Source organism: Micromonospora sp. C28SCA-DRY-2 (assembly GCF_030519475.1).
Lineage (GTDB): Bacteria > Actinomycetota > Actinomycetes > Mycobacteriales > Micromonosporaceae > Micromonospora.
This window is the reverse complement of the sequence record NZ_JAUMKD010000006.1, coordinates 57,081-287,766: the sequence shown is the minus strand read 5'-3', so window position 1 is coordinate 287,766 and position 230,686 is coordinate 57,081. Positions and strand designations below refer to the sequence as shown.

The following is a 230,686-nucleotide window of genomic DNA, read 5'->3' as shown; positions in this document are numbered from 1 at the left end:
TGGACCTGGCCGCCGCGGCCCGGCAGCGCACGGCCGAGGGCTTCGGGGTGCTCAAGCTCAAGGTGGGCACCGACGCCGCCGGCGACCTGGAGCGGGTCCGGGCGGTACGCGCCGCCGTCGGCAACGGGGTACGGATCCGGCTGGACGCCAACCAGGGCTGGACCCCGCGCGAGGCGGTCCGGGTGATCCGCGGCATCGAGGACGCCGGCCTGGACGTGGAACTGGTCGAGCAGCCGGTGCCCCGCTGGGACCTGGACGGGCTGGCCTGGGTCAGCGACCGGGTGCAGGTGCCGATCCTCGCCGACGAGGCGGTTTTCGGCGTACGCGACCTGGTCGAGGTGATCCGCCGCCGCGCGGCCGACATGGTCAACGTCAAGCTCGCCAAGTGCGGCGGCCTGCACCCGGCCCGGACGCTGCTCGACCTGGCCGCCGCGCACGGCCTCGGCACCATCGTCGGATCCATGATGGAGAGCCAGGTGGGCATCGGGGCGGCCGCGAGCCTGGTCGCCGCCTACCGCACCACCGCCGTCTCCGACCTGGACGCCGCCTGGTGGCTGGCCTGGTCACCGGTGCGCGACGGGATCCGGTACGAGGGCGCCACCGTGCTGCTGCCGGACGCGCCGGGCCTCGGGATCAGCTCCGTTACTGAAGCAAAAGTGCAGTCACGTGGTTGATGGTCGTTGGAATCTTTCATAGGGTCGCGGTGACAGGCGGCGCGAGGTGGGGGTGGACCGTGGAGCTGCAACCGGGCCGCGAGGCCGTGGTCCGGGTCGCCGTCGCGACCCTGTGGACCTCCCCCGAGGCGGTACGCCCGATCGACCGGCCCGCCCTCGCCGCGCGCACCGACATCCCGGCCTGGATCTCCGGCATGAACACCGACCAGCAGGTCGGTGACTGCGTGCTGAGCCAGCTGCTGCTCGGCGAGCGGGTGCTCGTCACCGAGCTGCGCCCGGACGGCTGGGCGCACGTGGTGGCGGTGCAGCAGCCGGCGGCCAAGCTCGACCCGCGCGGCTACCCCGGCTGGCTGCCGGCCGACCAGCTCGCCCCGGCCGGCCCGGCGACCCACGCCGACCCGCTGGTGGTCGACGCCACCGTCACCGCGCTGCGGTCCACGCCGGACGGCGAGGTGGTCCTCCCCGACGTGATCCTCGGCACCCGGCTGACCCCGGCCGGACCCCCCGTCGACGGCTGGCGCCCGGTGCACGCCCCCGGGCACCCCGACCCGCTCTGGCTGCCCGCCACGCACGCCGTCCCGGTGCCCAGCACGCCGCCGACGGCCGGCGACGTGCTCGCCGTCGCCGCCCGGCTGCTCGACGTCGTCTACATCTGGGGCGGGGTGTCGGCGTACGGGATCGACTGCTCCGGGCTGGTGCACCTGGCCTGGCGGCGGTTCGGGGTGGTGCTCCCCCGCGACGCCGACGACCAGGCCCAGGCGACCACCCCGGTACCGCTGGGCGCGGAACGCCCCGGCGACCTCTACTTCTTCGCCCGCCCGGGCCGCAAGATCCACCACATCGGCATCGTCACCGCCGCGCCGCGCCCCGGCGACGACCGCCGGATGCTGCACGCCTGCTACCGGCGGCGGCGGGTGCTGGAGGAGCGGCTGCCCGCCGACCGCACCGCCACCCTGGTCGGCGCGCACCGGGTCTGACCCACCCCGTACGGCCGAGGGGCGCTCCCGGGTGGGAGCGCCCCTCGTTCACGTCTCGGCCCGCCTCAGCGGCGCGCGGTCACCGGCGCGCCTCGGCCAGCACCCGGCGCCGGTCCCGGGACGACTTCACCAGGCTGGCGATGGTCGCCACCAGCAGGGTGCCGAGGATGACCGTCAGGGAGAGCCAGATCGGGATGTGCGGGGCCCAGCCCACGTGCTCGCCGTTGTTGATGAACGGCAGGTTGTTGTCGGCCAACGCCTCCAGCACCAGCTTGACGCCGATGAAGCCGAGCACCACGGCCAGCCCGTAGCTGAGGTAGATCAGCCGGTCCAGCAGGCCGCCCAGCAGGAAGTAGAGCTGCCGCAGCCCCATCAGCGCGAACACGTTCGCGGTGAAGACCAGGTACGGCTCCTGGGTGATGCCGAAGATGGCCGGGATCGAGTCGAGCGCGAAGATCAGGTCGGTGGTGCCGATCGCGATCATGACCACCAGCATCGGGGTGAACAACCGCCGGCCGTTCTCGTGCGTGGTGAGCTTCGCGCCGTCGTAGTCCTTGGAGATCGGCAGCGCCTTGCGGCTCCAGCGGATCAGCACGTTCTCGGTGAACTCGTCCTCGTCCGGCTCACCCTGCCGGGCCAGGTTGACGGCGGTGTAGATGAGGAACGCGCCGAAGATGTAGAAGACCCAGGAGAACTGGGAGATCAGCGCCGCGCCGGCGGCGATGAAGCCGCCGCGCATGACCAGCGCCAGCACGATGCCGATGAGCAGCACCTTCTGCTGGTACTGCCGGGGGACCGCGAAGCGGGCCATGATGATCACGAAGACGAAGAGGTTGTCCACCGAGAGGCTGTACTCGGTGAGCCAGCCGGTGTAGAACTGGCCGGCCGCGCTCGGGCCGGAGGCGAGCCACACCCCGGCGCCGAAGATCAGCGCCAGGGCGACGTAGAAGCCCACCCACAGGCTGGATTCCCGCACGCTCGGCTCGTGCGGCCGCCGACCGATGATCAGCAGGTCGACGAGCAGGATCGCGGTCAGTGCGACGAGGGTCCCCGCCCACACCAGTCCGGACACGTCCAACGTTCATTCCTCCGGCAGACACGCAACGTCCGGCACACCGTACGCCCCCCAGGGGCGCGGCGTACCGGCGACGCTGACTCTGGTGACTGTCGGAGGTCTCTTCCGTCACCGTCCCGGGGGCGGGGCGGTGACCGACGGGGCCGGGTCGCGCCACCGGGGGGCCGGCGCTCGACCGTGCTGACGACTCCGTCGCGGGGGAATACTCCCCTCCTCAAGCATCATTCTTCACCACTGCGACCAGTGACCGCACCCTGGGCGGTCGGTGTCCTCCCCCACGCCGGCCCCGGCACCACCGCGAATCGCCGCAGATCCGGTCGTAGCGCCACGACGACCGTGGGCCACGGGGGCGCGATGCCCGTGGGGGCCGGGGCGTGATGCACGCCTGCCGCCCTGGGCGGGGTGGCTGCGGACACCCTGAGTCGTGCGCCGCCGTCGGCGCCATGCGCCCGTCAGCCACCGTCCCGGCATCGCGGTCGGCCGGGTGTCGGGGCACACACCGCGTAAGGCATCCTAGGAGGCTAGGTGCTCCGGGTCGGTCGGCGCGGCGAGTGGGTCGGCCAGCGACCAGCCGGCGGCCAGCAGCTCCTCGCAGGCGGCCACCGCCCGGGCCAGCCGCCGCCCGTGCGGGCCGCTGAGCTCGACCACCGGCACCCCGCAGCCGGCCAGCTCGGTGCGGAACCGGTCGGTCATCCAGGCCCGCAGGTGCTCGCCGTCGCGTAGCCCGTCGTCGGCGAAGGGCACCCCGACGTGGTCGGTCAGCAGGTAGAGCGCCGGCCGCCGGGCCGCCGCGCGCACCCGCGCGGACGACGAGCCCAGGTAGCGCTCCTCCCAGACCGCCGTCGCCCGGGCGTCGGTGTCGCAGAACAGCAGCGGGCCGCTGGACCGGGCCGCCGCGTCCTCGGCCGCCTGCTGCTCCCGGACCACCTCGGCGAAGTCGTCGCGATCCCAGCTGACGTCGAAGACGGTGGCCGCCGGGTCGCGCTCGCGCAGCCGGGCCAGCTTCCGCGCGGTCAACTCCCGGCCGTACTCGGGAACCCAGCGGGTGCCGAAGTGCGCGGCGAGGGCGGCGGCCATCGTGGTGGTGCCGGTGGACTCCGCGCCGACCACCACCACCCGCCGGACGAACCAGGCCCGCACCGGCGCGCTGAGCCGGTCCCAGTGGCCCACCGGGTCCGCACGGACCGCGGTGCCGGAGACCGGCACCCGCCGCCGGGCGGGATCCACCGCGACGGGTACGGCGTCGAAGCGCCGGGCCAGCTCGGCGCCGTACGCCTCGGAGGAGAAGACCGCGTCGACCGGCCGGCCACCCAGCGCCTCCCGGAACACGGCGCAGTGCAGGTCCCACACCGCCGGATCGGCGTAGTCCACCGGATGGTCGTCGTACCGGCCGACGAAGCGGACCCACGGGGTGTCCGCGTGCACCTCGCGCAGCCAGTCCAACCGGGACGCGAGCGGGATCGACTCCCGGCGCGACGGCGCCACCACCACGGTGACGGCGGCGCACCGGGCGGCGGCCGCCCGGATCAACGCGTGGTGGCCGGCGTGCGGCGGGTAGAACTTGCCCACCACCATCCCGTGCCGGAACTCCGGCGCCGCCGGCCCGGCGTCCGGCGCGGGCCGCTGCGGGCCGACCGGTGCCGCCGCAGCCACGTCGTGGGCGCGGTCCACCGGGCGCCTCGTCACCGACGCGCCGTCGGCGACCGCCGGAGGTCGGGGCGTCGCGTCGGTCATGCCGCCACCGGGGCCGGGCCGGGCGGCACCGGCGTCGCGCTGCCCTGGCGGCGCAGGTCCGCCCGCCACTCGCGCAGGCCGAGCACGCAGAGCCCGAGGAAGACCAGGTAGAGCAGCGCGGTGAGGTAGAGGCCCTTGTAGGCGTAGAGCGGGATGTAGACCAGGTCAGCGGTGATCCACAACCACCAGCTCTCCACCCGCTTGCGGGTCTGCCCGTACGTGGCCAGCAGCGAGAGCGCGGTGGTCAGGGCGTCCGGCAGCGGCACGGTGGAGTCGGTGGCCCGGGTCAGCAGTGCCCAGAGCCCGACGGTCAGCGCCAACCCGGCCGCCGCCAGCGCCCACCACTCCCCGGGACCGGTCCGGCTGACCGTGAGCCGGGAGCGCCGCTCGCCGCCGTACAGCCACGCCCACCACCCGTACAGCCCGAGGGCGACGTAGACGAGCTGGAGGCCGGCGTCGGCGTACAGGCCGGCCGTCCAGAACAGCAGCATCAGCAGCAGCACGTTGGCGATGCCGACCGGCCAGTTGGCGATCCGCTGCCGGGCCACCAGCCAGACGTTGAGCGCGCCGGTGGCGAAGCCCAGCAGCTCGGCCCAGGTGGTGCCGGTACCCGCCACGGTGAACGCCGTGCCGGTCAGCCAGTCGATCATGCCGCTCCCCTTTCCGCGCGCCCACCCTAGGCGGGTCCGGTCCCCGGGAACAGACCCCCGCGCCACTGCCCCGCCGGGGTGCCGTGAAAGGCTTCCGGCATGGTGCTTGAGGTCGCGCTCATCGACGTACTGCCCGGACACGAGGACGAGTTCGCCGCCGCGTACGCCAAGGGGCATCCGGTGCTGGCCGGCACCCCCGGCTGCCGGTCGGTGCGGATGACCCGGGGCGTGGAGTCGCCGTCGCGGTTCGTGCTGCTGGTCGAGTGGGACTCGGTCGAGGCGCACAACGAGAACTTCCGCGGCAGTGACCGGTTCACCCGGTGGCGGGAGCTGATCGGGCCGTACTTCGCCAACCCGCCGCTGGTCGAGCACTTCGTGGACGTGCCGGCCTGAGGCTGTCGTACCCCTGTCCTATCGTCCGCCTGCACGCGCCGGTCGCCGGTCCCGACGGGCTCGGGGGCGCCGGGCCCGGCGACTCGCGCGGCGATATCGGTTGATCTTCGGCCGTCGGTGCCGGTTGACTGTCGGGCATGACGCAACGGGTGGCTCTGGTAACCGGCGTGAGCCGGCGGATCGGCATCGGCGCGGCGGTCGCCCGCACGCTCGCCGCGGACGGCTGGCGGCTGCTGCTCACCGGGCTGCCCGAGTTCGACGAGGCGCAGCCCTACGGTGGCGATCCCGACGGCGTGCCGGCCCTGCTGGCCGAGTTGGGCGACGTGGCGGCCTACCACCGGGCCGATCTGCTCGATCCGGCGGCGCCGGCCGCGCTGGTCGGCGAGGCGGTGAGCCGGTACGAGCGGCTCGACGCGGTGGTGGCCGTGCACGCCTACTCCACGCACACCCCGCTCGGCGCGCTGGAGGCCACCGAGATCGACCGGCACCTGCTGGTCAACGTGCGGGCCACGCTGCTGCTCGCCCAGGCGTTCGCGGCGGCGTTCACCGCCGGATCGGGCGGCCGGCTGGTGCTCTTCTCCAGCGGGCAGCGCCTCGGCCCGATGCCCGGCGAACTGGCGTACGCGGCCAGCAAGGCGGCGGTGGAGAACCTCACCGTCCAGCTCGCCCCGCTGCTGATGCCCGGCGGCATCACCGTCAACTGCGTCAATCCGGGGCCCACCGACACCGGCTACGCCCCGCCGGAGGTCCAGGAGGCGGTGGCGCGGCTCTTCCCCGGCGGCCGCTGGGGCACTCCGCAGGACGCCGCCCGGCTGGTCCGCTTCCTCTGCTCGCCGGACGCCGGATGGATCACCGGCCAGGTGATCGACTCCGAGGGCGGCTTCCGCCGCCACACGTGACCCTCGGTCGGGCCGTTGCTCGCCTGCCCGCCGAGGTGCCGCCACGCGCGACCCGCGCCCGGCCCACTCCCCGTCCGGTCAACCGCCGGCATGCCGCTGCGTCGGCGGGCGCGCCGCCCGCCCGGGCGCCGTGGCCCGCGCCCGGCCGCTGCGTGCCTGCTCAGTCGGCGGCGCGGCGGGCCAGCTCCGCGACACTCTCCTCCGCCGGCAGGGCCGCGCCCAGCAGCCAACCGGTGATCCGCTCGTACCGGTCGACGTCCGGTGTGGTCACCAGGCGCACGTCGGTGGTCAGCGCCTCCAGCATCACCGTGCGCGGGTCGGCCGGGTCCGGAAAGGAGTAGCACGAGTACGGGGTGAGCGGCTGCACGCCCTGCGCGGCGACGCCCCGGGGCAGCAGCCGGATCGTCACGTTCGGCAGCCCGGCCACGTCGACCAGGTGCCGCAGCTGCTCCTGCCACACCTCGGGCGGGGCGTCGGCGGGGTCGCAGGCGGCCTCGGCGAGCAGCGCTGTGTAGCGGGGTGGCTCGGGTCGGCGGAGCACCTCGTGCCGGGCGATCCGGGCCCGCACGTCCGCCTCGACGTCCACGCCGCTGTCCAGCAGCCGCCCGGCGGCGATCCGCAGCCGGGCGTACGCCGGGGTCTGCAACAGCCCGGGCACCACCGCCGGTTGGTAGTCCACGATGCTCGCCGCGCCCGCCTCCAGCTCCGCGTACGTGCGCTGCCGCTCGCTCATCTCGCCGAGCGCCTTCCACCAGCCCCGGCTGGTGGCCGCGTCGCGGGCGATGACGATGAGCGCGTCCCGCTGCGGTGCCGGCACCTGGTAGACGTCCAGCAGGTCGAGCACGTCGGCGAGGTCGGGCCGGCTCTGCCCCAGCTCGATGCGGGACAGCTTGGAGGTGGAAGCCCAGCCCAGCCGGTCGCAGACCTGTTCCAGGGTGAGCGCCTCCCGCCGGCGCAGTTGGCGCAACTCGGCGCCGAGCCGCGCACGTCGAATGACCGGACTCGTTGGCAACGGCATCCCCGCCTCCCCACCGTGGGAGAGTACGCAGGACGATCACCCAGCGCAATACCACGCTCGCTCACCGCAATCGCAGCCGCCCTCACCGCTCACCCCGACCCCGCCCCGGTCCTCGGCGCTGCCCGGCCTCGCGCCGCCCGGGCCTCGCCGCCGCCGGGCGCCCTCGGGCGGCCCGACCCGGGCCGGCCACCGCCGGGTCAGGGCCGGTACGTGCCGAAGGACCAGACGTTGCCGGCCAGGTCACGGGCGGTGTAGTCGCGGGAGCCGTAGTCGGTGTCGAACGGCTCCCGGACGATCTCGGCGCCGGCCGACCGGGCCCGGGCGCAGTGCGCGTCGACGTCGGCGACCGCCACGTAGACCGACCAGTCCTCGTCGCCCGGCCGGGGCCGCGGGTCGGGCCGCTCGCCCACCATCACCATGCCGGTGTCCAGGGTGAGTTCGGCGTGCGCCACCGAACCGTCGGGCGCGTCGTACCGCGCGTGCACGGTGAAGCCGAAGGCGGTGCAGAGCCAGTCGATGGCCGCCCCGGCGTCCGGGTAGCGGAAGATCGGATAGATGGTTCGCATGCCCCGAGTCTGCCGCCGGCCCGGTCACCCGGGATTGGACGAATGTGACCCGAGCGCGGTCGGGGTGCCGCCGGCGAACTCGCGGAAGTCGCGGATCAGGTGGGACTGGTCGTAGTACCCGCACCGGGCGGCGACCTCGGCCCAGCCGCCCGCCGGCGGACCGGACCACTCGCCCGGGCCACCGGTGCCACCCTGGCCGACCGAGCCGCTCTCGCCGCCCGGACCGGCCTGGCCGTTCGTACCGGCCGGCGCCCGGTCGACGCCGAGGGCCGGGCCGGCGGCCAGCGTCGCGTAGGCGCGCTGGAACCGGAGCAGCCGGGCGGTGGTCTTCGGCGGCAGCCCGATCTCGTCCCGGAACCGGGCGGCCAGGTGCCGGCGGCTCCAGCCCAGCTCGCTGGCGAGGGCGCCGACGGCGACCCGGCCACCGCTGCCGGCGAGCCGTTGCCACGCCCAGGCCAGCCGCGCGTCGACCGGCTCGGTCGCCGCCAGCCGGGCGGTCACCGCGGCGTCGAGCAGCGCGAACCGGGCCGGCCAGTCGGCGGCGGTGGCCAGCCGGACGCGGAGCCGGTCGAGCCAGCCACCCGGCAGTGCCGCCACCCCCACCGCCCGGTTGGTCAGCTCGGCCAGCGGCAGGCCGAGGATCCGGCGGGCGGCCAGCGGGGCCAGCAGCAGCTCCACCCCCTCGCCGACGCCGACCAGCCGGGTGGTGCAGGGGCCGTCGAACGTGCCGGCGACGAAGGAGTCGACCCGGTGCGCGCCCCGGGCGGGGTCCCGCGGGTCGACCACGTCCAGCGGAGCGCCCCAGCCGAGGATGACCACCACGAAGGCACCGGCCACCTCCCGGCGGACCAGGGGCAGATCCGCCCGCTCGCGATAGCCGATGTAGCGGTCGACGAAGGGCCGCAGCCGGGCGTGGGGCACGCCGAGGACGACTTCGTCGACCGCTGTCGCGACCGCGTCCATCCCCGACCGCCCGTCCGTCCCGGCGACCGCCCGGGCGTCACTTCACGCCGGCGGCGTCCATTCCCCGCAGTTCCTTCTTCAGGTCTGCCACCTCGTCGCGGATCCGGGCGGCCAGCTCGAACTGCAACTCCCGCGCGGCGGCCAGCATCTGGTCGTTCAGCTCCTGGATGAGCTGGGCCAGCTCGGCCCGGGCCATGCCCTCGCGCGCCGGGGCGGCGGCGCCGGCCCGGCCACGGCTGCGGGTCTCCTTGACCGGCGCCTTGCCCCGGGAGAGCTGCCGCACCGCGCCGCCGACCCGGGTGTTCTGCTCGGTGTCCTCGGCCTCGCGGTAGATGTCGTCGAGGATGTCGTGGATCTTCTTGCGCAGCGGCTCCGGGCTGATCCCGTGCGCCTCGTTGTGCGCGATCTGCTTGGCCCGCCGCCGGTTGGTCTCCTCGATCGCGTCCGCCATCGACGGCGTGATCTTGTCGGCGTACATGTGCACCTGGCCGGAGACGTTCCGGGCCGCCCGACCGATGGTCTGGATCAGCGACCGGCCGCTGCGCAGGAAGCCTTCCTTGTCGGCGTCGAGGATCGCCACCAGCGACACCTCGGGCAGGTCGAGACCCTCCCGCAGCAGGTTGATGCCGACCAGCACGTCGTAGTCGCCCTTGCGCAGCTCGCGCAGCAGCTCGACCCGGCGCAGCGTGTCCACCTCCGAGTGCAGGTAGCGCACCCGGATGCCGTTCTCCAGCAGGTAGTCGGACAGGTCCTCGGCCATCTTCTTGGTCAGCGTGGTGACCAGCACCCGCTCGTCCCGCTCGGTACGCAGCTTGATCTCGTGCATGAGATCGTCGATCTGGCCCTTGGTCGGCTTGACGACGACCTCCGGGTCGATCAGGCCGGTCGGGCGGATCACCTGCTCCACGAACTCGCCCTGGGACTGCTCCAGCTCCCACGGGCCCGGGGTGGCGGAGAGGAAGACCATCTGGCCGACCCGCTCCAGGAACTCGTCGAACCGCAGCGGCCGGTTGTCGGCCGCGCTGGGCAGCCGGAAGCCGTGGTCGATGAGCATCCGCTTGCGGGACGCGTCGCCCTCGTACATGCCGCCGATCTGCGGGATGGTCACGTGCGACTCGTCGACCACGGTGAGGAAGTCGTCGGGGAAGTAGTCGAGCAGGCAGTGCGGCGGGCTGCCGGGCAGCCGCCCGTCGATGTGCATCGAGTAGTTCTCGATGCCGGAGCAGAAGCCGACCTGCCGCATCATCTCGATGTCGTAGGTGGTGCGCATGCGCAGCCGCTGCGCCTCCAGCAGCTTGCCCTGCCGCTCCAGCTCGGCCAGCCGCTCGCCCAGCTCGGTCTCGATGTCGCGGATCGCCCGCTCCATCCGCTCCGGCCCGGCAGCGTAGTGCGTGGCGGGGAAGATCAGCAGGTGGTCGACCTCGCGGACCACGTCGCCGGTGAGCGGGTTGAGGTAGTAGAGCTTCTCCACCTCGTCGCCGAAGAGCTCGATCCGGACGGCGAGCTCCTCGTACGCCGGGATGATCTCCAGCGTGTCGCCGCGGACCCGGAACGTGCCCCGGTTGAAGGCCATGTCGTTGCGGGTGTACTGGATGTCGACCAGGCGGCGGAGCAACTGGTCGCGGTCGAGCTCCTGGCCGACGGCGACCCGCACCGCGCGGTCGAGGTACTCCTCCGGGGTGCCCAGGCCGTAGATCGCCGAGACGGTGGCCACCACGATCACGTCGCGCCGGGTGAGCAGCGACATGGTCGCCGAGTGCCGCAGCCGCTCCACCTCCTCGTTGATCGAGGAGTCCTTCTCGATGTAGGTGTCGGTCTGCGGGATGTAGGCCTCGGGCTGGTAGTAGTCGTAGTAGGAGACGAAGTATTCGACAGCGTTGTGCGGCAGCAGCTCGCTGAACTCCTTGGCCAGCTGCGCGCAGAGCGTCTTGTTGGGCGCGAGCACCAGCGTCGGCCGCTGCAACCGCTCGATCAGCCACGCGGTGGTGGCGCTCTTGCCGGTGCCGGTCGCGCCGAGCAGCACCGTGGCGCGGTCGCCGCCGCGAACCCGACGCTCCAACTCGTCGATCGCGGCCGGCTGGTCGCCGGCGGGCTGGAACTCGCTGACGACCTGGAACCGGCCGTCGAGTCGGGGAATGTCGAGCGCCATGACCCCAACGGTACGCCGGGGGTCCGACACTCCGCCGCGACTACGGTCGGTCCCTGATCGGCTTCGATATTCCCATTGTGTGGCCCATCTCACCCGGCTAGGCTCTTCGTGTAGGCCGCTCGCGGCGGCCGACCGGGCAGGCGGCCAGGCATCATCAGCCGGCCCGCCGCCGGCACAGGGGTCGCAGCACCCGGCACTCCCGGCGTGCGCACCCGAGTGGTCGCGCGTGACGCGCAGACCGGCCGCCGCGAGCGCCCCTGCCCGTCACCCCGACCCGCCGGACCCGGCCGCCACCCGCGCCCGATCCGCCGGGTAGTCGTGCCCCGGACGACAGGACCCGGCCGTCGCCCGGGCCACCCTGGCCAGACACCCCACCTCCCGGCCCCCACCCGCGCCCCGACTGCCGATCCTGTGGTCAACCAGCCCCGGCCGCCGCCCGGGCCGCCCCTGGCCAGACACCCCACCTCCCGGCCCCGCGCCCTCAGCCGCGCCCCGACCACCAGCCCCGGCCGTCACCCCGGCCACCCCTGGCCGGACACCCCACCTCCCGGCCCGACGGCGGACAGCGCGGCCCTGCCGCCGGTCTCCGACCCGCGGGGGCCACCCGCCCCTACCCTGGCCGGTCGCCGCCGCCTCCCAGCCCTGACCGGCGGCACAGCCCGGCGCGGGATCGCCGGCCCGGCCGGCTCGTCACCCCGGCCCGCTCCGGCCCGTTCAACTACCTGTGGAGACCTCACGACCGGCACGTGGCAGCCGCGAGGCCGACGGCAGGCCCGATGCCCGGGATCCGTCCGGCGGCCAAGGCCCCGACGACCCCGTACCGCCGGAGCCGGCCGGTCGCTGGACGGCGCCGCTGCGCCGGTGGGCGGCCCGCCGCCACCGCGACCCGGCACCCACCCGCACCGGGCGCGCCGCGGCGGTGACCTCGGGCACCGCACGTCCGGATCCTGACCCCGTGACCGGCCGCACCGGGCCCGCCCGGGCCGCGGGCCGGGGCGCGGCGCGCCGCCGTCGCGCCCCGGCCGCCACTCCCGCCGCGCCGCCCGACGCCGTGACACCCGGTGCCGCCCGGCGGCTGTTGAACCGGGACCAGGAGGCGATCCGCCGGGTGCTGGACGGCGGGCCGGACCGGGTCCGGCGCGGCCCGGGCGGCCTGCGCCGGGGTCTCGTCCGGCGCCGCCGGACCGCCCTGCTGGCGCTCGCCGTGGTCGCCACGGTCTCCGCCGCCGCGCTGGTCGTCGGGCTGCTGAGCTGGGCCCCCGACCCGCCGGAGCAACCGCGGACGCTCACCGCGGCGGAGCACGAGCGGCTCGCCGCCATGCGGGTCACCAACTACCGGGACCTGCGGTCCGGGCTGCACGTGACGACCGGCGAGGGGGCGGCCCGCACCGAGCTGATCGGCTGGGTGGACTGGTCCCGCCCGCTGGTCTACCTGGACGTGGGCGGGCCGGGCGCCGGCGCCGAGCGGGGCCTGCTCCAGGCCACGCCGACGGTGGTGCTGCTGCGTCCCGACCCCACCGCCGTGCCGACGCCCGCCCCGCCGCCACTGGTACCCCCGGCGGACCGCTGGCGGCTGCACGACCTGCCCGCCGGGCACGGCCTCGCCCGCCTGCTCGACCTGCTCTTCCGCCTCGCCGCCGACCGACCCGAACCGGCCGGCCCCGACGCCGCACGCTGGGTGGGGCGGGACACCGTGGGGGCGGAACCGGTGGACATCCTCCAGGCTCCGGCGCCCGGTGGGGTCACCACCGCCGAGCACCCGCGCTACTGGCTCGACCAGTCCGCCCGACTGCACCGGTTGAAGACCCGGCTGAGCGGCGTCGGCCCGGTGACGGTGCAACTGAACCGGACCAACCGGCCCACCCTGCGCCCGGTCGACGCGCTGGGCGGACGGCCGGGTCTGCCCCGGGCACTCACCGCCGCCGAACAGGACCGGCTGGACCGCCTCGCGGGCCGGCTGCGCGACCGGGGCGGCGCCACCGTCACCCTGACCGCGCCCGTGGGCGCCGACACGAACCTGCGCGGCATCGGCTGGCTGAGCTGGGCCCGGCGCAGCGCGTACCTGACGGTCGCCGACCTGAACCGGCCGGACCGCCGGACGCTGCTGCACCACGGCCCCGCCGGCACCGCCCGGGCGGACCTGCCGGCCACCGCGGTGCCCGGCCCCGCCGAGAAACCCGGCCGGCCGCCGCTGCCGTCGCCGACCGGCGGCTGGCGCGCCGGCCCGGCCCGGGCCGACGACCTCGACCTGCTGGTCGACGCGGCGCTGCGGGCCGGTGGCCCGACCGGCCAGCGCGGCGACGCGGTACGGGTGCGGGGCGACAGCCTGGACGGCCGGACCGTGGACGTGATCGAGGTACGCACCTCCCGGACCCTGCTGCGCTACTGGATCGACCGGTCCGGGCTGCTGCGCCGGCTGGAGCTGCGGACCCGGCCGGGCGCCTGGGCCCAGCTCGACCTGACGCCCGCCCCGGTGCCCGGGTGGACCGCCCCCGCCCCGGGCCGCACCCGCGCCGCCGACCGCTGAGCACCCACGTGCCGCTGCCCCGGACGGGCGCCGGCGAGCGACCGCACCCGGTCAGGCCGGCGCGGGTGCCGTCGGGGGTGCGCCGTGGTCGGGGTGCGTTGCGGGGCGGACCGGGGAGGTGCCGTCAGGGCCGCCACCCGGTCTGCTGGGCCCAGGCCTCGGCCCGCAGGTGCTCCTCGTCGAACCAGGGGTCCTTCGCGGTGCTGTAGGTGGCGCTGTCCGGCGCGGCGGCCGCCAGGTCGCGCTTCACCTGCAGGTACGCCGCCCGCTGGTCCGGGTCGGCGCGCAGGTGGTCGCGCATCAGCAGGGCGTACCGCCAGCCGGGCGAGTCCACCTCGCGGATGTGCAGGTGGACCGGGCGGGCCGGGTCGGCGCTACCGTGCAGCCGCTTGGGCCACCGGCCGCTGCCGGGCGGACGCGGGTTGTCCCACCACTCGCCGGGCACCCGCGGGAAGCCCGCCTCGGCCAGCCGCTCGGCGAACGCCCCGTCGGCGTCGGCGAGGGTCGGCACGGCGAGTTGGATGTCGATCACGTCCTTGGCGGCGAGTCCCGGCACGGCGGTGGACCCGATGTGGTCGATCCGCGGCTCGGCCGGGGCGAGCGCGTGCCGGATCCGGGCGGCCAGCCGGGCGTACTGGCGCGGCCAGGTGGGGTCCGCCTCGGACAGCTCGACCCGCGCCGGCCGGACCACCCGCCGCTCGCGCAGGTTCGCCGCGAAGGGCAGCAGCCGGTCGTACCAGAGGGCGTCGACGGCCGCGTGCAGGTCGGCCAGGCTGCCGTCGTTGCTCAGCAGCACGTCCGCCACGGCCCGGCGGCGGTCGTCGTCGGCCTGCGCGGCGATCCGCCGCTCGGCCTCCGCCCGGTCCATCCCCCGGTCGCGGGCCAGCCGCTCCAACCGCACCGACACGGCCGTCTCCACCACGACCACCAGGTGGTACGTGGGCGCCAACCCCACCTCCACCAGCAGCGGTACGTCGTTGACCACTATCGCGTCGGGTCCCGCCGCGGCGGCCAGTTCGGCGGAACGCGCCCGGACCCGGGGGTGGGTGATCGCCTCCAGCCGGCGGCGGGCCGCCTCGTCGGCGAAGACCACCGCGCCGAGGGCCGCCCGGTCCAGCGCCCCGTCGGCGTCGAGCACCCGCTCGGAGAAGGCGGCGACGATCTCGGCCAGCCCTTCGGTCCCCGGAGCGACCACCTCCCGGGCGATCCGGTCCGAGTCGATCACCACCGCGCCGCGCTCGGCCAGCCGGGCCGCCACGGCGCTCTTGCCGGAGCCGATTCCTCCGGTCAGTCCCACCCTCAGCACGGCACCAGTCAACCTGATCACGATCAGGCCGCCAAGTCAGGGCACCCACCGCCCCTTCCCCGCCCCGCCCCCGGCCGCGCCCTGCCCGTCGCCCCCGGGTCCGCCCACCACCCTGGCTCCGACCGGCGCGCTCCCCCGAGGTCGCGCAACATCCTGGATGTAGTGGCCTCCAGGACGCTCCGAGGCCACTACATCCAGGATCGGGCACGATCACGCAGGCGGAACCCGGCACGGGGGTGACAGTGGCCGGCCAGGCGAGGCGGCGGACCACCCGGGGACGCCGGCGGCCCGGCGAGAACGACGGGCCAGGACGGCGACGGCGTGCCCGGCAGAAACGGCAAGGGCGGCGGGAGCGGAGGCTGGCAGGCCGGGCGAGAACGGCGAGGCCGGCGGGGTTACGGGATTAAGGGTCGGGCGGGAACGGCGAGGGCCCCGCCCCCGGCGATCTCACGGATCGCGGGGACGGGGCCCTTCGTCGTTCAGCGGGTCACTTGCCGCCGGCGAGCTTCTCCCGCAGTGCGGCGAGCGCCTCGTCGGTGGCCAGGGTGCCGGCCGGCTCCTCGGCCTGCCGGCTCGGGGCCGGGGTGGTCGAGGTGGCGCCGCCACCGCTGACCGCCGGAGCCGGGTTGGCAGCGGCCTCGGCGTCGGCGGCCCGGGAGGTCTGCACCTGCTTGGTGTGGGCCTCCCAGCGCTGACGCGCCTCGGCGTACTGCTGCTCCCAAGTCTCGCGCTGCTTCTCGTACCCCTCGAGCCACTCCCCGGTCTCCGGGTCGAAGCCCTCCGGGTAGATGTAGTTGCCCTCGGCGTCGTAGGTCGCGGCCATGCCGTAGAGGGTCGGGTCGAAGTGCTCCTCGCCCTCGACGAAGCCCTCGTTGGCCTGCTTGAGCGACAGCGAGATCCGGCGGCGCTCCAGGTCGATGTCGATGACCTTGACCATGACCTCGGAGCCGACCTGGACGACCTGCTCCGGGATCTCCACGTGGCGCTCGGCCAGCTCGGAGATGTGGACCAGGCCCTCGATGCCGTCGTCCACCCGGACGAAGGCGCCGAACGGCACCAGCTTGGTGACCTTACCCGGCACGATCTGCTGGATCGCGTGGGTGCGGGCGAACTGCCGCCACGGGTCCTCCTGGGTCGCCTTCAGCGACAGCGAGACCCGCTCGCGGTCCAGGTCGACGTCCAGGACCTCGACCTCGACCTCCTGGCCCACCTCGACGACCTCGGACGGGTGGTCGATGTGCTTCCAGGAGAGCTCGGAGACGTGCACCAGACCGTCCACGCCGCCGAGGTCGACGAACGCGCCGAAGTTGACGATCGAGGACACGACGCCCTTGCGGACCTGGCCCTTCTGCAGCTTGTTGAGGAACTCGGTGCGCACCTCGGACTGCGTCTGCTCCAGCCAGGCCCGGCGGGACAGGACCACGTTGTTGCGGTTCTTGTCCAGCTCGATGATCTTGGCCTCGAGCTCGCGGCCGACGTACGGCTGCAGGTCACGCACGCGCCGCATCTCGACCAGGGAGGCGGGCAGGAAGCCGCGCAGCCCGATGTCGAGGATGAGGCCACCCTTGACCACCTCGATGACCGAGCCGCGGACGACACCGTCCTCGTCCTTGATCTTCTCGATGGTGCCCCACGCCCGCTCGTACTGCGCGCGCTTCTTCGAGAGGATCAGACGCCCCTCCTTGTCCTCCTTCTGGAGGACAAGGGCCTCGATGTGGTCGCCGACCGAAACCACCTCGGCCGGGTCCACGTCGTGCTTGATCGACAGCTCCCGAGAGGGGATGACGCCCTCGGTCTTGTAGCCGATGTCGAGCAGGACCTCGTCCCGATCGACCTTGACGACGGTGCCTTCGACAATGTCGCCGTCGTTGAAGTACTTGATGGTCTCGTCGATCGCGGCGAGGAAAGCTTCCTCGGAGCCGAGGTCGTCGACGGTGACCTTGTTGGCGCTCGAGGGGGCCTCGATGCTGCTCGTCATGTGGGCGGTTGCTCCGGTCGGATGATGTGTCATCGCAGGCTTGCGTCGCGGTGACCTGTTCGCGCCAGCGGATCCGTCGCCGGGCACACCGAACGATCGCCAAGTGAGATCATGATGTGGCTCCGGAGACCGCGCACCTGCTCCCTGCCGAGGCACACGATCCGCGAGCGCATCGTCTAGCCTACCGTGCGCATTACCACAGCGTGCAAGCCCTCCCGTCTCCTCGCCGCCTGGTGACCTGCGAAAGCCGAGAAATCGCCCGGAAAGCACCTCGACTGTCTCGTGCGTCACAGCCGCCCCATCCACCTCGGGGCGGAGCCGGGCTCGGCCACCCGGACCCGGCCCCCCGCCCGCCCGGACCGCCCGCCCGGACCGTCCGGCCACCGGCACCCCCGGTGCGCCCGAGCCCGAGCGTCGGTGGGCTGACGCCGGGGCCTAGCGTGAGCGGGTGGACGACGACGACAGCCGGGTGACCCGCCGCCGGGTCGGCGACGCCGAGGCGCGCCGGGCCAACCGCCGCTGGTGGGACGCCGACGCCGACGACTACCAGGCCGAGCACGGCGGCTTCCTCGGCGACGTCGACTTCGTCTGGTGCCCGGAAGGGGTGCGCGAGGCCGACGTCGGGCTGCTGGGCGAGCTGGCCGGACGGCGGGTGCTGGAGCTGGGCTGCGGGGCGGCCGCGGCGGCCCGCTGGCTGGCCAGCCAGGGTGCCCGGCCGGTCGCCCTGGACCTCTCCGCCGGCATGTTGCGCCACGCCGCGCGCGCCGCCGCCCGCACCGGCGTACGGGTGCCGCTGGTGCAGGCCGACGCGCTGGCGCTGCCCTTCGGCGCCGAGGCGTTCGACACCGCCTGCACGGCGTTCGGCGCGATCCCGTTCGTGACCGACTCGGCGGCGGTGATGCGCGAGGTGTTCCGGGTGTTGCGCCCCGGTGGCCGCTGGGTGTTCTCGGTCACCCACCCGATGCGGTGGATCTTCCTGGACGACCCGGGCGAGGGCGGGCTGACCGCCGTGCACTCGTACTTCGACCGCTCCCCCTACGTGGAGCAGGACGAGACCGGCACGGCCACCTACGTCGAGCAGCACCGCACCCTCGGCGATCGGATCCGCGAGCTGGTCGGCGCCGGGTTCCGCCTGGTCGACCTGGTGGAACCGGAGTGGCCGGAGGGGCACGAGGGGATCTGGGGGCAGTGGAGCCCGCTGCGCGGCCGGCTCTTCCCGGGCACCGCGATCTTCGTGGCCGAGAAGCCCGCGCGCCGGTAGCCGCCGTTTCCGCCCACCGGCGCCGGGTAGCCAGGGCGTATGGCCGAGAAGAGGGAATTCCGCGAGGGCGACCACGTCTCCTGGGCCAGTCACAGCGGCCGGGCGTACGGCGTGGTGAAGGAGAAACTCATCGACCGGACGCACGTGCGCGGGCACGCCGTCAACGCGTCCCCGGAGCACCCGCAGTACCGGATCCGCAACGACGACTCGGGCCGGGACGTCGCCCACCGACCGGAGGTGCTGCGCCGTGAGCCGAAGTGAGGACCCGCAGCAGACGTACCGGGAGTTCACCGAGGCGGTGAACATGAAGCCCGGCGAGCTGAAGTCGTGGCTGGAGACCGACGAGTCCAAGCACGTCGGGTGGCGCAAGGGCAGCAAGGGCGGCGAGTCGGTGGGGCACGAGTCGGGCCGCCGGATCATCGACCTGCTGCGCCGCAAGCGCGGTGAGCTCTCCGAGACCGACTACCGGCACATGCGCAAGGTGGTCGGGTACGTCCGGCGGCACATGGCGCAGCGGCCCAGCGGCGACGTACGGCGGACCCGCTGGCGGTACTCGCTGATGAACTGGGGCCACGACCCTCTCAAGGCCCCGCTGCCGGCGCCCGGCGGCCGGTCCCGGCAGGCCCTGGAACGGCGCGGCAAACCGCCGGAGGCGCGCCGGGGACCGGGCCGCTGATCGTCCGCCGGGCGGGTGCCCGGCGGACGCGGCGGGTCAGTGGTCGGCGCTGTTCCAGTCGCGGCCCTCGCCGACCGACACCTCCAGCGGCACCGACAGCGGGTAGGCCCCGCCCATCTCGCGCCGCACGAGTGTCTCCAGCGCCTCCCGCTCGCCGGGGGCGACCTCGAAGACCAGTTCGTCGTGCACCTGCAGCAGCATCCGCGAGCGCAGCCCGGCCTCGCGCAGCGCGGTCTCCACGTGCAGCATGGCGACCTTGATGATGTCGGCCGCGGAGCCCTGGATCGGGGCGTTGAGCGCCATCCGCTCGGCGATCTCGCGGCGCTGCCGGTTGTCGCTGACCAGGTCGGGCAGGTAGCGCCGGCGGCCCAGGATGGTGGAGGTGTAGCCGTCGTGGCGGGCCCGGGCCACCACCTCGTGCAGGTAGTCGCGTACCCCGCCGAAACCGGCGAAGTAGTTCTCCATCAGCCCGCGCGCCTCCTCGGTGCTGATCCCGAGCTGCTGGGAGAGGCCGAACGCGCTCAGCCCGTACGCCAGGCCGTAGTTCATCGCCTTGATCTTGCGCCGCTGGTCGGCGGTGACCTCGGCGACCGGCACCCCGAACACCGACGACGCGGTGGCGGCGTGGAAGTCGGCCCCGGAGTTGAACGCCTCGATCAGCGCGTCGTCCGACGACAGGTGCGCCATGATCCGCATCTCGATCTGGCTGTAGTCGGCGGTGAGCAGGCACTCGTAGCCCTCGCCCACCACGAAGGCGCGCCGGATCCGCCGCCCCTCCTCGGTGCGGATCGGGATGTTCTGCAGGTTGGGCTCGGTCGAGGAGAGCCGGCCGGTGGCCGCCACCGTCTGGTTGAAGGTGGTGTGGATCCGGCCGTCGTCGGAGACCGACTTGAGCAGCCCGTCAACCGTGGACTTCAGCTTGGCCACGTCGCGGTGGCGCAGCAGGTGCGCCAGCACCGGGTGCGGGTTCTGCGCGTAGAGCCACTGCAGGGCGTCGGCGTCGGTGGTGTAGCCCGTCTTGATCTTCTTGGTCTTGGGCAGCCCCAGCTCACCGAAGAGGATCTCCTGCAGCTGCTTGGGCGAGCCCAGGTTGAACTCCCGCCCGACCGCCGCGTACGCGCCCTGCGCGGCGGCCTTCACCTCGGCCGCGAAGTGCGCCTCCAGCTCCGACAGGTAGTGCGTGTCGGCGGCGATGCCGGTGCGCTCCATGCCGGCCAGCACCCGCATCAGCGGCAGCTCGACCCCGGCCATCAGCCGGGCCGACTGCTCGCCGTCGCGGGACAGCTCGGCGTCGATCGCGTCGGCCAGGTCGAGGGTGGCCCGGGCCTGGAGCATCAGGTTCTGCTCGACCTCGCCCTCGTTGCCCAGACCGTCGAGGGTGAGCTGGCCGTCGTCGGGCGCGTCGACCCGCAGCTCGCGGTGCAGGTAGCGCAGCGCCAGGTCGGTCAGGTCGTAGGAGCGCTGGTCGGGGCGGGCCAGGTAGGCCGCGATCTGGGTGTCGCGGACGATGCCCTCCAGCGACCAGCCGTGCGCCGCGAACGCGAGCACTGCCGGCTTGCTGTCGTGCAGCACCTTGGGCCGCTCGGCGTCGGCCAGCCAGCCGGCGAGCGCCGCCTCGTCGCCGGCGTCCAGCCGGGCCGGGTCGACCCAGGCCGCCGCCCCGGCGGCGGTGGCCAGCGCCAGGGCGGTCACCGTGGCGGTGTGCCGCCGGTTGGGGCCGGTGTCGAGGGTGACCGCCACGCCGACCGGGGTGCCGGCCGGCGCGTGCGCGCCCAGCCACCGGGTCAGCGCGCCCGGCTCGGTGAGCACCTCGCCGGCCAGGTCGAACCCGGCCTCGGCCTCCGGCTCCACCGCCTCGAGGTACTGGTAGAGCCGGTCGCGCAGGATCCGGAACTCCAGGGTGTCGAAGACCTGGTGCACCGCCTCGCGGTCCCAGCCGGCCCAGCGGGCGTCCTCCGGGCGCAGCGGCAGCTCCAGGTCGGAGACCAGGCAGTTGATCTCGTAGTTGCGGATCACGTCGGCGAGCCGCTCGCGCAGGCTGTCGCCGGCCTTGCCCTTGATCTCGTCGGCCCGGGCGACGACGCCCTCCACCCCGCCGTACGCGGTGATCCACTTCGCCGCCGTCTTCGGGCCGACACCGGGGACGCCGGGCAGGTTGTCGCTGGTCTCGCCGACCAGCGCGGCCAGGTCGCGGTAGCGCTCCGGGGGCACGCCGTACTTCGCCTCGACCGCGGCCGGGTCCATCCGGGCCAGGTCGGAGACGCCCTTGCGCGGGTAGAGCACGGTGATGCTGTCGCCGACGAGCTGGAACGCGTCGCGGTCGCCGGTGGTGATCAGCACCGACATGCCCTGGTCGCGGGCCTGGCAGGCGAGCGTGGCGATGACGTCGTCGGCCTCGTAGCCCTCCTTCTCCACCACCGGGATGCGCAGCGCCGCCAGCACCTCCTTGACCAGGCTGACCTGGCCCTTGAAGTCGGTCGGGGTCTCGCTGCGGCCGGCCTTGTACTCGGCGTACTTCTCGGTGCGGAAGGAGCGGCGGGAGACGTCGAAGGCGACGACGATGTGGGTGGGCTGCTCGTCGCGGAGCACGTTGATCAGCATCGAGGTGAAGCCGTAGACCGCGTTGGTCGGCTGACCCGTCGTGGTGGAGAAGTTTTCCACCGGCAGGGCGAAGAAGGCCCGGTATGCCAGGGAGTGTCCGTCGACGAGGAGCAGGCGCGGCGTCGTAGCTGTCACGGAGGCGACTCTAGTCCGTACGACCGACAACCCCGACCCGGCGGCACCGGGCCCGGGCGGAAAAGCGCCGGCGGCCGCCCGCCCCCTCGGGGACGGACGGCCGCCGGCGGTACGACGCGGTCAGGCCACGCCGAGGTACGCCTCCTTGACCGCCGGGTCGTGCAGCAGGTCCTGGCCGGACCCCTCCTTCACGATCCGACCGGTCTCCAGCACGTACCCCCGGTGCGCCCGGGACAGCGCCTGCTGGGCGTTCTGCTCCACCAGCAGGATCGTGGTGCCCTGCTGGTTGATCTCCGTGATGATGTCGAAGATCTGCCGGATCACCATCGGGGCCAGACCCATCGACGGCTCGTCCAGCAGCAGCAGCTTCGGCCGGCTCATCAACGCCCGGCCGACCGCGAGCATCTGCTGCTCACCGCCGGAGAGCGTGCCACCGGCCTGCTTGCGCCGCTCGGCCAGCCGCGGGAACAGCGTCAGCACCCGGTCCAGGTCGGCGGCGATGCCGGCGGCGTCCCGTCGGGTGTACGCCCCCATGTCCAGGTTCTCCATCACCGTCATGCCGGGGAAGATCTGCCGCCCCTCCGGGGACTGGCACAGCCCCCGGACCACCCGCAGGTCGGCCCGGAGCTTGCTGATGTCCTCCCCGTTGAAGGTGATCTTCCCGCCGGAGAGCGCGCGGGTACCGGAGATGGCCCGCATGGTGGTGGTCTTGCCGGCGCCGTTCGCGCCGATCAGGGCCACCACCTCACCCTCGTTGACGGTGAGACTGATGCCGTGCAGCGCCTCGATCCGGCCGTAGGCGACGGTGACGTTCTCGAGCTCAAGCAGCGTCATCAGTGGACTCCCCCAGGTAGGCCGCGATCACCTTCGGATCCCGGCTGACCTCGGCCGGCGCGCCGTCGGCGATCTTCCGGCCGAACTCCAGCACCACGATCCGGTCGGTGACCCCCATGACCAGCTTCATGTCGTGCTCGATGAGCAGCACGGTCAGCCCCAGGTCACGGATCCTGCGGATCAGGCCGAGCAGGTCCTCCTTCTCGGCCGGGTTGAAGCCGGCGGCCGGCTCGTCCAGGCAGATCAGCTTCGGCTCGGTGGCCAGCGCCCGGGCGATCTCCAACCGGCGCTGGTAGCCGTACGGCAGGTTGCGCGCCGCGTCGTTGGCCCGGTCGGCGATGCCGACGAAGCGCAACAGCTCCAGCGCCTTGGCCTCGGCCGCCCGCTCCTCCAGGATGTGCCGGGACAGGCCGAAGGTCTTGGCGAACGTCCGCCGCACCTGCTGCCAGCTCCGGACGATCCCGGACTCGGCGGTGACCTGCGGCAACTCCTCCGGCTTCGGGCGCACCCGGTAGAGCCGGAACAGCGCCCCCGGCACGCTGGTCTTGTGCCGGGAGTCCGTCCCGACCATGACGTTCTCCAGCGCGGTCATCTCCGGAAAGAGCCGGATGTTCTGGAACGTCCGGGAGATGCCCATCCGGCTGATCTGGTGCGGCTTGCGGCCGGTCACCCGCTGCCCGCGGAACCGGACCGCCCCGGAGGTCGGCTTGTACACCCCGGTCATCACGTTGAACGTGGTGGTCTTGCCGGCGCCGTTCGGGCCGATCAGGCCGAGGATCTCGCCCTCGTTGATCTGGAAGTTGATCCCGTCGAGGGCGACCACGCCGCCGAAGCGCAGCGTGACGTTGTCGACCTCGAGCAGCACGGGCCGCGGCCCGGCCTGGGTCGGGATCTTCGGCGCCGCCGTGGTGGTCTGGTCAGACATGAGCGGGCGCCTCCTCTGCCTCCGCCGCGCGGTCCTTCAACTCCCGGGCCCGCCGCCGGCTGGGGATCAGACCCTGCGGACGCAGGATCATCACCAGCACCATGGCCAGGCCGAAGGCCAGCCACCGGTAGTCGGCGATCTCCCGGAACCGCTCCGGGAGGTAGGCCAGCAGCACCGCGCCGAGCGACACCCCGACCATGTTGCCGGAGCCACCGACCACGACCATCGCCACGAAGAGGATCGACAGGTTCACGTTGAACTGCGTCGGGTCGATGAACGCGTTCCGGCTGGCGAACAGGAAGCCGGACAGGCCGCCCAGCGCCGCGCCGATGGCGAACGCCCACAGCTTGAACTTGAACGGGTAGACACCCATCACCGCCGCGGCGTCCTCGTCCTCGCGGACGGCCAGCCAGGCCCGGCCCACGCGGCTGTGCTCCAGCCGGCGCACCGCGATGACCATCAACAGCACCATCGTGATCGCCAGCCAGTACCACGGCTTGGCGTCGATCAGACCGAAGATCTCGTTCTCCGCCGAGGGCGGACCCTCCGGACCGGGGATCGCCGAGATGCCCTGCGGGCCGTTGGTCACGCCGGTGGCGTTCCGCGCGAAGATCCGGATGATCTCGCCGAAGCCGAGCGTGACGATGGCCAGGTAGTCGCCGCGCAGCCGCAGCGTCGGCCAGCCCAGCAGCACGCCGGAGATCAGCGTCAGCACCAGCGCGATGAACAGGCAGATGGCCCAGGTCACCGCCCAGGTCGGCGGCAGGTCGAACTCCTGCTGGATCCACTTGACCACCGGCGAGTTCACCGAGCCGAACAGCGCCACGCTGTACGCACCGATGGCGAAGAAGCCGATGTAGCCGAGGTCGAGCAGGCCGGCCAGACCCACCACCACGTTCAGGCCGATGGCGACCAGCACGTAGATGGCGCAGACGAACAGCACACCGGCCCAGTTGTTGCCACCGGCGATCGAGTCGGTACGCAGCCAGGTCAGACCCGGAATGCCGAGCAGCGGCAGGTAGTAGAGGAACGCCACCAGGGCGGCCAGCCCGATCGCCTGCTGCCAGCGCGGCAGCGCCCGGACGCGGTCGCCGACGGAGGTCAGCAGGCTGACCCGGCGGCGGTCCGCGGCACGAATCTTGTCAATCATGCGCGGGCCCTCCCGAGCGACTCACCCAGCAGGCCGGTCGGACGGAACATCAGCACCACGATCAGCACCACGAAGGCGATGACGTCCTCCCAGTTGGAGGCGAACAGGGTGGCGCCGTAGACCTCGACGATGCCGAGGAAGAGGCCGCCCACCAGCGCGCCCCGCAGGTTGCCGATACCGCCGAGCACCGCCGCGGTGAACGCCTTCAGACCCAGCACGAAGCCGATGCTGTTCTGGGTGAAGCCGAACCGCATGCTCCACAGCAGCGCCGCGGCGCCGGCCATGATGCCGCCGAGCACGAAGATCAGCATGATCACGCGCTCCTGGTTGACGCCCATCAGGGCCGCCGTCTCCGGGTTCTGCGCCACCGCCCGCACGCCCCGGCCGTAGCGGGTGCGGTTGATGAACCAGTCCAGCGCCGCCATCATCACCACGGCGGAGATGAACACGATCAACTGGATGTTGGTGATCGCCGTGCCGCCGATGGTGAAGAGCGTCTCCTGCTGGATGATCGTTGGCATACCGACGATCTGCCGGGCCCGACCGAACATCGTCGGCAGCGCGCCACCGGCGATGTCCGGCAGCAGCAGGCCGAAGACCTCGACCAGCACCAGCGAGAGCCCGATCGCGGTGATCAGGAAGATCAGCGGCGGCGCGTTCTTGCGCCGCAGGGGGCGGTAGGCGATCCGTTCGATCGCCAGTGCGGTGCCACCGGAGGCGACCGCCGCGGCCACCAGACCGAGCACCAGGAAGAGCACCGCCTGCCCGATCGGCGGGTTGTTCTGCACCCCGAACGCGGTCCACACGCCCAGCACCGCGAAGGTGCCGACCATGAAAACCTCGGAGTGGGCAAAGTTGATCAGGCGCAGGACGCCGTAGACGAGCGTGTAGCCCAGGGCGATCAGGGCGTAGATCGCCCCCTTGGACAACCCGTCGACGGTGTGCTGGCCGAGATGGCCGAATAGTTCGTCGAAATTCACCGGGGTCTCCTTGCATCGAGTACGGCCGGGGCGAACACCCCGGCCGTACTCCAGTGCTGTCGTCAGCTGAGCTTGAGCTCCTGCAGCGGCTCGATCGCCGTGCCCTTGATCTGGTACGCCCAGATGACGACCTTCGTCGGGTCGACGTCACCCTTGTCGTCGAACTTGATGTACTTCGACACGCCCTGCTTGTCGTAGGACTTCACGTAGGCCAGGATGTCGGCCCGGCTCTTCTTGCCGTCCTTGAACGCGTCCAGGTAGATCTGCGCGGCGTCGAAGCCCTCCGCACCGTAGGAACCCGGCGCCTGGCCGTACTCCTTCTGGTAGTCGGCGGAGAAGGTGCCGCCGGCCTTGTCGGCCGGGAGGCACGGGCAGGTGATGATCGCGCCCTCGGCACCGCCGGAGGCACCCTGCGGGAACGCCGGGTCGTAGAGACCGTCCGGGCCGACGAACTTGGCCTGGACACCGGCGGCGCGCATCTGGCGCACCAGCGGAGCGGCCTCACGGGTGTAGCCGCCGTAGAAGACGAAGTCGGCCTGCGCCGCCTTGATCTTGGAGATGGTGGCGTCGAACTGCGACTGCCGCTCCTGGATCTTGTCGCTGCCGACCAGCGTGCCGCCGAGGTTCTTGCCCAGCTCGGCGGTGATGCCAGCGCCGTAGGCGCTGCCGTCGTCGATCGCGAAGACCTTCTGCGCGTTCTGCGCCTTCATGTAGGTCGCCACCGCGCCGGCCTGCGTGCCGTCGTGGCCGACCACCCGGAAGAAGGACGTGTTGCCCTTCTGGGTCAGGTCGGTCCGGGTGGCCGACGGGGCCACCATCGCCAGGCCGGCGGCCTGGTAGATCGGCATGGTCGCGTCCGACTCACCGGAGAAGTGGCCACCGATGACGCCGAGGAACGAGTTGTCGCCGGCGATCTGGTTCGCGAACGGAGTCGCCACCGCCGGGTCGCCCTGGGTGTCGAACTCCTGCATGGTGACCTTGCAGTCCGGGTTCTTCTCGTTGTGCTGCTTCACGGCGAGCTTCGCGCCGTTCAGCGACGGGATCACCAGACCCGCGTTGTCACCGGTGAACGCACCGAAGATCGCGATCTTGCCGCCGCAGTCGCCGGACGCGGTGCCGCCTTCGCCGCCCGAGTCCTGGCAACCAGCTGCGACAACCAGGGTCGCGGCGAGCGCGGCAGTGCCGAGCGCCCGTACATAGCTTCGCCTCACGGCTTCCTGACCTCCTCCAGATGCGGGCCCGACCAACCCCACCGACGGGGACAGCCAGCAACCCGCAGTTCCACCCACCCCGCAGGGACGCCCCCTGCGTTACGGCTCGTGATGGCGGAGCGTACCGACACTCATACGGTCTCGGAAGGCCTAGAGCCGGGGTCTGCGAAACCGTTACGAAGGCGCGCGGGATCCAAACATTTCCCGTAACAGGTCAATCCCCTGACCGGTCCTTAGGCGGTTGGCTGACCGAATCGCGGGACGGCCCGAACCCCCGCCAACCGGTCGACTCCCGGCTGGTCAATGACCCGAATCGATCACCCGGCAGCGGCCGGCGACCGGCCTCGCGTCACCCCGGCGCCGGGGCCGCCGGAGCCCACCAGAACCCGCTGCGGGTGCCGTCGTCCGCCACCAGCCACCAGCGCTCCCCCACCGCCAGGAGGCTGACGTCCCGATCCGCCCCGGCCGGCAACTGCGTCGCGGGGACCACCTCGTGCCACGACCCGCCGAGGTCCGACGACGCCCACACGCTGTGCCGCGCCCCGTCGGAGACCGCCGCCAACAGCCACCCGCCGGAGGCCACCAGCGAGCTCACCGACGGCACCCCACCCGCGCCGAGCGCACCGAAGCCACCGGCTGCCGCCCAGTCGGCCCCCGGCGCCTGCCGCCACGTCCCGAACGCCCGGCCCCGCAACCCCACCGCGACAGCGGTGTCGCCGGCCATCACCACCCGCTGCAACTCTTCGTAGTCGCTGGTGCCCGGCAGGGTCGTCCGCCGCCAGGACCGCCCGTCCGCCGACGTCCAGGCCGCCGGATCCCGGTCGATCCGGCCGCGCGGCAGCACCCCGCCCACGGCCAGCCAACCCCCCGGCCCGGCGACCGCGTCGAACGCCCAGCTCACCCCGCGGGTGTCGGACGCCAACTCCGGCGCCGCCTCGACCAGCACGAAGTCCGCCGCGTCCGGCGACACCCAGGCCGCCGCGCCGCTGGACCGGTTACCCACGATCAACCAGCCCGCCGGCCCGCCGGCCAACCGGGACACGTTGACCGCCTTCGGCCCGCCGTAGGTCTCGAACGACGCCGCCACCTCGACCAGCGTGCCGTCGCCGCGCTGCCGCCAGGTGCTCACCCGCGGATAGCCGTGCGCGCCGCCGACCTTCGCGCCGACCACGGCGGCCACCCCGTCGCGGCAGCCGACCGAGTAGAGCACGTTCTGCTTGCCGTAGAAGGAGTCCGCGGCGATCGGCAGCGAGGTCCACGAGGTGCCGTCCCCGCTCGTCCAGGCGGCCGGCCGGGTCGCGCGCGTCGCGTCGGCCACCCCGCCGACCAGGTACCACCGGCCGGCGCAGGCGACCATGTCGCGCAGGATCAGCCGCCCCGGCGGGCCCGGCGGCGCCGGCAGGGTCAGTTCCTGCCAGGTCGGGCTGACCGGCTGCGGGTTGTCGCCGTCGTGGGCGGTGCCATCCTCGCAACCGGCGAGCAGCACGGCCGACACACCGAGCACCGCCACCAACCGCCGACCACCCATGGATCCGATGCTATCGATCACCGGCCCGTCGCGGTGCCCCCCGAACCGGCGACCTCAGGAGGTCGGCTGGGCCACCTCGCCGCCGGCGGTCTCGGCGAGGATCCGCTCGGCGACCTCCTTCATGGTCATCCGGTGGTCCATCGCGGTGCGCTGGATCCACTTGAACGCCTGCGGCTCGGTCATCCCGTACGTCGTCATCAGCGCGCCCTTGGCGCGCTCGACGGTCTTGCGGATCTCCAGCCGGTCGGTCAGCCCGGCGACCTCCGCCTCCAGCGCGGCGATCTCCGAGTAGCGGGAGAGCGCGATCTCCACCGCCGGGACCAGGTCGCTCTTCTGGAAGGGCTTGACCAGGTACGCCATCGCGCCGGCCGCCCGGGCCCGCTCCACCAGGTCGCGCTGGCTGAACGCGGTCAGGATGATCACCGGGGCGATCCGCGCGCCGGCGATCCGCTCGGCGGCGGCCAGGCCGTCCATGATCGGCATCTTGATGTCGAGGATGACCAGGTCCGGCTTGAGCTCCTCGGCGAGCCGGACGGCGGTCTCGCCGTCGCCGGCCTCCCCGACCACCTCGTAGCCCTCTTCGGCCAGCATCTCGGCGAGGTCCAGCCGGATGAGCGCCTCGTCCTCGGCGATCAGTACCCGCCTGCGCTCGGCATCCGTCTGCGTCTCGGCCACGAGCCCTACCCCCACCAGTCAGAACCCGACACCCGCCCAGCCGGATGTCGCCGCCCTTAGCGTAGTGGGTACCCTGTGAGGGGCCGCCAGAGCGTTCCGCGAGTACGTCCCCGTATTCCAATCGGTAGAGAAACGGAGCTCAAACCTCCGACAGTGTGGGTTCGAATCCCACCGGGGACACGAAACTGTCGTACGGACGTTCGACACTCATCCCGTGCATCCACCCGAGGTCCGCGCTCACGCCCGGCGGCTCTACCTGTCCGGAGCCCGGGTCTCCGAAGCGGCCCGTAGCGTCGGGCTCGCCTACCGCACCGTCTGGGAGTGGTGCCGCGAGCGGCCGGAGGCAGTCGTCCAGGGCACCGGGCTGCGGTGCTTCCGTTGCCGACCCGAGGTCGCCAATCCGACAGATCAACCGGCCTACTGCTATCTGCTCGGTCTCTACCTGGGCGACGGGCACCTCGTGGCCACCGCGCGCGTACCGGTGCTGAGGATCAGTTGCGGCAACGTCTGGCCCGGCCTGATCGACGCCTGCGAGACGGCCATGCGCGACGTGCTCGCCGCTCGGGTGCGGCGGGTCCAGCAACAGGGCTGCGTCAGCGTGCAGAGCTACGGCAAGCACTGGCCCTGCCTGCTACCGCAGCACGGGCCGGGCAGGAAGCACGAGCGCCCCATCGTTCTCACCGACTGGCAGCGGGAGATCGTCGCCGCGCACCCCGGTCATTTCCTGCGCGGGCTGTTCCACTCCGACGGGTGCCGGTTCGCCAATCGGGTGGTCGTCCGCGGCAAGGAGTACGTCTACCCGCGCTACATGTTCACCAACGAGTCGGCGGACATCATGAGCCTCTGCCAGTGGGCGCTGGACCTGCTCGGCATCGCCTGGCGGATGAACCGCCGCAACTCGCTGTCGGTGGCGCGGCGGGAGGCGGTCGCCGCGCTGGACCGGCACGTCGGCCCGAAGTCCTGAAGGGAGGCGCACCGGCCGCCGGCGACCCGGCCGCCGGTCAGCCCAGTTCGGCGAGCGCCCGGGCGAGGTCGTCGCGCAGGTCCTCCGGGTCCTCCAGGCCGACGGAGACGCGCAGCAACCCGCCGGCGGGCTTCGCCTCGCCCTCGACCGGGCGGTGGGTCAGCGAGGCCGGGTGCTGGATGAGCGTGTCGACGCCGCCCAGCGACACCGCGTGGGTGATCAGCCGGCAGGCGTTCGCCACCGCCGCCGCGGCGGGGGCGCCGCCGCGTACCTCGAAGGCGAGCAGGCTGCCGGTGCCGGTCAGTTGCCGGCCGACGAGCCCGGCGGGATCGTGCAGCGAGGGGTGGTGCACGCGGGTCACGGCGGGGTGGTCGGCGAGCCAGCCGGCCAACTTCTCCGCGCCGGCCTGCTGGGCGCGCACCCGCACGGGGAGAGTCTGCAGGCCGCGGTGCAGCAGGTAGCCGCCGAGCGGGTGCAGGATCGCGCCGGTGAGGGCGCGCACCTGGCGCAGCCGGGTGGCCCAGCCGGTGTCGCAGGCGACGACGCCGGCGAGGACGTCGCCGTGGCCGCCGATGCTCTTGGTGGCGCTGTGCAGGACGAGCGCGGCGCCGTGCCGGGCGGGTTGCTGGAGCACCGGGGTGGCGACGGTGTTGTCGACGAGCAGCGGTACGTCGCCGGCGGCGTGGGCGACGGCGGCGATGTCGACGAGGTCGAGGGTGGGGTTGGCCGGCGTCTCGAGGACGACCAGCGCGGTGTCGGGGCGGACGGCGGCGGCGACCTCGTGCGGGCGGGCCCAGGTGACGGTGGTGCCGAGCAGGCCGGTGGCGAGGACGTGGTCGGTGCCGCCGTAGAGGGGGCGGACGGCGACGACGTGGCGGCGGCCGTCGGAGGTGGCGGCGAGCAGGGTGGCGGTGAGGGCGGCCATGCCGCTGGCGAAGGCGACGGCTTCGGCGGTGCCTTCCAGGGTGGCGAGGGCGGTCTCGAAGCGGGCCACGGTGGGGTTCCACAGCCGCTGGTAGACGGCGCTGGCGCCGGACGGGAGGGTGCCGCCGGTGGCCAGGCTCTCGTAGGCGTCGCCGCCGGCGTCGACCGAGGGCAGCGGGTTGGTGGTGGAGAGGTCGATCGGCGGCACGTGGACGCCGAGGGCGGCGAGGTCGTCGCGGCCGGCGTGCACGGCTCGGGTGTCCACGGTCGTCATGCGGAGAGCATCGAACATAGCGCCGATTAGTGGCAACACTTCCGCAGATGATTCGGCGAATCCCGTTGGCGCACCGCAGGGATTCGGTGGAGGATGCTGTCATGCCCCCTGTAGCGAATGATGTGCGGCGCTTCGCGGCGCTGGACGACGTCGACCGCGCGATCCTGGCCGAGCTGGCCGCGGACGGCCGGTTGCCGAACAACGCCCTGGCCGAGCGGGTGGGCGTGGCCCCGTCGACCTGCCTGGCCCGCACCCGCGCGCTGCGCGAGTGCGGGGCGATCCGGGGCTTCCACGCGGAGGTGGATCCGGCGGCGGTGGGCCTGCCGTTGCAGGCGCTGGTGTCGGTGCGGCTGACCGCGCACGAGCGTCCGGTGGTGGACGCGTTCCGGGCCCGGTCGGTGCGGCTGCCCGGGGTGGTGGCGGTGTTCCACGTGGCCGGCGCGGACGACTACGTGCTGCACGTGCGGGCGGCGTCGGCCGACGCGCTGCGGGACTTCGTGCTGGACCACCTGGCGGTGGATCCGGCGGTGCAGCACACCCAGACCAGCCTCATCTTCGAGCAGGCCCGCGGGGTGGGCTGAGTCGCTGTCGGGAACAAATCCGGCGAGCCGGGGGTTGGCCAGCCGTGTGATCGACGTACCGCTCTCTGTTCTTGATCTTGCTCCGGTCGCGGCCGGCGCCACCGCCGGCGAGGCGCTGCGGCACACCACCGAGCTGGCCCGGCGGACCGAGGAGCTGGGTTACCACCGGTTCTGGGTGGCCGAGCACCACAACATGCCGGCGATCGCCTCGTCGGCGCCGGCGGTGCTGCTCGCCCACCTGGCCGCGCACACCAGCACGATCCGGCTGGGTTCGGGCGGGGTGATGCTGCCCAACCACGCGCCGCTGGTGGTGGCCGAGCAGTTCGGCACCCTGGAGGCGCTGCACCCGGGCCGGATCGACCTGGGCATCGGGCGGGCGCCGGGCACCGACCAGATGACCGCGCTGGCGTTGCGCCGGACGATGGAGGGGCTGTCGGCGGAGGGCTTCCCGCAGGAGCTGGCCGACCTGATGAACTACTTCAGCGGGGAACGGCCGGGGCCGATCGTGGCGACGCCGGGGCGCGGCCAGCAGCCGGCGATCTGGCTGCTGGGTTCGAGCGGGTTCAGCGCCCGGCTGGCCGGGCTGCTCGGGCTGCCGTTCTCCTTCGCGCACCACTTCAGCGCGCAGAACACGCTGCCCGCGCTGGCGCTGTACCGGGAGAGCTTCCGGCCGTCGCGCTGGCTGGAGCGGCCGTACGTGATGGTCGCGGTGAACGCGGTCTGCGCGGAGACCGACGAGCGGGCCGAGTGGCTGGCCGGGCCGAGCGCGCTGTCGTTCCTGAAGCTGCGCTCGGGTCGGCCGGAGCCGCTGGCCACCCCGGACGAGGCGGCGGCGTACCCGTACACCGAGATCGAGCGGGAGTTCGTCGAGCAGCGCCGGGAGGGCCAGGCGATGGGCTCGCCGGAGACGGTCCGCCGGCAGCTGACCGACCTGCTGGCCCGGACCGGCGCGGACGAGCTGATGCTGACCACGTTGGTCTACGACGTCGCCGACCGGGTGCGGTCGTACCAGTTGATCGCCGAGCAGGTGGCCGGCGGCCTGCGCCGCTGAAACACGATCTTCACGCCGGCGTCACCCCCGCGACGCGGTGGGTGCCTAACGTTGGTGCCGGTGGTGGTACGGCATTCCCGGTCGGGACGGGTCGGGGATGCCGCGGTGTGGCGCACCGGGCCGCGGCTGGGCGGATTCCGCGGCCGCGGCCCGGTGCCAGCCGCCGGCCCGGCGGGGCCGGGCCGGCGGGCGCGGGTCAGCGGGCCCGGGTCAGCGGAGGTAGACGTTCGGGGTGGGCGGCGTGGGCATGGCGTCGCCGATGAAGAAGCTCGGGTGCGGGGGCTGGTTGTAGGCGGTGTTCTGCCAGGCGACCGCCACCCGGTACTGCGGGTCGTGCATCAGGGTGTGGATCCGGGTGCCGGTCGGCGTCGGGGTGCTGTAGATCCGCAGCGCCCGGCTGTCGGTGGTGCGCCAGACGACCTCCTCGCGCCAGTCGCCGACCAGGTCGGCGGAGAGCGCCGGGGTGGCCTTGGTGCCGTTGTTCGCCGCCACCCCGCTCGCGGTGAGCAGGCGGGTGTCCCCGCCGGTGCCGTACTTGTCGATCCGGGTGCCGTCGAGCAGTTCCCGGACCGGGTCGCCGTCCCACCAGGCGAGGAAGTTCGCCGACGAGGGGTTGCGCCCGATACTGCCGCCGGAGCCGTTGTAGAGGTTGCCCATGTTGGTGCCGGCGCCCCAGAACTCGGCGCCCGCGCTGCCGGCGTGGATGTCCGCGGCGACCCCGCGCCCGGGGCCCTCCGCGCCGCCGTTGTTCGGCCGCTGCCAGAGCACCTGGCCGGTACGGGCGTCGTGCAGGTCGGCCGCGGGGGCGCTGCCGGACTCGTGGATGGTGAACACCTCCAGGCCGGCGCGGCCGGGCAGGAGGTCGCCGACGTGCAGGGCGTCGCCGTGGCCGAAGCCGGTGGCGTACCGGAGCCGGCCGTCGTCGTCGATGGTGGCGGAGCCGTAGACGATCTCCTGGCGGCCGTCGGCGTCGACGTCGGCCACCGAGAGGTTGTGGTTGCCCTGCCCGGCCGCGGCGGCGTTGCCGGCGGCGTTGGAGTCGAAGGTCCACCGCTTGCGCAGGGTGCCGTCGCGGAAGTCCCAGGCGGCGACGACGGCCCGGGTGTAGTAGCCGCGCGCCATCACCAGTGACGGCCGCTGCCCGTCCAGGTAGGCGGTGGCGGCGAGGAACCGGTCGACCCGGTTGCCGTAGTTGTCGCCCCAGGAGGAGACGGTGCCGCGCGGCGGGTCGTAGTCGACGGTGGAGAGGGCGGCGCCGGTGCGGCCGTCGAACATGGTCAGGTACTCCGGCCCGGTGAGCACGTAGCCGCTGGAGTTGCGGTGGTCGGCCGCGGCGTTGCCGATCACCTGGCCGGTGCCGGAGCGGGTGCCGTCGGCGGTCTTCATGGCCACCTCGGCCCGGCCGTCGCCGTCGTAGTCGTACACCTGGAACTGGGTGTAGTGGGCGCCGGCGCGGATGTTGCGGCCCAGGTCGATCCGCCACAGCCGGGTGCCGGTGAGGGTGTACGCGTCGACCTGCACGGTGCCGGTGTAGCCGGACTGGGAGTTGTCCTTGGCGTTGGACGGCTCCCACTTGAGCACTATCTCGTAGCGGCCGTCGCCGTCGAGGTCGCCGACGGAGGCGTCGTTGGCGGAGTAGGTGTAGGCCTCGCCGCTCGGGGTGGTGCCGCCGGCCGGCACCTGCAACGGCACGTCGAGATAGCCGGCGGGGAACTGGAGCGCGGGCGGCGACGCGGGCTGTTCCGCGCCGCCGACCACGGCCCGCACCGTGTACGCGGCCCCGGCGGGCGCGCCCGCGTCGAGGTGGTTGGTGGCGCCGGTGATCGGGCTGCTGTTCACCCGGGTGCCGCCCCGGTAGAGGTTGAACCCGACGCCGGTGGTCTCGGTGCCCAGCAGCCGCCAGGAGACCAGGTTGCCGGTGCCGGAGCGCACGCTGACCAGGCCCCGGTCGAGGTCCTCCACCTGCACCGCCCCGGGCGGCGGGTTGGTCGGCGGCGGGCTGGTGGGCGGTGGGCTGGTGGTCGGCGGCGCCGAGGTGGGTGGGGCGCCGGTGCAGGTGGTGCCGTTGAGGGCGAAGCTGCTCGGGGCCGGGTTGCCCCCGGTCCAGCTGCCGACGAAGCCGAAGCCGGTGGTGCCGTCGGTGCCGAGGGCGGCGTTCCAGTCGAGGTTGCGGGCGGTGACCTCGGCACCGGACTGGCTGACCGTGGCGTTCCACGCCTGGCCGACCCGCTGGCCGGCCGGGAAGGTCCAGGTGAGCGTCCAACCGGTGATCGGGTCGCCGAGGTTGGTGACCGCGACGTCGGCGCCGAAACCGTCGGGCCACTGGTTGGTGACCCGGTAGTCGACCCGGCAACCGGCGGCGGCCGCGGCGGCGGTGAGGCTGGTCAGGGTGCCGGCGGCGAGAGCGGCCGCGGCGGCCGCGGCGAGCAGCGCGACGCGGCGGGGGGTGACAGGCATGCGGAGCCCTCCGGAGAGGTGGGGGCGCGCGGCGGCCGGACACCGCCGGCCTGCCCGGGGCCGGCGGGGAGGGCGTACGCCGTGCTGACGGCAAGAGGCCCGACGCGCGTGGCGGGCGTCGGGAAGGCGGCTCCGCGCCTCTGCGATGCTACGGCCGTGGTGGACCCGGCACAATCGGTCACCCTCTTGCCGGCCGGGCGGTTTATTGATCGACTCGTCGGGTGGCCGAGCACATGACCCCCGAGGAGTTCCGCCGCGCCGGGCACGCCGTGGTGGACTGGATCGCCGACTACTGGGCGACGCTGGAGCGGCGCCGGGTGACCTCGCCGGATCCGCCCGGTGCCCTGACCGCGGCGCTGCCGCCCGGCCCGACCGAGCACGGGGAGCCGGTCGACGCCGTCCTGGCCGACCTGGACGCGCTGGTCGCCCCCCGGCTGACGCACTGGCAGCATCCCGGGTTCTTCGGCTACTTCCCGGCCAACACCAGCGGCCCCAGCGTCCTCGGCGACCTGGTCAGTTCGGGGCTGGGCGTGCAGGGCATGCTCTGGGCGACCGGGCCGGCCGCCACCGAGCTGGAGACGGCGATGCTGGACTGGCTGGCCGACCTGCTCGACCTGCCGAAGCGGTTCCGGTCGACCGGCAGCGGCGGCGGGGTGATCCAGGACTCGGCGTCCTCGGCGACGCTGGTGGCGACCCTCGCCGCGCTGCACCGGGCCGGCGGCGGCCGGTGGCGGCGGGCCGGGGTGGACCGGCGCTACCGGGTCTACACCTCGACCCAGGCGCACTCGTCGGTGGAGAAGGCCGCGCTGATCGCCGGGCTCGGGGAGGAGGGCGTCCGCCCGGTCGAGGTCGACCCGGCGACGCTGGCCATGGATCCGGCCGCGCTGCGCACCGCGATCGAGGCGGACCTGGCGGCCGGTGAGGTGCCGGCGCTGGTGGTGGCGACCATCGGCACCACCTCCACCACGGCGGTGGACCCGCTGCCGGCGATCGGGGCGATCTGCGCCGAGTACGGCGTCTGGCTGCACGTCGACGCCGCGTACGCGGGCGCGGCGGCGGTCTGCCCGGAGCTGCGCTGGTCGCACGCGGGGCTGGAGTACGCCGACTCGTACTGCTTCGACCCGCACAAGTGGCTGCTCACCGGCTTCGACTGCGACGCGTTCTGGGTGGCCGACCGGGCTTCGCTGATCGAGGCGTTGACGGTGCTGCCGGAGTACCTGCGCAACGCCGCCAGCGAGTCCGGCGCGGTGATCGACTACCGGGACTGGCAGGTGCCGCTGGGCCGCCGGTTCCGGGCGCTCAAGCTGTGGTTCGTGCTGCGCTGGTACGGCGTCGAGGGGCTGCGGGCGCACATCCGCACCGGGGTGGCGCTGGCCGCCCGGTTCGCCGACCGGGTCCGTGCCGACGAGCGGTTCGAGCTGGCCGCGCCGCACCCGTTCTCGCTGGTCTGCTTCCGGCTGCGGGCCGGTGACGAGGCGAACGCCCGGCTGCTGGCCCGGGTCAACGCCACCGGCCGGGTGCACCTGACCCAGACCCGGGTGGCCGGCCGGTACACGCTGCGGCTGGCCGTCGGCTCCCCGTTCACCGGGCAGGCGCACGTCGACGAGGCGTGGGAGCTGCTCAGCGCCGCCGCCGACGAGGAGTGAGCGCCGCCGCCCGGGCGGCGGGGCTCAGGTCCAGGCGCGCGGGTCGGCGACCAGTTCGGTGATCCGCCCGGGCAGGGTGCCGCTGGCCACGTCGGCCACCGTGACCAGTTCGAGGATCTCCCGCTCGGTGGCCCGCAGGGCGATCCAGACGTCCTGCAACGCACGGGCCGCGCCGTGGTAGCCGAGCTGCTCCGGGCGCTGCCCGCGGACGTGCGCCAGCGGGCCGTCGATCACCCGGATCACCTCGGCCAGCGAGATCTCCTCGGCCGGGCGGGCCAGCCAGTAGCCGCCCTCGGGGCCGCGCTGGGCCTGCACGATGCCGCCCCGGCGCAGCTGCAGCAGGATGCTCTCCAGGAACTTCGGCGGGATCTCCTGGGCGCGGGCGATCTGCTCGGCGGTGACCGGCCGACCCCGCCCGACGCCGGCGCCGCCGGTCACCGAGGCGAGCTCGACGACCGCTCGAAGGGCGTAGTCGACCCGGGCGGAGAGGCGCATGCCGGCAAGGTTAGCTGCCGCTCCCCCCACCCGGACGATCACCCCTCGGCCGATCGCCGGACACGCCGCCGGGCGGGCTCACGCCCCGACGCGACGCAGCAGACCCTCCTGGACGGCGCTGGCGATCTGCCGGCCGTCGCGGGTGAACATCCGGCCGGTGGCCAGCCCCCGGGCGCCGGACGCCGACGGGCTCCAGCAGTCGTAGAGGAACCACTCGTCGGCGCGGAACGGCCGGTGGAACCAGAGGGCGTGGTCGAGGCTGGCGCCCACCACCCCGCCCGGGCCCCAGACCTCGCCGTGCACCGAGAGCACCGAGTCCAGCAGGGTGAGGTCGCTGGCGTAGGCCAGCGCGCAGGCGTGCAGCAGCGGGTCGTCGGGCAGCTTGCCGTCGATGCGCATCCAGACCCGCTGGTGCGGATCGGCGGGCCGGTCGCCGGGGCGTACCCAGCCGGGCTCGCCGACGTAGCGCACGTCGATCGGGCGCGGGATCTGCCCCCAGATGCCCAGCCGCTCCGGGTAGCGGGAGAGCCGGTCGGTCATGGTCGGGACCTCGTCCGGACCGGGCACGTCCGGCGGCAGCGGGGCGTGGTGGTCCAGCCCCTCCTCGGTCCGCTGGAACGAGGCCGACATGAAGAAGATCGGCTTGTCGTGCTGGAGCGCGACGCAGCGGCGCACCGAGAAGGACCGGCCGTCGCGGATGTTCTCCACCTCGTAGGCGATCGGCTCGGCCGGGTCGCCGGCCCGCACGAAGTAGCCGTGCAGCGAGTGCACGAAGCGCTCCGGGTCGACGGTCCGCCCGGCGGCGACCAGCGCCTGGCCGGCGACCTGGCCGCCGTACACCCGCTGCGGGCCGACCGGCGGGCTGATCCCCCGGAAGGTCATCTCGCCGGTCGGGGTGAGGTCGAGGACCTCCAGCAGCTGGTCGACGGCGGCCTGGCCGACCGCGACCTGGTCGGCGGTCACTGCAGCGCCCGCGCGGACGCCGCGTCGACCAGCGACCCGAGCTGGTGTACGCGCAGCGTGTTGGTCGAGCCGGGGGTGCCGGGCGGGCTGCCGGCGACGATCACCACGTAGTCGCCGGGGTTGGCCCGGTTGAGCCCGAGCAGCGCCTGGTCGACCTGGCGGAACATGTCGTCGGTGTGCTCGACGAACGGCATCAGGAAGGTCTCCACGCCCCAGGAGAGCGCCAGCTGGTTGCGCACCTCGGGCACCGGGGTGAAGGCCAGCAGCGGCAGGTCGCAGTGCAGCCGGGACAGCCGCCGCACGGTGTCGCCGGTCTGCGAGAAGGCGACCATCGCCTTGGCGCCGATGGCCCGGGCGATCGAGGAGGCGGCGACGGTGAGCGCGCCGCCGTGGGTACGCGGGTCGTGCTGGAGCCGGGGCACCCCGATCGAGCCGGACTCGGTGGTGGTGACGATCTTGGCCATGGTGCTGACGGTGAGCACCGGGTACTTGCCGACGCTGGTCTCGCCGGAGAGCATCACCGCGTCGGCGCCGTCGAGCACCGCGTTGGCCACGTCGGAGGCCTCCGCGCGGGTCGGCCGGGAGTTCTCGATCATGGAGTCGAGCATCTGGGTGGCGACGATGACCGGCTTGGCGTTCTCCCGGCACAGCTGCACCGCGCGCTTCTGCACCAGCGGGACCTGGTCCAGCGGCAGCTCGACGCCGAGGTCGCCGCGGGCGACCATGACGCCGTCGAAGGCCAGCACGATCGCCTCGAGGTGGTCGACCGCCTCCGGCTTCTCGACCTTGGCCAGCACCGGCCGGTGCACCCCGACCTCGGTCATGATCGCGTGCACCAGCTTGATGTCGTCGGCGGAGCGGACGAAGGAGAGGGCGACCAGGTCGACGCCGAGGCCGAGGGCGAAGCGCAGGTCCTCGGCGTCCTTCTCGGAGAGGGCCGGCACGCTGACCGCCACGTTGGGCAGCGACACGCCCTTGTTGTTGGAGACCGGTCCGCCCTCGGTGACCAGGCAGCGGATGTCGTTGCCGGTGACGTCGGTGACCTCCACCGCCACCCGGCCGTCGTCGATCAGCAGCCGGTCACCGGGCTTCACCTCCTGCGGCAGCTTCCGGTAGGTGCAGGAGACCCGGTCCTTGGTGCCCATCACGTCGTCGCCGGTGATCACCACCGAGTCGCCGGTACGCCACTCGTGCGGGCCGTCGGCGAACCGGCCCAGCCGGATCTTCGGCCCCTGGAGGTCGGCCAGCACCGCCACCGGCCGGCCGGCCGCGTCGGCCGCCTCGCGCACCAGCCGGTACACCGCCTCGTGGTCGGCGTGGCTGCCGTGGCTGAAGTTGAGCCGGGCCACGTTCATGCCCGCCTCGACGAGCCCTCGGATCCGTTCCGGCGACGAGGTGGCGGGGCCAAGGGTGCAGACGATCTTCGCGCGGCGTGTCACGCCCATCAGGCTAGTCTCTCCTCCGGGTCGCACTTCGGGCCGACCCCTCGCGGGACTGCGGAACAAATTGTCCAACGACGCGCGATCCGCGCGCAGCCGGCGGGCGGAACCCGCGCCGGGAACGTTGAGGTGGCGGGCATCGGCGACCGCGCGCCGGGAATCGTACGCCCCCGCCGCGAGCGCGCCCCCGGGTGCTCCCGGCGGGCCCGCTGGCCGGCGCGCCCGGTTGCGGCGGGGTGTCCGGCGGCGGTCATGGCGGCTCCTGGACCGGGGCCGGCCGCCGGCGCCCGGCGCGTCGGGCGGCGGTCCTGACCCGGCGACGGTAGCAGCGGGCGCCGGCCCGGCGCCGTCGCGATGACGACAACCGTCGCTGGTCGCCGGCTCAACCCTCCGTCTTGACCAGCGGAAACTCCAGCGAACCGGCCGGGCAGAGGAAGGTCATCACGTCCACCCGGTAGAGCCCCGCCTGGACCGCCGGGTCGGCCTCCATCACGCTGCGCACGTCGTCCACCGAGCCGGTACGGGCCAGGCCGAAGCCGATCGGCGGTTCCGGGTTGCGGGCCGGGCCGTCCACCGAGCCGGCGACCAGCACGATCCCCCGCCGTTGCAGCGCCTGCATGTGCTCGGCGTGCTCGGACTGCAACCGCTGGACCGTCTCCGCCGGCAGCGCCCGCCCGGCCGCGCCCGGATACAGCACGATGCACTCGTACGTGTCGAGCGCGAAGTCGACCTGCGGCACTCCGGCCATGACGCCCCCCTGCTCCGCCGGATCTCGGTAACCTGCGCCCAGCGTCCCACGCGCGGTCGCGGCGCGCGGTCGCTCGGGCCAACTGGCGCCCACCCGGGCGGACCCGGTGCGGTGCGGGCCGCCGGTCCGCCGGCCGGTCGGCGGACCGGGATGCGCCGGACGACTACCGTGGACGGTCCGGTCACGGGTCTGGTCATCGGAGGTCGCGGATGGACGATCGGGCACGGACGCAGCCGGCGCCGCTGCCGTACGCCGAGGTCACCGACGAGGCGTACGCCCTGGAGGCGGCGGCCACCTTCACGGTGCGCGAGTTCGGCACGGCCGTCGTGCTCAGCGGCGGCTGCCCGCGCTGCCAGGACCCGATCACCTTCGCCCTGGTCGACTCGGTGTTCCGCCGGGAAGCCCCGCCCGCCCCGCCGCTCGACCCGGACGGGCCGGCCGGCGGCACCCCGGCCGGGTCGGCGGCCAGCGCGGCCGTCGAGCCGGCCGGGGTGCCCGCGCCCCGGGGGTCGACCGGGCCACCCCCACCGAGCTACCGGACGATCTTCTGCACCTGCGAGGTCGCCCACCCGTACCGGGCGGAGGGGCAGGTCGGCTGCGGCGCGTACTGGACCCTGCGGCTGGACGCCGAGCCGTGATCCGGCTGCGCCCCGGGCCGCCGGCCACGGTGGCGGACCTGCGCCAGGCGCAGGCGCTGGCCGGGCTGCTGCGCGCCGAGTTGGAGCGGGTCCGGTCCGCCGCGCTGGCCTGGCGCAACGGGCTCGGCGCCCTGCTGCTCGCCCTGGTCGGCTTCAGCCTGATCCGGGGCCGCACCGACGTGGGCACGCTCGCCCCGGGCTGGGCGACGCTGGTCGGCGTGCTGCTGCTGGCCGCGCTGGTCACCGGCGCGGTGGGCGCGCTGGCGCTGCTGCGCGCCGCGCACGGGCGGCTGGCCGTCACGCCGGTGGCCACGCTGCCGCCCCCGCCGATGGGCGACCACCAGGAGGTGGTGGCCGCGGTCCGCGCCCTGCGCACCGGGGTGGGCCTGGTGCTGCTCTGCGCCGCGCTGCTGGTCGCCGCGGTCGGCGTGACCTGGTACGGCCCGCCGCGCACCGGCCCGTTCGTGCAGGTCGGCGGTGGCGCCGGTCCGGTCTGCGGGACGGTCACCGCGACGACCGGCGGGACGCTGACGGTCCGCACCGCGACCGGACCGGTCCAGGTGCCGATGACCGACACCACCACGATCAAGGCGGTACCGGCCTGTTGAACGGGACGGGCCGGACCGGCACCCAACGGCCGGTCGGTCACGACCCGCGGCCGGCGGCCCGGCCACGGGACCCGACGATCCGTGGACCGCGCACGGCCCCGGCGACGGGAGGCGGGGAACGGAGCTGGCGGGTCGGGGGTCAGGGGCCGACGTGCACGTAGGCGGCCCAGAGTTCGGGGGCCTCGCGCAGCGCGTGCCGGGTCTCGCGGACCGCGCCGTGCAGGGCGACGGCGGCCCGCTCCGGGTCGATCCGGCCCGGCCCGGCCGCCAGGCCGGCGTAGAGGCGGTCGCAGAGCCGGACGGTGACCGCGTCCGAGATGGACCAGAGCGAGCCGATCACGTGCCGGAAGCCGGCGAGCTGGAAAGCGGTGCCGAGGCTGATCGTCTCGTCGGGCAGGGCCGCTCCGCCGCGTACCGTCTCGCAGGCGGAGAGCACCGCCAGCCCGGCCGGCGCGGTCGCGCGGAGCTGCCACAGGTCACGCACGTGCAGCGGGCCGTCGGCGAGCGCGAGCCGGCCGAGGGCCGGGGCGGCCAGGTCCTGGGTGCCGTGGCAGGACAGGTGGGCGACCGGGCGGCCGGCCAGCGCGGCGAGCACCGCCTCCCGGGTGGCCGCCGGGCCAGTCAGCGGCCGCACCCGGGCCAGGTGCCGGGCCACGATCTCCTGCTCCCGCGCGACGCCGGGCAGGTCGGCCAGGCCCGGGGTCTGCGGCAGGCCGACGAAGAGCGCCGCGTCCACCGCGGCGGAGCCGGCGGCCCGGCCGTCGTCGGCGCGCAGCAGCTCCCGCAGCGAGGCCGTGTACGACGGGACGACCCGGTCCAGCGCCCCGTCGCCGGTGGGCGGGCCGGCGGCGTGCAGGGGCAGCAGGCTGAGCAGCCCGGTCGGGCACCACCAGAGGCGGGTCAGGTCGGTGCGGCCGGCGGTCGCCGGGCCGAGGTCGTCGAGCACCGGGCGGGCCACCGCCTGCCACAGCCAGTCGAGGGTCCCGGTGATCGTCCGCCGGGCCGCCAGCCGGCGCCGCTGGTCGGCCAACGCCTCGCCCGGCCCGCCACCGGGCGCGCCGGGTGCGGTGGGCGTGGCGCCCGGCCCCGCAGGTGCGCCGCCCGGCCCCGCAGGTGCGCCGCCCGAGCCCGCGGGCGCGGTGTCCGATCCGGCGGGCGCGGTGCCCGATCCGGCGGGCGCGGTGCCGGGAGGCGCGGTGGCCGTGCCGATCGCGGTGAGGAAGGTGACCACCCGGTCGACCAGGTCGGCCGAGGTCAGCTGCGGCAGCGGGACCACCCGGACGCCGCCGCCGTCGACCACCAGCGCGTCGCAGCGGCGCCGCGCCACGTTGACCAGCACGACCGGACCCCGGCCGGCGGCCCGGGCCAGGTCGGCGAAGACGGGTGGGCGGAGGAAGTCCGCGAAGCCGGGCAGCCGGCGGATGTCGGCCAGCAGCTCCCGCCGCCGGACGGCCAGCTCGTGCCGCCGCTCGGAGTTCCCGGCCGGCGCTTCGCTGTCGCCGCCGATGGCCGGCCCGCCGACCGCCGCGCCGGTGGCCGGTGCGGCACCCGCGGTTGTGGTGGCCAGGGCCCAGTTCTGGCTGAGGCCGTCCAGTTCGGCCTGCACCTCGGCGAACCGGTCGGCCAGCTCCGGCGCCCGGTCGCGGAGCGCGTCGAGGCTGACCCGGGCGTCGCGGACCCGGGTGAGCAGCACTCCCCGGCCGTACTCCAGCAGCTCCACCGCCCGCTCCGGCCGCCCCGCGTCGACGGCGCACGCGGCGGCCGCCCCGGCCAGCCCGGGGAACAGGGCCAGCAGCCGGGCCTGGTCGTCCGGATTCATGCCGTGCCAGGCGACCAGGTCGATCAGCTCGATGGCCGAGGCGTACCCGGTCAGGGCGGCGGGCAGGTCGCCGAGGTGCTCGGCGAGGGTGGCGTACCGCCGGGCGGCGGTGGCCCGCAACAGCGAGGGCGCGGCCTCGACGGCGGCGGCCTCGCGCAGCGCGGCGAGCGCCTCGGCGCGCAGCGCGCCGGGCGAGGTGCCGGACCACTCCCCGGCGGGCGCGGTCGCCGCCGGGTCGGGTTCGGCCGGCCGCGCGCCGCCGCCGAGGACCGGGACGCCGCCGCCGGCCCGGGCGGCCGCCTCGTCCAGCGCGACGGCCAGGTTGAGCAGGCACATCGCCCGGTCGGGGTGCCCGGCGGGGAGGCCGGTCGGCGCCTCCCGGTAGGCCCGGATGGCCGCGGCGAGGTCTGCGGAGCGACCGATCCGGCAGAACCGCAGCAGCAGCATGTTGCCGAGGTTGATCGACAGCCGGTGCCGCTCCGGGCCGCTCCCGTCGGTGACGTCGCGGGCCGCCACCAGCGCGTCGACCGCCTCGTCGAGCGCCGCCGGCTCACCGGTCACCTGGTGGCGCAGCAGGTTGGCCAGCGCCAGCGTGCCGAGGGCCAGGCCGGTCTCCCGTGCCTCCGCGCCCCGCCGTGCCAGGTCCGCCGCCTCGCGCAGCGCCGCCACCGCAGCCGCCACGTCCGGCCTGGCAGGTTCGACCACGCCCCCCGGGGCGGCGAGGGTCACCTCGACCCGGCGGTTGAGCGCCGAGCCGTAGTTGGTCAGGGCGAGAAAGCGGTCCGGGTGCTCGGCCGGGCTCGTGGCGACGGCCCGGTGCAGCACCTCGACCGCCTCGGTCAGGGTGGCCAGGTCCTGGGTGCGGGCGAACAGGGTCTGCAACACCAGGCCGAGGTTGGACAGGTACACCGGCAGCTCCGGTGAGTCGGGCCGGGCCGTGGCCACCGCCTCCCGCAGCACCGCGGCGGCCGGCTCCAGCCGGTCGGCCGCGCCCGTCCGGTCGGCGATCTCCCGCCACAGGTCGCCGAGGTTGTTCAGCACGTTCGGGCGGTCGGGGTGCCCGGCCGGGAGCAGCCGCTCCGCTTCGCGCAGCGCGTCCTCGGCGGCGCGCAGCGCGTCGAACCCGTCCAGAGCGGCGTGCCAGCTGTGCAGCGCGTGCGCGAGGTCGGCGAGGCGGACCGCCCGCTCGGTGTCGTCGGAGGCGCCGGCGACCCCGAGCCGTAGCAGGTGGATCGCGTTGTCGAGGTCGGCGGCGCGCCGGTCCCGGGCGTACCGCTGTTCGAGCAGCTTGCCGGCGGCGTGGCGCAGGCCGTCCGGGTTCGGCCCGTCGGCGACGGCGGCCAGGTGGGCGTCGATCGCCGCGTCCAGGTCGGCGGGGTCGCCGTCGGCCTCGTGCCGGGCGCCGAGCAGCGCGGCCAGGCCGACCCGGGCCACGCCGGCCAGTTCCCGGTCGAGCCCGCCGGCGGCCAGCGCGGCGCGGTACGCCTCGATCGCGGCGTCCCGGTCGGCGGCGGCCTGGGCGCGTACGAACCGGTCGGCCAGGACGCTGCCGAGCAGCACGGTCAGCCGCGGGTCGGCCATGCCCTCGGCGGCCGCGGTGAGGGCCTCGACCGCCCGCTCCAGGTCGGCCGGATCGTGGCGCGACCGCCACCGGTCGCGCAGCCGCTGGCCGAGGTTGGCCCGGGCCATGGCCCGGATCCGGGGGTCCGCCCCGGCGGCCCGGGCCGCGTCGCCGAGCAGGGTGATCGACCTGTCCAGCGCGGCCCGGTCACCGCTGAGCTCGTAGCTGTCGCCGAACACGTTGCCGAGGTGGAACATCCGCACCGGGCGTTCCCGGTCACCCGCCGGCGTGGATTCCAGGCTCTCCCGGTGCGCCTCGACCGCCCGCCGCAGGTGCTCCGGCGACCGGCCCCGGTGCAGGAACAGGTCCCGGTGTGCCTTGCCGAGCGCGGAGAGGTAGTGCAGCCGGGCGGGGTCACCCGCGGGCGTGCCGGCGACGGCCCGGCGCAGCAGGTCGGTGGCGCGCTCGGCGGCCGAGTAGTCGCCGCTGCGCTCGGCCCCGCCCATCAGCCGTACCGCCTCCAGGAACAGCCCCATCGCCTCCTCGCCGGACGAGCCCGGACCGGCGGGCGAACCCGCCCGACCGGGCGAGCCCGAGCGGGCGCCCGCGTCGGGGGGCGCGGACCGCTGCCCCGGCACGCCGCCACGGGCGGCGGTGGACCGGGGGCCGTGCACCCGCAGCATCGCCGCCAGCGAGGGCGGCACCTTGTCGGGGGCGGCGGCCAGCAGCATCTCGGTGAGCAGCACCGCGTGATCCAGGTCGGCCTGGTCCTGGCCGGCCGGCAACACCTGGTACCGGTACCAGTGCAGGCAGGCGATGAGGAAGACGGCCTCCGCCGTGGCGTCGTCGACGCGGTCGCGGCGGGCCGCCCCCGCGACGAGGTCGGCGACCGCGTCCGCGTCCCGCATCGCCGCCGGGTCGAGCACGTGCCGAGGGTCCATGGTGGAGCCGAACGCGTCCAGCCGCCGGCGCAGGCGACCTACTGGATCGGTGTTCCGTCGCCACATCGGGCCTCCCCCGGTCGGCTCCCGCCGTGCTCCCTCAGGGGTAGCAGAACGGTACGACGGCCCGCGAGCGCAAAGCCGACATCGCGCCCGGCGGCGGTGGCTAGATTGGCCGCAGGCGACGAGAGGACCACGACTATGGCAGGCGACGGCGGCCGGCCGCCCGCGAAGGCGTCCGGCACCTACCGGATCGGCGGCGACCTCCAGGTCGACCGGCTCGGCTACGGCGCGATGCAGCTCACCGGCCCCGGCGTGTGGGGTGACCCGAAGGACCCGGCCGAGGCGGTGCGGGTGCTGCGCCGCGCGGTCGAGCTGGGCGTCACCTTCATCGACACCGCCGACTCGTACGGGCCGTTCGTCAGCGAGCTGCTGATCCGCCAGGCGCTGCACCCGTACCCGGACGATCTGGTGATCGCGACCAAGGCCGGGTTCACCCGCGCCGGGCCCGGCGACTGGCGACCGGTCGGGCGGCCGGAGTACCTGCGCCAGCAGACCGAGCTGAGCCTGCGTCACCTCGGCCTGGACTGCATCCCGCTGCACCAGCTGCACCGGATCGACCCGAAGGTGCCGCTGGAGGACCAGCTCGGCGAACTGGCGCTGTTGCGGGAGGAGGGCAAGATCCGGCACATCGGGCTCTCCGAGGTGACGGTCGAGCAGATCGAGGCGGCCCGGACGATCGCCCCGATCGCCTCGGTGCAGAACCTCTACAACCTCGCCGACCGCGGCGCGGAGCCGGTGCTCGACCACTGCGAGCGCAACGACCTGGCCTTCATCCCCTGGTACCCGATCGCCACCGGCAACCTGGCCCGGCCGGGCGGTCCGCTGGACGCGATCGCCGCCGAGCACGGCGCGACGCCCGCCCAACTGGCGCTCGCCTGGCTGTTGCGCCGGTCGCCGGTAATGCTCCCCATCCCGGGTACGTCGTCGGTGGCGCACCTGGAGGAGAACGTGGCAGCGGCCGGGGTGACGCTGACCGACGACGAGTTCGCCGCGCTGTCCCGGGCCGCTTGAGCACGGCCCGCCCCGAGGGTGCCCGGCCGCGCCGCCGGACACCCCCGGGCGGGTCAGGCCGGGGTGTCGGGCAGCTCGCCCGGTTCGCGGGCCGCGCGCAGCGCCTCGGTCGCCTGGGCCAGCAGGCGGGCCGAGTCGGTCCGGCCGTTGACCTGCAACTCCACCTCGGTCTCGCCGGACTGGATCCGGATGCTCGCCTCGGTGCGCTGCTGGTCGACCCAGGTCTGCAACAGGTTGAACAGCCCCGGCAGCAGCCCCTGCGCCAGCACCGCGATGATGACCGCGTCGCTGAACCCGGGCCGGCCGCCGCCCGCTCCGCCGGCCGGGCGGACCGCCGGCCGGTACTCCGGCCGCCGGTGGATCCAGTCCAGCAGGGCGACCTGGGGCGGCTGCCGGTGCCGGGGAACGATGGTCAGCCGCACCGGCTGCCGCGTCGCGTTGTCCACGTCGGTCACGTCGGGTCTCCCGATCAGTCGCCGGTCTGGAAGGTGAGGCTGTCACCGGTGGCGGTGAGGACCCCGTCCACCACCAGTTCCTGCTCGTCGGTGAAGGGGGTCGTGCCACCGAAGTAGCCGGTCGAGGTGCCGGTGGCGCGGATCCGGCCCCGGCCCTCGTACGGGGTGGTGACCCGGGCCGTGTCCGGGCCGGTCAGCTCCACGCTGATGCGAGGGTAGTCGAGCACCTGCCAGGTGATCTTCCGTACCCCGTCGCCGTAGTAGCGGAACGGGCAGCCCTCCGGAGCCGCGACGGCCTTCTTGGCGCACTCGTCCAGGTAGGCCCGGACGCGCTCCTCGGCGGCGGTGGTGGCCGCCGGCTTGACCACCGGGTTCAGGCCGAGCGGGACGGCCTGCGGCTGCCCCGGGCCCACCTGCACCGGCTCCGGGGGCACCTCGCTGAGCGCGCTGCCCGGGCCGGTCGCCGTATAACCGCCGGCCGGCAGCGCCAGGACCCCGCCGCCCTCGCCGGTGGCCGGGATCGGCACCCCGTTGAGCGCCAGGCCGGTGCGGCCGGGCGGCACGTCGAGCGGGGTCAGGCCGTCCAGGACCCGCCAGCCGTGGAACAGGCCGGCGGTGGCCGACGTCTCGCGTCGCAGGGCGAGGGTGCCGGTACGCCGCTCGCCGCCGAGCCGGTAGGAGACGGTGGCGGTGGCGCGGTCCTCGTCCCGTTCCAGCCCGGTGATCTCGACGTCGGTCGGCGGCTGGTAGCCGTCGGCGCGGAGCACGTCGGCGAGCAGTTTCCGGTCGGCCACGGTGGTGCGCTCCTCCGGGGTCAGCCAGTCGAGCGCCGCGTCGACGTCCCGGTCCGCGAGGGCGGAGAAGTATCCGTCCACCGCCGCCTGGGGCCGGAAGAAGGCCCACTGCACCACGCCCAGCCCGGCGATGCCCACGCACAGGGCCAGCGCCGCCGCGCCGGCGACCAGCCAGCCCTTCGGGGTGCCGATCGGCCCGGACTTGCCGAAGATCAGCTCCGGGGTGACCGGGGCGTCGACGGTCGCCGGGGCGGACGCGCGGTCGAGCCGGTCCAGTCGCAACTCGTGCGGCGGGTGGGTGGCGCAGACCGCCTCGTCCCAGCCGCTGCGCCCGGTCTCGAACGACCGGCGCCGCTCCAGGATGGCGCGCAGCCCGTCGACGTGGCCGGTGAGCACCGCGCCCAGGTCCGCCCGGTACTCGGCCGCCCGGACGTCGCGGGCGTGCAGCGGCAGCACCACGTACTTCATGGTCAGCAGGACCGGCCAGAAGAACAGGAACACCACGAAGTTGGTGGCCGGATGCGGGAAGGTCCGCATCAGCCACGCCGGGACCGCGTGCACCAGGGTCAGCGGCAGCGCGACGCCCCGGACGAAGGCGCTGGTCACCTCGTCTCCGGCCCGCCAGTGCACCAGTTCGTGGCTGAGCAGCGCGGCGACCTCCTCGTCCGGCTCGGTCAGCACGCTGGTGGTCACCACGATGTGCCGGGCGTACGTCCGGGCGTTGGCCAGGACGGGGTCGTCCTCCATCAGCAGCCGCGGCACGGTGGGCAGGCCGAGCCGGTGGGCGCACTGCTCCAGCACGGGGCGCAGCCGGGCCTCCTCCCGCCGGCTCGGCTCGCGGGCTCCGGAGACCACCAGCAGGCGGGGTTCCAGCAGCACCCGGTAGAGGGTGTAGAGCAGGCCGATCAGGGCGGCGGCGGCCACCATGCCGAGCAGGCCGGTCAGCAGCGCGACCGGCTCGTCGAGCGCGGCGTGCCAGGGCAGCAGCAGCACCAGGAGGAAACCGGCCAGGAAGCCGACGGCGAACCCGAGGAAGCCGCCGAGCACCCCGCCCGAGCGGCTGAGGAACGCGTCGACCAGCGGGCCGACCACCGGGGTGTCCCGCACCTCGGCGGGGAGCTGGTCGGCGACGCCGAGCGCGCCGGCGAAGAGGCCGGTGACGGCGAAGGAGATGCCGCCCCAGACCGCGGCGAGCAGGGCCAGCGGCAGGTAGAACCAGGTGGCGACGAAGGCGCCCAGCACGCCCCGCCAGTCGCGCAGGATCCCGGCGCGCAACCAGACCAGCGCGCTCGGGTAGCCGGGCGGGCGGTGGGCGATGTCCCGGCCGGACGGCGGCGGTTCGGTGGGCGGCTCGGCGGCGCGTACCACCGGAGAATCGGTCATGGTCGCGGCTCCTCGGCGGGTGCCGTCGTGCACCCGGTGAGTCGTGTGTGGACAGCGACGCAGGTTATCGAGCAGGGCCGATCGTTGTCAGCCCCGCCCGGTGTCGGTCATCCGACCGCGCCGGCCCGTGCCGACCGCGGGGGCGCCGCGCCCGCACCGGGATCGGCGCGGGCGCGGAACCGTCGCGGGCGGCGCCGTCAGAGCGCGTAGCAGTTGGGTCGCACCGGGGCGTCGGTCAGCGCGCCGCGGACCACCGTGTAGGTGGTGCCGTCGAGCACCAGCCCGAGGTGCCCGACCACCCGCAGCGGGCAGTACGACTGGATCAGCACGTTGGTCGACCCGTCGTTGAGCAGCGCGTTGTCCACCGGCCGGACCAGTTCGTCCTGGAGCGTGCGGACGGTGGTGTACCGGAGCGTGCCGGGGGTGTCGTCGCCCGCGTTGAGGTCGGCGAGGAACGCCGAGCCGATCGACATCTGCTGGCAGGCGACCACGCCGGCGCAACTGCCGAGGCCGAGGAACTTCAGGATGTTGGCCACGTAGGTGCCGTACTGGGGTGAGCCGAGGCTGACGTAGCGGCCGACGACGCCGGTGCCGCCGAGCCGCTTGAGGAAGTAGCGGGAGACGAGCCCGCCCTCGGAGTGGCCGACCAGGTCCACCCGGGCCGCGCCGGTGGCCGCGCGGACCTGGGCCACGTAGCCGGCGAAGGAGCGGGCGGAGGCGGGGATGTCGCCGAGCCCGAGGCCGGGCAGTTGGTAGATGAAGACGCGGTACCCGTCGGCGCGCAGGCGAGCCGCGAGCGGCTCGTAGGCGACGGCGACGCCGCTGAGCCCGCCGACGACGATGACCGGGTTGGCGGCGGCGGTGCTGGCGGTGGCGGCGGGCGCGGCGTCGGCCCGGTCCGGTGCGGCGACGGCGGCGGTGGCCGGGACGAGCAGGGCGGTGGCGGTGGCGAGGGCGGCGGCGGTGGCGATCTTTCGGAGCAGCATGGCTGCACCTCCGGCGGGAGGCACCCGGCGAACCGGGGAGACGGGTGGGTTTCCGATCGACCGTGCGACGATGATGCGCGTCACAATCCAGAAACGTCAATGCAAAGTTACGCGCTGGTAACCCGTTGTTCCGCGAAGCATGCAAACCGGCATTTCGCCTCGCGAGTCTCCACAAGGGACGGCGGCTTTCCCGTGCCCGGCAAGGGATTGCCGGGCCGCGGCAAGCGGTCGGCCGCGACGGGCACCCGGGGTGGCCGGGCCGGATGGCATGCTGTGGGCCGTGCCCGAGACTCCACCCCGCGACGAGCGCCTACGGGTGATGCCGTGGTGGCTGGTCCTGGTCGGCCTGCTCCTCGCCGCCCTGCTCGGCTGGCTGGTGCTGGACTGGCTGCTCGGCGAGGCCGACCGGGCCGCCCAGCCGGACACCCGGGCCAGCCTGCGGATCGACGCCATCCGCACCGGGCTGACCGTGGTGGCCGGCACCGGCGGCGGGCTGGCGCTGCTGCTCGCCGCCCGCCGGCAGTGGATCGGCGAACGCGCGCAGCGCCACCAGGAGGCGGTGGCCGCGCGGGACCAGGCGCACCGGGAGCGGGTGCAGGCGCACGCCGAGTCGGTCGCCGAGGCGGCCGCGCGGCACCAGGACCGCCAGGCCGAGGCGGCCGAGCACGACGCCGCCGAGCGACGGCTCACCGAGCTCTACACCCGCGCGGTCGAGCTGCTCGGCAGCGACACCGCCGCGGTCCGCCTCGGCGGCCTGTACGCGCTGGAGCGGCTCGGGCAGGACAACCCGGCGCAGCGGCAGACCATCACGGCGGTGCTCTGCGCGTACCTGCGGATGCCGCCGCCGACCGACGACCCGCGCGAGGACGAGGTGCGGCGCACCGCGCAGCGACTGCTCACCCGGCACCTGCGGGCGGACGACCCGGGGCACTGGCCCGGCGTCACCCTGGACCTGACCGGGGCGCGGCTGGCCGGCTTCGACGCGAGCGGCTGCACCCTGGTCGACGCGGACCTCACCGGCGCGGTCTGCGCCGGCACCACCAGCTTCGCCGGCGCGAGCGTGCACGGCCGGCTCGCGCTCGGCGCCAGCTTCGACGACCTGGTCTGCGACGACCTCGCCGGCGACGCGGAGATCGTCCTGGACGGCGCCCGGGTGACCGGGACGGCCAGCTTCACCGGCGCCACGGTCGGCGGCGCGCTCTCGGCCCGCCGGGCCGAGTTCCACCGGGTGTCGGCCCGCGGCGCGACGTTCCACCGGCCGGTGACCCTCGACCGGTCCCGGTTCACCGGCAGCGCCACCTTCCGGGAGGCGGTGTTCCACGGCGGCGTCTCCGTCGAGCGGGCCGAGTTCGCCGGCTACGCCGGGTTCCGCCGGGCCCACTTCGCCGACCTGGCCCTGTTCCGGTGGGCGGTGTTCGGCGCGGAGGCGTGGTTCGAGGGGGCCCGGTTCGCCGGGGCGGCCAACTTCGGCCGGGCGCGGTTCCTCGGCCCGGTCAGTTTCGACGCGGCGACGCTGGCCCGCCGGCCGCTGGTCGACCAGGCCCGGGCGACCGCCACCGGGCCGCACACCTGGCCCGAGGGGACCGTGGTGCGCCGGCTCGACGACGAGTGGCTGCTGCTGGTCGACCCCTGAGCGGCGGGGTCAGCCGGCCGGCCGCCGCAGGCCGTCGAGGGCGATGCCGAGCACCCGGTCGCGCTGCTCCGGCGCGGTGAACTGGGCCATGGTGAGGCCGCTGATCAGCCGCAGCACGTCGTCGAAGGAGACGTCCGACCGCACCGCGCCGGCGGCCTGCGCCCGGCGCAGCATCGGCTCGCCGGCCGCGTAGATCTCGGTCCGGCAGGTACGGAAGACCTCCGAGTCGTGCACCAGTTCCTCGGCGAGCGCCCGCTTGGTGGCCACGTAGCCGACGAACCGGTGCAGCCAGGCCACCAGCGCGTCCCACGGCGGCAGGCCGGCCAGGTCGGCCGCGGAGCGGGACAGCGCCTGGACCTCGTCGACGTAGACCGCCTCGAAGAGTTCGCGCCGGGTCGGGAAGTGCCGGTAGAGGGTGCCGATGCCGACCTTGGCCCGCCGGGCGACCTCCTCCAGCGAGGCGCCGGCCCCGGCCTCGGCGAACGACTCCCGGGCGGCGGCCACCAGGGCGTCGTAGTTGCGCCGGGCGTCGGCCCGTTTGGGGCGCCGCGCGAAGACCGCCGGCAAGTCTTCACCGCTGGTCATGGCGTACGTCACCCCTCGTCGGTTGCATCCGGAGGAGCCCCTCCGCTAGTTTAATGGAGGCACCCCTCCGGAACTGACCGGAGCCGTGCCTCCGGATAGCTTACTCCGGCTCCGGCCCGATCCCCGCGCGCGATCGACGGCCCACCGACCACACGACCACGCCGGCCGACCGCCGTCGCCCGGCTCCGGTACCTCGACTCCTGGAGTCCCACCGTGGCAGTGACACTCCGACGCGGCTCGCGTCGGCTGACCTTCCTCGTCCTCGCCGCCGGCACCGGGTTCTTCGCGATGCTCCAGTCGCTGATCACCCCGGTGCTGCCCACCATCCAGCACGACCTGCACACCTCACAGAACACCGTCACCTGGGTGCTGACCGCGTACCTGCTCTCGGCCTCGATCTTCACGCCGATCCTCGGCCGGGTCGGCGACATGGTCGGCAAGGGGCGGATGCTCGTCGTCTCGCTCGCCGCGCTCGCCGTCGGCTGCCTGCTCGCGGCGGTCGCGCCCAGCATCGGCGTGCTGATCGCCGCCAGGGTCGTGCAGGGCATCGGCGGCGCGGTCTTCCCGCTCTCGTTCGGCATCATCCGCGACGAGTTCCCCGCGGCGCGGGTCTCCTCGGCCGTCGGCGCCATCTCCGCGATCATCGCCGCCGGCAGCGGCGTCGGCGTGGTGCTGGCCGGGCCGATCGTGGCCGCGCTCGACTACCGCTGGCTGTTCTGGATCCCGATGGTGGTCGTCGGCCTGACCGCGCTGGCCGCGCACCGCTTCGTGCCCGAGTCGCCGGTCCGCACCCCGGGCCGGATCAGCCGGCTCGCCGCGGTGCTGCTCTCCGCCGGGCTGGTGGCGCTGCTGCTGCCGATCAGCAAGGCCACCACCTGGGGCTGGACCTCGGCCCCGGTGCTCGGGCTGCTGGCGCTCGCCACCGTGTTGCTGGCCGGCTGGCTGGTGGCCGAGGTGCGCTCCCGGAACCCGCTGATCGACATGCGGATGATGCGCCTGCCGGCGGTCTGGACGACCAACCTGGCCGCTCTGCTCTACGGCGGGTCGATGATGGCCCTCTTCGCGTTCCTGCCGCAGTTCGCGCAGACCCCCACCGTCGCCGGGTACGGCTTCGGCGCCAGCGTCACCGAGGCCGGTCTGCTGATGCTGCCGATGCTGGTCACCATGTTCCTGGCCGGGGTGGTCAGCGGCCGGCTGGAGGCCCGGTTCAGCGCCAAGGCGCAGCTGGTCAGCGGCGCCGCGATCAACGCCGTCGCGCTCGCCCTGCTGACCGTCGCGCACGACGCCCGCTGGCAGGTCGCCCTCACCGCCGGCCTCTTCGGGATCGGGGTCGGGCTGGCGTTCGCCTCGATGGCCAACCTGGTGGTGCAGAACGTCCCGGCCGGGCAGACCGGCGTGGCGTCCGGGATGAACGCCAACATCCGTACCATCGGCGGCGCGATCGGCGCGGCCGTGGTCAGCGGCATCATCACCGCCCACCCGCAGGCCAACGGCCTGCCCCGGGAGGCCGGGTTCACCCTCGGCTTCCTGGTCCTCACCGCACTGGCCCTGGCCGCCATGGCCGCGGCCCTGGCCGTCCCGTCCGGCCGCCGGCGCCGGATGACCGAGCAGCCGACGGCCCTGGGCGTGCCGGCCGGCGCCGACGAGCTGGTGCCGGTCCCGGCGTCGCAGTGACCACACCCCCGGGCCACGGTTGCCCCGTGGCCCGGGTCCGGTCCCGGCAACCGGGCGCGGCGAGCGGGCCGAGACCGACGACATATGATCATCAGGTGACCCGTGCCCTCGTGCTGATCGACCTGATGCCCCGGATCATCGCCCTGGACCTGGCTCCGCACACCGGCGCCGAGGTCCTCGACCGGTGCCGGCGGCTCGCCGCCGCGTTCCGGGCCGCGGGCGAGCCGGTGGTGCAGGTCCGGGTCGAGCGGCCGGGCGTCGCCGAACAGCCACCCGGCAGTGACTTCGCCGAGGACCTGGTCGCGCCCGGCGACATCGTGGTGGTCAAGCGCACCGTCGGCGCCTTCCACGGCACCGACCTGGACGAGCGGCTGCGCCAGCGCGGGGTCGACACCGTCGTGCTCGCCGGCCTGGTGACCACGATGGGCGTCGAGTCGACCGCCCGCGCGGCCAGCGACCACGGCTACGAGCTGGAGTTCGTCGCCGACGCGATGTCCGGCTTCGCCGCCGACGAGCACGACTTCGCGGTCGGCCGGATCTTCCCCCGGTTCGGTGCCGTCCGGAGCACCGCCGACTACCAGTAAGCCGGCTACCCTGGTCCGATGGCCGAGACCATTGAGGACAGCCCGGTCGGGTGGGTCGCCAGCCACGTGCGCCGCTACCTGGAGACCGACGGCGCGGACGGCGGGAAGTACCACGGCTACGACACCCTGCTGCTCACCACCCGGGGACGCCGGTCCGGCACGCTGCGCCGCACCGCGCTGATCTACGGCCGCGACGGCGACCGCTACCTGCTGGTCGCCTCCAACGGCGGGGCGACGCGGCACCCGAACTGGTACCTGAACCTGTGCGCCGACCCGGAGGTGCGGGTGCAGGTCGGCGCGGAGAAGTTCGTCGCACGGGCGCGGACCGCCACCGGCGCGGAGCGGCAGCGGCTGTGGCAGGTGATGACCGGCGTCTTCCCCACGTACGCCGGCTACCAGCAGCAGACCGACCGCGAGATCCCGGTGGTGGTCGTCGAACCGAGCTGACCCGTGAAACGTCTAATCGACTTCTGCAGCACGGATCTGGTCAGCTATCGCAGCGAGGGAGCCCTGCCCGGGGACAAACCACCGAGTGGTCCCCTGCACCGCCTTTGGCGGCTCCCCCGGCGCCATCTTGAGCATCTGCATGGTTAACCCGGTAGGCGAGTACTGCTTCCCGTCAGCGGCCCAGAGCAGCGGGCGACGACGATCGTTGACCCAGGTGGCCTGCCCACGGCGTGGATCACTCGCAATCCAGGGCAACAGCGCTCTCCGCTCGGGTCCGGTTACGGCCCGGAACTCGACGGCGGCGCCGTCGGCGACCATCCCGGAGTTCACGATGACGGCGACTGCCGCCGCCTTCCGCTCAGTCTCCTTCGGCGCTGGGCTGTACTCCGCGGGTAGGTCAGGACGCGGCCGCCCACTCAGCACTGACTCAAGGACCAGTTCGACGAGCTGTCGACACTTCTGTGGATGTTTGAAGGTCACGAGTGCCGAACTGCTCGGGTACTCGGCGTCGAAATGATAGATCAACCACTCGAGCGCGGCGTCGGTCAAAGCCGGAACCATCGTCAGCACACGATCCCAGTCAGCAGCCCGGTCATCGAACGGCTCGTTCACGACTTGCTGCATCACTAGGTGCGCGATCAGCAGATCCCCATGCTCAGCGACCTGAGCTGCCCGACCTTCCCTCGCGCCATCGCCCGCAACGAGGTGAGCCAGAACGGCCCGAAGGACAAGAACTGAGCGCCAGACCCGGTATGCAGATGGCTGGGGGCCAAAGAGCAGGTGGTAGCTACCATTCGCACCGAACTCCCACAGAAGTTCTTGGTTCTGCTTGGCCCGCATCGCCAGTTCGGGATTGCGGTGCGCGCACGACAGCGCTGTCGCCGCCTCCACGATGGAACATCCAGCGTCCGCTGTCGGATCGACGTCGCCCCGCTTGTACACGTACGTCTTGTGCAGGGATAAGGCAAAGTCGTCGCGCAGCCTCGCCTGCCGCTCGTCCAGTGCGGCGTAGTCACGGGCCTTGACCTGATTCTGCGTGTTGGTCGCCTGCGTCACCTCGGTGGCAAAGCCCTCGGGGCAGCCCTCGAGCGAGATCAGACGAACCCAGACGCGTCCCCCGCTCGCAGTGTCAGGTGCCTGCCGCACTGCGTCGTGAATGGCGGCAACGGTTTGCGCGCCGTTGACGACGCTGACACCGCTCAGCACGAAGTCTCCTGGGCCGCCCGCAGAGTTCGCGAACTTCGCGGTGCGCCGGACACTGTCACACAGCACGGTGATGCCATTGTTGAAGTACCAGAAGTAATCCGGACGCTTGACCAGTGTCTCCGTGATGCTGCGATTGACGCTAGTCAATCCGAGAGAAGTGCGAATGTTTTTGGCAAACAATCGATCACCGTGCTCCTCATACCACGCTGCGACCTCACCCGCGTACATCGTCCCGTAGTAGGCCTTGAAGGGTTCCGGCACTGAAGCGAAACCATCGAGTCGGGCAGCGAGGGAGATCTTGGGCTCGCCGACGCCCGCTCGGACCAACTCGTGGAAGTCACTCAACCCCATGACCTTGACGTCGGTCATCGGCTCCGTTTCCTTGCGGGCCTGCTCGACGACGAAGTTGACCGCCTCAGCAAGCACGGGGCGGCCGAGCAACGCGACGACAAGGGTGATCTTGATGTCGCCCTCACTGAAGGCCCTATCTACCCTATCCGCCAACGCCTGGAACCGCTTGTTGAAGAGCGCATACTCTTCTCGCAGAAGCAGGTCGAACCCTTGTTTGAACTTCAATGCGCTGGCTTGGTCCAAGGATGCGTTACCGCTATCGCTCCATTTGGCCTGCACGAGCCAGACGTGCGGCACCTCGTCACTGACCGCGACGGCGTCGATCCCCCAGTCGTCGAAGCCGTCGATGACGGCGGCTGCCGCCTCTGTCGGCCCGACGCCGGCAAGGTGCTGGACCGCCATCGCCGCCAAGGCGCGAGAGAGAAATGCCTGCTCACGGTGCCTAGCTGGCGCCTTGTCATCTAGGTCACTCAGGTCGATTTGGCCGTCGAACTGACGTACCAGCGCCTCGCGTACATGACGCACCTGGAGGGGGTTCATCTGCGACTCTCCTATGCCGGACCCGTGTCCCGGTGGCTGCTTACAGCGCTCAGGGCGTCTGCGATGGCAGCGAACTCACGTAGCGCCGATTGAAGGTCTTCCACGATTTCTTGTGCGATGACCTCCGGCGGCAGCAACGCGTCTGCGTCCTCCAGCGAGGCATCCTTCAGCCACGTGATGTCGAGGTTGACCTTGTCCCGGGCGATCAACTCCTCGTAGGTGAAGGCCCGGAACCGCTCGGTCTCCACTCGTTGCGAGCGATCCTTACCCGGCAGGTAGCAATCCACGAAGTCCTGGAGGTGCTCTCGGCGCAGCGGGTTCTGCTTCAAGGTGAAGTGCTGGTTGGTCCGGAAGTCGTACACCCAGAGTTTTTGGGTCCACGGCTCCTCGCGGGCTCGCTTGCGCTCGAAGAACAGCACGTTGGCCTTCACCCCGCCGGCGTAGAAAATGCCGGTGGGCAGTCGCAGCAGGGTGTGCAGGTCGTACTGCTTGAGCAGCCGGCGGCGGATGGTCTCCCCCGCGCCACCCTCGAAAAGCACGTTGTCCGGCAGGACGACAGCTGCCCGACCGTCGATCTCCAATTGCGACGCGATGTGCTGGACAAAGTTGAGCTGCTTGTTGGCGGTGGTGGCCCAGAAGTCCGCCCGCTCAATCTCCCGCTCCTCGCGCGTGGACCGGCCGTCCTCGCCGATCATCCGAATCGAGGAGCTGCGGCCGAACGGCGGGTTGGCGAGCACCAAGCTGACCCGCCGGTCAGGCTCGCGGCTCAGCGAGTCCCTCACGCTGATGAGCGAGGGGCCGTTGGGGATGCCGATGCCGTGCAGCAGCATGTTCATCGCCGCAAGCCGAGCGGTGCCGTCGACCAGCTCGGTGCCGGTGATCGCGCCGTTGGCCAGCCGGCGCCGCTGGTCGGGAGTGAGCGAGCTGCCGTGGTGACGCTGGATGTGGTCGAACGCGGCGAGCAGGAAGCCGCCGGTGCCGCAGGCCGGGTCGGTGATCGTGTCGTCCGGCGTCGGCAACATACAGTCGACCATCGCAACGGTCAGCGCGCGGGGCGTGAAGTACTGCCCGGCACCGGACTTAGTGTCCTCAGCGCCCTTGGCGAGCAGCTCCTCGTAGGCATCGCCCTTGACGTCGACCCCGGTGCTCGACCACTCCTCCTTGTCGATCAGGTCGACGATGAGCCGCTTGAGCTTTGCCGGATCCTGGATCTTGTTCTGCGCCTTGCGGAAGATGGTGCCGAGGGTGCCCTCCTCGCGGGCTAGCCCGGTGAGGATGTGGCGGTACTGCACCTCCAACGCGTCGCCTTCGGCGTCGAGCAGCGTCTGCCAACTCAACTCGTCCGGCACGATCTGCTCCGGCCTCAGCGGACGCCGGGCCCGCTCGTCGGCCATCTTGAGGAACAGCAAGAACGTGAGCTGCTCCACGTAGTCGATGGTCGAGACGCCATCGTCGCGCAGCACATCACAGTAGTTCCACAGCTTCTGCACCAGCCGGCGCGAATCCGGACTGCTCACTGGCTCACCCCTGTTCGCAACTGCAGGCCCGCTTCGCTCACTCCTGGTACTCACAGTGGCAGAGCCTCCTGTTGGTAGCCACCGCCGGTCACCCTGATCGGCGGAGCCAGGAGCTCTTTTCGGGTACGCCGATAGGGCGTCTTCTGTTTTTGCAACGCGGCCTCCCGCTCGGCTCGGATACGGGCGAGCAATTCCGACGCCGGCTCGTCGCTCGGATCCTGTGGAACAAGCCGCCCAGCAAACGCCTCCGCAAGAAGTGAGGAGCGAAGCTTCCATGCACGACGAACGGAACTTCTAAGGACGCCTCGCAAGCGTTCAACCTCACCCACAACCGTCTGCCACTCATTAATGATGCGATCCTGGTCGATCGGGTCAGGAACCGGAAGCAGGACATCACCCAATACCGCCTGGTTGATCTTGTAGATCCCTGCGGTTGTCCGGGCAGCGCCTTCGATCTGCCGCCGCACCTGGGGGGAGTTCCAAGTCAGCGCGAGATACCGCGGCCGAACCACGGATGGGTCTACACGAACTCGGATCAAGGTGTCGGGAAAAGCGACTGCATCAGGCTCATCCTCCACCAAGCCACCAAGGCCAACGAGACGAAGGGAACCGTTCCCGCGACTAACAAGGAAGTCGCCTCGCCGCACGAGATAAGGCTGCGCGTCGTCCACACCCCAGTCTCCTTCCTTCCGTTCGGCAAGATTGATGCGCCCTGCTTGCAGTGCGGTTAAACGCAGGACCGGAAACCCTCCAGCGAGCGTAGGAACGGACCGGCCGTTAATCATTTTTTCGGCCAACAAGCTAGCGAGCCTGCGCTGTTCGGCCTGCTTCGAGCCGAACAGTCGTTCCGTCATAAGACTGCGAAAGCGCTCGAGACGCGCTTCCGCCTGACCTAGGAGTTGCCGCCCACGGTCCAGTCGAGCGACTTCGCCATCGAGTACGTCGACGATGCGGCGCTGCTCGGCAAGGGGTGGCAACTTGACCTCAAGGTTGTCAAACTTTCCCCGCGTGACGTGCACAATGCCGGACCCGTGCGTTACGCGCATGAGGTCAGCAAGCAGCGATTCGATCAGATAGTAGTGGAATTTCTTTTCAATGAATGACTCAACCCGAAAGATATGTTGATTTAACACCGCCTCCGGCCCCCTCCACAGAAAGGCACCGAGAGTGGCTGCCCAAGAGACGAGCAAATCGCCGTCTTTAACAATATACCGATCCTCGATCGGCCCCGAGTAGTAATTGTGGCTTGACTCCGGCTTGGTGAGGTTCTGAATCCTAATGATTGGACGGCCTTTCTCGGCCCACTCACTCTTCTTAAAGCCGCGGCCATTTATATATCGGCCAAGCTCTCCGAGGGTGGTGGAGGTCCAGCCCTGTGGTAGGTCGGTCACGCGGACAACTCCTGGTTGAGTTCTTCGAGAAGAGGTGCAGCCCGGTCGCCGAAGGTGCCGGCGTAGCCGTCGATGCCGCCGCGTTCGGTGAACGGCGCGCCGTCCAGGTCGTCGGGGGTGACCTCCACGCTGACCGCTATCACGTCCTTGATCCTCTCCAGCCACCACACCTGGTCGGCAGTGAACGTAGCTCCCGCCTGCTCCTGCCGGAGCAGCCACCCACGGAAGCGCTCCTCGACCAGGCTGCGGTACGGGCGCAGTTCCTGGTCGAGGCCCAACTCATACCGCACGAGGCTGACAAGATCGGTTACGCCTCGGCTGCCCGGCTCCTCGGCGGTCCGGCCGAGCAGCACATAGGCCTTCCATAGCGACTCCGGCGTCCACGCCTGCGGCGGCCGGGCGATCCGCGCGGCCAGCTCCTTGAGCTGCTCGTAGCCGATCCGACCGCGGCCCTCGTAGAACACCTGCAATGCGGTGATCTCGTCGCGGTGCTGTTCCAGGTAGTCATGCCAGCTCTTCACGATGACCTGGGCGCGTTCCTCAGCCGGCACTCCGGCCGCCGAGAGGAGGGTGTCCGCGTTCACCTCGTCGATGGTGATGTCGTGCGCCCGTCGGATCTCCAGGATCCGCTCACGCAGCGCCGGGTTGGCCGCCAGCGGGCGCAGCGCCCCGGCCAGGAGGTCACGTACCGCCTCCGTTCCAGCCTCCTTCGCCGGGCTGAGCTGCTCCGGAGCGACCGCCTCCACCATCCCCCGCACGATGCCGGTGAGCGGCTGCTCAGCCAAGTCGGCAAGTTCCTGCCGCTCTGCGTCGGTGAGCTGCTGGTTGAGCCGGGACAGCCGGGACGCCAGGGTGGCGACTTCGTCCGCGCTCGCGGTCAGCGTGCCGGCCTTGCGCAGCAGGTCGCGCAGCGAAATCTGCCGCTCGGTGTGGCGTTGCAGCGGCACCGCCTCGTCCAGGTCGGCCTCGGTGACGCCAACAGCGTCGACGATGACGAACCGGTCCTTCACCTCGGCGTCGGGCGTGACGGCCTGGAACTCGGCTATGTCTATGGTGCGGGCGCCGCGGCCTTTCATCTGCTCGAAGTAGGTGGCGCTACGCACTGGCCGGAGGAAGAAGACGCACTCCAGCGGCCGGACATCAGTGCCGGTGGCGATCATGTCGACGGTCACCGCGATGCGCAGCTCCGGGCTGTTACGGAATGCCTGGAGCAACGTGTCGGGGTTGTCGCCGTCGCGGCGCGAGGCGTACGTGATCTTCGCGGCAAACTCATTGCCTCGGCCGAAGACGAGCCGCACCATCGTGAGGATCTCCTCGGCGTGGTTGTCGTCGCAGGCGAAGATCAGCGTTTTGGGCACGGTCGACCGGCCTGGGAAGATCTCGCTGAACAACCGGTCGCGGAAGGTCTTCAGCACCAGCTTGAGTTGGCCCTTCGAGATGACGGACCGGCCGACCTGGCTGCCGGCGTACGTGAAATCGTCCTCCAGCTCCTGGTAGCGCTCGGCGCGAGTGCGGCGGTCGCGCAGCGGCACGACGGTGCCGGCCTCGATTTTCTCCCCGGCCTCGGTGATCTGCGTCTTGATCCGGTACACGTCGAACCCGACGTTGACTCCGTCGGCGACCGCCTGCTCGTAGGTGTACTCAGAGACGAGATTTTGCTGGAAAAAGCCCATCGTCTGCTTGACCGGGGTGGCGGTCAGGCCGACCACGAACGCGTCGAAGTACTCGATGACGGCCCGCCACTTGCCGTAGATCGAGCGGTGGCACTCGTCCACCACGATCAGGTCAAAGGTCTCCGGCGGGATGTGCGGGTTGTAGCTGACCTCGGCCGGTGCATCCAGCTCGTAGCTGTCGTAGGCTCGGTCGTCCAGGTCGACATCGGGCAGGTCGGCGCCACGCAACGCCGCGTACAGCCGCTGGATGGTCGAAATGACCACCACCGACGAGTTGAGCATCCGCGCGCCGGAGAGCCGGTCGACCGGGTACAGCTCGGTGAACTTCCGCCCGTCGTCGGGTGTCTGGTAGGCCGCGTACTCGCGGAGGGTCTGCTTGCCAAGATTGTTGCGGTCGACCAGGAACAGGATTCGGCGCGCCCGCGCGTGCTTGAGCTGACGGTAGCTGGCCGTCACCGCCGTGTAGGTCTTGCCCGCGCCGGTCGCCATCTGGATCAGCGAGCGGGGCCGGTCCTCAGCCAGCGACCGCTCCAGGCCCTCGATCGCGTCGATCTGGGCGGGGCGCAGACCCAGCCGGTCCAACGCCGGCATCCGCCGCAGCCGGTGTCGCAGCGTCGGCGCCGCCGGGTCGTCGTCCGCCTCCCGCATCCAGCGAGCGAGCGTCTCCGGCCGGTGAAAGGCAAAAATCTCACGGGTACGCGGGAACGGGTCGAGCCGGTTGACGAAGGCAGTCTCGGTCCCGGTGGCGACGTAACCGAAGGGCAGCGGGGCGTCCCGCCGCCACGCGGCAAGCTTCTGCTCGGCGGTCAGGCCCGTGAGGTAGCGGTCGAGCTGTGCTTCCACCCCGCGCGGCGCGGTGCCCTCCCGCTTGGCCTCGATCACACCAACCAGCCGCTGCTCGACGTAGAGCAGGTAATCAGCGCGGCCGGTCGCCAGGGTCACCTCGCGGACCGCAACGCCCGTGCCCGCGTACAGGTTGATCTGGCTCTCATCCTGGATCAGCCAGCCGGCGGCGGTGAGCTGCCGGTCGATCTCGACCCGGGTCTGTACCTCGTTCAGCGGCTCCCGGGACGCCCGCCGGGCGCGGGCGATGAAGTCCTCCCGCTTCGCCGCCGAAACCTTCGGCGCCTTGGCGCTCTCGAACTCCTGTTGGGCCGCCTGGGCCGCGGGCGTCAGTGCTACCACCAGGGTCGCCGCCTCGCCACGCCGGGCGTCGGCGGCGAGGATGGTCCGCTCGGCCGCCAAGGCCGCCTCGTCGCGCGCCTGGGCAAGGGAAGGCTTCCCCTCCAACAGCAGCTTGGTGTCAGCCAATTGCCGCTTGTAGCGGGTGATCTCGGCCTGGAGCCCTTCGACGACGGTCGCGGACACCTGCTCGGGCGGCGGCGTCGGGGGCACAAAACCGATGGGCGAGCGATCCCCGGTCAGCGCGCGATGGAACCACAGCCCCAGCTCAAAGCATGTCCGGAGCAGCTCCAGCGCGGTGCGGAGCTCGTCGAGGTGGTCATGGACCGCCTGATTGCCGACGCTCCGTAGGCGCTCGAACGCGGCGTAAATGTGCGGAACGAGGGTGCCGTCAGCGTTGAGCGCCCGCACCTGGTGTACAAACTTTTCACTGACCGGCCTGGCGTTCGTGCGGCGTACGAGATCCTGCGCGAGCACCTCGCCGAAGCTCCGTGTCTTGAACATCGCAGCCTGGGCGTCGACGTAGACGAGCGCCTCCGCTCCCGCACCGTAGAAGACCAGCAGCGGGTGATCTTTGAGAAAGCCGAAGTTGGCGGATCGCTCCGCCAACCGCCCTATCTGTCGAGGATCCACGAACTCTCCACGCCCATAGCCCGCGATGAACACGTCAGGATACGGCGCAGTCACCGGACGCACAGCCCTTCACCTGGCCGGTATCAGGTATCCGACACGTCCGCGTGCAAAAGGATGGGCCGGGCCCTTCAGCGCTCGGCGACGAAGACGCCGACACCGGGCACGCCCACCACCAGGCCCTCGGCTTTGAGGGTCAGCATCGCGTTGCGCACCACGATCGCGGAGACGCTGTGGATTTGGCAGAGCTGCGAGGTTGACGGCAACTTCTCCCCGGGCGACAACTCACCCGAGGCGATCTGCTTGCGGATGTGCTCAGCAAGCTCAACCCACTTGGGGCTTGGCGGCATGGCGGTACTCCCTGGTCAGCACCGCCATTTGACCACTCCTCATCTTGTTATCGCAAGTAATACCTTGACCTCCGATAGCTTGTTATCCTAAGCTCCGAACTGACCGGCTCCCTGGTCAGCACCCTTGGAGTTGGTTCTTCCCCACCGCGCAGAGCGCCCGGTCGGTCGACCCCCGAACGGCCGGCCGGGCGTGCCGTGGCCCACTCGGCCACGCCGACCGACGTCAGCAGCACGGAGACCTCGCAGGAGCCCAACCGTGGACGACCTCCCCCACCACGACCGCGCTTCCCCACCGCCAGCCGACGACGCCACCACCGCCCTCGCGTCCGATGAGGACATCGCCGACGCCGACGACATCCTCGTCTGCCATCCGCCCCGGGTGGTGACCCGCTGGCTCTGCGGCTGCGGCGAGGACTACCCGTGTCCCGACGTGCGCTTCGCCCGGCTGGTCAAGACCGCCCGGGTCAGCACCGCCCGCTGACGGTCGTCCGGCCCGGTCACCGCCGGCCTCCCCCACCGCCGCAGCACCAGCCACCCCACGACCGGCGCCCCGGCGACAAGCCACCCGGCGTCGCGCGGCGCCACCCCGGCGACCAGCACCACGGCGACCAGCACCAGCGCCGCGATGCCGGCCGCGACCAGGTGCACCACCGCCGCCCGGGCGACCGGCGACCAGGCCGGCAGCAGCGCCGGCCGCCGGGCCAGCAGCTCGGCCTGCTGGCCGTACCGGTCGGCCTCGTCGGCGCAGCGCCGGGCCAGCTCCAGCTCGACCGCCGGGTCGGCCTCCGCCGGGGTCTCCCCCACCCGGGCGTACGCCCCGACGCCCGGCCGCCCCGGCCCGTCGGCTGCGCCGCCGGCCTTCCCCGCCCCGGAGGCCGGGCCGGCGGTGTCCGGCGAACGGGCCGGCGCGGGCGGGACGGCGGAGTCGGCGACCTGCACGAGAACCGGTGCCGGCGAAGCGGCGGCCGGCTCGGCCGGCGATGCGGAGCCGGTGGGGGTGTCGGAGAGCGCGGCACAGCCGTTGGCCGGGTCGGCCGGCTGGGCAGAGCCGGTGGCCGGGTCGGCCGGCGATCCGGAGCCGGTGGTCGCGTCGGAGAGCGCGGCACAGCCGTTGGCCGGGCCGGCCGGCAGGGCGGAGCCGTCGGCCGGGTCGGCCGGCGGTGCGGAGCCGGTGGTCGGCGGTGGGGTGGCGGGCGGTTGCCCGATGGCGCGGCCGAGCTGGTCGAGGCGCTCGCCCTGGGCGGTGAGCCGGCGTTCCAGGTGGTCCGCCGCGGCGTGCAGGTTGCGGCGGCGACCCGCGCCACCCGCCGGCCGCCGCTCGGCCAGTTGCCGGGCCAGCGCCGCGTACTCGGCGAAGGACATCCGCTCAGCCCTCCCCCGGCTCGCGGCCGTCGCCGGTGAACGGCACGATCAGCCGGGTGCGCTGGTCGTGCCGGTCGACCAGCAGCGCCCGGCCGGGCCGGGGCGACCCAAGGTCGGGCACGCCGAGGCAGGCACCCAGGTCGGCGCCGGGCACGTCCAGTGCGACCAGGCAGGCGAGGTCCTCGGGCGCCCGCGCGTCACCGAGGTCACGGGCGAGCGGGCCCAGCCCGCGCCACCAGCCGAGCAGGTGCCTCCCGTGGCCGGGGCCGTGCCGCAGCAGGGCGCGCAGGTCCTCGTGGCCGGTGCGACCGGTCTCCGGGTCGACGGTGGCCAGCACGGGGTGCGCGGCGTCCACCCCGAACACCACGAGGTAGGTCCGGCCGGCAGCGGGGGCCGAGGCGGCAACGCCCCCGGCCGACCCGGATCCGGCGGGCGGGCTCGCGGTGGTCCCGGGGCAGGCCGCGAGGGCGGCGCGCAGGCCGGCGGCGTCGAGCCGCCCGACGGGGTGGCCGGTGGCGGCCAGCGTCGCGACGGTGTCCTCGGCGGCCGGGTCGGCGGCGGCGGTCAGCGGAGCGAGCAGGAACCGGGCATCGCCCGGGGCGTGCTGCCGGGCCAGGCTCAGCGTGGCCGCGCGGAGCACCGCCGCACCGGTCGCCGCGGCGCCGACCACGGCCAGGTGCCGACCGGGGGTGGCGTCCATGATGAACAGCGCGGAGGTGCCGTCCACGTCGACGGTCCGGCCGACCAGGGCCAACGGCCGCCGTCCGCCCGGCCGCAGCCCGGCGAACGTGGCGTCCTGCTCGACGCGGGCGGTTGCGTACCCGGCGAAGAATGCCGGCGGGCGCGCGCCGGGCGGGCGGGCCTGCCACAGCTCGCGGCGCAGTCGGGCCAGCTCGCCGGCGGCGGCGTGCGCGTCGGGGAACCGAGCGGCGATGCCCGCGCCGGAGGGCCGGCCGGCGATGACGCGTGCGGTCGGCAGGACCGAGCCGCCGAGCGGTCCGGCGACGGACGCTTCGCGCGACTCTTCCCGCACCATCACGCGCAGCGCGTGCCGCGCGAGGACCGCCGCGATCCGGCCGGGCAGCGCCCCGCGCGGGGTCGGGCCGGCCAGCACCAGGTGCATCCCGACCGGGCCGCCCGCCCGGGCCAGGTCGACCAGCAGGTCGGCCCCCTCGCGGGCCAGCGCGTCGTCCCCGGCGAGCAGCACCTCGAACCCGTCGACCACCGCCACGATCCGGGGCCGGTCCGCCGGCGCGTCGACGCCCGGCCGCTTCCGGGCCGCGGCCCGCCGACGCAGTTCGCGGCGCAGGTCGCGCAGCACGGCGAGGCCGTACTCACGGTCGGGCTCGACGCCGACCGCGCGGGCGTGCGGCAGCCAGGACGGGTCGCCCGGGGTGGGTGCCAGCTCGGCGAAGCCCGCCCGGCCGGTGACGTCGAGCAGGTGGAACCGCAGTCCGGTCGGGGGGTAGCGGGCCGCCAGCCCGTGCACCACGGCGAGCAGGAAGGACGCCCGGCCGGCCGACCCGTCGACCAGCCAGTGCGGGGTGGCGTGGTCGAGGGCGGCGGTGACGGGTTCCGGGCCGGCCCGGCCGATCACCGTACGCAGGCCGCCGGCCGCCGAGCCGGTCCAGCGAGACCTGGGCAGCAGGGCGGCGAGCCGCACCGTGTTCCCGGATCCGCCGAGGCGCTCGGCGAGGGCGGCCACCTCGGCGGCCGGCGGGTCACCGTCGAGCAGCACCGGCGCGGCCAGCCCGCTGCCGTCGGCGCTGAACGGGGTGCCGGGCGGGTCGCCGAGGTGGGCGTACGTCTCGGCCAGCCGGACCTGGGTGGTGCCGCCCAGCACCGGCCGGTCGGCCGGCGGTGGCCAGCCGGCGGCCAGGACGCAGACCGCGCCGGCCGGGCCGGCCCGGGTGAGCGCGGCGAGCCGGGCCGCCGCCTCCGGTGGCGGGCTCGCGCCGACGACCACGACCAGGAGTTCCTGGTCGGCGCGGCCGGCCTGCCGGGCGGCACGGGCATGCCGTTCCGCGACGTCGAGCAGCGCGCTGACGCCACCGGTCACCGACAGGACGCCGGCGGCGACCAGTGGGCGCAGCGGGCCGACCGCCAGCCCGGCCGGCAGCGAGCCGGCGGCGTCCGGACTGGTGGCGTCGAGGCCGGCGACCCGGACGGCGCCGGGCGGGGCGGCGACGAGCAGCCGCAGCACCACCGCGCGCAGCAGCCCGGCGACCCGGGGGTCGCCGGCGTCGGCGTCGACGGCCAGGTGGTGACCGCCACCGAGCGGCACCAGGGCCGGGAAGTCACCGTCGGGGGTGGACGCCGTGCCGATCCGGATGGCGACCGGAGTGCCGGCGATCGGAGCGGGCTCGGGGGCGGCAAGGGTGTCGCCGAGGCGGGCCAGCCGGCCGACCAGCTCGGCGGTCCCGGTCGGCGGGCCGGGCGCGGCGGTCGTGGCCATCGCCCGGCGGGCGGCGTCGAGGTGCGCCCGGGCGGCCCGGTGCGCGGCGACCGCCTGCCCGTACCCCGAAGCGAGCCTGCCCACCGTTGCTCCCGTCGCCGACGTCCGGTCCCCGCGACGCCTAACTGAGCTGGGCCGCGACGGTCGCGGACGGGGCCGGTGTCGGCTCGCCGACACTGCGGCGGACCGCCGCCGGCCGGGGCGGCCGACGCTCCGGGTGGAGCGCCGGCCGCCGCCGGTGGTACGGCTCAGCCGGTGACGGAGGTCAGCGCGGGCAGGTAGCCGTACCGGTAGCCGTCGGCGTCCGGGTGGTACGCCTCGATCACCCCGCTGACGTCGCGGATCCACGGGTCGGCGCCGCAGACCCCGTGCCCGGCGAAGTACGGGCGGGTGTCGACGAAGGTGGCCCCGGCGGCGCCCGCCCGGCCGGCGATGACGGTGGCGAGCAGGTCGGCGGCCTCGTTGAGGATGGTGCGCTTGTAGACGCTCATCGCCAGCCAGCCGCAGCTGGTGGTCTCGAACAGCCGCGGGTAGCCGAGCACGATCAGCCGGGCGTTCGGCGCCCGCTGCCGGATCGCGGCGTACGTGGCGTCGAGCCGGCCGGGCAGCGTCGCGGTGGCGAACGCCTTCGCGTCGTTGACCGCGTCGGTGCAGGTCGAGGTGCTGCCGAACCGGCAACTGGTGATCACGTCGGCGAAGCCGGCGTCGTTGCCGCCGATGGTGATGGTGACCATGGTGGTCGTGCTGGAGAGCGCGGCGACCTGGTCGGCGATGACGTCGGCGGTGACCGCGCCGCCGCAGGCGGCGAACCGGAAGCTGGTCACCGCGTGGGACGCGGCCCAGAGCGGGGCGTACGACTTCTGGCTGCGCAGGCAGCCGGACCAGTCGTACGGGCCGGCGCCCACCCCGGAGGAGTAGGAGTCGCCGAGGGCGACGTAGTTGACGGTGGCGGCGGCCTGCGCGGGGGCGGGCAGGAACACCGCGCCGAGAGCGGCGGTGAGCAGGGCGACCAGCGCGGCCAGGGCGCGGGCCAGCGGGCGGTGGGGCATGACGGGACCTCCACAGGACTCAGGTGGTGGGGCCCTGTGACCGCGCGCGTGGCCAGGGTTGTGACAGTTGTTACTAGCCGGTAATGCTATCGAAATATTTCCATCAGGGGAACCGTCGCCGCCATCCCGGGACGGAAACGTCCGACCCCGTGGCGCGGCGGCATGGCGGACGCGACATGTTCACATGCGTCGATTAGGTTGACCGTGCGAACACCCCGATGGAGGGAGTCCACCCCGTGCGACGAGCGCTCACGGCGGCCATCGCCGCCCTGACCGTCACCACCGCCGGCACCCTGGTCGCCGGCACCCCCGGCCACGCCGCCCTACCGGGCTGGGGTCGGCCGGTCCTGCCCACCGCCGCGCCGCAACCCGGCGGTCCAGGGCTCGGTGACAGCTACTTCCCCGACTACGGCAACGGCGGCTACGACGTCGAGCACTACGACGTCCGGCTGCGCTACGACCCGCAGACCGACCTGCTCACCGGCACCACCACCATCCTGGCCCGGGCCACCCGGGACCTGTCCCGGTTCAACCTCGACTTCCTGCTCGACGTCGACTCGGTACGGGTCAACGGCTGGCAGGCCACCGCCACCCGCGAGGGGGTGCACGAGCTGGTGGTCACCCCGCGCCGGGCGGTGACCGCCGGCCAGCAGCTCACCGTGGTGGTGCGCTACTCGGGCGTACCGTCCGAGACGCTGGTGGGCGGCTACACCGGCTGGACCCGTACCGACGACGGGGCGATGGCGGTGAACGAGCCGGAGTCGGCCTGGTGGTGGTTCCCCAGCAACGACCACCCGACGGACAAGGCCACCTACGACATCTCGGTCTCGGTGCCCACCGGCGTCGAGGTGATCAGCAATGGCGTCCAGCCGCGGCCGCCGGTCGCCGAGGCCGGCAACCGCACCCGGTGGAGCTGGCGCACCACCTCGCCGACCGCCACCTACCTGGCCTTCCTCGCCATCGGCCAGTACGACATCGTCAGCGACACCGCGCCGAACGGCCAGCCGGTGGTGAACGCGTACAGCACCACGCTGGGCGAGCTGGGGCCGGCCGCGCGGGCCAGCATCGAGCGCACCGCCGAGATCGTCGAGTGGGCCAGCGGGATCTTCGGCCCGTACCCGTTCGAGGCGCAGGGCGGGGTGGCCGGGCCGGTCGACGGCATCGGCTTCGCGCTGGAGACGCAGACCCGCTCGGTGTACGGCCCGGGCTTCTGGCGTCGCGGCGCCAACACCTACGTGGTGGTGCACGAGAACGCCCACCAGTGGTTCGGCGACTCGGTTTCGGTGGCCGACTGGAGCGACATCTGGCTCAACGAGGGCTTCGCCACCTACGCCGAGTGGCTCTGGTCGGAGGAGCAGGGCGAGGGCACCGCGCAGGAACTGTTCGACTTCACCTACGCCAGCTACCCGGCCGACGACGAGTTCTGGCAGGTGCCGCCGGGTGAGCCCGGCCCGAACCGGATCTTCGACGACGCCGTCTACGACCGGGGCGCGATGGCGCTGCACCAGCTCCGGCTGGCCGTCGGCGACGACGCGTTCTTCGCGATCCTGCCGGCCTGGACCGCCGAGCACCGGCACGGCAACGCGAGCATCGAGCAGTTCCAGGCCCTCGCCGAGCGGATCTCCGGCCTAGACCTGGACGACCTCCTGACCACCTGGCTACTCACCCCCACCCGCCCCGACCTCCCCACCACTGCCCGCAAGACCACCCCACCCACCCAACCCAAGTCCTGGCCCCACATCCACACCTCCCACACCCTCCTAACCCACTAACCCCACCCCCACCCCCACCCCGGGCCCGGGCCCGGGCCCGGCTCGTTGATCATGAGGTTGGCGGTGCGACACGCCGACGCGACCGCCGCCAACCTCATGATCAACGGCAGTGGCGGGCGGGTCGGAGGGGCGGGCCGGAGGGGCGGGTTGGTTAGCGGGGTTCGGGGGCGGGGGTGGAGCGGGCGCAGGCGACCGGGGGGCCGGCCGGGTGGGACGCGGCGGCGAAACCGGGGCGGCGGCGGGCCCGGCGCGGGGCGCCGGCGGCGTACTCGTCGGCCGGCGGGCGCAGCCGGGCGCCGTGCGGCCGGGGCGGTGCCCAGCGGGCGGTGGGGACGCCACCCACCGGGCGGACGGCGGCGACCGGCACCGGGCGGACCACCGTCGACGCGGGCCGGACGACCCGGGCGGCGGTCGAGGCGGCCCGGCGCACCCGGGGCGCGGCCAGCGCGCGGGTGATCCGCCCGTGCAGGCGACGGCCTCGCAGCCCGTCCAACGCCACCCCGGCCACCGCGGTGGCGACCGCCGTGGCCGCGCCGGCCAGCACCAGCGTCTGCCGGGGGCCGGCCTGCTCGGAGAGCCAGCCGAGCAGCGGGGCGCCGACCGCGGCGGAGACCGAGCCGGTGACCGCCAGCGCGGCCAGCACCCGCCCGCGCATCGCGTAGTCGGTGTCGAGCTGGGCCCGGGTACCGACGGTGGTGTCGATGACCACCGCGGCGGCGGCGATCGGCAGGATCACCGCGGCGAAGCCCAGCGTGCTCGGCGCCAGGCCGGCGCCGATCTGCAGCGTGCTGGCCAGCAGCCCCGCACCGACCAGGACCCCGTAGCCCAGGTGCCGGCGGCGGGCCGCGACGAACGCGCCGAGCACCGTGCCCACCGCGAAGACCGTGGACAGCAGTCCGTAGCCGGCCGCGCCGCCGCCCAGCGGCCCGTCGCTCATCGCCGCCATGGTGACCTGGTAGTTGCGCCCGAGGCTGCCGAGCACGAACGACAGGGCCAGCGCGACCAGCACCACCGGCTGGCGCAGCAGGTAGCGGAAGCCGGCCCGGATGCCGCCGTCCGCGGGCTCCGCGTCGGCCGCCGGCTCGTCGGTGTGCAGCTCCCGCTCCCGTACGGCGAACAGCGCGACCAGCACCGCGACGAAGCTGGCCGCGTTGATCGCGAAGAGCAGGGCCGGGCCGACGGCGGCGACCAGCACGGCACCGGCGCTCATGCCCAGGATGCGGCCGGCGGAGTGGGTGAGCGATCCGAGCGCGAGCGCGTTGCCCAGGCTCTCCCGGTCCACCAGGGTCGACGTCCAGCGGCCCATCACCGGTCCCTCGATCGCCGAGACCGCGCCGGTGGCCAGCGAGATCGCGTAGATCGCCGGCAGGCCGCCGGCGCCGGTGACGGCCACCACCGCCAGCCCGGCGGCCAGTGCCGCGTGCGCCGCCTGCGCGGCGATCAGCAGCGGCTTGGCCCGCAGCCGGTCGGCCAGCGCCCCGCCCCAGACGCTGAGCAGCAGCGTGGGCAGGGCCTGGAGGAGGACGGCGAGGCCCATCGAGGTCGCCGAGCGGGTCTCGGCGAGCACGTACCAGTTGACCCCGAGCACCTGCATCCAGGTGCCGACCACTGACACGAACCCGGCAGCGGCCCAGATCCGGTAGTTGCGGTGGCGCAGCGCTGCGAACGTGGCACCCACGGCCACGACCTCCCCGTACGACGGCGACGGACGACGCCGACCCGCTCGGTGGTTCGGCGGTCGCCAAGTCTGGCGGCCGGCAAACCGATCCGCCGCTGTTGGTGAGGGGGTTCACCAGCCGCCGTCGCAGCGGGCCGCAGACCGGGAGAAACCGGGCAGCCGTCCGGTCCCCGGCACCTCCCCCGATCGACCGGGCCACCGGCCCGGACGGCCGACCGGACTTCCGCCGCCCGACGCCGTCGCCGCGACCGCCGATCGGGCGCCGGAAGCGGCCCCCGCGGGGGCCGCTTCCGGCCCGGATCCGGCGTCGCGACCGGTCAGCGGGCGGCGAGCGGTTCGGTGGCCGGGTGCACCGGAGCGGGCAGGGCTCCGGGGGCACCGAGGTAGGCGTGGATGGCGGCCGCCGCGGCGCGGCCCTCGGCGATCGCCCAGACGATCAGCGAGGCGCCCCGGTGCATGTCGCCGGCGACGAAGACCCCGTCCGCGCCGGTCTGCCAGTCCGGCCGGGCGTCCACCGCGCCGCGGGCGTTGCGGCTCACCCCGAGCTGCGCCAGCAACGGCTGCTCCTCGGTGCCCTCGAAGCCGATCGCCAGCAGCACCAGGTCCGCCGGGAGTTCCCGCTGGGTGCCGGGCAGCGCGGTGACGATCCGGCGGCCGTCCCGCTTCTCCACGGTCACCTCGGCGATCCGGACCGCGCGGACCGCGCCGGTGCCGTCGTCGACGAACTCCTGCACCGCCACCGCGAAGACCCGCTCGCCGCCCTCCTCGTGCGCCGGGTAGGTGCGCAGGATCCACGGCCAGGTGGGCCACGGGTCGCGCGCCTCGTCCCGGGCCTGCGGTGGCTGCGGGTAGAGGTCCAGCTGGTGGACGCCGGCGGCGCCCTGCCGGTGCGCCACGCCGAGGCAGTCGGCAGCGGTGTCGCCGCCGCCGATGATGACCACGTGCTTGCCGGCGGCGTCGATCGGCGTGCCGTCCGGCAGCACGGCGAGCGCGGGCCGCCCCTCGCCGGTGGCCGCGACCACCCGGTTCGCCGCGACCAGGTGCGCCATCGCCTGGTGCACGCCGCGCAGCTGCCGCCCCGGCGTCTCCGGGGTGTCCCGGCCCTGCAACGCGCCGCAGGCCAGCAGCACCGCGTCGTGCTCGGCGCGCAACTGCTCGGCGGTCACGTCCACGCCCACGTTCACCCCGGTGCGGAACCGCACCCCCTCGGCGGCGAGCTGGGCCAGCCGCCGGTCGATGTGCTCCTTCTCCAGCTTGAAGTCGGGGATGCCGTACCGGAGCAGACCGCCGAGCGCGTCGTCGCGCTCGTACACGGTCACCGCGTGACCGGCGCGGACCAACTGCTGGGCGGCGGCCAGACCGGCGGGCCCGGAGCCGACCACGGCGACCGACCGCCCGGACGGCGCGGGCACCGGGCGCGGCACCAGCCCGCGCGCGACGGCCGCGTCGGCGATCTCCACCTCGACCTGCTTGATGGTGACCGGCTCACCGCCGGCGATGCCGAGCACGCAGGCGGCCTCGCAGGGCGCCGGGCAGAGCCGGCCGGTGAACTCCGGGAAGTTGTTGGTGGCGTGCAGCGACTCCACCGCCGCGTCCCAGTTGCCGGTGCGGACCAGGTCGTTCCAGTCCGGGATGCGGTTGCCCAGCGGGCAGCCGTCGTGGCAGAACGGGATGCCGCAGTCCATGCACCGGGTGGCCTGCTCACGGATCAGCTCCTCGCCGGCCGGCGGGTAGACCTCCCGCCAGTCGCTGATCCGCACCGGCACCGGCCGCCGGGCCGGCAGCCGCCGGTTGTAGCGCAGGAAACCGTTCGGGTCAGGCACGAGCCACCTCCTGGGCCGCCGCCCGCTGCACGGGCGTGGTCGTAACGGACGACGGACCCGGTGCCGCCAGGGCGGTCATCACCGCGTCGTCGACGTCGCGGCCGGCGGCTTCGGCGGCCCGCATGATCTCCAGCACCCGGCGGTAGTCCCGGGGCACCACCGCGGTGAACTCCGCCACCGCCTCCGGCCAGCGCTTGAGCAGCTCCTCGGCGACCGCCGAGTCGGTCTCGGCGAAGTGCCGCTGCACCAGCTCGTGCAGCACGGCCTGCTCCTCCTCCGACAGCGGCGCCAGGTCGACCAGCTCGGTGTTGACCCGACGCCGGTCGAGCTGCCAGACGAAGGCGGTGCCGCCGGACATGCCGGCGGCGAAGTTGCGGCCGGTGGGACCGAGCACCACCACGGTGCCGCCGGTCATGTACTCGCAGCCGTGGTCGCCGACGCCCTCGACGACGGCCGCCGCGCCGGAGTTGCGCACCGCGAACCGCTCCCCCACCCGGCCGCGCAGGAAGACCTCGCCGGCGGTGGCCCCGTACAGGATGGTGTTGCCGGCGATGATCTGGTCCTCGGCCCGGTCTCCCGGCGCGGCGTCACCGTCCACGAACGGCGCGGCGGCGTCCGGCCGGACGACCAGCCGCCCGCCGGAGAGGCCCTTGCCGACGTAGTCGTTGGCGTCGCCGTGCAGCCGCAGGGTGACCCCGCGCGGCAGGAACGCGCCGAACGACTGGCCGGCGGTGCCGCGCAGGGTGAACTCGATGGTGTCGGCGGGGAGGCCGGCCCCGCCGTAGCGGCGGGTCACCTCGCCGCCCAGCATCGCGCCGACGCTGCGGTGCTCGTTGCGCACCGCCACCTCGACCCGTACCGGGGTGCCGGCGGTCAGCGCCGGCTCGGCCAGGGCGATCAGCTCGTTGTCCAGGGCCAGCTCCAGGCCGTGGTCCTGGGCGCGGACGCCCCGCCGGGCGGCGCCGGCCGGCAGCTCCGGCAGGTGCAGCACGGGGGTGAGGTCGAGGCCGCCGGCCTTCCAGTGCTCGATCGCCGGGGTGACGTCGAGCAGTTCGGCGTGCCCGATCGCCTCCTCGATCGACCGGAAGCCCAGCTCGGCCAGGTAGCCGCGGACCTCCTCGGCGAGGAAGAGGAAGAAGTTCTCCACGAACTCCGGCTTGCCGGTGAAGCGTTCCCGCAGCACCGGGTTCTGGGTGGCGATGCCGACCGGACAGGTGTCCAGGTGACAGACCCGCATCATCACGCAGCCCTCGACGATCAGCGGGGCGGTGGCGAAGCCGAACTCCTCGGCGCCGAGCAGCGCCGCGATCAGCACGTCCCGGCCGGTCTTGAGCTGGCCGTCGACCTGCACGGTGACCCGGTCGCGCAGCTTGTTGAGCAGCAGCGTCTGCTGCGCCTCGGCCAGCCCCAGCTCCCACGGGGTGCCGGCGTGCTTGAGCGAGTTCAGCGGGGACGCGCCGGTGCCGCCGTCGTGGCCGGAGATCAGGATGACGTCGGCCTTGAGCTTCGCCACGCCCGCCGCCACGGTGCCCACGCCGACCTCGCTGACCAGCTTGACGTGCACCCGGGCGGCCGGGTTGACGCACTTCAGGTCGTGCACCAGCTGGGCGAGGTCCTCGATGGAGTAGATGTCGTGGTGCGGCGGCGGGGAGATCAGGCCGACGCCCGGGGTGGCGTGCCGGGTACGCGCGATCCACGGCCAGACCTTGTTGCCGGGCAGCTGCCCGCCCTCGCCGGGCTTGGCGCCCTGCGCCATCTTGATCTGGATGTCGTCGGCGTTGACCAGGTATTCGCTGGTCACCCCGAACCGGCCGCTGGCGATCTGCTTCACCGCGGAGCGGCGGGCCGGGTCGTGCAGCCGCTCGACGTCCTCGCCGCCCTCGCCGGTGTTGGACTTGCCGCCGAGCCGGTTCATCGCGATCGCCAGGGTCTCGTGCGCCTCGGCGGAGATCGAGCCGTACGACATGGCGCCGGTGGCGAACCGCTTGACGATCTCGGTGGCCGGCTCGACCTGATCGATCGGCACCGCCGGCCGCACCCCGGTACGCAGGGTGAACAGTCCGCGCAGCGAGCCGGCCCGGGCGGCCAGCTCGTCGACCTTGGCCGTGTACTGGCGGAAGACGTCGTACTGCCGGCTGCGGGTGGCGTGCTGGAGCAGGAAGACCGTCTCCGGGTTGAACAGGTGCAGCTCGCCCTCGCGGCGCCACTGGTACTCGCCGCCCACCTCCAGCCGGTCGGTGGCCGCGGTGCCCGGCGCCGGCCAGGCCCGGGCGTGCCGGGCGGCGACCTCGGCGTGGATGCCGTCCAGCCCGATCCCGCCGATCTTGCTGGGGGTGCCCCGGAAGTAGCGCTCGACCAGCCGGGCGTCCAGCCCGACCGCCTCGAAGACCTGCGCGCCGCAGTACGAGGACACCGTCGAGATGCCCATCTTGGACATGATCTTCAGGACGCCCTTGCCGAGCGCCTTGACGTAGTTGCGTACCGCCGTGCCCGGTTCCACCCCGGCCAGGGCGCCAGTGGAGATCATGTCCTCCACCGACTCGAAGGCCAGGTACGGGTTGACCGCCGCGGCGCCGTACCCGATCAGCACCGCCGCGTGGTGCACCTCGCGGCAGTCGCCGGACTCGACGATCAGCGCCACCTGGGTGCGGGTCTGCTCGCGGACCAGGTGCTGGTGCACCGCCGCGGTGAGCAGCAGCGACGGGATCGGCGCGAGGTCGGCGTTGGAGTCCCGGTCGGAGAGCACCAGGATCCGCACGCCGTCCTCGATCGCCTCGGAGACGTGCCGGCAGATCTCGGTCAGCCGGGCCTTGATGCCCTTGGCGCCCTCCCGGATCCGGTACAGCCCGGAGACCCGGACCGCCTTGAAGCCGGGCAGGTCGCCGTCCTCGTCGATGGAGAGGATCTTGGCCAGCTCGTCGTTGTCGATCACCGGGTAGGGCAGCACGATCTGCCGGCAGCTGGCCGGGCCCGGGTCGAGCAGGTTGCCCTCCGGGCCGATGGTGGAGGCCAGGCTGGTCACCAACTCCTCCCGGATGGCGTCCAGCGGCGGGTTGGTGACCTGGGCGAAGAGCTGGTGGAAGTAGTCGTAGAGCAGCCGCGGCCGGGTGGACAGCGGGGAGATCGGGGTGTCCGTGCCCATCGAGCCGATCGGCTCCGCGCCGGCCCGGGCCATCGGGGCGAGCAGGATCTTCAGCTCCTCCTCGGTGTAGCCGAAGGTCTGCTGGCGGCGGCGTACCGAGTCGTGGGTGTAGACGATGTGCTCGCGGGCGGGCAGGTCGGTCAGCTCGATCAGCCCGGCGTGCAGCCACTCGCCGTACGGCCGCTCGGCGGCCAGCTCGGCCTTGATCTCGTCGTCGTGCACGATCCGGCCGGCGGCGGTGTCGACCAGGAACATCCGCCCCGGCTGGAGCCGCCCCTTGGCCACCACCCGGGCCGGGTCGAGGTCGAGCACGCCCGCCTCGCTGCCGAGCACCACGAGGCCGTCGTCGGTACGCCACCAGCGCCCCGGGCGCAGCCCGTTGCGGTCGAGCACCGCGCCGACGATCTCGCCGTCGGTGAAGGCGACCGAGGCCGGCCCGTCCCACGGCTCCATCAGGCTGGCGTGGAAGCGGTAGAACTCCCGCTTGTCGGCGCGCATGTCCGGGTCGTTCTCCCAGGCCTCCGGGATCATCATCAGCACCGCGTGCGGCAGGCTGCGCCCGGCCAGGTGCAGCAGCTCCAGCACCTCGTCGAAGTTGGCCGAGTCGGAGGCGGCCGGGGTGCAGACCGGGAAGATCCGCCGGATGTTGCCCGGCAGGTTCGGGGTGCGCAGCAGCGCCTCCCGGGCCTGCATCCAGTTCCGGTTGCCACGGATGGTGTTGATCTCGCCGTTGTGCGCGATGAAGCGGTACGGGTGCGCCAGCGGCCAGGACGGGAAGGTGTTGGTGGAGAACCGCGAGTGCACCAGGGCGATCGCGCTGACCACCCGCTCGTCGGTCAGCTCCGGGTAGAACGCGGGCAACTGGTCGGGGGTGAGCATGCCCTTGAAGACCATGGTCCGCGCGGACAGCGACGGGAAGTACGCCGGCACGCCCCGCTCGGCGGACTCCCGCTCGGCCTGCTTGCGGACGCAGAACGCCACCCGGTCCAGCTCGATGCCGCGCAGCGGGGTACCGGCCGGGCCGGCCGGGGCGTCGGTGAGCCGGTGCGCGGCGAGGAAGAGCTGCCGGATCCGGGGCATCGCGGCGAGCGCGGTCTCGCCCAGGCCGGTCGGGTCGATCGGCACCTCCCGCCAGCCGAGCAGCTCGGCCCCCTCGACCAGGGCGTACTTCTCCACCACCCGGCGGGCGCGGGCCTCGGCGGCGTCGTCGTCGGGGAGGAAGACCAGGCCGGTGGCGTACTCGCCGGCCGGCGGCAGCGGGAAGTCCACCACGGCACGCAGGAACGCGTCCGGCACCTGGATCATGATGCCCGCGCCGTCGCCGGTGTTCGGCTCCGCGCCCCGGGCGCCCCGATGGTCCAGCCGGCAGAGCGCGGCGAGGCCGTTGGCGACCACCGCGTGGGAGCGCCGCCCGTGCAGGTCGGCCACGAAGGCCACGCCGCAGGCGTCGTGCTCCTGGGCAGGGTCGTAGAGCCCGGCCGCGGGCACACCGGGGCCGGGCGGCGCGGCCGGCTGGGGGCGATGAGGGTACGGAAAAGCCACCGGGCCTCCTGTCGTCGCTCAGGGATGGTTCACGGGATCGGGACGACGTCGGCCCTTGTGGGTTTATTGAGTCTACGTTAGGGCGCGCTCCGCAAGGCCAGTGCGGATTGATCACACCTTCCAGAGTCTGGGACGTGTAGTCTCGCGCGGTGGATCCCCAGCACAAGGAACTCTTCGACCGGTTGGAACGCTTCTACGACGCGGTGCCGCGGGACGCGGCCCGGGCCGAGGAGCACGGCGGCCTGGTGCTCTTCGTACGGGAAGGGACCGGCTGGCCGTTCTATGCCCGGCCCCGGCTCGACGCCGACGAGACCCCTTCGCTCGCCGACGTTTCCCAGGTGCGCGAGCGGCAGCGCGAGCTGGGCCTGCCGGAGGCCTTCGAGTGGGTGCACGAGACCACCCCGGACCTGCTCGCGGTGGCCCGCTCGGCGGGGCTGTCCGTACTCGAGGCGCCGCTGATGGTGCTCGACCCCGCCGCACTGCCCGACCCGGCGACGCTGACCGACGTACCGGTGCGGCTGCTCGACTCCGACGCGCCGGACCTGGCCGCGGACGTGGCGGCCCGGCGGGCCGTGGCGGCGGTCGGCTTCTCCGCCCCCGGCACCGGCCGGGGCGGCGCCGGCCCGGCCGAGCGGGACGCCGCGATGACCGGGCTGGACGTGGCCGCGCTGGACGAGGAGCGGACCCGCATCGCCGACGGCCGGCGGCTCTCCGTGCTGGCCGCCACGCCGGAGGAGGGCCCGCTGGCCAGCGGGATGGCGATGCGGGTCGGCGACGTCGCCGAGATCGCCGGGGTGGCCACCCTGCCGGCCGCCCGCCGCCGGGGCCTGGGCGCCGCGGTCACCGCCACGCTGGCCCGCGAGCTGCTGGCCGCCGGCGCCGACCTGGTCTTCCTCTCCGCCGGCAGCGAGGAGATCGCCCGGGTCTACCTGCGGGTCGGTTTCCGCCGGATCGGCACCGCCTGCATCGCCGAGCCGGCCCCGGTGCTGGCCTGACCGCGGTCAGCTCGGCGGCCGCCAGGCCGCCGCGGTGGTGGCGGCGCTGGAGAGCAGCCGGGGGCTGATCGTGCCGAGGGCCGCGTCCCGGGCCCGCAGGGCGAGCCGGCCGCGGGTGCGCAGCACCGCCGACATCCGGCGGGCCTGGCGGACCACCGACGCCGCCCGGGGCCGGCGTGTCCGGTCGTACGCGGCCAGCGCGTCGGGCAGCCGGGACTCGCGCAGCAGTGTGGCCAGGGTGGCGGCGTCCTCGAAGGCGAGGCAGGCGCCCTGGCCGAGGTGCGGCGGCATGGCGTGCGCGGCGTCGCCGAGCAGCACCACCCCGCCGGGGCCGGCCGGGAAGGCGTACGTGCGGGGCAGCGGCCGCAGCTCGCGGATCTCCTGCTGCACCAGGTCGGCCGGGTCGGTGGCGTCGAGCAGCTCGGTGACCGGGGACGGCCAGCCGGCGTACCAGCGGCGCAGCAGGGCGAGCTGGGTCTCGGGGGGCTCCGGCCGGGGCGCGCCGGCCGCGGTGGCCACCCAGTAGATGCCGCCCCGGCTGGAGCCGCCCGACGAGCCGCGCTCGCCCAGCGAGGCGGAGACGAACCGGTACCCGGCGCCGAGGGTCTCGCCACCCACCGGCACCTCGTCCGGCAGCCGGGGCGCGCGGTACCAGGGGATCACCGCCCGCCACGCGGCGCACCCGGAGCTGACCACGCCGGCCTCCGGGGCGAGCTGGCGGCGCAGCTCGCTGTCGGTGCCGTCCGCGGCGACCACCAGGTCGGCCTCCAGCGTGTGCCGGCCGTCGCCGACCGCCGGGCGGGCCCCGGCGGCGGCGCGTACCGTCCGCACGGTCACCCCGGTGCGCAGCTCCACCCCGTCGCCCAGTCCGGCGATCAGCGCGTCGTGCAGGTCCTCCCGGTGCACCACCACCGGCATCCGGTCGGCCGGTGTGGGGCGGGGCTGCACCAGCCAGTGCCCGTCCGGGCGGCGGATGCCGCCGTCGGGCACCGGTGTGGCGATCGCCTCCAGGCCGGCGCCCAGGCCGAGGGCGCGCAGCGCGCGTACCCCGTTGGGCCAGAGCACCACGGCCGTCGGCTCCGGACGGATCCGGTCGGCCCGCTCCAGCAGGGTGACCTGCCAGCCGGACCGGGCCAGCGCCCCGGCGACCGCGAGGCCGCCGATCCCGGCGCCGACCACCACCGCGCTACGCATGGTTCTCCGCTCAGCTGTCGCGGTCGGCGGGGCGGGCGCCGGCCGCGCCGGCCCGCTCGTCCCGCGCCGTCGTCTCCCCGGTCTCCGGGTCGCCGCTCTCCGGGTCGCCGGCCGCCGCCGCGTCCCCGGTCTCGGCGGAGTCCTCGGGTGCTCCGGTCGCGTCCCGGTCGGTCTGCCCGGCCGGCGCGGCGTCCGGGTCGGCCGGCACCTCGCCGGCCTCCCGCCAGCTGCGGTACTGCTCCTCGCTGACCACCCGGTAGCCCTCCGGCGCGGCCGGCTGCGCGCCGGCCTCGGTGGCGGAGAGGTCGACCTGCGAGACGTCGGACTCCGGCGGGGTCGGCGCCGCCGCCGCGCCGACCGGGACGAGGTACTCCCGGGGGCCGCGGACGCGCACGAAGTAGACCAGGGCGCCGAGGAACACCAGCGCGGCGGTCCACACGTTGAGCCGGACGCCGAGGATGGTGTTGGCCTCGTCGGTGCGCATCAGCTCGATCCAGAACCGGCCGGCGGTGTAGCCCATCACGTAGAGCGCGAACGCCCGGCCCCGGCCGAGGCGCAGCTTGCGGTCGAGCACGAAGACCAGCACCGCGACGCCGACGTTCCAGAGCAGCTCGTAGGCGAAGGTCGGGTGGTAGAGGCCCGGTTCGAGGATCGGTCGCCCGGCGTCGTCGCGCAGCGCGTGCCCGGGGTTGTCCGGGTCCATCCGGTGGATCTCCAGCCCCCAGGGCAGCGTGGTCCGCCCGCCGTAGAGCTCGTTGTTGAACCAGTTGCCGAGCCGGCCCACCGCCTGCGCCAGCGGCAGGCCGGGCGCGAGCGCGTCGGCCACCACGGCGAACGGGATGCCGAGCTGGCGGGCGGCGATCCAGGCGCCGAGCGCGCCGCCGGCCACCGCGCCCCAGATGCCGAGACCACCCTCCCAGATGGCGAACGCCTTCATCGGGTCGCCGCCGGTGCCGAAGTACTTCTCCGGCGAGGTGATCACGTGGTAGATCCGGGCGCCGATGATGCCGGCCGGCACGGCCCAGACCGCGATGTCGAGCACCGCGCCCGGGGCGACGCCCCGCCGGCGCAGCCGGTACTCGGTGACCACGCAGGCCACCACGATGCCGAGGATGATGCACAGCGCGTACGCCCGGAGCGGCACCGGGCCGAGCTGCCAGACGGCGGTGCTGGGACTGGGCAGGGCCGCCTGGGGGGACAGCGAGGCGAGATTCACGGATGCACACGCTACCGCTGCGGGCCCCTTCGGTGGCACCCCGGTCGGGCCGGGCGGCGTCGCGGTGACTTCTGGTTTGCACCGACGTAGGCTCTTTGTCCATGAGCGCGCTCACCTGGGCGGTGGCCGCGGTCGTCACCGACGGGGCCGGTCGGGTGCTGCTCTGCCGGCAGGGTCGGGGCGAACGCCGCTACGCGCTGCCCGGCGGGCGGCTGTGCCGGCCGGAGAGCCCGGTGCCGGCGGTGCTGCGCGACATCCGGGCCGAGACCGGGTGGGAGATCGAGGTCCTCGACCTGGTCGGCCTCTACCACGTCGCCCAACCGGCGGCCGGCCCGGCGCCGGCCGGGCGGGCCGGGCCGCTGCCGGACGTGCTGGTGCACGTCTTCCGGGCCCGGGCAATCGGTGCCCGGCCGGCGGGCGAGCCGCTGGCCGGCTGCCGGCTCTCCTGGCACGACCCCGCCGACCTGCCGGCGGCGCTCACCCCCACCACCCGGGCCGCGCTCGCCGACGCGCTGGCGGGCCGCTCCGGCGTGCTCGTCGACTGCCCCGCACCGGCCGGGCCGGCGCCCGGACAACGCTCGCGGCAGCCCGCGGACCGCCGGGCCGGGGACGGTCACTCCGGCGCCGACGCGCCCGCCCGGCACTGACCGCGCCGCTGGCGCACCGGCCGGTCCCAGTCACCGCGCCGCTGGCGCACCGGCCGGGCACCGACCGCACCGCCGGGGGCGGGCGACGTGCGGCGCCAGCGCGGGCGCCGGCCGCCGGACCGAACGCCGCGGACGGGGCGGTGGTCAGCGGGCGGGGTTGCGGACGCCCTCGGCGAGTTCGGCGCTGAGCGCGCGGAGCGCGGCCAGTCCGGTGTCGAGGTCCGGCACGTCGAGCAGGCAGCGGACCAGCGCGCTGCCCACGATCACGCCGTCGGCGTAACCGGCGACCGTGCCGGCCTGCGCGCCGGTGCCGACGCCGAGGCCGACGCCCACCGGCAGGTCGGTGACCGCGCGGACCCGGGAGACCAGTACCGGCGCCGCCTCGGAGGTCTGCGCCCGGGCCCCGGTGACGCCCATGATCGCGGTGGCGTAGACGAAGCCGCGGCAGTGCTCGACGGTCATCGCCAGCCGGGCGTCGGTGGAGGACGGGGCGACCAGGAAGGTGCGGTCCAGCCCGTACGCGTCCGAGGCGGCCAGCCACTCGTCGGCCTCGTCGGGGATCAGGTCAGGGGTGATCAGCCCGGTGCCGCCGGCCGCGGCCAGGTCGCGGGCGAAGGCGTCCACGCCGTACCGCTCGATCGGGTTCCAGTAGGTCATGGTGACCACCGGGGCGCCGGTCGCCGCGACCGCCTCGATGATGCGCAGCGCGTCGGCCGTCCGTACGCCGCCGGCCAGCGCGATGTCGCTGGCCCGCTGGATCACCGGGCCGTCCATCACCGGGTCCGAGTACGGGATCTCCACCTCGATCACGTCGACCCCGGCCTCGACCATCGCGGTCATCGCCGCGATGCTGCCCTCGACGGTCGGGAACCCGGCCGGCATGCAGCCGACCAGCAGGGCCCGCCCGTCGGCGCGCGCCTTGTCGAACGCCACCCCGATCCGGCTCATCAGTCACTCCTTGTCGAGGACGCCGAAGTAGTTGCCGGCGGTGTGCACGTCCTTGTCGCCCCGCCCGGAGAGGTTGACCACGATGGTGGGTTCGCGGCCGAGGTCGGCGGCGAGCTTCGGGGCGATCTTCAGGGTGCCGGCCAGGGCGTGCGCGCTCTCGATCGCCGGGATGATGCCCTCGGTGCGGCAGAGCAGCTCGAACGCGGCCATCGCCTCGTCGTCGGTGACCGGGGCGTAGGTGGCCCGCCCGGTGTCGTGCAGCCAGGCGTGCTCGGGCCCGACGCCCGGGTAGTCCAGGCCGGCGGAGATCGAGTGCGACTCGCAGGTCTGCCCGTCGGCGTCCTGGAGCACGTACGTGCGGGTGCCGTGCAGCACCCCGGCGGAGCCGCCGGTGATGCTGGCCGCGTGCCGGCCGGTCTCCACCCCGTCGCCGCCGGCCTCGAAGCCGTACAGCCGCACCTGCGGGTCACCCACGAACGCGTGGAAGATGCCCAGCGCGTTAGAGCCGCCACCGACGCAGGCGGTGACCGCGTCCGGCAGCGCGCCGGTGAGGTCGAGGCACTGCTGCCGGGCCTCGTCGCCGATGCCCCGGACGAAGTCGCGGACCAGCGCCGGGAACGGGTGCGGCCCGGCCGCGGTGCCGATCAGGTAGTGGGTGTTGTCGACGTTGGCCACCCAGTCGCGCATCGCCTCGTTCATGGCGTCCTTGAGGGTGCGCGAGCCGGTGGTGACCGGCACGACGGTGGCGCCGAGCATCCGCATCCGAGCCACGTTCAGCGCCTGCCGCTCGGTGTCGACCTGGCCCATGTAGACCACGCACTCCAGGTCGAACAGGGCGGCGGCGGTGGCCGTGGCCACCCCGTGCTGCCCGGCGCCGGTCTCGGCGATCACCCGGGTCTTGCCCATCCGCCTGGTGAGCAGCGCCTGGCCGAGCACGTTGCGCACCTTGTGCGCGCCGGTGTGGTTGAGGTCCTCGCGCTTGAGCAGCACCCGCGCGCCGGCCTTCGCGGAGAACCGCCGGGCGGCGTAGAGCAGCGACGGGGTGCCGGCGTAGTCGCGCAGCAGCGCGGCGAACTCGGCCCGGAACGACTCGTCGGCCATCGCCGCACGGTGCGCGGCGTCCAGCTCGTCCAGCGCCGCGACCAGCGCCTCCGGCACGAACCGGCCGCCGAAGCGGCCGAAGTGGCCCGCCGCGTCCGGGAACGCGGTCTCGGCGGCCAGGGCGTCGGCGCTCATGCCGGCACTCCGCTCCGCTGCGTGCCGTCACGAGGCACCACCGCGCTGAGCCTGACGACTCGCTCGCTCCGCTCGCTCATCGGAATCCTCTCGCTGGACGAGCCGGCGCGCGCCTCAGCGCACCGGGCGGGGCGTGGCCGGGTGGTTGCCGGCGTTGACCAGCTCGGCCACCGCCTCCCGAGGGCTCTTCTGGGTGACCAGGCCCTCGCCGACCAGGACCGCGTCGGCGCCGGCCGAGGCGTACCGGATGAGGTCGTGCGGGCCGCGCACGCCGGACTCGGCGATCTTGACGACGCTGCTGGGCAGGCCGGGCGCGATCCGCTCGAACACCGAGCGGTCGACCTCCAGGGTACGCAGGTCACGGGCGTTGACGCCGATCACCTGCGCCCCCGCCTCCAGGGCCCGGTCGGCCTCCTCCTCGTCGTGCACCTCGACCAGCGCGGTCATGCCGAGCGACTCGATCCGCTCCAGCAGGCCGACCAGGGCGTTCTGCTCCAGGGCCGCGACGATCAGCAGCACCAGGTCGGCGCCGTGCGCCCGGGCCTCGTGCACCTGGTAGCTGGAGACCACGAAGTCCTTGCGCAGCACCGGGATCGGCACCGCGGCGCGGACCGCGGCGAGGTCGTCCAGTGAGCCGCCGAACCAGCGCCCCTCGGTGAGCACGCTGATCGCCCGCGCGCCGCCGGCGGCGTACTCGCCGGCCAGGTCGGCCGGGTCGGCGATCTCGGCCAGCTTCCCCTTCGACGGGGAGGAGCGCTTGACCTCGGCGATCACCGCGACGCCGGGCCGGCGCAGCGCCGCGTACGCGTCCAGCGGCGGCGGCGCGGCGGCGGCCAGCTCGCGGATCCGCTCCAGCGGCACCTGCTCCTGGCGCCGGGCGACGTCCTCGCGCACGCCGGCCAGGATCTCGTCGAGCACGCTTGCGGACGCCGCCGGACCGGCCTCGTCCCCCTCCGCGTGCGCATGCTCAGCAGTCACCAACGGACTCCCCTCTCCGGGTGTCATGGGCCGATGCTAGGGGGCGCCACCCGAGGCCGGGAGGTGGGGGTATGGCGCTGCTCACGGAACGGCCTGGGGCATAATGGCCGACTTCGGTGAAGGCCAGATCACGTAGCGCCACCGTCCGCATCGACGAGTACCCATGCGCCATTGGACCACGTGATCCCGCCCGGGCGCACCCGGCGGGCGCCTGTGACGAAGCTCAAGGACGAACGGCCCTGTGCAGGTGGCGGCCCCGGACGCAGAGTTGACGCGTAGGTCACCACGGCGAAACGTGAGCCGGCCAGCATCTTCCTCGGGCAGACTCGACGATGCGCCTGCCCCACCCGTTCGCCGACGATCCTCGCGCGGAGAGATCATGAGTACTGCCGGGCCCCACCAGAGCATCGGACTGACCATCATTTCCCGTACCGTCGCGTCGCTCGCCGTCGGGGTGGTGCACACCCTGGAGCGGGCCGTGGTCGGCGAGGCGCGGATGCGGACCGCCCGGGGCAACGCCTGGGAGGCGGTCTGCGCCGACCGGGCCCGGGCCGACCAGCGGGCCGAACTCGACCGCCTGGTGGCGGAGCTGGCGGCCGCCCGGGCCGCCGCCCGCGACCGGCAGCCGGTCAGCTGACCGTCGGGTCCTCGCCCCGGTCCAGCGCGTCCCACGCCTCGGTGGTGCGCCGCCCGGTGACCGGTCCGGCCCCGGCCGGCGCGGCGGGCGCGGCCACCTTCCGGGCCGGCCGTTCGTAGCGGGCGCCCATCGCCGGCCACCGCTGGCCGCGCAGCGCGGTGAGCACCCCGCCGGCGGCGGCGACCAGCCCGCCGAGCAGGCAGAGCGCCGGCCAGTGCCGGCTCACCTCGCCCGGGAAGGACGCCGACAGCCCGTAGCCCCCGCCGGCCGCCACGGCGAGCCCGAGCAGGGCCAGCAGCCCGCCGAGCAGCCGCCGCAGCCGACCCCGGGTGGCCAGCACCGCGCCGCCGCCGGCCAGCCCGACCACGGCCAGCGCCGGCAGCCACGGCAGCAGGCCCGCTCCGGTGTGCGCGTCCCGCACCGGGGGCAACGGCGCCGGCCGGGCGGCCAGCTCCACCGACCAGGTGCGGGTCGCCGCCCACAGCGCCAGGCCCGCGCCGGCCAGGCAGAGCAGCACGGCGTACGTCAGCTCGCGCCGCCCCGCGCCCGGCCGCGCCCCCTCGGCCCCGCTCACCGGGCCGGCCTCTCGTTCGCGACTGCGGGGCTCCGCTGCGCCGCACTCCTCGCGCTCACCGGGCCTGCCTCTCGTTCGCGACTGCGGGGCTCCGCTGCGCCGCACTCCTCGCGCTCACCGGGCCTGCCTTTCGTTCGCGACTGCGGGGCTCCGCTGCGCTGCACTCCTCGCGCTCACCGGGCCGGCCTCAGGGTTTCGGCGGCGGCGATGGCGGCGAGCACGGCGGCCGCCTTGTTGCGGGTCTCCTGGTCCTCCGCGGCCGGGTCGGAGTCGGCCACCACCCCCGCACCGGCCTGCACGTACGCCCGGCCGGCGCGGATCAGCGCGGTGCGGATGGCGATCGCCATGTCGAGGTCGCCGCCGAAGCCGAAGTAGCCGACCGTGCCGCCGTACAGGCCCCGCCGGACCGGCTCCAGCTCCTCGATGATCTCCATGGCCCGCACCTTGGGCGCGCCGGAGAGGGTGCCGGCCGGGAAGGTCGCGGCCAGCGCGTCGAACGCGGTGCGGTCGGAGCGCAGCGTGCCGACCACCGTCGAGACGATGTGCATGACGTGGCTGTACCGCTCGATGGTGGCGAACTCGGGCACCTCGACGGTGCCCGGGCGGCACACCCGGCCCAGGTCGTTGCGGCCCAGGTCGACCAGCATCACGTGCTCGGCCCGCTCCTTCGGGTCGGCGAGCAGTTCGGCGGCGAGCCGGGCGTCGGCGGCCGGGGTGGCGCCGCGCGGCCGGGTGCCGGCGATCGGGTGCAGCAGCGCCCGGCGCTGTCCGTCGGCCTCGACGGTCACCTTCAGGTGCGCCTCCGGCGACGAGCCGACGATGTCGAAGTCGTCGAAGCGCAGCAGGTACATGTACGGGCTGGGGTTGGTGGTGCGCAGCACCCGGTAGACGTCGAGCGAATCGGCGTGGGTCTCCCGCTCGAACCGCTGCGCCAGCACGATCTGGAAGCACTCGCCGGCCCGGATCGCCTCCTTGGCCGCCTCCACCGCCTTCGGGTAGCCACCGTCGGGCGTACGGCTGCGCACCTCGCCGGCCGGCGGGCGCTCCACCGTCGAGATCATCGGCGGGATGGGCCGGGACAGCGCGGTGGTCATCGCGTCGAGCCGGCCCACCGCGTGGTGGTACGCGGCGGCGACCGCCGCGTCCCGGTCCGGCGCGTCCGGCGGCGGCAGCACCGCGTTGGCGACCAGGATCGCCGAGCCCTCGTAGTGGTCGAGCACCACCAGGTCGGTGGCGAGCATCATGCCCAGCTCGGGCAGGTTCAGGTCGTCCTCGGTCAGCTCGGGCAGCCGCTCGAAGCGCCGGACCAGGTCGTAGCCGAGGTAGCCGACCATGCCCCCGGTCAGCGGCGGCATGCCGGCGGCCGGCTCGGTGGCCGGGCCGGCGAGCGCCTCGACCGTGGCCCGCAGCACCTGCACCGGGTCGCCGGTGGTCGGCAGCCCGGCCGGCGGCTGCCCCAGCCAGGTCGCCCGGCCGTCCCGCTCGACCAGCGTGGCGCTGCTGCGCACGCCGATGAACGAGTACCGCGACCAGGCCAGGCCGGCGGACCCGACGCCCTGCTCGGCGGACTCCAGCAGGAAGGTGCCCGGGCCGCCGGCGAGCTTGCGGTAGACCCCGACCGGGGTCTCCGCGTCGGCCAGCAGCCGGCGGGTGACCGGGACGACCCGCCGGTCGGCGGCCAGCGCGGCGAAGGTGGCGGCGTCGGGGCTCACCCGGCCGTCGGTCACGACCGGTCCCCCGCCGCGTCGACCGGCAGCTCGGTGAAGAAGCAGCTGCGGTGCCCGGTGTGGCAGGCGGCGCCCACCTGCTCGACGCTGACCAGCAGCGCGTCCCCGTCGCAGTCGAGGGCGACCGAGCGGACGTACTGGTGGTGGCCGGAGGTGGCGCCCTTGACCCAGTACTCGCGCCGGCTGCGCGACCAGTAGGTGGCCCGGCCGGTGGTCAGCGTGCGGTGCAGTGCCTCGTCGTCCATCCAGGCGACCATCAGCACCTCGCCGGTGTCGTGGGCGCGGACCACGGCGGCGACCAGGCCGTCCGGGGTGCGGCGCAGCCGGGCCGCGATGGCCGGGTCGAGCCGGGACGGGCGGGCCGGGCCGCCGTCCGCCGGCCCGCTCGGGCGGGTGTGGGCGCCGGTCACCGGCGCGTCAGGTACGGACACAGTGACCCATTGTCCCGCACGCGGCGCGGGCACCGGCGACGGCTCCCGCCGGGGGCGTGGCGGCCGGCCGGCGGGCCGGGTGAGCTGGGCGACGTAGCGGTCCAGCCGGCCGTCGACCAGCGCCTCGGCCAGGTCCGTCCCGGCGACCTCGGCGATCTCGGCCGCGTACCGGCGGACCAGCGGCAGGACGCCGGTGACCAGGCGGGCCGCGGCCGCGCTGAGCTGGCCGGTGGAGCCGGGCCGCAGCCCGAGGCAGAGCAGCATGTCGTCGCGGTAGCCCGGGGGTGCGACCGGCAGGGCGAGCGCGGCGGCGAAGGCGGCCCGGCGGGAGACCACCCGGACCGAGGCGTTGGCGAGCCGGAGCACGGACGGGCAGAGCCGGGCCAGGTCGGCGGCGGCCAGCCGGACGCCGAGGTGGTCGCCGGCGTCCCGGGCCGCGGCGACCTTACCGAGCGTGGCGACCAGCTCCTCCAGCTGCGGCTCGCCGGCCGGCTGGCAGAGCACCGGCAGGTCGATCCGGGGCCGCCAGTGCGGGTCGGCCCAGAGCAGCCGGGCCGGCGCGGCGACCGGCAGCCCGAACGCCCAGTCGGCCGGTTCGCCGAGCCGGCTCACCCAGGACCGGACGTCCCGGGCGGCCACCGACACGTGGGTCAGCCGGCCGGCGTGCTCGGCCAGGTAGGCCCGGCGGGCGGCGTACGGGGCGCCGCCGAGCAGCACGTCGACGTCGACGTCGCTGTGCGCGGTGGCGGCCCGCCGGGCATGGCTGCCGCGCAGCATGATGCCGACCACGGGCCGCTCGGCCGCCGCCCGCAGCCGGGCGGTCCAGTCGGCGAGGAACCCACTGTCCGGTGACGGAGGGTAGTCCACCGCGACATCGTGCCGTACGCCCTGATCAGGGCGCAATGCCCGATGGCGGACGCGGTGTCCGGTCCGGGGCCTATGACCCCTCGCAGCGGCCCTCCGCCCGCCGGTACGCGTCGATCTTGTGGTCGAGCACCCTCAGGTCCTCCCCCAGCTCGGCCATCCGCGCCAGCACCCGGGCCCGGTGCGCCTCGAACAGCGCCCGCCGGGCGCCGAGCGTGCTGTCGCCCTGGCGGGCCAGCTCGGCGTAGCGGCGCATGTCCCGCACCGGCATCCCGGTGCGCCGCAGCCGGGTGAGCAGGAACAGCCAGTCGACGTCCCCGGTGGTGTACCGGCGCCGCCCGGCCGAGTCCCGCCCGACCGGGGCCACCAGCCCCTCCTGCTCGTACCAACGCAGCGTGTAGGTGGTGAGGCCGACCCGCTCGGCCGCCTCGCCGACGGTGAGCGTGTCCTGCCGCGTGCTGATGTCCACGGTCCCAGGCTTCCAGTTCGAGCCCACTCGAAGTCAAGCCCATTGCGCGCACGGCGGTATCTCATCTAGCGTTGAGTTCATCAGGCGTTGAGTTTTGGGGAGGTGGGCGATGGACGACGCGATCGCCGTCCGCGACCTGGTCGTCGACCGGGGCGGGCGGCGGGTGCTGCACGGGATCAGCGCCACGGTGCCGCGCGGCGCGGTCACCGGGCTGCTCGGCCCGAGCGGCAGCGGCAAGACCACGCTGATGCGCGCGGTGGTCGGGGTGCAGGTGGTCACCGCCGGCACGGTGACCGTGCTGGGCCGGCCCGCCGGCTCGGCCGAGCTGCGCCGCCGGGTCGGCTACCTGACCCAGGCGCCCAGCGTCTACGCCGACCTCACGGTGCGGGAGAACGCCCGCTACTTCGCCGCGCTGCACGGGCGTGGCCGGGCCGATGCCGACCGGGCGGTGGCCGACGTCGGGCTCGCCGACGCCGCGACCCAACTGGTCGGCACCCTCTCCGGCGGCCAGCGCAGCCGGGCGTCGCTGGCCTGCGCCCTGGTCGGCGACCCGGAGCTGGTCATCCTCGACGAACCGACCGTCGGGCAGGACCCGGTGCTGAGGGCCGACCTCTGGGCCCGGTTCCACGAGCTGGCCGCCGGCGGGACGGCCCTGCTGGTGTCGAGCCACGTGATGGACGAGGCGGCCCGCTGCGACCGGCTGCTGCTCATCCGGGAGGGGCGGCTGATCGCCGACGACACCCCGGACGCGATCCGGGCCGCCGCCGGGGTGGCCGACCTCGACGAGGCGTTCCTGCGGCTGATCAGGGCGGGCGAGACGGCCGGCGCGGCCGGAGGGGAGGCGTCGTGAACCCGAGGATCCTGGCGGTCACCACCGGCCGCATCCTGCGCCAGCTGGGCCACGACCGGCGCACCGTGGCCCTGCTGCTGGTGGTGCCGGCCCTGCTGCTCACCCTGGTCTACTACATGTACGCCGACCAGCCCGCCGCGCCCGGCCAGCCGTCCGCCTTCGACCGGATCGCGCTGATCATGCTCGGCTTCTTCCCGTTCATCGTGATGTTCCTGGTGACCAGCATCGCGATGCTCCGCGAGCGCACCACCGGCACGCTGGAGCGCCTGCTCACCACGCCGCTGGCCAAGGCCGACCTGCTCTTCGGCTACGGCATCGCCTTCGGGCTGGCCGGCGCGGTGCAGGCCACCGTCGCCTCGGCCGTGGCGTACTGGCTGTTCGACCTGGACACCGCCGGCAGCAGCGGGCTGGTCATCCTGGTCGCCGCGCTGAACGCGGTGCTCGCGGTGGCGCTGGGCCTGTTCTGCAGCGCCTTCGCCCGCACCGAGTTCCAGGCCGTACAGTTCATGCCGGTCGTGGTGGCCCCTCAGCTGCTGCTCTGCGGGCTCTTCGTGCCCCGGGGCGAGATGGCCGGCTGGTTGCAGGCGGTCAGCGACGTGCTGCCGCTGTCGTACGCCGTCGAGGCGTTGCAGGAGGTCGGCGCGAACGCCGAGCCGACCGGCACCATGTGGCGGGACGTCGCGGTGGTCGCCGGCGCGGCGGTGCTGGCGCTGGTGCTGGCCGCGGCCACCCTGCGGCGGCGCAGCGGCTGACCGGCGCCCCGTCCCGGCCCCGCGGCGGGCCGGGGCGGGGCGACCTGACGAGTACGAGCGAAGGGCGGCGATGGCACGGCGGACCGGCCGACGACCAGGCAAGCCGGACACCCGGGAGGCGATCCTCGACGCGGCGCGCACGGCGTTCGCGGAACGGGGCTTCGACGCGGCCTCCATCCGGGCCATCGCCGCCACGGCCGGGGTCGACCCGGCCCTGGTGCACCACTACTTCGGCAGCAAGGACCAGCTCTTCCTGGCCGCGATGAACGCGCCCGTCAACCCGGGCGAGCTGATCCCGCGGATCGTCGCCGGCGACCGCGACGGCATCGGCGAGCGGCTCGTCCGGCTCTTCCTGGGGGTCTGGGACTCCCCGGCCGGCACGGCCGGCGTGGCGCTGCTGCGCTCGGCGATGAGCAACGAGTGGACCGCCCGGCTGCTGCGCGAGTTCCTGGTCACCCAGGTGCTCCGCCGGGTGCTCGACCACCTCGACGTGGACCCGGCCGAGCTGCCGCTGCGCGGCTCGCTGGTGGCCAGCCAGCTGATCGGGCTGGCCGTCATGCGGCACGTGGTACGGCTGGAACCGATCGCCTCCGCCCCGGCGGAGACCCTGGTCGCCGTGGTCGCCCCCACCGTGCAGCGCTACCTCACCGGCGACCTGCCGACCTGACCCCGAGCCCCGCTCCGCGCGCGGGCAGGCGGTGTCTGGAGCCGCACCGTTGAGGGCGCGCGTCGTTTCGCCGACGTGGCGGTATCGAGTCGTCGTGGACGGCCCCATATCGGCGGCGTGGAGTCGATCATGCCGGCTACCGGGCACCCCGGAACATGGCCGCCGTGCCCGCCCGGAACCGCCGGCCGCCGCGCACCGGTTTCGGGCGCAGACCGGTGTCGCCCACCAACCACAGACCCACCCAGACCTCGGGCAAGCGGGCCAAGCGGCTCCGCCGGCAGGCCCGACCGCCGCTGGCAGCGGCGCGCACCACAGGCGGTCACAAGCGGCCGGTCAGCTGTGGGTGCACCTGTTGTCGCCCCCGCGACCACGCGTGCACCCGAACCCGGGGGCACCGGACGCGGAGGGCGGGTGGTGATCAGGCGGGTTCGGCGTGGCCGGCCGCGGCGGCCCGGCACAGCATCGGGTGCAGCAGCCGGGCCAGTTCGGCGTGGTCGGCGACCGGGTGCGGGAAGGTCAGCCGGGCCCGTCGCCGGGCGCCGGGCCGGCCGTACGACACCATCAGGCCGTACCGGTCGATCCGCACCACCCGGGGCACGCCGTGACCGCCGCCGTCGGCCAGGCCGAGCTGCCGGCGCAGGTAGCCGGTCACCTCGGCGGCGTGGTGCTCGGCGAGGTCGGCCAGCAGCTCCCCCTCGACCGGGTGCAGCGGATCCGGCTCCGCCTCGGCGTACACCTCGGGGTCGATCCGGCGCACGGAGCCGGCGCGGTCCCAGCGGGCCTCGGCCACCTCGAAGCGGAACAGCCGGAACCGGGTGCCGACGTCGAGCAGGTCACCGGTCGGGTCCACGGCGGCGAAGTCGAGGGCGGCCTGCCGGGCCTCGTCGCCGTCGAGCCGGGCCGCCCAGCCGGAGACCCAGGCCCGGCCGAGCGACGGCGCCCCGGCGGACGGGGGGAGGTCGAGCACGTCGAGCACCGCCGGGACGTCGGTGTCGCCGTCGGCCGGGCGCAGCGCGGCGGCGAGGTCGCTGACCACCGGCACCAGGAGCAGCACCCGCCCCTCCGGATCGGTGACGTGCCGGACGTGGTGCGGGCCGGGCCGGTGCGCCACGTGGACGAGGCCGGGCAGTCGACCCGCCACCAGGGTTCGGACGATCTCCGCGGGGCTGGGCCGCATGGCACGACCTCCTTAATAGGTTAGGCTTACCTAAGTGCAGGCTAGAGCACCGGAACGGAGACGTCCAGCGTGAACCACCCCAGGCCCAAGGCCCGGCTCTCCCGGGCCCTCGGCATCCCCCTCACCCGCAAGTGCGTGAAGTACTTCGAGCGCCGGCCCTTCCCGCCCGGTGTGCACGGCCGGCAGCGCCGCAAGACCTCGGACTACCAGGTGCGGCTGCTGGAGAAGCAGCGCCTGCGCCACCAGTACAACGTCAGCGAGGCGCAACTGCGCCGGGTCTTCGACGAGGCGGCCCGCGGCACCGGCAAGACCGGCGAGAGCCTGATCGCGCTGCTGGAGCGCCGGCTCGACGCGGTCGTGCACCGGGCCGGGCTGGCCCGCAGCATCTACCAGGCGCGGCAGCTGGTCAGCCACGGGCACTTCACGGTCGACGGGCGCAAGGTCGACCGCCCCTCCTACCGGCTGCGCCCCGGCCAGGTGGTGGCGGTGCGCGAGCGCAGCCGCGAGGCGCTGCCCTTCCAGCTCGCCGCCACCGGCGCCAACGCCGGCGACGGCCCGACCCGGCCCTACCTGTCGGTCGACCTGACCGAGCTGCGCGCCACCCTGCTGCGCGAGCCCGCCCGCACCGAGGTGCCGGTGGTCTGCGACGAGCAGCTCGTGGTGGAGTTCTACTCCCGCTGACCGCACGCCCCGCGATCGTGCGGTCGGCGCCCGGGATCCGCGGCATTCCCCGCTGTCGCCGGGGCGGAAACTACGCGATCGCGGGGCGGAGTCAGCGGGTCTGCTCCAGCCAGGAGGCGTAGAGCAGGGCGTAGACCGAGTCGGGGTCGCGGAGCAACTCCTCGTGCGGGCCGCGCTGGACGATCCGCCCCCGGTCCACCACGATCACCTCGTCGGCGGACTGCGCGGTGGAGAGCCGGTGCGCGATGGCGAGGGTGGTCCGGCCCCGGGTCACCGCGTCCAGGGTGCGTTGCAGCCGCACCTCGGTGGCCGGGTCGACCGCGCTGGTCGCCTCGTCCAGCACCAGCAGGTCCGGGTCCGCCACGTACGCCCGGGCCAGCGCGACCAGCTGCCGCTCCCCCACGCTCAGCGCCTCGCCGCGCTCGCCGACCGGGGTCCGCAGCCCGGACGGCAGCCCGTCCAGCCAGTCGGCCAGGCCCAGTTCGGTGAAGGCCGCGGCGAGCTGCTCGTCGGTCAGCTCCGGTCGGGCGAACCGGACATTGTCCGCCACCGTGGCGTCGAACAGGAACCCGTCCTGCGGGACCATCACCACCCGGGACCGCAGCGAGTCGAACCGGACCTGGTCCAGCGGCACGCCGGAGAGCAGCACCGTCCCGGCGGTCGGATCCATCAGCCGGGTGAGCAGCTTGGCGAAGGTGGTCTTGCCGCTGCCGGTCTCGCCGACCACCGCCACCCGGCTCTTCGCCGGGATCTCCAGGTCGATGTCGTGCAGCACCGGCGGGCCGCCCGGGTAGGCGAAGCGCACGCCGGAGAAGCGGATGTCCAGCGGGCCCGGCGGCAGCTCCCGGCCCTGCTCCCCCGGGTCGGCCACGTCCGGGGCCACGTCGAGCACGTCCAGCACCCGCCGCCAGCCGGCGATCGCGTTCTGCGCCTCGTTGAGCACCTCGGTGGCGATCTGCACCGGCTGGATGAAGAGCGTCACCAGGAACAGGAACGCGGTCACCTCGCCGATGCTCAGCGTGCGGTCGGCGCCCAGGCTCACCCCGAGCACCACCACGCCGGCCAGTGCCAACCCGGCGGCCAGCTCGCCGACCGAGCTGCCCATGATGCTGATCCGGATCGCTCGCTGCTGCGCCCGCCGCTGGCCGTCGATCGCCTCGTCCAGCCGCCGCGCGGTCCGCCCGGAGATCCCGTACGCCCGGATCACCGGCGCCCCGACCACGCTCTCCCCGATCGCGCCGAGCAGCGCGCCGGTGCGCTGCCGGACCACCCCGTACGCCGCGCCAAGGCGGCGCTGGAGCACCCGGATCACGAACACCGCCGGCAGGAAGGCGGCGAAGACCACCAGGGTCAGCTGCCAGGAGTACGCCAGCATCACCACCGTGGTGACCGCCAGCTGACCCAGGTTGATCACCAGGATCACGCCGCCCCACTGGAGGAACTGGGTGATCTGGTCGACGTCGCTGGTCACCCGGGAGACCAGCGAGCCGCGCCGCTCGGCCTGCTGGTGCAGCATCGACAGGTCGTGCACGTGCCGGAACGCCCGGATCCGCACGTTGGCCAGCGCCGTCTCGCTGACCGTGAACAGCCGGCGCATCATCAGGTAGCCGCAGAGCGTGGTCACCACCAGCACCGCGGCGGTGATGCCGACCACCGTCCAGACCACGTCGAGGTCGAGCCCGCCGACGATGCCCCGGTCGATGCCCTGCTGCACGGCCACCGGCACGGCCGCCCGCCCGACCATGTAGACCAGCGCCAGGGCCAGCGTGCCGGCCAGGCCGACCCGCAGCTCCGGCGAGAGCGCCAGCCCGCGCCGCAGCGTCCGCCACGTCGTCTCGACCGGCTCGGCCTGCGCGGCCGCCTCGGCCCGCTGCTCGGACGCCGTCACACTCACCGGGCCTGCCTTTCGTTCGCGACTGCGGGGCTCCGCTGCGCTGCACTCCTCGCGCTCACCGGGCCTGCCTTTCGTTCGCGACTGCGGGGCTCCGCTGCGCTGCACTCCTCGCGCTCACCGGGCCTGCCTTTCGTTCGCGACTGCGGGGCTCCGCTCCGCTGCACTGCTCACCGGTCCACCTCGATCTCCAGGCCCGAGGCCAGCGGCGGCGTGGCCTCGTCGTCGTACGGCCGTTCTTGCGCGCGGTCGACCTCGGCCTGCTCGTAGGCGGTGACCAGGTCGGCGTAGCCGGGCACGGTGGCGAGCAGGTCGGCGTGGGTGCCCCGGGCCACCACCCGCCCCTGCTCCAGGTAGATCACCTCGTCGGCCAGCGCGATGGTGGCCCGGCGGTAGGCGACCACCAGGATCGACGCGGCCGGCGTGGCGGAGTCGGCCGCCGAGGAGCGCAGCCCGGCCAGGATGGCCGCCTCCACCCGCGGGTCGACCGCGCTGGTCGCGTCGTCGAGCACCAGCAGGCGGGGCCGGCCGGCCAGCGCACGGGCCAGGGTGAGCCGCTGCCGCTGGCCACCGGAGAGCGACGTGCCGCGCTCGCCGACCCGGGTGTCCAGCCCGTCGGGCAGCGCCGCGACGAACCCGTCCGCCTCGGCCAGCCGCAGCGCCGCCCAGACGTCGTCGTCGCCGATGCCCGGCCGGTCCAGGGTGATGTTGGCCCGGACGGTGTCGTCGAAGACGAACGGCACCTGGGCCACCAGCGCGGCGGTGCCGGCCAGCGAGGCGGCGGTCAGCCGGCGTACGTCCACCCCGTCCAGGGCGACAGTGCCGGACCGCGGGTCGACCAGCCGGACGGCCAGCGACGCGATCGTCGACTTGCCCGCGCCGGTCGGCCCGACCAGGGCGACGGTCTTCCCGGCGGGCACGGTGAAGGAGACCTCGCCGAGCACCTCGGTGCCGGGCAGGTGCGCCTCGGCCGGCTCGTAGCCGAAGCAGACGTCGGTGAAGGTGAGCGTCGCCGGCCGGGGGTCGGCCGGGTCGAGCACGGTGTCCCCGTACGGCATCTCGCCGGTGGCGTCGAGCACCCGGCGCACCCGGTCCCAGCCGGCGACGCTGCGCGGCAGCTCGGCCAGCACCCAGCCGATGGCCCGCACCGGGAACGCCAGCACGGTGAACAGGAAGGCCACGCTGACCAGCTCGGCGACGCTGATCGCGCCCTGGCGCAGCCGGAACGTGCCGACCACCAGCACGGCGAGCGTGCCGAGGCTGGGCAGCGTCTCCAGCATCGGGTCGAAGACGCCGCGCAGCCGGCCCACCGAGACCAGCGCGTCGCGCAGCTCGCCGGCCCGCTCGGCGAACCGGCGGGTCTCCTGCGCCTCCCGGCCCATCGTCTTGACCACCAGGGCGCCGTCGAAGCTCTCGTGCGCGATGCCGCTCACCTCGGCGCGCAGCCGCTGCGCCCGCGCCTGCCGCGGCGCCATCCGGCGGGAGTAGACCACGTTGAGCGCGAACAGCGCCGGGAAGACGGCCAGCCCGACCAGGGCCAGCGCCCAGTCGGTGACGAAGAGCGAGGCCACCGCGCCGACCAGCATCACCAGCGTGCCGACCGCGAACGGCAGCGGCGCGATCGGGTACCAGGCGGCCTCCACGTCGGAGTTCGCGTTGGACAGCAGGGTGCCGGTGGCGTTGCGGTGGTGCCAGGACAGCGGCAGCTCCAGGTAGCGCCGGGTGACCCGGCGGCGGTACGCGGCCTGGAGGCGGTACTGCATGTAGCCGGCGCCGAGGCGGCGGCCGACGATGCCGGCCACCCGCAGCACGCTGATCCCGAACAGCGCGGTGGCGGCGAGCGCGAGCGTGCCGACCCCCACCGAGCCGCGGGCGATCGCGGGCACCACCACGTCGCCGACCACCGTGCCGACGACGTACGCGCTGGCGATCACCATGCTGCCGAACAGCACGCTGCCCGCGACCGCGACCGCGAAGATGCGCGGCTGCTCCCGGATCGCCCGACCGAGGACCGCCAGCCCCCGACCGAGCACGTCCCGACTCGTCCTGCTCGCCACGCTCTCCCCCGCCGTAAGCCGCAATTATCCCCCTCATCCTTACCGTTCGGGGCGAGCTCCGCCGACCCGGACCGGTATGGCCGGCGTCACGCCCGCCGCGCCGCCCGGCCGCCGCCAACCCGCCGCCAACCCTGCACCGGCCCTCCGACAACCCGCCGCCGGCCGGGCACGGCCCGGGCGGGTTCGGCCTAGGATCGATCCATGTCGCGGTACGCCCGATCGGAGCGCGAGGCGCTCGCCGACCTGATGTTGACGCTGGGACCGGACGCACCGACGGTCAACACCGGGTGGACCACCCGCGACCTGGCCGCGCACCTGGTGGTCCGGGAGCGCCGGCCGGACGCCGCCGGGGGCATCGTGCTCGCGCCGCTGCGGGGGTACGCCGAACGGGTCCGCCGGCGGATCGCCGCCCGCCCCTGGCCGCAGCTGGTCGGCCAGCTGCGCCGCCCGCCGGTGTGGAGCCCGGTGAGCAACCCGGTGACCGACGAGCTGGCCAACACCCTGGAGTTCTTCATCCACCACGAGGACGTCCGGCGGGCCGGGGAGCGGTGGCAGCCGCGCGACCTGCCGGCCGGCCTCTCCGCGGCGCTGTGGCGGCGCTGCGCGCCGCTGGCCCGGCTGGCGCTGCGCCGGTTCCCGGCCGACCTGTTCGTCCAGGCGCCCGGGCACGGCGAACTCAGCGTGGGGCGCGGCGGCGAGCCGGTGCGGATGGTGGGTGCCCCGGGCGAGCTGGCGCTCTTCCTCACCGGCCGGCAGCGGGTCGCCCGGGTGCAGATCGACGGCACGCCGGAGTCGGCCGAGCGGCTTCGCGCGGCCCACCTGGGCTTGTGACCCAGTGTGCACAATCGGTCACGCAGAGACATGAAAGTCCGACCACCCGAACGATGGGTGCCGATCCCTGCTCCCGTAGGCTTTGCCGCGTCGTCCCGTGGGGGGACGGCGCGACTGGGGGCGGCATGCGGACCTTCGCGGTCTCGGCGCTGCGGGAACCCCCCTTTCCCGCCGGGCGTCATGACAGCACGGACCTGGTGGCCCGACAGAGCATCGAGTGGGCGCGCGACTTCGGGCTGATCGATAGCGGGCAGCGGCTGCGCCGCGCCGACGTCGCCGGGCTGGCCGGCCGGGCCTGCCCGGACGGCCCGGTCGAGCGACTGCGCCTGCTCTCCGACCTGGTCGCCTGGTTGTTCGTGGTGGACGACGCCTGCGACGAGGACGGCCTGGGCGAGGCGCCGACCCGGCTCGCGCCGACGGTGGCCGCGCTGCTCGACGTGCTGGACCGGCACGGCGACCCGGCGGCGCCGCTGCCGACCGCCGCCGGCCCGCTCGGCGACGCGCTGGACGACCTGTGCCGGCGGGTCCGGGCGGCCGGGGCGCCGGCGATGCTGCTGCGCTTCGCCGCCCAGGTGCGCGACTACCTGCTGGCGCTGCTCTGGGAGGCGGCGAACCGGGAGCGGGAGCGGGTGCCGGGATTGGCGGAGTACGTGCAGATGCGCCGGCACACCGGCGCGGTCGGCCCCAGCCTCACCCTCACCGAACTGGCCCTCGGCGGGCACCCGGCGGCGGACCGGCGGACCGAGCCGGCGCTGGTCGCGCTGGACCTGCTCGCGATGGACCTGGTCTGCTGGTGCAACGACGTCTTCTCGTACGGCAAGGAGCGGCGGTCCGCGCCGGACGGGCACAACCTGGTCACCGTGATCGCCCGGGAGACCGGCGGCGACGAGGAGGCGGCGCTGCGGGCCGCGGCCGACCGGTTCAACGACGCGCTCGCCGCCTACCTGGCCGCGGAGGCGACGCTGCGCTGCCAGGGCGACGCCGAACTGCACCCGGCGCTGGTCGCACGGCGTAACTGGATCCGGGCCACCTACGACTGGTCACTGGTGGCCGCCCGGTACGCCTGAATCCGCGTCCCACCAGGCGGGATGGAGCCGACCGACGGTCGGGGGGCTAGCCGACGCCACGAGGCAGGCAATACTCTTCGGTAACGAACACCGACGTGACGACCGTCACGCCTCCACCCCCGAAGGCGGCTACAGCGATGGCTCTCGATGTACCGTACCGCTCCATCCCGGAAATGTTCCTCAAGCGCGTCGCGGCCACCCCCGACCGTGACGCCTTCGCCCATCCGTCCCCGGACGACTCCGGCCCGGTCTGGCTGAGCTGGGCGCAGGTGGCGACCCGCGCCAAGGCCATCGCGGCCGGCCTGCACGACCTCGGCGTCGGCCAGGAGGACCCGGTGGCGATCCTGGCCAACACCCGGCTCGACTGGGTGCTCGCCGACCTGGGCATCATGTGCGCCGGTGGCGCCACCACCACCGTCTACCCGACCACCGAACCCGACGACGCGACGTACATCATCGCCGACTCCGGCTCCCGGGTGCTGTTCGCCGAGAACCCGGCCCAGGCCGCGAAGATCGCCGGAGCGCAGCTGCCGGCGCTGACCCACGTGGTGCTCTTCGACGGCGAGCCGGACCCGGCCGCCGCCGTACCCCAGCTCACCCTGACCCAGCTGGAGGAGCGGGGCGCGGCCCGGCTCGCCGCCGAGCCGGAGCTGATCGAGAACATCGTCGCCGGGCTCGGCCCCGACCACCTGGCCACGCTCATCTACACCTCGGGCACCACCGGCCGGCCCAAGGGTGTGGAGCTGCTGCACGGCGGGTGGTGCTGGGAGGGCGTCGCGCAGGCCGAGCTCGGGCTGCTCCGCGACGACGACCTGCAGTACCTCTGGCTGCCGCTGTCCCACTCGTTCGGCAAGACCCTGCTCTGCGGCGCGATCCACGTGGGCCTGCCGACGTACGTCGACGGCCGGGTGGACAAGCTGGTCGACCTGCTGGCGGTGGTCAAGCCGACGCTGATGTGCGGCGCGCCGCGGGTCTTCGAGAAGGTCTACAACAAGGCCGTCACCACGGCGCAGGACGCCGGCGGCGCGAAGGCGAAGATCTTCGCCTGGGGCGTCCGGGTGGGCAAGGAGAAGGTCGCCCTCGAGCAGGCCGGCAAGCCGGTCCCGGCCGGGCTGAAGCTGCGCTACGCGGTCGCCGAGAAGCTGGTGTTCAGCAAGCTCCAGGCCCGCCTCGGCGGGCGGATCCGGGTGCTCGTCTCCGGCGCCGCCCCGCTCAGCCCGGACATCGCCACCTTCTTCGCCGCGGCGAACCTGCCGATCTCGGAGGGCTACGGCCTCACCGAGACCAGCGCCGGCAACTTCGTCAACCCGCCGGAGGGGTTGCGCATCGGCACCGTCGGCAAGGCGATGGGCGACCTGGAGTGCAAGATCGACACCGACGGCGAGATCCTGGTGCGCGGCCGGCCGGTGATGCGCGGCTACCACAACCTCCCCGAGGAGACCGCCGCGGCGTTCACCGAGGACGGCTTCTTCCGCACCGGTGACATCGGCACGCTGGACGCCGACGGCTATCTGAAGATCACCGACCGGAAGAAGGACCTGGTCAAGACCTCCGGCGGCAAGTACATCGCGCCCTCGCACATCGAGGGGATGTTCAAGGCCACCTGCCCGTACACCTCGCAGGCGGTGGTGATCGGCCAGGCGCGCAACTACTGCACCATGCTGGTCACCCTCGACCCGGACGCGATCAAGGGCTGGGCGGCCGGCACTCCGCTGGAGGGCCGCAGCTACGCCGAGATCGTCGCCTCGCCCGAGGCGCAGGCCATGGTCGAGGAGTACGTCGCCCAGCTCAACAGCAAGCTCAACCGCTGGGAGACGATCAAGAAGGTCACCATCCTGCCGCGCGACCTGACCATCGAGGACGGCGAGATCACCCCGTCGCTGAAGATCAAGCGCCGGGGCGTGGAGACCAACTTCGCGACCGAGATCGAGAAGATGTACGCCGGCACCCTCGCCGAGATCTGAGCGACCGGCGGTCCCGCGCCCGGCTCCCCCGACCGGGCGCGGGACCGTCGGCTCACAGGTGGTGCCCCCGCCACCTGGTCTGCTCCGCCTCGGCGGCGAGCTGCTCCTCCAGCGCCACCTGGCGGACCTGCCGCCGGCGCGGCGCGTCGACCACCGTCTGCGCCCCCACCACCGCCACCGTGGCGACGGCCAGCAGGGCCAGTGCCACCAGTTCGGGCAGTTGCCCCGCCACCGGCACCAGCAGGAGCAGCAGCAGCACTCCGCCGACCGTCGGCCAGCGCGCCGCGCCGAGCATCCGGCCGCCGAGCACGATCAGGGCGAGCAGGTAGAGCGCGACCCCGCCGTAGAGCGCCAGCAGGTCGAGGCCGGGGAGCGTGACCCCCCAGGTGGGGGTCGCCGGGTCGGCCCCCTCGTAGATCAGTCCCTTGAGCCCGAGCGCGAAGAGGATGACCCCCGCGACGACGGGCAGGTGCAGGTAGGTGTAGGCGTCCCGGGCCAGCACCGCGCGGGCGGTCCGGTCCCGGGTGCGGTGCAACGCCTGCTCCATGGCGAGCGCCAGGGTGTCGAAGTATGCCCACCACATCGCCGCGACCACCGCGATGCCGAGCACCGCACCGATGAGCACCGGCCAGGTCAGCGGCAGGTTGACGGTGCCGCTGGGACCGAGCCCGAGCGCGATGATGGTCTCGCCCAGGGCCACCAGGATGATCTGGGCGTGCCGTTCCGCCCAGTGCCCGGCGGAGAGCACCGTCCACCCGGTGCTGCGCAGCGCCAGCCCCGCGCCGTACTCCACCATGATGGCGGCGATCCAGCACCCCAGCCGGACCAGCGACTCGACAGTGCCGTCGAAGAGCCGTTGCGGCAGCAGCGCGGCGGTGACGACGAGCGACGTGGCCAGCAGCACCGGCAGCGCCATCAGCAGCCACCGCTGGCGCAGGTCGCGGTTGCCGCGGCCGACCCACAGGAAGATCGACACCTGGCTGGCCCGGACCAGGAAGTAGCAGGTGGCGAAGACCAGCGGCCCGGACAGGCCGCCCGGCCGGTCGACGAACGCCTTCGGCAGGGTGAGCGCCAGCACGAAGGCGGCGGCCATGGTGACGAAGCCGACCAGCGGCACCACCCCCTGGTCGGTGCGGACCACGTTGCCGAGCGCCGCGAAGCCCGTCCAGCACCACCAGAGCAGGGCCAGCACCACCAGCGCCTGGATCACCCCGCGGACGGTGGGGTTGCCGGCCGCGGCGGTGGTGACGTTCAGGAAGGCGAAGACGAAGACCAGGTCGTAGAAGAGTTCCAGCCGGGTGGCACGGGAGCCCGGCGCGCTCCGCTGGACCCCGCTCGCCCGCCGGCCCCCGTCCGCGCGTCCCACCAGGGCAGTCTGGCAGCCGGTACCGGACCGAAGGGATGTTCCGGGCGATGACCGGCCAACCTCCGCCTTCCGGGTAGCGCCGGCGGTGGGCGGCCGGCGTCCGTGGCCTCGTCGGGCCGGCTCAGGCGATGACGGCGGGCTCCCGCCACCGGGGCCGGCCGCCGCGGTCCAGGTCGTACCGCACCGCGGCGATCCGGCCGACCGCCTCGACCAGGTCGGCGGCGGGCAGCGTGAACGGCAGTCGCAGGAACCGCTCCAGCGTGCCGTCCAGCCCGAACCGGGGCCCCGGGGCCAGCCGTACGCCGACCTCCTCGGCGGCCCGGGCGAGGGCGCTGGAGATCGGCCCGTCCAGCTCGGCCCAGAGGGTCACGCCGCCGCGCGGCACGGTGACCCGCCAGTCCGGCAGCCGCTGCGCCAGCGCGCCGAGCAGCGCGTCCCGCTGGGTGGCGAGCTGGGCCCGGCGGGCCGCCACGATGGCCGGCGCGTCGGTGAGCAGGTGCACCGCGACCAGTTGGTCCAGCACCGGGCTGGCCATGTCCACCCCGACCCGGGTGGCGGCCAGCCGCTGCACCTGCGGCGCGGACGCGCGCACCCAGCCGATCCGCAGCCCGCCCCAGAACGGCTTGCTCAGCCCGCCGATGGTGACCACCCGGGAGTGCCGGTCGAAGACGGCGGCCGGGGGCGGCACGACCGTGCCGTCCAGCGGCAGGTCCACGAACGACTCGTCGACGACCAGGTCGGTGCCGACCGCGTGCGCGGTGGCGACCAGCCGCTCGCGCAGGTCGGCCGGCATCAGGTGGCCGGTGGGGTTCTGGAAGTCCGGGATCAGGTAGGCCAGCTTCGGGCGGACCTGGCGCAGGCTGCCGAGCAGCAGGTCGGCGTCCCAGCCGGTGTCGGCGGCCAGCCCGTGGGTGGTGATCCGGGCCCGCCGGGCGGCCAGCGCGGCCAGCGCGTTGGGGTAGCTCGGCGACTCCACCAGCACCCCGGCGCCCGGCGCGAGCGCCAGGCGGAGCACCAGGTCCAGGGCGTGCTGGGTGCCGTTGGTGACCATGATCTGGTCGGCCGAGGTGGGCAGCCCGCGCTCGGTGTACGCCTGCGCCACCGCCTCGCGCAGCTCGACGATGCCGGTCGGGTGGTAGCCGGCGCCGCCCAGGTAGCGGGGCAGGTCCTCGGCGGCGGCCCGGGCGGCCGGCACCAGCTCGGGCGGGGCGGCCAGCGCGGCCACCCCGAGGTCGATCATGTCGTGGTCGTCCTGCGGGGTCCACAGCCCGGTGCTGGCCACCCGGTGGGTGCCGGGCAGCATGGTCCAGCTGCCGGCGCCCCGGCGGCTGGCCAGGTGGCCGCTCTCGCGCAGTTCCCGGTAGGCGGCGCTGACCGTGGTGCGGCTGATCCGCAGCGCCTGGGCCAGTTCCCGTTCGGCGGGCAGGCGGACGCCCAGCGGGAGCCGGCCGTCGGCCAGCAGGCCGCGTACCGCGCCGGCCAGGGCGGCGTAGTCGGGGCTGCGGCGGCGACCCGGGAGAGCGTGCCACTGGCCGAGCAGCCGGGCCAATTGGACCCCCCGCACCTGGCTCGTCATGCCACTCCTCCGATATTGGCTCTCTTCCGTGCGCCCGATTGGCCCCTAGGGTGGCATGCATGGCAGCGATTGGCAATCTCCGGTACCGCCCCGTCCGGCGGCTGACCCAGCTCTACGCGGGCCTGGTCCTGTACGGGGTCAGCATGGCCCTCATGATCCGTTCGGGGCTGGGCCTGGACCCCTGGGACGTCTTCCACCAGGGGCTCGCCCGCCGCACCGGATTGTCCTTCGGCGCCGTGACCATCGCGGTCGGCGCGCTGGTCCTGCTGCTCTGGATCCCGCTGCGGCAGCGCCCCGGCATCGGCACGGTGAGCAACGTGGTGGTCATCGGGCTGGTGGTGGACGCCACGCTGGCGCTGCTGCCGGCCGGCGGGCCGCTCGCCGTCCGGATCGGCCTGCTGGTCGCCGGCATCGTGGGCAACGGCGCGGCCACCGGTCTCTACATCGGCGCCCGGCTCGGCCCCGGCCCCCGTGACGGGCTGATGACCGGCCTGGTCGCCCGCCGGCCCGGCTGGTCGATCCGGATGGTCCGCACCGGCATCGAGGTGACCGTGCTGGCGGTCGGCTGGCTGCTCGGCGGCACCGTCGGCGTCGGCACGGTGGCGTACGCGCTCGCCATCGGGCCGCTGACCCAGCTGTTCCTGGCGCGGTTCACCGTTGCCGAACCGGTGCCGGTTCCCGGCCGGACCGCCCCGGTGCCGGCCGCCGGCTGACCCGCGTACCCGGGTCGTCGCGCAGGGTGCGGGCGGCGGTCCGGGTGTTCCCTTTTGGCAGTGGTGCCCGGCAGAATCTGCGCATGGGGGAGAGCGGATGGCGCTGGAGCGACGCCTGGATCTTCGTCTCGTTGGTGATCGCGAGCGGCGCCGGCCGGCACCGCCGGTCGCCGTCCAGCCGCCGGCCCGAAGGGGTCCGGCTGGCCGACGTGCTCTCCACCGCCGACCACCTCAACCAGGCGATTCCCGAGCGGCACGAGGTCGAGGAGGCGGTCCGCCGGCTGGTCGGCGCCGGCCTGGTCGACGTCGCGGACGGCTGGTTCCGGATCACCCCCGACGGTGAGCGGCTGTGGCGCACCCGGCCGAGCGCCGGGCTGGCCACCACGGTGGACACCGTGCAGGGGGTGCTCAGCCGCCGGCAGCCGCCGGTCCGCGCGGAGTGGCACCTCGACGAGGCCGACCACGCCGCCGCGGTGCAGGAGTACCTGGTCCGCTCGATCCCGGCGCCGCGCCGCTCCCCCGAGAACCGCGCCCACCGGGACTGACCCCCGGCCGGCGGCGGGTGAGGGGGGCGGTTCAGCGGACGGCGTGCCCCGCGCCGCGCAGCGCGTCCTTGACCTGTGCCACGGTCAGCTCGCCGAAGTGGAAGACGCTCGCGGCGAGCACCGCGTCCGCGCCGGCGTCGACCGCCGGCGGGAAGTGCGCCACCGCGCCGGCGCCACCGCTGGCCACCACCGGCACGTCGACCACCCGGCGTACCCGCCCGATCAGTTCCAGGTCGAACCCGGCCTTGGTGCCGTCGGCGTCCATCGAGTTGAGCAGGATCTCGCCGGCGCCCAGCTCGGCGCCGCGGCGGGCCCACTCGACCGCGTCCAGCCCGGTGCCCCGCCGGCCCCCGTGGGTGGTGACCTCGAAGCCGCTGGGCGTGGTGCCGGCCGGCGCCCGCCGCACGTCCAGCGAGAGCACCAGCACCTGCCGGCCGAACCGGTCGGCGATCTCGGCGATCAGCTCCGGGCGGGCGATCGCGGCGGTGTTCACCCCGACCTTGTCGGCGCCGGCGCGCAGCAGGGTGTCGACGTCGGCGACCTGGCGGATCCCGCCGCCGACGGTCAGCGGGATGAACACCGACTCGGCGGTGCGCCGGACCACGTCGAGCATGGTGCCGCGGTCGCTGGCGGAGGCGGTGACGTCGAGGAAGGTCAGCTCGTCCGCGCCGGCCCGGTCGTACGCCGCCGCCAGCTCGACCGGGTCGCCGGCGTCGCGCAGGTCGAGGAAGTTGACCCCCTTGACCACCCGCCCGGCGTCCACGTCCAGACACGGGATCACCCGTACCGCCACCGTCATGCCGCGAGCCTATCCGGTGCCGCCGCGGCGGTGGCCGACCCGGACGGGCGGGCCACCGCCGGGGAGGCCCGGGTCACAGCCGGACGAGCATCTTGCCGAGGTTCTCGCCGCGCAGCAGGCCGAGGAACGCCTCCGGGGCCTGCTCGATCCCGTCGACCACCGTCTCGTCGTAGCCGATGCTGCCGTCGCGCAGCCAGCCGGACATCTCCCGGACGAACTGCCCGCGCAGCGCGCCGTGGTCGCCGACCAGGAAGCCGCGCAGGGTCAGCCGCTTGCCGATGACCAGCGCCAGGTTGCGCGGCGCGGCCGGCGGCTCGGTGTCGTTGTACTGGGCGATCATGCCGCAGATCGCGGCCCGGCCGTGCGGCCGCATGGCGGAGATGGCGGCCTCCAGGTGGTCGCCGCCGACGTTGTCGAAGTAGACGTCGATGCCCTCGGGCGCGGCCGCCTTCAGGGACCGGCGCACCGGACCGTCGTGGTAGTCGAACGCGGCGTCGAAACCGAGCGCCCGCAGCCGCTCCACCTTGGCCGCCGAGCCGGCGCTGCCGATCACCCGGGCGGCGCCCTTGAGCTTGGCGATCTGCCCGACCAGGCTGCCCACCGCGCCGGCCGCGGCGGAGACGAAGACCGTCTCCCCCGGCTTCATCCCGGCCACCTCGAGCAGCCCGGCGTACGCGGTCAGCCCGGTCATCCCGAGCACGTGCAGGTAGCTGGTCACCGGCGCCAGGTCGGGGTCGACGGCCCGCGCGGAGGCGGCGTCGACCAGCGCGTACTCCCGCCAGCCGAGCCCGTGCAGCACCCAGTCGCCGGGGGCGAAGCCGTCGACCTCGCCGGCCACCACCTCGCCGACCGCGCCGCCGTCCAGCGGCGCGTCGAGCCGGAAGGGCGGCACGTACGACTTCACGTCGTCCATCCGCCCGCGCATGTACGGGTCGACCGACATGTACCGGTTGCGGACCAGCAGCTGACCGGGCCCCGGCTTCGGCACCTCGGTCTCGACCAGCCGGAAGTTCTCCGCCGTCGGCCAGCCCTGGGGCCGGGACGCCAGGTGGATCTCCCGGTTGGCCGTTGTCACGCGGCCTCCCGCACGGTGAGCGCGACCTCGATGTTGCCCCGGGTGGCGTTGGAGTAGGGGCAGACCTGGTGCGCCTGGGCGACCAGCTGCTCGGCCGTGGCCCGGTCCACCGTCGGCAGGTCGACGACCAGCGTCACGGTCAGCCCGAAGCCGCCCGCGCCGTTGGGCCCGATGCCCACCTCGGCCTCGACCACCGAGCCGGTCACGTCCGCCTTGGCCCGGCGGGCGACCACGCGCAGCGCGGAGTGGAAGCAGGCCGCGTAGCCGGCGGCGAAGAGCTGCTCGGGATTGGCGGCGCCGCCGGCCCCGCCCATCTCCTTCGGCACCGCCAGGTCGAGGTCGAGCGTGCCGTCGGAGGTCTGGACGTGGCCGTCCCGGCCGTCACCGGTGGCCCGGGCGGACGCGGTGTAGAGGACCTGCATGAGGGGTCACTGCTCCTTCTGTCGGTGGATGGTCTCGGTGACCCGGGTGAGGGTGTCCCGGATGGCGACCAGCTCCGCCGCGGTCAGCCCGGTGGCCCGGGCCACCCGCAGCGGCACGTCCGCCATCCGTTCCCGCAACGCCCGGCCCTCGGCGGTCAGGCCCACCTCGACCCGCCGCTCGTCGCGCGCCGACCGGCGCCGGACCACCAGGCCCGCCCCCTCCAGCCGCTTGAGCAGCGGGGAGAGGGTGCCGGAATCCAGTCGCAGGCGCGCGCCCAGCTCGGAGACGCTGGGCGCACTGCCGTCCGGTGCGCCGGTGGGCGGCTCGTCGTCGTGCTCCCAGAGCACCAGCAGCACCAGGTACTGCGGGTAGGTGAGCCCGAACCGGTCGAGGATCGGGCGGTAGACGTCGGTCAGCGCGCGCGACGCCGCGTAGAGCGCGAAGCACACCTGCCGGCCCAGCACCAGATCGTCGGTCACCGGAAAACCGTAGCGCCCAATTAGGTTGTGCGCAATTTATACGTGGTTCAGACCACGCAGAGCGGCACGTTCGGCGGCACGGTCTCGGCCCGCTTCAGCACCACGACCTCGTCGCCGAGTTCGCCCTTCTGTCTGATCGGCTTGGTCTTGAACACCTTGAGGAAGAAATTGACCACGTCGGCCACCACCTTGGGGATCGAGTAGCCGAGCCCGTAGCGCATGGTCACCCCGAGTCCCGCGCCCCGGCAGACGATCAGGCCGGCCCCCGAGCCGAGGCTCGCCCCCACCGAGGCGCGCAGGGCGACGTACAGCCCGGCGGTGAACCCGAGCGCGCCGATCCCGACGCTGAACTTCACGTCGTACGTGACGAGCAGCCCGCTCGCCCCGATGGAGATGCCGGTGATCGAGTTGGTCAGGCTGTTGCGGACCCGGAAGCCGCTCGGCTCGATCGGTCCCCAGTACGGGCGGTGGTAGCCGTAGCCGATCGCGCCGCTCAGCGCGTACTCGCCGGCGGCGTCGAGCCGGCCGTCCTTGGCGCTGAACGCCGTCTTGATCTCCAGCAACTGGTCCACGGTGGCCGAGAAGGGCACCCCGAGGATGCTCCCGATCGGGATGCTGAACTGCGTCGGCACCACCACCGACCGGGCCAGGTTGCGGGTGTTGCCGACGCTGGTCGCCGCCTTGACCGCCACCCGGAGGCCGGCGCCGCCGGTGACGCTGAACTCCGCCCGGGTCACCGTGCCGCCGGAGATGGCGAGGTCGAAGGTGGCCTTCGGCTTGTCCAGCAGCAGGGTGACCGCGCCGGTCATCCGGATCTCGCCGTCGTCGTGCTCGAACCGCGCGGTGACCCCGTCGGAGCAGCACTCGGTGCTCACCTGGAGGGCGCCGGCCCGCGCCGCCTGCTGGCCGCCGACCTTCGCGGGCGGCGCCGGCGGGCGGGGCGCGGGCGCCGGCGCCCGGACCGGGACGAGCCGGGTCCGGCCGATCGGCGCCCCGCCGCCGGTGCCGCCGGCGGCCTCCCCCGGCGGGCCGCCACCGGTCGCCGCGCCCGGGCCGCCCGGCGGGGCGCCGGTGTCCGCACCGGACGCTCCCCCGCCCGTGCCGCCACCGGGCTCGGGTGGCAGGTCGGCGGCCACCCAGGGCGGCGTGCCCGCGGAGTAGGCGATCGGGCGGTCCAGCGGCACCGGCTCGGCGGTGCGGAAGGTGCCGTCCCGGATCACCTCGGTCAGCTCGACCGGGCCGATGGTCACCGCCAGGTCGCCACCGTCGCGGCGGACGTCCACCACCCGGCCGACGGCCCGGGAGGTGAGGAACATGACCTTGCCGGGGGCGAGGTCGTCGGCTCGCTCGGCGTCCGGGTCGATCCGCCAGGTCAGCCCGTCGTCGGTCACCGACCGCACGGCGGCGCCACCGCCGCCGACCAGGACCACGTCCGGCTGGTACGTCACCTCGGGGTGCGGCCGCGGCGCGAGCCCGTACCGGACCGCGTCGGCGTGGTACGGGTCGGTCGGCCCGCCGCCCGCCGGCCGGTCGCCCGAGCAGGCCCCGGTCGAGGCCAGTACGGCCAGCGCCGTCACCACGGCCAGCCAGCGGCCACCGGCGCAGCGGTTCGTCCTCATCGCCGCCGCACCCCGCTCAGAGCCGGCCGGCCACGGTACGCGCCACCCTCTCCAGCGGCGCGCGGTTCTCCGCCGGGTCGTTGAGCCGGACCAGGCGCACCGACACCCAGACTCCCGAGCGGTTCACGAAGACCGCCTCGTGGCTGGCGTACGCCTCGTCGCCGACCCCGGCCAGCGGGCGCAGCTCGTGGCCGAGATCCCGCTCGATGTCCAGGAACTTCTTCGCCCCGTCGCCGACGAAGACCTCGACCTGGGCGGTCGGCCCGCCGACCGGCCCGACGTAGGTGCAGGTCTCGCGCACCGGCTGGGGATCCTCCAGCCTGGTGCCGGCGAGCTGTTCGGCCTCCTGCTGGGACACCAGCGCGCACGGGTCCACCGCCGCTGCCGGTGTCGGGGACGGCTCGGCGGCGGCGCTCCCGGTGGCCACCACCTGCGGCGGCGCCGGATCGCCGGCCGCCGGCGGGGGCTCCTCCGTGCCGCCGCAGCCGGCGACCGTCCCGGCCAGGCCGAGCAGCCCGGCCAGCAGCAGCCCGGACCGCCGGGCACGACGAATCTGCTTCACCTCGACATCCCTCCTCCATGGACGAACGGCGGACGCCCGCACCGGGGCCGGCGGCCCGTCACGACGGGTCCGCCCCGGCGGCTGGCGCCGGGCACTCCGGCGCGACGATCCACTCGGCCGGCCCGAGCCGGTCCACCCGCCAGCCGGCGGCGGCCGCCACCGCCGCCACCGTGTCCGCGTCGGGGCCCTCGACCAGCGCCAGCACCACGTCGTCGGCGGGGATCCGCAGCGCGCCCCGCAACCGGGTGGTGCCGGTGGTCAACCCGCCGACGGGCTCGTCGGCGCACTCCCCCGGACCCCGGTCGTAGCGTTCGAGGACGAACAGTCGAGCGGCCATGCGTCGACGCTAGGGCGGCGCGTCGCCCGGGTAATCGGGTGTTTCCCTATCCTTCGACGTCGGCGCGCGCCATCACCGCGCCCAGCTCGGCCCGGCTGGCGACGCCCAGCTTGCGGTAGACCCGGGCGAGGTTCGCCTCGACCGTCTTCGGGCTGATGAACAGGGTGTCGGCGATGACCCGGTTGGTCCGCCCGGCGGCGGCGAGCCGGGCCACCTCCAGCTCGGTGCCGGTCAACTGGCGGGGCGCCGGCGGGCGGCCACCGGTGCGGTCCGCCTCGGCCCGGGCCCGGGCCGCCAGGGCCGCCGCGCCCAGCGCGTCGAACTCGGCGGCGGCGGCGGTCAACGCCTCCCGGGCGTCGCGGCGGCGCCGCAGCCGCCGGTACGCCACCCCGGCCACCAGCAGGCAGCGGGCCCGGTCCAGGGGAAGCACGTCCGCCGGCACCGCGGCCCGGGCGGCGGCCAGCTCGGCCAGCGCGTCCGACGGATCCCGGCCGAGCGCGCCGGCCAGCAGCACCCGGCAGCGGGCCAGCCCCAGCGTGGTCCACGGGCGCGGCAGCCGCCGGTGCCGGATCGCCAGCCGGTCCAGCGCCGCCTCGGCGGTGGCCAGCTCGCCGGCCCCCACACAGGCCTCCAGCCAGTCCGGTTCGAAGCGCTGGGCGATCGGCTCCACCAGGCCCAGCTCGTCGACGGTCACCGCCAGCTCGCCGTAGTGCCGGGCGGCCTCGGGCATCCGCCCCGCGCTCAGCGCCACGAATCCGGCCAGCTGGGCGTAGAGCCGCCGCCGCCAGCGGTCGTCCAGCTCGGCGGCCCGGCGCAGCCCGTCCGCGGCGATCCGGTCGGCCTCGGCCAGCCACCCCCGGTACGCCAGCAGCATCCCGTCCAGCCAGTGCTCGGCGGCCGAGTCGGTGCCGTACTGCTCGCCCAGCTCCCGGGCGGCGGCGATGTGCGCCGCGGCGTCGGTCCACCGGCCGGCGAGCAGCTCGGTGTCGCCCAACTGGGTCAGCAGCTCGTGCTGGGACGGCTCGTCGCCGCGGGCGACCGCCCGGGCCAGCATGTCGTGCAGCCGGTCGCGGGCCCGACCGTGCTCGTCCACCGACCGCCACCAGATCGCCGGCACCGTGCCGGCCAGCCAGGACGGCTCCTCCCCCTCCAGCTCCAGGGCCCGCTCCAGCAGCCCGGTCCGGGCCGGCAGCCCCGCGCGAACCTCGTTGAAGAAGAGCAGCGCCAGCGCCGCGGCGTACACCGGCCGGTCGTCCGGGCGGTCGGCCAGCAGGGCGATCGCCGCCTCCGCGTGCCGGCGGGCCGGGTCCGGGGCGTCCCGGAACAGGCTCAGGTGGGCGTGGATCCGGCCGGCCAGCGGAGAACCGGCCGGGGCCGACGCCAGCGCCCGCTCGCCGGCCGCCCAGGCCGTCTCCACCGGCTCGTCGGAACTCCACGCGATGATCGCCCGCAGCAGCAGCGCCTCCGCGCGGTCCGGGCCGGTCAGCTCCTCGGCCGCACGTTCCGCGGCCACCCGTGCCGCGGGGTAGTCGCCGCTGTCGAACCGGCACTCGGCCGCGGCCAGCCGCCACCGGGCCTGCTCGGCGGTGCCGGGCGGGGTCAGCCGGACCGCGCCGTCGTACAGGCCGGCGGCGGTCTCCGGCGCGCCCCGGGCGCGTTGCCGGGCGGCGGCCGCCGCGACCTCCGCCGCCGCCGACCCGTCCGGCCCGGTGACGCAGCCGGCCAGCTGCCGGGCCCGCTCGTCCGGATCGAGCGTGGTGTCGGCGAGCAGCCGGTGCAGCCGGCCGCGGACCCCGGGCGGCACGTCGGCGCGGACCGCCGCCGCGTACACCGGGTGGGCGAAGCCGACCGCGTCCCCGCGTACGGCGACCAGGCCGGCCTCCTCGGCCGCGTCGAAGGCGGCCGGCGGCACCCCGGCGCGGGCCAGCCCGGCCAGCGTGGGTACGCCGGAGAGGGCGGCGAGGCGCACCGCGTGCCGGGTGTCCGGGGGCAGCGCGGCCACCCGGCCGGCGACCAGTTGCCGCAGCGACGGCGCGGCCGGCAGGTCGGCGCCCGGGGCCGGCAGCTGCGGCAGCCGGAGCACCGCCCGGGCCAGCTCGATGGCGAGCAGCGGGTTGCCACCGGCCTCCGCGGCGATCCGCACCAGCAGCGGCCGGGGCAGCGCCGTCCCGGTCTCGGTGCGCAGCACGTGGTGCAGCGCCCCCACGCCGAGCGGCCCAAGCCCGATCCGGTCCAGCCGGGTGCCACCGGCGCCGTGGTCGAGCCCGAGCGGGGCCGGGTCACCGCCGGCGCGGTCGGCCCGGGCGGTGACCAGCACGGCGATCCGCGGCACCAGCCGGCGCACCGCGAACCGGAGCGCCCGCTCGCTCGGCGGATCGAGCCACGGGGCGTCGTCGACGGCCACCAGCAGCCGGGGCGCCGGGCCGTCGGCGGCGACCTCCAGCAGGGACCGGGTGGCCGCGCCCACCGTCCGGTCGTCGATCGGCTGCCCCGGCTCGTCGCCGGTGAGCAGCACCCCGGCCAGCGCCGCGCGCTGCGGCGCCGGCAGCTCGGGCACCCGGTCGGCCAGCGGGGCGAGCAGGTCGGCCAGCGCCGCGAACGGCAGCGCCGACTCCGCCTCGGTCGGCGCGCAGCCGAGCACCAGCCAGCCGGCCCCGCGGGCCGCGGCCAGCAACTCCCGGTGCACGACCGTCTTGCCGATCCCGGCCGGGCCCTCCACCAGCACCGGCCGGCCCTCGTCCAGCGACCGCCGGGCACGGTCGACCAGCACGTCCCGACCGACGGCCGCCCCGCTCACCGGGTCAGTCTGGCACCCACCGGCCACCCCGGTCGAGGACCGGACGGCGGACGCGCCGCACCCCGCTCAGCGGTCGCCGAGGTAGGCCTCCAGCTCCACCTCGACCAGGTGGTCCGGGTCGATCAGGCCGGCCACCACCACCATCGTGGCGGCCGGGCGGACCGCGCCGAAGACGGCGTTGTGCGCGCGGCCGACCTCGTCGGCGTGCGCCCGGTCGGTGACGTACATCCGGGTCCGCACCACGTCGCCGGGTTGGGCGCCGACCTCGGCCAGCGCGGCCAACCCGATCCGCAGGGCCTGCGCGGTCTGCGCGGCGGCGTCCCCGACGTGGGTCACCACCCCGTCCACCGTGGACGTGCAGCCGGCCGTCCAGGCCAGGTCGCCGGCGCGGACCACCCGGGAGTAGCCGTAGGCGGCCTCCCACGGCCCGCCGGAGCCGAGCCGGGTGACGGTGCGGCTCTCCTCGACGCCGCGCGGGCTCACGATGGTCCGCTCGCCGCGCTCGCTCACGCCGCCGCCAGGGTGCGCAGGGCCTCGGCGACCGTGAAGGCCCCCGCGTAGAGCGCCTTGCCGGCGATGACGCCCTCCACGCCGAGCGGCTCCAGGGTGGCCAGCGCCCGCAGGTCGTCCAGGGTGGAGACGCCGCCGGAGGCGATCACCGGGGCGTCGGTGCGGGCGCAGACCTCGCGCAGCAGCTCCAGGTTCGGCCCGCGCATGGTGCCGTCCTTGGTGATGTCGGTGACCACGTACCGCGCCGCGCCGGCCTTGTCCAGCCGCTCCAGCACCTCGTACAGGTCACCGCCGTCGCGGGTCCAGCCCCGGGCGGAGAGGGTACGGCCGCGCACGTCCAACCCGATCGCCACCCGGTCGCCGTACTCGCCGACCACCCGGTCGCACCAGACCGGGTCCTCCAGCGCCGCGGTGCCGATGTTCACCCGGGCGGCGCCGGTGCCGAGCGCGGCGGCCAGCGACTCGTCGTCCCGGATGCCGCCGGAGAGCTCCACCTTCACGTCCAGTTGCCGGACCACCTCGGCCAACAGGTGGGCGTTGGAGCCCCGGCCGAACGCGGCGTCCAGGTCGACCAGGTGGATCCACTCGGCGCCGTCGCGCTGCCAGGCCAGCGCGGCCTCCACCGGATCGCCGTAGCTGGTCTCGCTGCCGGCGGCGCCCTGCACCAGCCGGACGGCCTGGCCGTCGGCGACGTCCACGGCCGGTAACAGGGTCAGGCTCACGGTGCTTCTCCTCGGTTCAGGTACGACGGTCCAGGGCGATCACCACGATCGCCGGCAGTACGAGCAGCAAGAGCACGACCAGCGCGAGGCGCAGCGCCAGGTCGTCCACGAGCGACCAGATCAGGATGATCGCCGCCAGGGTGAGCAGCACGATCGCCGCACGTTCGCCCCGGCTGTGCCGGGGCAGCCGGCCGGTGCGCCCGCGCCGCACGGTGGGGGTGACCCGGCGCAGCAGCGCCCGCCGCCGGGCCCGCCGGGCCGACCGCCGCTGCCGGACGACCCGCTCGCGGGCCAGGGTCGCCTCCCGCTCGGCCCGCCGCCGGGCCCGCTCCTTGCTCACCGGGCACCCCGCCGGCGCGCCCCGGCGGGCCGGCCGGCCGGGCGGCGGACCGGCTCAGCCACCGGTGCCCAGCGTGCCGAGCCAGTTGCGCAGCAGCGCGGCACCGGTGTCGGCGGACTTCTCCGGGTGGAACTGGGCGGCCGACAGCGCGCCCCGCTCCACCGCCGCGACGAAGTCCACCCCGTGGTGGGCGGTGGTGACGGTGGCGCCCGCCGCGGCCAGCGCGCCCGGATCGCCGACCGCGTACGAGTGGACGAAGTAGAACCGGCTGTCGGCGGGCAGCCCGGCGAAGAGCGCCGAGCCGGCCGGCGCCTGCACGGTGTTCCAGCCCATGTGCGGCAACCGGGCGGCGGGCAGCCTGGTCACCCCGCCGGGCAGCAGGCCGAGCCCCTTGGTCACCACGCCGTGCTCGTCGCCGTGCTCGAAGAGCACCTGCATGCCGACGCAGATGCCCAGCACCGGACGGCCCGCGGCGACCCGCTCGGCGATCACCGGCCCGGCGCCGAGGGCCTCGATCCCGGCCATGCAGGCCGCGAAGGCGCCGACGCCCGGCACCACCAGGCCGTCCGCCTCGGCGGCGGCGGTCAGGTCGTCGGTCACCCGCACCGTTGCACCGGCCGCGACCAGCGCCCGCTCGGCCGAGCGCAGGTTGCCCGACCCGTAGTCCAGCACCACGACGTCGCTCATGCCCCCACCTCCGGCAGCAGCCAGAGCACCCCACCCGCGGTGGCCAGTACGGCGAGCAGCGCGGTGATCACCACCGCGCCGCGCGGCGCGCCCTGCCGGTGCAGCGAGATGACCCCGCCCAGCAGCACGCCGGCCAGGGCCAGCAGCAGGATCGGCAGTACCGCCCCCATCAGCTCCGCCTTCCGTTCGCGACCGCGGGACTCCGCTGCGCTGCGTTCCTCGCGCTCACAGCGCTTGCTTCGTTCGCGACTGCGGGACTCCGCTGCGCTGCGTTCCTCGCGCTCACAGCGCCCCCTTCGTGCTGGGGATCGCGCCGGCCGCGCGCGGGTCGATCGAGGTGGCCTCGCGCAGCGCCCGGGAGACCGCCTTGAACTGGGCCTCGACCACGTGGTGCGCGTCCGGGTGGCCGCCCGGCCGGGCCGCCCGCAGCACGTCGACGTGCAGGGTGATCCGGGCCGACTGGCCGAAGGACTCCCAGATGTGCCGGGTCATGCTGGTCGGGTAGACCGGGCCGATGTACGGGGCCAGCGCCGGCTCGTCGTGCACCACGTACGGTCGGCCGGACAGGTCGACCGCCGCCCGGACCAGCACCTCGTCCATCGGCACGGTGGCCGAGCCGTACCGCCGGATGCCGGCCTTGTCGCCCAGCGCCTGGTCGAACGCGGTGCCCAGGGCGAGCGCGGTGTCCTCCATGGTGTGGTGCGCGTCGATCTCCAGGTCGCCCACCGTGCGCACGGTCAGGTCGAAGCCGCCGTGCCGGGCGATCTGGTGCAGCATGTGGTCGTAGAAGCCGACCCCGGTGCTGATCTCGGCCCGGCCCGTGCCGTCGAGGTCGATCTCGACGAGGACCTTCGTCTCCTTGGTGATCCGCTCCACCCGGGCGGTCCGGCTCATTGCTCGCCTCTCGGTCGCGGGGCTTGCGCGCCCATCTACAGCTTGTCCATGGCGGTGAGGAAGGCATCGGTCTCGGCGGGGGTGCCGGCGGTGACCCGCAGCCAGCCGGCCAGCCCCACGTCGCGGACCAGCACGCCCTGCTCCAGCAGGGCCCGCCAGGCCACGCTCTGGTCGCCGCCGACGGAGAAGAGCACGAAGTTGGCGTCGCTGTCGGCGACCCGCAGGCCCCGGCCACGCAGCTCGGCGACGATCCGGTCGCGCTGCGCCATGATCGCGGCGACCGTGCCGAGCAGGGCGTCCCGGTGGGCCAGCGCCGCCCGGGCGGCGGCCTGGGTGAGCGCCGAGAGGTGGTACGGCAGCCGGACCAGTTGCACCGCCGCCACCACCGCCGGGTCGGCGGCGAGGTAGCCCAGCCGGCCGCCGGCGAACCCGAACGCCTTGCTCATCGTCCGGGTCACCACCAGCCGCGGGTGCCCCGGCAGCACGGCGAGCGCGCTCACCGTGCCCGGCCGGGCGAACTCGGCGTACGCCTCGTCGACGATCACCATGCCGGGGGCCGCGTCGAGCACGGCGGCGACCACCGCCGGGTCGAGGGCGGTGCCGGTGGGGTTGTTCGGCGAGCAGAGGAAGACCACGTCCGGGGCGTGCTCGCGGACCTGGGCCACCGCCTCGTCGGCGGTCAGGCCGAAGTCGACCCCGCGGCGGGCCGGCACCCACCGGGTGCCGGTGCCCAGCGCCAGCAGCGGGTGCATCGAGTACGCCGGGGTGAAGCCCAGCGCCGTCCGGCCGGGACCGCCGAACGCCTGGAGCAGCTGCTGCTGGATCTCGTTGGAGCCGTTGGCCGCCCACACCTGCTCGACGGTGAGCCCGTGGCCGAGGTAGCCGGCCAGGTCGGCGCGGAGCGCCACCGCGTCCCGGTCCGGGTAGCGGTTGAGGTCGCGCAGCTCGGCCGCGAGCGCCTTGCCGATCGCCTCCACCACCGGCTCGGGCACCGGGTAGGAGTTCTCGTTGGTGTTCAGCCGCACCGGCACGTCGAGCTGGGGCGCCCCGTACGGGCTCAGCCCGCGCAGGTCATCCCGGATCGGCAGGTCGTCGAGACTGGTCACGCCGTCACCCCGCTCCGCCGGCTCACGACCCGGACCCCGGGAAACGCACGCTGACCGCCTGCCCGTGCGCGGGCAGGTCCTCCACGCCGGCCAGGGTGACCACGTGCGGGGCCACCTCGCGCAGCGCCTCCCGGGAGTACTCGACCAGGTGGATGCCGCGCAGGAAGGACTGCACCGACAGCCCGGAGGAGTGCCGGGCACAGCCGCCGGTGGGCAGCACGTGGTTGGAGCCGGCGCAGTAGTCGCCCAGCGACACCGGCGACCAGGCGCCGACGAAGATCGCCCCGGCGTTGCGCACCCGCAGCGCCCACTCCCGGGCGTCCCGGGTCTGGATCTCCAGGTGCTCGGCCGCGTACGCGTCCACCACCCGCAGGCCGGCGTCGAGGTCGTCGACCAGCACCACGCCGCTCTGCTCGCCGGTGAGCGCGGTGCTGACCCGCTCGGCGTGCTTGGTCGCCGGCACCTGCCGGGCCAGCTCCCGCTCGACCGCCTCGACCAGCTCGACCGACGGGGTGACCAGCACGCTCGCCGCGAGCGGGTCGTGCTCGGCCTGGCTGACCAGGTCGGCCGCGACGTGCGCCGGGTCGGCGGTGTCGTCGGCCAGGATGGCGATCTCGGTCGGCCCGGCCTCGGCGTCGATGCCGACCACCCCGCGCAGCAGCCGCTTGGCGGCGGTCACCCAGATGTTGCCCGGGCCGGTGATCATGTCGACCGGGTCGCAGTGCGCGCTGCCCGCGGCGTCCACGGCCGCCCCGTAGGCCAGCATCGCCACCGCCTGGGCGCCGCCGACCGCGTAGACCTCGTCGACGCCGAGCAGCGCGCAGGCGGCGAGCACCCGCGGGTCGGGCAGGCCGCCGTTGTCCTTCTGCGGCGGGCTGACCACCACCAGCGAGCGGACCCCGGCCGCCTGGGCCGGCACCACGTTCATCACCACTGTCGACGGGTACATCGCCAGGCCGCCGGGGACGTAGAGGCCGACCCGGTCGACCGGCACCCAGCGCTCGGTCACGGTGCCGCCCGGCACCACCTGGGTGGTGTGGTCGGTGCGGCGCTGGTCGGCGTGCACCTTGCGGGCCCGGGTGATCGACTCCAGCAGCGCGGCGCGGACCTGCGGGTCCAGCGTGCCCTCCGCCGCGGCGATCGCCTCGGCGGGCACCCGCAGCACCTCCGGGGACACCCCGTCGAACCGCTCGCTCGCCTCCCGGATCGCCGGGTAACCATGCTCCCGGACCGCCTCCACGAGGGGACGGATCCGCTCGACGGCCACCGACACGTCGAGTTGGGCACGGGGCAGCAGGCGGCGCGGGTCGCGCACGCCGCCACGCAGGTCGATCCGATTCAACACCCTTGCGAGTCTAGGCGGCCGACCACGGCGGCGACCGGCACCGCCCGTACGCCGGGACGGTGAGCCGGGACACGCCGCCGGGGCGGGGCCGGGCTACCCTCGACGGCGTGACTGCGCGGCTGCCGGTGTTTCCGCTCGGGACGGTGCTCTTTCCCGGTCTGGTGCTGCCGTTGCACATCTTCGAGGAGCGGTACCGGGCGCTGGTGCGGCACCTGGTCGGCCTGCCCGCGGGGGCGCCGCGCGAGTTCGGCGTGGTGGCCATCCGGCAGGGGTGGGAGGTCGCCCCGACCGGGCCGGACGGCAAGCCGACGCCGGGCGGCGGCGAGGTCACCCTGCACGAGGTCGGCTGCACCGCCGAGCTGCGCCAGGTGACCGAGCTGGCCGACGGGGGCTTCGACATCGTCACCGTCGGCAAGCGCCGGTTCCGGATCGCCGACGTCGACGCCCGCTCCGCGCCCTACCTCACCGCCGAGGTGGAGTGGCTGCCCGAGCCGGGCGGCCCGGACGAGACCGCCGAACTGCTCGCCGCCCGGGTGATCGCGGTCTTCCGGCAGTACCTGGGCCTGGTCCGCGCCGACCCGGAGGAGATCTCCGAGCAGCTGCCGGAGGACCCGACCGTGCTGTCGCACCTGGTGGCCGCGACGGCCGCGCTGACCGTGGCCGACCGGCAGCGGCTGCTGGCCATCGACGACACCGCGGCCCGGCTCCGCGCCGAGCTGCGCCTGCTCAATCGCGAGGCGGCTCTGCTGCGCCAGGTGCGGGCGGTTCCGGTGCCGCTGGCGGAGCTGGCCTCACCACCGACACCGAACTGAGCCCGGCCGCGCCGAGCTCCGGCTCCGGGCGCAACGACGGCCACCGGGACCAGCCGGCCAGCAGGGTGTACGTCACCGCGGCGCCGAACGCGGGCAGCAGCAGGTTGCCGTGCGGCACCGGCAGCACGCCGAGGACCAGGTCGACGCCCCCGGCCCGCAGGTCGGCCGGCTTGGTGAAGGCCCGCCCGTCCGGCGCGGTCTCCAGCAGCCGCTGGAACGTGGCCAGCCCGATCCGGCGCCCGACCTGCCACGCGACCAGCGCGGCGCCGAACGCGCCGAGGGTGGCGGCGAAGAGGCCGACCGGCCCCCGCAGCCGGCGCAGCAGCACCCAGAGCGCGATCGCGGCGAGCACCCCGAAGCCGAGCCCCAGCAGGCTGAACCAGCCGTCGGCGGCGATCGGCTGCTCGGGCTGCGGCTGGGCGTAGACGGCGCCGTCGGGCGCCTTGACCACCGGGGTGTCCGGCGCGAGCGCCGCCCAGAGCAGCCCGAGCGGCACCCCGAGCAGGGCCAGCGCGCCGGCGGCGAGCGCGCCGAGCCGGAGCGCCCGGCGGCGCGGCAGCTCCGCCTCGTCCGGCTGCCCGCCGGCCGGCCACACCCGCGGCGCCCCGCCCGGCTCCGCCTGCCACACCTCCGCCGCCTCGCCGGAGTCCACGTACCGCGGCCGGTCCGCACCGGCGGGCTCCGGCGCTCGCGGCCCGTCCGGGTCGACGCCGTCGACGTACCGCGGCCGGTCCGCACCGGCGGCCGGCTGCTCCGGCCCGCCGGCGGGGACGGGCCGGTCGGTGGCCGGGTGCGCCGGGGCGGCGGGCGGCGGGGCGGCGTCGGTCGGTGTGGTCGGGGCCGCCTCGTCGTGGCGGGTGCCGGGCCGGTCGCGGTCGGGGGTGTCCGGGCTCACCCGGTGATCCTCTCAGGCCGGGCGGCGCGCCGGGTCGCCGGTGGCGACAGACCCGCTCACCGGGCGAACGGCTCCAGCATCACCGCCGCGGCCCGCAGCCACGCCTGCCGGGTCTCCGGCTGGAGCTGGTGGTACTCGATCGAGGAACCGGTCTCCAGCGCCGGGTCGTACGGGACCACGGCGACCGCCCGGGTGCGGCTGGCGAAGTGCTTCTCCAGGTCGTCCTGCAACGGCGAGCGGCCCGGCGTGGGGCAGGAGATCAGCGTCACCGCGTTCTCGGCCAGCTCCCCCATGCCGACCTCGTGCAGCAGGTCGAGCATCCAGTCGGCGCTGAACGCGGCGTCCTCCCGGGGCACGGTGGTGACCACCAGCTGGTCGGCGGCCTGCATCACGGTGCGCCAGTTGTCGCTCTCCACGTTGTTGCCGGTGTCCACACAGACCACCTCGTGGGTACGCCGCAGCAGCTCCAGCACCCGCCGGACGGTGAACTGGTCGAGCCGCTGGGCGAACCGCGGGCTCTCCTCGCCGGCCAGCACGTCGTAGGAGCCGTCGGAGGCGTGCCGCAGGTAGTCGTCGAGGCTCTCCAGCAGGTCGTTGCCCTCCCGGATCTCGATCTGGGCGAGGTCGGTGACCAGGTGCCGGATGGTCCGGGCGTGCCGGGCGCTGCCGGCGCGCAGGCCGAGCGTGCCGCGCAGCTCGTTGTCGTCCCAGGCGAGCACGCCCCGGCCGCGGACGCTGCCGACGGTGGCCGCGGCGAGCACGGTGGCGGTGGTCTTGTGCACGCCGCCCTTGGGGTTGGCGAACGCGAGCACCCGCGGGGTGCCCAGGTCACGGCGGAGCACCCCGGCGGCGCGCTCCAGCTCGGACTCGGCGCTCTGCGGCCGCCACTCGACCCGCGCCGGATAGCCCCGGTCGGCGGTCACGGGCGGGGCGGGTGCGGGCGGGGGTGCGGGCGCCGGCGGCGGGTAGCCCGGATCGGGGCGGTAGGCCCCCCGTTGGAGCAGCGCGTAGCGGGACTCCAGCGGCGGCGGTTCGGGCCGGTAGCCGTTGTCCAGCAGCGCGTACCGGGATTCCGGCGGCTCGGGCCGGCGCGGCTCCGGCGGCTCGGGCCGGCGGGACTCCGGCGGTTCGGGCCGGCGTGGCTCCGGCACCCGGTAGCCGGGCTCGCCCGGGTACCCCGGCTCGGGCCGGTACGCCGGCTCCGCCCGGTACGCCGGGTCCACCCGGTAGGTCGCCTCCGCCCGGTAACCGGGATCCGTCCCGTACGACCGCTCGCCGGGATGGTTCACCGGCCGCGCCGACCCGGAGTAGCCGTTGCCGGCCGGGCGGCGGGGCAGGGCCTCGGGCGGGGACAGCGGCCCGGGCGGCGGCAGCGGCTCGTCGACCCGCCGCTCGGGCTCCGGTTGCTCGGCGCCCCGGCCGGCGTGGCGGGCGCGGTCGAGCAGCGCCCGCCACCGCGGTGCTGGTTCGGCCGGCCGACCCCAGCCGGTCTCGCTGCCGTCCAAGGCTCGCCCTCCCCAGCGCCGTCGAACTCCGCCTGACAGGCTACGAACCAAACCCTATGCGGACCACACCCGTCCGCGCACCTTCCCCCCGTACCCGATTGTCACGGTGACGATGCCGTGGGACTACCCTCCGTCGCATCGACCGAGGTCGGCGGGGTGGCCGACCGGGTCACCGGGGGCGCGGGCGGCGACGGCGCACGGGTCGGATCCGTCACCGGCGGTGCGGGTTCGGACGAATCGCCCGGCGACGGCGCGGCGGCCGGACCGCGGCTGCCCTGCTCGGGCGCGCCGGTCGGGGCCGGCGAGGCGAGGCCGGCGTCGGCCGGCGGGCGGGCCACGTCCCGCTGTTCGGGCAGCGGCGGGGTGAAGACGGTCCGGTCCAGCCGGCGCACCTCGGGGGCCGGGTCGACGACCCGGACGTCGGGCCGGGCGGCCACCCCGCGCAGCGCGGCCGGTTCGGCGCGGACCACCGCCGCGTAGACGCAGGCGCACCCCGACCGGTACGCGGCCGCCTCCGCCGCCGCCACCTCGGCGCCGCTGGCGTACACCTGGCGCAGCTCGGGGTCGGCGGCGCCGGCGGCCCGGGCGCGGTAGTCGGCCGCCTCCCGGTCCTTGCGGGCGGCGACGTCGGCCATCGCGCCGACCACGTCGTCGGGCAGCCGCTGGGCCGGGATGCGGACGATCTCCGTCTGCCGGTCGGGCAGCGGCACCCGCCCGAAGACCTCGGCGACCGACACGTCCCCGACCAGCGCCGCCAGCCGCTGCGGGGTCAGGTAGGTCGAGAGCGACACCAGGGCGTACGTGCCGTCGCCCGGCGTCGCGGCGGCGCTCGGCAGGGTGGCCAGGTCGGCCGTGGCGGCCCGCAGGTAGCCCGGGATGGACTCGCCGTTGGCCACCCCGACCCGGGTCACCTCGCCGACGGTCCGGTCACCGACCGGCTGGTCGTCGGTGGCCCAGACCGCGGTGAGCAGCACCGCCGCGCAGGACAGCAGCGCCACCGACGGCAGCAGGCGCGGCCGGGCCGGGCCGTGGCCGAGCCGGGCCACCGCCGTGGCCAGCCGCGGCAGCAGCCGTTGGTCCAACTGCCGCAGCAGATCGCCGGCGCGCACGGGTGGAGGTCCCCTCGTCGGATCGTTCTCGGGCGGGCGCCGCTCAGTCGCGGAGGATCTCGAGCGCGCGCTCCAGGTCGTCAGGGTAGTCGCTGACGAAGCTGACCTCGTCCCCCGTTCGGGGGTGCAGGAAGCTCAAGGCGCGGGCGTGCAGCCACTGTCTGGCCAGGCCGAGCCGGGCCGAGAGGGTGGGGTCCGCGCCGTAGGTGAGGTCGCCCACACACGGGTGGCGCAGGGTGGAGAAGTGCACCCGGATCTGGTGCGTACGCCCGGTCTCGAGCCGCACGTCGACCAGGCTCGCCGCCGGGAACGCCTCGACCGTGTCGTAGTGGGTGATGCTGGGCTTGCCGCCGGAGACCACCGCCCAGCGGTAGTCGTGGGTGGGGTGCCGGTCGATCGGGGCGTCGATGGTGCCGCGCAGCGGGTCCAGGTGGCCCTGCACCACCGCGTGGTAGCGCTTGTCCACCTCGCGGTACTTGAAGGCCCGCTTCAACGCGCTGTACGCCTGCTCGCTCTTGGCCACCACCATGATCCCGGTGGTGCCCACGTCGAGCCGGTGCACCACGCCCTGCCGCTCGGCGGCGCCGCTGGTGGAGATGCGGTGACCGATCGCGGCCAGCCCGCCGATCACGGTCGGGCCGGTCCAGCCGGGGCTCGGGTGGGCGGCGACGCCGACCGGCTTGTCCACCACCACGATGTCGTCGTCGGCGTAGACCACCCGCAGCCCGGGCACCGCCTGCGGCACCACGGTCGGCGGCGCGGCCGGCGCGGGCAGCGTCACCTCCAGCCACGAGCCGGCCTTGACCTTGTGCGAGTTGGGCCGCCGCACGCCGTCGACCAGCGCGTCCCCGGCGTCGACCAGGGCCGCGGCGGCGGTGCGGGAGAGCCCGAAGAGCCGGGACACCGCCTGGTCCAGCCGCATCCCGTCGAGGCCGTCCGGGACGGGCAGCGAGCGGTGGTCGCCGCCGGCGGCGAACGCCGAGGTCATGCCCGCTCCCGCTGCTCGGCGCCGGCCGTCGCCGGGTCGCCGGCCGGGTCGACCGGCCGGCCGTCGCGGCCCACCCGCCCGCCGTCGCGCTGGCGGCCGGTGAGTTCCAGCAGGACGGCCAGCACCACGCCGCAGACCAGGGAACTGTCGGCCACGTTGAACACCGGGAAGTACTCGCCGTACGGCCCGAAGACGCTGACCATGTCGACCACGTGGCCGTGGAACGGGGCGGGGGCCCGGAAGATCCGGTCCATCAGGTTGCCGAGCGCCCCGCCGAGCACCAGGCCGAGCGAGACCGCCCAGGGGGTCGAGCGCAGCCGCGACGCCATGAAGATGATCCAGCCGATCACGCCGATGGTGATCAGCGGGAAGACCCAGGTGTGGCCGGAGCCGATGCTCCAGGCGGCACCGCTGTTGCGGACCAGGCTCAGGTAGACGGCCCCACCGAGCAGCCGGACCGGCTCGCGGTCGGTCAGGGCGGCCAGGGCCCAGTGCTTGGTGAGCACGTCGGCCACCAGAGCGACCAGCGCGACGGCGCCGAGCAGCGCCACGGCCCGGGGTCGGAGCCGGCGGCCGCCCGGCTCGGCGCTGCCGGGTCCGGCGGACGGTGCTGCGGTCATCTGCTCCCCATCGAGTCGGCGGTGATCGCTCACCGTCTCCGGCGCCGCCGGGGAGCGGGTCTCAGCGCCGCTCCTCCAGCTGCTTGCAGGTCACGCAGAGGGTGGCCGACGGGAAGGCGGCGAGCCGCTCCACCGGGATCGGGTTGCCGCACCGCTCGCACCAGCCGTAACCACCCTCGTCGAGCCGCTCCAGCGCGCGCTCGACCTGCGTGATCCGTTCCAGGATGCTGTTGGCGAGGGAGATCTCCTGCTCCCGCTCGAACGTCTTGGTGCCGGTGTCGGCCTGGTCGTCCCCGGCCGAGTCGGTCAGGCGGTCGCGCTGCAGCTCGGTGATCTCGCTCAGCGTCTGATCGTACTCGGCGCGCAACTCGTCACGCCGCGCCGCCAGGGCCGCCCGGATCTTCTCGGTCTCCGCCGCGCTGCGGGTGGCCTTGGCCACCGGCTTGCGGCCGGCGGTCCTGGTCTCGGCTGGCTTCGCCATCGTCGCTCCCTCGGCCGCGGAACCGCGGCGGTCCGCGGCGCCTGGACGGGGGTCGCCGGCATTGGCGCCCCCAGGTACAAAACGGGCGCGCGGCGACGGGGCCGCGCACTCCGGAGGTTGGCAAGAATACGGAACGTACAGGCGTCCGACAACGTGCCGCACCGACGCTCCGCTTTTCAGCCCCGAGTCATGCGGTATCGGGACAAAGGGAACGCTAGCAGATCAACCGTCACGATCCTCGCCGTACTCGCCAAACCAGCGGGCCAACCGACCCCGCCGGCTGACCGCCCGCAGCCGCCGCTCCGTCTCGTCGCGCACCCCGTGGGTGGCCACGATCAACAGGCTGTCGCCGGTCTTGAGGCGGAAGTCCAGCCCGGGCACGAAGCCCACCCCGTCGCGCAGCACCAGCGTCACCGCGGCCCCCAGCGGCAGCCGCAGCTCGTCGATGTGCACCCCGGCCAACCGCGACCCCGGCGGCACCTCCAACTGGAGCAGGTCGGCCCGCATCCGCTCCAGCGGCGCGGTCTCCACCAGGATCTCGGTCGCCTCGGCCGGCGCGGTCACCCGCAACCAGCGGGCGACCGGGGGCAGGGTCCCGGTCTGCAACAGCGTGAAGATCACCACCAGCACGAAGACCGCGTCGAAGAGCCGGTCCGCGCCCGGCACCCGCTCCGACAGCGGGATGGTGGCCAGCACGATCGGCACCGCCCCGCGCAGCCCCGCCCAGGACAGGAACGCCTGCTCGCGCAGGCCGAACCGGAACGGCAGCGCGGACGCCGCCACCGACAGCGGCCGGGCCAGCAGCACCAGCGCCAACCCGGCGACCACCGCCGGCAGCACCGCCGCGTCCAGCCGGCTCGGCGTGGCCAGCAGGCCGAGCAGCACGAAGAGCCCGATCTGGGCCAGCCAGGCCAGCCCGTCGGCGAAGCCGAGGATCGCCTGCCGGTGCGGCAGCCGGGCGTTGCCCAGCAGCACCCCGGCGACGTAGACGGCGAGGAAGCCGGAGGCGTGCAGCACCGCGCCGGCCGCGTACGCGAGCACTGTCAACCCGACCGCCGCGATCGGATAGAGCCCCGCCGAGGGCAGCGCGGCCCGGCGCAGCGCCCACCGCCCGCCGAACCCGGCCGCGAACCCCACCAGCGCGCCGACGGCCAGCTCGTAGCCGACCAGGCCGACCTCGTACCACCAGGGGTGGGCGGCGCCGGCCTCCCGGGAGAGCAGCACCACCAGCAGCACCACCGGGGCGTCGTTCATCCCGGACTCGGCCTCCAGGGTGGCCACCAGCCGGGGTGGCAGCCGCAGCCGGCGCAGGGTGGCGAAGACCGCCGCCGCGTCGGTGGAGGAGAGCACCGCGCCGTAGAGCAGCGCGAGCCGCCAGTCCAGCCCGAGCAGCAGGTGTACGGCCAGCCCGACGACCAGGATGCTGACCACCACGCCCACCGTGGACAGCGCCGCGGCCAGCCCGAGCACCGGGCGCAGCGTGCTCCACCGGGCGGAGAGGCCGCCCTCGGCGATGATCACGATGAGCGCGCAGAAACCGAGCGTCCGGGTCAGCTCGGCGTCGTCGAAGCGGATGCCCAGCCGGGCCTCGCCGATGCCCACGCCGAGCGCCAGGTAGACCAGCAGGCTCGGCACCCCGAGCCGGGTGGAGAGCCGGACCGCACCGACCGCGACCAGCAGGACGGCCGCCCCCAGCAGGAGCGCGACGTCCAGCCCGGGGGTCACTGTCGCCTGCCCCGGGCGTCGCTCACCCGGCGGTCCCGTCGCGCAGCTGTCCGAGCCGCTCGGTCAGCCCCGGATCGGGGCGCTCGATCAGGAAGAGCTTGTCCCGGCTGGCCGCGCCGGCGCGCAGCGAGACCACCGCCGGGCGGACGCCGAGCGCCTGCGCCAGGGCGCGGCGGGCGGCCTCGGTGGCCCGGCCGTCGACCGCGGGCGCGTGCACCGCGATCACCAGCGCGGGGCCGTGCGGCCCGTCGAAGCGGCCGCCGACCCGGGCCCGGGCGGAGCCGGGCTTCACCCGCACCGCGACGGTGAGCGTGTCGTCCATGGGGCGCCGGGTCAGATCCGGTGCGCGTCGGCGAGCAGTGCGGTGGCCGGCGCGCAGTGGGCGCACGGGGAGAAACCGAGTTCGACCGCCTCGGCCACGGGCAGCGGCTCGGACGCGCGCCCGACCAGGTGCGCGCAGCCGGCCAGGTGGTAGCGCGGCCGGCCGTCGACCACCCGCACCGCGGTGGTCAGCTCGGCCAACCGGGCGGCCTGGTCCGGGGTGAGCTGCTGGGCGGCCGGTTCGTCGTCGTACGCCACGACCGGCCCGACGCCCGGCGTCGCCGGCGGGTCGGGCTCGGTCACCGGCGGCTCGGGTGGTTGCCGCCACCCGGCACCGCCGGCGTCGACCGTCGGAGGAACGTGCTGGACGGGGATGTCCGGCTCCCCCGCCGGCGGCCCGTACGCGGACCCGCCCGGGGTGGTCGGACGGGTGCCCGTCCGCACCCGCTGCGCGGACCCGTCCCGGTGGGCCGTCGCCCGGTCGGCGGCCGCCTGGCGGGCACCGGCGACCAGTGCGACGGCGGCCAACAGGCTGGCCGCGATGGAGATGATCAGGAGCAGGCTGGAGCCACCGGCCAGGCCCAGCACCAGCAGCACCACCGCGACGAGGATGAGCAGGAGACTGGCGACTATCACGGCTCACCCCCGCCGCGTCCGTACCGATGAGCGAGGCCGGCGACCGCCGTCAGGGGCGGTCGCCGACCGGTGTCAGCGACCGGCTTCCAGCGCGCCGGAGCGACCGCCGCCGTAGGAGCCGGCGAGACCCGCCGCGGCCAGACCGTTGCCACCGGCGGCCCGGTTGCCCTCGGTGCGGGTCAGCTCGGCCTCCAGGCCCTGGCCACGACCGTCGAGGTCGCGCAGCTGGCTCTCCAGGTATGCCTTGAGGCGGGTGCGGTACTCCCGCTCGAACTGCTTCAGCTCCTCGATGTGCTTCTGCAGCGCGGTGCGCTTGGCGTCCAGGCCGCCCATGGCCTCCTGGTGCCGCTGCCGGGCGTCCCGCTCGAGCGCGTCGGCCTTGGCGCGCGCCTCACGGGTGACCTCCTCGGCCTTCGAGCGGGCCTCGGAGAGCAGCTGGTCGGCCTCGCGACGGGCGTCCGAGACGTGGTCGTCGGCCGTCCGCTGGGCCATCATCAGCACCCGCAGCGCCTGCTGCTCGCCGTCGCCGACGGCCGCCGGCCCACCGGCCGCGCGCACCTGCTCCAGCTCCGCCTGCATCGCCCGGGCGGCCTGCTCGGCCGCCGCCTTGTCGCGCTGCACCCGGTCGAGCTGGGCCTTGACGTCGTTGAGCTCCGCCGCGAGTCGGGCGTCGCCGCCGGGGCCCGCCGGAGCGCCGCCACGGCCGCCGCGCTCCACCTGGGCGCGCAGCTCGTTGTTCTCCTCGATGAGACGGGCGAGCTCGCGCTCGACCTCGTCCAGGAAGGCGTCGACCTCCTCCTCGTCATAGCCCCGCTTGCCAATCGGCGGCTTCTTGAAGGCGACGTTGTGCACGTCGGCCGGGGTCAGCGGCATCGAAACTCCTCGGGTCAGTTGCGGCCGCGATAGCGCGTCGGTCATCAGGCGGTCCTGATGATCGCCGGCTCTAACACAAACCTCATCAGCACGAACAGGATAACCAGGAGCACAAGGGAGGCCAGGTCGATGCTCACGGTACCAATTCGCAGCGGAGGGATCACACGCCTCAACGCGCTGAGAGGGGGATCAGTGACGCTCCACACGGATTCCAGTCCCGCCGATGCCCCACGCCCCGGCTGCCACCGGCGGCCGTACTGGAGCACGGCGCTCAGGACAAACCGGGACAGAAGAAGGAGCAGGAAGACATAGACGATCAGGTACAGGACCTGCAACAGGATCGACAACACGACAGGCGACGTCCCTCGGTTGGCCGGGGTCAACTCAGACTGAAAAAGCCACCCTCAGCGATCTTGGCCTTGTCCTCCGCGGTGACCTGGACGTTGGCCGGTGAGAGCAGGAACACCCGGTTGGTCACGCGCTCGATCGTACCGCGCAGGCCGAAGGCCAGCCCGGCGGCGAAGTCCACCAGACGGCGGGCATCCGCCTCGTCCATCTCGGTGAGGTTGATGATCACGGGAACGCCGTCGCGGAAGTGCTCGCCGATGGTGCGCGCCTCGCGGTAGGTGGTCGGGTGCAGCGTGGTGATCTGGTACCGCTGCTCCTCCTCGGCCACCACGGCCCGCTCCCGGGGCTGCACCTGCGGCGCCAGGGCGAGGTTGTCCCGGGTGTGGTAGGTCAGCGCCCCGGAGGGCTCGCCCGCCGTCGACCGGGTGATCGACCGTACGCTGGACCGCTCCGGCCGCTCGGCCTCGGCGCGCTCGGTGTCGCCGGCCCGCCCGCCGGACCGCTCGGCGAGCCGGCCACGGTCGCTCGACCGGGGCCGCGGCGCCGGCGGCTCCTCGGCGTCGTCCTCGTCGTCGTCGGCGAACTCCTCGGCGTACCGGCTCTGCCGGTAGCGCGATTCGCGGTAGCCACCCTTGTCGTAGCCACCGTCGTCGTAGGCCCGCTCGTCGTCCTCCTCGACCAGACCGAGCCAGACCCCCGCCTTGCGCAGTGCACCCATCCCGCGCCCTTCCGTCCGCCGTGCGGCACACGCCCCCGTGCCGTGTCGCCTTGTCGCGAGTGGAACATTCCTGCCCACCGGACCGGAACGGCAATCCCCTGGCACGCGATTCGCGTCGCGTGTCACGACCCCCGGCAAAGGAAAGCCGTTCCCGAAACAACACCGATGTAATTTGCTTCTTCCGCGGTCAGGCTACCGCAGCGTGGGGCGCATTCCGAGCAACGCGCTACCCACGCGGACATGTGTCGCGCCGTATCCGATCGCGACTTCCAGGTCGCCACTCATTCCGGCCGACAACGCGGTGGCTCCCGGATGGACCGACCGGAACGCGGCGGCCAGCTCGGCCAACCGGGCGAACGCCCGCTCCGGTTCCCAGCCCAGCGGCGCCACCGCCATCAGGCCGGTCAGCCGCAGCGCGTCGGCGCCGGCGACCGCCTCGGCCACCCGGTCGAGCCCGACGTCCGGGTCGGCCGAGCCGGGCAGCGCGCCGCCCCGGGCCGCGTCGCCGTCGATGCTGACCTGGACCAGCACGCCCAGCGGCCGGTCCCGGCCGGCCGCCGACGCCGCGTCCAGCGCCCGGGCCAGCCGGACGCTGTCCACCGAGTGCACCGCGTCGGCGTACCGGACCACCGAGCGCGCCTTGTTGCGCTGCAACCGGCCGACGAAGTGCCAGCGCGGGGTCACCCCGGCGGCGGCCACCTCGACGGCCTTGGGCGCCGCCTCCTGGTCCCGGTTCTCCCCCACGTCGGTGACGCCGAGCCCGGCCAGCGCGACCACGTCGCCGGCCGGGTACGTCTTGGTCACCGCGATCATCGTGATCTCGGCCCGGTCCCGCCCCGCGGCGGCGCAGGCGTCGGCGATCCTGGCCCGCACCCGAGCCAGGCCGGCCGCGAGTTCGGCGCGCCGGTCGGGGCGCACCGAGGCGTTGCCGTCGCTCATGCCGGCACTCCGCTGCGCTGCGCGCCGGCACGAGGCACCCTCGCGCTGAGCTTGATGATTCGCTCGCTGCGCTCGCTCATGGACCCGGCTCAGGACCCGTTCTTGAGGAAGTCGGGCACGTCGACGTCGTCGAAGAGCACCCGGCGCGGCGACTGCGGCGGCGCCGGCATGGTGGCCGGCGGCGAGACCGGGGCGCTCTGCTGCGCGGGCTGGTTCTGGTTGGTCTTGCGGGCCGGCTCGGCCGCCTTGTACGCCGGCGCACCGCCGTCGAACCCGGCCGCGATGACGGTGACCCGCACCTCGTCGCCGAGCGCGTCGTCGATCACCGCGCCGAAGATGATGTTGGCGTCCGGGTGGGCCGCGTCGGTGACCAGCTGAGCCGCGTCGTTGATCTCGAACAGGCCCAGGTCGGAGCCGCCCGCGATGGAGAGCAGCACGCCGCGCGCGCCGTCCATGCTCTGCTCCAGCAACGGGCTGGAGATGGCCGCCTCGGCCGCCTCGACCGCGCGGTTCTCGCCCCGGGCGCTGCCGATGCCCATCAGCGCGCTGCCCGCCCCGCTCATCACGCTCTTGACGTCGGCGAAGTCCAGGTTGATCAGACCCGGGGTGGTGATCAGGTCGGTGATGCCCTGGACACCGGAGAGCAGCACCTGGTCGGCGGTGCGGAAGGCGTCCATCATGCTGATGTTGCGGTCACCGAGCGCGAGCAGCCGGTCGTTCGGGATGACGATCAGCGTGTCGCACTGGTTGCGCAGCTCGTCGATGCCGGCCTCGGCCTGCACCTGGCGGCGCTTGCCCTCGAAGGAGAACGGCCGGGTCACCACACCGATGGTCAGCGCGCCGAGCTTGCGGGCGATGTTCGCCACCACGGGCGCCCCGCCGGTGCCGGTGCCGCCGCCCTCGCCGCAGGTCACGAAGACCATGTCGGCGCCCTTGAGCACCTCCTCGATCTCGTCCCGGTGATCCTCGGCGGCGTTCTTGCCGACGTCCGGGTTCGCCCCGGCGCCCAGGCCGCGGGTCAGCTCGCGGCCGACGTCCAGCTTGACGTCGGCGTCGCTCATCAGCAGCGCCTGCGCGTCGGTGTTGATCGCGATGAACTCGACGCCCTTGAGCCCAACCTCGATCATCCGGTTGACGGCGTTGACGCCGCCACCCCCGATGCCGACGACCTTGATGACCGCCAGGTAGTTGTGCGGAGGTGTCATCTCCGGTCCTTTCCCTTCGAGATTGGCTTCGCCCCGACCCGGTACGGCGTGGCCAGACCAACGGTCGACGACAGCTGTCCTCAGTGGAGGGTCAGGGGTGAACCCTCACCCTCTACTAGAGGCTTACAGTTATGTCAACCACTGATCCTCTTCGGGGCAACGTAAGCGCCCCCGCGCGATGAGCCAAGGACCTGCCCGGCGTGTCGCCGCCCGGAGCGGAACGGGTCACGTCGGGCGGACCGGGCCCGCCCGCCACGCTGACCGGCGGCTCACCGGAAGGTCACCACGTCCGGCGCGCTGACGTCGATGGTGTCGGCTTTGCGACCCAGCAGCGAGGTGGCCACCCGGGCCTTGTCCGCGCCCCGGGTGGCGTCCCCCCAGACGACCGTCCGGTCGTCGCGCAGCCGCAGGTTGATCCGGGCCAGGCTCTCCACGGTCACGTCCACCAGTTGGGCGCGCAACTGCGGGGTGAGCGCGGCGAGCACGTCCAGCGCGGCCCGGGTGCCCGGGTCGGCCGGCCCGGGATCGGCGACCCGGACCAGGGGCAGCTGCGCCGGGCGTCGCGGCAGCGTCCGGAACACCACCCCGGCCGCGTCGACCACCAGGAACTCCTCGCCCCGCGGCACCACCGCCACGCCGGTGCGTTCGGTCACCCGGACCACCAGCGCGTCCGGCCAGTCCCGGGACACGGTCACCCGCTCCACCGGCGGCAGCGCGCCGATCCGCCGCGCCACGGCGGCCAGGTCCACGGTGGCCAGCGGGGCGTCGTCGGGCACCCCGGCGGCATCGCGTACCTCCACCGGGGTCACCAGGTCGGCGCCTTCGACGCGGACCTCGCGCACCCCGAACAGCCCGGTGCCGAGCAGCGTCCAGGCGACCAGCCCGGCCAGCGCCAGCACGCCCGCGGCCACCGCCCAGGGCAGCGCCGCGCGCATCCGCCGCCGCCGCGCCCGGGCCATGAACCGGCGGGTGGACGCGGGCACCGCGTCACTGCCGGCCCGGACCAGCTGCCAGCGCCGGACCGGACCGCGCCGGCCGGCGCCACCGTCCGCGCCGCTGGTCCGTCCCCGGGCCGGGCCGGGACTCATCCCGCCGTCGGCGCCGTGCCGTCCGGGACCACCCCGCCGATCGCCGGGGTGTCCACGGCCGGGCCACCGCGCCGCGCCGCCAACTCCGCCAACAACTGGTCGCCCATCAGCGAGATCGGCGGGGCGCCCATGGTCACCACCACGTCACCCGGCCGGGCCCGGCGGGCCACCTCCGCCGGCGCCGCCTCCCAGGAGTCGACGAAGACCTTCCGCTCCGCCGGCAGCGGCACCGCCTCGATCAGCGCCGCCGACCCCTCCCCCGGCTGGCGCAGCTCGCCGGGGCCGAAGACCTCCAGCAGCACCAGCTCGTCGGCGATGGCCAGCGCCTCGGCGATCTCCGCCTGGAGGTCGCGGGTGCGGTAGAGCCGGTAGGGCTGGAACACCACGATCAGCCGGCCGTCGCCGGCCACCTCGCGCAGCGTCCGCAACGCCAGCGTCATCGAGGTGGGGTGGTAGGCGTACTCGTCGTAGACCAGCACGTCGTCCGCGACGCCCTTGCGCTCGAAGCGCCGCCGCACGCCGGGGAAGACCGCCAGCGCGGCCTCCGCCGCCTCCAGCGGCAGCTCCAGCAGGTACGCGGCCAGCACCGCGGAGGCGCTGTTCAGCCCCATGTGCCGGCCCGGCACCGGCAGCCGGAACTCGCCCAGCGACCGCCCGTCGATGCCGGCGAGGTAGCGCACGCCCCGGGCCGACGAGGCCATCTCGGTCAGCCGCAGGTCGGCGTCGGCCGCCTCGCCGTAGGTGTGCACCCGGCGCCCCTCGGCGCGCAGCGTCTCGGCCAGCCGCCGCCCGCCCGGGTCGTCGGCGCAGGTGATGATGAACCCGTCCGGGTCGGTGAGCCGGGCGAACTCGGCGAAGGTCGCCTCCAGGTTGGCCAGGTCGCCGTAGGTGTTCAGGTGGTCCGCCTCGACGTTGGTGATGATCGAGACGTACGGGCGGTAGATGAGGAAGGACCGGTCGCTCTCGTCCGCCTCCACCACGAAGTACTCGCCGGTGCCGTGGTGCGCGCCGGAGCCGACCTCGGAGATCTCCCCGCCGATCACGAAGGACGGGTCCGTCCCGGCCTGCTGGAGCACCATGGTGACCATCGAGGTGGTGGTGGTCTTGCCGTGGGTGCCGGCGACCGCCACCGTGCGCCGGCCGGTCATCGCCGCCGCGAGCGCCTCCGAGCGGTGCAGCACCCGCAACCCGCGCCGGCGCGCCTCCACCAGTTCCAGGTGGTCCTGCGGGATGGCCGACGAGTAGACAACCGTGTCCACGCCGTCGAGGTTGCTCGCCTCGTGGGTCATGTGGATGGTGCCGCCGAGCGCGCGCAGGCCGGCCAGCGAGGGCCACTCGCGCAGCTCGCTGCCGGAGAGCGGGATGCCCCTGGTGAGGAAGAGCCGGGCCAGCCCGCTCATGCCGACGCCACCGACCCCGATCAGGTGGATGGTGCCCAGGTCCTCCGCGGTGAGCGTGCCGGCCGGGGTGAACTGCGCGGTGTTCATGACAGCTGCCTTCCAGTCGCGGCGTACCGGCTCATCGGGACACCGCCTCGTAGACGAAGTCGAGCAGCGCCTCGTCGCCGTCGCGCCGCCCGTACGCGGCCGCGGCGGCGCCCATCGCGGCGAGCCGGTGCGGGTCGCGGATCAGCGGGATCACCGTGCGCTCCAGCCAGTCCGGGGTCAGCTCGGCGTCGTCGACGAGCAGCCCGCCGCCGGCCTCCACCACGGGCAGCGCGTTGCGCTTCTGCTCCTGGTTGCTGTGCGGGTAGGGCACGTAGATCGCGGGCAGGCCGATCGCGGCCACCTCGGCGCAGGTCATCGCCCCGCCCCGGCCCAGCATCAGGTCGGCTGCGGCGTAGCCGAGCTCCATCTCGGACAGGTAGGGCAGGGTGACGTACGGCACCGGCAGGTCGGTGGGGATCGGCACCGGCTCGTTGCGGGCGCCCATCACGTGCAGCACCTGCACCCCGTGCCGGGCCAGTTCCTTGGCCGCACCGGAGACCGCGAGGTTGATCGACCGGGCGCCCTGCGAGCCGCCGGCGACGAAGAGCACCGGCAGGTCGGGGCGGAGCCCGAAGTGCGCCCGCGCGGCGTCGCGCAGCGCGGCCCGGTCCAGCCCGGCGATGCGCTGGCGCAGCGGCACGCCGACCACCCGGGCGTCGCGCAGCGACTCGGCCTGCGCCGGCTGGTGCGGGAAGCCGACCGCCACGTGCTTGGTGAACTTCATGCCGAGCCGGTTGGCCACGCCCGGCGGGACGTTCACCTCGTGGATCACGATCGGCAGCTCGCGGCGCCAGGCGGCCAGGTAGGCCGGCACCGAGACGTACCCGCCGAAGCCCACCACCACGTCGGCGCGCACCTCGTCGATCACCTTGCCCGCGGCGCGGGCCGCGGTCCACATCCGGCCCGGGGTCTTCACCAGGTTCATGTTGACCGACCGGGGCAGCTGGTAGGCGGGGATCTGGCGCAGGTCGTAGCCCTGCGGCGGGATCAGCTCGTTCTCCAGCCCCTTGGGTGTGCCGAGACAGGTGATCCGGACGCCGGGGTCGTGTCGGCGCAGGCAGTCGGCGAAGGCGAGCAGCGGGTAGATGTGCCCCCCGGTGCCACCTCCCGCGAGCACCACCGAACGCAGCGGACCCATCAGCGTCTCCTCTCGTCCGCCGACCGGCCGCGGGTCCGGGTCGCCCGGACGCCGCGCGGTGCGGCCTGGTCGTCCTGCCGCCGCTCCCGCGCCCGGGGCACGGACCCTCGGGCGGCCGGCGGCGTCGCCGTCCGGCGGCGCCGCGCGGGAAGCGGTGGCAACGGGGCCCAGACTAGTCGGACCCATCGGGCCGGCGGACGGGCATGCAGTGCTCTGGCCGCGTCGGGTTCCGCCCGGGCGAAGGACGCCAGCATGCCGACCGCGGCGAGCGTGACGACCAGGGCGCTGCCGCCGTCGGAGATGAACGGCAGCGGCAGGCCGGTGATCGGCAGCAGCCCGACCACGCCACCCACGTTGATCACCGCCTGGCTGACCAGCCAGGTGGTCACCGCGGTGGCCGCGAGCCGGCGGAACGGGTCGTCCACCCGGCGGGCGATGCGCAGCCCGGTGTACGCCAGCACGGCGAACAGGGTGAGCACCACCGCGCAGCCGACCACGCCGAGTTCCTCGGCGATGATCGCGAAGACGAAGTCGTTGTGCGCCTCCGGCAGCCAGTTCCACTTCAGGCTGCTCTTGCCGAGCCCGACGCCGAACCAGCCGCCGTGCTCGATGGCCAGCCGCCCCTGGAAGATCTGGTAGCAGCCCTCCAGCTTGCAGTCCTCCGGGGCGGGCGGGTTGAAGAAGGACATCAGCCGGGCGAACCGGTAGTTCTCCTCGCCCCGCTCGCCGGAGCCGGCGCCGAGTGAGGCGACCGCGATCAGCAGGCCCACGCCGATCAGCCCGAACACCGACAGCGCGCCGAACACCCGCAGCCGGACCCCGGCCGCCCAGAGCAGGCCGATCACCAGCGCCAGCAGGCAGAGCATGGTGCCCAGGTCGTTGTAGCCGACCAGCACGAAGAGCAGCCCGACCACCGGGAAGAGCGGGGTGGCCAGCTCCCGCCACCAGCCCAGCGCGGCGCCCTTGCGGGCGATCACGTGCGCGCCCCACAGCACCAGGGCGAACTTGGCCAGCTCGGAGGGCTGCACCTGGACGCCGCCGATGAACAGCCAGAGCAGCCGGGCCTCGATCGGGCCGATCCGGGCGGAGTCCTGGCCGGTCAGCCGGGCGTAGGCGAGCAGCAGGTTGAGCACCAGCAGCAGCCCGATGGCGGTGAAGAGCAGCGGCCGGCCCAGCGACCGGTAGGTGGTCGCCGGCAGCCGCTGGCAGGCCCAGAAGGCGCCGATGCCGATCACCGCGAAGATCGCCTGCTTGGTGAGCGAGGCGGAGGCGTTGCCGTTCTCGGCGTAGTCCTTGACGCTGGTGGCCGAGAAGACCATGGTCAGGCCGATCAGCAGCAGCAGCCCGGCGCTGGAGAGCAGCAGGTAGTACGAGGCCAGCGGCCGGTCCAGCAGGCCACGCAGCGCGGCCAGCCCGCCGGCGGCGTCCAGTCCGCGCAGCGCCGCCGGCCCGCCCGGCTCGTCCGGCCCGCGCGGCGTCCCGGCCGCCTCGGCGGTACGCGTCCCGCCCGCCGCCGTCCGCGTCCTGGTTCCGGCCGTGCCCTCGGTTCCTCGCGCCTCCCCCACCCCGACATCATCGCGGTTCTCGGGGGCCACCACCCCCGCAACCGCCCGGTCGGCGTGTCGGCACCCCCTCCTCTCGCCGATCTTGCACTTGGCGCCCGGGCGAAGGCCGCAGAACCGGGCATTCCACGGGCTGAAAGTGCAAGATCGGCGGGAACCGATCAGGTGACGGCGGCGAGGAACTCGCTGTAGAAGAGGCCGAGGGCGATGGCCACGCCGATGCCGGCGATGATCCAGAAGCGCACCACGATGTTGACCTCGCTCCAGCCGGCGAGCTCGAAGTGGTGCTGCAACGGCGACATCCGGAACACCCGCTTGCCGGTGGTGCGGAACGAGATGATCTGGATGACCACCGACATCGTGATGATGACGAAGAGCCCGCCGATGATCGGCAGCAGCAGGATCGTCCGGGTGGACATCGCCATGCCGGCGATCAGCCCGCCGAGGCCGAGCGCGCCGGTGTCGCCCATGAAGATCCGCGCCGGTGAGGTGTTCCACCACAGGAAGCCCACGCAGGCCCCGGCGGCGGCGCCGGCGATCAGTGCGATCTCCAGCGGGTCGCGGACCGTGTAGCAGTAGTCCTGGGTGTAGTTCGGGTCGGCGCACCAGTGCCGGTACTGCCAGAACGCGATCAACGCGTACGCCGCGAGGACCATCACCGAGGCGCCGGTGGCCAGGCCGTCGAGACCGTCGGTGAGGTTCACCCCGTTGGTCGCGGCCATCACCACGAAGATGAAGATGACCACCGCGCCGACCTTGGTGACGTCCAGCGCCGGGATGTCCCGGATGAAGCTGAGCGTGGTGCTGCCGACGGTCTCGGTGTTGGTCACCGCGCCGGAGGCGTCGGTCATGGTGCTCGGGAAGTAGAGCGCCACCACCCCGAAGACCGCGCCGACCAGGATCTGGCCGAGCAGCTTGCCGCGCTTGTTCAACCCGCCGCTGTGCCGCTTGCGCACCTTCAGGAAGTCGTCGATGAAGCCGACCGCGCCGGAGAACACCATCAGCCCCAGCAGCACCAGCGCGGTGATGGTCGGCTCGACCTGGGCGATCTGCTGGTCCGGCAGGGTGGTCAGGGCGAGGTGCCCGGCCACGTACGCGATGACAGTGGCCAGGATGAAGACCACGCCGCCCATCGTCGGCGTGCCCTTCTTGCCCTGGTGCATGGCCGGGCCCTCGGCCCGGATCGGCTGGCCGGCCTTGAGCCGGGTGAACACCTTGATCGCGATCGGGGTGCAGAACAGCGAGATCAGGAAGGCGACCCCGACGGCGACGATCACCGCCCTCATGCGGTGCCACCCTCGGTCACGACTGCGGGGCTCGCAAGCTCACTCCTCGCGCTCCCGGCGCTCTCCCCGGTAGGGTTCCCGGCGTCCGCGCGCAGCGCGTCGGCCACCTCCCAGGTGCGGTACCGGGAGCCCTTCACCAGGACGACGTCGCCCGGCCGTAGCTCGCTCCGCAGCACCTCGACGGCCGCCGCCTGATCGGTGAGCAGCACCGACTCTCCTCCCCAGTCACTTACCGATGTCGCGCCCTCGTGGATCGGCGCGGCCGGCTCACCCACCACGAGCACCCGGTCCACGCCCAGCTCGGCAGCGAGCCGGCCCACCTCGGCGTGCCCGTCGTGCTCGAACGGGCCCAGCTCGGCCATGTAGCCGAGCACCGCGAGGGTACGCCGGCCCCGTCCGATGCCGGCCAGCGCACGCAGCGCGACGGCCATCGAGGCGGGGTTGGCGTTGTACGAGTCGTCGATCACGGTCACCCCGTCGGGACGCTCGAAGACGTCCATCCGGCGGGTGGAGACCGTCCCCAGCTCGCCCAGCGCGATGGCCAGCTCGGTCAGCGGCATGCCCAGCTCGCGGGCCACCGCCGCGGCGGCCAGGGTGTTCGACACCTGGTGCCGCCCGGTCAGCCCGAGCCGCACCGGCGCGTCCCCCTCCGGGGTCACCAGGGTGTACGCCGGCCGGCCGCGCTCGTCCAGCGTCACGTCGACGGCCCGGATGTCCGCGTCCGCCGCCTCGCCGTACCGGACCACCCGGGCGACGGTACGCGTCGCCATCGCGTCCACCAACGGGTCGTCGGCGTTGAGCACCGCCAGCCCGTCCGCCGGCAGCGCCTCGACCAGTTCCCCCTTGGCCAGCGCGATGGTCTCCCGGGAGCCGAACTCGCCGATGTGCGCCACGCCGACGTTGAGCACCACGGAGATCCGCGGCGGCACCACGTCGCACAGGTAGCGCACGTGCCCCACCCCGCGGGCGCCCTTCTCCATCACCAGGTAGCGGGTCTCCGGCCCGGCCTGCAACGCCGTGTACGGGTGCCCCAGCTCGTTGTTGAACGAGCCGGGCGGGGCGACCGTCGGGCCGAGCCGCGCGGCGAGCTGGGCGATCAGGTCCTTGGTGGTGGTCTTGCCGGACGAACCGGTCAACCCGACAACGGTGAGCCCGGGCAGCCGGTCCACCACCGCGCGGGCCAGCCGGCCCATCGCGGCGAGCGCGTCGCCGACCAGCACCATCGGCACGCCCGGCACCTCCCGGGTGCCGAGCACCGCCACCGCGCCGGCCTCGACCGCCGCCGCGGCGTAGTCGTGCCCGTCCACCTTCTCGCCGGGGAAGGCGACGAAGAGCGCGCCGGCGGACACCTTGCGCGAGTCGAACTCGACCGGTCCGGTCACCCGGACGTCCGGGTCGGCGGCCACCAGCCGGCCGTCGACCGCCGAGGCGACCTCGGCCAGGCTGAGCGGGATCACCGGTGCCCCGCCAGGTCGCCGAACCGGGCGCGCAGCGCGTCGGCCAGCTCGGTGCGGTCGTCGAACGGGAGCACCTCGCCGCCGACCTCCTGCCCGCGTTCGTGGCCCTTGCCGAGCAGTGCGACCACGTCGCCCGGCTCGGCCAGCGCGACCGCCGCGTCGATCGCCGCCCGGCGGTCGCCGACCTCCTCGATCCGGGCCGCCGTGCCGGCCCCCCGGGCGCCGGCGAGCACCTCGGCGCGGATCGCCGCCGGGTCCTCGGTGCGCGGGTTGTCGTCGGTCACCAGCACCACGTCGGCTCCCTCCGCCGCGGCGGCGCCCATCACCGGGCGCTTGCCCCGGTCCCGGTCGCCGCCGGCACCGATCACGCAGATCAGCCGGCCCGCGCTGAGCTCCCGCAGGGCGGCCAGCGCGGCCACGATCGCGTCCGCCTTGTGCGCGTAGTCGACCACCCCGCGCACGGGGCCGTCGGCCACCAGTTCCAGCCGCCCGGGAACCCCGCCGCAGGCGGCCACCCCGGCGGCCGCGGTGGCCGGGTCCACCCCGGCGGCGACCAGCATGGCGATGGCCAGCAGGGCGTTGGCGACGTTGTGCCGGCCGGGCAGCGCCACGCCGGCGGGCAGCACCAGGCCGTCCGGGCCGTGCGCGGTGAAGTGCTGGGCGTACCCCTCGCCGCCGATGCCGTCGGCCCACCAGGTGGCGGCGGTGTCGCCGGCCGCGGAGTAGCTCACCGTGGCCGGTTTGAACAGCGACCGCAGCGCCGGGTCGTCGTGGTTGAGCACCTCCACCGCGCACCGGCCGTCGAAGAGCTGCGCCTTGGCCGCGAAGTAGTCCGCCGAGTCGGCGTGGAAGTCCAGGTGGTCGGAGCCGAAGTTGGTGTAGCCGCCGACGGTGAACCGCACCCCGCCGACCCGGCCCATGGCCAGCGCGTGGCTGGACACCTCCATGACCACCGCGGTGACCCCGCGCTCGCGGGCGGCGGCCAGCATGGCGTGCAGGTCGGTGGCCTCCGGCGTGGTGCGCACGCTGTCGATCCGCAGGTCGCCGAGGCGGGTCTCCACGGTGCCGATGAGGCCGGTGGTTTGGCCGGCGGCGCGCAGCCCGGACTCGACCAGGTAGGCGGTGGAGGTCTTGCCGGCGGTGCCGGTCACCCCGATCACGGTCAGCCCCTCGGTCGGGTCGCCGTAGACCGCGGAGGCCAGGGCGCCGAGCGCGGCCCGCGGGTCGGGCACCACCAGCGCGGGCAGGCCGGCCTCGGCCGCCGCGGGCGCGCCCGCCGGGTCGGTCAGCACGGCCACCGCCCCGGCCGCCGCCGCGGCGGCGGTGAACTCCGCGCCGTGCCGGCGGGCGCCGGGCAGCGCCGCGTACAGGTCGCCGGGGCGGACCTCCTGGCTGGCGTGGGTGATGCCGGTCACCACGGGATCGGCGGTGTCGGCCGGAGGTTCCACGGCCAGCCGGGCGGCGAGATCGCCGAGCCGGGTGCCGATCACGGTACGGGGGCGAGGATTGCCGGGCACGGCGTCAGACCCTACCCGGTCGTCCGGTTCCGGCCGCACAGCCGCCCCGGTGGTTCGTCCGCACTCACCGATGATGTCCCGCCATGCCTGGTCAGCGGGGATAGACCGTGAACTTCGGCGCCTTGCCGGCGGCGGACGGCGGCACCCGGTAGTGGTGCAGGGTGAACTGCATCATCTCGCGGAACGCCGGGGCGGCGATGTCGCCGCCCCCGCCGGCCGGGGTGTGCGCGAAGACCGCTATCACGTACCGGGGCTGCTCGGCCGGGGCCATCCCGATGAACGAGGCCACCTCGCCGGGCTGCTTCTCCCCGTCGACCAGCCGCCAGCCGGTGCCGGTCTTGCCGGCGACCCGGTAACCCGGGATCGCCGCCGCCGTGCCGGTGGCGCCGTCGACGGTGGTCACCGCCTCCAGGATGGTGCGCAGCGCGGCCGCGTTCTCCGGGCTGAGCACCGACCGGGTGACCGGCGCCTTGCCGGGCGTGCGCTTGCCGTCCGGCCCGATCACCTCCTTGATCAGGTGCGGCTGGACGTAGGTGCCGTTGTTGGCGATGGCCGCGTACGCGGCGGCCATCTGCAGCGGCGTGGCGTCCACGCTGTGCCCGATCGGCACCGACCCGTGCGACGACTCGCTCCACTCGTCGGCGGGCAGCAGCCGGCCGGTGGCCTCGCCGGGCATGCCCACCCCGGTGGCCTGGCCGAGCCCGAACCGGCGCTGGTAGTCGATCAGCCGCTCCCGGCCGAGCTTCTCGGCGATCTCGATGGTCCCGACGTTCGACGAGTACGCCATCATCCCGGGCAGGGTCATCCGCCGCCCGTTCGCCGGGTGGGTGTCGGAGAACCAGGTGTCGCCCTTCTTGATGCTGTTCGCGATCGGCAGCGTGGTGTCCGGGGTGATCACCCCCTCCTGCAACGCCGCGCCGAAGGTGATCGCCTTGTGCACCGAGCCCGGGTCCACCACGAAGCTGGTGGCCGCGTCCTCCCGGTCGGCCGGGTCGCTGGGCAGGGGCTTCGCGGCGTTGTAGGTCGGGTGGCTGGCCTGGGCCAGCACCTCCCCGGTGGCCACCTCGATCACCACGGCGGCGCCGGTGCTGCCCTTGCTCTGCGCCATCGCCTCGCTGAGGATCCGCTGCACCTTGAACTGGAGGTCACGGTCGATGGTGAGCTGGAGCGAACTGCCCGGCTTGGGCGGGGTGGTGCGGCTGTAGCCGCCGGGGATCGGGGCGGCCAGGTCACCCAGGCCGACCTCGTAGACCCGCTTGCCGTCCTCGCCGTGCAGCAGGTCGTCGTAGCGGGCCTCCAGCCCCTCCAGGCCGTTCATGTCCTCGCTGGTGAAACCGATCAGGTTGGCGGCCAGGTCGCCGCCGGGCACCTCGCGCCGCTCGTCGCGGTGGGTGTTGATGCCGGGCAGCTTCAGGTCCATGATCCGCCGGGCCCGCTCGATCTCGACCCCGCGGGCCAGGTACTCGAACTGCGACCAGACCCCGTCCGGGCGCTTGCGCGGGGCCATCCGCCCGGCCAGCTCCGAGGCGGGGATGCCGAGCAGCGGCGAGAGCGCCTTCGCGGTGGCCTGCGGATCCTTGATCTGGGTCGGGTCGGCGTAGACGTAGCGGGCTTCCACGCTGTGCGCCAGCTCGGCGCCGTCCCGGTCGTAGATCGCGCCCCGGGGCGCGGGCAGGGTGACCGTACGGGTGCGGTCGGCGACGCCGCCGCCCGCGTACGCCGGGGTCTCCACGGCCTGCAGGTAGACCAGCCGGATGCCGATGGTGGCGAAGAGCGCCAGGGTCAGCACGGTGCCCAGCCGCAGCCGGCGGCCCGGGTCGGCCAGCTTCGGCGGGCGGCGCGGCTTGCGCGACGGACGCCGGACGGCTGCCCGGTCCGGCCGGCGCGGGGTGGCCCGGCGGCGCGGCGCCGCCGGTGGCTCGTCGTCGAAGGGCTCGCGCGGTGCGCGCGGCGTGACGGTGCGGACGACGCCGGCCCGGCCGCCGGTCGCGTCCCGCCGGCCCGCCCGGGTGGCCCCGGTCCGGCCGCCGTCGAGCACCTGGAGCGCGGGCCGGAACGGGTCGCCGGAACGGGTGCTGCGCGGGGTGCGCCGCTGCTCCGGGCGGCCGGTCCGCTCCTCGCGGTCGGCCCGGGCCGCCCCTTCCCGGATGGTGCGCCCCCGGGGGGTGTACGCCCGGGCGTCGGAGATGCCGCCGACGCCCGGCTCGGCCGTACGGTCGGTGCCCCGGCCACCGCTGGCACGCGACGAGCCGCGCCGGGAGCCCGTGGCGTCCCGGCGCGGTTCGTCCGATCTCGGGGGCACCGTCCTAGCCCCCCGAGCCCTGCTGGCTGGTGATCGACGGCTCGCCGTCGGCCGGCTGCGGCACGCCGATCAGCTGGCCGTCCGGCAGCCGGATGTACGCCGGCTCGCCCGCCTCGACCAGGCCGAGGCCCTTGGCCGCGGCCTCCAGGTTGCCCGGCGCCTCCGCGTCGGCGATCTGCTTCTTCAGCTGCTGCTGCTCCAGGTCGAGCTGGGCCTGCTGCTGCTGCAGCCGCTCCAGCCGGAACGCGTTCTCGTTGATCTTCGTGTTGACCAGCAGGATGCCGAGCACCCCACCGACCACCAGCACCACGATCAGCGCCGCGAACGGCGCCCGCGGCACCCGCACCGGCGGCGGCGGCGCCACCCGCAGCCGCGGCGGACGGGCCGCCGTGGCGGTGCCCCGCTCCGCCGGCCGCAGCGCGGCGCTGCCCTGGGTCGGGAACTCGCGCGCCCCCCGGGCGCGAGTCTCCCCCAGCCGGTTCACCCGCTCCTTGACCGGAGCGCCGGTCCCGACGCGCGTGGCCCGCTCCGCCGCGGTCCGGCCCCCCGACCGCGGTGCGCGCTGCCCGCCGCCGGTCACGTCCCGGCGGTCGCGCTTGTCTATGCTCATGTCCCTCCCCCTCTACGTCCGTCCCTGTCCCGTCCCCCGGAGTCCCCCGCGGTTGCCGCGGTCGACCCCGTCCCCGGTTGGTGCATCGCCTTGACGCGGCGGCGGGACCGTTCGCGGTCGGTCCGCCCCTGCTGCTCGGCGTTCGGGTCGATGCGCTCCGCGGCCCGCAACCGCACCGAAGCGGCGCGCGGGTTCGCGGCGACCTCCACCTCCCCCGGCAGTTCGGCGCCCCGGCTGAGCAGCCGGAACGTCGGACCGGACCCGGGGAGTTCGACCGGGAGGTCGATCGGGCCCTTGCTGCGGACCCGCTCGGCGAGCGCCGCCTTGGTGAGCCGGTCCTCCAGCGAGTGGTAGGACAGGACCACCATGCGGCCGCCCACGTTGAGCCGGTCGAGCGCGGCCGGCAGCGCCGTCTCCAGCGCTGCCAGTTCCCTGTTTACCTCGATCCTTAAAGCCTGAAACGTTCTCTTTGCCGGGTGTCCCCCGGTTCGTCGGGCTGGTGCCGGAATGGACTCCCGGACCAGCTCCGCCAGCCGGGCCGACGAGGTGATCGGAGCGCGCTCCCGTTCCCGGATGATCGCCGAGGCGATCCGGCCGGCGAACTTCTCCTCGCCGTAGACCCGCAGCACCCGGGCCAGGTCCGGGTGGGAGTAGGTGTTGACCACCTCCTCGGCGGTCACCCCCCGGGTCTGGTCCATCCGCATGTCCAGCGGCGCGTCCTGCGCGTACGCGAACCCGCGGTCGGGCGCGTCGAGCTGCAACGACGAGACTCCGAGGTCGAACAGGATCCCGTCGATGCCCGGGTAGCCCAGCCGGTCGAGCACCTCGGGCAGCTCGTCGTAGACGGCGTGCTCCAGGTGGACCCGGTCGGCGAAGCGGGCCAGCCGGACGCGCGCGTGGGCGAGCGCCTCGGTGTCCCGGTCCAGGCCGATCAGCACCGTCTCCGGATGCGCCCGCAACACCGCCTCGGCGTGGCCGGCCAGGCCCAGCGTCGCGTCGACGTGGACCGTCCGTCCGCCCCGGCCCAGCGCGGGGGCGAGCAACTCGAGACACCGCTCGAGCAGCACCGGCACGTGTGTGCCGCGTAGCTCCCCCATGTCGACCCCCACTGGTTGGTTACCGGTTCTTCCGTCCGCGTCCTGTCGTCGGACGACGCCGTGCCGTCGTACCGCCAGATCCCCATCCGCTCCCGCCCGCCGAGGGCCGCGGCCCTCCACTGGATCGTGCGCCTGGCACCGGGGAAGGGGTGCCAGGAACTCGAAAGCGGCTGGAGATCTCGCAGTACGTCGGGCGCCGTCACGCCCTACAGTCCGCCGGGCAGCACCCCCTCCTCGATGTCGGCGAAGTCGTCTTCGCTCTCGGCGAGGTAGGTCTCCCAGGCGGCCTTGTCCCAGATCTCCACCCGGGTGCTCGCGCCGATCACCACCAGGTCCCGGTCGAGCGCGGCGTACTCCCGCAGGTGGCCCGGGATGGTCACCCGGCCCTGCTTGTCGGGCACCTCGTCGTGGGCGCTGGCGAAGAAGACCCGGCTGTAGGCCCGGGCCGCCTTGCTGGTCATCGGCTGTGCGCGCAACTGCTCCGCGATCCGCTGGAACTCGGGCATCGGGAAGACGTAGAGGCAGCGCTCCTGCCCTTTGGTGATCACGACACCCCCCGCCAGCTCGTCCCGGAACTTCGCCGGAAGGATCAACCGGCCTTTGTCGTCCAGGCGTGGGGTGTGGGTGCCGAGGAACATCGGCCCAACCCCCTCGCCCTTTAGCGGCGTTCGCGGCGCCGCTGACCCCCCGGGCCGGTGGGCCCTCCCGGCCTCACCATTGGGCCCCACTCTACTCCACTTCCCTCCACCTGCAACCGGAAACGCCCGCGTGGCGCGTCGGTTCCGCGCGTAAAACCGCACGTCAGAAGGGGTGGGGCGGAGTGGAGGGGGAAAGGGGCCCACCGGCCGCGTCCGCTTTCCGACATAGATCGACTCCGTCCGGCTGAGCGCGATCCGGCCCACCCGGCGGGGCACCCCGGCCGAACGGTTCGCCCTCGGCGGCGATCTGGCGGGGGCGCCGGTCCGGTAACCTCGCTCGGGTGACGGACGCGAAGATGCCCCTGCGGGCGAAGGTGGCCAGCTCCGTGTCCCGGACGGCCGCGGCCCTGTCGCGGGCCGCGGGCCGGGGCGACGGCTCGGTGATCGGCGGCTGGATCGGCCTGAAGATCGACCCGGATCTGCTCGCCCACCTCTCGGCCGGGCGCGCCATCGCGCTCATCTCCGGCACCAACGGCAAGACCACCACCACCCGGCTCACCGCCGCGGCGGTCGGCGTGCTGGGCCGGGTCGCCACCAACTCCTTCGGCGCCAACATGCCCACCGGGCACACCTCGGCGCTGGCCAAGGCCGGCAGCACCCCGTACGCGGTGCTGGAGGTGGACGAGCACTACCTCGCGCAGGTGCTGGAGGCCACCGAGCCGCACGTGGTGGCGCTGCTGAACCTCTCCCGCGACCAGCTCGACCGGGCCAAGGAGGTCGCCATGATGGCGCAGCTCTGGCGGGCCGCCCTGGTCAAGCACCCCGACGTACGGGTGGTCGCCAACGCCGACGACCCGATGGTGGTCTGGGCCGCGTCCCCGCCGCCCAACCACGACCACCGGATCCAGCCGCCGCAGGTCACCTGGTTCAGCGCCGGGCAGCGGTGGCACGACGACTCCTGGGTCTGCCCCGAGTGCGGTTCGACCATCCAGCGCTCCGGCGCGCAGTGGTGGTGCAGCGGCTGCCCGCTGCGCCGGCCGGAGCCGCAGTGGACGGTCGAGGACGACGGCGTGGTCGACCCGACCGGCGCCTGGCACAAGGTCAAGCTCCAGCTGCCCGGCAAGGTCAACATCGGTAACGCGGCCACCGCGCTGGCCGTCGCCGCCGAGTTCGGCGTCCGTCCGGTCGACGCGGTGCTCCAGCTGGGCACTGTCGCCTCGGTCGCCGGCCGCTACGCCCAGGTGGAGCGGGACGGGCGCAACATCCGGCTGCTGCTGGCCAAGAACCCGGCCAGCTGGCTGGAGGCGTTCGACATGGCCGACGACGCGCCGACGCTGCTGTCGATCAACGCCCGCGACCCCGACGGGCTGGATACCTCATGGCTGTTCGACGTCGACTTCTCCCCGCTGCGCGGCCGGCAGGTGCTGATCACCGGCGACCGGGCGTACGACCTGGCCGTCCGGCTCGACGTCAACCAGGTGCCCTTCCAGCACGTGCGGACGTTCGACGAGGCCGTCCGGACCGCGCTCCCGGGGCGGCTGGAGGTCATCGCGAACTACACCGCGTTCCAGGACATCCGAGCGGAGTTGGACCGTGTCAACTGAGAGCCTGCGCATCGTCTGGGTCTACCCCGACCTGCTCTCCACCTACGGCGACCGGGGCAACGCGCTGATCCTGGCCCACCGCGCCCGCCAGCGCCGGATCCCGGTGGAGGTGCTGGAGGTCCGCTCCGACGAGCGGCTGCCCGCCACCGCCGACATCTACCTCATCGGTGGCGGCGAGGACGGCCCCCAGGCGCTCGGCGCGCAGCGGCTGCTCGCCGACGGCGGCCTGCACCGGGCGGTCGCCCAGGGGGCGGTGGTGTTCGGCGTCTGCGCCGGCTACCAGTTGCTCGGCAGCTCCTTCTTCGCCAAGGGCACCCAGTACCGCGGCCTGGAGCTGCTCGACCTCTCCTCCGACCGGGGCCCGACCCGGGCCGTCGGCGAGCTGGCCGGCGACATCGACCCCCGGCTCGGCCTGCCCCCGCTGAGCGGGTTCGAGAACCACGGCGGCCGCACCCACCTCGGCCCGGAGGTCGCCCCGCTGGCCCGGGTGACCGCCGGCATCGGCAACGACGGCGCCACCGAGGGCGCGTGGCGGGGCAAGCTGCTCGGCACGTACTCGCACGGGCCGGCGCTGGCCCGCAACCCGGCCCTGGCCGACCTGCTGCTGCGCTGGGCGGCCGGCGTGCACCAGCTGCCGCCGCTGGACGACACCTGGTCCGACCGGCTCCGGTCCGAGCGCCGCGCCGCGGTGGCCGCCGCCCGGGCATGATCCCGGCCGTCCGGCGGCTGCTCGGGCAGCCGTCGGCCGTCCGGTTCCTCCTGCTGCTGTTCCTGCTCGCCGGGTTCGGGCTGCTGATGCTGGTGGCGCCCCGCCCCGAGGTCGCCGAGCTGCCGCGGCTGGCCGACCGGCTCGGCACGCTGGCCCCGGTCGCGGCGATCCTCGGCGGGGCGCTGCTGCTGGTGGCGCTGGTGCCGCGGACGTTCATCACGCTCGCCTCCGGGGCGATCTTCGGTCCGCTGGAGGGCGCCGGCTACGCCCTGTGCGCCGCGCTGCTGGCCGCCGGGCTCGGCTTCGCCGTCGGCCGGCTGCTCGGCCGGGAGTTCGTCGCCGAGCGGGTCCGCGGCCGGCTGGCCCGGCTGGACGGCTGGTTCGCCCGGCAGAGCGTGCTCGGCGTGGTCACCGTCCGGTTGCTGCCGATCGCCGGCTTCGGGCTGGTCAGCTACGGCTACGGCACCACCGGCGCCCGGGTCCTGCCGTTCCTCGTCGGCAGCGTGCTCGCCTCCGCCCCGACCGCCTTCGGCTACGCCGCCGTGGGCGCGGCGGTCACCTCCCCCGGCGACGTCAACTGGTTCGCCGCCACCCCGGCCGCGCTCGGCCTGGTCGCCAGTGTGGTGCTGATCCGCGGCTGGTGGCGCGCCGAGCGCCACCGCCGCCCCGGACTGGGCCGACGCCGTGCCACCGGCTGACGGCAACGGCCCCGACCGGGCCGGCGAGGAACGCCTGCCGGGCGGGTTCATCGCCGAGGTGGTGCGGGTCGGCGACACCATCCGGCGTACGCCACCGGAGAACGGCGACTTCGTCGCCGCGCTGCTGCGGCACCTGGAGCGGGCCGGCGTCGACCTCGCGCCCCGCCACCTCGGCACCGACGAACACGGCCGGCAGGTGCTCAGCTACCTCGACGGCCGGGTGCCCTGGCGGGACCGGGAGGATGCCGGCTACTTCACCGATCCGGCGCTGGTCCGGCTGGCCGTCCTGATCCGGCGACTGCACGACGCGTGCGCCGGCAGCCCGCTGGCCGGCGGCGCCGAGACCGTCTGCCACGGCGACCTGTCCCCGAAGAACACCGTCTACCGGCACACCCCGCAGGGCTTGCTGCCGGTCGCCTTCCTGGACTGGGACCGGGCCGCACCGGGCCGGCGGATCGCGGACGTGGCCTTCGCCGCCTGGCACTGGGCGGAGCTCGGCGACGGCGCCGACCCGGCCGAGCTGGGCCGTCGGGCCCGCCTGCTCCGCGCCGCCTACACCGGCGCGGACGGCCCGCCGCTGCCCGGGGCGGAGCTGGTCGACGTGATGCTCGACCAGCTGGAGGGCACCTGGCGGGGCATCGACGCCGGCGCCGAGCGGGACGAGCCGGGTATGGGTCGGCTGCGGGCGGCCGGCGTCGTCCGGCTGGTGCACGGCTGGCACGACTGGCTGCTCCGGCAGCGCCGGGGGGTGCTGGCCGCGCTGGGCGACTGATCCCCCACGCCCACCGACCGGGCGCCGTCCCGGACCGGTCCGTCGCCGCGTCGCCCACGCCGGCGAGCGTGATGACTCTGCGGCATATATATACCTGTGTGTCATCAAGCTCGTCGCGGCACGACCCGCCCGGGCGGCGGCCGCCGCGATCGCCGGCGGCCTCGATCGCCCCGGGCGCCCGCCGCCTCGATCGCCCCGCGCGCACGGCCGAAGGCGCGCCCGGCGCGGGTCAGCCGGCGGGCGTGACCAGGCCGGCCTCGTAGGCGGCGATGACCAGGTGCACCCGGTCCCGGGCGCCGAGCTTGGCGAAGAGCCGGGCCACGTGCGCCTTCGCGGTGGCCACGCTGATCACCAGCTCGGCGGCGATCTCCGCGTTGGACAGCCCCCGACCGACGAGGGTGAGCACCTCCCGCTCCCGCTCGGTGACGCCGTCCAGGCTCCGGCGGCGGGCGGGCTGCTCCGGCCGGCGGGCGAACTCGGCGATCAGCCGGCGGGTGACGGCCGGTGCGATCAGCGCGTCGCCGGCGGCCACCACCCGGACCGCGGCCAGGATGTCGTCCACCGCCATGTCCTTGACCAGGAAGCCGCTCGCGCCGGCCCGCAGCGCGGCGTGCACGTGCTCGTCGTCGTCGAAGGTGGTGAGCACCAACACCCGGGTCGGCCCGCCGTGCGCGGTGATCGTGCGGGTGGCCTGGATGCCGTCGGTGCCGGGCATCCGCAGGTCCATCAGCACCACGTCGGGGGCCAGGTCGCGGGCCAGCCGGACGGCCTCGGCGCCGGTGCCGGCCTCGCCGACCACTGCCAGGTCGGGCGCCTCGGTGATGAGCACCCGCAGGCCGGCGCGGACCAGGGGCTGGTCGTCGACGAGCAGCACCCGGACGGTCACCGGCCCGCCTCCGTGGCCGCCACCGGCTCGGCGGCGGCGCTCGGCGGGACCGGCAGCCGGGCCTCGACCCGGAAGCCGCCCTCGGGGCGCGGGCCGGCGTGGAACCGGCCGTCCAGCAGCGCCACCCGCTCCCGCATGCCGACGAGGCCGTGCCCCTCGCCGCCGACCGGCCCGCCCCGGCCGTCGTCGACCACCGCCACGGTCAGCTCGTCCGGGGCGTAGGTCACGGTGACCCGGCACTCGGCGGTGCCGGCGTGCCGGACCACGTTGGTGACCGCCTCCTGCACGATCCGGTACGCGGCCAGGTCCAGGTCGGCGGGGAGCCGATCGGGCTCGCCCCGCCGGTGCAGCCGCACCCGGACCCCGGCGTCCGCCGCCGCGGCGACCAGCCGGTCCAGGTCGGCCAGCCCGGGCGTCGGGTCCAGCGCCGCCGGCTCCCCCTGCGGGCGGCGCAGCGCGCCGAGCGTACGGCGCAGGCCGGCCAGCGTCTCCCGGCTGGTGGCCTCGATGGTGGCGAGCGCGGCCCGGGCCTGCGCCGGCTGGCTGTCGATCACCCGCGCGCCCATGCCGGCCTGGATGGCGATCACCCCGATGCTGTGCGCCACCATGTCGTGCAGTTCGCGGGCGATGCGCAGGCGCTCGGCGGTGAGCGCCTCGGCGGCGGCGTGGGCCCGCAGCGCCTCGGCGTGCCGGCGCCGGGCCCACACCGAGTCGCCGACCGTCCACGCGGCGAGCACCGCCAGCACGGATACGGTGGCCCGGCTCAGCGGGTCGTCGGCCGGGTTCACGAAGCTGGCCGCGACCTGCACCGCGAGCACGACCAGCGCTGCCGGCGCCGAGACCCGCCGGGACCGGTGCGCCGCGACCAGCCCGACCACCAGGTCGACGCCGAGGAACTGGGCGTACCAGATGTCGCGCAGGTAGCCGTTCTCCGGGACGTTGACCGTCACGGTGACCACGCACGCCGCGACCAGCATCAGCGCCAGGGCGAGCAGCGGGCGGCGGCGCAGCAGGCCGGCCGGCAGGCCCAGGACCAGCAGCGGCACCAGGTACCGCTCGGCGAGCCACCAGTCGCCGAAGCCGATCCCGAACGGGCTGGACGCCAGCGGCGCGGCGAGCAGCAGGGCGACGGGCAGCAGCGCGACGCCGACCCAGGGCAGCACCGCGCGCGCCAGGGCGAGGGCGCGGCGTGGCGGCGACAGGGTGGCGTCCATGCGGACACGGTAGCCAGCGGGCCCGGGACCGGGCATCGGCCCACGGGCGTACGCCCCGGGGCGGGTGCCGGGCCGCCGGATGTGGCCGCCGGCGCGACGCCGGCGGGGCCGGAGCCCGGCAGCGTGGGTCAGGTGATCGAACTCCACGCGCTGACCAAGAGGTACGGCCCCGCCACGGCCGTCGACGACCTGACCCTCACCGTGCGCCCCGGGCACGTCACCGGGTTCCTCGGCCCGAACGGGGCCGGCAAGTCCACCACCCTCCGGATGATCCTCGGTCTCACCCGGCCGACCAGCGGCACCGTCACCGTGGCCGGCGTCCGGTTCGCCGACCGGCCGCGCGGGCTGCGGCACGCCGGCGCGCTGCTGGACGCGGGCGACGTGCACGGCGGCCGGTCGGCCGTCGCCCACCTCACCGCGCTGGCCCGCGGCAACGGCATCGGCCGGGCCCGGGTCGACGAGGTGCTGCGGGAGGTGGGACTGGGCGGGGTGGCCCGGCGCCGGATCGCCGGGTTCTCCCTGGGCATGCGGCAGCGGCTCGGCATCGCCGCCGCGCTGCTCGGTGACCCGCCGGTGCTGCTCTTCGACGAGCCGTTCAACGGGCTCGACCCGGAGGGGGTCCGCTGGGTGCGTGACCTGTTCCGGCGGTTGGCCGGCGAGGGGCGGACGGTGTTCGTCTCCAGCCACCTGATGAGCGAGATGGAGAACTGCGCCGACCGGCTGGTGGTGATCGGCCGGGGCCGGTTGATCGCCGACCAGAGCCTCGCCGAGTTCGCCGCCCGCGGCACCGGGACCAGCGTCGCCGTCCGTACGCCCGACGCGGCGGCACTGACCGCGGTGCTGGCGGCCGAGGGCGGCACCGCCCGCCCGGACGACGCCGGGGGACTCCTGGTGACCGGCCTGACCGCCGAGCGGATCGGGGACCTGGCGCTCGCCCACCGGATCCCGCTGCACCAGCTCGCCACCCGGACCGCCTCGCTGGAGGAGGCGTTCATGGAACTGACCGCCGACAGCGTCGAGTACACCGGAGGGACGACCCGATGACCACCGTGACACCGTCGCCCACCCGCGCACCGGTGACCGACCTGCCGGCCCGGTTCCGCGACCTGCTCGCCGCCGAGTGGATCAAGCTGTGGTCGCTCCGCTCGACCCGGTGGACGCTGCCACTGGTCTACCTCTTCGTCGTCGGGGTGAGCGTGCACGCCAGCCTCGCCGACTACCGGAACTATCCGAGGTACCCGGACGGGACGCGGGAGTTGTTCCACCTGTACGGGCCGGTGCGGGACGCCTTCCCCGAGGCCGGGTACCTGCTGCTGATGCTCGCCGCCGCCAGCGTCGGCGCGCTGACCCTCGTGGGCGAGTACCAGAGCGGGCTGATCCGCGCCACGTTCGCCGCCGTTCCCGCCCGCCGGTCGGTGGTGGCCGCGAAGGCGGCCGTGCTGACCGCGGTGATGATCGTGCTGGGTCTGGCCACCGCGGCGACCTCGTTCTGGGTGTCCCAGGCGATCCTGTCCGGACGCGACGCCGGCTGGTCGATCGGCGAGCCGGGGGTGGCCCGGGCGGTCCTGGGCAGCGCCCTGCTGGTGCCGGTCTGCGCGCTGATCGGGATGGGGCTGGGCGCGGTGATCCGGCACGCCGCCGGGGCCGTCGTGGCGGCCACCTCGGTGCTCGTGCTGCTGCCGCTGATGGTGGACAGCGACAAGCACCGGTGGATCGCCGAACTCCGGCACGTGCTGCCCGTCCCGGCCTGGCAACGGCTGATCGAGGTGCACCCGGACGTGTTGAACCCCGACCCGTTCCCGGCCACCGTCACCGGCGCCTGGCTCACCTTCGCCGGCTGGTCGCTGGCCTGCACAGTGGTGGCGCTTTTCGCCACCCACCGCCGCGACCCCTGAACCACCCCGGTCGGGCCCGCCCCCATCAGGGCGGGCCCGACCGGGCGGGGCGGGTCAGGCCACCACCGACACCATCCGGCCGGGTACCACGATGACCTTGCGGGGCTCCTTGCCGGCCAGGCTGCCGGCCACCGCCTCCAGGGCGGCGGCGCGGACGGTCTCCTCCGGCGCGTCGGCCGGCACCTCGACGCGGCCCCGGACCTTGCCGTTGACCTGGACCGGGTAGGTCACCGTCTCGGACACCAGCAGCGCCGGGTCGGCCACCGGGAAGTCCACGTAGGTCAGCGAGGTGTCGTGCCCCAGCCGCCGCCACAGCTCCTCGGAGATGTGCGGGGCGAACGGCGCCAGCATCAGCACCAGCGGCTCGGCCACCTCGCGCGGGGTCTGCGCCAGCCGGGTCAGCCCGTTGGTCAGCTCGATCAGCTTGGCGATGGCGGTGTTGAACCGGATCGCCTCCATGTCGCCGCGGACCCCGTCGATCACCTTGTGCAGCAGCCGCCGGGTCGCCTCGTCGGCCGGGTCGTCGGTGACCCGCAGCTCACCGGTCTGCTCGTCGACGATCGCCCGCCAGACCCGCTGCAGGAACCGGTACGAGCCGACCACCGCCCGGGTCTCCCACGGCCGGGACACCTCCAGCGGGCCCATCGACATCTCGTAGACCCGGAAGGTGTCCGCGCCGTACGCCGCGCACATCTCGTCCGGCGTGACCACGTTCTTCAGCGACTTGCCCATCTTGCCGTACTCGCGGTTGACCTGGGTGTCGCCCAGGTAGAAGCCGCCGTCGCGCTCGACGACCTCCTCCGCGGGCACGTACGCGCCGCGCGCGTCGGTGTACGCGTACGCCTGGATGTAGCCCTGGTTGAACAGCTTCCGGAACGGCTCGAAGGACGTCACGTGGCCCAGGTCGTACAGCACCTTGTGCCAGAACCGGGCGTACAGCAGGTGCAGCACGGCGTGCTCGGCGCCGCCCACGTACAGGTCGGTGCCGCCGCAGTCGCCGGCCGAGCGCGGGCCCATCCAGTACCGCTCGTTCTCCGCGTCGACGAACCGGTCGGCGGTGGTCGGGTCCAGGTAGCGCAGCTCGTACCAGCACGAGCCGGCCCACTGCGGCATCACGTTGGTCTCCCGGGTGTACCGCTTCGGGCCGTCACCCAGGTCCAGCTCCACCTCGACCCAGTCGCGGCGGCGCGACAGCGGCGTCTCCGGGTTCGAGTCGGCGTCGTCGGGGTCGAACGTCTTCGGCGAGAAGTCGTCCACCTCGGGCAGCTCGACCGGCAGCATCTCCTCCGGCAGCGCGATGGCGGCGCCGGTGGAGTCGTACACGATGGGGAACGGCTCGCCCCAGTAGCGCTGCCGGCTGAACAGCCAGTCGCGCAGCCGGTAGGTCACCGCGCCCTGGCCGTGCCCGGCGGCCTCCAGCCACTCGATGATCCGGGCCTTGGCGTCGGCCACCCCCAGGCCGTTCAGGTCCAGGCCGCGGTCGGGCGCGGCGCTGTTGATCGCCGGCCCGTCCCCGGTGTACGCCTTGCCGGTGAAGCCCTCCGCCGGCTGCACGGTGCGCACGATCGGCAGCTCGAAGACCTCGGCGAAGTCCCAGTCCCGCTCGTCCTGGGCGGGCACCGCCATGATCGCGCCGGTGCCGTAGCCGGCCAGCACGTAGTCGGCGATGAAGATCGGGATCTGCGCGTCGTTGACCGGGTTGGTGGCGTACGCCCCGACGAAGACGCCGGTCTTCTCCCTCGTCTCGGCCTGCCGCTCGACGTCGGTCTTGGCCGCCGCCGCCTTCCGGTACGCCTCGACCGCCGCCCGCGGGTTCGCGTGCCCGCCGGTCCAGACGTCCTTCGTCCCCTCCGGCCAGGCCGCCGGCACCAGCGCGTCGACCAGCTCGTGCTCCGGCGCCAGCACCATGTAGGTGGCACCGAAGACCGTGTCCGGCCGGGTCGTGAACACCCGGATGGGCGCGACCGGGGTCGGGAAGTCGATGTGCGCGCCCTGGGAGCGGCCGATCCAGTTGCGCTGCATCAGCTTGATCGCCTCGGGCCAGTCCAGCGTGTCCAGGTCGTCCAGCAGCCGGTCCCCGTACGCGGTGATCCGCATCATCCACTGCTTCAGGTTCCGCTTGAAGACCGGGAAGTTGCCCCGCTCGGAGCGGCCGTCGGCGGTGACCTCCTCGTTGGCCAGCACGGTGCCCAGCCCCGGACACCAGTTGACCGGGGCCTCCGAGACGTACGCCAGCCGGTGGTCGTCGACGATCCGCCGGCGCTCGGCCACGGTCAGCTCGGCCCACGGCCGCCCGTCCGGGGTGGGCCGGGTGCCCCCCTCGAACTCGGCGATCAGCTCGGCGATCGGCCGGGCCTTGCGGGCCTGCGGGTCGTACCAGGAGTTGAAGATCTGCAGGAAGATCCACTGCGTCCAGCGGTAGAAGTCCGCGTCCATGGTGGCCACCGAGCGGCGCTCGTCGTGGGCCAGGCCCAGCCGGCGCAGCTGCGACTTGTACCGCTGGATGTTCGCCTCGGTGGTGGTCCGGGGGTGGGTGCCGGTCTGCACCGCGTACTGCTCGGCGGGCAGGCCGAAGGCGTCGAAGCCCATCGCGTGCAGCACGTTGCGCCCGGCCATCCGCTGGTAGCGGGCGAAGCAGTCGGTGCCGATGTAGCCCAGCGGGTGCCCGACGTGCAGCCCGGCGCCGGACGGATAGGGAAACATGTCCAGCACGTACAGCTTCTCGGCGCCCGACCGGGGGTGGTCGGGGTCGGCCAGCGGGCCGGTCGGGTTCGGGGCGTGGAAGGTGCCCTCCCGTTCCCAGAAGTCCTGCCAGCGGTTTTCGATCTCGTCGGCCAGGGCCGCGGTGTACCGGAACGGGGGAATGTCGCTGGCCGGTACGGCTGCCTCACTCATGGCGTCTCCTCGCGTCGCTCGGCGCGGTCGTCTCGTGCTGTCTGGTGGGTGCTGCGGGCCCGGACGCCGGGCCGGCCGGCGACGGGCACAAAAAAGCCCCTCACGCATGAGGGGCCGCCGTGCTGTCGCGCGTTCAGCGCATCAGCACGGCTCGGTAAGAAGCAGGAAGACTCCGGCCATGTCCGGCAGTGTACCCCCAGTCCGGAGGCGGGCGGGCGCCCGCTACCACCGGTCGGGACGGCGGCGCCGACCCGCCGGTTCGTCACGGCTCGGCGCGGGGGTCGGCGAGGCGGGCCGTGTCGGTGGTGAAGCCCCAGCACTGCTGGGCGTTGAAGACCACGGTGTCCTTGCACCAGCTGGGGCTGGAGGTGGCGGTGGCGTCGGTGAGCAGGATCGCGGCGTAGTCCCGGAAGTAGGCGTCCTCCATGGTGGTGGTGACGCACTGGTCGGTGTTGACCCCGCCGAAGAGCAGCGTGTCGATGCCCTGGGCGCGCAGGACCTGGTCGAGATGGGTGGCCTCGAAACCGCTCATCCGGTACTTCTCCACCTGCACGTCCTCCGGCCGGACCAGCTCCGCCAGTTCGTCGACCAGCGTGGCGCCCCACGACCCCTCGGTCAGCACCGGGCCGTGGTCCAGGGGCTCGCCGATCCCGGCCTGGTCCGGCCGGTGCTTGAACGAATAGAGCGTCGGTGCGCCGAGGTTGCGCAGGTCCGGGCGGTTGTGCCAGTACACCCAGACCACCGGTACGCCGAGCCGGCGGGCCGCCTCGACCGCCCGCACCGCGCCGGGCACCGCCGCCCGGCAGGCGGTGTGGTCGAGACCGGAGCGCTGCGTCCAGCCGCCCGGGGAGCAGAAGTCGTTCTGCAGGTCCAGCAGGACCAGCGCGGTGGCGTCCAGGTCCACCACGACGGGCAGCAGCTCGGCGTCGATCCGGACCCGCCGGTCACCAACGGCACCGGGCGCCAGGTCGACCCGGTCGGCATACAGTCGCCACTGCGCGGCGCCACCGGCGAGGCGTACGCCGCCGCCGTCGGTCCCGCGGTAGACCTCGTCCCGCTCCCGTCGCACCGTCCGCCTCCCTGCCCGCCGCTCCGGCCGCGCCCGGCCGCCCGGCCGGACCTGCCGGACTACCCGCGGCCCGGCCGGTCACTCGTCCCCCGACCTGGCGAATATTCGGGGCGTAACCGGCGGTCCACCTGCGGGGGTCGGCGATCACGACAAACATGGTTAGCCTGAGAGGCCAGTGAGATTTCTGCGGCAGACGAGGCTCGGCGTCGCGAACCCAACGGCGGGTCCAGGTGCTCTTACACAGAGCTGCCGTGATCGGCGACGAGGAGGAGGCCCGTGACACAACAGACCTGGGACGAGGTGGGCGGTCTGCTGCCGCACGACGAGTTCCGCGCCGCCAGCGAAGCCATCGTCTCGAACATCGAGCAGGTCATCGAGGGCAAGACCGCCACCGTACGGCTCGCCCTGGCGGTCCTGCTGGCCGAGGGCCACCTGCTCATCGAGGACGTCCCCGGCGTCGGCAAGACCAAGCTGGCCAAGGCGATGGCCCGGTCCATCGACTGCTCGGTGCGCCGCATCCAGTTCACCCCCGACCTGCTGCCCAGCGACGTGACCGGGGTCAGCGTCTACAACCAGGAGACGCACGACTTCGAGTTCCGCCCGGGCGCCGTCTTCGCCAACCTGGTGGTCGGCGACGAGATCAACCGCGCCTCGCCGAAGACCCAGTCGGCGCTGCTGGAGTGCATGGAGGAGCGGCAGGTCACCGTCGACGGGGTCACCTACCAGCTGCAGACGCCGTTCATGGTGATCGCCACCCAGAACCCGATCGAGATGGAGGGCACCTACCCCCTCCCCGAGGCGCAGCGCGACCGGTTCACCGCCCGGATCGCGATGGGCTACCCGGACCCGGGCGCCGAGCTGGCGATGCTGGACGGGCACGGCGCCACCGACCCGCTCACCGACCTGCGGCCGGTCTCCGACGCCAACACCGTCCGCCGGCTGATCGGGCACGTCCGGCAGGTGCACGTCGCCGACGCCGTCAAGCAGTACGCGATCGACCTGGTCACCGCCACCCGCGAGGCTCCCGACCTGCGGCTGGGCGCCTCGCCCCGGGCCACCCTCCAGCTGCTGCGCACCGCCCGCGCGGTCGCCGCCCTGGAGGGGCGCGACTACGTCCTCCCGGACGACCTCCAGGTGCTCGCCGTGCCGGTGCTGGCGCACCGGATCATCCCCACCGCCGACGCCCAGCTGGCCCGCCGCACCACCGACGCCATCGTCGCCGAACTGGTGCACCGGCTGCCGCTGCCGCACGACCGCAAGCGCTCCCCCTACGACACCCGGCCCGGCCAGGGCCACGGCCGGCCGCCGTACGAGCCGCGGAGGCCGTGAGGTGCGCGAAGGGCTGCGCGGGCTGACCACCCGGGGCCGCTCGTTCCTGGCGGCCGCGGTCGCCGCCGCGATCTCGTCGGCGATCCTCGGCGAGAAGGACCTGCTCCGGGTCGCCGTGCTGCTCGCCATCCTGCCGCTGCTCGCCGCGGCCTACGTCGGGCGCAGCCGCTACAAGCTGGCCTGCAACCGGTCGCTGGACCCGCACCGGGTGCCGGTGGGGGCCAGCTCGCGGGTGGTGCTGCGGCTGCAGAACATGTCCCGCCTGCCCACCGGCACGCTGTTGCTGGAGGACCGGCTGCCGTACGCGCTGGGCAGCCGGCCGCGGGTGGTGCTGGAGCGGCTCGGCGCGCACCAGGCCAGCTCGGTGGCGTACACCGTGCGCGCGGACGTGCGCGGCCGCTACGAGGTGGGGCCGCTGGTGGTGCGGATGACCGACCCGTTCGGGTTGTGCGAGCTCAGCCGCGCCTTCCCGAGCACCGACCACCTGACCGTCATCCCGCAGGTCACCCCGCTGCCCTCGGTTCGGCTGCCCGGCGAGTACGCCGGCAGCGGCGACAGCCGGGCCCGATCGGTGGCGGTGCACGGCGAGGACGACGCCGCCACCCGGGAGTACCGGATGGGCGACGACCTGCGCCGGGTGCACTGGAAGTCGACGGCGCGCACCGGCGAGCTGATGGTGCGGCGGGAGGAACAGCCCTGGGAGAGCCGGGCCACCGTCGTTCTCGACACCCGGGCGTACGGCCACCGCGGCGACGGCCCGACGGCCAGCTTCGAGTGGGCGGTCTCGGCCGCCGCCAGCATCGCCGTGCACCTGCGCCAGGCCGGCTACAAGCTGCGCCTGGTCACCGGCTCGGGGGTGGACGTGGACGCCTCCGAGGTGAGCGGCGACGGCCTGCTCCTCGACCACCTCGCCGAGGTGCGGCTGGACAAGAACGTCGAGATCACCACGCTGGTGCAGCGGGTCCGGCAGCGCTCGGACGGCGGCCTGATCATCGGCCTGATCGGCTCGCTGAGCACGGCCGAGGCCGAGCTGCTGGCCGGGCTGCGCGGCAACGGCGCCACCTGCGTGGGCTTCCTGCTGCACAGCTCCACCTGGCTCAACCTGCCGGAGAAGGCCCGGACCGAGGCCGACCAGGCGCACGGCGCCGCCGCGCTGGCCCTGTTGCAGAGCGGATGGCGGGTGATCGGCGTCGACCACGGCGGCCGGCTGCCGGCGCTGTGGCCGCAGGCGGCCCGGGGTTCGCAGGGCTTCGCCCTGCGGGCGGCCCTGGCCGAGACGGTGGCCGGCGGCGTGCGATGAACGGAAGGGTCCCCTCATGATCGCCCACCGGAACCTGGGCTTCGTCGCCGCGGCGGCGACGCTGCTCGCCGCCGCGCCGCTGTCGGCCATCTTCGAGCGCTGGACGTGGCTGATCCAGGCCACCATCGCGGTCGCGGTGGTGGCCGCCGTGGCCGCGCTGGCCCGGCTGGCCCGGTCCCCGCTCTGGGCCCAGGTGCTGGCCATGCTGGCCGGCCTGACGCTCGCCCTGACCTGGCTCTTCCCCGGCGGCACCGAGCTGGTCGCCTTCATCCCGACGCCGGCCACCTTCGGGCACTTCGCCGACCTGCTGTCCGGCTCGATGGACGACATGCGCTCGTACGGCGTGAAGGTGCCGGACACCGACCCGCTGCTCTTCCTCACCGTGCTCGGCATCGGCGGGGTGGCCGTGGTGGTCGACGTGCTCGCCGTCGGGCTGCGCCGGCCGGCGCTGGCCGGGCTGCCGATGCTCGCCATCTACTCGGTGCCGGTGGCGGTCTACGTGGACAGCGTCCCGCCGGTGCCGTTCGTCGTCGGCGCCGCCGGCTACCTCTGGCTGCTGGTCACCGACAACGTGGACCGGGTGCGGCGGTTCGGCCGCCGGTTCACCGGTGACGGCCGGGACGTGGACGTCTGGGAGTCCTCCCCGCTGGCCGCCGCCGGCCGGCGGCTCGCGGTGCTCGGCGTGGCGCTGGCGGTGGTGCTGCCGCTGGCCGTGCCGGGGATGACCGGCGGGCTGCTGGACACGTTCGGCACCGGCGCCGGCGACGGCACCGGCACCGGCCGGCCCGGGGTCGGCACCAACCCCGGCCGGATCAACCTGTTCGCCGCGCTGAGCGGGCAGCTCAACCAGTCCGAGGTGGCCGACCTGGTCAAGGTCACCACCAACGAACAGCAGCCGTTCTACCTGCGCTTCGGGGTGGCCGACCAGCTGCGCCAGGACGGCTTCCGGGTGAGCGACCCGACCGGCAAGCCGGCCAACCGCGACCTGCCGGACCCGACCCGGGACCTCCGGCCGGGCGTGGGGCAGAACCGCTACCGGGCCACCGTCGAGGTGACCGAGAACCTCGACATGCCGCTGCTGCCGGTCTACGCCAAGCCGGCGCGCACGGAGGATCTGAACGACCGGTGGCTCTACGACGACGACCGGCAGATGGTCTTCTCCAGCCGGGAGTCGGCCCGCGGCAAGAAGTACTCCTTCGAGTACGTCCGGCTGACGTACACGCCGAGCGTGCTGCGGCAGGCGCAAGAGCTGGGGTCCTCCCACCCGGCCCGGGTCCGGTACACCATGACACCGGACGTGCCCGAGGTCGACGCGCTGGTCAAGACGCTGGTCCGGGATGCGGACACCCAGTACGACAAGGTCCGGGCGATCTACGACTACTTCTCCGCGGACAACGGCTTCACCTACCGGTTGAGCACCGAGACCGGCACCAGCGGCCAGGACATCCTCGACTTCCTCACCAACAAGGCCGGCTACTGCCAGCAGTACGCCGCCGCGATGGCCTGGCTGGTCCGGGCCGCCGGCATCCCGGCCCGGGTGGCGTTCGGGTTCACCAACGGCAGCAACCGGTCCGGTGACACGTACACGCTGACCAACCGGAACCTGCACGCCTGGACCGAGGTCTACTTCGACCAGATGGGCTGGGTGCCGTTCGACGCCACCCCGACGTACGGGGTGCCGGGCTCGACCCGCTCGGCCTGGGCGCCGGACACCGACGCGCCGGAGGAGTCGACGCCCGAGCCGGGCAGCACCAGCGCCCCGGGCGAGACCGAGGCGTCGGCCGGCCCGGAGGGCCCGGACTCCCCCGAGGAGGACCCGGACTCCGGCCTGGCGCTCGGTGGCACCACGCCGACCGAGCAGCCCCCGGTCTGGCCCTGGTGGGCGGGCGGCGCGCTGGCCCTGTTCGCCCTGCTCGCGCTGCCGGCGCTGCGCCGGCTGGCCCTGCGCCGGCGGCGCAGCGCCGCGGCGGCGCCCGCCCCGGCGACGGTACGGGCGGCGGGCGGCGGCGCACCCGCCGACGGGCCCCGGATGGTCGTGCTCGGCGCGGACGCCGACCGGGCCCGGGCGGACGCCCACGCGGCCTGGGACGAGCTGCTCGACACCCTGGTCGACTACCGGGTCCGGGTGGACCGCACGGAAACCCCCCGGGCCACCGCCGACCGCCTGGTCCGCGAGGCGTTGAGCGCCGACGCCGGGGCCGTCACGGCGGTACGCCTGCTCGGGCGGGCGGAGGAACGTGCCCGCTACGCGCGGGACCCGCTCACCGGCGAGCGGCTGCTCCCGGCCCTGCGGTCGGTACGCGGCGCGCTCGCCGCGCAGGCGGGCCGGCGTACCCGCCTGCTGGCGGCGGTGCTCCCGCCGTCGGTGCTGCTGCGCTGGCGGCTGGCCGCTGCCGACGCCTCGTCGCGGCTGGTGGCGGCGACGGGACGGGTCCGCTACCGGCTGCTGCGCTGGAGCCCACGCCGCCTGCTGGCCAGTCGGTTGGCCCGCTGACCCGCGCTCCGGGTGGGCGGTGGCGTCCCCGCCGCCCACCCGGACCACCGCCACCGCCCGGGTCGCCGGCTCTCCGCGCCCCACCGGCGCCCGCCACCTCACCGCGAAGATCCCGCCGGCCGCGACCGGCGGATTCCGCCCCGCCCGGCCCGAAGATCACGCTCATTCCTGGATGTAGTGGCATCCCTGCGCCGAGATGCCACTACATCCAGGAAGTAGCACGATCTTGCGAAAGCGACGGCGCCCGGATCGCCTGCGGGCGTGGCAGCGCGAGTCATCCCGGGCGTGGCCACGCCGGGCCAGCTCGGACCGGGGGCGACGTCGAAGGCGGACCGCCCCGGGCCGGGGCGTGGAGAAACGTCGAAGGTCGCCGGGGCGTCCCGGCGATCCGCCTGGAGCGGTGAAGTGCCCGCCTCAGCGGCGGGCCGGCGTCAGCGGTGCCCCTCCGGGCGCTGCCGCCACCGGTCCTCCAGCCGGTCCAGGATCGACGGCCGTCGACCGGCACGACCGCGGGGACGGCGACGACTCGTCGTACCGCCCACGACGTGCAGGTCGGGTGACTGCGCTCGGCGGTGCGACTGCACCGCGAACGCGGCCGAGGCCAGCATGACGACGAAACCCGCCACCGCCAGCGGCGGAGTCTTGATCACCGCGCCGTAGACCAACAGGGCCAGGCCAGCGATGATCACGCCGGCAGCGACGAGCAGGCGACGCCGCGCGTGGAAACGCGGGTCGCTGGCGCGCACGGCCGAGGCGAATTTGGGGTCCTCGGCAAGCGACCGCTCGATCTGCTCGAACAGCCGCTGCTCGTGCTCCGAGAGCGGCACGGCACTCCTCCCCGGTCACGTTGGTCGGCCCGGTCGGACCGACAGACCGTGGCAGCCAACCGGCTGCTTACCCGCAAGTCTACGAGGGGGGTCGCGCGTCGGAAAGCGGGACGACCTATGGCCGGCGTGGATTTTCATTTCGGCGCACGTCGCGGGCACCGAGCAGACTGGCCGGACCTATGACGGACCGCCCGAAACGGGCAGCCGCGGCGTCGGCGGCAGCTTCCGCCTCCCGCCAGCCGCGCTCGGGCGCGCCCAGCGTGAGCTGGCGCGGGGCGCCCGCCGCCCCGGCGAGCCCTTCGACCCGGACGCCGACCAGGCGGATCCGGTCGCCCGGATCGAGCGCGGTGTAGAGCGCCCAGACTGTGTCGAACACCTCCCGGGCGGTGTCGGTGGGCACGGCGAGGGTGCGGGAGCGGTTCACCGTGCGGAAGTCGGCCATCCGTACCTTCAGCGACACCGTCCGACCCACCTGACCGGCCCGGCGCAGCCGGGCGCCGACCTTCTCGGCCAGGGCGAGCAGGGCCCGCCGGATCTCCAGCGGGTCGGCCACGTCGGCGTCGAAGGTCACCTCCGCGCCGATCGACTTCTCCACGTGTTCCGGGCTGACCCGGCGCGGGTCGCGGCCCCAGGCCAGCTCGTGCAGGTGGCTGGCGGACGCCTCACCGACGGCGCGGCGCAGCATGCCGAGCGGCGCCTCGGCGAGATCGCCGATGGTGTTCAGGCCGAGCCGGCGCAGCGCCTCGGCGGCCCGCTCCCCCACGCCCCAGAGCGCCGCCACCGGCAGCGGGTGGAGGAAGTCGAGCACCCGCCCGGCCGGCACGACGAGCAGGCCGTCCGGCTTGGCCCGGGTCGAGCCGAGCTTGGCCACGAACTTGCTCGGCGCCACCCCGACCGAGCAGGTGAGCCCCTGCTCGGCGGCGACCCGCTCGCGGATCAGCCGGGCGATGGCGGCCGGGGAGCCGAACAGCCGCCGGGCGCCGGCCACGTCGAGGAACGCCTCGTCCAGGGAGAGCGGCTCGACCAGCGGGGTGACGTCCCGGAAGATCTGCATGACCGCCCGGGAGGCGGCGGTGTACTGGGTGAAGTCGGGCGGGAGGTAGACCGCGTCGGGGCAGAGCGCCCGGGCCCGCATGGTGGGCATGGCGCTGCGTACGCCGTAGCGCCGGGCCTCGTAGCTGGCCGAGCTGACCACGCCGCGCGGGCCGAGCCCGCCGACCACGACCGGCCGGCCGCGCAGCTCGGGCCGGCGGCGCACCTCCACCGCGGCGAAGAAGGCGTCCATGTCGACGTGCAGGATCGGGCAGCCGGAGTCGTCGGCGTCCGGCCCGAAGCGGGGGTCACCGCCCCGCGGCAACGACTGACTGCGACCCATTGCCGCAGGCTAGCGGGCACCTCCGACAGTCCGCCCGGACGGTCCGGCGGCAGCGCGCCACCGGTCCGTCCGGGCGGTCCCGTCGAGCTCAGTCGGCCGGCGTCGTTCCCGCGGCCACCCGGCGCAGGGCGACGCCGCTGGCGACCGCTCCGGCGAGGAGGATCACCGCGCCGACCACGGCGGTGACCGTGAAGCCGTCGGTGAAGGCGGCGAAGGCGCGCTCGAGCAGGGCGTCGGCCAGCTCGGCCGGCAGCTGGCCGGCCACCGCGAGGGCGCCGCCGACGGTGTCGACGGCCGCGTCGGCGAGCCCGTCGTCGAGGCCGACCGGCGTCCCGGCGTCCATCTCGGCCCGGTAGATGCCGGCGGCGATGCTGCCCAGCACGGCGATGCCGAGCGCGCCGCCGAACTCGGTGCTCGTCTCGGAGAGCGCCGACGCGGCTCCCGCCCGCTCCGGCGGCGCCGTGGTGAGCACGAGCGAGGTCGCCAGCGTGCTGGTCATCCCCACGCCGAGGGTGAGCAGCCCGTAGCTGGCGATCAGCCACCAGACCGGCGAGTCGACCCGCATGGTGCTGACCAGTAGGAACCCGGCAGCGGCGAGGACCAGCCCGGTGCTGACCAGGACCGCGGGCCGGGTGCGCGGGGCGAGGGCGGAGGCGAGGGCGACGCCGACCACGCTGCCCAGGATGGTGGGCAGGGTCCAGAGCGCGGCGTCGAACGGGCTGAGCCCGAGCACCGTCTGCATGAACGTGACGGCGAGCAGCCCCATGCCGGCGCTGGCGAAGGTGATCGCCGTGTTCGCGCCGATCGCCGCCGAGAAGGCGCCGGTCGAGAAGAGCCGTACGTCGATCATGGGCTGCTCGCTGCGGCGCTGCCGGCGTACGAAGAGGGCGCCGACGGCCAGCCCGGCGAGGAAGGCGACCAGCGAGGACGCGTTCGGCCCCGCCTCGGCCAGGTGCTTGACCGCGTAGATGACCGGCAGGATCGCGCCCAGGGAGAGCAGCGAGCTGAACGGGTCGAACCGCCCCGGGTTCGGGTCCTTCGACTCGGGCAGCAGCAGCGGCCCGACCACGAGCAGCAGCAGCATGACCGGGACGTTGACGACGAAGACCGAGCCCCACCAGAACCGCTCCAGCAGGAAGCCGCCGATGATCGGCCCGATCGCGATGCCACCGGTGAAGCCGGCCGTCCAGACCCCGATCGCGATCCGGCGTTGGTTCTCGTCGGCGAACATGCCGCGGATCAGGGCCAGGGTCGACGGGGCGAGGGTGGCGCCGCCCAGCCCGAGCAGCGCCCGGGCGGCGATGAGCAGCTCCGGGGTGGTGGCGAAGGCGGCCAGCAGCGACGCCGCCCCGAACGCGGCGGCGCCGATGAGCAGCAGCCGGCGGCGCCCGATGCGGTCGCCGAGGCTGCCCATGGTCACCAGCAGGCCGGCCATCACGAACCCGTAGATGTCCACGATCCACAGGTGCTGGCCGGCGGTCGGGCCGAGTTCGGCGCTGATCAGGGGCGCGGCCATGAACAGGATGGACAGGTCCATCGAGGCGAGGAGGGCCGGGATGACGAGGGCGGCGAGGCCGACCCATTCGCGGCCTCGGGCACGGGAGGGAACGGAGGTGGTCACGAGGGGAATGTACGCGCGTACAATACGCTTGTACAAGACGTTTGTTCAAGACGGGTGTTCAAAGGTGGACTACACTGCCCGCATGGGACAGCGAGAGGACCTGCTGGCGGGCGCGAAGAAGTGCCTGGTGGAGAAGGGTTACGCGCACACCACCGCCCGTGACATCGTGGCGGCGGCCGGCGCGCATCTCGGCTCCATCGGTTACCACTTCGGCAGCAAGGACGCCCTGCTCAACGCCGCCGTGATGGAGACCTTCGACGCCTGGGGCGACGCCATCGCGGCGGCTGTCGTACCGGACGCCGACGGCACCCCGCTGGACCGGCTGCGCGGGTTCGTCGACGGACTGCTGACGGCCGCCCCCGAGCAGCGGGCCATCCTGGTGGCCAGCGTGCAGGCGTACGCCCAGGCGGAGTTCGCGCCCGAGGTCCGGGCGCAGCTGGTGGCCGGCTACGCCGCCGGCCGGCGGGACCTGGCCGCGCTGGTGCTCGGCGTCCCACCGGCGGAGGTCTCGGCGGAGCAGGCCCGCGGCTACGGCGGGCTCGCCATGGCGATGGTCAACGGCGCCATGATCCAGTGGCTGATCGACCCCGCGTCGGCCCCCACCGCCGACGACCTCGCGCGGGCGCTCGCCGGCCTGAGCGGCGCCGACCGGACGTCGCCCCCCGTCGACCAGGGCGCACCCCGCCGCTGACCGGCTCCGCCGACCGTCGACCCCGGATCATCGGCCGGACCGGCCCCGCCGACCGCCGGCGCCGGCCGGCCGGCGGCCGCGGCACCGGCCGGGGCGGTCAGCCGCGGACCACCAGCAGCGGGATGGTCATCTCCGCCGCGGTGTCCGCCCCGTGGTACGCCACCAGCCGGGAGGCCAGCGGCTTCTCCGACCGGGTGGCCATCACCGCGTAGGTGTCGTTGCAGATCACCACCACGTCGCCGATCCGGCTCAGGTGCTCCTCGGGCACCGGGCCGAACCAGCCGTCGGCCACCACCTCGTCCCGGGTCCGCACCCGGGCCGCGGCACCGAGCACCGCCGACCAGGCGGCCACCACGTCGGCGGTGGCGCCGGGGGCCACGTGCAGGTAGCGGACCCGCGGTTCACCGGAGACCACCCGCACCCCGGCCCGCAGCCGCGGGTCGGTGTCCAGGTCGAAGCGGTGCCCGGCCGGTACGTCGAGCTGCCCGTGGTCGGCGGTGACCAGCAGCGCGGCGTCCGCCGGCAGGCCGTCGACCAGCCGGGTGAGCAACTCGTCCACCTCGGCGGCGGCGTGCCGCCAGGGCATCGAGTCGACGCCGGTGAGGTGGCCGTGCCGGTCCAGGTCCGGGTGGTAGCCGGAGACCAGCGTCGGCCCCTCGCCGGCGGCGAGGGCGGCCAGCATCTCCCGGGCGAGCGCGTCGACGCCGGCGGCGCCGCGGTAGTCGCCGCCGCGGTTGGCGGCCACGGTGAGCCCGCTGCCGCCGAACTCCGGGCGGCTCACCACGGTCACCGCCACCCCGGCGGCCCGGGCCCGCTCCAGCTGGGTGCGGACCGGCTGCCAGCGCAGCGGGGCCGGGTCGGCGGCCCACTCGATGTGGTTGAGCACCCGGTCGCTGCCGGGCACCCGGACGGTGAAGCCGAGCACGCCGTGCGCGCCGGGGGCGGCGCCGGTGCCGAGGGTCACCAGGCTGGTCGGCGTGGTGGACGGGAAGCCCGAGGTGAGCGGCCGACCGACGGTCGCGGCCAGCCCGGCCAGGGTCGGCGCGTACCGGGCGGCGGTCGGGATCTGGTACCAGCCGAGGCCGTCGACCAGCAGCACCGCGATCCGGCGTACCCCGTCCAGCGCCTCGATGAGCCGGAGCGGGTCGGTGGCGCCGGGCACGCCGAGCACGGCCAGCGCGCTGGGCAGCACGTCGGCCAGGCTGCCGGTGCCGTAGCGCGGGGCGACCACCGCCAGCGGGTCGGGCGCGCCGGCCGGCGCGGAGGGTCGGGTCATGCCGGCCGGCGGGCGAACAGGTGCAGCTGGGCGGCCAGGTCCCGCCAGGGCGACCGCCCGGCGAGCGTCCGCTCCAGCTCGACCAGGGCGCCCGGCTGGCCGTCGGCGACGGCGGCGGGGAGCAGGTCGGCGAGCACGCGTACGCCGTGGATCTCCTCGACCACCAGCCCGGCGGCGCCGAGCAGCGCGGCGGCGCCGTCGGCGTCGTAGCGCCGGCGCAGGGTGTCCCGGGGACCGGCGGTGCCGGCCGGGTCGGCGGCCAGCGTGGCGGCGGTGTCCAGGTGCCCGTTCATCGCCCGGCCGAGCACGGCGGCGGCCCGGCCGGCGACCAGCACGCTCGCGGCCCCGCCGGGGCGCAGCGCGGTGGCCAGCGCGGCCACCACCGGCGCGGGGTCGTCGACCACCTCCAGCACGGCGTGGCAGAGCACCAGGTCGGCGCCGGCCGGTTCGACCAGCCCGGCGAGCGCGTCCCCGTCGCCCTGCACCGCGTGCACCCGCCCGGCGACCCCGGCCTCGGCGGCCCGGCGGGTCAGCGCGGCGAGCGCGTCCGGGCTGGCGTCGACCACGGTGACCCGGTGCCCGGCCCGGGCCAGCGGTACGGCGAAGCCACCGGTGCCGCCGCCCACGTCGAGGACGGTGAGTTCGGCGTCGCCCCGACGGTCCAGCTCGGCGCGCAGCACCGACCAGATCACGGCGGTACGGGGGGTCAGCGGCGGCCCGGCGATCCGGCCTGGGGTCTGCTCCACCCGGTCGAGCCTAGTCACCCGCGCCAGTCACCCCTTGCGGCCGGTGGTGGCGATGCCCTCGACGAAGTGCCGCTGGGCGAGGAAGAACAGAATGATCATCGGGACGGTGGCGATCACGCTGCCGGCGAGCACCACCTCCCACTGCTGCTCGCCGCCGTAGCCGAACCGGTCCAGCACCACCTTCAGCCCGCGCGGCAGGGTGAACAGCTCCTCGTTGCGCAGGTAGATCAGCGGCTTCATCAGATCCGTCCAGCTGGCCTTGAACTCGAAGACGAAGGCCACCAGCAGCGCGGGCCGGATCAGCGGGAACGCCAGCTTCCAGAACAGCTGCGGGTAGCTCGCGCCGTCCACCCGGGCCGCCTCGAAGTACTCCCGGGGCAGCGAGAGCAGGAACTGCCGCAGCAGGAAGATGTAGAACGCCGAACCGAACAGGTTGCCCGCCCAGAGCGGCACCTGGGTGTCGGTCAGCCGCAGCTCCGACCAGATCAGGTAGGTGGGAATCATGGTCACCGCGAACGGCAGCATCATGGTCGCCAGCACCAGCCCGAAGAGCAGGTCCCGGCCGGGGAAGCGGAAGTAGGCGAAGCCGAACGCCACCCAGGCGCTGGAGATGGTGACCGCCGCGGCGGCGGCCACGCCGACCACCACGCTGTTGAACAGCCAGGTCAGCAGCGGCGCCGCCGACCACGCCTCGGTGTAGTTGCCGGGCGCGAACGGCACCGGCAGGAAACCGGGGGCGAAGACGTACTCGCGGGGGCGCAGCGAGGCGCCGACCAGCCAGACGAACGGCAGCATGAAGATCACGGACGCGCCGGTGAGCGCCGCCACGAACGCCACCCGCTGCCAGAGCGGCCGCCGGGCGTCCTCGGCGGGCGGCCGGCGGGCCGCCGCCGGCGCCGGCCCGGCCCCGGGCACCGGCGCGGCGGCGGTCCGCTCGACCGCGGTGGTCACGACTCCGCCCCGCCCTCGGGGTCCTTCTCGACCCGCGAGCGCCGGGCGTTGGCCACCGGCCCGTCGGTGACCGGGTGTTCCCGGACCTCGCACTGGTGCGGGTGCCAGTCCGCGCCCAGCCGGGTCCGCCGGCTGTTCGCCACCCCGTGGTACATCCCGCTCATGCCGGCACTCCGTTCCGCTGCGTGCCGTCATGGGGCACCATCGCCCTGAACCTGATGATTAGCTCGCTTCGCTCACTCATCGGTCCTCCCCCTCGTAGAACACGAACCGGTTGCTGAGCTTCACCTGCACCAGCGTGACCACCAGGATGATCACGAAGAGCAGCCAGGCCATGGCCGAGGCGTAGCCCATGTGCAGGAACTGGAACGCTTCCTGGAACAAATGGATCACGTAGAACGATGCCGCGTCGCTGTTGAACCGGTTCTGCGTCTCCCGGTTGCCGAAGTACATGGTGTAGACCTCGGTGAACATCTGCAGCGACGCGATCGTGTTGACGATCAGCGTGAAGAACAGCGCACCGGAGATCATCGGCAGCGTCACGTGGCGGAACCGGGCCCAGGCGCCGGCCCCGTCGATGCTGGCCGCCTCGTACAGGTCACGCGGCACGTTCTGCAACGCGGCGAGATAGATGATCACGGTGGAGCCGAGGCTCCAGAGGCTCATCAGCACGATGCCGGGCATCACCCAGTCCGGGTCGGTGGTCCAGCTCGGCCCCTCGATCCCGACCAGCGCCAGCCCGCGGTTGATCAGCCCGTCCTGGGTGTTGAGCAGGAGCAGGAACAGGATGCCGACCGCCACCGCCGGGGTCATCACCGGCAGGTAGAAGACGGTACGGAAGAAGCCCTGCCACCGCCCCACCCGCTTGAGCAGCAGCGCCAGTCCGAGCGAGATGGCCATCACCAGCGGCACGTGCAGCGCCGTGTAGTAGACGGTGTTGCCGAGGCTGCGGGCCACCTGCGGATCGGCCATCAGCTCCCGGTAGTTGTCCAGCCCGGTGTACTCCGGCGGGTTGATCACGTCGTACTCGGTGAAGCTCAGCCAGGCGCTGGCGATCATCGGGCCGGCGGTGAACGCCAGGAACCCGATGATCCACGGCGCCAGGAAGAGGTACGCCCAGCGGGCCTCCCGCCGGGCCAGCGGCGTACGGCGACGCCGGCCCGGGGCGGGAGGAGCGGTGGCGGTGCTGGCCATCCCGGCGCCTACTTCGACGCCTCGTCCAGCGCGGCGGTGGCCTCCTGCTGGGCCCGGGCCAGCGCCTCGGCCGGCTGGGCCTGCCCGGCGAGCACCCGGTTCACCGCGTCGTACGAGGCCTTGTCGAACTCGGCGCCGGCCGGCGAGGCCGGCATGGCGAACGCGGCGTCCTGCACCGAGCGGATGGTGGCCACGGCGTCGTCGAACCGCTTGTTGCCGGTCGGCTGGTACAGCTCGTCGAAGATCTTGTTGTCGGCGTTGAGGTTGCCGGTCCAGACCCCGGTGAACGGCTGGCCGGCGGCCTTGCGCGCGTCGGCCCGGGCCTTCGCGGCGGCGACCCAGGTCTCGGTGGCGGTCATCTGCTTGACGAAGGCGCACGCGGCGTCCGGGTTCTTCGCCCCCTTGGTGATCACCCAGGCCTGGCCGGAGGACATGGTCAGCGGCTTGCCCTGCCGGTCGACGAACGGCTTGACCACCAGTTCCGCCTTCGGGCTGTTCTTGGCGGCCTGGTTGAGGAACCACTCCTCCATCGGCCAGGCGACGATCTGGCTCTTGGCCAGGGGGTTCTCCGCCCCGAAGAAGTCGAAGGTGTCCCGGAACGACTTGAACCTGCCGAACCCGCCCTGGTCCTGGATCAGCTTCAGGCCGGTGGTGAGCGCCTCGACCACCTTCGGGTCGGTGAGGTTCGGCTTCGTGCCGTCCGCCGAGATCATGTCGGCGCCGTTGGCCTTGGCCCACATCGGCAGGAACTCCGGGATCTTCGGGTCGATGCCGATCCGGGAGAGCCGGCCGCCGGAGACCTTGGCGAGCTTCGTGTTGAGCGCCGGCAGCGCCGCCCAGTCGGCCAGGTCGACGTCGTCGACGGTCAGGCCGGCCTGCCGGAGCAGCGCCTCGTTGAGGTAGACCACCCGGACACTGGAGAACTCGGGGATCCCGTAGACGGTGCCGTCGAGGGTGACCTGGTCCTTCGCCGCCGGCCGGTACTGCGCCAGGTCGATGTCCTGCTTCTCGACGCAGTCGGTGAGCGGTTGGATGGAGCCGCGCTTGGCGTACGTGCCGATCAGCTTGCGGTCCATGTAGACCAGGTCCGGCGGGTTGCCCGAGGCGACCGCGGAGAGGAACTGCTGCTCGTCGAAGGCGCCCTCGGTGATCTTCAGGTCGACGCCGGGATGGTCACGCTTGAAGGCGTCCACCCGGGTGGTGGCGATCTCGTCGGAGAGGCCGAAGCCCATGGTGGTCAGCGTGCCGCTGGTGGCGGTACCGCCTCCGCCGCCGTCGTCGCCGCCGACTCCCCCGCAACCGCTGACGGCCAGGGCGAGCACCCCGGCGAGCGCGGTCGCCCGCAGTATCCGTGACATTGCTTTCCTCCCCGGGCCCGCACGGGCCACCCTGCCCGCGCGGAGCAGCAGTTCTCCGGTTCTGCGACGTTTCAAACCCGGCGACGACGGGATCGGCGTGTGGCGCGGATCTCCGCCGGAGCGGCCGGTGCCCGGCCCGGCCGAAGCGCTGGTCAGGCTGGCCGCGTGCCCGCCGTACCGCTGGGTTGGTGGTTGGGCAACCGGCTGTTCCGCCGGATCGACCCGCTGCTGTTCCGGCGGATCGTGCTGGTCGGGCTGCTCGGCAGCGCCGGCACGGCGCTCGCCGGCCTGGCCGGCTGAGCCGGGACCGGCGCGCGTCCGGCGGCGGCGTCAGCGGAAGTCGCGGGAGGCCGGGCTGACCGGTGGCTCGATCGCGTCCAGCCGGTCGGCGTCCAGGTTGAGCACGCCCTCGTGCCGCTGCAACCGGCCCCGCACCACCAGCCCGGTGCTGGTCCGGGCCACCCGCCGGTAGCGCTGCCACAGCCCCGGCGAGCAGGTGACGTTGAGCATGCCGGTCTCGTCCTCCAGGTTGAGGAAGGTGACCCCGCCGGCCGTCGCCGGGCGCTGCCGGTGGGTGACGATCCCGCCGACCCGGATCCGCTGGCCGGGCTCCACCCGGCCGAGCCGGGCGATCGGCACCGCGCCCAGGGCGTCGAGCTGGGGACGGATGAAGCTGGCCGGGTGGGTCTCCGGGGACAGCCCGGTGGCCCAGACGTCGGCGACCAGCCGGTCCACCGCCTCCATGCCGGGCAGCGCCGGCGCGGCGGCGCCGGTGACCGTGCCGGGCAGCCGGCCGGGTCGGTCCTGGGCCGCCGCCCCGGCCGCCCAGAGCGCCTGGCGCCGGGACAGCCCGAAACAGGCGAAGGCGTCCGCGGTGGCCAGCGCCTCCAGCTGCGCGGCGGTGAGACCCACGCGCCGGGCCAGGTCCGGCATGTCGCGGTACGGCCCGTGCGCGGTCCGCTCGGCCTCGATCCGCTCGGCCACCTCGTCGCCGAGGGTACGCACGCTGGACAGCCCCAGCCGGACGGCCGGCCCGCCCAACCCCCAGGCGTGCGGCGGCTCCCCCGGCTCGCTGCCCCACCGGGTCTGCGGGGTGGACTCCAGCACCGCCTTGGCGCCGCTGGCGTTGATGTCCGGCCGGCGCACCTCCACCCCGTGCCGGCGGGCGTCGTCGACCAGGGTCTGCGGTGAGTAGAAGCCCATCGGCTGGGCGTTGAGCAGCGCGGCCAGGAACGGGGCCGGGTGGTAGCGCTTGAGCCAGGAACTGGCGTAGACCAGGTAGGCGAAGCTCATCGCGTGGCTCTCCGGGAAGCCGTAGCTGGCGAACGCGGAGAGCTTGCGGTAGACGTCGTCGGCCAGCTCGCCGGTGATGCCCCGCTCGGCCATCCCGGCGTAGAGCCGGTCGGCGATCCGGGCCATCCGCTCGGCCGAGCGTTTGGCCCCCATCGCCCGGCGCAACTGGTCGGCCTCGGCGGCGTCGAAGCCGGCCAGGTCGATGGCGAGCTGCATCAGCTGCTCCTGGAACAGCGGCACGCCGAGGGTCTTCTCCAGCGCGTTGCGCATCAGCGGGTGGGCGTACTCGACCGGCTCCTGGCCGTTCTTGCGCCGGATGTACGGGTGCACCGAACCGCCCTGGATCGGGCCCGGGCGGATCAGCGCCACCTCGACCACCAGGTCGTAGAAGACCCGCGGCTTGAGCCGGGGCAGGGTGGCCATCTGGGCCCGGCTCTCCACCTGGAACACCCCGACCGAGTCGGCCCGGCAGAGCATGTCGTAGACCTCCGGGTCGTCCAGCGTCATGTCGCCGAGGTCCAGGCTCATCCCGATCATGTCGTAGCCGTAGTGCAGCGCGGAGAGCATGCCGAGCCCGAGCAGGTCGAACTTGACCAGGCCGACCGCGGCGCAGTCGTCCTTGTCCCACTGGAGCACGCTGCGCCCGGGCATCCGCCCCCACTCCACCGGGCAGACCTCGATCACCGGCCGATCGCAGATCACCATGCCGCCGGAGTGGATGCCCAGGTGCCGGGGGAAGGTCTGCAACTCGTTCGCGTACGCCACGACCTGCTCGGGGATGTCCTCCACGTCCACCGCGGCGACGCTGCCCCAGCGGTCGATCTGCTTGCTCCAGGCGTCCTGCTGACCGGGTGAGAAGCCGAACGCCTTGGCCACGTCCCGCACCGCCGAGCGGGGCCGGTAGGAGATGACGTTGGCGACCTGGGCGGTGTGCTCCCGGCCGTAGCGGGCGTAGACGTGCTGGATCACCTCCTCCCGCCGGTCGGACTCGATGTCCACGTCGATGTCAGGCGGGCCGTCCCGCTCCGGGGCGAGGAAACGCTCGAAGAGCAGCCGGTGCCGGACCGCGTCGACGTTGGTGATCCGCAGCGCGTAGCAGACCGCCGAGTTCGCCGCCGAGCCCCGGCCCTGGCAGTAGATGTCCTGCTCCCGGCAGAACGCGACGATGTCGTAGACCACCAGGAAGTAGCCGGGGAAGCCCAACTCCTCGATCATGTTCAGCTCGTGTTCGAGCTGCTGGTACGCCCTCGGGTGCGCCGCGCGCGGGCCGTAGCGCTCCTGCGCGCCGGCGTAGGTGAGGTGGCGCAGCCAGCTCATCTCGGTGTGCCCCGGCGGCACCGGGTACGCGGGCAGCTTCGGCGCCACCAGTTGGAGGTCGAAGGCGAGTTCGGCGCCGAACTCGGCGGCCCGCGCCACCGCCCCCGGGTACGCGGTGAACCGGGCCGCCATCTCGGCGCCGCTGCGCAGGTGGGCGGTGGCGGCGGCGGGCAGCCAGCCGTCGATCTCGTCCAGGCTGCGCCGGGCCCGGACGGCGGCGACGGTGGTGGCCAGCCGGCGCCGGGCGGGGGTGGCGTAGTGCACGTTGTTGGTGGCCACGGTGGGCAGGCCGGCCGCCGCGGCCAGGTCGGCGAGCGCGTCGTTGCGGTCGGCGTCGACCGGGTGCCCGTGGTCGGTGAGCTCCACCGCGACCGTCTCCGCGCCGAAGAGCGCGGTCAGCCGGTCCAGCTCGCGGGCGGCCGCGTCGACCCCCTCGGTGAGCAGCGCCGCCGGCACGTGGCCCTTGCGGCAGCCGGTGAGCACCAGCACGTGGTCGCGCAGCTCGGCGGCCACCTCCTCCAGCTCGCCGTAGACCGGGCGGCCCTTCTCCCCGCCGCGCAGCTGGGCCCGGGCGATGGTGGCGGCCAGCCGGGCGTACCCCTCGTGGCCGTGGGCGAGCACCAGCAGGTGCCGGCCGAGCGGGTCGGGTTCGCCGTTCTGCGGGCCGGGCAGGCCGAGCGACAGCTCGGCACCGAAGATCGTCGGCAGGTGCAGCGCGCGGGCCGCCTCGGCGAAGCGCACCACGCCGTAGAAGCCGTCGTGGTCGGTGACGGCGAGCGCGGTGAGCCCCAGCCGGGTCGCCTCCTCGGCCAGTTCCTCCGGGTGGCTGGCGCCGTCGAGGAAGCTGAAGTTGGTGTGCGCGTGCAGTTCGGCGTACGGCACCGCGGCGTCCGGGCGGGGCAGCTCGGGTGGCTGGTACTGCTGCCGCTTGCGGGTCCAGGCCGGCGAGTCCCCGCCGTCGGCGTCGACGGCCAGCGGGTCCACCACGTGCAGGTGCCGCTCCGGCCGGTCCCCGCCGGGGCGGCCGGAGAGCACCCGTTCCAGCTCGGACCAGGGCAGCTTGGGGTTGTGGAAGCTCATCCGCACGGCTCGCGCGAGCCTCGCGACGACACCATCCCCGGGAGACGGTATTCCGGAGAGGCATGAATATTCCTCTCCGGAATACCGCTGACAAGGGAAGGTGCGCCCCCACGGCGAACACACCCGGAACCGGACCCGGTCCACATCGGAACACCGCCCACGGAGGCAGGTGCCGCACGCCGGCACCGGTCGGGCGGACCTGCCGCTGCGGGTAGGCGCCTTCCGACCCGGCGCCCACCGGCGACGAGGACCGCATCGACCACTCCGGCCGGCGCGGACCGACGGGTGGACCGCTCAGTCATAGATCGCCTCCACCAGCCACTGCCCCGCCTCGACGGCCAGCAGCAGGGCGGCGCCGTCGGCGAGGCAGACCTGGAACCGGGCCCGGCGCCGGGCCTCGGCCGGCGCCCACCAGCGCTCGTCGACCGGCCACGGGCCGGCCCAGCCGACGATCTCGGCCGGCCGGCCCGTGCCGACGGTCAGCCGGGCCGGTGCGGCGCTCAGTTGGAGCCGCGCGCTGACCACGACCGGCTCGCCGGCGCCGTCGTGCACGGTGGCGGCGAGTGGTTGGGGCAGCACCACGGCCGGCGCGGGCGGCGGAAGCTGGCCCGGCCACGGCGGTTCAGCCCGCCCCACCGACCGGGACGACCGTGCCCGGCCCGACCGCCCCCGGCCCGCTCGCGCCCCCCGACCCGACACCCCCGACTGAGCCGACGACCCCGACTGATCGGGCAATGCCGGCCGGCCCGACGGAGCCGGCCGACCCGGCACGGGCAGGCCCGGCGGAACCGGACCGCCCGGTGGCACCGGGCCGGCCAGCGACATCGGCTGCCCGGGCCGGGCGGGGAGCCGCTCGTCCCCCCAGGGCACCAGGCGCACCTGGTCGGCCGGGGACCGTCCGCCGCCGAGCACCGCGGTGACCACCGCCTCGGGGCCGAGGATGCCCTGCACCCGGCTCAACGCCCGGTGTGCCCGCTCGCGCTCCTCGCCGGTCTCCCCCCACAGGCCGGGTTGCAGGCCGGCCTGGGCGATCACCCCGTCCGGGATCAGCCGCAGCCGGATGATGCCGGCCGTCGGCCGGGCCGCTCGGCCGCCGGCCCGGCCGTTGCTGCCGGAGAGCCACCCGTCGAGCTGCCAGCGCACCCGGTCGGCGATGGCCGCGGCGGTGAGCAGGCCGTCGTGCCGCCAGACCCGGTGCAGCTCCTGGCCGTGCGCGGTGACCGCCTCGATGCCGAGCCGGGTGCAGGCCAGCCCGTGCCCGGCGAGCCGGTCGTGCAGCTGTTCGGCCAGCGCGCGGGCGGCGAAGGCCGCCGCGTCGACCCGGTCGAGCGGCTCGTCGTACCCGGCGGTGACCGCCAGGTCGACCGGGGGTTGCCGGACGGCGAGCGGGCGGTGGTCCTGCCCCGCGGCGAGCCGGTGGGCCAGCGCGCCGTCGAAGCCGAACCGGGCCAGCACGTCCCCGGCCGGCAGCGCGGCGAAGTCGGCCAGGGTGCGGACGCCGAGCCGGCGCAGCAGGTCGGCCAGCGCCGGGCGGCCCAGCGCCTCGACCGGCAGCGCGGCGAGGAACTCCGGCGTGCCGCCGGGCGGGACCACCTGACCGCTGCGCGCGGCCAGCCCGGCGGCGAAGACCCCGTCGGCGATGCCGACCTGGCTCTCCACCGCGCAGGTCTGCGCGACGTGCTCGACGATCCGCTCGGCCGCCGCCTCCTCCCCGCCGAGGTAGCGGGCCGGGCCGCGGGCCGCCACCGCGCAGGCGCCGGGGCGGACCACCTCCACCCCGGCGACCAGTTCCTCGACGGCGGCGACCACCGGCTCGAACGCCCGGGCGTCCCGCCCCGGGTCGTGGTCGACGACGGTGAGCTGCGGGCACCGCCCCTGCGCCTCCCGCCGGCGCAGCCCGCGGCGCACCCCCTCGGCGCGGGCCCGCTCGGAGCAGGCGACCACCCGGTTGGCGTGCAGCACCACCACCGGGTCGGTGGCCGGCACCCCCTCGACGATCTCGGCGGCGAGCACCGGCCAGTCCGGGCACCAGAGCAGCAGGGTCCGCACCGGCCCGGCACCCCCGGGCCGGGCCGACGACCCACCGGACCGGTCAGTGCGAGCCGACGAGCCTCCTGGCCGGTCGACGCGAGCCGACGACCCACCGGGCTGGTCGACGCGGGCCGGCAACCCTCCGGATCGGTCAGCGCGGGCGGCGTCTCCGGATCCGCCGGCGCGGGCCGGTGGTCCGCCGGGCCGGCCGGGCTGAGCCACAGCGGCGTCGCTCATGCCGGGCCGACCAGGGTGAGCGCGCCGCGCCGCCCGGCGGGGTCGGACCCGGCCGGCGGCACCGGGCGGAGCCGGCCGGCGGCCGACCGCCCGGTGACGGAGGCGACGGAGGTGGCCACCGGTCGCGGGATGACCCGGGTGAGCCCGTCACCGGGCAGCCAGACCTTGACCTCCTTGGGTCGGGCGGCCGCCCCGCGCCCGCGCGCCGAGACGGTGACCTCCCGGCGGCGCAGCCGCCCGCGGCCCGGCCCGAGCCCTTCCCAGACCCCCCGGACCACCTGCAACGTCACGTCCGCGCCGTCCCACCGGCCGTACGGGACGAGCACGCTGCCCCGCTGGCGGGCCCGGGCGGCCAGCCGGTTCGCGACCGAGGCGGAGACCGTGGCCGGTACGGCGGTGACCACGACGTCCACCCCGTCGATCAGCGCGGCGACGACGGTGGCCCACTCCGGGCCGGGGTTGGGCACCAGGGCGAGCCGGTCCAGGGCGATGCCGTACTCGGCGGCCGCTCCCGCGCCGAACGTCGGCACCCCTACCACGGCGCACCACGAGCCGGCCCGGGACGCCTCGGCGAGCAGCGCCAGCACCAGGGAGGTGCCGCCACTGCGCCGGGGCTGGCCGGCGGCGACCGCGACGGTGCTGCCGCGGCGCAACCCCCGGTTGGGCAGCAGGCCGGTCAGCTCCGGGGCCACCGGCAGCATCCGGTGGCCGCCCGCCGGGTCCGGCGCGCTCGCCGGACGGACCAGACCGGCCAGTGCGGCGGAACCGACCACCATGCGGCCCGCCATCGGACCTACCCCCCGTCGTGCTGTTCGGATCAGATGTGCGCGTGGGCGCCCCGACCGCCCGGCTCCCCCCGCCGGGCGGTCGGGGTGTCACAGGTGTCAGGCGGCCAGACCGTCGAGCGCCGGCTGGTGGGCCACGCCGAGCGCGGTCTCCACCACCGTGACGAACTGCTCGGCGGCGCGCAGCAGGTCGTCGGCCTCCCGGGCGGTCACCACCCGGGGGATGCCGGCCTCGGCGGCGGCCCGCTTGCCGGCGCCGGCGGCGAAGAACCGGGCCCACTCGTCGAGCTCGGGGGCGACCCCGGAGAGCAGGACCCAGACGCTGGTGATCCGGTTGCGGCGGGCCGGGGCGGGGCGGGCCCGGGCGGCGAGCAGGGCGGCGGCCGCGCGCAGGGCGGCCAGGTGGGCGGCCGCGTAACGGAGGCCGTCGGGACGGGTCCGGGCGGCCTCGGCGAGCCCCTGGCGGGCCACCGCGAGAAGCTGGGCGGGGGTGCGGTGCGGCAGCACGTGCGCCGGCACCGTCGGTGCCTGAGCCGGGTTGGTCGGCATGGACTGTCTCCTCCACGTGGCCGGGTCGCCACCCCACCGCGACGGACGGGCCGCCGGCGGGGCGCCGGGTCGAGTGGTGCGGAGGAAGACGCACCGGATGGGGGCCGGCCGGGTGTGGACGCTTCCCCACACCACACCCGGCCGGCGTACCGGCGGGTTCGTCGCCCGCCGCCCGGGGGTCGTGGGCGGCGGGCGACGCTCCTGCCTGACGGGACCGGGCTCGCGACTGCCCGGAACCCAGGTGCGGCCCGCGGAGCCGCACCTGCCCGGAGCCGGCGCCGCGAAACACCGCCCCGGGCTGGTTGGAACGAGCGTACGAGGCAATCGAACACTCGTTCTAACTACTGCTGACAGTACACCCTGCCTACGACGAAAATGCAACGTGTGCCGCGCGGCCGGTCGCGGGCGGCACCGGCGTACCGGGAAGAATGGCGGGCATGCAGTCACACCCGAACGTACGGGCGGTGCAGGACGCGCTCGACGAGGCCGACGCGCGCAACGGCTCCGGCGCGCCCAGCGCGGTCCGCCTGCTGCCCGAGGCGGTGCACACCGCCGCGGCCGCCGCCGAGGCGCTCGGCGTCGGCGTCGGCCAGATCGCCAACTCGCTGGTCTTCGAGGCGGACGGCGAGCCGCTGCTGGTGCTCACCTCGGGCGCGCACCGGGTGGACACCGCCGGGCTGGCCGCCGGCATCGGGGTCACCCGGCTGCGCCGGGCCACCCCCGACTTCGTCCGCACGCACACCGGGCAGGTGATCGGCGGGGTCGCCCCGCTGGGCCACCCGAAGCCGCTGCGCACCCTGGTGGACACCGCCCTGGCGGCGTACGACGAGATCTGGGCCGCCGGCGGGGTGCCGCAGGCGGTCTTTCCCACCACGTACCAGGAACTGCTCCGGATCACCGCCGGCGCCCCGGCCGAGGTGGCGTGAACGACGCCGCGCACGCCGTACCGGGCCTGGTCACCCTGCACGTGTGGCGGACCGCCCGGCCCGCGCTGCCCCGGGTGCTGGCCCGGATGGCGCTCGACCCGCGCCGGCTGCGCGCCGTGCCGGGCGTACGGTTCGGCAAGCTCCTCGGCACCGGGACCGGCACCGGCTTCGGCCCGGGTGACGCCGACCTGACCCGGTGGGCGGCGCTGGCGGTGTGGGACTCCCCCGCCGCGGCGGCCGGCTTCGACGCCTCGCCGGTGGGCCGGGCCTGGTCCCGGATCGCCCGCTCGGCCGTCCGGCTCGACCTGCGCCCGCTGACCAGCCGCGGCGAGTGGTCCGGCCGCCGGCCGTTCGGCGAGCCGCCCGGCGGCCGTGCCGACGGCCCGGTGCTGGCGCTGACCCGGGCCCGGCTGCGGCCCCGCCGGGCGGTCACCTTCTGGCGGGCGGTCCCGCCGGTGGCCGCCGCCCTGCACGCCGCGCCCGGCCTGCTCGCCCGGTTCGGCGTCGGCGAGGCGCCGGTGGGCTGGCAGGGCACGGTGAGCGTGTGGCGTGACCCGGCGGACCTGGTGGCGTTCGCGTACCGTCACCCGGAGCACCGCGCCGCGATCATGCGGACCCCCACCGAGGGGTGGTACGCGGAGGAACTCTTCGCGCGCTTCGCGGTGTGCGACGTGGTCGGTGACCGGACGGTGCTGGGATGGGTCGCGGACGGCGACGCGGAGACGGCGAAGGGCGCGCGGGCATGAGGTTGGTGCGGTGGACGCCGGACGATCTCGTCCGGCGGCTGGACGACGTGGTGGCCGTCTACGGCGAGGCGATGGGCTACCGCACCGACCTGCTGGAGGCCCGCCGCGGCTACATCGCCACCCACGTCCGCCGCCCCGGCTTCCGGGCCGTGGCCAGCCTGACCGCCGAGGGGCACCTGGCCGGCTTCGGCTACGGCTACCTCGGCGCGCCCGGGCAGTGGTGGCACGACCAGGTCTGGCGCGCGCTGGACCCGGCCGCCCGGCAGCGCTGGCTGACCGACTGCTTCGAGGTCGTCGAGCTGCACGTCCGGCCGCCCGCGCAGGGGCACGGCCTGGGCGCGGGGCAACTGCGCGCCCTGCTCACCATGGCCGAGGGAACCACCACCCTGCTGTCCACCCCGGAGGCCGACGAGCAGCGGTCGCGGGCCTGGCGGCTGTACCGCCGGTTCGGCTTCGTCGACATCCTGCGCGACTTCCACTTCCCCGGCGACGAGCGCCCGTTCGGCGTGCTCGGCCGAGACCTCCCCCTCCCGCCTCCCGGCCCGGCGTCGGCCCCGCCGCGCTCCGCGCAGGCCCCGCCCGGCCCGGCCACGCCGTGAACCGGCAGCGGGCCTGCTGGGCGCTGCTGGCCGTGCTGGTGCTCGCGCAGATCTGCTACCCGCTGACCGCCGGGACCACCCGGGCCCGGCTGACCGTGGCCACCGTCGGCCTCGGCTGGCTGCTCTCGGTCGGCCACGCGCTGCTCAGCCGGGGTGCGCGTACCGCCGCGGCACTGGTGGCGGTGGCCACCGGCGGCGGGTTCGCCATCGAGGCGCTCGGGGTGGCCACCGGCTTCCCGTTCGGCAACTACGACTACTCCGGCCAACTGGGCCCGAAGCTGGCCGGGGTGCCGCTGGTCATCCCCCTGGCGTGGACCTGGATGGCCTGGCCGGCCTGGCTGACCGCGGTCCGGCTCAGCACAGCGCCCGGCCCCGCGGCGCCGGCCGACCGCCACCCCGGGTCACCGGTCGCGGTCCGGCTCGCCGTCCGGCGGATCGCGCTGGCCGCCCTCGGGCTGGCCACCTGGGACCTCTTCCTCGACCCGCAGATGGTCGCCGAGGGTCACTGGGTCTGGCGCGACGCCACCCCCGCGCTGCCCGGCCTGCCCGGCATCCCGGTCAGCAACTACCTCGGTTGGCTGCTCTTCGCGGTGCTGCTGATGACCGCGCTGCGTCCGCTGGCCGGGCCGGCGGTGGCCGGCACCGACCGGCGGGACCACCCGATGTTCGCGCTCTACCTGTGGACGTACGGCTCCAGCGTGCTGGCCCACGCGGTCTTCCTCGGCCTGCCCGCCTCCGCGCTGTGGGGCGCGGTCGGCATGTCGGTGACCGCGCTGCCGCTCGCACTGTCGCTGCTGCGGACCCGCCGCCGTGACCGGCCGGCGCCCCGCCCACCCCGACGCGCCGACGCCAACACGCCGGCATGAGCGAGCGAATCATCGAGCTCAGCGCGACCGTGCCCCATGGCGGCACGCAGCGCAGCGGAGTGCCGACGTGAGTGGCGTCCTGGCCCTGCTGCTCGGGGTCGCCGTGCTGACCGCGCACACGCTGGTCAACGCCGGCCGCTGGCTGCGCCGCCCGGTAGCGCCGCCGGCCCCGGTGGACGAGCCGGTCGCGGTGCTGCTGCCGCTGCGCGACGAGGCCGCCCGGGTCACCCCGTGCCTGCGCGCGCTGCTCGCCCAGCGCGGCGTACCGGGGCTGCGCGTGGTCGTCCTCGACGACGGGTCCACCGACGGCACCGCCGAGGTGGTCCGGGCGGTGGCCGGCGACGACCCCCGGGTCACCCTGCTGCGCGGGGCCGCCCCGCCGCCGGGCTGGCTGGGCAAGCCGTACGCCTGCTGGCAGCTGGCCAGCCGGGCCGACCCGGCGGCCACCGCGCTGGTCTTCGTCGACGCCGACGTGGTGCTCGCCCCGGACGCGGTGGCGGCGGCGGTCACCGAGCTGCGCGCCGCCCGGCTGGCGCTGCTGTCGCCGTACCCCAAGATCCTGGTGAACACGGCGGCGGACCGGTTGGTCCAGCCGTTGCTGCAGTGGTTGTGGCTGACCTTCCTGCCGCTGCGCGCGATGGAGCGCTCGCGGCGGCCGTCGCTGGCCGCGGCCGGCGGGCAGTTCCTGGTGCTGGACCGGGCCGGCTACGAACGGGCCGGCGGGCACGTCGCGGTGGCCGACAGGGTCCTGGAGGACATCGAGCTGGCCCGGGCGGTGAAGCGGGCCGGCGGCCGGATCGCCCTGGCCGACGGCTCGCGGCTGGCCACCTGCCGGATGTACGACAACTGGCCGCAGTTGCGCGACGGCTACACCAAGTCGCTCTGGGCCACCTTCGGCCACCCCGTGGCGGCGGCCGTGGTGGTGGCGCTGCTGCTCCTGCTCTACACCGCGCCGCCGCTGCTGGCGGTGGGCGCGCTCGCCGCCGGGGCGGTCCCGGTGGCGGCGGCCGCCGCGGCGGCGTACCTGCTCGGGGTGGCCGGACGGGTGACCAGCGCCCGGGCGACCGGCGGCCGGTGGTGGCCCGACTCGCTGGCACACCCCGTGTCGGTCGTGGTCCTCGGTTGGCTGACCCTGCGGTCGTACCATCTGCGGAAGCGGCGCCGGCTGACCTGGCGGGGCCGCCCGGTCACCTAGGAGGCGGCATGGCGCGGATCGTGGTCGTCGGCGCCGGAGTCGGCGGGCTGGCCACCGCAGCGCGGCTGGCCGTCACCGGGCACCAGGTCACCGTCTTGGAACGGGCCGACACGGTGGGCGGCAAGCTCGGCCGGTACGTGCACGACACGCCGGCCGGCCCGTTCCACTTCGACACCGGGCCCAGCCTGCTCACCCTGCCCGAGGTCTTCCACGACCTGTTCGAGGCGACCGGTGCGAAGCTCGACGAGTACCTCGACCTCACGCCGCTGGACCCGATCGTCCGGCACGTCTTCCCCGGCGGCGGCCCGGCGCTGGACTCGTGCGCCGACCCGGTCGAGTTCGCCGCCCGGATCGGCGCCGCGCTCGGCGACCGGGCCGCGACCGACTGGCAGCGGCTGTGGCGTCGGGCCGGCCGGGTCTGGCAGGCCTCCCACCAGGACATCCTGCGCCGCCCGGTCGGTTCCCCGCGGGACCTGGCCGCGCTGGCCTGGCGGCTCGGCGACCTGGCCGCGATCGCTCCCGGCCGGAGCCTGCGCGGGCTGGGTCGCCGCCACCTGTCCGACCCCCGGCTGCGGATGCTGCTGGACCGGTACGCCACGTACACCGGCGCCGACCCGCGCCGGGCCCCGGCCGCGCTGGTCGCCGTCCCCTACGCCGAGCTGACCTTCGGCGGCTGGTACCTGCGCGGCGGGCTGGGCACCCTGGCCGACGCGCTGCTGACCCGCTGCCTGGATCTCGGCGTGGTGGTGCGGACCGGCGCCGAGGTCACCCGGATCGACGCCGCCGGCGGGCGGGTGACCGGGGTACGCCTCGCCGGCGTCGCCGCGCCCGTCCCCGCCGACGCGGTGGTGGCCAACGCCGACGCGCTGACCGTCTACCGGGACCTGCTGCCCAGCCCGCGCCGGCTGGCCGGGCTCGCCGACCGCAGCCTGGCGGGCTTCGTGCTGCTGCTCGGGGTGACCGGCGGATCCGGCCTGGCCCACCACACCGTGTTCTTCCCGCGCGACTACGACGCCGAGTTCGACGCGGTCTTCGGCGACCCGGGCCGCGGGCGGCGCGCCCGCCCGGCGCCCGACCCGACGGTGTTCGTCACCGTCGCCGACGACCCGCTGGTCCGCCCGGCCGGGCACGAGGCGTGGTTCGTGCTGGTCAACGCGCCCCGGCACGGCACCGCCGCCGGCGCCGTGGACTGGCGGCGGCCCGGGCTGGCCGAGGCGTACGCGGACCGGATCCTGGACGTGCTGGCCGCGCGCGGCGTCGACGTGCGCGACCGGCTGCTGTTCCGCCAGATCCGCACCCCGGCCGACCTGGACACCGCGGCCGGCGCGCCCGGCGGGTCGATCTACGGCACGGCCGGCGGGCTGCTCCGCCCGGCCAACCGCGGCCCGGTACACGGACTGTGGCTGGTCGGCGGCTCCAGCCACCCCGGCGGCGGCCTGCCGATGGTCACCCTCTCCGCGCAGATCGTCGCCGACGAGATCGGCCCCGCCTGGTAACTCCGGCCGCTCAGCCGGTGGGCCGCTGAGCCGGTGGTCGCCCAGCCGGGCGGGGCGGGCCCGGGGTGTGGCACCTCGCGGTGGCTGGGCCGGGCAACCACGCCGCCGGCGGGCGGCCGGAAGGCGCCGGACCGCGAGCGGTGCCGATCAGCGCGGCGCGGCGGCCCGGTCCGGTGGCCGGTCCGCGTCGAGCAGGGCGCGGCGGACGGCCGAGAGGAGCTGGCCCAGGCCGAAGGCGGCCAGCAGCACCCAGACGGCGGTGGCCATGGTGATGGTCCCGGCGGCGAGGTCCGGCTCGATCAGCCCGGTCAGCCCGGCGAGCAGCAGCCCGGCCAGGGCCACCGAGACCCGGGTGGGGCGCTCCCCCACGGTCACCGCGCCGATCTCCCGCATGCCCGCGGCCACCGCCCGGGCCCGGACGTACTCGTGCAGCCAGGACAGCGCGCCGGCCGTGGCCACCAGCGCACCCGGGGCCCCGACCAGCCAGAACGCGACCAGCCAGGCGACCTCACCGAGCCGGTCGGCGACCGAGTCGTAGACGTAGCCGAGCCGGGTGGTCCGGCCGGTGGCCACCGCCACCGCCCCGTCGACGCTGTCCGCCACCGCGGCGAGCAGCACGAACAGCGCCCCGAGGAACGGCCCGTCCCCCGGGCGTACGGCGAACACCGGCACGCAGACGCAGAGCAGCACGCCGGCCACCGTCACCGGGGTCGGGCCGATCCGGAGCCGGCCGAGCACGTACCCGACGTGGTACGCGAACCGCAGCCAGGCGCGCACCACCGGAGCCGCCACCCGGGGATCGAACCCCCCGTGCAGCCGGGCCCAGGCGGTCGCGTAGTCGTCCCACTTCAGCTGCTGTGTGCCCACCACGGATCAACCGTCGCACCGCGGCCGAGGTGTCGCGGCCCGTACGCTCACACCCGCGCGCCCACCTGAAGGTTCTGCCAGACCTCGCGGGTGGCGGTGGAGCGGTTGAGGGTGATGAAGTGGATCCCCGGCACGCCCTCGTCGAGCAGCCGCCGGCACATCTCGCTGGCCTGCTCGATGCCGAGCCGGCGCACCGCCTCCGGATCGTCGGCGACCCGCTCGAACCGCTCGGCCAGGGCCGGCGGGAACGGCGCCCCGGACAGCTGCACCGACCGCTCGATGGTGCCCATCTGGGTCACCGGCATCACGCCGGCCAGGATCGGGGTGTCGCAGCCGGCGGCCGCCACCCGGTCGCGCAGCCGCAGGTAGTCGTCGGCGTCGAAGAACATCTGGGTGATCGCGAACTCGGCACCGGCCCGACATTTACGGACGAAGTACTCGGTGTCGCTGGCCACGTCGGGCGACCGGGGGTGCTTGTACGGGAAGGCGGCCACCCCCACGCTGAAGTCACCGGACTCGCGGACCAGGCGGACCAGCTCCTCGGCGTAGAGCACGCCCTCGGGGTGGCGGACCCACTCGCCGCCCGGGTTGCCCGGCGGGTCGCCCCGCACGGCCAGCACGTTGCGTACGCCGACCCCGGCGAGCCGGCCGATCACGTGCCGCAGCTCGGCGACGGAGTGGTTGACAGCGGTGAGGTGGGCCATCGGCAGCAGGGTGGTCTCGGTGGCGATCCGCTCGGTGACCGCGACCGTGGTGTCCCGGGTCGACCCGCCCGCGCCGTAGGTGATCGAGACGAACGAGGGGCGCAGCGGCTCCAGCTCGCGGATCGCCTGCCAGAGCAGCCGCTCGCCCTGCTCGGTCTTCGGTGGGAAGAACTCGAAGGAGAAGGTCGGCTGGCGGTCACGGATCAGCTCCCCGATCGCCGGCTGCGAATGGGGAAGGACGGAGGGAAGACCGAGCGCCACGCCCCGACTCTAGCGGGCGGCGCCGATCGCACCCACGCCCTTCCCACCCCGTCGGACACCGCGGCCGCCCGGGCGCGACCCGGCAGCCACCCGGCCGCCACCCGGCAGCGCCCGGCCGCGACCCGGCCGCCCCGGCCGCCACCCGGCAGAGTGCGCCGGGCCACCGGGCGTCCCGGCCGCCGCCCGGCAACGCCGTGCCCGGGCCACCCGGGGGCCGGCCCGGCCCCCGGCGGCCGGCGGCACCGCGCGGCAGCCGGCCGGTGACGCCGCCGCCAACCCGCCCACGCCGCCGCGGCGGCGGCACCCGTCGCCGCCGGGGTGCTCGCGCCGACGGGCGCCGGAAAGCGTCGTACCCGGGGAGTAGGTATGGACCAGCGCGGGTGGGTCGGCCGGGGACCGGCCGCACCGGGGGCGCGCGGGGGTCGAGATCCGATCGGTGGCGCAGCGGTCCCGTCCGGCGGGGCGCGCCGCCGCCGTGCCGACGCCCGCCCGGAGGACCTTCATGACGCCGTTTCCGCCCGGCCCGCGGCTGCTCGGGCCGCTGCTCGCCCAGCTCCGGCTGGCTCGCGGCTGGAGCCAGCCACGGCTGGCCGCCGAGCTCTGCGCCGCCGCCGGCGTGCCGACGCTGAGCCGGCACGAGGTCTCCCGGTGGGAGCGGCACCTGCGCGTCCCCGGTGACTTCTGGCTCGGCTGGCTCGCCGTCGTGCTGGCGGCGCCGGTCGAGCCGCTGCGCTCCGCCGCGGCCCGGTCCCGGGCGCTGGGCACCCCGCCGGCCGTCCGCGGTGCCGGCGCCCGCTCCCGAGCCGCGCTGCTCGCGCTGGCCCAGCGGTGGCTGACCGACCCGCGCGCCGCCCTGCTGGTCGCCGCGCCGCCCGGGCCGGTGGAACCCGACCCGCCGGACCGGGATCGGCGGCCGCCCGACGAGCTGCGCCGGCTCGACGACCTGTGCGGCGGGGCCGACCTGGCCGGCCTGGCGGCCGGCCGGCTGCGGCGGGCGGTCCGGGCGCTGTCCGGGACGACCCCGGCGGCCCGCCGCCGGCTGCTGCCGGTGCTGGCCGAGTCCGCCCAGCTGGCCGGCTGGCTCGCCGCCGACGCCGGGGACCCGGCGGGCGGGCTGGACGCCTACCGCCTGGCGCTGCGGGCCGCCACGGCGGCCGGCGACGTCCCGCTCGCCGGGCACGTGCTCGGCTCCGCCAGCCACCTGCTGGCCGGCGTCGGCGACCCGGCCGGCGCGCTGGTGCTGGCCCGCACCGGCTACGCCGGGGTGCGCCGGCACGCCACGCCCGGCCTGCGGGCGCTGCTGCTGCACCGGGTGGCCCTGGCGGCCGCCCTCGACGGGCGGGCCGCCGCGGCCCGGCAGGCCCTCGACGGGGCGCGGCGCGCGGGCGACGAGCCGCCGGAACCCGGCCGGGAGCCGTCCTGGCTCTACTGGCTCGACGGGGCGGAACTGGCCGCGATGACCGGGCGCACCCTGGTCGCGCTGGGCCGCCCCGGTCCGGCCGAGGCGCCGCTGGCCGCCGTTCGCCGGCGCGGGCACCCGCGCGGCGCGGCGATCTACGGCGGCTGGCTGGCCCGGGGCTACCTGCAACTCGGCGAGGTCGAACGGGCCTGCGCGGTGGCCGGCGAGGCGTTGCTGGACGCGGTCCGCGCCGGCTCGCCGCGGGCGCTCGGCCAGCTCTCCGAGCTGCGTCGCCGGCTGGCCGGGCACCGGCACGAACCGGCGGTCCGGCGGTACGCGGCGCTCGTCGCGGCGGCCCGGCCGTACCTGCCCCGCGCGCCGGCGGCGCCCCCGACCCGGCCCCGCTCGGCGGCGCCGCCGGCTCGCGGCACCCCCGGCACGGCGCGTCGGATACCCACGGGTAGGACAGCACGGAGGTGGACCGGCTAGCGTCGGGGCGTGACCGACGCTGCTCCTGTTTCCCCCGTCGACCGCGCCGGGCTGCGCCAACGGGTCGACAAGGCCCTGGCCGAGTTCCTGGCCACCCAACGCACCTGGATGGCCGGGGTCGACGACGCCCTGGCGCCGGTCGCCGAGGCGATCGAGGCGTTCGTGCTCGGCGGCGGCAAGCGGCTCCGGCCGGCGTTCGCCTACTGGGGCTACCGGGGCGCCGGCGGGGTGGACTCCGACCAGGTGGTGAGCGCCCTGGCCGCGCTGGAGTTCGTCCAGGCCAGCGCCCTGATCCACGACGACCTGATGGACCGCTCGGACACCCGGCGGGGCGAGCCGGCGGTGCACCGGCGGTTCGCCAGCCGGCACCGGTCGGCCGGCTGGCGCGGGGACCCGAACGGCTTCGGCGACGCGGCGGCGATCCTGCTCGGCGACCTGTGCCTGGTCTGGTCCGACGAGCTGCTGCACTCGGCCGGGCTGGAGCCGGGCACGGTGGCCCGGGCCCGGCCGGTCTTCGACGAGATGCGCACCGAGGTGACCGTCGGGCAGTACCTCGACGTGCTGACCCAGGCCACCGGGGACACCTCGGTGGAGCGGGCCGGCAAGGTCGCCCGCTACAAGTCGGCGAAGTACACGGTCGAGCGGCCGCTGCTGCTCGGCGCCGCGCTGGCCGGCGCGGCGGCGGACGTGCGCACCGCGTACTCGGCGTACGGGCTGCCGCTGGGCGAGGCGTTCCAGCTCCGCGACGACGTGCTCGGGGTGTTCGGCGACCCGGCCCAGACCGGCAAGCCGGCCGGCGACGACCTGCGCGAGGGCAAGCGCACCTACCTGGTGGCGGCCGCCCTGGAGGCGACCGACGAGGCGGGCCGGGAGCTGCTGCTCGGCCGGCTGGGTGACCCGGAGTTGGACGAGGCGGGCGTCGCCCGGCTCCGCGAGCTGATCACCGCCTGCGGCGCGCTGGCCCGTACCGAGCAGCGGATCGTCACCCTCACCGACGCCGCGCTGGCCGCCCTGACCACCGTCGACCTGGACACCGAGGCCCGCCAGGCCCTGGTAGACCTAGCCATCGCCGCCACCCGCCGCGCCGACTAACCCCCACCCCCCCACCCCCCGCTTCCGCACGTTGATCATGAGGTTAGCGGTCCGTAACGGACATTTCCCCCCCGCTAACCATGATCACCGGGGCGACCCGGGGAGGTGGTGGGGTGGAAGAAGCCAGGTTGGCCCGGTGGATGTTCTCCAGCAGCGCGTCCCGGAGCATCGCGTCGGCGGGGGTGGCGCCGGGGAGGCTCTCGTCGGGCTCGTAGAGCCAGCGCAGCGCGGCCTCGTCGTCGTAGCCGGCGTCGGCGAGCAGGGTGAGTACGCCGGGCAGGTGCTTGAGCACCGTACGGTTGGCCACCAGGTCCACCGGGATCCGGCGGACGCCGTCGCGGCGGACCGCGATCAGCTCCCGGTCCCGGACCATCTGGTGCACCTTGCTGATCGACACGTCGAGGCGCTCGGCGACGTCCGGCAGGGTCAGCCAGTCGGCCGGGTCGGCGGGGCCGGCGAGGTCGGGGGCGGGCGCGCCCCGGTCGGCGGGTACGGAGTCGGTCACCCGACCACCCTGCCATGCCTCGCCGGGCCTGCGTCAACGGCACCCCGAAGGGGCCATGTCCGCAGGTGGCGCGCGGCGGGAACGGGTGCGCTCGCCCCCCGGCTGTAGCATCCTGTTCAACCTTCACCCTCCGGACACATAGACTGCCTGCCGATGGACACACAGGTCGCCGACACGTTGCTGGGCTCGCTGATCGACGGGCGCTACCGCATCCGCGGTCGCGTGGCCCGTGGCGGCATGGCGACCGTGTACACCGCCACCGACGAGCGCCTGGAGCGCACCGTGGCGGTAAAGATCATTCATCCGACCCAGGCCCCGGAGGCGCGGGCCCGCCTGGCCGGGTTCCTGGAGCGGTTCACCGACGAGGCGAAGACCATCGCCCGGCTGACCCACCCGAACGTGGTGGCGGTCTACGACCAGGGCACCCACTCCGGGCTGCCCTACCTGGTCATGGAGTACGTGCGCGGCCGCACCCTGCGCGAGGTGCTCGCCGAGCGGCGCCGGCTCAACCCGGACGAGGCGCTGGCCATCTTCGAGCAGATGCTCGCCGCGATCGCCGCCGCGCACCGGGCCGGGCTGGTGCACCGGGACGTCAAGCCGGAGAACGTGCTGGTCGCCGAGGCGCCGACCGGCGGCGTGGCCAACCTGGTCGACAGCGTGGTGAAGGTGGCCGACTTCGGGCTGGCCCGGGCGGTCGAGGCGAGCGCCGACGAGACGCAGGGCAACCAGCTGATGGCGACCGTGGCGTACGTCGCGCCGGAGCTGGTCACCGACGGGCACGCCGACCCGCGCACCGACGTCTACTCCGCCGGCATCGTGCTGTTCGAGATGCTCACCGGCCGGGTCCCGTACGACGGGGACCGCCCGGTGGAGGTCGCCTGGCAGCACGTCGACCAGGACGTACCGGCGCCGTCGACGCTGGTGCCCGGCCTGCCGAAGGTCCTCGACGACCTGGTCGCCCGGGCCACCCGGCGCGACCCGGGCGCCCGGCCGACCGACGCCGGCGCCCTGCTGGCCGAGGTGCAGGTGGCCCGGGACGACCTGGGCAACCCGAACACGCGTACCGCCGTGCTGCGCCGGGTGACCGACGAGCCGCCGGTGGCCCAGCCGACCATGGTGGTCGCGGCGGTCAAGCCCGCCGAGCGGCCGTCCTGGGCCCGGCTGCCCGAGGGCGGCGGACCCCGCGCCGGCCGGCGGCGGGCCGCCCCGGAGGACGGGCAGGACCTGTGGTCGCGGCTGGTGGCGCTGCGCGCCCGGGTGATGGCCGACCGGCGCGGCCGGCAGGCCGTCGCCGCGGCCGTGGTGGTGCTCGGCCTGGTCGCCGCCCTGACCGGGTGGTGGTTCGGCGTGGGCCGCTACACCGTCGCCCCGCAGCTGGTGAGCCTGACCAAGGCCGAGGCGGAGGCGCAGGCCGAGCGCGCCGGCTTCACCCTCAGGTACGCCGAGCCGCGCCACGACGAGCAGGTCCCGAAGGACGCCGTGCTGGGGCAGGACCCGGCCTCGGCGAGCCGGATCGTCAAGGGCGGGACGATCACCCTCACCCTCTCGCTGGGTCCGGAGCGGTTCCCGGTGCCGGACGTGGTCGGCAAGGACTTCGAACTGGCCGAGGCGGATCTGGTCAACCTGAAGCTGGTGGCGGTCAAGGGTGCGGCGCGCTACGACGACAACCTGCCGGCCGGAGTGGTCATCGACACCAACCCGAAGGTGGGCACCGAGGTCAAGCCGGGCGCCAAGGTCACGCTCATCCTGAGCAAGGGCCGGGCCCCGGTCTCGGTGCCGAACCTGGTCGGCAAGAGCCTCACCGAGGCCCGGGCGACCCTGAACCGGCTCGGCCTGGTGCTGGTGGAGAACTACAAGGACTCCGACAAGCCCCGGGACGAGATCCTCGGGCAGAGCCCGTCCGACGGCACCGGCGTGGAGAAGGGCGCCCAGGTCAAGCTGGACATCAGCAAGGGCCCGCCGCTGACGGTGGTACCCCGGGTGGTCGACCTGCCCTGCCCGCAGGCGAAACAGCTGCTGGAGAGCCAGGGCTTCCCGGTGGCCGTGCAGTTCAACCCGAACGGCATCGTGCGCTTCCAGAACCCGAACGAGAACAGCCAGGTGCCGCCGGGCACCCAGGTCACCCTCGGGTGCCTGTGATGACCGCGGCACAGCCCGACGGACGCCGGCGGGTGGGCTCGCACACGCCCACCTCCGGCGGCCTGGCCAGGGCGGCCCTGCCGTACCTCGACGCGGCGCGCTCCGAGGTGGTGCAGGTCTACGTCTCGAACTCCCGCGGCTGGGCGCTGCCGCCGGGCGACCCGGTCCAGGACGCGCTGTTCCGCGACGGCTGCGCCGAACGGGACGTACCGGTCTTCATCCACGCGTCGCTGCTGGTCAACCTCGGCTCGCCGACCGCCGCGACGGTCGAGCGGTCGGCACTGACGCTGGCCCACGCGCTGCGCCGGGGCACCGCGATCGGCGCCCGCGGGGTGGTGTTCCACGCCGGCAGCGCGGTGGACGCCGGGCACGCCGAGGCGGCGATGCGGCAGGTCCGCGAGGCGCTGCTGCCGCTGCTGGACAGCGCCGCGGCCGAGGGCGGGCCGATGCTGCTGGTGGAGCCGAGCGCCGGTGGCGGCCGCTCGCTCGCCTCCCGGGTGGAGCAGCTCGGGCCCTACCTCGACGCGGTGGACCGGCACCCCTGGCTCGGGGTCTGCTTCGACACCTGCCACGCCTGGGCCGCCGGGCACGACCTGGCCGCCGAGGGCGGCATGACGGCGACCCTGGACACGCTGGTGGCGACGGTCGGGCCCGACCGGCTGAAGCTGGTGCACGCCAACGACTCGAAGGACCTGTGCGGCTCGACCCGGGACCGGCACGAGAACATCGGCAAGGGCACCATCGGCGAGCCCGCGTTCGCCGAGCTCATGCGGCACCCGGCCACCGCCGGCCTGCCGATCGTGGTGGAGACGCCCACGGAGAAGCACGTCGGGCACGCCGCCGACATCGCCACCCTCACCCGCCTCCACCCCTGACCGCCCTCACCCCGGGGTGGCCGGCCGCGCACCTTCCGGGAACGAGCGGCTGTCCCCCGCGGAACAGCCACTCGTTCGCCGGACGAAGGCGGAGGGTCAGGCGCGGAGGATGCCGGTGAGGGTGGTGGTGGCGCGGTCGACGGCGGCGTCGTCGACGTCCATGTGGGTGACCAGGCGGGCGGTGCGCGGGCCGAGCACCGAGACCAGCACCCCCTCGGCGCGGGCGGCGGCGGCCAGCGCGTGCGCGTCCAGCGGGGCCTTGGTCAGGTCGAGCGGCACCACGTTGGTGCGCACCGGGCTGGCGAGCACCCCGAACGGCGCGATCGCCTCGGCCAGCCGGGCCGCCTTGGCGTGGTCCTCGGCGAGCCGGTCGAGGTGGTGGGCCAGGGCGTACCGGCCGGCCGCGGCGAGGATGCCGGCCTGGCGCATGCCGCCGCCCATCCGCTTGCGGATCCACCGGGCCCGTTCGATCTTCTCGGCGCTGCCGACCACCAGCGAGCCGACCGGCGCGCCGAGCCCCTTGGAGAGGCAGACCGACAGGGTGTCGAAGAGCCCGCCGTACTCGGCCAGCGGCACCCCGTCGGCGACGTGCGCGTGCCAGATCCGGGCCCCGTCGCAGTGCAGCGCGACCCCCGCGTCGTCGGCGACCCGGCGCAGCTGGCGCAGGGTGGCCAGCGGGATCACGCCGCCCCCGCCACGGTTGTGGGTCTGCTCCACGGCGATCGCCCGGGTCGGGACCGCGAAGTAGCCGTCCGGCCGGATCATGGCGGCGACCACGTCGGGGTCGAGGTCCGCGCCGACCGCCGGCCAGGTCCGCGACGAGATGCCGCCGTACGCGGCCGCGGCGCCGATCTCGTACGTGACCACGTGCGCGTCGGCGTCGCAGAGCAGCTCGTTGGCCGGCGGCACCACCAGTTGCAGGGCGATCTGGTTGGCCATCGACCCGCTCGGGGCGAACAGCGCCGCCTCGTGCCCGAAGAGCGCGGCGACCTCGGCCTCCAGCGCGTTGACCGTCGGGTCCTCGCCGTAGACGTCGTCGCCGACCTCCGCGGTGGCCATCGCCTCCCGCATCCCGGCGGTCGGCCGGGTCACCGTGTCCGACCGAAGGTCGACGATCATGTCTGCGCTCGCGGCCGCGGGGCTCGCGAGTTCACTCCTCGCCTCAGCCACGGAGCATCTCCGCCACCAGGAAGGCCAGCTCCAGCGACTGCTGGGTGTTCAGCCGAGGGTCGCAGGCGGTCTCGTACCGGTCGGGCAGGTCGAGGTCCTCGATGCCCTGGGCCCCGCCGAGGCACTCGGTGACGTCCTCGCCGGTGAGCTCGACGTGCAGGCCGCCCGGGTGGGTGTCCAGGCCGCGGTGCACCTCGAAGTAGCCGAGCACCTCGTCGACGATGCGGTCGAAGTGCCGGGTCTTGTAGCCGTTGGACGACTCGTGCGTGTTGCCGTGCATCGGGTCGCACTGCCAGACCACCTTGGCGCCGGCCGCGGTGACCTTGGACACGATCGGTGGCAGGGCGTCGCGGACCCGGTGGTTGCCCATCCGGCTGATCAGGGTGAGCCGGCCGGGGATGTTGTCGGGGTTGAGCTTCTCGCAGAGCTCGATCGCCTCGTCCGGGGTGGTGGTCGGGCCGAGCTTGACCCCGATCGGGTTGGCGATGCGGGAGATGAAGTCGATGTGCGCGCCGTCGATCTGCCGGGTGCGCTCGCCGATCCAGAGGAAGTGCCCGGAGAGCCCGTACGCCCGGCGGTCGGAGACCCGGGTCAGCGCCCGGTCGTATTCCAGCGCGAGGGCCTCGTGCGAGCAGTAGAGGGTGACCGTGCGCAGCGCCTCGTCGTCGGTCATCCCGCAGGCCCGGATGAAGGCCAGCGCCCGGTCGATCTCCCGGGCGATCGCCTCGTAGCGCTCGCCGGCCGGCGAGTTCCGCACGAAGCCCTTGTTCCAGTCGTGCACCGCGTGCAGGTCGGCGAGCCCGCCGGCCAGGTACGCGCGGAGCATGTTCATCGCGGCGGCCGAGTTCGCGTACGCCCGGATCATGCGCTGCGGGTCGGCGACCCGGGCGTCCGGCGTGGCCTCCAGCGAGTTGATCATGTCGCCCCGGTAGGCGGGCAGGCCGCGGGCGTCGGTCGGCAGCGAGCGCGGCTTGGTGTACTGGCCGGCCACCCGGGCCACCTTGACCACCGGCAGCGACGCGCCGTAGGTGAGCACGATCGCCATCTGGAGCAGGGTGCGGGCGTTGGCCAGCAGGTGGCTCTCGGTGTTGTCGGCGAAGGTCTCCGCGCAGTCGCCACCCTGGAGCAGGAACGCCTTGCCCTCGCAGACCAGCGCGAGCCGCTGCCGGAGCTGGTCGACCTCGTACGGCGCCACCACCGACGGGACGGTGTCGAGCACCTTGCAGACCTCGGCGACCCGGGCCGGGTCCGGCCAGGGCGGGGTCTGCGCCCGGGGCAGGTCCCGCCAGCGGTCCAGGCCGAGGGCCGCGTCCTCGGCGGAGTCGACGGTCGGACGGCTGGTCTGCAGGCCGGGGCTGCCCACGGCGGGATGGCTCAGCTGGTGCCACTCATGGCGCATGCCAGAAAGCGTACGGCGACCGCCGGGCCCGCCGACCGGCGAGGGGTCCGGTTCCGGCTGATGAGAGGCGTCTCACCCACCCGCAGGTCAGGGCGTGACGGCGGGGGCCGGAGTGTGCCCGCCCGGCTCCTCGCCGGCGATGCACCAGTCGGCGCCGTTGCGGGTGACGGTGAACAGCAGCGACCGGGTGGCCTTGCGGGAGCCGACGGTGATCGAGACCGAGGTGCTGACCTCCTGCCCCCGGGGGCCGGGCCGGATGTCGGTGATCTCGGCCTGCGGCACCTGGAAGTGGTCGGCGAAGTCGCCGTTCGGGCCGGTCGCGGCGGCGTCGAAACTCTCGTGCGCGGTCGCGCAGAACTGGCTGCGGCCGGCGGCCACGTCCTTGGCGGTCATCGCGTCGAGGTACGCCTGCACCCGCTCCCGGGCCCGCGCGCTCGCCTCCTCGGCGGGCGCCCGGCCGGGCTTGGTCGCCGGGTCGTCCTCCTTGATCAGACCGCAGCCGAGCAGGGTGATCGGCAGGGTCGCGAGCAGGGCGGCGGTCGCCGCCAGCCTCCGGTGCGTCACGCGCATCGCCACCTCCGTCGACGGGTCATCCAGACATACCGAGCCGCGAGTCTGTCACATCCACCCACCCACATGCCCGCTCGTCAGGCGCGGACGCTCTCTGGCAGCATTGCTTCCAGTCGAGGCGGTGCCGACGGCCGGTGGACATCCGCGGCCGATCCCGGCGCGACCGCGACGACAGTGGCGGGGGTGACGGGGATTCTCGGGACGGCGTCGATCGACACCGCTATGCTGCCCGCGGCCGAGCGGTTCGACTTCTGGCAGGAACTGGTCGCCCGGGAGTCGGCGCCGGCGCGCGTGGACAGCCCGCACGCCCACGACTTCACCGCCTCCGCCCGGGTCGTCGACCTGGGCACGGTGAAGCTCTCCTCGTGGCGCTACCCCTCGCTCGACATGCGGCGCACCGCCCGCCACATCCGCCGCTCCGACCCGGAGATGTACCACCTCGCGCTGCCGCTGTCCGGGCACGGCGCGATGATCCAGGACCGCCGGGAGACGCGCCTCGGCCCGCACGGGTTCGCCTTCGTGCACACCGGTCGGCCGCACGGCTCGTGGCACCGCCCGGACGGGCCCACCGCCGGACCGCTCAGCACGGTCACCGCCCTGGTGCCACCGGCCGCGCTGCCCATACCGGCCCGGCGGGCCGACCGGCTGCTGGCCGCCGAGATCCCGGCGGGCGCCGGCATGGGGCTGCTGCTCGCCCAGTTCATCCGGCAGGTCGTCGGCCATCCCGAGCAGTACGCCCCGGCCGACGCCGTCCGCCTCGACACGGTCGCCCTGGACCTCGTCGCCGGCACCCTCGCCCAGCGGCTGGACATCGAGGAGACGCTGCCGACGGAGGTCCGGGCCACCGGCCTGCGCGCCGGGGTCGAGGCGTTCGTGGAGCGGCACCTGGGCGACCCGGAGTTGAGACCGGCCACGGTGGCCACCGCGCACCACGTCTCGCTGCGCACGCTGCACCGGCTCTTCGAGGACGCCGACACCACCGTGGCGGCGCTGATCCGCAACCGGCGGCTGGCCCGCTGCCACCGGGACCTGGCCGACGAGCGGCTGCGCGGCCTGTCCGTGCGGACCGTCGCCGCGCGGTGGGGGTTCCGGGACAGCGCCCACTTCAGCCGGGTGTTCCGGGCCCGGTACGGGTTCTCCCCGCAGGAGCACCGCGACCGCTCGATGCCACGTCGGCCCCGCTGACACCACCGGGCGGGGAGGGACCGGTGCGTGGTCCCTCCCCGCCGTGTGGGTGGTGCGTCGGCCTACGGCCTAGCCGAGACCGCCCTTGATGGCGCCGATGAGCTCACCGTTGGTGGTGTCACCGGAGAGCTCCCAGAAGAACGCGCCACCGAGGCCCTGGTTGTTCGCGTACGTCATCTTGCCGTTGATGGTCGACGGGGTGTCGTAGCTCCACCAGTTGCTGCCGCACTTGGCGTACGCCGTGCCGGCGATCGTGCCGGTGGCCGGGCAGGTGTTCTTGAGGACCTTGTAGTCCTCGATGCCCTGCTCGTAGGTGCCCGGGGCCGCGCCGGTGGCGGTGCCGCCCGGGGCGGCCTGGGTCACCCCGGTCCAGCCCCGGCCGTAGAAGCCGATGCCGAGCAGCAGCTTGTTGGCCGGGATGCCCTTGCTCTTGAGCTTCTGGATCGCCGCGTCGGACCAGAAGCCCTGCTGCGGGATGCCGGGGTACGAGGTCAGCGGCGAGTGCGGGGCGGTCGGCCCCTGGGCGGCCCACGCACCGAAGAAGTCGTACGTCATCGGCATGATCCAGTTGAGGTGCGGCGCGGCGCCGGCGTAGTCGGTGGCGTCGATCTTGCCGCCGTTGCTGCCGTCCGCCGTGATCGCCGCGGTGACCAGCGCCGACGAGCCGAACTTCGTACGCAGCGCGCCGACCACGTTCTTGAACGCGTTCGGGCCGCTGCTGTCGCAGGTGAGGCCGCAGGCGTTCGGGTACTCCCAGTCGACGTCGATGCCGTCGAAGACGTCCGCCCAGCGCGGGTCCTCGACCAGGTTGTAGCAGCTCTCGGCGAACGCGGCCGGGTTCTGCGCGGCCTGGGTGAAGCCGCCGGACCAGGTCCAGCCGCCGAAGGACCAGATCACCTTCAGGTGCGGGTACATCTTCTTGAGCTTGCGCAGCTGGTTGAAGCTGCCCCGCAGCGGCTGGTCCCAGGTGTCGGCGACGCCGTCCACGCTGTCCGCGGCGGTGTACGCCTTCTCGTAGTCGGCGTAGCTGTCCCCGATGGTGCAGCGGCCGCCGGTGGTGTTGCCGAAGGCGTACAGGATGTGGGTCAGCTTCGCGGCCGAGCCGCTGGTGTGGATGTTCTTGACGTGGTAGTTGCGGCCGTAGACGCCCCACTGGGCGAAGTAGCCGACGACCTTCTTGCCACCCGGGTCCGGCGGGTTGGTGGTGGGCGGGTTGGAGGTGGGCGGCGTGGTGGTCGGCGGGGTCGTCGTCGGCGGCGTGGTGGTCGGCGGGGCGGTGGTGGTGGGCGGCGCGCCGCCGCCGCACGGGGCGCCGTTGATGGTGCAGTTCAGCGGCGCCCGGTACGCTCCGCTGCCGTTGTAGCCCCAGCTGAAGGCCGCGCCCGGAGCGATCGGCCCGGCCCAGCTCTTCTTCACCGCGACGTAGTGGTCGCCGGTGCGGGTGACGTCCGCGTCCCAGGAGCTGCTGATGCTGGTGCCCGCGGGCAGGTCGAACTCGATACGCCAGGTGCTGACCGGGGCGTCCGAGCCGTTGGTGATCGTCACCCTGGCCTCGTGACCGGTCCCCCAGTCCTGCACCTTGGTGAACGTGGTGGTGACGGTGCCGGCACCGAACGCCGAGGCCATCGGCACCGTGGCGACGGTGACGGCGACCACGGCGCCGGCCCAGAGGGCCCGGCGGAGCGATCTCTTCATGTGGCGTCTCCCCAAACAGTTAGGAAACTTTCCAAAATGATTGCTGAGACGCTACTCACGACGTCATCACTTCGTCAAGATGTGCATGTTTCGATTTCCCCGGCTCGTCGGGGAGGTCGGCCGGCGTGCGGCGGGAAGCCTTCGTGGCGCGCGGTGGGGAGGCTTCTCTACGCCCGGCGGCGAGCGCGTAACCTCGGTGCATGACCGTCTTCGACACCCCGATCGACGCCCTCGGCGGCGGCCCGGCCGACCTCGCCCGCTACCGCGGCCGGGCCCTGCTGGTGGTCAACGTCGCCTCCCGCTGCGGCCTCACCCCGCAGTACGCCGGCCTCCAGGCGCTGTACGAGGAGTACGCCGACCGCGGCCTGGTGGTGCTCGGCGTGCCGTGCAACCAGTTCGCCGGGCAGGAGCCGGGCAGCGCCGCCGAGATCAGCGACTTCTGCCAGGTCAACTACGGGGTGACCTTCCCGCTGACGGAGAAGGTCGACGTCAACGGCCGCGGCCGGCACCCGCTCTACGCGGCGCTGGTGTCCACCCCGGACGCCGAGGGGCACACCGGCGACGTGCGGTGGAACTTCGAGAAGTTCCTGGTCGCGCCGGACGGCACGGTCGCCGCCCGGTTCGCCCCGACGGTGACCCCGGACTCCGCCGAGTTGCGCGCCGCGATCGAGAAGGTACTGCCCAACCGGGACTGACCCGACCGTCCCGCGCCCGGGTCACCGCCCGACGCCCACCCGTCGTCGGTCGCCGCGCAACCCCGGTGATCGACACCGTGTCGGCGGCATGGGGTGTCCGCAGGCGTGGGATGCCGCCACATCGCCGAAACGGTGTCGATCACGGCGGGAAGAGCATCGCGGGCCGAGGCGCCACGACACGCCCGGCCGATCCCGGAGGAACGACCGCGCCGGCCAACCCGCCCCGCCGGCCCGTCCAACCCGGCGGCGTCGCCACGCAGCCCGGCAGGCCGAGATGTTCGCCCGGTCCACGGCCGAACGACCGGTGGAAACGGGGCGCGGTCGCCGGCCGCGGAGGCAGGCACTGTGCGGGGGTGTGACCGCTTTCGATCACACCCCCGCAGGCCAGCGGCGTCAGCCGGCGACGGAGCGGAAGACCGGGTAGTAGCCGCCGGACTGCCCGGCCGCCGTCGGGTGGTAGGAGATGCCGAGGTTGGCGAAGTTGAGGGCGTGCAGCCACTTCTCCCCGTAGCTGCACAGCTGGTGGCCGACGAACTGGGACCGGACGTCGGCGAAGGTGAACCCGGCCGCCTGGGCGGCGCTACGGGTGATGTCGTCGACCAGGTTGATGCCCTCGTTGATCTTCGCCCGCGAGGTGGCGCTGAGCCCGACGCAGACCGTGCCGAGCTGGTAGAAGACCGGGTAGCCGACGACCACCACCCGGGCCGAGGGCGCCCGGTTGCGGATTCCCGTGTAGACGGTGCGCAGCAGGGCGGGCAGTTCGGCACGGGCCTTGTCCTCGGCCGCCTGCACCGCCGCCACACACTCGGTGGTGCCGTAGAGCACGCAGGTGGTCATGATGTTGGCGAAGCCCACGTCGTTGCCGCCGACCGTGATGCTGACCAGCGAGGTGGTGGAGCTGAGCGCGGCGAGCTGGGTGTTGACCACGCTGCTGGTGGTGGCGCCCGAGCAGGCGACCGAGCGGTACGACGCCGGGCGCACGGCCGCCGCGTAGAGCGCCGGATAGGCGTTCGTGCTGCGCTGGCAGGAGCCGCTCTCGGCGGTGTAGCTGCCGGCGCCCACGCCGGAGGAGTACGAGTCGCCGAGGGCGACGTAGTGGTCGGCGGGGGCGGCCTGAGCCGGCCCGACCGCGATGGCGAGGGTGGCGGCCACGGTGGTGACCAGGCTGATGGCGAGGGTTGCCAGACGGGATTTCCGCACGTCGCGCTCCGGGGGTAGGAGGATCGGTGCGAGATAGATATCACTAAATATCGACGAAGGAAAGATCCTGCCGGTGCGGCGTCGGTCAGTGGCGATTTCCGCCGCCCCCGGCGCCCGCGAGGACGGCGGACGCAGGGTGACCGGACGGAGTCCCGGCGTGTCGGTCGCGCCAGGATTGCGCCGCAGTCCCACAGACGGGACTCTCTACCGGACGCATCCTCACCGTCCACTCCGGAGGCGACATGCACCTGCTTCGGACCACGCCGCGCCGCCTGCTCGCCGGAGCCGGCGCGCTCCTGCTCGGCGCCGGGCTGGCGACCGCCGCCGCCGCGCCGGCCGCCGGTGCGGCGACCGTCGGGTACGTGCGGCTGGCGCACCTCTCCCCCGACACCCCCGCCGTGGACGTCTACCTGGCCGCGCCCGACCGGTCGGAGCCGCAGGTCTTCCCGGCCGTCGGCTACGGGGTGGTCTCCCGGTACCTCCCGCTGCCGGCCGGGCGGTACGCGGTGGCCATGCGCGAGGCGGGCGCACCGGCCGACGAACCGCCGGTGCTGACCACCGAGGTGGCGGTGAGCAGCGGCGCGGCGTACACGGTGGCCGGGGTGGGGCGGCACGCCGACCTGGGGCTGCGGGTGCTGCACGACGACCTCAGCGCACCGCCGCCCGGCCGGGCCAAGCTCCGCGTCGTGCAGGCCTCGGTACGCGCCCCGGTGCTCGACGTGGCGGCCGCCGACGGGCCACGGATCGCCGAGGGCGTGCCGTTCGCCACCACCACCGACTACCACGAGCTGGAGCCGGGCCGGTGGCGGCTGCGCCTCGGCGGCGCGGGTGGCCCGACCACCGAGGCAGCGGTCGAGCTGACCCGCGGCGCGGTCTACTCGCTGCTGGTGCTCGACGCGAAGCGGGGCGGGCTCACCACCGAGCTGCGCCAGGACGCCCAGGGCGGTTCGGTGGTGCCGGCCGGGGGTGTGGACACCGGCGCGGGGGGCACCGCGCGGCCGGAGCGGTCGGCGTACCCGCTGCTCGGGCTGGCCGGGGCCGGGCTCGTCGGGGCGGGGCTGGTGCTGCTGCGCCGGCGGCGTACCCCCTGGTGACCGGCGGACCCGGCCCGGCGGTCCGGCGGCGCCGGCGGGTACGCCCGGCGGCGCTGGTCGCGGCCGGCGCGGCCCTCTGCCTGGCGGCCGGTGTCGGGCCGGCCCTCGGCGGGTCCGCCCCGCCCCCGCCGGCCGCCGGCCGGGCCGCCCCACCCGGTCCGGCCGTGAGCCGGTCCGACCTACCGGCAACCCTGTCCTGGTCCGACCGGCCGGCAGCCCCGGGCGCGGCCACCCGGCCCGCGCCGGCACTCGGGGCCACCTGGCCCGCGCCGGCAGCGGGTCCGGGCTGCGCGACGGACTGCGCGGCGGCCGCCGGCCCACCCAGCCGGCTCCGGGTGGCGCGGATCGGCGTGGACTCCCCGCTCAGCGTGCTCGGTCTGGACGCGGCCGGCGCCCTGGCCGCGCCGTCCGATTTCGACCGCGCCGGCTGGTACGGCGGCGGCCCCGCCCCCGGCGACCCGGGCCCGGCGGTGATTGCCGGGCACCTGGACTCGCGGGACGGGCCGGCCGTCTTCGCCCGGCTCGGCGAGTTGCGCCCGGGTGACCGGGTGCAGGTGTGGCGCGGCGACCGGGTGGTGCCGTTCCGGGTCACCGGCACGCTGCGCGCCGGCAAGGACCGCTTCCCGACCAGCGCGGTGTACGGCCCGACGCCGGGCCCGGAGCTGCGCCTGGTCACCTGCGGCGGCGAGTTCGACCGCCGCCGCGGCCACTACCGGGACAACCTGGTGGTCTTCGCCGTCGCCGAGCCGGCCGGCGACCCGCTGCCCCGGTCAGCCGCCGGCTGACCGGCGGCCGGAGCGGGAGTCCGGCCAGACCGGGCGGCGGCCGGCGAAGCCGCACTCCACGCGGTGGTACCAGTTCAGGTCCGGGTCCCCCTCCAGCCAGCACCAGAGCACCGGCCGGCCGTCCCGCTCGCCGGGGAAGTCGAGCAGCACCGGGGCGATCCCCTTCACCTGGATGTCGTGCTGGTGCAGCTCGTCCAGCACGGCGTGCAGCCGCGCCTCCAGCCCCTTGACCTCGGCCCGCCCGCCGAGCGGGCTGGCGCCCTCCCGAGCCAGGTCGGCGCGGAGTTCGGCCAGGTCGGCCCGGAGCCGGATCAGCTCGTCGACGCGGGGGCGCAGGGTGGCCACCAGGTGCCGGGCCTGGGCGAGTGTGAACACCCGGCCAGTATGGGGCACTCCGGGCCGGACTGCGGCCGCACCCGCAGCTCACCCGCCGCTCTTGTAGCTAACCTTCCTTGACGGGCCATTGACGTGTAGTTAAGTTTCAACGAAACCACGACGGGAGGTCGACCGTGGAGCGTAGGAAGTTCCTGGCCGGTGCGGGTGCGGTGACCGCGGGAGCGGTCGCGGCGGCGGCCCCCGGCTCACCCGGCGCCGCAGTGCCCGGCATCCGCCGCGTGGAGACCGGCCTGGACGTGCTCGTCCGGTCCGGCTTCAGCGAACTCGCCGGCCAGCGGGTCGGCGTGATCTCGAATCCGACCGGTGTCGACGGGTCCTACCGGCACCTGGTCGACCTGATGCACGCCTCCGACGCGGTCCAGCTGGCCGCCGCGTTCGGCCCCGAGCACGGGTTCCGCGGCTCGGCGCAGGCCGGCGGCAGCGAGGGCACCGGCGTCGACGCCCGCACCGGGATCACCGTCTACGACGCGTACGGGGCGTCGCTGGCCAAGTGGGAGACGATGTTCACCCAGGCCGGCGTCGACACCGTGGTCTTCGACATCCAGGACGTGGGCGCCCGCTTCTACACCTACATCTGGACGATGTACACCTCGATGATGGCCGCCGCCCGGACCGGCAAGCGGTACGTCGTGCTGGACCGGCCCAACCCGGTCGGCGGCCGGGCGTACGGGCCGATGATGACCAGCGCCTACACCTCGGGGGTGGGGCTGAAGGAGATCGTCCAGCAGCACGGCATGACGGTGGGCGAGCTGGCCCGGTTCTTCAACGCCGAGTTCCTGCCGGCCGAGGCCGGCGGCCAGGCGGACCTGCACGTCGTCCGCTGTCGACACTGGAAGCGCGACAAGCTCGCCGCCGACACCGACCTGCCCTGGGTGATGCCCAGCCCGAACATGCCCACTCCGGACACCGCGCTGGTCTACCCGGGCACCGGGCTGTTCGAGGGCGTCGCCTCGATCACCGAGGGGCGGGGCACCTGCCGGCCGTTCGAGCTGATCGGCGGGCTGGCCACCGACTTCGACTACCACTGGTCCGACCGGCTCAACGCCCGGGAGCTGCCGGGCGTCGAGTTCCGCGAGGCGTACTTCACGCCGACCTCCGCCGGGCAGAAGCCGGCGCTGCTCAACAAGCTCTGCGCCGGCGTCGAGGTGAAGGTCGTCGACCGGGCCGCGTACGACCCGATCCGCACCGCCGTGGCCATGCTGGTCGAGGCGCACAAGTACCCGGCGTTCGCCTGGCGGCGGGACTCCTGGGACACCGTGCGGCCGTACTGGATCGACAAGCTGACCGGCTCGCCCCGGCTGCGCACGATGATCGACGCGGGCGCCGACGTGGACGACGTGGTCGGCGCCTGGGCCGACGAGCTGGCCGACTTCAACCGGCGCCGCGCCCCGTACCTGCTCTACTGAGGACCGTCCGACGTGGCGGCGCCGGGCTGATCCGTCGATCAGCCCGGCGCCGTTTTTCCGTCGGCCCGGCCAGTTCACCGGAAACCGGCTCACGTCGGCGGGCGGCTCGCTACCCTCGGCTTCGGGACCCACACGGACATCCGGCCGCCACTCGATCGGCGCGATCGCCGGTGACCAGGCGATCGACGTCCCGCCGGAGCACCGGCGGCAGCCGTACGACTGGCGCGCGGGACACCCATGCCGATAGGAGCGCCATGCCCGGGAAGACCCGATCCCCCGCCCTCCATCTCATCGTCTGCCACGCCGAACCCGCCGCCGGGCTCGCCGAGTTCATCGCCGGCTGCCAGGAACTGGGTTGGCAGGTCCACGCGGTCGCCGCCACCGCCGACGCCGTCGACCCCGCCGCCCTCGCCGAGCTGACCGGGCATCCGGTGCGCACCGACGAGCAGGCCGAGACGCTGCACCCGCTGCCGCCGGCCGACGCGTACGCGGTCGCGCCGGCCAGCTTCGACCTGGTCAACAAGTGGGCGTACGGGTTCAACGACAACCTCGCCCTGCGGCTGCTCAACGAGGCGACCTCGATCGGCCTGCCGGTCGTCGCCGTGCCCGCCCCCGATCCGGCGTTCGCCCGGCACCCCGCCTTCCTGGAGAGCCTGGAGCGGCTGCGGCACTGGGGCGTGGCGGTGACCCGGCCCGCCGAGCCGGGCGACGCCGACGACCCGGCGCCCTGGCACGTCGCCGTGCGGGTGGTCGCCGGGTGGACGCGGTTCGCCCGGGTACCCGCCCAGCAGCCGGCCGAGCCGGTGCGCGGCGTCGAGGAGCTGGCCCTGCAGTCCGGTTGACTCAGTCGGCCTGGTCGGCCAGCTCGCGGGCCCGGTCCCGGGCCGCCTCGAGCGCGGCGAGCAGCGCCGCCCGTACGCCGTGCTTCTCCAGCTCGCGCACGGCCGAGATGGTGGTGCCGGCCGGCGAGGTGACCGCCTCGCGCAGCTTCACCGGGTGTTCGCCGGAGTCGCGCAGCATCACCGCGGAGCCGATGGCGGTCTGCACGATCAGCTCGTGGGCCACCTGCCGGGGCAGGCCGAGCAGGATGCCGGCGTCGATCATCGCCTCGACCAGCAGGTAGAAGTAGGCCGGCCCGGAGCCGGAGAGCGCGGTGACCGCGTCCTGCTGCGACTCGGGCACCCGGATGGTGGCGCCCAGCGGCTTGAACATCTCCTCGGCCAGGGCCAGGTGGGTCCCGGTGGCGTGCGCGCCGGCGGAGATGGCCGTCATCGCCTCGTCGACCAGGGCCGGGGTGTTGGTCATCACCCGCACCACCGGGGTGCCCTCGGGCAGCCGGCGGTTGAAGAAGCTGGTCGGCAGGCCGGCGCAGAGCGAGATCACCAGCTTGTCGGCGGGCACCTTGGGCCCGATCTCGTCGAGCAGCGTCGCCGCGTCCTGCGGCTTGACCGAGACGGCGAGCACCTCCGCCTCGTCGACAGCGGTGAGGTTGTCGACCACCCGTACCCCGTAGCGGGCGGTCAGCTCCTCGGCGCGGGCCGGGCGCCGGGCGGTGGCCAGCAGCCGGTCGACCGGCCAGCCCGAGCGCAGCAGCCCGGAGAGCATCAGCTCACCGATCTTGCCGGCGCCGATCACGGCGACCGTGTGCACCGCGTACCCCCTCCTGCCGTGGCCGGCGGCGCGGTGGGCCGGGTGGCCCGCCGCGCCGCCGCCGGTCGGCTCAGCTGCCGAAGAAGACCTCGGCCTCGGCGTACCGCTCCAGCGGCACGGTCTTCAGCTCGCGGGTGGCCTCGGCCAGCGGCACCCGGACGATGTCCGTGCTCTGCATGGCGACCATCTTGCCCCAGTCGCCCTCGTGCGCCGCGTCGATCGCCTGGAGGCCGAGCCGGGTGGCCAGCACCCGGTCGAAGGCGGTCGGGGTGCCACCGCGCTGGATGTGGCCCAGCACGACGGTGCGCGCCTCCTTGCCGGTCTTCGCCTCCAGCTGCTCGGCCAGCCACTGGCCGATGCCGCCGAGGCGGACGTGGCCGAACGCGTCCAGCTCCTGGTTCTGCAGGACCATCTGGCCCGCCAGCGGCTGGGCGCCCTCGGCGACCACCACGATCGGGGCGTACTGGTGCTGGAAGCGCTTCTCGACGTAGCCGGCGACCTGCTCGACGTCGAACTGCCGCTCGGGCAGCAGGATCACGTTGGCGCCACCGGCCAGGCCGGCGTGCAGGGCGATCCAGCCGGCGTGCCGGCCCATCACCTCGACCACCAGGGTGCGGTGGTGGCTCTCGGCGGTGGTGTGCAGCCGGTCGATCGCCTCCATGGCGATGTTGACGGCGGTGTCGAAGCCGAAGGTGTAGTCGGTGGCGCCCAGGTCGTTGTCGATCGTCTTCGGCACGCCGACCACGTTGACGCCGAGCTCGTGCAGCTTGGTGGCCACGCCGAGGGTGTCCTCGCCGCCGATGGCGATCAGCGCGTCGACGCCCTGGGCGGCCAGGTTGTCCTTGATCCGCTCGACGCCGTTCTCGATCTTGAAGGGGTTGGTCCGGGAGGAACCGAGGATGGTGCCGCCGCGCGGCAGGATGCCGCGGACCTCCGCGATGCCCAGGGGGCGGGACAGGCCCTCCAGCGGACCCTTCCAGCCGTCCCGGAAACCCACGAACTCGTGGCCGTAGCTGGCGACGCCCTTGCGGACCACCGCCCGGATGACCGCGTTCAGACCCGGGCAGTCGCCGCCGCCGGTGAGCACGCCGATACGCATGATCTGCTCATCCTCCTGGGAGCATCAGGTGAAGCCCGATATGCCCCAGGATATGTGTCGGATCAGACCATCGGCGCCGTTGCCGGCCCGGGGCGGGCCGTCAGTGCGCACTGTAGTCGCCGTGGCAGGGCGCCGACACCGCACCCCGGGGCCGGTCCGGCTACCGGTCAGTAGCTGACCTCGCGGTTCTCCCCCGGCGCCGGCGTCCGTCCGGTCACCGCGGCCCGGGCCAGGCCGAGCAGGTTGACCACGGCGCCGCCCGGCGAGTCCCAGTACTCGGCCGAGCTGGCGTGCACCCGGATCAGGGTCAGCCCGGCGGTGTCCGGCCCGTCCGGGAACCAGGTCGCCAGCAGCGGGTGCCACAGCCGCTCGGCCCGGGCCCGGTCGTACGCCTCCTGGGCGGTGCCGGAGACCGACACCCAGGCGCCGTGCCGCTGGTCGGCGAAGGCGACGTTGACCTCCGGGTTGACCCGGAGCTGCCGGGCCTTGGCCGAGTCGGCGTACGTGAAGAACCACAGGTCGCCGTCGAAGTCCGCCTCCTGCAGCGCCATCGGTCGGCTCACCTGGCGGCCGTCGAGGGCGACGGTGGTCAGCATGCAGATCCGGGCCCGGCGGACCAGCTCGGTGACGCGGCGCCGCGCCTCGGCGGTGGTGGTCGGCTCACTCACGGCGTACCTCCTCGCATCGCATCGACGCGAATCCGGTGCCCGGGACAGATCCGACCAAACCTACTAACCGGTCATTGCCCGCCACCGGGCCAGGTTGTGCCGGGCGTCCACCAGCGCGTCGTGCCGGGCCGCCGCGGCGTCCGGCAGCGGCGGGCGGCCGCGCTCGTCCCAGAGCTGGCGCAGCTCCTTGGTGAACCGGGGGATCTCCCGGGGCAGCGCCGGCATGGCCCCCCACAGCTGCGCGAGCGCCACGTGGTCGTACGCGGCGTACCAGGCCCACAGCTCCAGTTGCTCGCCCGGGCGGTCCCGGATCGGCTCGATCAGGAAGTCGTAGAGGTCGTCGCGGATCCGCTCCCGGGACCGCCAGGCCCGGTCGGCCGGCGAGGGGAGCTTGTCCAGCACGTTGCGGCGCACCCAGGGCACGGCGCGGGAGTCGTCGAACTCGGTGGAGACCGCGTAGAACTCGCGGCCGTACTCGTCGACGACGCCGATCGACACCAGGTCGACGATCCGGCCGTCCTCGATGAACTCGCAGTCGTAGAAGTAGCGGTGCACCATCCCGGTCATCCTCGCCCACCCCCGCCGCGGCCCGACCGGCGGGTCGCCCGTCCGGGAACGGATCCGCACCTCACCGGCCGGACCGGCGCGGCTCGGGACGGTCACGGAACCGCATCCAGGGGTGTACAGCAAGCGACATGGCCGTCATGATCTGATGTGTACCGCTACCGGACGCCGAACCCGGTGTCAGTTCACCTTGTCAGGGGCCCGTCAGGTTCACCCGGTGAGCGATGTTGTGGTCCATGACCGGGGAGGGGTCGGCCGTGGAGATGCGCCTGCCGGAGCCGGGTGACGCGCTCACGGGTGTGGAGATGTTCGCCGGGCTGGAGCCCGAGGTGCGCCAGCGGGTGATCGCCGCGGCGGTGCCGCGGACGTACCGCAAGGGTCAGTTGCTCTTCGTGGAGAACGACCCGGGCGAGTCCCTGATCGTGCTGCGCCGCGGCGCGGTCGCGGTGTTCCGCACCGCGCCGACCGGCGAGCGCGCGGTGCTGTCGGTGATCCGGCCGCCGGACGTGCTCGGCGAGGTCTCGCTGCTGGACGCCTCCACCCGCTCGGCCTCGGCCGAGGCCATCGAGGACTGCGCCGCGCTCGCGCTCTCCCGCGGGGCGTTCATGGAGCTGGTGCACTCGAACCCGCGCATCCTGGACGCGGTGATGCGCTCGCTCGGTGGGCTGATCCGCCGGCTGACCGAGCAGAACGCCGACCACGTCTTCCTGGACCTGCCCGGCCGGGTGGCCAAGACGCTGGTCCGGCTGGCCGGCGAGAGCCAGGCCCCGATGATCACCATCGAACTGAACCAGAGCCAGCTCGCCGAGATGGCCGGCGGCTCGCGGCAGAGCGTCAACCAGGCGATCGGCTCCTTCGCCAGCCGCGGCTGGCTGCGGACCGAGGGCCGGCGGATCGTGGTCACGGACGTGGCGGCACTGCGGCGTCGCGCCGGGATGAGCGAGCGCTGACCCGGCCGCCACGCCGTTGTCGGGTACGCCCGCACGGGCGGGCGGCGGTGGCCCGCCGCCCGCACCGGTGGCTCACTTGTCGGTGTCGTCCGCGGGGGGCGAACTCGGGCCCGGGCCGATCTTGCTGGGATCGGTCTCCTTGGGCTTGGTGGTCGTGGTCGTGGTCTCGGTCGAGCCAGCGCTCTGGCCCGCGGGCTGCTCTACCATGCCCTGCTCCTCCAGTTCGGCGAGGGTGACCGCGTCGACGTCGACGGTGTCGCCCGGACCCCACACGGTCCCACCCGGGTCGGTCCAGACGGCGGACAGTCGCACCTGCACGGCACTCTCCCTGCGGTGAATCTTTTCTGGTACGAGAGACTAGCCCCGACCGATCAGCGGTAAGGGCCGTCCGCACGTCGGGTACCCGACTGATCGGCCGGGCGCGATACTGGGCTCTCTCGCGTACGGAGCTGGACATCGACCTCACCTGTGGACACTGCTCCCGGGCAGCCGGGCCGGACGACCGCTTCTGCGGCGGGTGTGGACGGCCGCTGTCCAGGACCTGCGCTGGCTGCGGCCACGCCAACAGCACCGAGGCCAACTTCTGCACCAGCTGCGGCAACCCGCTGCGCGACCCTGTCGTGGCGGTGCAGGAGGACCGCCGCCAGGTCAGCGTGCTCTTCATCGACATCGTCGACTTCACGACGTACGCCGAACGGGCCGACCCGGAGCAGGCGCGCGGCCTGCAACAGGCGTACTTCGCCACCGTGCGGCGGCTGGTGCACCAGTACGGCGGGGTGGTCGAGAAGTACATCGGCGACGCGGTGATGGCCCTGTTCGGCGCGCCCGTGGCGACCGACAACGACGCGCTGCGCTGCGTCCGCGCCGGGCTGGAACTCCAGCGCAACCTGACCCGGCAGGCCACCGGGCCGCACCCGTTGCAGTTCCGGGTCGGCATCGCCACCGGCGAGGCGCTGGTCGACCTCTCCGCGACCCGCGACGGCGGGCAGGCGTTCGTCACCGGCGACGTGGTCAACACCGCCTCCCGGTTGCAGGGGCTGGCCCCGCCCGGCGGGGTCGTGGTCGACGAGAGCACCTGGGCGGCCACCCGGCACGAGATGGAGTACGCCGACCAGCCGCCGGTGACGCTGCGCGGGCGCTCCACGGTCAGCCGGATCTGGCTGGCCGAGCGGGCCCGGCCCCGGCGCGACCCGCACACCGCCGAGCTGACCCCGATGGTCAACCGGGACCACGAACGCGGCCTGCTGGTCAACGCGCTGCACCGCACCGTCACCGAGCGCACCTCGCAGCTGGTGACGGTGTTCGGCCCGGCCGGGGTGGGCAAGAGCCGGCTGCTGCGCGAGCTGGCCCGGCACGCCGCCAACCTGCCCGGCGCCCGGGTCACCTGGCTGGTCGGGCAGTGCCCGCCGTTCGGCGAGAACGTCACCTACGCCGCGCTGGCCGACATCGTGAAGAGCTGGGTGGGGCTGCCGGACAGCGACGACGCCGCGGCGCTGCGCGAGCGGCTGCGCCAGCGACTGGGCCGGCTGGCCGACCCGCACGCGGTCCGGCTCGCCGAGGCGCTCGGCCCGCTGCTGGGCCTGCCCGGGGAACGGCTGACCCCGGTCGAGACCGAGGCCGCCTGGCGGCGCTTCCTGCTCACCCTGGCCGCGACCGAGCCGACGGTGCTGGTCTTCGAGGACATGCACTGGGCGGACGCGGCGATGCTGTCCTTCGTGGAGCAGCTCGGCGCGGCGGCCCGGGGGGTGCCGCTGCTGATCGTCGCGACCGCCCGCCCCGAGCTGCGCGAGCGGCACCCGGCCTGGACCGGCACGATCAGCGGCGCGATGTCGATCTCGGTGCCGCCGATGCACGACGGCGACATCGACACCCTCTACTCGCTGCTGCTCGGGCAGGCCACCCTGCCGGTGGAGGCCCGCGAACCACTGATCGAGTTCGCCGACGGCAACCCGCTCTACGCCCAGGAGTACGCCCGGATGCTGCTCGACGGCGGCCTGGTCGACCCGGCGGCGAACGCCGTCCGGCTCGACCCGGCCGGCGGGCCCGGGATGCCCCGCACGGTGCAGGCGGTCATCGCCAACCGGCTGGACCTGCTCGACCCGGCCGACCGGGCGGTGTTGCAGGCCGCCTCGGTGGTCGGCGTGCAGTTCTGGCCCGGGCCGGTGGCGGTGGCGCTGGGCCGCCCGGCGGAGTGGGTGGAGCGGGCGCTGCACCGGTTGCAGCGCCGTGACCTGGTCTACGAGCTGCCCAGCTCGAGCATGCCCGGCCAGCCGGAGTACCGCTTCCGGCACATCCTGGTGCGGGACGTCTGCTACCAGCGGCTGCCCCGGGCCGAGCGGGTGCTGCGCCACCAGCACACCGCCGACTGGCTGGAACAGCTCACCGACGGCCGGCAGTACGACCTGGCCGAGGTGCTGGCCAACCACCGGTGGACCGCGCACGAGATCGCCCGCACGGTCGGCCTCGACCCGGCCCCGTACGCCGTGGCCACCCGCACCGCGCTGCACCGCGCGGCCCGCCGGGCGTACGAGCTGCACGCGCTGGACACCGCGGCCACCCTGGTCGACCGGGCGCTGGCCGTCGACTGCGGGCCGGACCCGGCGCTCGAACTGTTCCACGCCGAGCTGGCCTTCTACCGCGACAGCGACGCGTTCCTGGTCGACGGCGGCACGGACACCCTGCTCGGGCTGGCCGACCGGTTGATCGCGGCGGGCGACCGGCCGGCCGCCGCCAAGGCGTGGACGCTGCTGGCCACCGCCGCGTGGAGCCGGGCCGACCGGTCGGAGACGCTGCGCTGCCTGGACCGCGCGATCAGCCTGCACGACGGCCTGCCGGACACCCAGGAGAAGGCCGGCGCGCTGCTCGAGCTGGCCCGGGTGCACATGCTCAACGCGGAGACCGAGCCGGCCTGCGCGGCCGCCCAGGCGGCGGCCGAGCTGGCCGAGCGGCTGGGCCTGCACGAGGCGCTGGCGAACGCCCGGATCACCCTCGCGGTGGCCCGCTACCTGGCCGGCTTCGAGGAGGCGTACGCGGAGCTGGTCGAGGTCACCGAGCAGTGCCGGGTGGAGCGGCTGACCAGCCGCCGCCGGGCGGTGCACAACCTGTCCTGGATCCTGCAGGAGGAGGGCGACCTGGCCGGGTCGGTCCGGCTGATCGACGAGCAGCGCTCGCTGGACCTCGGCGGCGAGCACGGCCTGACCATCGGGTTCGCCGACCAGTGGGCCCGCTCGTACTACGCCGGCGAGTGGGTGGCGGCGCTGGAGATGGCGGACGGGGCGACCCAGGGTCCGACCGCCGAGTGGGACACCCACATCGTGGCGGTCTCCGGGTGGATCCGGGCGCTCGGCGCCGAGCCGGATCCGACCGGCTCCGACCTGCTGGAGAAGGCGCTGGCGGCGGCCCGGCGCAGCGGCTTCCACCGGGTGCTGCGGGTCACCCTGGCGCACGCCGCGCTCTGCCGGGCGGTGCAGGGCCGCCGGGACGAGGCGATGGCGCTGCTGACCGAGTTGGACGAGGACTGGCGGCAGACCCGGATGATCCCGTTCGCCGAGTGGGTGCCGGCGGTCGGCCACCTCGCCGCCCTGCTCGGCGCGGACGCCGCCCGGCTCGTCCGGGACCTGCTGCGCCGCTCGCCCCGGATGACCCCGTGGGCGCGGGCCGCCGGGCAGTCCGCCGATGCCACGCTGGCCTGGCGGGACGGCGACCCGCGCACCGCCGCCGACCTGCTCACCGCGGCGGCGCAGAGCTACGCGCGGATGACCGACCGGACCGACCACATCCTCGCCACCGCGCTCTCGGTCGGCCCGCTCTCCGAGGTGGACCCGGCCGCCGCGGCCGCCACGCTGGCCCGGGTACGCGACTTCGCCGACCGCAACGCCGCCCCCCGCCTCCTCCGCCTCCCCACCCCCACCTGACCCGCTCCCCCACCCACCGCGCCCCCCTTCCGAGCCGCACCTTCCGGTGGTGGTGGCTGTGCTGCCGCCGCGGATAGCCACTCGTTCAGTGAACGTGCGCGGGGATCAAACGCGGGAGGCAGGTGGGGTGGGTCAGGCGTGAGGACGAAGCTGGCGGGGGTGGGTGGGGCGGGCTGGTTCTTGACCTTCTGGGCGTAGATGTCGACGTACTCGCGGCGGAGAGTTCCCATCAGCTCGGCCATGATCTCGTCCGGTGGCCGCGCTCGACGAACCGGTCGCCGGCCAGGCCCCGGTAGCGGCTGAAGTCCAGCGGCGCGCCGAACCGGATCCGCACCCGCTTGAGCTTCCGGGATGAGCTTGCCCGGTGGCTGGATCTCGTCGAGGTTGAGCATCACCACCAGGACCACCGGCGCACGCTCTCCAGGGCGAGCCGGGCCACCCCGGTCTTGCCCCGGTAGAGCCGGCAATCCGGCGAGCCCTCGGGTAGATGCCGGCGATGCCACCGGCCCGCGGCGCAGCAGGCTGGGTGTCAGCGCGCGGCACGGGCGGCCCGGCCGCCGGAGCGGTCCACCGGGATGGTACCGGTGCCGACGAAGAACATCCGGGTCAGCCAGCCCAGCAGAGTCCCCTTTCCGGTGAAGTACTCGGCCTTCGCGACAGTGACCTTCGCGGGGTGATCAGCAGGGTGAAGATCAGGTCGGAGAAGGAAATTGGTTGCTGGCCAGGATGACCGGGCCGGTCTCGGTACGTGGTGCAGGCCCTCCACCTGCGGCCGGAAGATCAGCCTCAGCGGCCAGGAGGACGGCGTACTTCAACAGCCAGTGGCACCGTCCGCCATGGTGTGCGCCCAGGACAGCACCGGGGTGCTGCCGTCGCCGACGAGCCTACGGGCCCGCCACCGGCTACAACGGACGTCGACCGGCGTCGGCGCCCGACCGGCGCCGACCCGGCCGGCTTTCCTCGGACGGTGCGGTCGCTCCGGCAGGCGGGTGGGCCCGGGCGGCGCCGGCACACCTGCCGCGCGACCTGCCGCGGCGTCGCCGGTTGCCCGTGCAGCGCCGCGTTGATCGCGCCGAAGGCCCCGGGCGCCGCTGCGCGCGTCGAGGTCGCCGGCCGCCTGGGCGATGACGGCTGGCCGGCGGCGCAGGTCGAACAGTTCCCGCCGGGAGCCAGGCGGCGCGCTCTCCAGCCCCTTCACCCGCTCCGCAACCACGCCAGCTACGGCCGCCTCGTCCACCCGTCACTCCCTCCACTCGATCGCGCGGCGTCCGTCCGGCGGGTTCAGATCTCCGCCGGACGGACGCCCACCCGAGGACACTCTGCGCCACCCGAAGGGGTCTGCGCAACTAGGTATACCTAAAACGGCACTACCGAATCGTCCTACGGTCGCCGGGTGGGTGACGTACCGGGACCCCTGGTCGGTCCGCACGAGCTCCAGGAGATGCTCGGCGTGAGTCGCACCCGGATGCGTCAACTCGTTCGCTATCCCACCTTCCCCGCGCCCTTCCAGCGGCTGCACGGAATGACCGTCTGGCTGCGGGCCGATGTCGAGGCGTGGATCGCCGAGCACCGCCCGCCGCGGGTTACCGACGGCGACGAGCCCGAGTGACCGACGCATACACCGTCGGCGATGGCCCGGACGGTCCGCCTCCTGAGCGGGCGATCACCTGACGCGCCCCTAGCAAGAACAGACATACAGCCCCGGTCGCGACCAGCGACCGGGGCCCCGACTTTGGAAGACGCGACACAACGCACTCCCGGAACCGGGTCCCGACGTGTCACGATTCAAGGCACGGCGTACGGGTGGCGCCGCAGGGGGCGGGAGCGGCCGCGCGATTCGGCGCGATGAGGAGGATTGTCCGGTGTCAGCGGGTGGAGCCCGCCGGGGGCGGCGGGACAACGGGCTGGACGCGAGCGAGTACGCGGTCGCCGGCGACGTGGATCCGCGCATCGGCGAGCACCTGCTCGACGTGCTCGCGGCCGGCGGGATCGCCGCGTACCTGCAACCTTCGGCCGACCTGAACCCGGTCACCCGCACCACCACTGTCCCGTCCCGCCCGGTCGACCGGCTCTACGTCGACCGCTCGCACCTGCGCACCGCCCGCGACTACCTCACCCAGCTCACCGACGAGACGCCCACCGAGCGGCCCCGCGACGACGAGCCCGACATCGAGGCCGAGTGGGCCCGGATCGTCGCCGGCTTCCACGCCACCCCGGCCGCCGGTGACACCCCGTGGCCCGCCGCCGAGGACGTCGACCCGGACGAGCCGACCGCGAGCGGCCCGGTCACCCGGGCCGGCGCCGACGAGCCGGCCGGGCCGACCGCCACCGACGTGCGCCGGCTGCCGTACGCGGCCGACATCTCCGGGATCTCGGTGGGGCCGGGCCGGCAGGACGAGCCGTCACTGCTGGACGGGCTGGACACCTTCGGCGCCGACCTGCCCGACGACGACGAGGACGAGCGCTACACCCCGCCGCCGCCCCCGCCGCTGCCGCGCATCTCCAAGTACGCGACCGCCGGCGTGCTGGCGATCGTCGTCGGCTTCACGCTCTTCCTCTTCCCCGACCTGCTCCCGGTGGACCGGGCGGTGGTCACCCTGTTCGGGTTCACCGGCATCCTGGCCGGCTTCGTCACGCTGATCTGGCGGCTGCGCCCCGGCGACTCCGACGACGACCCGGACGACGGCGCCGTCGTCTGACCTCCCGCCGCACCCCGACGCCGCCCGGGCGACGACCGCAACCGCGGCAGGCGTGTCGTCGCGAGTCGCCGTGATCGACTCCGTTCCGCCGAGGTCGCGGGGTCCCGCTCGCGGTGACACCCCCCTTCCGGCGGCACGGAGTCGATCAAGCGCTTCCACACCCACGCCCCCGCCCGGATGGCGGGACGGGAGGCGGCCCACGCCTCGGGCGTAACAGTGGTGTAACTTACTGTCAGTAGGAATACCGCTGTCCGTCACTTCCCCCGCTGACTGCCCGGTTGTTCCTCGCTCGCGGCGGTCACACCCCTGGTGATCGGAATGCCCGAGATGCGACAGAGTTCCCTGGTTGTGGTGGCCAACCGTCTACCCATCGACGACAACACCGCCCCGGACGGAGCCTGCGAATGGCGCCGCAGCCCCGGCGGCCTGGTCAGCGCGCTGCACCCGCTGCTGCGGGCGGCCCCGGCCACCTGGGTCGGCTGGGCCGGCGGCACCGGGCCAGCCCCCGTCCTGCCGGACGTGGACGGCGTCCGCATGCACAGCGTGCCGCTCAGCCAGGCCGACCTGCACGACCACTACGAGGGCTTCGCCAACTCCACCCTCTGGCCGCTCTACCACGACGCGGTCGAGCAGCCCGTGCACCACCGCCGCTGGTGGGAGGCGTACCAGCGGGTCAACCAGCGGTTCGCCGAGGCCACCGCCGAGGTGGCCGAGCCGGGCGCGCTGGTCTGGGTGCAGGACTACCACCTGCAACTGGTGCCGGGCCTGCTCCGCGCGCTCCGGCCCGACCTGCGCATCGGCTTCTTCCTGCACGTGCCGTTCCCACCGCCGGAGCTGTTCATGCAGCTCCCCCGCCGGGCCGAGCTGCTGCGCGGCATGCTCGGCGCGGACCTGGTCGGCTTCCAGCGGGCGCAGGCCGCGCACAACTTCGCCCAGCTCGCGGTGAAGGTGCTCCAGCTACCGGCCACCGACCGGCGGATCGCGGTGGACGACCGGGTGGTCCGGATCGGCGCGTTCCCGGTCTCCATCGACACCGCCGAGATGGCGGCCCTGGCCACCCGACCCGACGTGGCCGCCCGCGCCGCACGGCTGCGCCACGACCTCGGCAACCCGGGCCAGGTGATCCTCAGCGTCGACCGGATGGACTACACCAAGGGCATCGAGCAGCGGCTCAAGGCGTACAGCGAGCTGCTCGCCGACGGGCACGTCAAGGTGCGCGACACGGTGCTGGTGCAGGTAGCGGTGCCCAGCCGGGAACGGGTCGGCCAGTACCAGGACCTGCGCGAGCGGGTGGAGCGCGAGGTCGGCCGGATCAACGGCGAGTTCGGCCGGGTCGGCGAGCCGGCCATCCACTACCTCACCCAGCCCTTCGACCGGGCCGAGCTGACCGCCCTCTACCGGGTCGCCGACGTGATGGCGGTGACCCCGCTGCGCGACGGCATGAACCTGGTCGCCAAGGAGTACGTCGCGGCCCGGGTGGACGACGCCGGGGCGCTGCTGCTCAGCGAGTTCGCCGGGGCCGCCGCCGAGCTGTCCCAGGCGTACCTGGTCAACCCGCACGACCTGGAGGGCCTCAAGCAGGGCCTGCTCACCGCGCTGCGGGCCGACCCGGCCGACGTCCGCGAGCGGATGCGCGCCATGCGGGAACACCTGCACCGGCACGACATCCGCGCCTGGGCGCGCTCCTACCTCTCCGCGCTGGACGAGAGCGACTCGCTGCTCACCCGGCTGGGCGCCAACGCCTGACCCGCCCGCGGGCCGCCGGAAACCGCGTCAGGGCCGGTGCTCGGGCGCGGGGTCCTTCGCCAGCCAGTCCAGGATCGCGTCGATCGGCTCCCGCCAGCGGGCGTCCAGCATCAGATCGTGGCCCATGCCGGGGAAGAGCAGCGGCGCCGAGCCGTACCGGCGGGCGGCCCGGGTCAGCGCGGCCGCCGGGACGACCCGGTCGTCCGGACTGCCCAGCACCAGCACCGGCGGCCGGCCCACCGCCGGCTCCGGGTCGGCGTGGGTGAGCAGCTGCCACTGGGCGCGCCGGCCGGCCCGGCCCAGCCGGGACACGTACCCCCGGGCGTCCGCGTCGGGCAGCTCCCGGCTGAACAGCTGCCGGCGGTTGAGCCGCAGCCGCCCGCCGAACACCGCCGGCAGCGTGCCGGCCGGGTTGCGGCGCAGCGCGGCGCCGAACGTCGCCCAGCCGCCGAGCACCGGCGCCACCAGCACCGCGGCCCGCGCCGGGTAGCGGGCGAGGGCGTGCGCCACCACCAGCGCCCCGGCGCCGTGCCCCACCAGCACCGCCTGGCGCGGCAGGCCCGCCGCCACCTGCACCACGTCGTGGGCGTACGCCCGCAGCGTCGCCTCCGGCGCCGGGTCGCTGCCGCCGTGCCCGCGCAGGCTCAGCGCGTACGCCGGGAAACCGCGACCGGCGGCGTGCCCCAGCCAGTGCTCGGCGAACGCCCACGCGCCGTGCCCGAAGCCCGGCACGAACAGCAGCGGCGGTCGTCCCTCCTCCAGCTCGGGCGTGGCGGCGAGCACCTCGCGCCGGACCGGGCGGACCGGGCGGGCCCACTCCCGCCCCCGCATCACCCGCACCCGCTCGCTCACTTGTCCTGCCCTTCGTTCGCGACCGCGGGGCTCCGCTTCGCTGCACTCCTCGCGCTCACCGGACCCGCCTTTCGTTCGCGACTGCGGGGCTCCGCTTCGCTGCACTCCTCGCGCTCACCGGACCCGCCCTTCGTTCGCGACTGCGGGGCTCCGCTTCGCTGCACTCCTCGCGCTCACCGGACCCGCCTTTCGTTCGCGACTGCGGGGCTCCGCTTCGCTGCACTCCTCGCGCTCACCGGGAACCCTCCAGGTCGTGCAGCGCGCGCTGGACGGCGCGCAGGTAGTCGGCGTGCCCGACCTCGAACCAGTGCCGGGTGCTGTCCTTGACCAGGCCGGTGTACCGCTCCCCCGCCCGCGCCTGCGCCTTGGCGGCGAACGCCGCCGCCCGCTCGGGGCGGGTCTGGCGCAGCCGCAGCAGCCGGGCGAAGAGCACCATCTGCCAGTGCGCGAGCGGGAAGAGGCCGGAGTCCGGCTGGAGCAGGCCGGCCACCGCCAGGGTGGGATGCCCGGGGGCGAACGCGTGCAGCCAGAGCGTGGGCCGGCCGGTCCCGCCGTCGTCGCCGAGCACCTTCGGGTCGAGGAACTCGAAGCGCGGCAGGTAGCCGGTGGCGAAGACGACCAGCTCCGGGTCGATCCGCCGGCCGTCGGTCAGCTCCACCCCGTACGCGTCGAAGCGGGCGACGTCCGGCACCGGGCTGATCCGGCCGTGGCCGACGTAGTAGACGAGCTGGCTGTTGGCGATCGGGTGCGTCTCGTAGACCCGGTGGTCGGGCTTGGGCAGGCCGTAGCGGGTCAGGTCGCCGACGGTCAGCCGCAGCGTCCAGTGGTAGAGCCACTGGCGTACCCGCCGGGGCACCCGCAGCGCGAGCAGCGAGTCGTTGACCTGGTCGGCCGGCCGGCCGAACACGTACTTCGGCGCGTACCAGTAGCCCCGGCGGGTGGAGTGCCAGCACTGGGCGGCCTGCTGGGCGGCCTCCACGGCGATGTCGCACCCGGTGTTGCCGGCGCCGACCACCAGCACCCGCTTGCCGCGCAGCTGCGCCGGGTCCTGGTACGACGAGGCGTGCATGACCTCGCCCCGGAACTGCTCCAACCCCTCGTAGCGGGGCAGCTTCGGCGACCAGTTGTGCCCGTTGGCCACCACCACCGCCGCGTACCGGGCGGTGCGCTCCGGGCCGTAGCCGCCGGTGCTGCGGGTGGTCACGTCCCAGCGGTCCCCCTCGGCCGGCTCGACCCGCACCACCTCGGTGCCGAACCAGATGTGCGCGCGCAGGTCGAAGTGGTCGGCGTACCGCTCGAAGTAGGACAGCAGCTGGCTGTGGTGCGGGTAGTCCGGCCAGTCGTCCGGCATCGGGAAGTCCGGGAACTGGGTGAACGGCCGGGACGAGATCAGGTGCGTGCTGGCGTACACCGGGCTGCGGTCGTGCCGCCAGTTCCACGCGCCGCCGACGCCGGTCTCCCGCTCGTAGCAGTCGACGCCGAAGCCGTGCTCCTTGAGGTTCTTGATGGCGGTGAGGCCGCTGGCCCCGGCGCCGATGACGCAGACCGTGTCGCCCCGGTCGGAGACCGGGCGGCCGTCACGGGTCAGGGCGAGCGTGGTCGCCTCCGGGTCGGGCCGGCCGGGGTCGGTGGAGGTGGGCACCGGGGGAATCTCCTTTTGTGCGGCACGAGTGCCGGGTCGCGCGAAATCCTCTCCACATCAGCGCCGGTTGTCCAGCCCCGGTGGCGGCGCGGCCGGTCAGCCGGCGGGCAGCAGCAGGTCGACCAGGACCGGGAAGTGGTCGCTGGCCCGGCGGGTCTGCGGGGTGTCCACCACGTCGTAGTCGACCACGGTGATCCGCGGGTCGACGAAGAGGGCGTCGATGCGGCGGCGCGGGTTGGCGCAGGAGTAGGTGAGCCGGTCGGCGCGGTCCATCGCCACCGCGGTGTCGGTCAGCCCGCGGGCCACGGTGGCCCAGGCCGGGCCGTCCGGTCCCTCGTTGAGGTCGGCCGCGGCGATCACCGGCGTGGCGGCGGCGTCCAGCTCGCGCTTGAAGAGCGCGGCCTGCGCCGGCCGCTCGGCGGGGTCGGTGGACAGGTGCGAGCCGGCCAGCGTGAACGGGGCCGCGCCGGCGACGACGCACTCGGCGTACGCGGCGCCGCGCAGGTGCCGCCCGGGGGTGAGCGGGAAGCGCTGGCACCGGCTGGCGGTCACCCGCACCCGCAGGCTGGTCAGCAGCAGGTTGCCCAGGGCGGGCAGCCCGCCGGCGGCCACCACCAGGCCGAACGACTCGGCGAGCGCGGCGGACTTCTGCCGCCACCGGAACCGTCGCGGCCCCTCCTGCACCACCACCACGTCCGGTGCGGCGGTGCGGACCACCGCCGCCAGCGCCGCGGTGTCGTCGCGCTGGCTGTGGATGTTGTACGACACGACGCGCAGCGGCACGCCGGGGGTCTGCGTCACCGGAGCCGTCCTCAGAGCCGGCGGGCCAGGTCGGCCGCCCCGATCACACCGGCGCTGTTGCCCAGCTCGGCGGGGCGGATGTCGGCCACCGGCAGCCGGCTGCGCTGGGCCAGCGCCTCGGTGAAGGAGCGCCGGGTCGGGCCGAGCAGCAGGTCACCCGCCTCGACCACGCCACCGCCGACCACCAGCACCTGCGGGTCGAGGATCTGCGCCATGTCCGCGAGGCTGGTGCCCAGCCACCGCCCGACCTGCGCGAACGCCTCGGTGGAGACCGGGTCGCCGCCCTGCGCCGCGGCGGTGACCATCGGGCCGGTGATCGCCTCGGACTCCCCGCCGGCCAGCTCCAGCAGGGCGGTGGCGCGGTGCGGCTCCTGGCGGGCCGCGGCGCGGGCGAACCGCACCAGCGCGCTGCCGCTGGCGTACTGCTCGATGCAACCGAGCCGACCGCAGCCGCACTGGTGCCCGTCCGGCACGGTGAGCATGTGGCCCAGCTCGGCGGCGATGCCGTTGGCGCCGCGCAGCAGTTCCCCGCCGAGCACGATGCCGCCGCCGACCCCGGTGCCGATGGTGAACATGACCATCGAGTCGTCGGCGTCGCGGGCCGCGCCGTGCCGGAACTCCGCCCAGGCGGCCACGTTGGCGTCGTTCTCCACGATCACCGGCAGGCCGGTCGCGGTGCTGACGTACTCGCGCAGCGGCTCGTCGCGCCAGGCCAGGTTGGGCGCGAAGAGCACGGTGGAGCGGCTGGCGTCGATCCAGCCGGCCGCGCCGATGCCGACCGCGGTGATCGGCTGGCTGGTGGACAGCTCGGCGACCAGCTCGATGATGACGTCCCGGGTCTTGCCGACATCGTCGGCGGGAGTGTCCCGTCGGGCCTGCACGAGCACCGTGCCGGTGTCGTCCACGACGCCGGCGGCCACCTTCGTGCCACCGACGTCGACTCCGATGGTCAGCGTCACCGCTGCCACTCCCCTCTGCTGTGCCGCCCGCACCGGCCGCGGCCGGTGGGTGCCGAGATGTCTGGTCAGGCCCCGTCGCCCGGAGCGTCCGCGGCCGCGTCGCCGGGCACCCGCGAGGCGGGCACCACTGGACGGTCGGCCGCCGCCCGGACGGTGCCCGGCGCGGCCGCCCCGGCGACGTCGACGGGCGGCACGGCGGCGGCCGGGGCGTTCACGTCCTCCGCCCGGGTCGCGGCGGACCAGACGTCGGGCTCCGGCGCCGGTTCGGAATCATGCCCGCTCCGGGTGGCCTCGCGCCACACACGGTCGTCGTCGGCGCCCGGCCGGGCGTCCGCGGCGGGGTGGTCGGCGCCGGTGGCCGCCGCCCCGGCCGGTGGCGGGGTCGCCGGCGACGGCTCGGCCGGGGCGAACGCGCGCAGCAGGCTGGCCACCCCGGCGGCCAGGTCACCGGCGCCGGTGGCGAGCCGCTCGGCGAATTCCGGACTCGGGTCACGCAGGGCGGTCATCGCCCGACAGATCGGGCAGACGCAGCATTCGGCCGTACCGGTGGCGAAACCGCCGCCGCCCCGGGCGCCGGACGCGCCCGACCCGCCGCTGTGACCGAGGACACTCGACACGATCCCACCGAGCGGGCCGAGGCCGCCGGCCGCCGAACCCGACGCGGCCAGCCGCGCGGTGGCCAGCAGCGTGGCGACCAGTCGTTCCGCCTCTTGCCGGGCCGTGCCCGGATCCGTTGCACCCACGCTGGGCTCCTCTACCGGGGCGGCCGGTTCGCCGCACGCGTCACTGCGCCGCACCGGGTGCTTCTACCCGGCGCTTTAGCTGCTTCAACGCGGTATCCATGATCATTTTCTCGGCCTTGCGGCGGAACATCCCGAGCATCCCGACGGAGAGCTCCACCTCCAGGGTGTAGGTCACCGTGGTGCCGCCGTCGGGGTTGGCGACCAGGTCGTACGAGCCGCGCTGGGACTTCTGCATCTTCGACGGCGCCACCAGGTGCCACTCGATCCGGGTGAGGTCCTCGGCGTACTCGTAGGCCAGCACGTACTCGTCGGCCATCACGCCGGCGTCGATGGTGAACCGCACCTGGCTGGCGTAGCCGTCCTCGTACTCCTCGATCACCTCCACCCGCCGCACCGCCTCGGTCCACTCCGGGTAGGCCGGGAAGTCGCAGATGACCGCCGCCACCCAATCCGGTGGCGCGCCGATGATGATCGACTGGGTGGAGGAGTCCGCCATGGGGGGAGGCTACCCGGCGCCGGGGGCAACCTGCCTACGCCACCCACCTGCGCGGGCGGGTAGGTTTCGACGGGAGCCGACCAGCAGCTGGCGGCCCGCCCCGGTCAGTGTGAGCGCTAGGGAGTGCAGGTGCGCGAGTTCTCCGTCCCGCCGATCGTCACCGTCGGCGACGCGGCCAACCTCACCGACCCGGTCTGGGACAACGCCGAGGTGGCCCCGGACGCTGTGCAGTTCGTCCGGCCCGCCCCGGCCGGCGACGGCTCGGCCTGGGTGGACGTCACCTGCCGGCAGTTCCGCGACGAGGTGGTCGCGGTGGCCCGCGGCCTGGTCGCGGCGGGCGTCCAGCCCGGCGCCCGGGTCGGCCTGATGAGCCGCACCCGCTACGAGTGGACCCTGATCGACTACGCCATCTGGGCGGCCGGCGGGGTCACCGTGCCGATCTACGAGACCTCCAGCGCCGAGCAGGCCGCCTGGATCCTGGCCGACTCCGGGGCGGTCGCCTGCGTGGTCGAGACCAACGCGCACGCCACGCTGCTCGCCGGGGTCCGGGACCGGCTGCCCGAGCTGGGCCAGGTCTGGCAGATCGACCTGGGCGGGGTGGACGACCTGGTCGCGGCCGGCGCGTCGGTCGACCCGACCGAGATCGACCGCCGCCGGGCGGCGCTGCGCTCCGGCGACGTCGCCACCATCATCTACACCAGCGGCACCACCGGCCGGCCCAAGGGCTGCGTGCTCACCCACCGGAACATGTACGCCGACATCGCCAACGCGGTGCCGGTGCTGCCGAACCTGTTCAACGCCGGCGCCTCGACCCTGCTGTTCCTGCCGCTGGCGCACGCCTTCGCCCGGCTGATCCAGATCGGCGTGGTGCACGCCCGGGCCACCATGCGGCACTGCTCGGACACCAAGAACCTGGTCGCCGACCTGCAGGACTTCCGGCCCACCTTCGTGCTGTCGGTGCCCCGGGTCTTCGAGAAGGTCTACAACGCGGCCAAGCAGAAGGCCGAGGCGGACGGCAAGGGCAGGATCTTCGCCCGCGCCGAGGCGGTCGCCATCGCGTACAGCGAGGCGCTGGAGACCCCGCGCGGGCCCGGCCTGGCGCTGCGCGCCCAGCACGCCGTCTTCGACAGGCTGGTCTACGGCAAGCTGCGGGCCGCGCTCGGCGGCCGGTGCCGGGACGCCATCTCCGGCGGCGCCCCGCTCGGCGCCCGGCTCGGCCACTTCTTCCGCGGCATCGGGGTCACCGTGCTGGAGGGCTACGGCCTGACCGAGACCTCCCCGGCGGCCGCGGCGAACCTGCCCAGCGGCACCCGGATCGGCACGGTCGGCCGGCCGCTGCCCGGGGTGACCATCCGGATCGACGACGACGGCGAGATCCTGATCGCCGGCGACCTGATCTTCCAGGGCTACTGGCGCAACGAGGCGGCCACCGCCGAGGCGCTCACCCCGGACGGCTGGTTCCGCACCGGCGACCTCGGCCAGCTCGACAACGACGGCTTCCTGACCATCACCGGCCGGAAGAAGGAGATCATCGTGACCGCCGGCGGCAAGAACGTCGCCCCGGCGGTGCTGGAGGACCAGGTCCGGGCGCACCCGCTGGTCAGCCAGTGCGTGGTGGTCGGCGACCGGCAGCCGTTCATCGCGGCGCTGGTCACCCTCGACGAGGAGGCGCTGCCGGCCTGGCTGGCCGGGGCCGGCCTGCCGGAGGGCACCACGGCCGAACAGGTGCGCGGGCACGAGGGGCTGCGGGCCGAGATCCAGCGGGCGATCGACCTGGCCAACCAGGCGGTCTCCAAGGCCGAGGCGATCAAGGTGTTCCGGATCCTGCCGCACGACTTCACCGAGGCGACCGGGGAACTCACCCCGTCGCTGAAGGTCAAGCGGCAGGTCGTGCACAAGACGTACGCGGCGGAGATCGCCGAGATCTACCAAGGCTGACTACTATCCGTCACGTGCCCGCCTCGACACCCACCCGGCCCCACCCCCATCCCCTCGCCGCGGCCGCGCGCGTGGTGGTGCTGGCGCTGGTCGCCGTCCTGACCCTGCTCGCCACGCACGACGCCCGCCAGCTCTGGTGGATCGCGCTGCTGGCCGTCGCCGGGCTGCCCGCCCTGCTGGCCCCCGAGCACCGGCTGGTCGGCCCGCTCAGCCGGGTGGCCGAGGTGGTGCTGCTCGGGCTGGCGGCGAGCCAGGTCGGCGCGGTGGCCACCATCGGCGGGGAGATCGGCGGGCTGGGCGCTTCCGCGGTGCTGCCCTACCTGGCGGTCCCGGTCACCGTCACCGCGCTGCGCCGCCGGTTCCGCGAGGGCGCGGTGCTGCTCGCGGTCGCCGCGGCCACCCTGCTGGTGGCCGGGGCGCTCACCGAGGTGGACGGCCGGCCGCAGCTCACCCAGCTCGGCTACCTGGCGGTCTGCGCGCAGTGGCTGATCCTCGCCGCGCTCGGCCTGTACGCCGCCCGGACGCTGCACCGGGTGATGCAGGCCCGCAACGAGGGCAAGCCCCAGCCGTACGCGGAGGCCACCCGGCTGCTGACCCAGCTGCGCACGGTGGCCCGCCAGTTGCCCGGGGCGACCCTCGACCCGGGCGGCATCTCCGAGCACCTGCTGGAGGAGCTGCGCTCGGTGGCCCCGGCCGACCGGGCGGCGGTGCTCTCCGCCAGCGGCGGCGGTCGGCTGGTGGTGCTCGCCCAGGTGGGCGTGGACCGGGTGGACTGGGAGACCACGCTCGACGCGGACTCGGCGATCGCCGACGCGTGGGCCAGCCAGCAGCCGCAGACCGCGGCCCGCTCGCAGGCCCGGTCGCACCGCGGCGGCGAGGTGTCGGCGCTGATCGTGCCGCTGGTCGCCGGGGTGCGCACGGTGGGGCTGGTGGTGCTGGAGGCCGACGCGGCGCAGGCGTACCCGGCCCCGGTGATGTCCCGGGTGACCGCGCTGACCGGCCCGGCCGCGCTGCGGCTGGAGGCCGCGCTGCTCTTCGACGAGGTGCGCTCGCTGGCCACCAACGAGGAGCGGCAGCGGCTGGCCCGGGAGATCCACGACGGGGTCGCCCAGGAGCTGGTGATGGTCGGCTACGGCATCGACAACGCGCTGGCCACCGTCTTCGACGACGCCGAGGAGACCGCCGAGGCGCTGCGCACCCTGCGCGGCGAGGTCACCCGGGTGATCACCGAGCTGCGGCTGAGCCTGTTCGAGCTGCGCAGCGAGGTGGACCGGCACGGTGGCCTGGCCGCCGCCATCGCCGAGTACGCCCGCACCGTCGGCGCCTCCGCCGGATTGCGGGTGCACCTGTCGCTGGACGAGTCCACCGCGCGGCTGCCGGCCGCCACCGAGGCCGAGTTGCTGCGCATCGCCCAGGAGGCGGTGACCAACGCGCGCAAGCACGCCGGGGCGTCGAATCTCTGGGTCACCTGCGAGGTGGACCCCCCGTACGCGCAAATCGAAGTGTCGGATGACGGTCAGGGGATGGGTGACCAGCGCACCGACGGGCACTACGGTCTTGCGATCATGGCCGAGAGGGCGGAACGTATCCGGGGCCGGTTGGAGATCAGGCCGCGGCAGCCGAGCGGCACGACCGTGG

General features: G+C 74.5%; 199 protein-coding genes, 1 tRNA gene and 2 pseudogenes (2 of these 202 only partly in view). 69 read left to right on the top strand and 133 right to left on the bottom strand.

Annotated features, from left to right (window positions below; genetic code table 11):
* Together Q3W71_RS24160 and Q3W71_RS24155 are read left to right on the top strand one after the other, a co-directional pair.
* A protein-coding gene (locus tag Q3W71_RS24160) for a mandelate racemase/muconate lactonizing enzyme family protein (protein ID WP_302921722.1) crosses the window boundary here: on the top strand, positions 1-674 show its 3' portion. It extends 424 nt beyond the left edge of the window; 674 of the gene's 1,098 nt are visible here — the last part of the coding sequence; its start codon lies off the left edge, out of view; the stop codon is at positions 672-674.
* A gap of 59 nt (positions 675-733) precedes the next feature.
* Positions 734-1,651, top strand: coding sequence for an NlpC/P60 family protein (locus tag Q3W71_RS24155; protein WP_302921721.1), 918 nt, complete (start codon positions 734-736; stop codon positions 1,649-1,651).
* 79 nt (positions 1,652-1,730) lie between these two features.
* Here Q3W71_RS24155 and Q3W71_RS24150 read toward each other — a convergent pair whose 3' ends face one another.
* The 3 genes from Q3W71_RS24150 to pnuC form a co-directional block, all read right to left on the bottom strand.
* On the bottom strand, positions 1,731-2,729 hold the full coding sequence (locus Q3W71_RS24150; RefSeq protein ID WP_302921720.1) for a TerC family protein: 999 nt from the start codon (positions 2,727-2,729) through the stop codon (positions 1,731-1,733).
* 510 nt (positions 2,730-3,239) lie between these two features.
* Positions 3,240-4,460, bottom strand: coding sequence for an AAA family ATPase (locus Q3W71_RS24145; RefSeq protein ID WP_302921719.1), 1,221 nt, complete (start codon positions 4,458-4,460; stop codon positions 3,240-3,242).
* Positions 4,457-5,110, bottom strand: coding sequence for a nicotinamide riboside transporter PnuC (gene pnuC / locus Q3W71_RS24140; RefSeq protein WP_302921718.1), 654 nt, complete (start codon positions 5,108-5,110; stop codon positions 4,457-4,459). Before pnuC ends, Q3W71_RS24145 begins: the two co-directional genes overlap by 4 nt.
* A 99-nt stretch (positions 5,111-5,209) precedes the next feature.
* On the opposite strand from pnuC, the gene Q3W71_RS24135 reads away from it, so the two are divergent.
* Both Q3W71_RS24135 and Q3W71_RS24130 read left to right on the top strand, forming a co-directional pair.
* Positions 5,210-5,503, top strand: coding sequence for an antibiotic biosynthesis monooxygenase (locus Q3W71_RS24135; protein WP_088992865.1), 294 nt, complete (start codon positions 5,210-5,212; stop codon positions 5,501-5,503).
* A 137-nt stretch (positions 5,504-5,640) separates the two neighbouring features.
* A complete protein-coding gene (locus Q3W71_RS24130) occupies positions 5,641-6,402 on the top strand; it encodes an SDR family oxidoreductase (protein WP_302921717.1) in 762 nt (253 codons plus the stop codon).
* A gap of 160 nt (positions 6,403-6,562) precedes the next feature.
* Here Q3W71_RS24130 and Q3W71_RS24125 read toward each other — a convergent pair whose 3' ends face one another.
* From Q3W71_RS24125 to uvrB, 4 genes are all read right to left on the bottom strand, one after another.
* The gene (locus Q3W71_RS24125) at positions 6,563-7,420 is read right to left on the bottom strand and encodes a helix-turn-helix transcriptional regulator (RefSeq protein WP_302921716.1); all 858 of its coding nucleotides are present in this window, start codon (positions 7,418-7,420) and stop codon (positions 6,563-6,565) included.
* Between the two features lie 197 nt (positions 7,421-7,617).
* A complete protein-coding gene (locus Q3W71_RS24120; protein ID WP_302921715.1) occupies positions 7,618-7,986 on the bottom strand; it encodes a VOC family protein in 369 nt (122 codons plus the stop codon).
* Between the two features lie 24 nt (positions 7,987-8,010).
* Positions 8,011-8,949, bottom strand: coding sequence for an AraC family transcriptional regulator (locus Q3W71_RS24115; protein WP_302921714.1), 939 nt, complete (start codon positions 8,947-8,949; stop codon positions 8,011-8,013).
* A 37-nt stretch (positions 8,950-8,986) separates the two neighbouring features.
* Positions 8,987-11,098, bottom strand: coding sequence for an excinuclease ABC subunit UvrB (gene uvrB / locus Q3W71_RS24110; protein ID WP_302921713.1), 2,112 nt, complete (start codon positions 11,096-11,098; stop codon positions 8,987-8,989).
* Positions 11,099-12,053: 955 nt separating this feature from the next.
* Here uvrB and Q3W71_RS24105 point away from each other — a divergent pair.
* Complete coding sequence (locus tag Q3W71_RS24105; RefSeq protein ID WP_302921712.1) at positions 12,054-13,625, top strand: hypothetical protein; 1,572 nt, start codon at positions 12,054-12,056, stop codon at positions 13,623-13,625.
* A 124-nt stretch (positions 13,626-13,749) separates the two neighbouring features.
* Here the strand turns inward: Q3W71_RS24105 and coaE are convergent, their stop codons facing one another.
* The gene (coaE, locus tag Q3W71_RS24100; RefSeq protein WP_302921711.1) at positions 13,750-14,931 is read right to left on the bottom strand and encodes a dephospho-CoA kinase; all 1,182 of its coding nucleotides are present in this window, start codon (positions 14,929-14,931) and stop codon (positions 13,750-13,752) included.
* Between the two features lie 487 nt (positions 14,932-15,418).
* Positions 15,419-16,909, bottom strand: coding sequence for a 30S ribosomal protein S1 (rpsA, locus tag Q3W71_RS24095; RefSeq protein WP_302921710.1), 1,491 nt, complete (start codon positions 16,907-16,909; stop codon positions 15,419-15,421).
* Between the two features lie 448 nt (positions 16,910-17,357).
* On the opposite strand from rpsA, the gene Q3W71_RS24090 reads away from it, so the two are divergent.
* From Q3W71_RS24090 to Q3W71_RS24080, 3 genes are read left to right on the top strand one after another with little or no spacing between them, the layout of a single operon-like run.
* Positions 17,358-18,170, top strand: coding sequence for a class I SAM-dependent methyltransferase (locus Q3W71_RS24090; RefSeq protein ID WP_302921709.1), 813 nt, complete (start codon positions 17,358-17,360; stop codon positions 18,168-18,170).
* Positions 18,171-18,209: 39 nt separating this feature from the next.
* Complete coding sequence (locus Q3W71_RS24085) at positions 18,210-18,431, top strand: DUF2945 domain-containing protein (RefSeq protein WP_302921708.1); 222 nt, start codon at positions 18,210-18,212, stop codon at positions 18,429-18,431.
* A complete protein-coding gene (locus tag Q3W71_RS24080; RefSeq protein WP_302921706.1) occupies positions 18,418-18,846 on the top strand; it encodes a DUF3140 domain-containing protein in 429 nt (142 codons plus the stop codon). Before Q3W71_RS24085 ends, Q3W71_RS24080 begins: the two co-directional genes overlap by 14 nt.
* A gap of 36 nt (positions 18,847-18,882) precedes the next feature.
* Here Q3W71_RS24080 and polA read toward each other — a convergent pair whose 3' ends face one another.
* The 8 genes from polA to Q3W71_RS24040 all read right to left on the bottom strand — a co-directional run bounded on the left by polA (position 18,883) and on the right by Q3W71_RS24040 (position 28,885).
* The gene (gene polA / locus Q3W71_RS24075) at positions 18,883-21,582 is read right to left on the bottom strand and encodes a DNA polymerase I (protein WP_302921705.1); all 2,700 of its coding nucleotides are present in this window, start codon (positions 21,580-21,582) and stop codon (positions 18,883-18,885) included.
* Positions 21,583-21,702: 120 nt separating this feature from the next.
* Positions 21,703-22,416, bottom strand: a complete 714-nt coding sequence (locus Q3W71_RS24070) for an ABC transporter ATP-binding protein (RefSeq protein ID WP_302921703.1) — start codon at positions 22,414-22,416, stop codon at positions 21,703-21,705.
* The gene (locus tag Q3W71_RS24065) at positions 22,403-23,341 is read right to left on the bottom strand and encodes an ABC transporter ATP-binding protein (RefSeq protein ID WP_302921702.1); all 939 of its coding nucleotides are present in this window, start codon (positions 23,339-23,341) and stop codon (positions 22,403-22,405) included. The genes Q3W71_RS24070 and Q3W71_RS24065 overlap by 14 nt, the downstream gene beginning before the upstream one ends.
* Positions 23,334-24,491 carry a branched-chain amino acid ABC transporter permease gene (locus Q3W71_RS24060; RefSeq protein ID WP_302921700.1) on the bottom strand — a complete coding sequence of 386 codons (1,158 nt, stop codon included), beginning with the start codon at positions 24,489-24,491 and terminating at the stop codon, positions 23,334-23,336. Before Q3W71_RS24060 ends, Q3W71_RS24065 begins: the two co-directional genes overlap by 8 nt.
* A complete protein-coding gene (locus Q3W71_RS24055) occupies positions 24,488-25,471 on the bottom strand; it encodes a branched-chain amino acid ABC transporter permease (protein WP_302921698.1) in 984 nt (327 codons plus the stop codon). The genes Q3W71_RS24060 and Q3W71_RS24055 overlap by 4 nt, the downstream gene beginning before the upstream one ends.
* Positions 25,472-25,533: 62 nt before the next feature.
* The gene (locus Q3W71_RS24050; RefSeq protein WP_302921696.1) at positions 25,534-26,682 is read right to left on the bottom strand and encodes a branched-chain amino acid ABC transporter substrate-binding protein; all 1,149 of its coding nucleotides are present in this window, start codon (positions 26,680-26,682) and stop codon (positions 25,534-25,536) included.
* Positions 26,683-27,031: 349 nt separating this feature from the next.
* A complete protein-coding gene (locus Q3W71_RS24045) occupies positions 27,032-28,210 on the bottom strand; it encodes a hypothetical protein (RefSeq protein WP_302921695.1) in 1,179 nt (392 codons plus the stop codon).
* 54 nt (positions 28,211-28,264) lie between these two features.
* Complete coding sequence (locus Q3W71_RS24040) at positions 28,265-28,885, bottom strand: ANTAR domain-containing response regulator (RefSeq protein ID WP_302921694.1); 621 nt, start codon at positions 28,883-28,885, stop codon at positions 28,265-28,267.
* 106 nt (positions 28,886-28,991) lie between these two features.
* On the opposite strand from Q3W71_RS24040, the gene Q3W71_RS24035 reads away from it, so the two are divergent.
* Positions 28,992-29,065, top strand: a tRNA-Leu gene (locus Q3W71_RS24035).
* A gap of 34 nt (positions 29,066-29,099) precedes the next feature.
* Positions 29,100-29,849 (top strand): transcriptional regulator, encoded by a 750-nt coding sequence (locus Q3W71_RS24030; protein WP_302921693.1) that lies wholly within the window; start codon positions 29,100-29,102, stop codon positions 29,847-29,849.
* A 37-nt stretch (positions 29,850-29,886) separates the two neighbouring features.
* Here Q3W71_RS24030 and Q3W71_RS24025 read toward each other — a convergent pair whose 3' ends face one another.
* A complete protein-coding gene (locus Q3W71_RS24025) occupies positions 29,887-31,065 on the bottom strand; it encodes a PLP-dependent aspartate aminotransferase family protein (protein ID WP_302921692.1) in 1,179 nt (392 codons plus the stop codon).
* Between the two features lie 83 nt (positions 31,066-31,148).
* Between Q3W71_RS24025 and Q3W71_RS24020 the strand changes: the two genes are divergently transcribed.
* Together Q3W71_RS24020 and Q3W71_RS24015 are read left to right on the top strand one after the other, a co-directional pair.
* The gene (locus tag Q3W71_RS24020) at positions 31,149-31,628 is read left to right on the top strand and encodes an Lrp/AsnC family transcriptional regulator (protein WP_302921691.1); all 480 of its coding nucleotides are present in this window, start codon (positions 31,149-31,151) and stop codon (positions 31,626-31,628) included.
* A gap of 34 nt (positions 31,629-31,662) precedes the next feature.
* Positions 31,663-32,679, top strand: a complete 1,017-nt coding sequence (locus Q3W71_RS24015; protein WP_302921690.1) for an LLM class flavin-dependent oxidoreductase — start codon at positions 31,663-31,665, stop codon at positions 32,677-32,679.
* 210 nt (positions 32,680-32,889) lie between these two features.
* Here the strand turns inward: Q3W71_RS24015 and Q3W71_RS24010 are convergent, their stop codons facing one another.
* Positions 32,890-35,136 carry a cellulose binding domain-containing protein gene (locus Q3W71_RS24010; RefSeq protein ID WP_302921689.1) on the bottom strand — a complete coding sequence of 749 codons (2,247 nt, stop codon included), beginning with the start codon at positions 35,134-35,136 and terminating at the stop codon, positions 32,890-32,892.
* A 221-nt stretch (positions 35,137-35,357) separates the two neighbouring features.
* Here Q3W71_RS24010 and Q3W71_RS24005 point away from each other — a divergent pair, with 221 nt between their 5' ends.
* Entirely contained in the window at positions 35,358-36,782 is a 1,425-nt protein-coding gene (locus Q3W71_RS24005) for a pyridoxal-dependent decarboxylase (protein WP_302921688.1), read from the top strand.
* 24 nt (positions 36,783-36,806) lie between these two features.
* Here the strand turns inward: Q3W71_RS24005 and Q3W71_RS24000 are convergent, their stop codons facing one another.
* The 4 genes from Q3W71_RS24000 to Q3W71_RS23985 all read right to left on the bottom strand — a co-directional run bounded on the left by Q3W71_RS24000 (position 36,807) and on the right by Q3W71_RS23985 (position 40,427).
* Positions 36,807-37,277 carry an Rrf2 family transcriptional regulator gene (locus Q3W71_RS24000; protein ID WP_302921687.1) on the bottom strand — a complete coding sequence of 157 codons (471 nt, stop codon included), beginning with the start codon at positions 37,275-37,277 and terminating at the stop codon, positions 36,807-36,809.
* A gap of 78 nt (positions 37,278-37,355) precedes the next feature.
* Positions 37,356-38,240, bottom strand: coding sequence for an acyl-CoA thioesterase II (locus tag Q3W71_RS23995; RefSeq protein ID WP_302921686.1), 885 nt, complete (start codon positions 38,238-38,240; stop codon positions 37,356-37,358).
* Positions 38,237-39,685: a pyruvate kinase gene (gene pyk, locus Q3W71_RS23990; protein ID WP_302921685.1), complete on the bottom strand. Its 1,449-nt coding sequence runs from the start codon at positions 39,683-39,685 to the stop codon at positions 38,237-38,239. Before pyk ends, Q3W71_RS23995 begins: the two co-directional genes overlap by 4 nt.
* A 376-nt stretch (positions 39,686-40,061) precedes the next feature.
* The gene (locus Q3W71_RS23985) at positions 40,062-40,427 is read right to left on the bottom strand and encodes a YciI family protein (RefSeq protein ID WP_302921684.1); all 366 of its coding nucleotides are present in this window, start codon (positions 40,425-40,427) and stop codon (positions 40,062-40,064) included.
* A gap of 209 nt (positions 40,428-40,636) precedes the next feature.
* Here Q3W71_RS23985 and Q3W71_RS23980 point away from each other — a divergent pair, with 209 nt between their 5' ends.
* Together Q3W71_RS23980 and Q3W71_RS23975 are read left to right on the top strand one after the other, a co-directional pair.
* Positions 40,637-41,065 (top strand): hypothetical protein, encoded by a 429-nt coding sequence (locus Q3W71_RS23980; RefSeq protein ID WP_302921683.1) that lies wholly within the window; start codon positions 40,637-40,639, stop codon positions 41,063-41,065.
* Positions 41,062-41,673: a hypothetical protein gene (locus Q3W71_RS23975; protein WP_302921682.1), complete on the top strand. Its 612-nt coding sequence runs from the start codon at positions 41,062-41,064 to the stop codon at positions 41,671-41,673. Before Q3W71_RS23980 ends, Q3W71_RS23975 begins: the two co-directional genes overlap by 4 nt.
* A gap of 139 nt (positions 41,674-41,812) precedes the next feature.
* On the opposite strand, the gene Q3W71_RS23970 is transcribed toward Q3W71_RS23975, so the two are convergent.
* Positions 41,813-46,060, bottom strand: a complete 4,248-nt coding sequence (locus Q3W71_RS23970; RefSeq protein WP_302921681.1) for a CHAT domain-containing protein — start codon at positions 46,058-46,060, stop codon at positions 41,813-41,815.
* Between the two features lie 135 nt (positions 46,061-46,195).
* Between Q3W71_RS23970 and Q3W71_RS23965 the strand changes: the two genes are divergently transcribed.
* Positions 46,196-47,068, top strand: coding sequence for an aldo/keto reductase (locus tag Q3W71_RS23965; protein WP_302921680.1), 873 nt, complete (start codon positions 46,196-46,198; stop codon positions 47,066-47,068).
* Positions 47,069-47,121: 53 nt separating this feature from the next.
* Here Q3W71_RS23965 and Q3W71_RS23960 read toward each other — a convergent pair whose 3' ends face one another.
* The 3 genes from Q3W71_RS23960 to Q3W71_RS23950 all read right to left on the bottom strand — a co-directional run bounded on the left by Q3W71_RS23960 (position 47,122) and on the right by Q3W71_RS23950 (position 50,686).
* Positions 47,122-47,523 carry a hypothetical protein gene (locus Q3W71_RS23960; RefSeq protein ID WP_302921679.1) on the bottom strand — a complete coding sequence of 134 codons (402 nt, stop codon included), beginning with the start codon at positions 47,521-47,523 and terminating at the stop codon, positions 47,122-47,124.
* 14 nt (positions 47,524-47,537) lie between these two features.
* The gene (locus tag Q3W71_RS23955) at positions 47,538-49,700 is read right to left on the bottom strand and encodes a M48 family metalloprotease (RefSeq protein WP_302921678.1); all 2,163 of its coding nucleotides are present in this window, start codon (positions 49,698-49,700) and stop codon (positions 47,538-47,540) included.
* 197 nt (positions 49,701-49,897) lie between these two features.
* On the bottom strand, positions 49,898-50,686 hold the full coding sequence (locus Q3W71_RS23950) for a triacylglycerol lipase (RefSeq protein ID WP_302921677.1): 789 nt from the start codon (positions 50,684-50,686) through the stop codon (positions 49,898-49,900).
* Positions 50,687-50,966: 280 nt separating this feature from the next.
* Here Q3W71_RS23950 and Q3W71_RS23945 point away from each other — a divergent pair, with 280 nt between their 5' ends.
* Entirely contained in the window at positions 50,967-52,319 is a 1,353-nt protein-coding gene (locus Q3W71_RS23945) for a pentapeptide repeat-containing protein (RefSeq protein WP_302921676.1), read from the top strand.
* 9 nt (positions 52,320-52,328) lie between these two features.
* On the opposite strand, the gene Q3W71_RS23940 is transcribed toward Q3W71_RS23945, so the two are convergent.
* Positions 52,329-52,904: a TetR/AcrR family transcriptional regulator gene (locus Q3W71_RS23940; RefSeq protein WP_302921675.1), complete on the bottom strand. Its 576-nt coding sequence runs from the start codon at positions 52,902-52,904 to the stop codon at positions 52,329-52,331.
* 213 nt (positions 52,905-53,117) lie between these two features.
* Between Q3W71_RS23940 and Q3W71_RS23935 the strand changes: the two genes are divergently transcribed.
* The 3 genes from Q3W71_RS23935 to Q3W71_RS23925 all read left to right on the top strand — a co-directional run bounded on the left by Q3W71_RS23935 (position 53,118) and on the right by Q3W71_RS23925 (position 55,609).
* The gene (locus Q3W71_RS23935; RefSeq protein ID WP_302921674.1) at positions 53,118-54,578 is read left to right on the top strand and encodes an MFS transporter; all 1,461 of its coding nucleotides are present in this window, start codon (positions 53,118-53,120) and stop codon (positions 54,576-54,578) included.
* Between the two features lie 95 nt (positions 54,579-54,673).
* On the top strand, positions 54,674-55,162 hold the full coding sequence (locus tag Q3W71_RS23930; protein WP_302921672.1) for an isochorismatase family protein: 489 nt from the start codon (positions 54,674-54,676) through the stop codon (positions 55,160-55,162).
* An 18-nt stretch (positions 55,163-55,180) separates the two neighbouring features.
* The gene (locus Q3W71_RS23925; protein ID WP_302921670.1) at positions 55,181-55,609 is read left to right on the top strand and encodes a nitroreductase family deazaflavin-dependent oxidoreductase; all 429 of its coding nucleotides are present in this window, start codon (positions 55,181-55,183) and stop codon (positions 55,607-55,609) included.
* A 12-nt stretch (positions 55,610-55,621) separates the two neighbouring features.
* On the opposite strand, the gene Q3W71_RS23920 is transcribed toward Q3W71_RS23925, so the two are convergent.
* The 5 genes from Q3W71_RS23920 to Q3W71_RS23900 form a co-directional block, all read right to left on the bottom strand.
* Positions 55,622-57,706: an AIPR family protein gene (locus Q3W71_RS23920; protein WP_302921669.1), complete on the bottom strand. Its 2,085-nt coding sequence runs from the start codon at positions 57,704-57,706 to the stop codon at positions 55,622-55,624.
* A gap of 11 nt (positions 57,707-57,717) precedes the next feature.
* Positions 57,718-59,223, bottom strand: a complete 1,506-nt coding sequence (locus Q3W71_RS23915) for a class I SAM-dependent DNA methyltransferase (protein WP_302921668.1) — start codon at positions 59,221-59,223, stop codon at positions 57,718-57,720.
* Between the two features lie 50 nt (positions 59,224-59,273).
* Positions 59,274-60,614 carry a restriction endonuclease subunit S gene (locus tag Q3W71_RS23910; protein WP_302921666.1) on the bottom strand — a complete coding sequence of 447 codons (1,341 nt, stop codon included), beginning with the start codon at positions 60,612-60,614 and terminating at the stop codon, positions 59,274-59,276.
* Positions 60,611-64,135 carry a type I restriction-modification enzyme R subunit C-terminal domain-containing protein gene (locus Q3W71_RS23905; protein ID WP_302921665.1) on the bottom strand — a complete coding sequence of 1,175 codons (3,525 nt, stop codon included), beginning with the start codon at positions 64,133-64,135 and terminating at the stop codon, positions 60,611-60,613. Before Q3W71_RS23905 ends, Q3W71_RS23910 begins: the two co-directional genes overlap by 4 nt.
* 95 nt (positions 64,136-64,230) lie before the next feature.
* Positions 64,231-64,449: a winged helix-turn-helix domain-containing protein gene (locus tag Q3W71_RS23900; protein ID WP_302921664.1), complete on the bottom strand. Its 219-nt coding sequence runs from the start codon at positions 64,447-64,449 to the stop codon at positions 64,231-64,233.
* A 256-nt stretch (positions 64,450-64,705) separates the two neighbouring features.
* Between Q3W71_RS23900 and Q3W71_RS23895 the strand changes: the two genes are divergently transcribed.
* Positions 64,706-64,930, top strand: a complete 225-nt coding sequence (locus Q3W71_RS23895; RefSeq protein WP_302921662.1) for a hypothetical protein — start codon at positions 64,706-64,708, stop codon at positions 64,928-64,930.
* On the opposite strand, the gene Q3W71_RS23890 is transcribed toward Q3W71_RS23895, so the two are convergent.
* The 3 genes from Q3W71_RS23890 to Q3W71_RS23880 form a co-directional block, all read right to left on the bottom strand.
* Positions 64,864-65,811 carry a hypothetical protein gene (locus Q3W71_RS23890; RefSeq protein ID WP_302921661.1) on the bottom strand — a complete coding sequence of 316 codons (948 nt, stop codon included), beginning with the start codon at positions 65,809-65,811 and terminating at the stop codon, positions 64,864-64,866. The two genes, Q3W71_RS23895 and Q3W71_RS23890, sit on opposite strands and share 67 nt — an antisense overlap.
* A gap of 4 nt (positions 65,812-65,815) precedes the next feature.
* Positions 65,816-68,350: a cell division protein FtsK gene (locus Q3W71_RS23885; protein ID WP_302921660.1), complete on the bottom strand. Its 2,535-nt coding sequence runs from the start codon at positions 68,348-68,350 to the stop codon at positions 65,816-65,818.
* A gap of 164 nt (positions 68,351-68,514) precedes the next feature.
* Positions 68,515-69,315, bottom strand: a complete 801-nt coding sequence (locus tag Q3W71_RS23880) for an SGNH/GDSL hydrolase family protein (protein ID WP_302921659.1) — start codon at positions 69,313-69,315, stop codon at positions 68,515-68,517.
* A 236-nt stretch (positions 69,316-69,551) separates the two neighbouring features.
* Between Q3W71_RS23880 and Q3W71_RS23875 the strand changes: the two genes are divergently transcribed.
* Positions 69,552-71,087 carry a M1 family metallopeptidase gene (locus tag Q3W71_RS23875; protein ID WP_302921658.1) on the top strand — a complete coding sequence of 512 codons (1,536 nt, stop codon included), beginning with the start codon at positions 69,552-69,554 and terminating at the stop codon, positions 71,085-71,087.
* Positions 71,088-71,238: 151 nt separating this feature from the next.
* Here Q3W71_RS23875 and Q3W71_RS23870 read toward each other — a convergent pair whose 3' ends face one another.
* From Q3W71_RS23870 to gltB, 3 genes are all read right to left on the bottom strand, one after another.
* Positions 71,239-72,765 (bottom strand): MFS transporter, encoded by a 1,527-nt coding sequence (locus Q3W71_RS23870; protein WP_302921657.1) that lies wholly within the window; start codon positions 72,763-72,765, stop codon positions 71,239-71,241.
* 317 nt (positions 72,766-73,082) lie between these two features.
* Positions 73,083-74,588 (bottom strand): glutamate synthase subunit beta, encoded by a 1,506-nt coding sequence (locus tag Q3W71_RS23865; protein WP_302921656.1) that lies wholly within the window; start codon positions 74,586-74,588, stop codon positions 73,083-73,085.
* Complete coding sequence (gene gltB, locus Q3W71_RS23860) at positions 74,581-79,272, bottom strand: glutamate synthase large subunit (protein ID WP_302921655.1); 4,692 nt, start codon at positions 79,270-79,272, stop codon at positions 74,581-74,583. Before gltB ends, Q3W71_RS23865 begins: the two co-directional genes overlap by 8 nt.
* A gap of 149 nt (positions 79,273-79,421) precedes the next feature.
* On the opposite strand from gltB, the gene Q3W71_RS23855 reads away from it, so the two are divergent.
* Positions 79,422-80,267 (top strand): GNAT family N-acetyltransferase, encoded by an 846-nt coding sequence (locus tag Q3W71_RS23855; protein ID WP_302921654.1) that lies wholly within the window; start codon positions 79,422-79,424, stop codon positions 80,265-80,267.
* Positions 80,268-80,273: 6 nt separating this feature from the next.
* Here the strand turns inward: Q3W71_RS23855 and Q3W71_RS23850 are convergent, their stop codons facing one another.
* The gene (locus Q3W71_RS23850; RefSeq protein WP_302921653.1) at positions 80,274-81,461 is read right to left on the bottom strand and encodes an NAD(P)/FAD-dependent oxidoreductase; all 1,188 of its coding nucleotides are present in this window, start codon (positions 81,459-81,461) and stop codon (positions 80,274-80,276) included.
* A gap of 10 nt (positions 81,462-81,471) precedes the next feature.
* On the bottom strand, positions 81,472-82,677 hold the full coding sequence (lgt, locus tag Q3W71_RS23845; protein WP_302921652.1) for a prolipoprotein diacylglyceryl transferase: 1,206 nt from the start codon (positions 82,675-82,677) through the stop codon (positions 81,472-81,474).
* Between the two features lie 101 nt (positions 82,678-82,778).
* Between lgt and Q3W71_RS23840 the strand changes: the two genes are divergently transcribed.
* Positions 82,779-83,324 (top strand): NUDIX hydrolase, encoded by a 546-nt coding sequence (locus Q3W71_RS23840; protein WP_302921651.1) that lies wholly within the window; start codon positions 82,779-82,781, stop codon positions 83,322-83,324.
* A gap of 144 nt (positions 83,325-83,468) precedes the next feature.
* Here the strand turns inward: Q3W71_RS23840 and trpA are convergent, their stop codons facing one another.
* The 3 genes from trpA to trpC all read right to left on the bottom strand — a co-directional run bounded on the left by trpA (position 83,469) and on the right by trpC (position 86,426).
* Positions 83,469-84,272: a tryptophan synthase subunit alpha gene (gene trpA / locus Q3W71_RS23835; RefSeq protein WP_302921650.1), complete on the bottom strand. Its 804-nt coding sequence runs from the start codon at positions 84,270-84,272 to the stop codon at positions 83,469-83,471.
* 3 nt (positions 84,273-84,275) lie between these two features.
* Complete coding sequence (gene trpB / locus Q3W71_RS23830) at positions 84,276-85,508, bottom strand: tryptophan synthase subunit beta (RefSeq protein ID WP_302921649.1); 1,233 nt, start codon at positions 85,506-85,508, stop codon at positions 84,276-84,278.
* Between the two features lie 114 nt (positions 85,509-85,622).
* Positions 85,623-86,426: an indole-3-glycerol phosphate synthase TrpC gene (trpC, locus tag Q3W71_RS23825; protein WP_302921791.1), complete on the bottom strand. Its 804-nt coding sequence runs from the start codon at positions 86,424-86,426 to the stop codon at positions 85,623-85,625.
* Positions 86,427-86,865: 439 nt separating this feature from the next.
* On the opposite strand from trpC, the gene Q3W71_RS23820 reads away from it, so the two are divergent.
* Positions 86,866-87,123, top strand: coding sequence for a hypothetical protein (locus Q3W71_RS23820; RefSeq protein ID WP_302921647.1), 258 nt, complete (start codon positions 86,866-86,868; stop codon positions 87,121-87,123).
* On the opposite strand, the gene Q3W71_RS23815 is transcribed toward Q3W71_RS23820, so the two are convergent.
* The 5 genes and pseudogenes from Q3W71_RS23815 to Q3W71_RS23795 form a co-directional block, all read right to left on the bottom strand.
* Positions 87,116-87,697, bottom strand: coding sequence for a Trp biosynthesis-associated membrane protein (locus tag Q3W71_RS23815; protein ID WP_302921646.1), 582 nt, complete (start codon positions 87,695-87,697; stop codon positions 87,116-87,118). The two genes, Q3W71_RS23820 and Q3W71_RS23815, sit on opposite strands and share 8 nt — an antisense overlap.
* A gap of 173 nt (positions 87,698-87,870) precedes the next feature.
* Entirely contained in the window at positions 87,871-89,424 is a 1,554-nt protein-coding gene (locus Q3W71_RS23810) for an anthranilate synthase component I (RefSeq protein ID WP_302921645.1), read from the bottom strand.
* Positions 89,421-89,855, bottom strand: coding sequence for a phosphoribosyl-AMP cyclohydrolase (hisI, locus tag Q3W71_RS23805; RefSeq protein WP_302921790.1), 435 nt, complete (start codon positions 89,853-89,855; stop codon positions 89,421-89,423). Before hisI ends, Q3W71_RS23810 begins: the two co-directional genes overlap by 4 nt.
* 183 nt (positions 89,856-90,038) lie before the next feature.
* A pseudogene (locus Q3W71_RS23800) lies at positions 90,039-90,632 on the bottom strand (phosphoribosyl-AMP cyclohydrolase); the annotation flags it as partial.
* A 160-nt stretch (positions 90,633-90,792) separates the two neighbouring features.
* The gene (locus tag Q3W71_RS23795) at positions 90,793-91,188 is read right to left on the bottom strand and encodes a MerR family transcriptional regulator (RefSeq protein WP_302921644.1); all 396 of its coding nucleotides are present in this window, start codon (positions 91,186-91,188) and stop codon (positions 90,793-90,795) included.
* A 109-nt stretch (positions 91,189-91,297) separates the two neighbouring features.
* On the opposite strand from Q3W71_RS23795, the gene Q3W71_RS23790 reads away from it, so the two are divergent.
* The 3 genes from Q3W71_RS23790 to Q3W71_RS23780 all read left to right on the top strand — a co-directional run bounded on the left by Q3W71_RS23790 (position 91,298) and on the right by Q3W71_RS23780 (position 93,457).
* Positions 91,298-92,038: an ABC transporter ATP-binding protein gene (locus Q3W71_RS23790; RefSeq protein ID WP_302921643.1), complete on the top strand. Its 741-nt coding sequence runs from the start codon at positions 91,298-91,300 to the stop codon at positions 92,036-92,038.
* The gene (locus Q3W71_RS23785; RefSeq protein ID WP_302921642.1) at positions 92,035-92,790 is read left to right on the top strand and encodes an ABC transporter permease; all 756 of its coding nucleotides are present in this window, start codon (positions 92,035-92,037) and stop codon (positions 92,788-92,790) included. Before Q3W71_RS23790 ends, Q3W71_RS23785 begins: the two co-directional genes overlap by 4 nt.
* A gap of 70 nt (positions 92,791-92,860) precedes the next feature.
* On the top strand, positions 92,861-93,457 hold the full coding sequence (locus Q3W71_RS23780; RefSeq protein ID WP_302921641.1) for a TetR family transcriptional regulator: 597 nt from the start codon (positions 92,861-92,863) through the stop codon (positions 93,455-93,457).
* 418 nt (positions 93,458-93,875) lie between these two features.
* Here the strand turns inward: Q3W71_RS23780 and Q3W71_RS23775 are convergent, their stop codons facing one another.
* Complete coding sequence (locus Q3W71_RS23775) at positions 93,876-94,634, bottom strand: DUF2470 domain-containing protein (protein WP_302921640.1); 759 nt, start codon at positions 94,632-94,634, stop codon at positions 93,876-93,878.
* Between the two features lie 69 nt (positions 94,635-94,703).
* Between Q3W71_RS23775 and rpsD the strand changes: the two genes are divergently transcribed.
* Complete coding sequence (rpsD, locus tag Q3W71_RS23770; RefSeq protein WP_302921639.1) at positions 94,704-95,315, top strand: 30S ribosomal protein S4; 612 nt, start codon at positions 94,704-94,706, stop codon at positions 95,313-95,315.
* A 91-nt stretch (positions 95,316-95,406) separates the two neighbouring features.
* On the opposite strand, the gene Q3W71_RS23765 is transcribed toward rpsD, so the two are convergent.
* Together Q3W71_RS23765 and Q3W71_RS23760 are read right to left on the bottom strand one after the other, a co-directional pair.
* Positions 95,407-97,203: an ABC transporter ATP-binding protein gene (locus tag Q3W71_RS23765; RefSeq protein ID WP_302921789.1), complete on the bottom strand. Its 1,797-nt coding sequence runs from the start codon at positions 97,201-97,203 to the stop codon at positions 95,407-95,409.
* 173 nt (positions 97,204-97,376) lie between these two features.
* Positions 97,377-99,263: an ABC transporter ATP-binding protein gene (locus tag Q3W71_RS23760; RefSeq protein ID WP_302921638.1), complete on the bottom strand. Its 1,887-nt coding sequence runs from the start codon at positions 99,261-99,263 to the stop codon at positions 97,377-97,379.
* Between the two features lie 201 nt (positions 99,264-99,464).
* On the opposite strand from Q3W71_RS23760, the gene Q3W71_RS23755 reads away from it, so the two are divergent.
* The 3 genes from Q3W71_RS23755 (at position 99,465) to Q3W71_RS23745 (ending at position 103,125) form a co-directional block, all read left to right on the top strand.
* Entirely contained in the window at positions 99,465-100,094 is a 630-nt protein-coding gene (locus Q3W71_RS23755) for a TIGR03085 family metal-binding protein (RefSeq protein ID WP_302921637.1), read from the top strand.
* Positions 100,095-100,219: 125 nt separating this feature from the next.
* Complete coding sequence (locus tag Q3W71_RS23750; protein WP_302921636.1) at positions 100,220-101,161, top strand: terpene synthase; 942 nt, start codon at positions 100,220-100,222, stop codon at positions 101,159-101,161.
* 137 nt (positions 101,162-101,298) lie between these two features.
* The gene (locus Q3W71_RS23745; RefSeq protein WP_302921635.1) at positions 101,299-103,125 is read left to right on the top strand and encodes a long-chain fatty acid--CoA ligase; all 1,827 of its coding nucleotides are present in this window, start codon (positions 101,299-101,301) and stop codon (positions 103,123-103,125) included.
* A 52-nt stretch (positions 103,126-103,177) separates the two neighbouring features.
* Here the strand turns inward: Q3W71_RS23745 and Q3W71_RS23740 are convergent, their stop codons facing one another.
* Positions 103,178-104,491, bottom strand: a complete 1,314-nt coding sequence (locus Q3W71_RS23740) for a low temperature requirement protein A (protein ID WP_302921634.1) — start codon at positions 104,489-104,491, stop codon at positions 103,178-103,180.
* A 121-nt stretch (positions 104,492-104,612) separates the two neighbouring features.
* Positions 104,613-106,067, bottom strand: coding sequence for a PLP-dependent aminotransferase family protein (locus Q3W71_RS23735; protein ID WP_302921633.1), 1,455 nt, complete (start codon positions 106,065-106,067; stop codon positions 104,613-104,615).
* A gap of 59 nt (positions 106,068-106,126) precedes the next feature.
* On the opposite strand from Q3W71_RS23735, the gene Q3W71_RS23730 reads away from it, so the two are divergent.
* Both Q3W71_RS23730 and Q3W71_RS23725 read left to right on the top strand, forming a co-directional pair.
* Positions 106,127-106,780 (top strand): YitT family protein, encoded by a 654-nt coding sequence (locus Q3W71_RS23730; protein WP_302921632.1) that lies wholly within the window; start codon positions 106,127-106,129, stop codon positions 106,778-106,780.
* 83 nt (positions 106,781-106,863) lie between these two features.
* On the top strand, positions 106,864-107,325 hold the full coding sequence (locus tag Q3W71_RS23725; RefSeq protein ID WP_302921631.1) for a hypothetical protein: 462 nt from the start codon (positions 106,864-106,866) through the stop codon (positions 107,323-107,325).
* Between the two features lie 31 nt (positions 107,326-107,356).
* On the opposite strand, the gene hisF is transcribed toward Q3W71_RS23725, so the two are convergent.
* From hisF to hisD, 16 genes are all read right to left on the bottom strand, one after another.
* Positions 107,357-108,124 (bottom strand): imidazole glycerol phosphate synthase subunit HisF, encoded by a 768-nt coding sequence (gene hisF, locus Q3W71_RS23720; protein ID WP_302921630.1) that lies wholly within the window; start codon positions 108,122-108,124, stop codon positions 107,357-107,359.
* Between the two features lie 73 nt (positions 108,125-108,197).
* On the bottom strand, positions 108,198-109,199 hold the full coding sequence (locus Q3W71_RS23715) for an NADP-dependent oxidoreductase (protein WP_302921629.1): 1,002 nt from the start codon (positions 109,197-109,199) through the stop codon (positions 108,198-108,200).
* Positions 109,196-109,621, bottom strand: coding sequence for an organic hydroperoxide resistance protein (locus Q3W71_RS23710; RefSeq protein WP_302921628.1), 426 nt, complete (start codon positions 109,619-109,621; stop codon positions 109,196-109,198). The genes Q3W71_RS23715 and Q3W71_RS23710 overlap by 4 nt, the downstream gene beginning before the upstream one ends.
* Positions 109,622-109,627: 6 nt before the next feature.
* A complete protein-coding gene (locus tag Q3W71_RS23705; protein WP_302921627.1) occupies positions 109,628-110,101 on the bottom strand; it encodes a MarR family winged helix-turn-helix transcriptional regulator in 474 nt (157 codons plus the stop codon).
* A gap of 47 nt (positions 110,102-110,148) precedes the next feature.
* Positions 110,149-111,720 carry a hypothetical protein gene (locus tag Q3W71_RS23700; protein WP_302921626.1) on the bottom strand — a complete coding sequence of 524 codons (1,572 nt, stop codon included), beginning with the start codon at positions 111,718-111,720 and terminating at the stop codon, positions 110,149-110,151.
* A gap of 16 nt (positions 111,721-111,736) precedes the next feature.
* Entirely contained in the window at positions 111,737-112,282 is a 546-nt protein-coding gene (locus Q3W71_RS23695; RefSeq protein WP_302921625.1) for a DUF3558 family protein, read from the bottom strand.
* 58 nt (positions 112,283-112,340) lie between these two features.
* Complete coding sequence (locus tag Q3W71_RS23690) at positions 112,341-112,619, bottom strand: hypothetical protein (RefSeq protein WP_302921624.1); 279 nt, start codon at positions 112,617-112,619, stop codon at positions 112,341-112,343.
* A 46-nt stretch (positions 112,620-112,665) separates the two neighbouring features.
* Entirely contained in the window at positions 112,666-115,416 is a 2,751-nt protein-coding gene (locus Q3W71_RS23685) for a LuxR family transcriptional regulator (RefSeq protein WP_302921623.1), read from the bottom strand.
* Between the two features lie 66 nt (positions 115,417-115,482).
* Positions 115,483-115,926, bottom strand: coding sequence for a RidA family protein (locus Q3W71_RS23680; protein ID WP_302921622.1), 444 nt, complete (start codon positions 115,924-115,926; stop codon positions 115,483-115,485).
* Positions 115,923-116,648: a bifunctional 1-(5-phosphoribosyl)-5-((5-phosphoribosylamino)methylideneamino)imidazole-4-carboxamide isomerase/phosphoribosylanthranilate isomerase PriA gene (gene priA / locus Q3W71_RS23675; RefSeq protein ID WP_302921621.1), complete on the bottom strand. Its 726-nt coding sequence runs from the start codon at positions 116,646-116,648 to the stop codon at positions 115,923-115,925. The genes Q3W71_RS23680 and priA overlap by 4 nt, the downstream gene beginning before the upstream one ends.
* 16 nt (positions 116,649-116,664) lie before the next feature.
* Positions 116,665-116,988, bottom strand: coding sequence for a hypothetical protein (locus tag Q3W71_RS23670; RefSeq protein WP_302921620.1), 324 nt, complete (start codon positions 116,986-116,988; stop codon positions 116,665-116,667).
* A 54-nt stretch (positions 116,989-117,042) separates the two neighbouring features.
* Entirely contained in the window at positions 117,043-117,675 is a 633-nt protein-coding gene (hisH, locus tag Q3W71_RS23665) for an imidazole glycerol phosphate synthase subunit HisH (protein ID WP_302921619.1), read from the bottom strand.
* Positions 117,672-117,845, bottom strand: coding sequence for a hypothetical protein (locus Q3W71_RS23660; protein ID WP_302921618.1), 174 nt, complete (start codon positions 117,843-117,845; stop codon positions 117,672-117,674). Before Q3W71_RS23660 ends, hisH begins: the two co-directional genes overlap by 4 nt.
* Positions 117,846-117,957: 112 nt before the next feature.
* Complete coding sequence (hisB, locus tag Q3W71_RS23655; RefSeq protein WP_302921617.1) at positions 117,958-118,569, bottom strand: imidazoleglycerol-phosphate dehydratase HisB; 612 nt, start codon at positions 118,567-118,569, stop codon at positions 117,958-117,960.
* A 35-nt stretch (positions 118,570-118,604) separates the two neighbouring features.
* Positions 118,605-119,675, bottom strand: a complete 1,071-nt coding sequence (locus tag Q3W71_RS23650) for a histidinol-phosphate transaminase (RefSeq protein ID WP_302921616.1) — start codon at positions 119,673-119,675, stop codon at positions 118,605-118,607.
* A 22-nt stretch (positions 119,676-119,697) separates the two neighbouring features.
* On the bottom strand, positions 119,698-121,020 hold the full coding sequence (gene hisD, locus Q3W71_RS23645; RefSeq protein ID WP_302921615.1) for a histidinol dehydrogenase: 1,323 nt from the start codon (positions 121,018-121,020) through the stop codon (positions 119,698-119,700).
* Between the two features lie 107 nt (positions 121,021-121,127).
* Between hisD and Q3W71_RS23640 the strand changes: the two genes are divergently transcribed.
* Positions 121,128-121,832: an LON peptidase substrate-binding domain-containing protein gene (locus Q3W71_RS23640; protein ID WP_302921614.1), complete on the top strand. Its 705-nt coding sequence runs from the start codon at positions 121,128-121,130 to the stop codon at positions 121,830-121,832.
* Here Q3W71_RS23640 and Q3W71_RS23635 read toward each other — a convergent pair.
* The 25 genes and pseudogenes from Q3W71_RS23635 to mraZ all read right to left on the bottom strand — a co-directional run bounded on the left by Q3W71_RS23635 (position 121,747) and on the right by mraZ (position 148,377).
* Positions 121,747-122,484: a DUF2567 domain-containing protein gene (locus Q3W71_RS23635; protein WP_302921788.1), complete on the bottom strand. Its 738-nt coding sequence runs from the start codon at positions 122,482-122,484 to the stop codon at positions 121,747-121,749. The two genes, Q3W71_RS23640 and Q3W71_RS23635, sit on opposite strands and share 86 nt — an antisense overlap.
* 299 nt (positions 122,485-122,783) lie before the next feature.
* Positions 122,784-124,232 carry an ATPase gene (locus tag Q3W71_RS23630; protein ID WP_302921613.1) on the bottom strand — a complete coding sequence of 483 codons (1,449 nt, stop codon included), beginning with the start codon at positions 124,230-124,232 and terminating at the stop codon, positions 122,784-122,786.
* Between the two features lie 101 nt (positions 124,233-124,333).
* Positions 124,334-125,341, bottom strand: a complete 1,008-nt coding sequence (locus Q3W71_RS23625; protein WP_302921612.1) for a hypothetical protein — start codon at positions 125,339-125,341, stop codon at positions 124,334-124,336.
* Positions 125,342-125,384: 43 nt separating this feature from the next.
* Entirely contained in the window at positions 125,385-126,329 is a 945-nt protein-coding gene (locus tag Q3W71_RS23620) for an RluA family pseudouridine synthase (protein WP_109899121.1), read from the bottom strand.
* Entirely contained in the window at positions 126,326-126,949 is a 624-nt protein-coding gene (gene lspA / locus Q3W71_RS23615) for a signal peptidase II (protein ID WP_302921611.1), read from the bottom strand. The genes Q3W71_RS23620 and lspA overlap by 4 nt, the downstream gene beginning before the upstream one ends.
* 61 nt (positions 126,950-127,010) lie before the next feature.
* A complete protein-coding gene (locus Q3W71_RS23610; protein WP_088992775.1) occupies positions 127,011-127,430 on the bottom strand; it encodes a TraR/DksA C4-type zinc finger protein in 420 nt (139 codons plus the stop codon).
* Positions 127,431-127,652: 222 nt separating this feature from the next.
* Positions 127,653-129,155, bottom strand: coding sequence for a potassium/proton antiporter (locus Q3W71_RS23605; RefSeq protein WP_302921610.1), 1,503 nt, complete (start codon positions 129,153-129,155; stop codon positions 127,653-127,655).
* A 22-nt stretch (positions 129,156-129,177) separates the two neighbouring features.
* On the bottom strand, positions 129,178-129,477 hold the full coding sequence (locus Q3W71_RS23600) for a DUF167 domain-containing protein (protein WP_302921609.1): 300 nt from the start codon (positions 129,475-129,477) through the stop codon (positions 129,178-129,180).
* A gap of 11 nt (positions 129,478-129,488) precedes the next feature.
* The gene (locus tag Q3W71_RS23595) at positions 129,489-130,112 is read right to left on the bottom strand and encodes a hypothetical protein (protein WP_302921608.1); all 624 of its coding nucleotides are present in this window, start codon (positions 130,110-130,112) and stop codon (positions 129,489-129,491) included.
* A gap of 72 nt (positions 130,113-130,184) precedes the next feature.
* Complete coding sequence (locus Q3W71_RS23590; RefSeq protein ID WP_167178519.1) at positions 130,185-130,985, bottom strand: DivIVA domain-containing protein; 801 nt, start codon at positions 130,983-130,985, stop codon at positions 130,185-130,187.
* A 44-nt stretch (positions 130,986-131,029) separates the two neighbouring features.
* A complete protein-coding gene (locus Q3W71_RS23585; protein WP_088992770.1) occupies positions 131,030-131,335 on the bottom strand; it encodes a YggT family protein in 306 nt (101 codons plus the stop codon).
* A gap of 29 nt (positions 131,336-131,364) precedes the next feature.
* The gene (locus Q3W71_RS23580; RefSeq protein WP_302921606.1) at positions 131,365-132,051 is read right to left on the bottom strand and encodes a cell division protein SepF; all 687 of its coding nucleotides are present in this window, start codon (positions 132,049-132,051) and stop codon (positions 131,365-131,367) included.
* A gap of 192 nt (positions 132,052-132,243) precedes the next feature.
* Positions 132,244-132,990, bottom strand: a complete 747-nt coding sequence (locus Q3W71_RS23575) for a YggS family pyridoxal phosphate-dependent enzyme (protein WP_302921605.1) — start codon at positions 132,988-132,990, stop codon at positions 132,244-132,246.
* A gap of 89 nt (positions 132,991-133,079) precedes the next feature.
* A complete protein-coding gene (gene ftsZ / locus Q3W71_RS23570; protein WP_302921604.1) occupies positions 133,080-134,195 on the bottom strand; it encodes a cell division protein FtsZ in 1,116 nt (371 codons plus the stop codon).
* A gap of 269 nt (positions 134,196-134,464) precedes the next feature.
* Complete coding sequence (locus tag Q3W71_RS23565) at positions 134,465-135,283, bottom strand: cell division protein FtsQ/DivIB (RefSeq protein WP_302921603.1); 819 nt, start codon at positions 135,281-135,283, stop codon at positions 134,465-134,467.
* Positions 135,280-136,770 (bottom strand): UDP-N-acetylmuramate--L-alanine ligase, encoded by a 1,491-nt coding sequence (gene murC, locus Q3W71_RS23560; protein WP_302921602.1) that lies wholly within the window; start codon positions 136,768-136,770, stop codon positions 135,280-135,282. The genes Q3W71_RS23565 and murC overlap by 4 nt, the downstream gene beginning before the upstream one ends.
* 31 nt (positions 136,771-136,801) lie before the next feature.
* Positions 136,802-137,908 (bottom strand): undecaprenyldiphospho-muramoylpentapeptide beta-N-acetylglucosaminyltransferase, encoded by a 1,107-nt coding sequence (gene murG, locus Q3W71_RS23555; RefSeq protein WP_302921600.1) that lies wholly within the window; start codon positions 137,906-137,908, stop codon positions 136,802-136,804.
* The gene (locus tag Q3W71_RS23550; RefSeq protein WP_302921787.1) at positions 137,908-139,338 is read right to left on the bottom strand and encodes an FtsW/RodA/SpoVE family cell cycle protein; all 1,431 of its coding nucleotides are present in this window, start codon (positions 139,336-139,338) and stop codon (positions 137,908-137,910) included. Before Q3W71_RS23550 ends, murG begins: the two co-directional genes overlap by 1 nt.
* A gap of 293 nt (positions 139,339-139,631) precedes the next feature.
* Positions 139,632-140,756: a phospho-N-acetylmuramoyl-pentapeptide-transferase gene (gene mraY, locus Q3W71_RS23545; protein ID WP_302921599.1), complete on the bottom strand. Its 1,125-nt coding sequence runs from the start codon at positions 140,754-140,756 to the stop codon at positions 139,632-139,634.
* Positions 140,753-142,213 (bottom strand): UDP-N-acetylmuramoyl-tripeptide--D-alanyl-D-alanine ligase, encoded by a 1,461-nt coding sequence (gene murF / locus Q3W71_RS23540; RefSeq protein WP_302921597.1) that lies wholly within the window; start codon positions 142,211-142,213, stop codon positions 140,753-140,755. Before murF ends, mraY begins: the two co-directional genes overlap by 4 nt.
* On the bottom strand, positions 142,210-143,730 hold the full coding sequence (locus Q3W71_RS23535) for a UDP-N-acetylmuramoyl-L-alanyl-D-glutamate--2,6-diaminopimelate ligase (RefSeq protein ID WP_302921596.1): 1,521 nt from the start codon (positions 143,728-143,730) through the stop codon (positions 142,210-142,212). Before Q3W71_RS23535 ends, murF begins: the two co-directional genes overlap by 4 nt.
* A 91-nt stretch (positions 143,731-143,821) precedes the next feature.
* Positions 143,822-146,032 carry a penicillin-binding protein 2 gene (locus tag Q3W71_RS23530; RefSeq protein WP_302921595.1) on the bottom strand — a complete coding sequence of 737 codons (2,211 nt, stop codon included), beginning with the start codon at positions 146,030-146,032 and terminating at the stop codon, positions 143,822-143,824.
* Between the two features lie 4 nt (positions 146,033-146,036).
* Positions 146,037-146,642 carry a hypothetical protein gene (locus tag Q3W71_RS23525; protein WP_302921594.1) on the bottom strand — a complete coding sequence of 202 codons (606 nt, stop codon included), beginning with the start codon at positions 146,640-146,642 and terminating at the stop codon, positions 146,037-146,039.
* Positions 146,638-147,751, bottom strand: a pseudogene (gene rsmH / locus Q3W71_RS23520) (16S rRNA (cytosine(1402)-N(4))-methyltransferase RsmH); the annotation flags it as partial. The pseudogene rsmH and the gene Q3W71_RS23525, both read right to left, overlap by 5 nt.
* A 194-nt stretch (positions 147,752-147,945) precedes the next feature.
* Positions 147,946-148,377 carry a division/cell wall cluster transcriptional repressor MraZ gene (gene mraZ, locus Q3W71_RS23515; RefSeq protein WP_302921593.1) on the bottom strand — a complete coding sequence of 144 codons (432 nt, stop codon included), beginning with the start codon at positions 148,375-148,377 and terminating at the stop codon, positions 147,946-147,948.
* 356 nt (positions 148,378-148,733) lie between these two features.
* On the opposite strand from mraZ, the gene Q3W71_RS23510 reads away from it, so the two are divergent.
* Genes Q3W71_RS23510 through Q3W71_RS23495 form a run of 4 tightly spaced genes read left to right on the top strand, consistent with a single transcriptional unit; the run spans position 148,734 to position 152,160 of the window.
* Positions 148,734-149,981 (top strand): MurT ligase domain-containing protein, encoded by a 1,248-nt coding sequence (locus Q3W71_RS23510; RefSeq protein WP_302921786.1) that lies wholly within the window; start codon positions 148,734-148,736, stop codon positions 149,979-149,981.
* Positions 149,971-150,690 (top strand): type 1 glutamine amidotransferase, encoded by a 720-nt coding sequence (locus tag Q3W71_RS23505; RefSeq protein WP_302921592.1) that lies wholly within the window; start codon positions 149,971-149,973, stop codon positions 150,688-150,690. The genes Q3W71_RS23510 and Q3W71_RS23505 overlap by 11 nt, the downstream gene beginning before the upstream one ends.
* A complete protein-coding gene (locus Q3W71_RS23500; RefSeq protein WP_302921591.1) occupies positions 150,687-151,388 on the top strand; it encodes a TVP38/TMEM64 family protein in 702 nt (233 codons plus the stop codon). Before Q3W71_RS23505 ends, Q3W71_RS23500 begins: the two co-directional genes overlap by 4 nt.
* Positions 151,375-152,160: a phosphotransferase gene (locus tag Q3W71_RS23495; RefSeq protein ID WP_302921590.1), complete on the top strand. Its 786-nt coding sequence runs from the start codon at positions 151,375-151,377 to the stop codon at positions 152,158-152,160. The genes Q3W71_RS23500 and Q3W71_RS23495 overlap by 14 nt, the downstream gene beginning before the upstream one ends.
* 229 nt (positions 152,161-152,389) lie before the next feature.
* On the opposite strand, the gene Q3W71_RS23490 is transcribed toward Q3W71_RS23495, so the two are convergent.
* Both Q3W71_RS23490 and Q3W71_RS23485 read right to left on the bottom strand, forming a co-directional pair.
* Positions 152,390-153,046: a response regulator transcription factor gene (locus Q3W71_RS23490; RefSeq protein WP_302921589.1), complete on the bottom strand. Its 657-nt coding sequence runs from the start codon at positions 153,044-153,046 to the stop codon at positions 152,390-152,392.
* Positions 153,043-154,260 carry a sensor histidine kinase gene (locus Q3W71_RS23485; RefSeq protein WP_302921588.1) on the bottom strand — a complete coding sequence of 406 codons (1,218 nt, stop codon included), beginning with the start codon at positions 154,258-154,260 and terminating at the stop codon, positions 153,043-153,045. Before Q3W71_RS23485 ends, Q3W71_RS23490 begins: the two co-directional genes overlap by 4 nt.
* Before the next feature lie 123 nt (positions 154,261-154,383).
* Between Q3W71_RS23485 and Q3W71_RS23480 the strand changes: the two genes are divergently transcribed.
* On the top strand, positions 154,384-155,304 hold the full coding sequence (locus tag Q3W71_RS23480) for an ABC transporter ATP-binding protein (RefSeq protein ID WP_302921586.1): 921 nt from the start codon (positions 154,384-154,386) through the stop codon (positions 155,302-155,304).
* Positions 155,301-156,155, top strand: coding sequence for an ABC transporter permease subunit (locus Q3W71_RS23475; RefSeq protein WP_302921585.1), 855 nt, complete (start codon positions 155,301-155,303; stop codon positions 156,153-156,155). The genes Q3W71_RS23480 and Q3W71_RS23475 overlap by 4 nt, the downstream gene beginning before the upstream one ends.
* A gap of 54 nt (positions 156,156-156,209) precedes the next feature.
* Here the strand turns inward: Q3W71_RS23475 and leuS are convergent, their stop codons facing one another.
* Together leuS and Q3W71_RS23465 are read right to left on the bottom strand one after the other, a co-directional pair.
* Positions 156,210-159,050 (bottom strand): leucine--tRNA ligase, encoded by a 2,841-nt coding sequence (leuS, locus tag Q3W71_RS23470; RefSeq protein WP_302921584.1) that lies wholly within the window; start codon positions 159,048-159,050, stop codon positions 156,210-156,212.
* Between the two features lie 262 nt (positions 159,051-159,312).
* Positions 159,313-160,119, bottom strand: coding sequence for a cysteine hydrolase family protein (locus Q3W71_RS23465; RefSeq protein ID WP_302921583.1), 807 nt, complete (start codon positions 160,117-160,119; stop codon positions 159,313-159,315).
* A 276-nt stretch (positions 160,120-160,395) separates the two neighbouring features.
* On the opposite strand from Q3W71_RS23465, the gene Q3W71_RS23460 reads away from it, so the two are divergent.
* From Q3W71_RS23460 to Q3W71_RS23450, 3 genes are read left to right on the top strand one after another with little or no spacing between them, the layout of a single operon-like run.
* A complete protein-coding gene (locus Q3W71_RS23460) occupies positions 160,396-161,448 on the top strand; it encodes a MoxR family ATPase (protein WP_088992750.1) in 1,053 nt (350 codons plus the stop codon).
* Position 161,449: 1 nt separating this feature from the next.
* Positions 161,450-162,748: a DUF58 domain-containing protein gene (locus tag Q3W71_RS23455; RefSeq protein ID WP_302921582.1), complete on the top strand. Its 1,299-nt coding sequence runs from the start codon at positions 161,450-161,452 to the stop codon at positions 162,746-162,748.
* A gap of 16 nt (positions 162,749-162,764) precedes the next feature.
* The gene (locus tag Q3W71_RS23450) at positions 162,765-165,242 is read left to right on the top strand and encodes a DUF3488 and transglutaminase-like domain-containing protein (protein WP_302921581.1); all 2,478 of its coding nucleotides are present in this window, start codon (positions 162,765-162,767) and stop codon (positions 165,240-165,242) included.
* A gap of 431 nt (positions 165,243-165,673) precedes the next feature.
* Here the strand turns inward: Q3W71_RS23450 and Q3W71_RS23445 are convergent, their stop codons facing one another.
* The 3 genes from Q3W71_RS23445 to Q3W71_RS23435 all read right to left on the bottom strand — a co-directional run bounded on the left by Q3W71_RS23445 (position 165,674) and on the right by Q3W71_RS23435 (position 169,065).
* Complete coding sequence (locus tag Q3W71_RS23445) at positions 165,674-166,069, bottom strand: DUF3040 domain-containing protein (RefSeq protein ID WP_088992747.1); 396 nt, start codon at positions 166,067-166,069, stop codon at positions 165,674-165,676.
* Between the two features lie 115 nt (positions 166,070-166,184).
* On the bottom strand, positions 166,185-167,444 hold the full coding sequence (locus Q3W71_RS23440) for a DNA polymerase IV (protein ID WP_302921580.1): 1,260 nt from the start codon (positions 167,442-167,444) through the stop codon (positions 166,185-166,187).
* Positions 167,445-167,532: 88 nt separating this feature from the next.
* Positions 167,533-169,065 carry an MFS transporter gene (locus Q3W71_RS23435; RefSeq protein ID WP_302921579.1) on the bottom strand — a complete coding sequence of 511 codons (1,533 nt, stop codon included), beginning with the start codon at positions 169,063-169,065 and terminating at the stop codon, positions 167,533-167,535.
* An 82-nt stretch (positions 169,066-169,147) separates the two neighbouring features.
* Here Q3W71_RS23435 and Q3W71_RS23430 point away from each other — a divergent pair, with 82 nt between their 5' ends.
* Positions 169,148-169,756 carry a TetR/AcrR family transcriptional regulator gene (locus Q3W71_RS23430; protein ID WP_302921577.1) on the top strand — a complete coding sequence of 203 codons (609 nt, stop codon included), beginning with the start codon at positions 169,148-169,150 and terminating at the stop codon, positions 169,754-169,756.
* 97 nt (positions 169,757-169,853) lie between these two features.
* On the opposite strand, the gene Q3W71_RS23425 is transcribed toward Q3W71_RS23430, so the two are convergent.
* From Q3W71_RS23425 to Q3W71_RS23400, 6 genes are all read right to left on the bottom strand, one after another.
* A complete protein-coding gene (locus Q3W71_RS23425) occupies positions 169,854-171,032 on the bottom strand; it encodes an alkaline phosphatase family protein (protein ID WP_302921576.1) in 1,179 nt (392 codons plus the stop codon).
* Positions 171,029-171,796, bottom strand: coding sequence for a methyltransferase domain-containing protein (locus Q3W71_RS23420; protein ID WP_302921575.1), 768 nt, complete (start codon positions 171,794-171,796; stop codon positions 171,029-171,031). The genes Q3W71_RS23425 and Q3W71_RS23420 overlap by 4 nt, the downstream gene beginning before the upstream one ends.
* Before the next feature lie 9 nt (positions 171,797-171,805).
* The gene (locus tag Q3W71_RS23415; RefSeq protein WP_302921574.1) at positions 171,806-172,729 is read right to left on the bottom strand and encodes a carbohydrate ABC transporter permease; all 924 of its coding nucleotides are present in this window, start codon (positions 172,727-172,729) and stop codon (positions 171,806-171,808) included.
* The gene (locus tag Q3W71_RS23410) at positions 172,726-172,893 is read right to left on the bottom strand and encodes a hypothetical protein (protein ID WP_302921573.1); all 168 of its coding nucleotides are present in this window, start codon (positions 172,891-172,893) and stop codon (positions 172,726-172,728) included. Before Q3W71_RS23410 ends, Q3W71_RS23415 begins: the two co-directional genes overlap by 4 nt.
* 76 nt (positions 172,894-172,969) lie before the next feature.
* Complete coding sequence (locus Q3W71_RS23405) at positions 172,970-173,923, bottom strand: carbohydrate ABC transporter permease (RefSeq protein ID WP_302921572.1); 954 nt, start codon at positions 173,921-173,923, stop codon at positions 172,970-172,972.
* Between the two features lie 8 nt (positions 173,924-173,931).
* Positions 173,932-175,281, bottom strand: a complete 1,350-nt coding sequence (locus Q3W71_RS23400) for an extracellular solute-binding protein (RefSeq protein ID WP_302921571.1) — start codon at positions 175,279-175,281, stop codon at positions 173,932-173,934.
* A gap of 165 nt (positions 175,282-175,446) precedes the next feature.
* Here Q3W71_RS23400 and Q3W71_RS23395 point away from each other — a divergent pair, with 165 nt between their 5' ends.
* Positions 175,447-175,581, top strand: coding sequence for a hypothetical protein (locus tag Q3W71_RS23395; protein WP_302921570.1), 135 nt, complete (start codon positions 175,447-175,449; stop codon positions 175,579-175,581).
* A gap of 30 nt (positions 175,582-175,611) precedes the next feature.
* Here the strand turns inward: Q3W71_RS23395 and Q3W71_RS23390 are convergent, their stop codons facing one another.
* The 4 genes from Q3W71_RS23390 to Q3W71_RS23375 all read right to left on the bottom strand — a co-directional run bounded on the left by Q3W71_RS23390 (position 175,612) and on the right by Q3W71_RS23375 (position 182,573).
* Positions 175,612-178,971 carry an error-prone DNA polymerase gene (locus tag Q3W71_RS23390; protein WP_302921569.1) on the bottom strand — a complete coding sequence of 1,120 codons (3,360 nt, stop codon included), beginning with the start codon at positions 178,969-178,971 and terminating at the stop codon, positions 175,612-175,614.
* A gap of 294 nt (positions 178,972-179,265) precedes the next feature.
* Positions 179,266-181,020: a DNA polymerase Y family protein gene (locus tag Q3W71_RS23385; protein ID WP_302921568.1), complete on the bottom strand. Its 1,755-nt coding sequence runs from the start codon at positions 181,018-181,020 to the stop codon at positions 179,266-179,268.
* A 215-nt stretch (positions 181,021-181,235) separates the two neighbouring features.
* Positions 181,236-182,027: a hypothetical protein gene (locus tag Q3W71_RS23380; protein ID WP_302921567.1), complete on the bottom strand. Its 792-nt coding sequence runs from the start codon at positions 182,025-182,027 to the stop codon at positions 181,236-181,238.
* Between the two features lie 96 nt (positions 182,028-182,123).
* Positions 182,124-182,573, bottom strand: a complete 450-nt coding sequence (locus Q3W71_RS23375) for an SAV_6107 family HEPN domain-containing protein (RefSeq protein ID WP_109905895.1) — start codon at positions 182,571-182,573, stop codon at positions 182,124-182,126.
* A gap of 437 nt (positions 182,574-183,010) precedes the next feature.
* Here Q3W71_RS23375 and Q3W71_RS23370 point away from each other — a divergent pair, with 437 nt between their 5' ends.
* From Q3W71_RS23370 to Q3W71_RS23345, 6 genes are all read left to right on the top strand, one after another.
* Positions 183,011-183,499: a YbaK/EbsC family protein gene (locus Q3W71_RS23370; RefSeq protein WP_302921565.1), complete on the top strand. Its 489-nt coding sequence runs from the start codon at positions 183,011-183,013 to the stop codon at positions 183,497-183,499.
* Positions 183,496-184,245: a monooxygenase gene (locus Q3W71_RS23365; RefSeq protein ID WP_302921564.1), complete on the top strand. Its 750-nt coding sequence runs from the start codon at positions 183,496-183,498 to the stop codon at positions 184,243-184,245. The genes Q3W71_RS23370 and Q3W71_RS23365 overlap by 4 nt, the downstream gene beginning before the upstream one ends.
* Entirely contained in the window at positions 184,242-184,844 is a 603-nt protein-coding gene (locus Q3W71_RS23360) for a GNAT family N-acetyltransferase (protein WP_302921563.1), read from the top strand. Before Q3W71_RS23365 ends, Q3W71_RS23360 begins: the two co-directional genes overlap by 4 nt.
* Positions 184,841-185,710, top strand: coding sequence for a carotenoid biosynthesis protein (locus tag Q3W71_RS23355; protein ID WP_302921562.1), 870 nt, complete (start codon positions 184,841-184,843; stop codon positions 185,708-185,710). The genes Q3W71_RS23360 and Q3W71_RS23355 overlap by 4 nt, the downstream gene beginning before the upstream one ends.
* 67 nt (positions 185,711-185,777) lie before the next feature.
* The gene (locus Q3W71_RS23350; RefSeq protein WP_302921561.1) at positions 185,778-186,905 is read left to right on the top strand and encodes a glycosyltransferase family 2 protein; all 1,128 of its coding nucleotides are present in this window, start codon (positions 185,778-185,780) and stop codon (positions 186,903-186,905) included.
* Positions 186,906-186,913: 8 nt separating this feature from the next.
* On the top strand, positions 186,914-188,401 hold the full coding sequence (locus Q3W71_RS23345) for an NAD(P)/FAD-dependent oxidoreductase (RefSeq protein WP_302921560.1): 1,488 nt from the start codon (positions 186,914-186,916) through the stop codon (positions 188,399-188,401).
* A 147-nt stretch (positions 188,402-188,548) separates the two neighbouring features.
* On the opposite strand, the gene Q3W71_RS23340 is transcribed toward Q3W71_RS23345, so the two are convergent.
* Positions 188,549-189,271: a CDP-alcohol phosphatidyltransferase family protein gene (locus Q3W71_RS23340; RefSeq protein WP_302921559.1), complete on the bottom strand. Its 723-nt coding sequence runs from the start codon at positions 189,269-189,271 to the stop codon at positions 188,549-188,551.
* A 44-nt stretch (positions 189,272-189,315) separates the two neighbouring features.
* Positions 189,316-190,233 (bottom strand): methylenetetrahydrofolate reductase [NAD(P)H], encoded by a 918-nt coding sequence (metF, locus tag Q3W71_RS23335; RefSeq protein WP_302921557.1) that lies wholly within the window; start codon positions 190,231-190,233, stop codon positions 189,316-189,318.
* A gap of 502 nt (positions 190,234-190,735) precedes the next feature.
* Here metF and Q3W71_RS23330 point away from each other — a divergent pair.
* Both Q3W71_RS23330 and Q3W71_RS23325 read left to right on the top strand, forming a co-directional pair.
* Positions 190,736-192,121 carry a transcriptional regulator gene (locus tag Q3W71_RS23330; protein WP_302921555.1) on the top strand — a complete coding sequence of 462 codons (1,386 nt, stop codon included), beginning with the start codon at positions 190,736-190,738 and terminating at the stop codon, positions 192,119-192,121.
* 9 nt (positions 192,122-192,130) lie between these two features.
* On the top strand, positions 192,131-193,213 hold the full coding sequence (locus Q3W71_RS23325; protein ID WP_302921554.1) for a polyprenyl synthetase family protein: 1,083 nt from the start codon (positions 192,131-192,133) through the stop codon (positions 193,211-193,213).
* Positions 193,214-193,256: 43 nt separating this feature from the next.
* Here Q3W71_RS23325 and Q3W71_RS23320 read toward each other — a convergent pair whose 3' ends face one another.
* Positions 193,257-193,718, bottom strand: a complete 462-nt coding sequence (locus tag Q3W71_RS23320; RefSeq protein WP_302921553.1) for an Rv2175c family DNA-binding protein — start codon at positions 193,716-193,718, stop codon at positions 193,257-193,259.
* A 153-nt stretch (positions 193,719-193,871) separates the two neighbouring features.
* On the opposite strand from Q3W71_RS23320, the gene pknB reads away from it, so the two are divergent.
* Positions 193,872-195,857 (top strand): Stk1 family PASTA domain-containing Ser/Thr kinase, encoded by a 1,986-nt coding sequence (gene pknB / locus Q3W71_RS23315; protein ID WP_302921552.1) that lies wholly within the window; start codon positions 193,872-193,874, stop codon positions 195,855-195,857.
* Positions 195,857-196,732: a deoxyribonuclease IV gene (locus Q3W71_RS23310; RefSeq protein WP_302921551.1), complete on the top strand. Its 876-nt coding sequence runs from the start codon at positions 195,857-195,859 to the stop codon at positions 196,730-196,732. Before pknB ends, Q3W71_RS23310 begins: the two co-directional genes overlap by 1 nt.
* Positions 196,733-196,828: 96 nt before the next feature.
* On the opposite strand, the gene Q3W71_RS23305 is transcribed toward Q3W71_RS23310, so the two are convergent.
* From Q3W71_RS23305 to Q3W71_RS23295, 3 genes are all read right to left on the bottom strand, one after another.
* Positions 196,829-197,848: a low specificity L-threonine aldolase gene (locus tag Q3W71_RS23305; RefSeq protein WP_302921785.1), complete on the bottom strand. Its 1,020-nt coding sequence runs from the start codon at positions 197,846-197,848 to the stop codon at positions 196,829-196,831.
* A 46-nt stretch (positions 197,849-197,894) separates the two neighbouring features.
* Positions 197,895-199,301, bottom strand: coding sequence for a class II 3-deoxy-7-phosphoheptulonate synthase (locus tag Q3W71_RS23300; protein WP_302921550.1), 1,407 nt, complete (start codon positions 199,299-199,301; stop codon positions 197,895-197,897).
* Positions 199,302-199,388: 87 nt separating this feature from the next.
* Entirely contained in the window at positions 199,389-199,871 is a 483-nt protein-coding gene (locus tag Q3W71_RS23295) for a hypothetical protein (protein WP_302921549.1), read from the bottom strand.
* A gap of 183 nt (positions 199,872-200,054) precedes the next feature.
* On the opposite strand from Q3W71_RS23295, the gene Q3W71_RS23290 reads away from it, so the two are divergent.
* A complete protein-coding gene (locus Q3W71_RS23290) occupies positions 200,055-201,056 on the top strand; it encodes a helix-turn-helix domain-containing protein (protein WP_302921548.1) in 1,002 nt (333 codons plus the stop codon).
* Positions 201,057-201,125: 69 nt separating this feature from the next.
* Here the strand turns inward: Q3W71_RS23290 and Q3W71_RS23285 are convergent, their stop codons facing one another.
* Entirely contained in the window at positions 201,126-202,751 is a 1,626-nt protein-coding gene (locus Q3W71_RS23285) for a glycosyl hydrolase family 18 protein (RefSeq protein WP_302921546.1), read from the bottom strand.
* A 200-nt stretch (positions 202,752-202,951) separates the two neighbouring features.
* On the opposite strand from Q3W71_RS23285, the gene Q3W71_RS23280 reads away from it, so the two are divergent.
* On the top strand, positions 202,952-203,446 hold the full coding sequence (locus tag Q3W71_RS23280) for a glutathione peroxidase (protein ID WP_302921545.1): 495 nt from the start codon (positions 202,952-202,954) through the stop codon (positions 203,444-203,446).
* A 393-nt stretch (positions 203,447-203,839) separates the two neighbouring features.
* Here Q3W71_RS23280 and Q3W71_RS23275 read toward each other — a convergent pair whose 3' ends face one another.
* A complete protein-coding gene (locus Q3W71_RS23275) occupies positions 203,840-204,646 on the bottom strand; it encodes an SGNH/GDSL hydrolase family protein (RefSeq protein WP_302921543.1) in 807 nt (268 codons plus the stop codon).
* 242 nt (positions 204,647-204,888) lie between these two features.
* Between Q3W71_RS23275 and Q3W71_RS23270 the strand changes: the two genes are divergently transcribed.
* Both Q3W71_RS23270 and Q3W71_RS23265 read left to right on the top strand, forming a co-directional pair.
* On the top strand, positions 204,889-205,740 hold the full coding sequence (locus Q3W71_RS23270; protein WP_302921542.1) for a DUF4397 domain-containing protein: 852 nt from the start codon (positions 204,889-204,891) through the stop codon (positions 205,738-205,740).
* On the top strand, positions 205,737-206,525 hold the full coding sequence (locus Q3W71_RS23265; RefSeq protein ID WP_368051053.1) for a class F sortase: 789 nt from the start codon (positions 205,737-205,739) through the stop codon (positions 206,523-206,525). Before Q3W71_RS23270 ends, Q3W71_RS23265 begins: the two co-directional genes overlap by 4 nt.
* Here the strand turns inward: Q3W71_RS23265 and Q3W71_RS23260 are convergent.
* Positions 206,511-206,900 carry a DUF2203 domain-containing protein gene (locus Q3W71_RS23260; protein WP_302921541.1) on the bottom strand — a complete coding sequence of 130 codons (390 nt, stop codon included), beginning with the start codon at positions 206,898-206,900 and terminating at the stop codon, positions 206,511-206,513. The genes Q3W71_RS23265 and Q3W71_RS23260 overlap by 15 nt on opposite strands.
* Before the next feature lie 134 nt (positions 206,901-207,034).
* Between Q3W71_RS23260 and Q3W71_RS23255 the strand changes: the two genes are divergently transcribed.
* Both Q3W71_RS23255 and Q3W71_RS23250 read left to right on the top strand, forming a co-directional pair.
* Positions 207,035-208,327 (top strand): DUF1343 domain-containing protein, encoded by a 1,293-nt coding sequence (locus Q3W71_RS23255; protein WP_302921540.1) that lies wholly within the window; start codon positions 207,035-207,037, stop codon positions 208,325-208,327.
* 254 nt (positions 208,328-208,581) lie between these two features.
* A complete protein-coding gene (locus tag Q3W71_RS23250) occupies positions 208,582-209,169 on the top strand; it encodes a flavoprotein (RefSeq protein ID WP_302921539.1) in 588 nt (195 codons plus the stop codon).
* A 1-nt stretch (position 209,170) separates the two neighbouring features.
* Here Q3W71_RS23250 and proC read toward each other — a convergent pair whose 3' ends face one another.
* The 4 genes from proC to Q3W71_RS23230 all read right to left on the bottom strand — a co-directional run bounded on the left by proC (position 209,171) and on the right by Q3W71_RS23230 (position 212,302).
* Positions 209,171-209,977 carry a pyrroline-5-carboxylate reductase gene (gene proC, locus Q3W71_RS23245; RefSeq protein WP_302921538.1) on the bottom strand — a complete coding sequence of 269 codons (807 nt, stop codon included), beginning with the start codon at positions 209,975-209,977 and terminating at the stop codon, positions 209,171-209,173.
* Positions 209,978-210,047: 70 nt separating this feature from the next.
* Positions 210,048-211,076 (bottom strand): 6-phosphofructokinase, encoded by a 1,029-nt coding sequence (locus Q3W71_RS23240; RefSeq protein WP_167178626.1) that lies wholly within the window; start codon positions 211,074-211,076, stop codon positions 210,048-210,050.
* A 167-nt stretch (positions 211,077-211,243) separates the two neighbouring features.
* Positions 211,244-211,744, bottom strand: a complete 501-nt coding sequence (locus Q3W71_RS23235; RefSeq protein WP_302921537.1) for a pyridoxamine 5'-phosphate oxidase family protein — start codon at positions 211,742-211,744, stop codon at positions 211,244-211,246.
* A 63-nt stretch (positions 211,745-211,807) separates the two neighbouring features.
* Positions 211,808-212,302, bottom strand: a complete 495-nt coding sequence (locus Q3W71_RS23230) for a polyadenylate-specific 3'-exoribonuclease AS (RefSeq protein WP_302921783.1) — start codon at positions 212,300-212,302, stop codon at positions 211,808-211,810.
* A 263-nt stretch (positions 212,303-212,565) separates the two neighbouring features.
* On the opposite strand from Q3W71_RS23230, the gene Q3W71_RS23225 reads away from it, so the two are divergent.
* A complete protein-coding gene (locus tag Q3W71_RS23225) occupies positions 212,566-213,258 on the top strand; it encodes a Crp/Fnr family transcriptional regulator (RefSeq protein ID WP_088997507.1) in 693 nt (230 codons plus the stop codon).
* Between the two features lie 72 nt (positions 213,259-213,330).
* Here Q3W71_RS23225 and Q3W71_RS23220 read toward each other — a convergent pair whose 3' ends face one another.
* A complete protein-coding gene (locus tag Q3W71_RS23220) occupies positions 213,331-213,576 on the bottom strand; it encodes a hypothetical protein (protein WP_302921536.1) in 246 nt (81 codons plus the stop codon).
* Positions 213,577-213,602: 26 nt separating this feature from the next.
* On the opposite strand from Q3W71_RS23220, the gene Q3W71_RS23215 reads away from it, so the two are divergent.
* Positions 213,603-217,172 carry an adenylate/guanylate cyclase domain-containing protein gene (locus tag Q3W71_RS23215; protein ID WP_368051105.1) on the top strand — a complete coding sequence of 1,190 codons (3,570 nt, stop codon included), beginning with the start codon at positions 213,603-213,605 and terminating at the stop codon, positions 217,170-217,172.
* 811 nt (positions 217,173-217,983) lie between these two features.
* Here Q3W71_RS23215 and Q3W71_RS23205 read toward each other — a convergent pair.
* Positions 217,984-218,409, bottom strand: a complete 426-nt coding sequence (locus Q3W71_RS23205; protein ID WP_302921534.1) for a hypothetical protein — start codon at positions 218,407-218,409, stop codon at positions 217,984-217,986.
* A gap of 156 nt (positions 218,410-218,565) precedes the next feature.
* On the opposite strand from Q3W71_RS23205, the gene Q3W71_RS23200 reads away from it, so the two are divergent.
* The 3 genes from Q3W71_RS23200 (at position 218,566) to Q3W71_RS23190 (ending at position 221,617) form a co-directional block, all read left to right on the top strand.
* Positions 218,566-218,781 carry an AlpA family transcriptional regulator gene (locus tag Q3W71_RS23200; RefSeq protein WP_088992707.1) on the top strand — a complete coding sequence of 72 codons (216 nt, stop codon included), beginning with the start codon at positions 218,566-218,568 and terminating at the stop codon, positions 218,779-218,781.
* A gap of 253 nt (positions 218,782-219,034) precedes the next feature.
* Positions 219,035-219,871 carry a DUF308 domain-containing protein gene (locus Q3W71_RS23195; protein WP_302921533.1) on the top strand — a complete coding sequence of 279 codons (837 nt, stop codon included), beginning with the start codon at positions 219,035-219,037 and terminating at the stop codon, positions 219,869-219,871.
* Positions 219,872-220,198: 327 nt separating this feature from the next.
* Positions 220,199-221,617 carry a trehalose-6-phosphate synthase gene (locus tag Q3W71_RS23190; protein ID WP_302921532.1) on the top strand — a complete coding sequence of 473 codons (1,419 nt, stop codon included), beginning with the start codon at positions 220,199-220,201 and terminating at the stop codon, positions 221,615-221,617.
* A gap of 27 nt (positions 221,618-221,644) precedes the next feature.
* Here the strand turns inward: Q3W71_RS23190 and Q3W71_RS23185 are convergent, their stop codons facing one another.
* The 6 genes from Q3W71_RS23185 to Q3W71_RS23160 form a co-directional block, all read right to left on the bottom strand.
* Positions 221,645-222,469, bottom strand: a complete 825-nt coding sequence (locus Q3W71_RS23185; protein ID WP_302921531.1) for an alpha/beta hydrolase — start codon at positions 222,467-222,469, stop codon at positions 221,645-221,647.
* Between the two features lie 232 nt (positions 222,470-222,701).
* A complete protein-coding gene (locus Q3W71_RS23180; protein ID WP_302921530.1) occupies positions 222,702-224,111 on the bottom strand; it encodes an NAD(P)/FAD-dependent oxidoreductase in 1,410 nt (469 codons plus the stop codon).
* 96 nt (positions 224,112-224,207) lie between these two features.
* Positions 224,208-224,912: an endonuclease/exonuclease/phosphatase family protein gene (locus tag Q3W71_RS23175; RefSeq protein ID WP_302921529.1), complete on the bottom strand. Its 705-nt coding sequence runs from the start codon at positions 224,910-224,912 to the stop codon at positions 224,208-224,210.
* Positions 224,913-224,923: 11 nt separating this feature from the next.
* Complete coding sequence (locus Q3W71_RS23170; RefSeq protein WP_302921528.1) at positions 224,924-225,871, bottom strand: ROK family glucokinase; 948 nt, start codon at positions 225,869-225,871, stop codon at positions 224,924-224,926.
* A gap of 65 nt (positions 225,872-225,936) precedes the next feature.
* Entirely contained in the window at positions 225,937-226,614 is a 678-nt protein-coding gene (locus tag Q3W71_RS23165; protein WP_302921527.1) for a hypothetical protein, read from the bottom strand.
* A 40-nt stretch (positions 226,615-226,654) separates the two neighbouring features.
* Positions 226,655-227,110 (bottom strand): SRPBCC family protein, encoded by a 456-nt coding sequence (locus Q3W71_RS23160; RefSeq protein ID WP_302921526.1) that lies wholly within the window; start codon positions 227,108-227,110, stop codon positions 226,655-226,657.
* Between the two features lie 129 nt (positions 227,111-227,239).
* Here Q3W71_RS23160 and Q3W71_RS23155 point away from each other — a divergent pair, with 129 nt between their 5' ends.
* Together Q3W71_RS23155 and Q3W71_RS23150 are read left to right on the top strand one after the other, a co-directional pair.
* Positions 227,240-229,048 (top strand): long-chain fatty acid--CoA ligase, encoded by a 1,809-nt coding sequence (locus tag Q3W71_RS23155; RefSeq protein ID WP_302921525.1) that lies wholly within the window; start codon positions 227,240-227,242, stop codon positions 229,046-229,048.
* A 14-nt stretch (positions 229,049-229,062) separates the two neighbouring features.
* Positions 229,063-230,686: the 5' portion of a GAF domain-containing sensor histidine kinase gene (locus tag Q3W71_RS23150; protein WP_302921524.1), read on the top strand. Its footprint extends 71 nt past the window's final position; 1,624 of the gene's 1,695 nt are visible here — the first part of the coding sequence; its start codon is at positions 229,063-229,065; its stop codon lies off the right edge, out of view.

Bases quoted from the DNA above. Each gene is read 5' to 3' on its own strand.
- Q3W71_RS24000 (WP_302921687.1), bottom strand. From the start codon at position 37,277: ATGCGCCTCTCCGCCCGGGTCGACTACGCCCTTCGAGCGGTCGTCGAG.
- Q3W71_RS23610 (WP_088992775.1), bottom strand. From the start codon at position 127,430: ATGGCGAAGCCAGCCGAGACCAGGACCGCCGGCCGCAAGCCGGTGGCC.
- Q3W71_RS23660 (WP_302921618.1), bottom strand. From the start codon at position 117,845: ATGGGGGCGGTACTGCCGATCCTGCTGCTGGCCCTGGCCGGCGTGCTG.
- Q3W71_RS23925 (WP_302921670.1), top strand. From the start codon at position 55,181: ATGGCCGAGACCATTGAGGACAGCCCGGTCGGGTGGGTCGCCAGCCAC.
- Q3W71_RS23450 (WP_302921581.1), top strand. From the start codon at position 162,765: ATGATCGCCCACCGGAACCTGGGCTTCGTCGCCGCGGCGGCGACGCTG.
- Q3W71_RS24065 (WP_302921702.1), bottom strand. From the start codon at position 23,341: ATGTCTGACCAGACCACCACGGCGGCGCCGAAGATCCCGACCCAGGCC.
- Q3W71_RS23410 (WP_302921573.1), bottom strand. From the start codon at position 172,893: ATGAGCGGGATGTACCACGGGGTGGCGAACAGCCGGCGGACCCGGCTG.
- Q3W71_RS23525 (WP_302921594.1), bottom strand. From the start codon at position 146,642: ATGAGCATAGACAAGCGCGACCGCCGGGACGTGACCGGCGGCGGGCAG.
- Q3W71_RS23850 (WP_302921653.1), bottom strand. From the start codon at position 81,461: ATGCGTAGCGCGGTGGTGGTCGGCGCCGGGATCGGCGGCCTCGCGGTC.
- Q3W71_RS23970 (WP_302921681.1), bottom strand. From the start codon at position 46,060: ATGTGGCGACGGAACACCGATCCAGTAGGTCGCCTGCGCCGGCGGCTG.
- Q3W71_RS23840 (WP_302921651.1), top strand. From the start codon at position 82,779: ATGAGCGCGCTCACCTGGGCGGTGGCCGCGGTCGTCACCGACGGGGCC.
- Q3W71_RS24025 (WP_302921692.1), bottom strand. From the start codon at position 31,065: ATGTTCGATGCTCTCCGCATGACGACCGTGGACACCCGAGCCGTGCAC.
- Q3W71_RS23475 (WP_302921585.1), top strand. From the start codon at position 155,301: ATGACCACCGTGACACCGTCGCCCACCCGCGCACCGGTGACCGACCTG.
- Q3W71_RS23590 (WP_167178519.1), bottom strand. From the start codon at position 130,985: ATGCCGCTGACCCCGGCCGACGTGCACAACGTCGCCTTCAAGAAGCCG.
- Q3W71_RS23285 (WP_302921546.1), bottom strand. From the start codon at position 202,751: ATGAAGAGATCGCTCCGCCGGGCCCTCTGGGCCGGCGCCGTGGTCGCC.
- Q3W71_RS23405 (WP_302921572.1), bottom strand. From the start codon at position 173,923: ATGGCCAGCACCGCCACCGCTCCTCCCGCCCCGGGCCGGCGTCGCCGT.
- hisH (WP_302921619.1), bottom strand. From the start codon at position 117,675: ATGAGCGACGTCGTGGTGCTGGACTACGGGTCGGGCAACCTGCGCTCG.
- Q3W71_RS23940 (WP_302921675.1), bottom strand. From the start codon at position 52,904: ATGACCAGCGGTGAAGACTTGCCGGCGGTCTTCGCGCGGCGCCCCAAA.
- pnuC (WP_302921718.1), bottom strand. From the start codon at position 5,110: ATGATCGACTGGCTGACCGGCACGGCGTTCACCGTGGCGGGTACCGGC.
- Q3W71_RS23820 (WP_302921647.1), top strand. From the start codon at position 86,866: ATGAGTACTGCCGGGCCCCACCAGAGCATCGGACTGACCATCATTTCC.
- Q3W71_RS23880 (WP_302921659.1), bottom strand. From the start codon at position 69,315: ATGCCCCACCGCCCGCTGGCCCGCGCCCTGGCCGCGCTGGTCGCCCTG.
- Q3W71_RS23920 (WP_302921669.1), bottom strand. From the start codon at position 57,706: ATGAACCCCCTCCAGGTGCGTCATGTACGCGAGGCGCTGGTACGTCAG.
- Q3W71_RS24020 (WP_302921691.1), top strand. From the start codon at position 31,149: ATGCCCCCTGTAGCGAATGATGTGCGGCGCTTCGCGGCGCTGGACGAC.
- Q3W71_RS23790 (WP_302921643.1), top strand. From the start codon at position 91,298: ATGGACGACGCGATCGCCGTCCGCGACCTGGTCGTCGACCGGGGCGGG.
- leuS (WP_302921584.1), bottom strand. From the start codon at position 159,050: ATGAGTGAGGCAGCCGTACCGGCCAGCGACATTCCCCCGTTCCGGTAC.
- Q3W71_RS23735 (WP_302921633.1), bottom strand. From the start codon at position 106,067: ATGACGAGCCAGGTGCGGGGGGTCCAATTGGCCCGGCTGCTCGGCCAG.
- mraZ (WP_302921593.1), bottom strand. From the start codon at position 148,377: ATGTTCCTCGGCACCCACACCCCACGCCTGGACGACAAAGGCCGGTTG.
- Q3W71_RS24130 (WP_302921717.1), top strand. From the start codon at position 5,641: ATGACGCAACGGGTGGCTCTGGTAACCGGCGTGAGCCGGCGGATCGGC.
- Q3W71_RS23160 (WP_302921526.1), bottom strand. From the start codon at position 227,110: ATGGCGGACTCCTCCACCCAGTCGATCATCATCGGCGCGCCACCGGAT.
- rpsA (WP_302921710.1), bottom strand. From the start codon at position 16,909: ATGACGAGCAGCATCGAGGCCCCCTCGAGCGCCAACAAGGTCACCGTC.
- Q3W71_RS23280 (WP_302921545.1), top strand. From the start codon at position 202,952: ATGACCGTCTTCGACACCCCGATCGACGCCCTCGGCGGCGGCCCGGCC.
- Q3W71_RS24120 (WP_302921715.1), bottom strand. From the start codon at position 7,986: ATGCGAACCATCTATCCGATCTTCCGCTACCCGGACGCCGGGGCGGCC.
- pyk (WP_302921685.1), bottom strand. From the start codon at position 39,685: ATGGGCGTGACACGCCGCGCGAAGATCGTCTGCACCCTTGGCCCCGCC.
- Q3W71_RS24145 (WP_302921719.1), bottom strand. From the start codon at position 4,460: ATGACCGACGCGACGCCCCGACCTCCGGCGGTCGCCGACGGCGCGTCG.
- Q3W71_RS23500 (WP_302921591.1), top strand. From the start codon at position 150,687: ATGATCCCGGCCGTCCGGCGGCTGCTCGGGCAGCCGTCGGCCGTCCGG.
- Q3W71_RS23330 (WP_302921555.1), top strand. From the start codon at position 190,736: ATGACGCCGTTTCCGCCCGGCCCGCGGCTGCTCGGGCCGCTGCTCGCC.
- Q3W71_RS23710 (WP_302921628.1), bottom strand. From the start codon at position 109,621: ATGCAGGTCCTCTACACCGCGTCCGCCCGGGCCACCGGTGACGGCCGG.
- hisB (WP_302921617.1), bottom strand. From the start codon at position 118,569: ATGAGCCGGACCGCCCGGGTGGAGCGGATCACCAAGGAGACGAAGGTC.
- Q3W71_RS23360 (WP_302921563.1), top strand. From the start codon at position 184,242: ATGAGGTTGGTGCGGTGGACGCCGGACGATCTCGTCCGGCGGCTGGAC.
- murC (WP_302921602.1), bottom strand. From the start codon at position 136,770: ATGAACACCGCGCAGTTCACCCCGGCCGGCACGCTCACCGCGGAGGAC.
- Q3W71_RS23370 (WP_302921565.1), top strand. From the start codon at position 183,011: ATGCAGTCACACCCGAACGTACGGGCGGTGCAGGACGCGCTCGACGAG.
- Q3W71_RS23900 (WP_302921664.1), bottom strand. From the start codon at position 64,449: ATGCCGCCAAGCCCCAAGTGGGTTGAGCTTGCTGAGCACATCCGCAAG.
- Q3W71_RS23955 (WP_302921678.1), bottom strand. From the start codon at position 49,700: ATGACCGATTCTCCGGTGGTACGCGCCGCCGAGCCGCCCACCGAACCG.
- Q3W71_RS23980 (WP_302921683.1), top strand. From the start codon at position 40,637: ATGGACGATCGGGCACGGACGCAGCCGGCGCCGCTGCCGTACGCCGAG.
- Q3W71_RS23300 (WP_302921550.1), bottom strand. From the start codon at position 199,301: ATGCGCCATGAGTGGCACCAGCTGAGCCATCCCGCCGTGGGCAGCCCC.
- Q3W71_RS24135 (WP_088992865.1), top strand. From the start codon at position 5,210: ATGGTGCTTGAGGTCGCGCTCATCGACGTACTGCCCGGACACGAGGAC.
- Q3W71_RS23250 (WP_302921539.1), top strand. From the start codon at position 208,582: ATGCCCGGGAAGACCCGATCCCCCGCCCTCCATCTCATCGTCTGCCAC.
- Q3W71_RS23230 (WP_302921783.1), bottom strand. From the start codon at position 212,302: ATGGTGCACCGCTACTTCTACGACTGCGAGTTCATCGAGGACGGCCGG.
- Q3W71_RS23965 (WP_302921680.1), top strand. From the start codon at position 46,196: ATGGCAGGCGACGGCGGCCGGCCGCCCGCGAAGGCGTCCGGCACCTAC.
- Q3W71_RS23485 (WP_302921588.1), bottom strand. From the start codon at position 154,260: ATGGACGCCACCCTGTCGCCGCCACGCCGCGCCCTCGCCCTGGCGCGC.
- trpA (WP_302921650.1), bottom strand. From the start codon at position 84,272: ATGAGCCGGATCGGGGTGGCGTTCGACAAGGCGCGCGCCGACGGGCGG.
- Q3W71_RS23745 (WP_302921635.1), top strand. From the start codon at position 101,299: ATGGCTCTCGATGTACCGTACCGCTCCATCCCGGAAATGTTCCTCAAG.
- Q3W71_RS23190 (WP_302921532.1), top strand. From the start codon at position 220,199: ATGCGACAGAGTTCCCTGGTTGTGGTGGCCAACCGTCTACCCATCGAC.
- Q3W71_RS23690 (WP_302921624.1), bottom strand. From the start codon at position 112,619: ATGGCCGCTCGACTGTTCGTCCTCGAACGCTACGACCGGGGTCCGGGG.
- Q3W71_RS23375 (WP_109905895.1), bottom strand. From the start codon at position 182,573: ATGCCGACCAACCCGGCTCAGGCACCGACGGTGCCGGCGCACGTGCTG.
- Q3W71_RS23780 (WP_302921641.1), top strand. From the start codon at position 92,861: ATGGCACGGCGGACCGGCCGACGACCAGGCAAGCCGGACACCCGGGAG.
- Q3W71_RS23730 (WP_302921632.1), top strand. From the start codon at position 106,127: ATGGCAGCGATTGGCAATCTCCGGTACCGCCCCGTCCGGCGGCTGACC.
- ftsZ (WP_302921604.1), bottom strand. From the start codon at position 134,195: ATGACACCTCCGCACAACTACCTGGCGGTCATCAAGGTCGTCGGCATC.
- Q3W71_RS24060 (WP_302921700.1), bottom strand. From the start codon at position 24,491: ATGATTGACAAGATTCGTGCCGCGGACCGCCGCCGGGTCAGCCTGCTG.
- Q3W71_RS23950 (WP_302921677.1), bottom strand. From the start codon at position 50,686: ATGCTGCTCCGAAAGATCGCCACCGCCGCCGCCCTCGCCACCGCCACC.
- Q3W71_RS23725 (WP_302921631.1), top strand. From the start codon at position 106,864: ATGGGGGAGAGCGGATGGCGCTGGAGCGACGCCTGGATCTTCGTCTCG.
- hisF (WP_302921630.1), bottom strand. From the start codon at position 108,124: ATGACGGTGGCGGTACGGGTGATCCCGTGTCTGGACGTGGACGCCGGG.
- Q3W71_RS23575 (WP_302921605.1), bottom strand. From the start codon at position 132,990: ATGAGCGACGGCAACGCCTCGGTGCGCCCCGACCGGCGCGCCGAACTC.
- Q3W71_RS23985 (WP_302921684.1), bottom strand. From the start codon at position 40,427: ATGGCCGGAGTGCCGCAGGTCGACTTCGCGCTCGACACGTACGAGTGC.
- Q3W71_RS24125 (WP_302921716.1), bottom strand. From the start codon at position 7,420: ATGCCGTTGCCAACGAGTCCGGTCATTCGACGTGCGCGGCTCGGCGCC.
- pknB (WP_302921552.1), top strand. From the start codon at position 193,872: ATGGACACACAGGTCGCCGACACGTTGCTGGGCTCGCTGATCGACGGG.
- Q3W71_RS23390 (WP_302921569.1), bottom strand. From the start codon at position 178,971: ATGAGCTTCCACAACCCCAAGCTGCCCTGGTCCGAGCTGGAACGGGTG.
- Q3W71_RS23580 (WP_302921606.1), bottom strand. From the start codon at position 132,051: ATGGGTGCACTGCGCAAGGCGGGGGTCTGGCTCGGTCTGGTCGAGGAG.
- Q3W71_RS23380 (WP_302921567.1), bottom strand. From the start codon at position 182,027: ATGGCGGGCCGCATGGTGGTCGGTTCCGCCGCACTGGCCGGTCTGGTC.
- Q3W71_RS23775 (WP_302921640.1), bottom strand. From the start codon at position 94,634: ATGCGGCCCAGCCCCGCGGAGATCGTCCGAACCCTGGTGGCGGGTCGA.
- Q3W71_RS23565 (WP_302921603.1), bottom strand. From the start codon at position 135,283: ATGAGTCCCGGCCCGGCCCGGGGACGGACCAGCGGCGCGGACGGTGGC.
- Q3W71_RS23620 (WP_109899121.1), bottom strand. From the start codon at position 126,329: ATGACCTCGGCGTTCGCCGCCGGCGGCGACCACCGCTCGCTGCCCGTC.
- Q3W71_RS23750 (WP_302921636.1), top strand. From the start codon at position 100,220: ATGCGGACCTTCGCGGTCTCGGCGCTGCGGGAACCCCCCTTTCCCGCC.
- Q3W71_RS24085 (WP_302921708.1), top strand. From the start codon at position 18,210: ATGGCCGAGAAGAGGGAATTCCGCGAGGGCGACCACGTCTCCTGGGCC.
- Q3W71_RS23425 (WP_302921576.1), bottom strand. From the start codon at position 171,032: ATGACCCGACCCTCCGCGCCGGCCGGCGCGCCCGACCCGCTGGCGGTG.
- Q3W71_RS23890 (WP_302921661.1), bottom strand. From the start codon at position 65,811: ATGTCCTTCGCCGAGTACGCGGCGCTGGCCCGGCAACTGGCCGAGCGG.
- uvrB (WP_302921713.1), bottom strand. From the start codon at position 11,098: ATGGCGCTCGACATTCCCCGACTCGACGGCCGGTTCCAGGTCGTCAGC.
- Q3W71_RS23755 (WP_302921637.1), top strand. From the start codon at position 99,465: ATGTCGCGGTACGCCCGATCGGAGCGCGAGGCGCTCGCCGACCTGATG.
- Q3W71_RS23700 (WP_302921626.1), bottom strand. From the start codon at position 111,720: ATGAGGACGAACCGCTGCGCCGGTGGCCGCTGGCTGGCCGTGGTGACG.
- murG (WP_302921600.1), bottom strand. From the start codon at position 137,908: ATGGGTCCGCTGCGTTCGGTGGTGCTCGCGGGAGGTGGCACCGGGGGG.
- mraY (WP_302921599.1), bottom strand. From the start codon at position 140,756: ATGAGGGCGGTGATCGTCGCCGTCGGGGTCGCCTTCCTGATCTCGCTG.
- Q3W71_RS23440 (WP_302921580.1), bottom strand. From the start codon at position 167,444: ATGGGTCGCAGTCAGTCGTTGCCGCGGGGCGGTGACCCCCGCTTCGGG.
- Q3W71_RS23345 (WP_302921560.1), top strand. From the start codon at position 186,914: ATGGCGCGGATCGTGGTCGTCGGCGCCGGAGTCGGCGGGCTGGCCACC.
- Q3W71_RS24045 (WP_302921695.1), bottom strand. From the start codon at position 28,210: ATGGGTGGTCGGCGGTTGGTGGCGGTGCTCGGTGTGTCGGCCGTGCTG.
- trpB (WP_302921649.1), bottom strand. From the start codon at position 85,508: ATGAGCGCCGACGCCCTGGCCGCCGAGACCGCGTTCCCGGACGCGGCG.
- Q3W71_RS23400 (WP_302921571.1), bottom strand. From the start codon at position 175,281: ATGTCACGGATACTGCGGGCGACCGCGCTCGCCGGGGTGCTCGCCCTG.
- Q3W71_RS24010 (WP_302921689.1), bottom strand. From the start codon at position 35,136: ATGCCTGTCACCCCCCGCCGCGTCGCGCTGCTCGCCGCGGCCGCCGCG.
- Q3W71_RS23270 (WP_302921542.1), top strand. From the start codon at position 204,889: ATGCACCTGCTTCGGACCACGCCGCGCCGCCTGCTCGCCGGAGCCGGC.
- Q3W71_RS23600 (WP_302921609.1), bottom strand. From the start codon at position 129,477: ATGGACGACACGCTCACCGTCGCGGTGCGGGTGAAGCCCGGCTCCGCC.
- Q3W71_RS23510 (WP_302921786.1), top strand. From the start codon at position 148,734: ATGCCCCTGCGGGCGAAGGTGGCCAGCTCCGTGTCCCGGACGGCCGCG.
- lspA (WP_302921611.1), bottom strand. From the start codon at position 126,949: ATGACCGCAGCACCGTCCGCCGGACCCGGCAGCGCCGAGCCGGGCGGC.
- Q3W71_RS23240 (WP_167178626.1), bottom strand. From the start codon at position 211,076: ATGCGTATCGGCGTGCTCACCGGCGGCGGCGACTGCCCGGGTCTGAAC.
- Q3W71_RS24070 (WP_302921703.1), bottom strand. From the start codon at position 22,416: ATGACGCTGCTTGAGCTCGAGAACGTCACCGTCGCCTACGGCCGGATC.
- Q3W71_RS23295 (WP_302921549.1), bottom strand. From the start codon at position 199,871: ATGCGCGTGACGCACCGGAGGCTGGCGGCGACCGCCGCCCTGCTCGCG.
- Q3W71_RS24115 (WP_302921714.1), bottom strand. From the start codon at position 8,949: ATGGACGCGGTCGCGACAGCGGTCGACGAAGTCGTCCTCGGCGTGCCC.
- Q3W71_RS23430 (WP_302921577.1), top strand. From the start codon at position 169,148: ATGGGACAGCGAGAGGACCTGCTGGCGGGCGCGAAGAAGTGCCTGGTG.
- Q3W71_RS23310 (WP_302921551.1), top strand. From the start codon at position 195,857: ATGACCGCGGCACAGCCCGACGGACGCCGGCGGGTGGGCTCGCACACG.